General features: G+C 43.0%; 197 protein-coding genes, 2 tRNA genes and 1 pseudogene (2 of these 200 only partly in view). 90 read left to right on the top strand and 110 right to left on the bottom strand.

Annotated features, from left to right (window positions below):
• From WAE59_RS08845 to WAE59_RS08800, 10 genes are all read right to left on the bottom strand, one after another.
• On the bottom strand, positions 1-140 hold the 5' portion of the coding sequence (locus tag WAE59_RS08845) for a rhodanese-like domain-containing protein (RefSeq protein WP_337855590.1). The gene continues 232 nt to the left of window position 1, outside the view; only the first 140 of its 372 coding nucleotides appear in the window; its start codon is at positions 138-140; its stop codon lies off the left edge, out of view.
• Positions 137-439, bottom strand: coding sequence for a DUF3817 domain-containing protein (locus WAE59_RS08840; RefSeq protein ID WP_248932280.1), 303 nt, complete (start codon positions 437-439; stop codon positions 137-139). The genes WAE59_RS08845 and WAE59_RS08840 overlap by 4 nt, the downstream gene beginning before the upstream one ends.
• A 1-nt stretch (position 440) precedes the next feature.
• A complete protein-coding gene (locus WAE59_RS08835) occupies positions 441-866 on the bottom strand; it encodes a hypothetical protein (protein WP_337855589.1) in 426 nt (141 codons plus the stop codon).
• 102 nt (positions 867-968) lie between these two features.
• Positions 969-1,559, bottom strand: a complete 591-nt coding sequence (locus WAE59_RS08830) for a TetR/AcrR family transcriptional regulator (protein ID WP_123868562.1) — start codon at positions 1,557-1,559, stop codon at positions 969-971.
• 155 nt (positions 1,560-1,714) lie between these two features.
• Positions 1,715-2,563 (bottom strand): AraC family transcriptional regulator, encoded by an 849-nt coding sequence (locus tag WAE59_RS08825; RefSeq protein WP_337855588.1) that lies wholly within the window; start codon positions 2,561-2,563, stop codon positions 1,715-1,717.
• 136 nt (positions 2,564-2,699) lie between these two features.
• Positions 2,700-3,089, bottom strand: coding sequence for a nuclear transport factor 2 family protein (locus WAE59_RS08820; RefSeq protein WP_337855587.1), 390 nt, complete (start codon positions 3,087-3,089; stop codon positions 2,700-2,702).
• A 39-nt stretch (positions 3,090-3,128) separates the two neighbouring features.
• The gene (locus WAE59_RS08815) at positions 3,129-3,518 is read right to left on the bottom strand and encodes a nuclear transport factor 2 family protein (RefSeq protein ID WP_123868559.1); all 390 of its coding nucleotides are present in this window, start codon (positions 3,516-3,518) and stop codon (positions 3,129-3,131) included.
• An 11-nt stretch (positions 3,519-3,529) separates the two neighbouring features.
• Positions 3,530-4,426, bottom strand: coding sequence for an SDR family oxidoreductase (locus WAE59_RS08810; RefSeq protein ID WP_337855586.1), 897 nt, complete (start codon positions 4,424-4,426; stop codon positions 3,530-3,532).
• A 22-nt stretch (positions 4,427-4,448) separates the two neighbouring features.
• Positions 4,449-5,213, bottom strand: a complete 765-nt coding sequence (locus WAE59_RS08805) for an MBL fold metallo-hydrolase (protein WP_337855585.1) — start codon at positions 5,211-5,213, stop codon at positions 4,449-4,451.
• A gap of 123 nt (positions 5,214-5,336) precedes the next feature.
• Complete coding sequence (locus WAE59_RS08800; RefSeq protein ID WP_337855584.1) at positions 5,337-5,609, bottom strand: nuclear transport factor 2 family protein; 273 nt, start codon at positions 5,607-5,609, stop codon at positions 5,337-5,339.
• Positions 5,610-5,721: 112 nt separating this feature from the next.
• On the opposite strand from WAE59_RS08800, the gene WAE59_RS08795 reads away from it, so the two are divergent.
• Positions 5,722-6,054, top strand: a complete 333-nt coding sequence (locus tag WAE59_RS08795; RefSeq protein WP_337855583.1) for a winged helix-turn-helix transcriptional regulator — start codon at positions 5,722-5,724, stop codon at positions 6,052-6,054.
• Positions 6,055-6,516: 462 nt separating this feature from the next.
• On the opposite strand, the gene WAE59_RS08790 is transcribed toward WAE59_RS08795, so the two are convergent.
• The 5 genes from WAE59_RS08790 to WAE59_RS08770 all read right to left on the bottom strand — a co-directional run bounded on the left by WAE59_RS08790 (position 6,517) and on the right by WAE59_RS08770 (position 10,481).
• A complete protein-coding gene (locus tag WAE59_RS08790) occupies positions 6,517-7,179 on the bottom strand; it encodes a hypothetical protein (RefSeq protein ID WP_337855582.1) in 663 nt (220 codons plus the stop codon).
• A gap of 131 nt (positions 7,180-7,310) precedes the next feature.
• Positions 7,311-7,733 (bottom strand): DoxX family protein, encoded by a 423-nt coding sequence (locus tag WAE59_RS08785; RefSeq protein ID WP_337855581.1) that lies wholly within the window; start codon positions 7,731-7,733, stop codon positions 7,311-7,313.
• Positions 7,734-7,969: 236 nt separating this feature from the next.
• Positions 7,970-8,626, bottom strand: a complete 657-nt coding sequence (locus WAE59_RS08780) for a DUF2911 domain-containing protein (RefSeq protein WP_337855580.1) — start codon at positions 8,624-8,626, stop codon at positions 7,970-7,972.
• A gap of 35 nt (positions 8,627-8,661) precedes the next feature.
• A complete protein-coding gene (locus tag WAE59_RS08775; protein WP_337855579.1) occupies positions 8,662-9,699 on the bottom strand; it encodes a cytochrome-c peroxidase in 1,038 nt (345 codons plus the stop codon).
• Between the two features lie 2 nt (positions 9,700-9,701).
• Complete coding sequence (locus tag WAE59_RS08770) at positions 9,702-10,481, bottom strand: MbnP family protein (RefSeq protein ID WP_337855578.1); 780 nt, start codon at positions 10,479-10,481, stop codon at positions 9,702-9,704.
• Between the two features lie 561 nt (positions 10,482-11,042).
• On the opposite strand from WAE59_RS08770, the gene WAE59_RS08765 reads away from it, so the two are divergent.
• The 13 genes from WAE59_RS08765 (at position 11,043) to WAE59_RS08705 (ending at position 21,635) form a co-directional block, all read left to right on the top strand.
• Positions 11,043-11,423, top strand: coding sequence for a hypothetical protein (locus WAE59_RS08765; protein ID WP_337855577.1), 381 nt, complete (start codon positions 11,043-11,045; stop codon positions 11,421-11,423).
• Positions 11,424-11,538: 115 nt separating this feature from the next.
• Positions 11,539-12,336, top strand: coding sequence for an MbnP family protein (locus WAE59_RS08760; protein WP_337855576.1), 798 nt, complete (start codon positions 11,539-11,541; stop codon positions 12,334-12,336).
• Between the two features lie 4 nt (positions 12,337-12,340).
• Positions 12,341-13,435: a cytochrome-c peroxidase gene (locus WAE59_RS08755; RefSeq protein WP_337855575.1), complete on the top strand. Its 1,095-nt coding sequence runs from the start codon at positions 12,341-12,343 to the stop codon at positions 13,433-13,435.
• 1 nt (position 13,436) lies between these two features.
• The gene (locus WAE59_RS08750) at positions 13,437-14,294 is read left to right on the top strand and encodes an MbnP family protein (RefSeq protein WP_337855574.1); all 858 of its coding nucleotides are present in this window, start codon (positions 13,437-13,439) and stop codon (positions 14,292-14,294) included.
• The gene (locus WAE59_RS08745; protein ID WP_337855573.1) at positions 14,294-15,349 is read left to right on the top strand and encodes a cytochrome-c peroxidase; all 1,056 of its coding nucleotides are present in this window, start codon (positions 14,294-14,296) and stop codon (positions 15,347-15,349) included. Before WAE59_RS08750 ends, WAE59_RS08745 begins: the two co-directional genes overlap by 1 nt.
• Positions 15,350-16,273: a transporter gene (locus tag WAE59_RS08740; RefSeq protein ID WP_337855572.1), complete on the top strand. Its 924-nt coding sequence runs from the start codon at positions 15,350-15,352 to the stop codon at positions 16,271-16,273.
• Positions 16,274-16,298: 25 nt separating this feature from the next.
• Entirely contained in the window at positions 16,299-16,736 is a 438-nt protein-coding gene (locus WAE59_RS08735) for a hypothetical protein (protein WP_337855571.1), read from the top strand.
• Positions 16,733-17,362 carry an SCO family protein gene (locus tag WAE59_RS08730; protein ID WP_337855570.1) on the top strand — a complete coding sequence of 210 codons (630 nt, stop codon included), beginning with the start codon at positions 16,733-16,735 and terminating at the stop codon, positions 17,360-17,362. Before WAE59_RS08735 ends, WAE59_RS08730 begins: the two co-directional genes overlap by 4 nt.
• A gap of 6 nt (positions 17,363-17,368) precedes the next feature.
• The gene (locus tag WAE59_RS08725; RefSeq protein WP_337855569.1) at positions 17,369-18,079 is read left to right on the top strand and encodes a DJ-1/PfpI family protein; all 711 of its coding nucleotides are present in this window, start codon (positions 17,369-17,371) and stop codon (positions 18,077-18,079) included.
• A gap of 12 nt (positions 18,080-18,091) precedes the next feature.
• Positions 18,092-18,847: an SCO family protein gene (locus tag WAE59_RS08720; protein ID WP_337855568.1), complete on the top strand. Its 756-nt coding sequence runs from the start codon at positions 18,092-18,094 to the stop codon at positions 18,845-18,847.
• Between the two features lie 11 nt (positions 18,848-18,858).
• Positions 18,859-19,281 (top strand): c-type cytochrome, encoded by a 423-nt coding sequence (locus tag WAE59_RS08715; RefSeq protein ID WP_337855567.1) that lies wholly within the window; start codon positions 18,859-18,861, stop codon positions 19,279-19,281.
• A gap of 430 nt (positions 19,282-19,711) precedes the next feature.
• Positions 19,712-20,578 (top strand): helix-turn-helix domain-containing protein, encoded by an 867-nt coding sequence (locus WAE59_RS08710; protein ID WP_337855566.1) that lies wholly within the window; start codon positions 19,712-19,714, stop codon positions 20,576-20,578.
• A gap of 178 nt (positions 20,579-20,756) precedes the next feature.
• Positions 20,757-21,635 carry a helix-turn-helix domain-containing protein gene (locus WAE59_RS08705; RefSeq protein ID WP_337855565.1) on the top strand — a complete coding sequence of 293 codons (879 nt, stop codon included), beginning with the start codon at positions 20,757-20,759 and terminating at the stop codon, positions 21,633-21,635.
• Between the two features lie 37 nt (positions 21,636-21,672).
• On the opposite strand, the gene WAE59_RS08700 is transcribed toward WAE59_RS08705, so the two are convergent.
• Positions 21,673-22,389, bottom strand: coding sequence for a DJ-1/PfpI family protein (locus tag WAE59_RS08700; RefSeq protein ID WP_337855564.1), 717 nt, complete (start codon positions 22,387-22,389; stop codon positions 21,673-21,675).
• A 380-nt stretch (positions 22,390-22,769) separates the two neighbouring features.
• Here WAE59_RS08700 and WAE59_RS08695 point away from each other — a divergent pair, with 380 nt between their 5' ends.
• Positions 22,770-24,215 (top strand): c-type cytochrome, encoded by a 1,446-nt coding sequence (locus tag WAE59_RS08695; RefSeq protein WP_337855563.1) that lies wholly within the window; start codon positions 22,770-22,772, stop codon positions 24,213-24,215.
• A 5-nt stretch (positions 24,216-24,220) separates the two neighbouring features.
• Positions 24,221-25,549: a c-type cytochrome gene (locus WAE59_RS08690; protein WP_337855562.1), complete on the top strand. Its 1,329-nt coding sequence runs from the start codon at positions 24,221-24,223 to the stop codon at positions 25,547-25,549.
• Between the two features lie 211 nt (positions 25,550-25,760).
• On the opposite strand, the gene WAE59_RS08685 is transcribed toward WAE59_RS08690, so the two are convergent.
• From WAE59_RS08685 to WAE59_RS08665, 5 genes are all read right to left on the bottom strand, one after another.
• Entirely contained in the window at positions 25,761-27,704 is a 1,944-nt protein-coding gene (locus WAE59_RS08685; RefSeq protein WP_337855561.1) for a glycoside hydrolase family 97 protein, read from the bottom strand.
• A gap of 132 nt (positions 27,705-27,836) precedes the next feature.
• Positions 27,837-29,609 (bottom strand): alpha-L-fucosidase, encoded by a 1,773-nt coding sequence (locus WAE59_RS08680; protein ID WP_337855560.1) that lies wholly within the window; start codon positions 29,607-29,609, stop codon positions 27,837-27,839.
• A gap of 144 nt (positions 29,610-29,753) precedes the next feature.
• Positions 29,754-30,623, bottom strand: a complete 870-nt coding sequence (locus WAE59_RS08675; protein ID WP_337855559.1) for an AraC family transcriptional regulator — start codon at positions 30,621-30,623, stop codon at positions 29,754-29,756.
• Between the two features lie 29 nt (positions 30,624-30,652).
• Positions 30,653-31,651, bottom strand: a complete 999-nt coding sequence (locus WAE59_RS08670) for an aldo/keto reductase (RefSeq protein WP_337855558.1) — start codon at positions 31,649-31,651, stop codon at positions 30,653-30,655.
• Between the two features lie 66 nt (positions 31,652-31,717).
• A complete protein-coding gene (locus WAE59_RS08665; RefSeq protein ID WP_337855557.1) occupies positions 31,718-32,050 on the bottom strand; it encodes an L-rhamnose mutarotase in 333 nt (110 codons plus the stop codon).
• Positions 32,051-32,505: 455 nt separating this feature from the next.
• Here WAE59_RS08665 and WAE59_RS08660 point away from each other — a divergent pair, with 455 nt between their 5' ends.
• Positions 32,506-33,387 (top strand): helix-turn-helix domain-containing protein, encoded by an 882-nt coding sequence (locus WAE59_RS08660; protein WP_337855556.1) that lies wholly within the window; start codon positions 32,506-32,508, stop codon positions 33,385-33,387.
• 97 nt (positions 33,388-33,484) lie between these two features.
• Here the strand turns inward: WAE59_RS08660 and WAE59_RS08655 are convergent, their stop codons facing one another.
• From WAE59_RS08655 to WAE59_RS08635, 5 genes are all read right to left on the bottom strand, one after another.
• Positions 33,485-34,675 (bottom strand): DUF4998 domain-containing protein, encoded by a 1,191-nt coding sequence (locus tag WAE59_RS08655; RefSeq protein ID WP_337855555.1) that lies wholly within the window; start codon positions 34,673-34,675, stop codon positions 33,485-33,487.
• Between the two features lie 26 nt (positions 34,676-34,701).
• Entirely contained in the window at positions 34,702-35,880 is a 1,179-nt protein-coding gene (locus WAE59_RS08650) for a DUF5000 domain-containing lipoprotein (protein WP_337855554.1), read from the bottom strand.
• A 38-nt stretch (positions 35,881-35,918) separates the two neighbouring features.
• Positions 35,919-37,814, bottom strand: coding sequence for a RagB/SusD family nutrient uptake outer membrane protein (locus tag WAE59_RS08645; protein ID WP_337855553.1), 1,896 nt, complete (start codon positions 37,812-37,814; stop codon positions 35,919-35,921).
• Between the two features lie 4 nt (positions 37,815-37,818).
• Positions 37,819-40,887 carry a SusC/RagA family TonB-linked outer membrane protein gene (locus WAE59_RS08640; protein WP_337855552.1) on the bottom strand — a complete coding sequence of 1,023 codons (3,069 nt, stop codon included), beginning with the start codon at positions 40,885-40,887 and terminating at the stop codon, positions 37,819-37,821.
• Between the two features lie 1,049 nt (positions 40,888-41,936).
• Positions 41,937-42,170 carry a hypothetical protein gene (locus tag WAE59_RS08635; RefSeq protein ID WP_337855551.1) on the bottom strand — a complete coding sequence of 78 codons (234 nt, stop codon included), beginning with the start codon at positions 42,168-42,170 and terminating at the stop codon, positions 41,937-41,939.
• Between WAE59_RS08635 and WAE59_RS25855 the strand changes: the two genes are divergently transcribed.
• Positions 42,102-42,623 carry a DUF72 domain-containing protein gene (locus tag WAE59_RS25855; RefSeq protein WP_443147256.1) on the top strand — a complete coding sequence of 174 codons (522 nt, stop codon included), beginning with the start codon at positions 42,102-42,104 and terminating at the stop codon, positions 42,621-42,623. The genes WAE59_RS08635 and WAE59_RS25855 overlap by 69 nt on opposite strands.
• A gap of 195 nt (positions 42,624-42,818) precedes the next feature.
• On the opposite strand, the gene WAE59_RS08620 is transcribed toward WAE59_RS25855, so the two are convergent.
• Positions 42,819-43,148, bottom strand: coding sequence for an MGMT family protein (locus tag WAE59_RS08620; RefSeq protein WP_337855548.1), 330 nt, complete (start codon positions 43,146-43,148; stop codon positions 42,819-42,821).
• A 47-nt stretch (positions 43,149-43,195) separates the two neighbouring features.
• Positions 43,196-43,372, bottom strand: coding sequence for a DUF3606 domain-containing protein (locus tag WAE59_RS08615; protein ID WP_337855547.1), 177 nt, complete (start codon positions 43,370-43,372; stop codon positions 43,196-43,198).
• A gap of 61 nt (positions 43,373-43,433) precedes the next feature.
• Between WAE59_RS08615 and WAE59_RS08610 the strand changes: the two genes are divergently transcribed.
• The 5 genes from WAE59_RS08610 (at position 43,434) to WAE59_RS08590 (ending at position 51,480) form a co-directional block, all read left to right on the top strand.
• The gene (locus tag WAE59_RS08610) at positions 43,434-43,748 is read left to right on the top strand and encodes a hypothetical protein (RefSeq protein WP_337855546.1); all 315 of its coding nucleotides are present in this window, start codon (positions 43,434-43,436) and stop codon (positions 43,746-43,748) included.
• A gap of 153 nt (positions 43,749-43,901) precedes the next feature.
• Positions 43,902-45,014: a FecR family protein gene (locus WAE59_RS08605; RefSeq protein WP_337855545.1), complete on the top strand. Its 1,113-nt coding sequence runs from the start codon at positions 43,902-43,904 to the stop codon at positions 45,012-45,014.
• Between the two features lie 168 nt (positions 45,015-45,182).
• The gene (locus tag WAE59_RS08600; RefSeq protein WP_337855544.1) at positions 45,183-48,620 is read left to right on the top strand and encodes a SusC/RagA family TonB-linked outer membrane protein; all 3,438 of its coding nucleotides are present in this window, start codon (positions 45,183-45,185) and stop codon (positions 48,618-48,620) included.
• Position 48,621: 1 nt separating this feature from the next.
• Positions 48,622-50,001 (top strand): RagB/SusD family nutrient uptake outer membrane protein, encoded by a 1,380-nt coding sequence (locus WAE59_RS08595; protein ID WP_337855543.1) that lies wholly within the window; start codon positions 48,622-48,624, stop codon positions 49,999-50,001.
• 3 nt (positions 50,002-50,004) lie between these two features.
• Positions 50,005-51,480, top strand: a complete 1,476-nt coding sequence (locus WAE59_RS08590) for a TlpA family protein disulfide reductase (RefSeq protein ID WP_337855542.1) — start codon at positions 50,005-50,007, stop codon at positions 51,478-51,480.
• Between the two features lie 44 nt (positions 51,481-51,524).
• Here WAE59_RS08590 and WAE59_RS08585 read toward each other — a convergent pair whose 3' ends face one another.
• The 6 genes from WAE59_RS08585 to WAE59_RS08560 all read right to left on the bottom strand — a co-directional run bounded on the left by WAE59_RS08585 (position 51,525) and on the right by WAE59_RS08560 (position 55,037).
• The gene (locus WAE59_RS08585) at positions 51,525-51,845 is read right to left on the bottom strand and encodes a hypothetical protein (RefSeq protein ID WP_337855541.1); all 321 of its coding nucleotides are present in this window, start codon (positions 51,843-51,845) and stop codon (positions 51,525-51,527) included.
• Positions 51,846-51,924: 79 nt separating this feature from the next.
• Entirely contained in the window at positions 51,925-52,389 is a 465-nt protein-coding gene (locus tag WAE59_RS08580) for a MauE/DoxX family redox-associated membrane protein (RefSeq protein ID WP_337855540.1), read from the bottom strand.
• 222 nt (positions 52,390-52,611) lie between these two features.
• A complete protein-coding gene (locus tag WAE59_RS08575; RefSeq protein WP_337855539.1) occupies positions 52,612-53,169 on the bottom strand; it encodes a Crp/Fnr family transcriptional regulator in 558 nt (185 codons plus the stop codon).
• Positions 53,170-53,238: 69 nt separating this feature from the next.
• Positions 53,239-53,931: a helix-turn-helix domain-containing protein gene (locus WAE59_RS08570; protein ID WP_337855538.1), complete on the bottom strand. Its 693-nt coding sequence runs from the start codon at positions 53,929-53,931 to the stop codon at positions 53,239-53,241.
• Positions 53,932-54,232: 301 nt separating this feature from the next.
• A complete protein-coding gene (locus WAE59_RS08565) occupies positions 54,233-54,802 on the bottom strand; it encodes a GNAT family N-acetyltransferase (protein ID WP_337855537.1) in 570 nt (189 codons plus the stop codon).
• A gap of 73 nt (positions 54,803-54,875) precedes the next feature.
• Positions 54,876-55,037, bottom strand: coding sequence for a hypothetical protein (locus tag WAE59_RS08560; protein WP_337855536.1), 162 nt, complete (start codon positions 55,035-55,037; stop codon positions 54,876-54,878).
• 126 nt (positions 55,038-55,163) lie between these two features.
• On the opposite strand from WAE59_RS08560, the gene WAE59_RS08555 reads away from it, so the two are divergent.
• Together WAE59_RS08555 and WAE59_RS08550 are read left to right on the top strand one after the other, a co-directional pair.
• Positions 55,164-56,216: a sensor histidine kinase gene (locus WAE59_RS08555; protein ID WP_337855535.1), complete on the top strand. Its 1,053-nt coding sequence runs from the start codon at positions 55,164-55,166 to the stop codon at positions 56,214-56,216.
• The gene (locus tag WAE59_RS08550; RefSeq protein ID WP_337855534.1) at positions 56,213-56,935 is read left to right on the top strand and encodes a LytR/AlgR family response regulator transcription factor; all 723 of its coding nucleotides are present in this window, start codon (positions 56,213-56,215) and stop codon (positions 56,933-56,935) included. The genes WAE59_RS08555 and WAE59_RS08550 overlap by 4 nt, the downstream gene beginning before the upstream one ends.
• A 17-nt stretch (positions 56,936-56,952) precedes the next feature.
• Here the strand turns inward: WAE59_RS08550 and WAE59_RS08545 are convergent, their stop codons facing one another.
• The 5 genes from WAE59_RS08545 to WAE59_RS08525 all read right to left on the bottom strand — a co-directional run bounded on the left by WAE59_RS08545 (position 56,953) and on the right by WAE59_RS08525 (position 64,237).
• Positions 56,953-59,823, bottom strand: a complete 2,871-nt coding sequence (locus tag WAE59_RS08545) for a lantibiotic dehydratase (protein ID WP_337855533.1) — start codon at positions 59,821-59,823, stop codon at positions 56,953-56,955.
• A 248-nt stretch (positions 59,824-60,071) separates the two neighbouring features.
• A complete protein-coding gene (gene mobC / locus WAE59_RS08540) occupies positions 60,072-62,141 on the bottom strand; it encodes a conjugal transfer protein MobC (RefSeq protein WP_337855532.1) in 2,070 nt (689 codons plus the stop codon).
• Between the two features lie 10 nt (positions 62,142-62,151).
• Positions 62,152-63,366 carry a relaxase/mobilization nuclease domain-containing protein gene (locus tag WAE59_RS08535; RefSeq protein ID WP_337855531.1) on the bottom strand — a complete coding sequence of 405 codons (1,215 nt, stop codon included), beginning with the start codon at positions 63,364-63,366 and terminating at the stop codon, positions 62,152-62,154.
• Positions 63,367-63,383: 17 nt separating this feature from the next.
• Complete coding sequence (locus WAE59_RS08530; protein WP_337855530.1) at positions 63,384-63,821, bottom strand: plasmid mobilization protein; 438 nt, start codon at positions 63,819-63,821, stop codon at positions 63,384-63,386.
• A 209-nt stretch (positions 63,822-64,030) separates the two neighbouring features.
• Positions 64,031-64,237 (bottom strand): hypothetical protein, encoded by a 207-nt coding sequence (locus tag WAE59_RS08525; protein ID WP_337855529.1) that lies wholly within the window; start codon positions 64,235-64,237, stop codon positions 64,031-64,033.
• Positions 64,238-65,045: 808 nt separating this feature from the next.
• Between WAE59_RS08525 and WAE59_RS08520 the strand changes: the two genes are divergently transcribed.
• A complete protein-coding gene (locus tag WAE59_RS08520) occupies positions 65,046-65,198 on the top strand; it encodes a hypothetical protein (RefSeq protein WP_337855528.1) in 153 nt (50 codons plus the stop codon).
• Positions 65,179-65,967: pseudogene (locus WAE59_RS25850) on the top strand (recombinase family protein); the annotation flags it as partial. The gene WAE59_RS08520 and the pseudogene WAE59_RS25850, both read left to right, overlap by 20 nt.
• Positions 65,968-66,695: 728 nt before the next feature.
• On the opposite strand, the gene WAE59_RS08515 reads toward WAE59_RS25850, so the two are convergent.
• The 3 genes from WAE59_RS08515 to WAE59_RS08505 all read right to left on the bottom strand — a co-directional run bounded on the left by WAE59_RS08515 (position 66,696) and on the right by WAE59_RS08505 (position 68,444).
• Positions 66,696-66,769: transfer RNA gene (locus WAE59_RS08515), tRNA-Arg, on the bottom strand.
• Between the two features lie 99 nt (positions 66,770-66,868).
• The gene (locus WAE59_RS08510) at positions 66,869-67,333 is read right to left on the bottom strand and encodes a peroxiredoxin (RefSeq protein WP_337855527.1); all 465 of its coding nucleotides are present in this window, start codon (positions 67,331-67,333) and stop codon (positions 66,869-66,871) included.
• Positions 67,334-67,538: 205 nt separating this feature from the next.
• The gene (locus WAE59_RS08505; protein WP_337855526.1) at positions 67,539-68,444 is read right to left on the bottom strand and encodes an SDR family oxidoreductase; all 906 of its coding nucleotides are present in this window, start codon (positions 68,442-68,444) and stop codon (positions 67,539-67,541) included.
• Between the two features lie 238 nt (positions 68,445-68,682).
• Here WAE59_RS08505 and atpD point away from each other — a divergent pair, with 238 nt between their 5' ends.
• From atpD to WAE59_RS08430, 15 genes are all read left to right on the top strand, one after another.
• Entirely contained in the window at positions 68,683-70,185 is a 1,503-nt protein-coding gene (atpD, locus tag WAE59_RS08500) for a F0F1 ATP synthase subunit beta (RefSeq protein ID WP_337855525.1), read from the top strand.
• 10 nt (positions 70,186-70,195) lie between these two features.
• Positions 70,196-70,438: an ATP synthase F1 subunit epsilon gene (gene atpC, locus WAE59_RS08495; RefSeq protein ID WP_337855524.1), complete on the top strand. Its 243-nt coding sequence runs from the start codon at positions 70,196-70,198 to the stop codon at positions 70,436-70,438.
• A 603-nt stretch (positions 70,439-71,041) separates the two neighbouring features.
• Entirely contained in the window at positions 71,042-71,932 is an 891-nt protein-coding gene (locus WAE59_RS08490) for a branched-chain amino acid transaminase (protein ID WP_337855523.1), read from the top strand.
• Positions 71,933-72,000: 68 nt separating this feature from the next.
• Positions 72,001-73,698, top strand: coding sequence for a dihydroxy-acid dehydratase (gene ilvD / locus WAE59_RS08485; RefSeq protein WP_337855522.1), 1,698 nt, complete (start codon positions 72,001-72,003; stop codon positions 73,696-73,698).
• Positions 73,699-73,732: 34 nt separating this feature from the next.
• Positions 73,733-75,469 carry a biosynthetic-type acetolactate synthase large subunit gene (ilvB, locus tag WAE59_RS08480; protein ID WP_337855521.1) on the top strand — a complete coding sequence of 579 codons (1,737 nt, stop codon included), beginning with the start codon at positions 73,733-73,735 and terminating at the stop codon, positions 75,467-75,469.
• A 9-nt stretch (positions 75,470-75,478) separates the two neighbouring features.
• Positions 75,479-76,096 carry an acetolactate synthase small subunit gene (ilvN, locus tag WAE59_RS08475; RefSeq protein ID WP_337855520.1) on the top strand — a complete coding sequence of 206 codons (618 nt, stop codon included), beginning with the start codon at positions 75,479-75,481 and terminating at the stop codon, positions 76,094-76,096.
• A 128-nt stretch (positions 76,097-76,224) separates the two neighbouring features.
• Positions 76,225-77,706 (top strand): ketol-acid reductoisomerase, encoded by a 1,482-nt coding sequence (gene ilvC, locus WAE59_RS08470; protein WP_337855519.1) that lies wholly within the window; start codon positions 76,225-76,227, stop codon positions 77,704-77,706.
• Position 77,707: 1 nt separating this feature from the next.
• Positions 77,708-79,132: an ATP-binding cassette domain-containing protein gene (locus tag WAE59_RS08465; protein WP_337855518.1), complete on the top strand. Its 1,425-nt coding sequence runs from the start codon at positions 77,708-77,710 to the stop codon at positions 79,130-79,132.
• Positions 79,133-79,144: 12 nt separating this feature from the next.
• Positions 79,145-80,314 carry a 2-isopropylmalate synthase gene (locus WAE59_RS08460; protein ID WP_337855517.1) on the top strand — a complete coding sequence of 390 codons (1,170 nt, stop codon included), beginning with the start codon at positions 79,145-79,147 and terminating at the stop codon, positions 80,312-80,314.
• A gap of 32 nt (positions 80,315-80,346) precedes the next feature.
• A complete protein-coding gene (gene leuC, locus WAE59_RS08455) occupies positions 80,347-81,759 on the top strand; it encodes a 3-isopropylmalate dehydratase large subunit (RefSeq protein ID WP_337855516.1) in 1,413 nt (470 codons plus the stop codon).
• 21 nt (positions 81,760-81,780) lie between these two features.
• Positions 81,781-82,377 (top strand): 3-isopropylmalate dehydratase small subunit, encoded by a 597-nt coding sequence (gene leuD / locus WAE59_RS08450; protein ID WP_337855515.1) that lies wholly within the window; start codon positions 81,781-81,783, stop codon positions 82,375-82,377.
• A gap of 186 nt (positions 82,378-82,563) precedes the next feature.
• Positions 82,564-84,081 carry an alpha-isopropylmalate synthase regulatory domain-containing protein gene (locus WAE59_RS08445; RefSeq protein WP_337855514.1) on the top strand — a complete coding sequence of 506 codons (1,518 nt, stop codon included), beginning with the start codon at positions 82,564-82,566 and terminating at the stop codon, positions 84,079-84,081.
• Positions 84,082-84,108: 27 nt separating this feature from the next.
• Positions 84,109-85,167: a 3-isopropylmalate dehydrogenase gene (gene leuB, locus WAE59_RS08440; protein WP_337855513.1), complete on the top strand. Its 1,059-nt coding sequence runs from the start codon at positions 84,109-84,111 to the stop codon at positions 85,165-85,167.
• A gap of 166 nt (positions 85,168-85,333) precedes the next feature.
• Complete coding sequence (gene ilvA / locus WAE59_RS08435) at positions 85,334-86,599, top strand: threonine ammonia-lyase IlvA (RefSeq protein ID WP_337855512.1); 1,266 nt, start codon at positions 85,334-85,336, stop codon at positions 86,597-86,599.
• A gap of 124 nt (positions 86,600-86,723) precedes the next feature.
• The gene (locus WAE59_RS08430) at positions 86,724-87,137 is read left to right on the top strand and encodes a hypothetical protein (RefSeq protein ID WP_337855511.1); all 414 of its coding nucleotides are present in this window, start codon (positions 86,724-86,726) and stop codon (positions 87,135-87,137) included.
• A gap of 63 nt (positions 87,138-87,200) precedes the next feature.
• Here WAE59_RS08430 and WAE59_RS08425 read toward each other — a convergent pair whose 3' ends face one another.
• From WAE59_RS08425 to hemA, 13 genes are all read right to left on the bottom strand, one after another.
• On the bottom strand, positions 87,201-88,193 hold the full coding sequence (locus WAE59_RS08425) for an ABC transporter ATP-binding protein (RefSeq protein ID WP_337855510.1): 993 nt from the start codon (positions 88,191-88,193) through the stop codon (positions 87,201-87,203).
• 87 nt (positions 88,194-88,280) lie between these two features.
• Positions 88,281-89,102 carry an outer membrane beta-barrel protein gene (locus WAE59_RS08420; RefSeq protein ID WP_337855509.1) on the bottom strand — a complete coding sequence of 274 codons (822 nt, stop codon included), beginning with the start codon at positions 89,100-89,102 and terminating at the stop codon, positions 88,281-88,283.
• Positions 89,103-89,110: 8 nt separating this feature from the next.
• A complete protein-coding gene (locus WAE59_RS08415; protein WP_337855508.1) occupies positions 89,111-89,824 on the bottom strand; it encodes a hypothetical protein in 714 nt (237 codons plus the stop codon).
• Positions 89,805-90,308, bottom strand: a complete 504-nt coding sequence (locus WAE59_RS08410; protein WP_337856547.1) for an RNA polymerase sigma factor — start codon at positions 90,306-90,308, stop codon at positions 89,805-89,807. The genes WAE59_RS08415 and WAE59_RS08410 overlap by 20 nt, the downstream gene beginning before the upstream one ends.
• Before the next feature lie 136 nt (positions 90,309-90,444).
• Entirely contained in the window at positions 90,445-91,005 is a 561-nt protein-coding gene (locus tag WAE59_RS08405; RefSeq protein WP_337855507.1) for a CopD family protein, read from the bottom strand.
• A 28-nt stretch (positions 91,006-91,033) separates the two neighbouring features.
• Positions 91,034-92,056: a uroporphyrinogen decarboxylase gene (gene hemE / locus WAE59_RS08400; protein WP_337855506.1), complete on the bottom strand. Its 1,023-nt coding sequence runs from the start codon at positions 92,054-92,056 to the stop codon at positions 91,034-91,036.
• A 141-nt stretch (positions 92,057-92,197) separates the two neighbouring features.
• A complete protein-coding gene (locus WAE59_RS08395) occupies positions 92,198-92,713 on the bottom strand; it encodes a hypothetical protein (protein WP_337855505.1) in 516 nt (171 codons plus the stop codon).
• Positions 92,713-93,417, bottom strand: coding sequence for a response regulator transcription factor (locus WAE59_RS08390; protein ID WP_108203296.1), 705 nt, complete (start codon positions 93,415-93,417; stop codon positions 92,713-92,715). Before WAE59_RS08390 ends, WAE59_RS08395 begins: the two co-directional genes overlap by 1 nt.
• A gap of 2 nt (positions 93,418-93,419) precedes the next feature.
• The gene (locus tag WAE59_RS08385; protein ID WP_337855504.1) at positions 93,420-94,286 is read right to left on the bottom strand and encodes a sensor histidine kinase; all 867 of its coding nucleotides are present in this window, start codon (positions 94,284-94,286) and stop codon (positions 93,420-93,422) included.
• A 37-nt stretch (positions 94,287-94,323) separates the two neighbouring features.
• On the bottom strand, positions 94,324-95,697 hold the full coding sequence (gene hemL / locus WAE59_RS08380; RefSeq protein ID WP_337855503.1) for a glutamate-1-semialdehyde 2,1-aminomutase: 1,374 nt from the start codon (positions 95,695-95,697) through the stop codon (positions 94,324-94,326).
• A 3-nt stretch (positions 95,698-95,700) separates the two neighbouring features.
• Positions 95,701-96,669, bottom strand: a complete 969-nt coding sequence (gene hemB, locus WAE59_RS08375; RefSeq protein WP_337855502.1) for a porphobilinogen synthase — start codon at positions 96,667-96,669, stop codon at positions 95,701-95,703.
• A 50-nt stretch (positions 96,670-96,719) separates the two neighbouring features.
• Complete coding sequence (hemC, locus tag WAE59_RS08370) at positions 96,720-98,300, bottom strand: hydroxymethylbilane synthase (protein ID WP_337855501.1); 1,581 nt, start codon at positions 98,298-98,300, stop codon at positions 96,720-96,722.
• A gap of 23 nt (positions 98,301-98,323) precedes the next feature.
• Positions 98,324-99,550, bottom strand: coding sequence for a glutamyl-tRNA reductase (hemA, locus tag WAE59_RS08365; protein ID WP_337856546.1), 1,227 nt, complete (start codon positions 99,548-99,550; stop codon positions 98,324-98,326).
• A gap of 172 nt (positions 99,551-99,722) precedes the next feature.
• Here hemA and WAE59_RS08360 point away from each other — a divergent pair, with 172 nt between their 5' ends.
• Complete coding sequence (locus WAE59_RS08360) at positions 99,723-100,571, top strand: alpha/beta hydrolase family protein (protein WP_337855500.1); 849 nt, start codon at positions 99,723-99,725, stop codon at positions 100,569-100,571.
• Here WAE59_RS08360 and WAE59_RS08355 read toward each other — a convergent pair.
• The gene (locus tag WAE59_RS08355; RefSeq protein ID WP_337855499.1) at positions 100,532-102,736 is read right to left on the bottom strand and encodes an ATP-binding protein; all 2,205 of its coding nucleotides are present in this window, start codon (positions 102,734-102,736) and stop codon (positions 100,532-100,534) included. The genes WAE59_RS08360 and WAE59_RS08355 overlap by 40 nt on opposite strands.
• A gap of 269 nt (positions 102,737-103,005) precedes the next feature.
• Between WAE59_RS08355 and WAE59_RS08350 the strand changes: the two genes are divergently transcribed.
• Entirely contained in the window at positions 103,006-103,878 is an 873-nt protein-coding gene (locus tag WAE59_RS08350) for a helix-turn-helix domain-containing protein (RefSeq protein WP_337855498.1), read from the top strand.
• 91 nt (positions 103,879-103,969) lie between these two features.
• Positions 103,970-104,878: an alpha/beta fold hydrolase gene (locus WAE59_RS08345; protein WP_337855497.1), complete on the top strand. Its 909-nt coding sequence runs from the start codon at positions 103,970-103,972 to the stop codon at positions 104,876-104,878.
• A 90-nt stretch (positions 104,879-104,968) separates the two neighbouring features.
• Here WAE59_RS08345 and WAE59_RS08340 read toward each other — a convergent pair whose 3' ends face one another.
• Both WAE59_RS08340 and WAE59_RS08335 read right to left on the bottom strand, forming a co-directional pair.
• Positions 104,969-105,808 (bottom strand): SDR family NAD(P)-dependent oxidoreductase, encoded by an 840-nt coding sequence (locus WAE59_RS08340; RefSeq protein ID WP_337855496.1) that lies wholly within the window; start codon positions 105,806-105,808, stop codon positions 104,969-104,971.
• Between the two features lie 79 nt (positions 105,809-105,887).
• Positions 105,888-106,790 (bottom strand): helix-turn-helix domain-containing protein, encoded by a 903-nt coding sequence (locus WAE59_RS08335; protein WP_337855495.1) that lies wholly within the window; start codon positions 106,788-106,790, stop codon positions 105,888-105,890.
• Positions 106,791-106,914: 124 nt separating this feature from the next.
• On the opposite strand from WAE59_RS08335, the gene WAE59_RS08330 reads away from it, so the two are divergent.
• Both WAE59_RS08330 and WAE59_RS08325 read left to right on the top strand, forming a co-directional pair.
• Positions 106,915-107,679, top strand: a complete 765-nt coding sequence (locus WAE59_RS08330; RefSeq protein WP_337855494.1) for a CHASE3 domain-containing protein — start codon at positions 106,915-106,917, stop codon at positions 107,677-107,679.
• Between the two features lie 122 nt (positions 107,680-107,801).
• Positions 107,802-108,122, top strand: coding sequence for a hypothetical protein (locus WAE59_RS08325; RefSeq protein WP_337855493.1), 321 nt, complete (start codon positions 107,802-107,804; stop codon positions 108,120-108,122).
• 57 nt (positions 108,123-108,179) lie between these two features.
• Here the strand turns inward: WAE59_RS08325 and WAE59_RS08320 are convergent, their stop codons facing one another.
• Together WAE59_RS08320 and WAE59_RS08315 are read right to left on the bottom strand one after the other, a co-directional pair.
• On the bottom strand, positions 108,180-109,595 hold the full coding sequence (locus tag WAE59_RS08320) for a M16 family metallopeptidase (RefSeq protein ID WP_337855492.1): 1,416 nt from the start codon (positions 109,593-109,595) through the stop codon (positions 108,180-108,182).
• A gap of 3 nt (positions 109,596-109,598) precedes the next feature.
• Positions 109,599-110,912: a M16 family metallopeptidase gene (locus WAE59_RS08315; RefSeq protein ID WP_337855491.1), complete on the bottom strand. Its 1,314-nt coding sequence runs from the start codon at positions 110,910-110,912 to the stop codon at positions 109,599-109,601.
• Positions 110,913-111,086: 174 nt separating this feature from the next.
• Between WAE59_RS08315 and ispG the strand changes: the two genes are divergently transcribed.
• Positions 111,087-113,030 (top strand): (E)-4-hydroxy-3-methylbut-2-enyl-diphosphate synthase, encoded by a 1,944-nt coding sequence (gene ispG, locus WAE59_RS08310; RefSeq protein WP_337855490.1) that lies wholly within the window; start codon positions 111,087-111,089, stop codon positions 113,028-113,030.
• On the opposite strand, the gene WAE59_RS08305 is transcribed toward ispG, so the two are convergent.
• From WAE59_RS08305 to WAE59_RS08290, 4 genes are read right to left on the bottom strand one after another with little or no spacing between them, the layout of a single operon-like run.
• Positions 113,027-113,635 (bottom strand): RDD family protein, encoded by a 609-nt coding sequence (locus WAE59_RS08305; protein WP_337855489.1) that lies wholly within the window; start codon positions 113,633-113,635, stop codon positions 113,027-113,029. The two genes, ispG and WAE59_RS08305, sit on opposite strands and share 4 nt — an antisense overlap.
• Positions 113,636-114,568 carry a LiaF transmembrane domain-containing protein gene (locus tag WAE59_RS08300; RefSeq protein WP_337855488.1) on the bottom strand — a complete coding sequence of 311 codons (933 nt, stop codon included), beginning with the start codon at positions 114,566-114,568 and terminating at the stop codon, positions 113,636-113,638. It abuts the gene before it with no gap.
• A 2-nt stretch (positions 114,569-114,570) separates the two neighbouring features.
• Entirely contained in the window at positions 114,571-115,329 is a 759-nt protein-coding gene (locus tag WAE59_RS08295; protein ID WP_337855487.1) for a PspC domain-containing protein, read from the bottom strand.
• Between the two features lie 20 nt (positions 115,330-115,349).
• Positions 115,350-116,039: an SDR family oxidoreductase gene (locus tag WAE59_RS08290; RefSeq protein WP_337855486.1), complete on the bottom strand. Its 690-nt coding sequence runs from the start codon at positions 116,037-116,039 to the stop codon at positions 115,350-115,352.
• Between the two features lie 127 nt (positions 116,040-116,166).
• Between WAE59_RS08290 and WAE59_RS08285 the strand changes: the two genes are divergently transcribed.
• The 4 genes from WAE59_RS08285 to WAE59_RS08270 all read left to right on the top strand — a co-directional run bounded on the left by WAE59_RS08285 (position 116,167) and on the right by WAE59_RS08270 (position 119,972).
• Positions 116,167-116,901, top strand: a complete 735-nt coding sequence (locus WAE59_RS08285; RefSeq protein WP_337855485.1) for an MlaE family ABC transporter permease — start codon at positions 116,167-116,169, stop codon at positions 116,899-116,901.
• Positions 116,898-117,650 carry an ABC transporter ATP-binding protein gene (locus WAE59_RS08280; protein ID WP_337855484.1) on the top strand — a complete coding sequence of 251 codons (753 nt, stop codon included), beginning with the start codon at positions 116,898-116,900 and terminating at the stop codon, positions 117,648-117,650. Before WAE59_RS08285 ends, WAE59_RS08280 begins: the two co-directional genes overlap by 4 nt.
• Before the next feature lie 14 nt (positions 117,651-117,664).
• The gene (locus WAE59_RS08275) at positions 117,665-118,546 is read left to right on the top strand and encodes a class I SAM-dependent methyltransferase (RefSeq protein WP_337855483.1); all 882 of its coding nucleotides are present in this window, start codon (positions 117,665-117,667) and stop codon (positions 118,544-118,546) included.
• 376 nt (positions 118,547-118,922) lie between these two features.
• Positions 118,923-119,972, top strand: coding sequence for a hypothetical protein (locus WAE59_RS08270; protein ID WP_337855482.1), 1,050 nt, complete (start codon positions 118,923-118,925; stop codon positions 119,970-119,972).
• Between the two features lie 100 nt (positions 119,973-120,072).
• Here WAE59_RS08270 and WAE59_RS08265 read toward each other — a convergent pair whose 3' ends face one another.
• Complete coding sequence (locus tag WAE59_RS08265; protein ID WP_337855481.1) at positions 120,073-120,549, bottom strand: DUF6702 family protein; 477 nt, start codon at positions 120,547-120,549, stop codon at positions 120,073-120,075.
• A gap of 63 nt (positions 120,550-120,612) precedes the next feature.
• On the opposite strand from WAE59_RS08265, the gene WAE59_RS08260 reads away from it, so the two are divergent.
• Positions 120,613-121,197 (top strand): HupE/UreJ family protein, encoded by a 585-nt coding sequence (locus WAE59_RS08260; protein ID WP_337855480.1) that lies wholly within the window; start codon positions 120,613-120,615, stop codon positions 121,195-121,197.
• 7 nt (positions 121,198-121,204) lie between these two features.
• Complete coding sequence (locus WAE59_RS08255; RefSeq protein WP_337855479.1) at positions 121,205-123,535, top strand: M1 family metallopeptidase; 2,331 nt, start codon at positions 121,205-121,207, stop codon at positions 123,533-123,535.
• A 51-nt stretch (positions 123,536-123,586) separates the two neighbouring features.
• On the opposite strand, the gene WAE59_RS08250 is transcribed toward WAE59_RS08255, so the two are convergent.
• Entirely contained in the window at positions 123,587-126,361 is a 2,775-nt protein-coding gene (locus tag WAE59_RS08250; protein WP_337855478.1) for a DNA gyrase/topoisomerase IV subunit A, read from the bottom strand.
• A 142-nt stretch (positions 126,362-126,503) separates the two neighbouring features.
• On the opposite strand from WAE59_RS08250, the gene WAE59_RS08245 reads away from it, so the two are divergent.
• Genes WAE59_RS08245 through WAE59_RS08235 form a run of 3 tightly spaced genes read left to right on the top strand, consistent with a single transcriptional unit; the run spans position 126,504 to position 134,924 of the window.
• Positions 126,504-131,618 carry a translocation/assembly module TamB domain-containing protein gene (locus tag WAE59_RS08245; RefSeq protein ID WP_337855477.1) on the top strand — a complete coding sequence of 1,705 codons (5,115 nt, stop codon included), beginning with the start codon at positions 126,504-126,506 and terminating at the stop codon, positions 131,616-131,618.
• Positions 131,602-133,941 carry a translocation and assembly module lipoprotein TamL gene (gene tamL, locus WAE59_RS08240; RefSeq protein ID WP_337855476.1) on the top strand — a complete coding sequence of 780 codons (2,340 nt, stop codon included), beginning with the start codon at positions 131,602-131,604 and terminating at the stop codon, positions 133,939-133,941. The genes WAE59_RS08245 and tamL overlap by 17 nt, the downstream gene beginning before the upstream one ends.
• Before the next feature lie 8 nt (positions 133,942-133,949).
• Positions 133,950-134,924, top strand: coding sequence for a YihY/virulence factor BrkB family protein (locus WAE59_RS08235; RefSeq protein ID WP_337855475.1), 975 nt, complete (start codon positions 133,950-133,952; stop codon positions 134,922-134,924).
• On the opposite strand, the gene WAE59_RS08230 is transcribed toward WAE59_RS08235, so the two are convergent.
• A complete protein-coding gene (locus WAE59_RS08230; RefSeq protein WP_337855474.1) occupies positions 134,921-136,705 on the bottom strand; it encodes an ATP-binding protein in 1,785 nt (594 codons plus the stop codon). The two genes, WAE59_RS08235 and WAE59_RS08230, sit on opposite strands and share 4 nt — an antisense overlap.
• Positions 136,706-136,864: 159 nt before the next feature.
• Complete coding sequence (locus WAE59_RS08225; RefSeq protein WP_337855473.1) at positions 136,865-138,733, bottom strand: DNA topoisomerase IV subunit B; 1,869 nt, start codon at positions 138,731-138,733, stop codon at positions 136,865-136,867.
• 111 nt (positions 138,734-138,844) lie between these two features.
• Here WAE59_RS08225 and WAE59_RS08220 point away from each other — a divergent pair, with 111 nt between their 5' ends.
• The 3 genes from WAE59_RS08220 (at position 138,845) to WAE59_RS08210 (ending at position 142,958) form a co-directional block, all read left to right on the top strand.
• Positions 138,845-140,209 (top strand): APC family permease, encoded by a 1,365-nt coding sequence (locus tag WAE59_RS08220; protein WP_337855472.1) that lies wholly within the window; start codon positions 138,845-138,847, stop codon positions 140,207-140,209.
• 9 nt (positions 140,210-140,218) lie between these two features.
• On the top strand, positions 140,219-141,565 hold the full coding sequence (locus tag WAE59_RS08215) for an MFS transporter (RefSeq protein ID WP_337855471.1): 1,347 nt from the start codon (positions 140,219-140,221) through the stop codon (positions 141,563-141,565).
• Between the two features lie 67 nt (positions 141,566-141,632).
• Positions 141,633-142,958, top strand: coding sequence for a DEAD/DEAH box helicase (locus tag WAE59_RS08210; protein ID WP_337855470.1), 1,326 nt, complete (start codon positions 141,633-141,635; stop codon positions 142,956-142,958).
• A gap of 349 nt (positions 142,959-143,307) precedes the next feature.
• On the opposite strand, the gene WAE59_RS08205 is transcribed toward WAE59_RS08210, so the two are convergent.
• The 8 genes from WAE59_RS08205 to WAE59_RS08170 form a co-directional block, all read right to left on the bottom strand.
• On the bottom strand, positions 143,308-144,171 hold the full coding sequence (locus WAE59_RS08205; RefSeq protein WP_337855469.1) for a flagellar motor protein MotB: 864 nt from the start codon (positions 144,169-144,171) through the stop codon (positions 143,308-143,310).
• Between the two features lie 111 nt (positions 144,172-144,282).
• Positions 144,283-145,011, bottom strand: a complete 729-nt coding sequence (locus WAE59_RS08200; RefSeq protein ID WP_337855468.1) for an acyl-CoA desaturase — start codon at positions 145,009-145,011, stop codon at positions 144,283-144,285.
• Positions 145,011-145,508 (bottom strand): phosphoheptose isomerase, encoded by a 498-nt coding sequence (locus WAE59_RS08195; RefSeq protein ID WP_337855467.1) that lies wholly within the window; start codon positions 145,506-145,508, stop codon positions 145,011-145,013. The genes WAE59_RS08200 and WAE59_RS08195 overlap by 1 nt, the downstream gene beginning before the upstream one ends.
• A 51-nt stretch (positions 145,509-145,559) precedes the next feature.
• Positions 145,560-146,162 carry a hypothetical protein gene (locus WAE59_RS08190; protein ID WP_337855466.1) on the bottom strand — a complete coding sequence of 201 codons (603 nt, stop codon included), beginning with the start codon at positions 146,160-146,162 and terminating at the stop codon, positions 145,560-145,562.
• A 256-nt stretch (positions 146,163-146,418) separates the two neighbouring features.
• Entirely contained in the window at positions 146,419-146,784 is a 366-nt protein-coding gene (locus WAE59_RS08185) for a response regulator transcription factor (protein WP_337855465.1), read from the bottom strand.
• A 53-nt stretch (positions 146,785-146,837) separates the two neighbouring features.
• Positions 146,838-148,157, bottom strand: a complete 1,320-nt coding sequence (locus WAE59_RS08180; RefSeq protein ID WP_337855464.1) for an alpha/beta fold hydrolase — start codon at positions 148,155-148,157, stop codon at positions 146,838-146,840.
• Between the two features lie 41 nt (positions 148,158-148,198).
• Complete coding sequence (locus tag WAE59_RS08175; protein ID WP_337855463.1) at positions 148,199-148,900, bottom strand: SGNH/GDSL hydrolase family protein; 702 nt, start codon at positions 148,898-148,900, stop codon at positions 148,199-148,201.
• 93 nt (positions 148,901-148,993) lie between these two features.
• Positions 148,994-152,122, bottom strand: a complete 3,129-nt coding sequence (locus tag WAE59_RS08170) for a glycosyl hydrolase (RefSeq protein ID WP_337855462.1) — start codon at positions 152,120-152,122, stop codon at positions 148,994-148,996.
• A gap of 158 nt (positions 152,123-152,280) precedes the next feature.
• Between WAE59_RS08170 and WAE59_RS08165 the strand changes: the two genes are divergently transcribed.
• Genes WAE59_RS08165 through WAE59_RS08145 form a run of 5 tightly spaced genes read left to right on the top strand, consistent with a single transcriptional unit; the run spans position 152,281 to position 159,809 of the window.
• Positions 152,281-152,568 carry a hypothetical protein gene (locus WAE59_RS08165; RefSeq protein ID WP_337855461.1) on the top strand — a complete coding sequence of 96 codons (288 nt, stop codon included), beginning with the start codon at positions 152,281-152,283 and terminating at the stop codon, positions 152,566-152,568.
• 59 nt (positions 152,569-152,627) lie between these two features.
• Positions 152,628-156,059, top strand: coding sequence for a SusC/RagA family TonB-linked outer membrane protein (locus tag WAE59_RS08160; protein ID WP_337855460.1), 3,432 nt, complete (start codon positions 152,628-152,630; stop codon positions 156,057-156,059).
• Positions 156,056-157,534 carry a RagB/SusD family nutrient uptake outer membrane protein gene (locus WAE59_RS08155; protein ID WP_337855459.1) on the top strand — a complete coding sequence of 493 codons (1,479 nt, stop codon included), beginning with the start codon at positions 156,056-156,058 and terminating at the stop codon, positions 157,532-157,534. The genes WAE59_RS08160 and WAE59_RS08155 overlap by 4 nt, the downstream gene beginning before the upstream one ends.
• 7 nt (positions 157,535-157,541) lie before the next feature.
• Positions 157,542-158,582, top strand: a complete 1,041-nt coding sequence (locus WAE59_RS08150) for a DUF4465 domain-containing protein (protein WP_337855458.1) — start codon at positions 157,542-157,544, stop codon at positions 158,580-158,582.
• A gap of 21 nt (positions 158,583-158,603) precedes the next feature.
• Entirely contained in the window at positions 158,604-159,809 is a 1,206-nt protein-coding gene (locus tag WAE59_RS08145; RefSeq protein WP_337855457.1) for a TlpA disulfide reductase family protein, read from the top strand.
• Between the two features lie 65 nt (positions 159,810-159,874).
• Here the strand turns inward: WAE59_RS08145 and WAE59_RS08140 are convergent, their stop codons facing one another.
• Positions 159,875-160,795: a DUF6263 family protein gene (locus tag WAE59_RS08140; protein WP_337855456.1), complete on the bottom strand. Its 921-nt coding sequence runs from the start codon at positions 160,793-160,795 to the stop codon at positions 159,875-159,877.
• A gap of 173 nt (positions 160,796-160,968) precedes the next feature.
• Here WAE59_RS08140 and WAE59_RS08135 point away from each other — a divergent pair, with 173 nt between their 5' ends.
• Both WAE59_RS08135 and WAE59_RS08130 read left to right on the top strand, forming a co-directional pair.
• Entirely contained in the window at positions 160,969-161,418 is a 450-nt protein-coding gene (locus WAE59_RS08135; RefSeq protein WP_337855455.1) for a hypothetical protein, read from the top strand.
• Positions 161,415-161,615 carry a helix-turn-helix transcriptional regulator gene (locus WAE59_RS08130; protein ID WP_337855454.1) on the top strand — a complete coding sequence of 67 codons (201 nt, stop codon included), beginning with the start codon at positions 161,415-161,417 and terminating at the stop codon, positions 161,613-161,615. Before WAE59_RS08135 ends, WAE59_RS08130 begins: the two co-directional genes overlap by 4 nt.
• Before the next feature lie 33 nt (positions 161,616-161,648).
• On the opposite strand, the gene WAE59_RS08125 is transcribed toward WAE59_RS08130, so the two are convergent.
• The 3 genes from WAE59_RS08125 to WAE59_RS08115 form a co-directional block, all read right to left on the bottom strand.
• On the bottom strand, positions 161,649-162,743 hold the full coding sequence (locus WAE59_RS08125) for a serine hydrolase domain-containing protein (RefSeq protein WP_337855453.1): 1,095 nt from the start codon (positions 162,741-162,743) through the stop codon (positions 161,649-161,651).
• Positions 162,744-162,811: 68 nt separating this feature from the next.
• Positions 162,812-163,324, bottom strand: coding sequence for a plastocyanin/azurin family copper-binding protein (locus WAE59_RS08120; protein ID WP_337855452.1), 513 nt, complete (start codon positions 163,322-163,324; stop codon positions 162,812-162,814).
• 119 nt (positions 163,325-163,443) lie between these two features.
• Positions 163,444-163,845, bottom strand: a complete 402-nt coding sequence (locus WAE59_RS08115; RefSeq protein ID WP_337855451.1) for an iron chaperone — start codon at positions 163,843-163,845, stop codon at positions 163,444-163,446.
• Between the two features lie 81 nt (positions 163,846-163,926).
• On the opposite strand from WAE59_RS08115, the gene WAE59_RS08110 reads away from it, so the two are divergent.
• From WAE59_RS08110 to WAE59_RS08095, 4 genes are all read left to right on the top strand, one after another.
• The gene (locus tag WAE59_RS08110) at positions 163,927-164,664 is read left to right on the top strand and encodes an Ig-like domain-containing protein (protein ID WP_337855450.1); all 738 of its coding nucleotides are present in this window, start codon (positions 163,927-163,929) and stop codon (positions 164,662-164,664) included.
• Between the two features lie 114 nt (positions 164,665-164,778).
• Entirely contained in the window at positions 164,779-165,840 is a 1,062-nt protein-coding gene (locus tag WAE59_RS08105) for a glycoside hydrolase family 43 protein (protein ID WP_337855449.1), read from the top strand.
• Complete coding sequence (locus WAE59_RS08100) at positions 165,816-168,446, top strand: alpha-L-arabinofuranosidase C-terminal domain-containing protein (protein WP_337855448.1); 2,631 nt, start codon at positions 165,816-165,818, stop codon at positions 168,444-168,446. The genes WAE59_RS08105 and WAE59_RS08100 overlap by 25 nt, the downstream gene beginning before the upstream one ends.
• Before the next feature lie 279 nt (positions 168,447-168,725).
• Positions 168,726-169,292, top strand: a complete 567-nt coding sequence (locus WAE59_RS08095) for a DUF4256 domain-containing protein (protein ID WP_337855447.1) — start codon at positions 168,726-168,728, stop codon at positions 169,290-169,292.
• Between the two features lie 98 nt (positions 169,293-169,390).
• On the opposite strand, the gene WAE59_RS08090 is transcribed toward WAE59_RS08095, so the two are convergent.
• Complete coding sequence (locus WAE59_RS08090) at positions 169,391-170,134, bottom strand: dienelactone hydrolase family protein (RefSeq protein ID WP_337855446.1); 744 nt, start codon at positions 170,132-170,134, stop codon at positions 169,391-169,393.
• A 264-nt stretch (positions 170,135-170,398) separates the two neighbouring features.
• Between WAE59_RS08090 and WAE59_RS08085 the strand changes: the two genes are divergently transcribed.
• Entirely contained in the window at positions 170,399-170,620 is a 222-nt protein-coding gene (locus WAE59_RS08085; RefSeq protein WP_337855445.1) for a hypothetical protein, read from the top strand.
• A 61-nt stretch (positions 170,621-170,681) separates the two neighbouring features.
• Here WAE59_RS08085 and WAE59_RS08080 read toward each other — a convergent pair whose 3' ends face one another.
• The 7 genes from WAE59_RS08080 to WAE59_RS08050 form a co-directional block, all read right to left on the bottom strand.
• The gene (locus tag WAE59_RS08080) at positions 170,682-171,992 is read right to left on the bottom strand and encodes an HlyD family efflux transporter periplasmic adaptor subunit (RefSeq protein WP_337855444.1); all 1,311 of its coding nucleotides are present in this window, start codon (positions 171,990-171,992) and stop codon (positions 170,682-170,684) included.
• Positions 171,982-174,183: a peptidase domain-containing ABC transporter gene (locus WAE59_RS08075; RefSeq protein ID WP_337855443.1), complete on the bottom strand. Its 2,202-nt coding sequence runs from the start codon at positions 174,181-174,183 to the stop codon at positions 171,982-171,984. Before WAE59_RS08075 ends, WAE59_RS08080 begins: the two co-directional genes overlap by 11 nt.
• A gap of 20 nt (positions 174,184-174,203) precedes the next feature.
• Positions 174,204-174,944, bottom strand: coding sequence for a LytR/AlgR family response regulator transcription factor (locus tag WAE59_RS08070; protein WP_337855442.1), 741 nt, complete (start codon positions 174,942-174,944; stop codon positions 174,204-174,206).
• A 6-nt stretch (positions 174,945-174,950) separates the two neighbouring features.
• Positions 174,951-176,735: a tetratricopeptide repeat-containing sensor histidine kinase gene (locus tag WAE59_RS08065; protein WP_337855441.1), complete on the bottom strand. Its 1,785-nt coding sequence runs from the start codon at positions 176,733-176,735 to the stop codon at positions 174,951-174,953.
• A 325-nt stretch (positions 176,736-177,060) separates the two neighbouring features.
• Complete coding sequence (locus WAE59_RS08060) at positions 177,061-177,252, bottom strand: hypothetical protein (protein ID WP_337855440.1); 192 nt, start codon at positions 177,250-177,252, stop codon at positions 177,061-177,063.
• Between the two features lie 331 nt (positions 177,253-177,583).
• A tRNA-Ala gene (locus tag WAE59_RS08055) sits at positions 177,584-177,657 on the bottom strand.
• A 97-nt stretch (positions 177,658-177,754) separates the two neighbouring features.
• Positions 177,755-178,063, bottom strand: coding sequence for a hypothetical protein (locus WAE59_RS08050; RefSeq protein WP_337855439.1), 309 nt, complete (start codon positions 178,061-178,063; stop codon positions 177,755-177,757).
• Between the two features lie 185 nt (positions 178,064-178,248).
• On the opposite strand from WAE59_RS08050, the gene WAE59_RS08045 reads away from it, so the two are divergent.
• Positions 178,249-178,686, top strand: a complete 438-nt coding sequence (locus WAE59_RS08045; protein ID WP_337855438.1) for a hypothetical protein — start codon at positions 178,249-178,251, stop codon at positions 178,684-178,686.
• A 114-nt stretch (positions 178,687-178,800) separates the two neighbouring features.
• Complete coding sequence (locus tag WAE59_RS08040) at positions 178,801-179,412, top strand: helix-turn-helix domain-containing protein (protein WP_337855437.1); 612 nt, start codon at positions 178,801-178,803, stop codon at positions 179,410-179,412.
• Between the two features lie 38 nt (positions 179,413-179,450).
• On the opposite strand, the gene WAE59_RS08035 is transcribed toward WAE59_RS08040, so the two are convergent.
• From WAE59_RS08035 to surE, 7 genes are all read right to left on the bottom strand, one after another.
• On the bottom strand, positions 179,451-180,866 hold the full coding sequence (locus tag WAE59_RS08035) for a glycoside hydrolase family 125 protein (RefSeq protein WP_337855436.1): 1,416 nt from the start codon (positions 180,864-180,866) through the stop codon (positions 179,451-179,453).
• Positions 180,867-180,926: 60 nt separating this feature from the next.
• Positions 180,927-183,188 (bottom strand): GH92 family glycosyl hydrolase, encoded by a 2,262-nt coding sequence (locus WAE59_RS08030; RefSeq protein WP_337855435.1) that lies wholly within the window; start codon positions 183,186-183,188, stop codon positions 180,927-180,929.
• A 154-nt stretch (positions 183,189-183,342) separates the two neighbouring features.
• Complete coding sequence (locus WAE59_RS08025) at positions 183,343-184,983, bottom strand: RagB/SusD family nutrient uptake outer membrane protein (protein WP_337855434.1); 1,641 nt, start codon at positions 184,981-184,983, stop codon at positions 183,343-183,345.
• Positions 184,984-184,993: 10 nt separating this feature from the next.
• Positions 184,994-188,056 (bottom strand): SusC/RagA family TonB-linked outer membrane protein, encoded by a 3,063-nt coding sequence (locus WAE59_RS08020; protein WP_337855433.1) that lies wholly within the window; start codon positions 188,054-188,056, stop codon positions 184,994-184,996.
• A 418-nt stretch (positions 188,057-188,474) separates the two neighbouring features.
• A complete protein-coding gene (gene lpxB / locus WAE59_RS08015) occupies positions 188,475-189,578 on the bottom strand; it encodes a lipid-A-disaccharide synthase (protein ID WP_337855432.1) in 1,104 nt (367 codons plus the stop codon).
• A complete protein-coding gene (locus WAE59_RS08010; RefSeq protein ID WP_337855431.1) occupies positions 189,575-189,832 on the bottom strand; it encodes a stationary phase survival protein SurE in 258 nt (85 codons plus the stop codon). The genes lpxB and WAE59_RS08010 overlap by 4 nt, the downstream gene beginning before the upstream one ends.
• Complete coding sequence (gene surE, locus WAE59_RS08005; protein ID WP_337855430.1) at positions 189,832-190,680, bottom strand: 5'/3'-nucleotidase SurE; 849 nt, start codon at positions 190,678-190,680, stop codon at positions 189,832-189,834. Before surE ends, WAE59_RS08010 begins: the two co-directional genes overlap by 1 nt.
• Positions 190,681-190,806: 126 nt before the next feature.
• On the opposite strand from surE, the gene WAE59_RS08000 reads away from it, so the two are divergent.
• Positions 190,807-193,737 carry a M16 family metallopeptidase gene (locus WAE59_RS08000; RefSeq protein ID WP_337855429.1) on the top strand — a complete coding sequence of 977 codons (2,931 nt, stop codon included), beginning with the start codon at positions 190,807-190,809 and terminating at the stop codon, positions 193,735-193,737.
• A gap of 77 nt (positions 193,738-193,814) precedes the next feature.
• Here WAE59_RS08000 and WAE59_RS07995 read toward each other — a convergent pair whose 3' ends face one another.
• Complete coding sequence (locus tag WAE59_RS07995; protein ID WP_337855428.1) at positions 193,815-194,933, bottom strand: hypothetical protein; 1,119 nt, start codon at positions 194,931-194,933, stop codon at positions 193,815-193,817.
• Positions 194,917-195,498: an RNA polymerase sigma factor gene (locus WAE59_RS07990; RefSeq protein ID WP_337855427.1), complete on the bottom strand. Its 582-nt coding sequence runs from the start codon at positions 195,496-195,498 to the stop codon at positions 194,917-194,919. The genes WAE59_RS07995 and WAE59_RS07990 overlap by 17 nt, the downstream gene beginning before the upstream one ends.
• A 181-nt stretch (positions 195,499-195,679) precedes the next feature.
• On the opposite strand from WAE59_RS07990, the gene WAE59_RS07985 reads away from it, so the two are divergent.
• From WAE59_RS07985 to WAE59_RS07970, 4 genes are all read left to right on the top strand, one after another.
• The gene (locus tag WAE59_RS07985) at positions 195,680-196,048 is read left to right on the top strand and encodes a c-type cytochrome (RefSeq protein WP_337855426.1); all 369 of its coding nucleotides are present in this window, start codon (positions 195,680-195,682) and stop codon (positions 196,046-196,048) included.
• Positions 196,049-196,059: 11 nt separating this feature from the next.
• Entirely contained in the window at positions 196,060-196,608 is a 549-nt protein-coding gene (locus WAE59_RS07980; RefSeq protein ID WP_337855425.1) for a YceI family protein, read from the top strand.
• Entirely contained in the window at positions 196,605-197,570 is a 966-nt protein-coding gene (locus WAE59_RS07975; RefSeq protein WP_337855424.1) for a DUF5777 family beta-barrel protein, read from the top strand. Before WAE59_RS07980 ends, WAE59_RS07975 begins: the two co-directional genes overlap by 4 nt.
• A 67-nt stretch (positions 197,571-197,637) precedes the next feature.
• Positions 197,638-200,055 (top strand): hypothetical protein, encoded by a 2,418-nt coding sequence (locus tag WAE59_RS07970; RefSeq protein WP_337855423.1) that lies wholly within the window; start codon positions 197,638-197,640, stop codon positions 200,053-200,055.
• A gap of 57 nt (positions 200,056-200,112) precedes the next feature.
• Here WAE59_RS07970 and acs read toward each other — a convergent pair whose 3' ends face one another.
• Together acs and WAE59_RS07960 are read right to left on the bottom strand one after the other, a co-directional pair.
• A complete protein-coding gene (acs, locus tag WAE59_RS07965; RefSeq protein ID WP_337855422.1) occupies positions 200,113-202,005 on the bottom strand; it encodes an acetate--CoA ligase in 1,893 nt (630 codons plus the stop codon).
• A gap of 207 nt (positions 202,006-202,212) precedes the next feature.
• Entirely contained in the window at positions 202,213-203,547 is a 1,335-nt protein-coding gene (locus tag WAE59_RS07960) for a S8 family peptidase (protein ID WP_337855421.1), read from the bottom strand.
• 201 nt (positions 203,548-203,748) lie between these two features.
• Here WAE59_RS07960 and rpmB point away from each other — a divergent pair, with 201 nt between their 5' ends.
• From rpmB to WAE59_RS07920, 8 genes are all read left to right on the top strand, one after another.
• A complete protein-coding gene (gene rpmB / locus WAE59_RS07955; RefSeq protein WP_131597730.1) occupies positions 203,749-203,982 on the top strand; it encodes a 50S ribosomal protein L28 in 234 nt (77 codons plus the stop codon).
• Between the two features lie 42 nt (positions 203,983-204,024).
• Entirely contained in the window at positions 204,025-204,207 is a 183-nt protein-coding gene (rpmG, locus tag WAE59_RS07950) for a 50S ribosomal protein L33 (protein ID WP_136837740.1), read from the top strand.
• 37 nt (positions 204,208-204,244) lie between these two features.
• The gene (locus tag WAE59_RS07945; RefSeq protein WP_133577168.1) at positions 204,245-204,400 is read left to right on the top strand and encodes a DUF4295 domain-containing protein; all 156 of its coding nucleotides are present in this window, start codon (positions 204,245-204,247) and stop codon (positions 204,398-204,400) included.
• 72 nt (positions 204,401-204,472) lie between these two features.
• On the top strand, positions 204,473-205,438 hold the full coding sequence (gene ftsY / locus WAE59_RS07940; protein ID WP_337855420.1) for a signal recognition particle-docking protein FtsY: 966 nt from the start codon (positions 204,473-204,475) through the stop codon (positions 205,436-205,438).
• Positions 205,439-205,455: 17 nt separating this feature from the next.
• A complete protein-coding gene (gene rimO / locus WAE59_RS07935; protein WP_337855419.1) occupies positions 205,456-206,790 on the top strand; it encodes a 30S ribosomal protein S12 methylthiotransferase RimO in 1,335 nt (444 codons plus the stop codon).
• A 46-nt stretch (positions 206,791-206,836) separates the two neighbouring features.
• Positions 206,837-208,423 carry a bacillithiol biosynthesis cysteine-adding enzyme BshC gene (gene bshC, locus WAE59_RS07930; protein WP_337855418.1) on the top strand — a complete coding sequence of 529 codons (1,587 nt, stop codon included), beginning with the start codon at positions 206,837-206,839 and terminating at the stop codon, positions 208,421-208,423.
• Positions 208,424-208,436: 13 nt separating this feature from the next.
• The gene (locus WAE59_RS07925; protein WP_337855417.1) at positions 208,437-209,525 is read left to right on the top strand and encodes an Ldh family oxidoreductase; all 1,089 of its coding nucleotides are present in this window, start codon (positions 208,437-208,439) and stop codon (positions 209,523-209,525) included.
• A gap of 20 nt (positions 209,526-209,545) precedes the next feature.
• A complete protein-coding gene (locus tag WAE59_RS07920; protein WP_337855416.1) occupies positions 209,546-210,049 on the top strand; it encodes a hypothetical protein in 504 nt (167 codons plus the stop codon).
• Positions 210,050-210,104: 55 nt separating this feature from the next.
• Here the strand turns inward: WAE59_RS07920 and WAE59_RS07915 are convergent, their stop codons facing one another.
• From WAE59_RS07915 to WAE59_RS07880, 8 genes are all read right to left on the bottom strand, one after another.
• Entirely contained in the window at positions 210,105-212,006 is a 1,902-nt protein-coding gene (locus WAE59_RS07915; protein WP_337855415.1) for a SusD/RagB family nutrient-binding outer membrane lipoprotein, read from the bottom strand.
• A 17-nt stretch (positions 212,007-212,023) separates the two neighbouring features.
• Positions 212,024-215,152 (bottom strand): SusC/RagA family TonB-linked outer membrane protein, encoded by a 3,129-nt coding sequence (locus WAE59_RS07910; RefSeq protein WP_337855414.1) that lies wholly within the window; start codon positions 215,150-215,152, stop codon positions 212,024-212,026.
• A gap of 61 nt (positions 215,153-215,213) precedes the next feature.
• Positions 215,214-216,404, bottom strand: coding sequence for an ROK family protein (locus WAE59_RS07905; protein WP_337855413.1), 1,191 nt, complete (start codon positions 216,402-216,404; stop codon positions 215,214-215,216).
• 184 nt (positions 216,405-216,588) lie between these two features.
• A complete protein-coding gene (gene lepB / locus WAE59_RS07900) occupies positions 216,589-217,794 on the bottom strand; it encodes a signal peptidase I (RefSeq protein ID WP_337855412.1) in 1,206 nt (401 codons plus the stop codon).
• An 8-nt stretch (positions 217,795-217,802) separates the two neighbouring features.
• Positions 217,803-218,543, bottom strand: a complete 741-nt coding sequence (dapB, locus tag WAE59_RS07895; protein WP_337855411.1) for a 4-hydroxy-tetrahydrodipicolinate reductase — start codon at positions 218,541-218,543, stop codon at positions 217,803-217,805.
• Positions 218,544-218,616: 73 nt separating this feature from the next.
• Complete coding sequence (locus WAE59_RS07890) at positions 218,617-219,282, bottom strand: DUF5683 domain-containing protein (RefSeq protein WP_337855410.1); 666 nt, start codon at positions 219,280-219,282, stop codon at positions 218,617-218,619.
• Positions 219,282-220,205: a ParB/RepB/Spo0J family partition protein gene (locus WAE59_RS07885; protein ID WP_337855409.1), complete on the bottom strand. Its 924-nt coding sequence runs from the start codon at positions 220,203-220,205 to the stop codon at positions 219,282-219,284. Before WAE59_RS07885 ends, WAE59_RS07890 begins: the two co-directional genes overlap by 1 nt.
• 10 nt (positions 220,206-220,215) lie before the next feature.
• On the bottom strand, positions 220,216-221,019 hold the full coding sequence (locus WAE59_RS07880; protein ID WP_337855408.1) for a ParA family protein: 804 nt from the start codon (positions 221,017-221,019) through the stop codon (positions 220,216-220,218).
• 181 nt (positions 221,020-221,200) lie between these two features.
• Between WAE59_RS07880 and WAE59_RS07875 the strand changes: the two genes are divergently transcribed.
• The gene (locus WAE59_RS07875; RefSeq protein WP_337855407.1) at positions 221,201-221,722 is read left to right on the top strand and encodes an NADPH-dependent FMN reductase; all 522 of its coding nucleotides are present in this window, start codon (positions 221,201-221,203) and stop codon (positions 221,720-221,722) included.
• Here the strand turns inward: WAE59_RS07875 and WAE59_RS07870 are convergent.
• A complete protein-coding gene (locus tag WAE59_RS07870; protein WP_337855406.1) occupies positions 221,709-222,164 on the bottom strand; it encodes a hypothetical protein in 456 nt (151 codons plus the stop codon). The two genes, WAE59_RS07875 and WAE59_RS07870, sit on opposite strands and share 14 nt — an antisense overlap.
• A 45-nt stretch (positions 222,165-222,209) precedes the next feature.
• Between WAE59_RS07870 and WAE59_RS07865 the strand changes: the two genes are divergently transcribed.
• Complete coding sequence (locus WAE59_RS07865; RefSeq protein ID WP_337855405.1) at positions 222,210-223,841, top strand: ABC transporter substrate-binding protein; 1,632 nt, start codon at positions 222,210-222,212, stop codon at positions 223,839-223,841.
• On the opposite strand, the gene WAE59_RS07860 is transcribed toward WAE59_RS07865, so the two are convergent.
• Positions 223,838-226,267, bottom strand: a complete 2,430-nt coding sequence (locus WAE59_RS07860; protein ID WP_337855404.1) for a TonB-dependent receptor domain-containing protein — start codon at positions 226,265-226,267, stop codon at positions 223,838-223,840. The genes WAE59_RS07865 and WAE59_RS07860 overlap by 4 nt on opposite strands.
• 156 nt (positions 226,268-226,423) lie before the next feature.
• Between WAE59_RS07860 and WAE59_RS07855 the strand changes: the two genes are divergently transcribed.
• Complete coding sequence (locus tag WAE59_RS07855; protein ID WP_337855403.1) at positions 226,424-229,030, top strand: MGH1-like glycoside hydrolase domain-containing protein; 2,607 nt, start codon at positions 226,424-226,426, stop codon at positions 229,028-229,030.
• 49 nt (positions 229,031-229,079) lie between these two features.
• On the opposite strand, the gene leuS is transcribed toward WAE59_RS07855, so the two are convergent.
• Positions 229,080-230,686, bottom strand: the 3' portion of a protein-coding gene (gene leuS / locus WAE59_RS07850) for a leucine--tRNA ligase (RefSeq protein WP_337855402.1). Its footprint extends 1,201 nt past the window's final position; 1,607 of the gene's 2,808 nt are visible here — the last part of the coding sequence; the start codon falls outside the window, past its right edge; its stop codon occupies positions 229,080-229,082.

Genomic DNA, 230,686 nt, shown 5'->3' with positions numbered 1-230,686 from the left:
TATTCGGTTCGAACATCTAAAATTATTGCTCCATTTTCTATCTTTTCGGAAAGTCCGTTGTCAAGTTTCGCAAAGCGATAGGTGCGGTAAGAAATATAGATTAAAAGAATTGCACCCAAAATAATGTATAACGTTTTCATAGTTTGCTTAAAATTTTATGGTCAATGTAAAACGTTCCGAATGGAATAAAACAAGCCAAAATAATTTTCCAGGTCGTGGTTTTAAATTTCCAATTCTGCTCTACAGCTACACTTAAAGTATTGAAGAGGAATAGTAAGAATATAGCTCCGTGAATTGGTCCAAGAATCTTTGAAAAAGCTGGATTGTCAAAATAATGTTTCATCGGTGACGCAATAAAAATGAGCACCAGTAAGGAAACTCCTTCAAGAAAACCAATAATGCGTAATCTTCCGATTTTTGTTTTGAATAAATGTATCATACTATCTAAAATAAGGTCTGTTTGCTAAGGGTGAAAATGGCCAGGGAATGGCTATGAAAATGATGATAAGGGAAACCGAAAACCAAACCAACATTGTTTTGAATTTTTCTTTGTCGGTTGTTTTTCTTTTTGATAATGCAGAACCAATGGTAATTAAAATGATTGCGGTTAGCATTAAAATCAGGTGAAGTAGGCCAAAAAATGTAAGGTCTAAATTTTGGATGGCTTCATTGAAGTTTTGCCAAAAGTATTTGATTATCGGACTTTGGGTGTACAATATAATCCCAATTAGAAGCTGAATGTGTGCTATTGTAGCTGTCCAATGCCGGACGGCATTATCTGTTTTGGAAAATTGGGCGTTCGAAGAATAACCTCTGTATGCCCGATAAATTGCGTAAACTATACTTGCTAAAACAAGCCAACGCATGATGGAATGGTAAAAGGTAAGTGTTTGAAACATCGTAAATTTTATTTAACGATGCAAAGATATTAAAAACATACTAAGTGGTATGTTTTTATGTAAAATATTTTATCCTAAGCTATTTAGATAAATTTTTAGCTCTTTTAGGTACGAATGGTAACAGTCAGTATTATTATAAACCTTACCAAAATTTCTGATTCCCCAATATCCCGACATAATAAAATAGGCTACCTGCTGCGGATTTACACTATCTCTTACCGTTCCATTTTCTTTGGCGATTTTTATACTATTTTCTATTGTTTGTTGCCATTCTAAAGTCAGTTCAGCCAGAGCTTTTCCAAATTCAATATTCCAGGGAGTCATTTCCTGTGTTAAATTTCCTGCCGGACAACCATACTCTAGCTTTAGAAACGGATTTTCAAGAAGTAATGCTTTCGTCATATCGTAAATTTCCTTGATTGGATTTTTAGCATTTTGCAATGGTTTAATGAAATCATTTTTCATTGTCGGTTTCAAAATTTCATTAATTATTGCCAAACCCATTTCATCTTTGGTCTTGAAATGATAGTAAAATGCACCTTTTGTAACTTTGGTTGTAGCAATAATTTCATCAATACTTGTCGTTTGATAGCCTTTGGTATAAATCAATTCAAATGCTTTTTGAAGAATTGTATTCCGTGTTGTGGATGCTTTTGTCATAAAAGATACTAATTAGTATGAAATACGAAGTACGCACAATTTTATTAGTTTGGCAAGCTTTGAAAACGACTATCGAATTTTTTTGGAGTTTTTTAAGAGCTCACTACCCGTCTCTTTGTAGTCTATGTTTATCTCAGAGTTCTATTTTCCTCTCTCTAATTTTCGTTTGCTGTTTTTCTAAATTCAATTGGAGATTTTCCAGTTTGTATTCTAAAAAAACGCACAAAATAAGATTGGTCTTCATATCCGAGCTGGGCAGCAATTTCCTTTATAGTGAGGTCGGTATTGACAAGCAATTTCTTTGCCTGAAGTATAATCCTGTTTTTGATAATGGTATTAGGCGATATTCCTTTTTCATCTACAATTTTTCTGTATAAAGTTTTGGGACTGATATAAAGTAGTTCCGCATATTGTGCAACACCATGATATCGATAGTAATTTTCTTCAACCAAATGGCTGAATTTTCGCGTTACCGCATCCTCTATTGTTCCCAATCCTTTTTGTTCAGGCGACCTAGCAAGCCACGCTCTACTTGCTGTGATGATCAACTCCTTCAATTTTGTTCTTGTCATTTCTTCTGTCCAGTAATCATCTTTATTCAATTCCTCCTTTATCTCGTCAGCAATCCTGCTGAACGATCTATTTTCGTTATCAGTTAATGTAATGTACGGTGTTTCAAAAACATTGTTGAACAGAATTCCGTCACAAGTCAGCTCTTTGTCGTGGAAGGCAATACAATAAAACTCGGGATTGAAATAAATCAGTGCCCCTTTACTATTATCCTCAATTTGGAAATGTTGTCCCACACTAAAAAAAAATAAAGTATCCTGTTCTGTTTTATACTCAACAAAATCAGTAATTACGGAACTTCCCGCTTGTGCGTAAAGAACGATGTAGCAGTCGTTCGATTTTCGGCATGGCAGCGAAAAACCATCCGCCGGACTAGTGGTGTCAAAATCTAAATAACCGATTTTCTTGCTTCCAAATGATTTTAAAATTTCCATAAATAGATACTAATATTATTTCGATTTAGATATACAAAAATACTTTATTTGCCACTAATGGCTCGTTCGGTTCATAGATAAAAAAAGGGCGGTAAAGCTTTAAAACCAACCGTCCATTTTCAAATTTTAAAAGGATTTACTTTCCCCAAAACTCGTCTTCAGCAGATTGGTCTTCAGAAAACAACCAAACCTGTACAATTTTTTCATCCACCACTTCAAACAGATCCACACCATTCATATCCACTGTTCTTTCTCCAATTTTACCGCTAAAACGTGTTGGAAATGAAACTAAATTCCCGTTAGCCATTAAGGCGCTTGTAGGTTCTATCACCAATGAACCTTGTGTGGCTGCCATCATATCGCCAAGCATTTTGCCAATAGCATCCAGACCTGTTTTGGTTCCAGCAAACTGATGGTTTCCCGGTTGGTGCCATTTGGCGTCTGGACTAAAATGTGAAAAGGCGGTAGGAATGTCTCCTTGCGAAAGGGATACTGAATAAGCCGTTACTACTTCTATTGCTGTCATAATATTTGGTTTTAAAATTTCTAATTATTAATACTTTTTTTATTTTCCGAAAAATTCATCATCTACTGACTGGTCATCTGAGAATGTCCAAACCTGAATGATTTTTCCATCTTTTACTTCGAAAAGATCAAGACCGCCCAGATCCATAATTTTAGTTTCTGTTTTAGCGGTAAACCATACCGGAACTGCTATCAGATTTCCACTTTCTAACATCGGTCCGTTAGGTCTAACCTGCATATTTCCAGATGTATGGCTCATTATACCTTGAAACATTTGGATAATTTCACTGAGATTATTCTTCAATCCGGCAAACTGATTGTCTCCCGGCTGGCACCACTTGGTGTCCGGAGTAAATGATGAAAGTGCTTTTTCTAATTCACCTTTGCCTAATGCCTCAAAGTATGAAGCAACAACTTCTTTCGCTTTCATATATAGTTTGTTTATTTGATAAAATAATTTTTATTCTCTTTGGCCCATTCCGCTAAAGAAGTCATTTTTACAGGAAGCGTTTCCAGTATTTCGTTCATTTGAGGATTGAATTTTGAAGGATATTCCGATGCGTTTTGAAGCATTTCGTAATAAGCTGCAACGCTGTTTGCTCCTGCTTCACCCACCATTGGTTTTAATATATCGCCAAATTCTTTCGGCTTCTGCGGATAATAAACGATTTCTTCGCCTGTACCTTTAGAAAACGCTGTAGCCAAATCATTGCCTTTTAAATTTTCTAACCCGCTGATCTTAAAACTATCTGCTTTTAAATTTTCATTATAAATAGCTTCAACCACAAAAGCACTCACATCTCTGGAAGCTATCCAACCGATGGGCATTGCCTCTGGCGTAGGATAAGCTAATTTTTTCTCATTTGTTATGAAAGGGGCACAAAATGGTCCCATCATATTTTCCATATAAATAGTTGGTTCGATGATTACATAATCCACACCGCTATTTTTTAAATAATCCAGAACATCCAATTTCACATCATCTACCGGAGAACCTATTTTTTGAGTTTCTAACCAGCCACTTGTATTCCAAACAATTTTTTTTACGCCATTTGCTTTTGCTGCGTCAATTACATTTTTGGAATATTGAAAACCCTCAGAAGGATTGGGAAGCGATACAGGTATCATAAAGGCAATTGCATCCACACCGTTGGTAATTTCGTTAATTTTATCAGCATCAGCTAAGTTTGCCAAAACCGGCGTTGCTCCCGCCTGTGCCAACTTTTCAAAACTATTTTCTGAGCTTGTCGCAGCAATCACTTCTGCTCCTTTTTTCTTTGCTTCACCTATGACGTTGAATTGTTGAGAGCCTGTAGCTCCAAATACTAATATTCTCATTTTGTATTCTTATGTTTAATAATTAAAATGTGTATGATTGCCCATCTTCAGGAACGTTCACTTTATCGGTCATTCCTTTTTCAGAAAGAAATTCCTTTAATTCTTTTCGCGTAAGCGTATTGTGGTTTACACCTTCCATGTGGCTTACCACAATTGTTGCATTTGGAATCGCCTTATGTACTTCGTTGATGTCTTTTTTATTCATAATAACCTGTCCTCCGAAAGCAAACTGGTTGTTCCCGCCATTCAGAACCACTATTTCTGGTTTATGTAAATCGATTGCTTCTTGGACGCCTTGGTACCAGACGGTATCGGCTGCTATGTACAAGGTTTTTTCTGTTTGGTGTTTTAGCACTAGGCCGCAGACTAATCCTGCAATCTTCAAAATATAACCTTTCCCGTGTTGGGCTTTTGTTCTGTTCAGCTTTATGTCTTCAACTGAAGAATTTTCACCAAGAACTTCTACATTAGAAAAACCTGATTTTTCTATTTTTAGTTTATCGGTGTGATCCTGGACAAATATTTTAATTCCTTTAGGCAAGATACGAACAGCTTCTTTATCCCAATGGTCTGGATGCAGGTGACTGACAAATACAAAGTCAACATCTTTGATGATTTCTTCTTTAGCGTAAGGTAAATTGTTTAAAGGGTTTTTTTTGAAACTCCAATTTTTAGCCGGAATAAATGCAGGTAGCGTTCCTTTGTCAGACAGCATTGGGTCAATCAAAATTTTCTTTCCTGCATATTCTACAATTAGCGTTGCATTTCGTATTTGCTGAATTTTCATTTATAGTACGATTTTAAATTAGAACATTGGAGTGTTATTTGCCGGTGCATCCGGCATCTGCATCATAGCATCCCAGTGTTCGGGTAACTTTCCATTCTTAATACGATATATACCGATAAACCTCTATTCTTTTCCTGCCATCTCCCTACGGGAATGACGAATAACCATATTGTCTTCCGCCACAATGTGCTTAAATCCTACTTTTTGTTTTGGCACACCATTCGAGACAAGCATTTGTACAACTGCTTTTACGCTTTCAGGTCTATCAGGAACGGTTGGATTATGCTGTAGAAAATCCTTACCCATTAATTCGTCGACCCCGGGGATATCTAAATCACCAAAAATTATTTGGTAAGCCGTAATAGCTATATTTTTGTTAGTCTCTGTCTGTGTCATCGCGCCATATCTTAAGATAATATTTGCACAAAAATATATTACTGCTTACCTTTGAACAAGTACTTACCTATAAGTTTGGTACTTACTAATTGGTTAGAATTATTGATTATCAATGAAAAAAAACTTAAAAGTAAATCCTCCTTGCGATGATAGCTGCCCTGTTCGGGCATCCTTAACCTTACTAGGTGGTAAATGGACATTAATGATATTGTTCCAAATCAACGAAGGCGTAATGCGGTATGGTGAATTGAAAAGAGCTGTTACTGGCATTAGCGAAAAAATGCTGATTCAGGAATTGAATATGCTTGTTGAGCATAAGCTTGTCACCAAAAAAGTCTATCCACAAATTCCGCCTAAAGTAGAATACCGATTGACTGAATTGGGGATGAAGACTATGCCTATTGTGGATCAGTTGGCTCAATTCGGGCTGGAAAATTTAGTTTAATACTGCCTTTAAATTAATGTCGACTAGGGTATATTATGATAACTTCATAAAAAGTTTTTGCATCTAATGAGTTTTAACGATGATCGGCAAAGATATTCATCTATTAAAATTATGACATTGAATTAGTCGTGGTTCATTGGCACTTCGGACAACAGAACCACGGAATACTTCCTTTCAAATGTTTGCAGATCGACACCAGGCTTACTGAAAACGTATATTCTGAGGGTTCTTATTTCCAATTGCCTGTAAAAGATTTGATTTTTTTTTAATGAGCGATTTAGCACGATGAAACAACTACTAAAGTTGTTCTATTACCTGCCGGTATACCAAAAAAGTTGGTATCTCCCATAAGTGCATTGGGAACATCATTTAGCGAAGGTTACCAATGCCAGGAAAGGCCAGAATAGAAATGTGAGATAAGCGAAAAATAGTAGACTTTCCACAAAAACGAAATATTCAATATCATAATGCCAATGAAAGAAAGCCACCCAAATTGCTCTTCTGTTTTCGTTCCTGGCCGTACCAATCTGAACTGAAAGCTGCACCAAAAGTGAACTCCCTGTAGGTTACCCCAGTACGAATCGCTATACCACTTTTTTGATGCAGATAGCTCTTCGGGTTGTTTACATACATTCCTTGAACTCGAGAATATAAATTAATCTTCTGATTAATTTTGGGCTTGTGTTCAACCATCCCAAACATCTCCATATCGGGAGTCGATGAAATATCAGTTCTGGGGAAGAGTACTATAGTCCATAATGGGCTAGCAAAAGTATACATTACCCCTGCAGTTGGCCTCATGCCAGTCATTGGTGTGTAGTGAAAGCCAGCATTGACTGTAAACCCCTTGTAAATTCCATACGTTACATGTCCCTGCATCATCATATCGTCAACGCGATTCTGGCCCCATTCACCAATAATACTATTCACCGTAAAAATGCCTAAATTTGGAATAGAGTGAAATTTTTTACTGATCATCATCTGAGCATATGTGCCTCTGCTGCCAACCATCGTTTCCAGGATCACAGGAGGATTCTTAAGTTTTGGTAATTCTTGAGAAAATATTACCTGACTCGTCATTGAAAGTAAGATAGTTAATAAATTTTTTATTTTAAGTAGATACATATGATCGTTGTTTATTAGCTTGGACTACGCAAATGCTTAGTCGAATCATGATTCTGGAACGGATAAATAGGGAAGTTAGAAAATCTGCTATTATCAGGTTGCCCAAATAGGGGGCAGATCTATCAAAAAAATTAATTGAGCATATCATTACTACTTTGATGTATAACATATTTACCACCTCCGGTAAATATCAGAGATAAGCCCCCTCCAAGAAACAATAAATTCAGTTCAGCCATTAAACCTCCATATTTACCGATGGAAAATGTTGTCCAACCAAATGCCAAAAAAAGTGTGCTGACCATTACTAAAACAATTGCAAGCCCAGAAAGCCGTGTAAAGATGCCCAATATCATTAACACGGGAGCTATTAATTCACATAAAGGGATACCAATCCACAAAACTTCAGGTAGTCCATGCTCCGCTAGAATTCCTTTAATAGCATCATGACCATGTAGGACTTTCGCAATACCGTGAAAAAGCATTAATCCGCCTACAGAGAGACGCAAAATTAGAATCCCCAAATCGACACTGGCGACTTTTGTCAAATTACTCATATATTTATTCGTTTAATTTTTCTTTTTTTAAATCACAATCGATATTATCGATCGATACATATATCTGCTATAAGGATAATCTGCAGAACTACGACATTCTGCTTCTACAGCGAAAAACATGTTGCTGCAGGAAGCTTCAAACAGCAAAGTATTATACTCTTACAGTCCATTCAGATTTCACTATTAAATTTAAGTGCACAAAATCATTTTGTTAAATCAAGTATGTGAGCAAGATTCTAAACAGCACTGTTTGGTATATCGAAAGGTACTTCAATCTTAATCATTTCCCATTCAACTATAATTTTTCCTTTGTTTGAATCTAGCGGTAATATGGAATACCTCAGACGCTCGACTAAGCTATTAGAAATAGGTTTTACCTCTACGCGAATGATATCATCACGTTCAGAGTACTCATCGGCTAAATGCTGTCTGTGGTTTTTATTTAGAATGAATGTCCACATTTCTTTACCCGGTATAGTAAAGATCGCATACTTACCTGCTTCAATCTTTTGGTTTACGATTATAATTGGATTGTTGATTTCAAGTGTTGTTGCTTCATGTGCTCCGGTGACCCAGACCTTTTCGTATGGAACCAAGCCACCCCAAATTACGCGTCCCTTTACGCCAGGGGAACTATATTGCATGTGCAGATGTACGCCAGATATTGTTCTCATAATAACCATCTTAGGACTACCTTTGAGGGTATCGTTCTTGATCAGCCCCTTATTGACGCTATCAATGTACTTACGTTTAGAAGGAGATGAGGACTCCATGTGATGGCCTTCGTGACCAGTTACTGCGAGGCTATCAGTTGCCTCTTGGCCTGAATTTGAAAAATTCTTGCAGGATGTAAAACACAAACAAGCAAAAAAATACAACATTGTTTTTTTCATTATTAAGTCTTTAGTTATATTGGCAACTGTTAATATTAGAATTCAGAAAATCGTTTGTCCTTTATGAATTCATGATCTGTTAATGTCTTTAAAAAGGAAATGAGCACTTTTTTTTCTTCAGTATTTATTGATAAGCCCGGCTTACTTCTTTTACGTAAAACAGAATCTAGCGTTTCACTGGGTTTAATTCCAGAATTATAGTGCTCTAAAACAGCTTCAAGGGTTGAAATGCTACCGTCATGCATATACGGGGCTGTAAGTTCGACATTACGGAGGCTTGGCACCTTAAATTTACCAATATCTGAATCTTTAAGCGTTATCTCCTGTCGCCCTTTGTCAAAACGAAAGTCGTCAGTTGAACCATTATTACGAAAAGTTCCATCTGTGAATAGATCGGTTGCATGACAAGTGCTACATTTGTCCTTAAAGACTTTAAGTCCTTCCAATTCATTTGCATTCAGTTGGACTCCTTCTTTTCTTTTATATCGATCATAACGGCTATTCGCCGAGACCATAGTTGCAAGAAACTGCGAAATACTTTTTAAAAACAAGTGAGTTGAAATTGAATCCGCATTATAGGTCTCCTTAAATCTATCTCTATATCCTCGCGAAGCATTCAGTTTCTTCAAAACATGGCCTAGTTTTTCACCCATTTCAACTTCATTTTCTATAGCATTCAATGGGCTTAAGTCCAAATCGGATACGCCCCCATCCCAAAAAAATGAATTGCTAAAGATCAGATTCATCAATGGCAATGCGTTACGCCGTCCGATCCTGTTTTCTACGCCGTGGCTAAAATCATGATCCTGCTGTATGAAAGCCGAAACTTGCTGGTGGCAGGAACCACAAGACGTTGAGCCGTCAATAGAAAGGACACCATCATAAAAAAGTTGTCTACCTAACTCTACGCCTTTCCGGGTAATTTTATTCTTTTCAAGATCGTAAACCGGTAAGGGAAAATTTGATGGGATAGTTATTTTTATTAGTTGATCCTCATCATAAATGGTAAAGGCACTCACTATCACAAGAGACAAGGTCAAAAAAATGATATAAACTGATCTTGCTTTTTTCATGATTAGTTGTAGGAAACCTTTCCTAGTTTAAAACACGTAATGTAGTTATCAGCGATACTGGTAGATATTTCACCCCACATTACCGAGGGGTTTCGAGCAATTGTTATCGGTGTTTGAGCATCAAATAAGCCCGCTAAGTCAAGATCTACATTAATTGTCGGAACTTTGGATTTAGTAACTAGAAGTTCTTTTAGAGGAAATTCCTTTGTTCTTATACTATTTATTGTTTTTGTATTAAAACCTCCAAAGCCACCAACATGGTAGGCAAATTTATTTTTCTGCCGATCTGGAGCAGCTGGAGAGGTTCCTTCCATTTTAAAGAAAATGTAACCCGAATTCCATACCCAATACATTCCTGTAGCTATTCCCCCGACATCTAATGCACCAGTTCTTTTACTGATATCCATAGTATTTCGCAAACTATCAACTCCAACCGTCAGTGTGATCGCACTGTACTTCCCATTTGGAATGTTTTTCAAAATGACTTTTTTAGTTTCTGGTTCTGATTCCTTTATCAAGAAATATGAGCTATCCTGAGGCACAACATATGTAGAACCATCCTTTCTTGTTAAACGGATATTGCTTATAAAATAATTAAGCATGGAAAATTTCACTTTTTCGCCATGAGAATTTGTAAATTCTTTCGAGAAATCGATTTCTTCACCTTTAAACAAATGATTAAAATTGATCGTCAAACTTCCCTTCTCTTCTTTTTTCATGGTGAAGCCAAACAGCATACCAGTGGTTAACAATAATAAAATATGCTTTATGCTAAAATTCATATTGGTTTTTTTTGATTATTTATTCTTAAGTTTCTTCAAACAAATCTAGACTATCAATGATCAATAAAATCTTATTAGACCGGACAAGTATTTCGTTTATTGTCACATCACAACTGATAAATCAATGATTGATATCGAAAATCAATCATTGAGGTCTAAGAATATATTTTAAGTATTAAAAGTCTTGGGTAGATGCGTTTGCGGTTGATCTATTAAAACTAGAAGTCTAATCCACGATTTACGGGTTACTCTTGAAAACTTCCTTTACCACCTCCCTCCTGTATAGACTCAAGCATATACTTGGTATATGTTTGATATAGTTCAATTGATGGATTCCCTATCGAACGATTGCCTGGCAACGATGATCAGCATAAGAACCCAGCAAAATACGCTTATCATAAATGGATATCACGCTATTTCAGGAATACTAAACTTGAACCGAGCCGACATATCTTTGACTTGAGCAAATTGCGTTATTCAATCCGCTTATTTCGAAATTCAATTCAATAGCGCCACATAGTAGGAGAGTTCAATTTTTAAAGGTTAAGTTTGCAACTAATTATGTTCAGACGCGCTATAGCTACATTTTTATTATGTTCACTGATTTTCTCGAATTTCAGCAGGCTATACATTTATACTGCTTTTGAACTAAATCAGGATTACATTGCCAAAAATCTGTGCGAGAACCGTGATAAGCCGGAAAAGCATTGCAATGGTAAATGCTACCTCTCTAAAAAAATAAAACAAGCTGAAGAGAAGGAAAAAAAGCAGGAACAGGAAGGTCAAAAAAAAGGTATGCAGGAACAGTTTATCCTTTTGGAAACCAAACTAGCCACAATTTTCTCTTTAGAAATACGGAAGGATAAACCAATAGAAATGGATACCAAGATCTCTGATCGCAGCTTAGAAATCCTCCACCCACCTCCCCCTCACCTTTCTTAATTTTTATTGCCGCATTGCATTAATCATATAAAAATATGATCTGCTTTGCTATACACCCTATTTTGATAATTAAGGAGCCATCCGCTTACTGATGGCATAAATACATGTAAAAAAAATGAAAATATTACTTTATACATTAGGACTTATAATATTACTTTCTTCTTCCTGTTCAAAAGACGATGATCAAATTGTACAGAATGAGGGCGATGGTAGAACTACCATTACTTTTGATGCAACTTTCGGTTCCCAGGATTTCGTTTTGAACAAAGACTTTACTTCTGGAACAAAAAGCTTCAATTTCACTAAATTCAGGTATTGGATAAGCGGAGTGACCCTTGTTAACAGCAAGGGAGAAGAATACAAAGTTCCCAACTCCTATTTCTTGTTAGAAGAAACTTCTGAATTACCGGTTCAGGAGGGCGCATTCACCTACCCTGCCACAAAGCGTGAATCAATAGAATTGAAAAACATTCCCTTTGGCGATTATAAAACCATCAAGTTTTCCGTCGGCGTTGATAGCAAATATAACGACAATCTTAGCCTTCAGGCCGGAGAGTTATCCCAACTTAACGGCATGACAAACATATCCTGGATGTGGATGACCAGCTATATTTTCACCTCTATTGGCGGCAAAGTCAGCGAGGGCAGTGGTGCAACATTAACAACCAAATCAATTCGTGTAGAAACAGGCTTAAACGCAAACTATAAATCTGTATCACTGGATTTACCTTCCGCGGTGCAAATCAGTTCAAGCAAGGAGACAAAAATTGTATTGAAAGCAGATGTTGAAAAAGCGATAGATGGAGTAGATATAGTAAATAATCCTATTGTTGGTGCTTCAAAAGCTGCAATAATGACCTCAGTTGCTACGAATTACAGCACAAAGGTTTTTACTGTTAGTTCGGTGAATTAATTTGATGAAAGGCAGATCTGCAGGTCAGCATATATCTGCCCTAATGATTCTTATGCTTGTTGTCCTTTCTTGCAAAAAAGAGTCGGAACTGGATAAAAGAAACCAGACACCTAAAGCTGTCAAGCTACAGGTGCCTGGAAACTTTCCCGTCGCTTATGAGAATATGGATAACCCACTGACCGCAGAAGGAATCGAATTGGGCAGAAAATTGTTTTTTGATGTCAGGCTATCTGGCAGCAACCGGATTTCCTGTGCTTCATGTCATCATCAGGCGTTAGCCTTCTCGGATGGTGTGGCACTCAGTAATATTGGTGAATCAGGGAACATGCTGGACAGACATGCTCCTGCACTTTTCAACCTCGCCTGGTCTAGGTCTGGATTATTTTGGGATGGTGGATCCAAAAACTTGGAATCACAGGCTTTTGGACCACTGACCAGCCCGGATGAAATGCATCAGGATCTGCTTGTTCTCGAAGACGAGCTAAAGCAAGTTCCTGAGTATGTACAGCTATTTCAGTTTGTATTTGGCGGAGGGCGAGGAGAGATCAAATCGGCGATGATAGCTAAAGCTTTAGCTCAGTTTCAACGCACCCTGATTTCGGGTGGCTCAAAATACGATAAATACAAAAGAGGAGAATCTGGCACAAGGCTAAATAAAAAGGAGATGGAAGGCATGAATCTGGTGAAATCAAAATGTCAGCCCTGCCATGCTGGAGAGCTTTTTACAGATAACAGTTATCACAATAACGGAATTGATGAAGTATTTCCTGACACGCACGAGGGTGTTTTCCAGGGACGCTTTAGGGTAACTTTTCAATCAGCTGACCTAGGGAAATTTAAAACCCCATCACTCAGGAATGTAATACTCACCGCGCCATACATGCACGACGGCAGATTTAACACGATTGATCAAGTACTTGATCATTATCAAACAGGCGTTAAAACTTCCTCAACAACCGACCAGTTGCTTTATCAGAATATGGGCAAACCGGGTGTAGTACTGTCCCAAACAGAGAGAGATGCCGTACTTGCCTTTCTCTTTACACTAACTGATCAAGAATTTATTACCAATAAAAAACACAGTAACCCTAATGAATAACATGATGAGAAAAACTATAAATATATTGCAGGCAACTTTGCTCTTCGGCCTAATGCTGATGTCTATAGCCTGTTCCAAAGAGGATTCCCCTACACCTGAGTTTGAAGAAGAAAATCTTGCACACTTATCTGTAGAATTTGACAATATTGTTGGAGAACGGACGCTCGTCCTGAACAACACAGCCAGTCCGTATAGAAATGCTGCTGAAGAGCCGTTTACTATTTCCATGCTACAGTATTTCATCAGCAATATTAAAGTTACCACCGCTCAAGGCAATGTTTACACCGTAAATCAGGATAGCAGTTACTTTCTGATTAAGGGCAACGACAAAGCTACACGCTTTGCTAAAGTAAGGGTACCTGAAGGCGACTACACCAATTTGAGTTTTATTGTAGGAGTAGACAGTTTACGCAGTACGATGCCTGTTGACAAACGTACGGGAGTTTTGGATCCAGCAGCCGGAGGTGGCATGGAGGACGCTGGTATGTATTGGGGATGGAATAGCGGATATATCTTCTTTAAGATGGAGGGTAAATCCGATGTGGTATCAAACGATGCCAATGGAGACCCGACTGGTAATAAGCAGTTTAAATACCATATCGGTTTCTTTGGAGGTTACAGCGCACCAACGATCAATAATATCAAAGTTATTAATGTAGATCTGCGCACAGGAGGGATTGCCAAAGTCCGCAAGGATCGCCAGAGCAATATCCATCTTTTTGTGGATGTGATGAAGGTTTTTAATGGCAAAAACTCGTTCAAGATCCAGGAAAACCCTAACGTGATGTTCAGCGATTTCTCTTCGAAGATCGCGGCCAACCTTCTAGACCTGTTTAGACACGATCATACTGAAAACTAATGGTAAGGACTATAAAACATTGGAGCCTGTTCCTTGCGGTTGGTTTGCTTTTACTTTCCTGTAAAAAAGGTCCGGCAGTGAAGGATGAGACTCTTGATAAATGGCTGGGCTTTGTGAAACCAATACACTTCCCAGAGCCGGTATATAACCTGAAGAATAACCCGGTCACCAAGGAAGGCTTTGAACTGGGAAAGGCCTTGTTCAATGAGCCAAGGCTTTCCCGAAATAACACGATTACGTGTGCTTCTTGCCACATTCAATCCTCAGCCTTCACTCAGCATGGGCATGATGTGAGTCATGGAATCGACGACCGTCTGGGTACGCGCAACTCGCCTCCGATCATGAACCTGGCCTGGAATAAGGCCTTTATGTGGGGTGGTGGAGTATTTGATCTGGACCTTCAACCCATCACACCGATTACTGCGCATGAGGAAATGGATGAGACATTAGAAAATGTGCTGAAAAAGATTAGGACTACGGATAAGTACCCTCCAATGTTCAGAGCGGCTTTTGGTTCTGAAGAGGCAAGCACTTCAAGATTTATGAAAGCGCTATCCCAATTTATGGTGATGTGTATCAGCAGCAATTCGAAGTACGACAAAGTGCAACGCAAAGAAGCTGGTATAAGCTTTACGGAGGATGAGCAGACGGGCTACATATTGTTTAAAGAGAAATGTGCCTCCTGCCATTCAGAACCTTTGTTTACTGATGGTTCTTTCCGGAACAATGGTCTTGGTATTAACCCGATAAACGACCAGGGATTGTATTCCGCCACACTTATAGAAACTGATAGATATAAATTTAAAGTGCCATCATTGCGGAATTTGCAATATACCGCTCCTTACATGCACGATGGCCGTTTCCTATCGCTGACAGGTGTGCTGGAGCATTACAACTCGGAAGTACAGCCTACGCCTAACCTTGATCCCGTACTGAACCAGAACGGCAGGCGGGGCATCCCCTTGAACAGCAGTGATAGGCTGAAACTAATGTCTTTCCTGAATACTTTGAATGATCCCGATTTTATAAATAACCCATTATTAGCACAACAATAAATGAAGCGACTGTTTATAGGATTGTTTTTGACAATCATGGCCATGACTACGACGAAGGCCTGCGACATCTGCGGCTGTGGCGTAGGAAGTTACTACCTGGGCATTCTGCCTGAATACAACAAACGTTTTCTGGGTTTGAGATATCAGTACAAAAGCCTAAGGACACACTTGGGGCCTTTTGGTGAAAGCACGCCGCTGAGCACCGATGAGACTTACCAAAGTGCAGAAATCTGGGGAGGTGTCAATTTAGGAACTAGGTTCAGAGTATTGGGATTTTTGCCTTATAATTTCAACAGAAGGGAGAGCCAGGCATCCACCGGTCATAAAAATGGTTTGGGCGATATCGCTGTAATGGGCTATTATAAGGTTTTTGATAATATTGGAACTGCAGGAGAAAGGCTGTTGGTACAGTCGTTATGGCTTGGTGCTGGAATAAAAGTTCCTACTGGCAAGTACGAGCCAACAGAGCGTCTGGCCATATCCGAATCACCAAATAACTTCCAATTGGGTACAGCCAGCACTGATTTCACACTAAATGCTGCCTATGATATCCGTTGGAATGATCTAGGTCTCAATGCAAACTTCAACTATAAGATCAATACAGAAAATAAGTACAACTACCGCTATGGCAATAAGTTTACTTCAAATGTACTGGTGTACCACAAGTTCAGAATTGCGCAAAAAGTGACGGCAGCGCCAAACCTCGGTGTGTTATACGAAGCAGCCGTCAAGGATATAGAAGATGGGAAATATGAAGTAACTGTTTCTGGCGGACATTCTTTATCAGCCATTGCGGGAATTGAAATAGGAATGCAGGGGCTTTCTTTTGGAGCCAACTATCAAAATGTACGCTCACAAGATCTCGCAGGCGGTAGGGCTTATGCCGGAAACCGCCTTATGATCCACATGTCTCTACCTTTTTAATAATTGATAAACTTATACAACAAATATGAAACATACCCTTTTACTATGCTTGCTACTGATGTCATTACAAGCATGCCAAAATCAAGATGAATACAAATCTGTAAAACAGGAAGTTTTAGATGCTCATGACAAGATTATGCTCGATGGTGAGCGTGCGATCAGAAATAGAATGAAACTAGATACTATTGACGCCGAAATGGACAGCCTGGAAAAGATTAACATCATCACAGATGCCCTGGCAGAACGCCGGCAGGTAAGCAGATTACAATCTAAATTGGATAGTGCAGAAGAATATATGAACGACTGGATGCATAGTTTTCAAGTGGATTTGCCTGATAAGTCAAGCGAGGAGCAAAAGCTGTACTATCAAGCTGAACGAAAAAAAATCCACCATATGGATAGCCTTTTTAACATCGCAATTAGAGAGTCAGAAGGCTATTTACTAAAGTTTAAGAAAAAATGAGAAGACTAATGTATTCCATAATTTTGCTTCTTTTTGTCGCCTGCGGGCCTGAGAAAAGGTTGCCAATTTTAGGTCATAGAGAAGTCGTCAAAAAAATGGCTAATGGCAGCAGCGTTACAGATACAGTCTATCAGACCATACCGGCTTTTAGATTTTTAAACCAGGACAGCACAGTGGTCACAAACAAAAACTTTGACAACTCAATTTATGTTGCTGATTTCTTTTTCACAAGTTGCCCGACGATTTGTCCGACAATGCACCGAAATCTGATGAAAGTATATAAAAAATTCAAAGGAAATAAAGAGGTAAAACTTCTGTCTCATACCATTGATGTAAAATACGATCTTCCCTCTCGTATGAAATCATATGCTACAAAGTTAGGCGTAGAAGGCACACAATGGGAATTTTTATGGGGAAGCAGAGATTCGATATATAATCTTGCAGAAAAAAACTACCTGGTGGCTGTTAAAGAGGATAAAAATGAACCTGGAGGATACATTCACCAAGGGTATCTGATTCTCGTCGATAAACAGAAAAGGGTTCGGGGTGCCTACGATGGTACTCAAGAAGATCAGGTTAAGCAATTGATGGAAGATATGGACACACTACTCAAAGAGTACAATTAATAAGAAATGAATTTTCTAAAGCTGAGTGTGCTCAATGGTTTAGTAGTGCTATTCTCCTGCTGTGGTAATGCAGAATTAAAGGATACCGATGTTATTGCCCCACAGTATAATGTGGCTGTACTTGTCTATCCCGGCATAGAATTACTCAGCGTCGCCGGTCCCTCAGAAGTACTCAATAATGCCGGAGGCTACAATGTGTACACTGTGTCCGTGAGGCCCGGAAAAGTACATACCAGTAAAGGATTCATTTTTTTATCAGATTATAACATACAGAACGCACCACAACCGGATATTTTGATCGTTCCGGGCGGGCCCCTTGACGAAATCTTAACCTTGGCCGAGGATAAGGAACTAATCGGTTGGATTAAAGTTGTCAATCAAAACACTCGTTTTACCATGTCTGTATGTTCCGGGGCATTGATATTAGCGAAGGCTGGCCTTCTAGATGGAAAAACTGTCACCACACATAGCACTGCTATCGAACCTTTGCGTAAACTCAATCCGAAAACCACAGTGATAAGTGGAGTAAAATTCGTTCGTGACGGAAAAATCTTGTCGACGGCAGGTATTACCTCTGGGATAGATGGCACTCTGCAACTATTGTCCGGAATCAGCGGACTGGAAGTGGCTAAATCGGTATCTAAAGTGCTAGAGTATGACAAATGGGATCCGAAGAACACATTAACTGTAAAAATTAAGGAAAGACCATCGAATTAGAATTTTCAAAATATGAACAGCAACACAAGAATTTTAATGCTAATCATACTGGCGATCATCTCCAGCTTCATAAACCGAACATTAGCAACTATAGCAGAAAAGAGAGTGTTAAGGATGTCTAAAGAATTCCAGTGTAAAAGTGGGATCATGAAGTCGCCTTTGATCATCATATTATTGGTTTTCATATCCGCCTGCTCCAATAATGACACTAGACTACCCATACTGGGTAAAGCCGAAGTAGTTGGAGGAGAAACAGTCTATCCGAAGATAAAGCCATTTCTTTTTAAGGATCAGGATGGGAAGAATGTAACATTAGAGACCTTCAAGGACAAAATTTATGTTGCTGATTTCATGTTTTTGTCCTGTCCTACCATTTGTCCTAAAATGACAGCTGAGCTTAAAAAGGTCTACGCGGAGTTTGAGCAGAATGAAAAGGTACTCCTGCTATCTCATACGATCGATCCGGATCATGACTCCATACCCGCATTGAAGAAATACAGCGAAACACTAAAAGTAAAAGCCAACAAATGGCATTTTGTTACTGGAAACAAGAAGGCAATCTATTCACATGCCATAGAAAGTTATTTTTCAACCACGTATGAGGATGATTCAGCGCCAGGAGGATACCTCCATAGCGGGGCACTGTTACTTATAGATACCCAAAAACAAATCAGAGGCGTTTACGATGGAACGGACTCAAATGAAACAAAAAGGTTAATCTCAGACCTTAAAAACCTATTGGTTGAAGAATTTAAATCTAAAACATAAATAAAAATCATATGAAAATTACACACATCATTACCATCGGACTTTTCGCAAGTTTAACTGGCTGTAGCAGTGCTGATAGCCCAAAATCGCCCAGTACTAGTGACACTATTGTAAGCCAAAAAACAGAAGAAAGCGCTATGCCATTGGCAGTTCAGGAAAATACACCACCATCAGACTATCTAGCTGGTAAAGAATTGATCGAAAAATCAGATTGTCTCAGTTGCCATCACCAAACTAAGAAAGTTGTCGGCCCGGCATATGTCAACATTGCTATAAAATATGGTGGTAACGAGGCAGAAGCAGAAACGCTGGCCGATAAGATCATCGCGGGTGGTTCAGGTGCCTGGGGAGATATACCTATGACACCTCACCCTGGCCTAAACAAATCAGACGCACTAACAATGGTCAAATATATCCTATCACTTAAAAAATAATTCACAAGCAGACAAAGTGAGAAAGTTTATATCCATATTCATCTTAGTATTACTGCTGCTTCAAAGCACCAGTAAATTATGGATAGTATTATCTTTCTACATCCAGCAGGAAGTAATCGCGAAAACGAAATGCATCAATCGCTTTGACCTCATACCGATATGTAAGGGTCAATGCTACCTGGATAAACAGTTAAAAAACAATGACAAACAGGAACGTAGCTTGGCTGATGTTAAGGTCAAAGAGGTTCAGCTATATCTTTCCTTCGGAGTAGAATTCAAATTTTCTTCTAAAAGCTTGGTGCTGCAGTCACCAATACCTTGCTTCCAAAAAGCAAATGACCTTAATTGCTACATAGCTAACGTTTTTCGTCCTCCTGAATATTTATCCTTTTTAACGGTTTAATTTCATTTTACACGCAAATATTTCAATATGCAAAAAACAGAACTACCTGTTTACAGTATAGGTTTATTTGGTGATGGCATTAAACACTTTTGGATGGGTAAATTCACAGGGCTTATAGATAGGTATCCTATTTTGGGATATCCGCACCGACAAGATTTTTACACAATACTATTAGTGGAAAATGCGCTTGGAGAGATTTTAGTTGATAGCGAAAAAATCAACCTGAATTTTAGCGCAAAGGCAATCATCATTAAACCTGGCTGTATTTTAAGCCTCGATTTAAATAAACAAGCGATTGGACATATTGTCTGTTTCACTGAGCAATTTTTTTCATTAAGATATAACAATAACATGCTGCACCAATTCTCCTATTTCAGAAGAGAGGCAAGACCATATCTTCGTTTACATGACAAGAACAAATCACGCCTGGACCAGCTTATTGAACTTTGTCATGATGAATTCGGTTCTGACCTCGGTGAATCAGAAACATTACTGAGGTCCTATCTGAACATTATATTATTTGAATTAGAAAGGATGTATCATCCTACTGGATTTCAGGCCCACAAAAATATTAAGCAAGAAAAGATTCAACAATTTGAAGAGCTGATTAATTTACATTTTTATTCAAAGAAATTACCTTCATCATATGCTGATCTGCTCTTTATGAGTCCAAATTATTTGAACAAAATCTGTAAAGAAGAGACTGGCCAGACTGCTGGAGATCTGATCCGAAGACGTGTTGCGATTGAGGCACAGCGGTTACTCCACTACAGCAGCTGTACCGTTAACGAAATAGCACACCAACTTGGCTTTGACAACATTTCTTACTTCGTGACCTATTTTAAAAAGCAGACTGGCTTAACTCCGGAGCAGTTCAGAAAGGAAAAACATTAATCCTATGATCAGTACAGCGAGATTGTTCCATCGGAACAGCTCGCTCTACCAATATGAAAGTGACATGATGCTGATAAAAACAAAAGTTCCAGATAACAACACGGAAACAAAATGAGATACCTTTGTAACGGGCAAAACTTCAAATGTTTCTATTAGTACAATTTCCAATACACTATAATTGAAAACAAAAACATCAACCAATTTTTTGAATGAAAGAATTCCGAAATATGAAAATGACATTTTAAATAATGTTCACGAGCACTTTAGTCTACATATGAAAGATTATACAGATCGATTTCTGGAAACAAGCAACGTTGCGCATAGCCATAATTATTATATAATTGGGATCTTACACGAAGGAACGCTATCCCATCTTGCCGATTTTAATCATGACTGCGTATCCGCCCCTGCAATACTTCTTCTTGATGTTGATCAGGTACACACGCATCCCGATATGGATAACTGCAAACTCACATCAATTGCGTTTTCCCCAAGATTTATTGCAGACCAGAATGATATGTTCTTATTAAAATTAACTCAGGTCTTTTCAAGATCATTCATCAAAATTCCAAAAGATGAACTTGATCAACTGGATGAGATCCTCAGTATTCTGGACAGATATCATCGAAAAGAACATCGGGAGATAGAATTGATCCAGGCGTTGCTTAACGTCTTCATTCTGAAATGTGCCCGACTTTCAGAAAATTTTCCAATGTTAGAAACACAGAAGAGTGACTTATACGCTGATTTCAGAATGAGTTTGAAAAAAAACTTTGATAAAGAACACCATGTGAAGTTCTACGCTGATTTACTAAATGTCAGTGCTAGTATTTTGAATCTGGCGGTAAAAAAAACGACTTCTAAAACACCAAAACAGCTTATCGATGAACACCTAGTGCTTGAAGCACAGCGATTGCTCTGCTGGAGCGATATATCTGGAAAGGAAATGTCCTGGAAACTAGGTTTTGAGACCGATAGTTACTTTAACAAGTTTTTTAAGAAACATACGGGCTTAACCCCGAAAGATTTTCGGAGAAAAGCCCGTATATCATCTTAACTGGTGTCTTAATTCACGTAAGACCGTTCAATAATATTTACTTTTTGGGCAAAAACAACATGTCTCCATATCGGTTGTAAACCATGCCGAGGGCGATATCATCAGCAATTTCTTTACCGTTAATCAATTCTATCGCCTGTAGTGCAACGTCAAAACCAGAAGTTACTCCTGCACCGGTCAGAAATTTACCATCTACAACGAAGCGCTTTTTTTCCTGAACGTTAATCTCTTTATGGCTTTTCAATTCATCTATAGACCAGTGGTGAGTAGTAGCAGACCGCCCATTTAACAATCCTGTATTTGCCAGTATTAAGCCACCAGTACAAACCGACATCGTCATTTGCGTGTTTATGTTTTGCTTGACAATCCAATCCATCATCTTGTTATCAGCAGATATCTTTTTGACAATTTCCGGAGATGTTCCGGGAATCACCAGGATATCAGCCTGGGGGGCATCAAAAATGGTATATCGTGCGATCAGATTGACGGTTCCGCCATCCATAATGATGGTTTTGTTGGCTGTGGCCGAAACAGTATATATATTATATTTACCATTCCAATTGTTAGCTTTAACAAATACGTCAATCGGGCCACCGGTATCGACGATTTCAACTCCGTCATAAACTAAAACACCAACATTAATTTTACGGTCACTTGGAAAATTAAATCCTGAGACCTGCTTATCTTGTGCATTGACACCTAGTGAATATGTAAATAAGGATAGGGTTGCTAGAACTAATTGTATTCTTCTCATAAAAATTTGTAATTATATTAATAAGATTAAGTGGAAAATTTGTCTGCCGGCAAAGCTTTATCACAACGCTGCAAATTTATAGTGCTGACCTACTTCAAAAATTATACTTCTAAGCTATTTAATTGTACTTTTTCAAATGTCTTGTGATACCAGAATAATTTTATCTTAAGTTCAATAATGACAAACACTGATGGCTGATATACAAAGAACAAAAATATACCACACATCTTAATCAAAGGTTCGTTCAGCATATATTGTTGATTTTATAAATAGAACTCCACTTTCATCAAGATACTGTAGCGTTTATAAAAATGTCCTGCTTGTTTATTACTACATAAATGCGCTCTAAAATCCGAATTTTGTAGTCTCAAACTACTCACATGGATATTCCTTTATTTCATCTGGATTGGCTAAATAACAGAATGCTAATTGCGCTGATAGCTACCCTACATGCCCTAATTAACCATTCCCTTGCTGTGGGTTTCATCCCCCTGATTACTTGGTTAGAAAATAAAGGTGTACTAAATAGCGAGCCCAATGAGATTACTGACTTAAAATGGGACGAAATGGTCTACAAGATGATGTGGACAGCCTTTATCATCACCACCACCATAGGAGCCATGACCGGAGTTGGAATTTGGTTTTCCGTATCATTAGTAAGCCCTAATTCTATTGGAAGCCTGATAAGAGTGTTTTACTTTGCATGGTTCACGGAATGGACTGTTTTTATCACCGAAGTGATACTGATCCTGATCTATTTTCTCACTTGGAAAAATGCCAATAAGACGCTAAAATCCAAGATGCGGCATATTAAATTTGGCTGGTACTTGAGTGTATTTTCTTGGGTAACAATGGCGCTGATTGTTTCAATACTAGGTTTTATGATGGATCCAGGCAACTGGACCAAAGACAGGACCTTTGCTTCTGCAGTTACGAATCCGCTTTACCTGCCACAACTTCTTTACCGTACCCCGCTGGCCATGGTACTTGGGGGTACATTTGGATTCTTTCTGGTTTCCATTTTCACAAAAAAAACAGACCCTAATCGGATCAAAGCATTTCGATCGATTGGAAAATGGGTTTTAGCATGGCTCCCTTTTGCGGTTGCCAGCTCGGTATATTATTTTAAAGCAGTTCCCGAAGCTAATCTCGCTAACCTTTCGGTTGCTGTCGGAACCCAATCCTTCCAACAATGGTACGCCATTATGTGGAAGTTAATTCTTGCCGCTTCGTCAATTATTCTTATCGCAGCAGTTGTTGCAATTTGGTGGCCCAAAAGGTTGGGCATCATATCTCTGGGAGTAACACTTGCTTTCTCTCTCGCTTTCATGGGACTATTTGAACGGGTTAGAGAATTCATTAGAAAGCCCTATATCATTAGCAATTATATGTATTCCAACTTATTGAGGGAGGAAGACTATCCATTGTACAAAAAAGACGGGATTTTGAAGTGGGCGACCTACACCAGCACTCCAGTAATCACTCCACAAAATAAAATAGAGGCAGGCAAGAATCTCTTTCTCCTTACATGTAGCAGGTGTCACACGACACAGGGTGTTAACTCAATCACCTTTGTATTTGACAGGATGTACGGAGGAACAGGAAAACCATTTCCGGAAGAAGCTATGAAAAGCTATATAGAAACCTTACATAATGCAAGAGAATTTATGCCGCCTTTTCCCGGTAATAAGAAAGAAATTGATGCCTTGGTAGCCTATATCAGACAGCTCCAAAAGGCAAAAGAAGTGCTCGAAGGCGCACAGGAATCGGGAGTGACGGTAAACCCCGAGCAATCAGTTGAAGCTTTTAAAAATAAAGAAAAATAGATCATATGTTACTACTACAGTCTACAGTCCCGCTGCCCCACGACATCCCCTTGCCATTGCCTATTCCCGAGACCTTATTAGTGGCTGTGCTGATCGTTTCGTTTCTGATTCATATTGTGTTCGTTAACTTAATGCTTGGAGGGTCACTATTGACCTTCTGGTGCCAGATCAAAGGTTTAAAAGAAAAGGAATACGACACGCTTGCGCATGAAATCGCAAAAACCATCACTGTAAACAAAAGTCTGGCTGTAGTTATGGGAGTTGCACCCTTATTGAGTATAAATGCCTTATATACCCTATATTTTTACACTGCAAATTCACTAACGGGCTTAATGTGGATTGCCATTATCCCTCTGGTAACCGTTGCTTTTTTACTAACTTATCTTCACAAATATACTTGGACAGTTTTAGCAAACAACAAGCCTCTGCACGCAACCATTATTGCAATTGCATGCGCTATTTTCCTGTTCATCCCACTCATATTTCTTACGAATATTAACTTAATGCTTTTTCCGGAGAAATGGGGAAGTATCAAAGGATTTATGTCAGCGCTGACCCTTCCTAATGTTTTCCCCAGATATCTTCACTTTATATTTGCATCCTTTGCGGCAACGGGGTTATTTCTTTTTTGGTATATAGGACGAAAAAATTACCCCTTCGAAACTATCTTTAAAAAACTCACGAGATACGAGATCAGGAAAAAAGCGTATTCCCTTGTATTGGCAGCTAGTGGAATCCAGTTCCTAGTAGGCCCCATTGTGCTCCTTACACTGCCATCCAAAGGTATGGGCTGGAATCTTATGCTAGTCATCTTTTCAGGTGTGGTTGTTGCAATACCCGCCATGTACTGGATATATAAAGCCATAACAGGGCCTAAACACAGACTTGCTAATGATTTTTGGAAGGTTGCCCTGTGCCTGACCTTCACTATAATATTCATGGGCTATGGCCGCCATATATATAGGGCAAATTCTCTAGATCCGCATCGAAAAATGGTGGCTAAAAAAACCTTGGCATTTACAAAAGCTTCAGAGGAAGCGAGAAAAAATCCTGTTGAAGATTTAGAGGCCGATGCATCACTTGCAGAGCTTCCAAAAGGAGCCTTGGTCTTCAAACAGAACTGTGCTGCCTGCCATTCAAAGGATGTCAAGGTTGTAGGCCCTCCAATTATTGAAATGGTTTCTATCTATAAAGGTGATGAATTAGGCTTAAAAAGCTGGATCAAATCTCCAGGGAAGAAACGTCCTGCTGCTCCGCAAATGCCAGCTTTCGGAGACAAACTATCAGAAGATGATCTAACTGAACTCAGCAGATTTATTTTAAATACAAAATAGTAGCTTATGACACCTTACATACTGATATTTTTCTTAGTGATTATTGTTTTTCTAATCAAAACAGCGATCGACTTAAATGCATTAATCTCAATGGTACGAAAGGATCAGGAAATACTATCGCAAACCAATGATAAAGATCACCATTATGAAATTATCAAGGGGCTTCACTGATAAATTTCAAACGTGTCAATTTATGTGGACTTTATGTATCTCATGGAATCTCCTGACATATTGCAGAAAAGCCCCCTCTTGGTAGCCATTTAACATCCAATGTATCCTTACTGGTGAACTGAAAATACTGGGTGCAAAACGCGGTATCATATTCCCCATCTTGGATCAGTACCACTCTATAATTTTTGCCCTGCTTAAGAAAATCAAGTGAAATTCTGAAGCTCTTCCCCTGATCAGTTCCATTTATACCTGCTAAATACCAATCGTTTCCTTTCCGTCTGGTCAATGTTATACTCTTGCCTGGATAACCATCCAAAAACTTAGTATCATCCCAACTTGCAGGTACTTGCCGCAAAAAGGCCTTCGGTGCATCCGGCAAATTATCATAGCCTTCAGGCCTATCAGCAAAATGCTGAATGGCCGATTCAAAAACAACTGATAGTGCTAATTCATGTGCCACTGTAGTGGTATGAGCGTATTGAGAATTTGTAAAAGTCACAGGAGTATAATCCATAGGACCGATAACATTACGTGTAAAAGGAAGCGTAGCATTATGTGAAGCAGCTCGTACTGTCATTTCCGGTCCGTTGTTATATTGCTCTGCACCGAAGACCGCTTCCATACTCATCAGATTGGGATATGTTCGGCTCCAGCCGCGTGGAACTGTGGATCCATGAAAGTTTACCATCAGCTTATATTTTGCCGCATCCTCGAGAATGTCAAGATAATACTTGATCATATGCTGTTTGTCGCTTTCAAAAAAATCTACTTTGATACCGAAAACTCCTAACGAACTCAGCCAAGCAAATTCTTTCATTCTATTTTCATGCGTCAGCAGTCTGTCCCTTGGAGTTGAACTGACTTTATTATGAGGACCGCCGGAATTGTACCATATCATAGGTTTAATCCCTCTGCTTTTTGCATATCTCATCGCATTTTCCAAATCCCCCCCATTTCCCATTTGATCCCATTCCCAATCAAATAGTGTGTACGGCCAATCCATACGTACCGCCAGATCTATATACTGCTTCACCTTTTGGTAGTCCATAGTCCCGTGGTTATTTGCCCAATACACCCATGAACTTGTTCCTGGCTTTATCCAAGAAGTATCCTCAATCCTTGAAGCTGGACTTAAATCTTCTATAAGCGTGGACTGTACCAGATCAGAACGGCTTCCAATTAGAACAACTCTCCATGGCGAAAACCAGGAAGTGGATATCGAGGGATACACACTAGCGACACCGTTTCCATCTGAAGCAGCAGGGAACACTAGCTTATAGTGATTGTCATCTTTAGTGTTCTCAAACTTAGTTGCACAGTAGCTACTATCCAATCCCGCTTCCGAAATTAGCATCCAGCACTCTGTTTTGTTCATCGGTACTCTAAATAAACCTGGATAACCCCATTGACCTTTCTGTACTCCATTCTCCTGGCTCGGATAGAAACCCTCATAACTGGTTGTAAAAGCTTGAAGCCAACGATTTGATTCTGGTTTGATCTCATAAGTGGTCAACTCATCATTAACTCTAAGCCTTTCATTGTCTCTACTGGGAAGTTGATAACGGAATGCTATTCCGTTATTGTAAGCCCTGAGAATGACGTTCATTTTATTCCCTTCTGAATTGATAAACTGAAGGGTGCTTTCGACTGCATTGTTTTGACGGTCTTTCCGCTTTCCATGTATGGCACTGTACTTTTCATGGATCTCTACTGGTCTACCAGCCTTTAAAAACTTAACATTGTCTGCAAAACTGGCATTGCTTACGCTAAGTCCCAACTTAATAGAGGGAATGACTACCGCATAGTTTTCACTGTCCTTATAACTTACTTTCAAATTCCAGCTTTTGAGCGAATCAGTATTTGGAACTAGTGCAACTTCTATCCTGCTATTTGGAGACTTGATTTTGATCTCTTGTCCCCTGACAAATTGCACGACAAAAATAAATGGTACGAATGCTATTGCTAGACTTGTAATTTTTTTCATGTAGTCTATATTACGGTTTGTAAGTTTTCCATGCTATGTGAATTTTTGGAGAATAAACATTTCTTAGTGCGGTAACTATCCTGATTTATTGATTCCTCGTTACTGAGTTGAGTTGAAAGTGAATCTCTGGTCTTATTCGATTTTGAATACAACTGAAGTTGAGTATGGCATTTGCTCAGGGCAGGTGACATAAAGCCCGTCTGCTTGCTGGTTCCATTTCAATTTCCCTTTGTATCCAAGGAGGGTCACTTTTTTAATTTCTAAATTCAAATGCTGTTCTTTGGTAGCAAAGGATTTGATCTTTAATTCAGTACCGCCTTGTGGACTTGTCATACAAAATGCGTAGATCGCCCCAGCTTTTCCGACTGTGAAACGAAAATCCTGAGGGCCAAATTTAAAATCAGCATGTTGCCGACCCAATTTCCCTCCAGGAAGCATCTTCAATTTACCCTTGATATATTCACCCTCCCCGGCAACTTTCCAAGCCCTACTCCCATAGACCGCTTCTCCATTACGCCGCATCCAAATCCCTACTTCTTTTAGCATATGGGTACTGCCTTCATCAAGTGATCCGTCTGGCAGTGGGGAGATGCAAATTGCTGCATTTCCATCCCTGGCTATGGCCTCAATGATATAGCGAATCATCATCCCTGAATCATAGGTAAAATTCGGCGCGTAATACCAATCCCCTACTGGAATTTCAGCGATCCAGGGCTGGTCAGTTTTAATGTTTTCCGGGATTGCAAATTCCTCTGTAGTGACCGTTCCGTTAGTTTTCTCTCTGAATTTAACGATGCTGAATGTATTCACCTTACCGCGACGCTTGAGTGTTCTGTTGTAGTAATCCGCCATCACATGCTGCATGGCATCAGCCTTCAAACCTGTGCCTGTGCCCTCACCAGAAAACGGCCCCTGAACGGTACCATCCGTATAGATAAAGTCTGGGTCATAATGTTCTACCACATCCATCATCCTGAGCGCCCATTGTGTAGCATACCATCTGGCATAATCCAGGTGTCTGCTGAAAATTCCTGCAGAGGGCGGAGACCATTCGGTGCGGGCTTTTTCGGCAACACTTTGATATTCACGTAAGTCAACACCATACAGCTGACGAGGATCAAAGCCATCCCACCATTTCCCTTTACCATCAGCGAGCTTAAGACTACCATCATAAGGAACTCCCTTTTTATCACCCTCACTATCTGCCCCAAAAGCCGTTTGCCACCACCACCAGGTATACTCATGATGGAAAGTTACCCCATACTTCATGTTATTGGCGCGACAGGCTTTTGCCCACTCGCCCAACAAATCCCGTTTGGGTCCGAGATTAACCGAGTTCCAGGGTTGATAACGCGAGTTCCACAGGTCATAATTGTCATGATGAACCCCCTGAATCATCAAATACCTGGCCCCTGCATCCCGATAGATCCGGGTCAGCTTTGCAGGATCAAATTTAGTTGGATTCCAATCCCGAAGGAGTTCTTTATATCCAACTTCGGAAGGATGGCCATATTTAGCCAGATGATTTTTATACGCTAAGCTGCCAGGTTTATACATGTTGCGTGCATACCAGTCGCCGCTCTCACCCGAAGCCTGAGGACCGAAGTGCACCCAAATCCCAAACTTTGCATCGCGCAACCAGGATGAATCACCTGGATAGTTTTTTTCGATAGACTCCCATGTAGGCTTGAATGGACCATCTGCAATGGCCAGATTGAGCTTCATTTCCGGGAAGGATTTCCAGTCTCCCATCGGATAGCTATCTATTGGTCCAGGGGCAGGAATTCGCGGAATTGGGATGCTTTTGGATGCCTGAGATGGTTTAATTTGAGCGAACACCTGAGGATGCTGGCAGACAACACTGATAAAGAGGCAGAAGGCGATTGTCTTTTTAATTTTGAACATTATGGTTAGATTATTTTATAGAGAATTGAATTATATTGTGTTGTCTAAAAATATTTAATGTGATAATTATTTTGATACCAAACAGCTTCACAAAGCACTACCACGGCTGATTTCCGAAAATTAAATAACACAAACAGGTTAAAACTAGCGAAGATGATGGCTGATCTGATATTCCTTTGGAGTCTTTCCAGTAACTAGTTTAAAACTCCTATGAAAGCTGGTGAAATTATTGAATCCTGACTCATAGCAAACTTGCTTAATGTCCATACGATTTTCTAGTACTAATTTGCATGCATACCCCACACGAACATCTGTTAGAAACCTAGAAAATGTCTTGCCACTATGCATCTTGAAATATCTACAGAATGATGGAGGTGCCAGGTCAGCTACCGACGCTATTTCCTCTAACTGTATTTTTCGCTTAAAATTGCTTAAAGTATAGTCATAAATATCAGAAATGCGACCAATACTCTTGTCACCTACCTCACAGTTGAATCCTATGGATGATAAAAAAAACACAGGCTTCAATTCCGCTATCAAATAAAGGCATTCCAGTAACCTGGTGATCCTTCGCAGACCTGAGCTCTCAGCTATTTCTATTATTAGCTGACTCAATTCACTCGTAGCAAGGGCAGGGATGAGAACCCCTCTTTTAGCCTTTTCAAGCATCTCCCGTATAGGTTTCAGCTCAGGAAGATGAAGAAACCTTTCACCGATAAAGCTCTCTCTGAAATGGATCACCGTAGCTAAAGGAGAAGATGAGGCGCTGCGCGCTATCCAATCATCGTCGAATTGCCAGTAATGTGGCAGCTCTTTACCTAATAAAATAATATCCCCTGGGTTGAATTTCTGGATATGGTCACCTACAAACTGTGTACCAGTCCCTTGGTGAAAGCAAACTAACTCCAGCTCTTCGTGGTAATGCCAACGGTTGTTGATATTAGGCACCGCATCTCTTCTTACATGAAAAGATTCATTCGCGTTGTTTGTTATTTTAAGTTGCTTTGGCTTCACAGGAAATTTGAATGATGTTGATGGAATTTTTAAACTTTCACGGCGATCAGTTTTTGATGATAAAGGGCGTTCCAGAAATCATCCGGCAAGCGAACAGAGGCCATGTCTATATTCTTCGCTATATTTTCGGGTTTGCTCGTATTTAATGCAATGGATGAAATTCCAGGGAATTTTATCCCAAATTCGAAACAAGCTTCAGCGGGTAGAATGCCGAAATCTTCACAACACTTAAAGAATGCTCTCCTCCATTCAATTAATGACCGCCCGGAACTAGCACCAGGATCGACCGGTAAGTAGTTATAATAGTCTCCACCGATCAAGAAGCCTCCATTAAACACAGCAGAATTGATCACCTGTGTTCCGCGTTCAGCCAGATCGGCGATAAATTTCATTAGCTCCCTTGGGTGCGAGTGCAGTGTTAGGCTATTGGCAAACATTACCCAGTCCAGTTCAATATCTTTTGAGATCTTTTCGATTACCTTCCAATTTTTAGCACCGACCCCCACCGAATTAACCTTACCCGCAGTCTTCAGTTCGTATAATCCACGATAAGCATCCAGGATGTCTTTGTATCGCAGATTATAATCCGCAGCATCTGAACTTGCGCTTAGATATTCATCCGGATCGTGAACGGAAACCATGGAAGCATCGTAACGGCCGAGTAATGAATTACCTTGTTCAAAGCATTCCAAAATTCCTTCGTAGCTAATTTTTTGAACGGCATCACGATCCAGGCCGAACCAAACACCTTTCTCAAAGGTAGGCTCCGCCTCTAGCAAAGGGACCTGTAACCAACCCAGCTTATTACTTATCACAACGTTTTCGGATTGCACATCTATTCTATCGAGGCCATTGCCAAGCACTTCCAATGCCAATCCCGCACCGTATTTACCTGCAGTATCAAAGACAGCAAGTTCAGTCCTGGAAACTATCTGTTCAATGATCTCATATTTAATTTGATCATCAAGGACACTATATAAATTACCCAGGCTACTGGTTCCAAATATTACCTTGGGAAGCAATGTCATATTTTTAAGTTATAAGTTAACGGTTACTGTTATTTGACTAAAAAATTAAAATTTCACTGAAGATTGCTAGGAAAGTTTGAATATCTGTTCCATTAGGATCCACTTCTCACCGGGCTTTGCAAGGGGCAGGGCTTTTTGATAGCTCCACATCAGATGCTCCCACTCTTGAACCTTTGGATTGGATTTATCCATCTCAGCCTTTCTGCTAAAATCAAAATCGTCTCGCGTGACCATAATCATAAAAAGCCGATTTTGCGTTCGGTATATTTCCATTTCTTCAATACCAGATTCCAGAATACTGGCTTGAACTTCAGGCCATGTATTTTGATGGTGAAGCTCATACTCTGCGATAAGTTTAGGATCGTCTTTTAGATCTAATGCCAGGCAATGTTTTTTCATATCTATTCTGATGTCTAATTAATTCAATCGGCTAACAAAAAATGTATATGCACCTATTTTAGTATCCGTTAAAAATCGATGAAACGCTGATTCTACAACCTAACAACACGTTAAAAATACAGTATCATCTAACTTCAGTATACTACACATCCAGGTACTGATTTAATATCAGAAGATTTTCAAACTATAGTTGAACATCATTAAATTAGAGTAGATATTAATTTCAGTAATTCGAATCAATTAAGACATTTAGTATTTGGTTAGTTTATATGATTATTTATTTAAAACTTACTAGTGTGGAATTTTAAACTAATCAAATGTATTCGATTCAGATAAAAGAAAACAGATTCAATCTCGACTTTTTTATATAAAAAACCGACATTATGGTAAGTTTCACTTCAAATCATGTCACCAGGCTAATGATTTTAACTTAACTTAGATTTCAGCTTTTCGTTATGTCCAGAAGAATTTTAAAAACTACTTTTTCATTATTAAACGTAGATTACGTGCAACTGGGAGAGAAATGGAATTATAATAATGTTCTAAGTCCTTATTTTAGATTGTATTATATTGACTCAGGCTCAGGAACGATCTCAGATGCGAGTAATTCTATTGTGCTTGAACCTGGCTACCTGTATCTTATTCCCAGCTTTACCTTGTGTAATCTTTCCTGCAACGCGCGACTCGGTCAATATTTTGTGCAGTTTTTTGAAGACTCCGCAAATGGCATATCGTTATTCCATACCAACAGATCTGTACAAAAAATTCAGGCCTCAGAGCTGGATATAATGAATTTTAAACAGCTGTTATCCAGTAATCCCAACAGGGGAATTAACAGATCAGACAACCCAAAAATTTATGAAAAAAATGTCTTTTACAAAGAATATCAGGAACTAAATAACCAGCAAAGCCTTTCCGTGTTCATGGAAACCCAAGGGATCATTATTCATTTGGTTTCGAAATTCTTATCAGCGACCACCTATAAACCTCAAGACCTAAATCCTATACCCACCAAAATCATGTCTGCAATAAGTTACATTACCGTGAATTTAGATAAAGAATTAAGTGTAACGCAGCTTGCAGAAAGAGCCAACTTAAATCCAGATTACTTCTCCAGATTATTCAGGGAATCAACGGGGAGCCGGCCAATAGATTATATGCGTGAGAAAAAGATCGAACGAGCTCAATACCTGATTGTCACTACTCGACTCACACTAGCCCAGATCGCAGAATTAACGGGCTTTCAGAACTCATTCTATTTTTCAAAAATATTTAAAAAAATAACTGGCATTGCACCCGGACGCTACAAAAAACAATTAGAGTCATCGAAAGGTTGACAGGTCAAATGTTTACAGTATCCTTTTAATGAATTGTAAACTTCAAATAAGGTGCAGGAAAAATTCCGTGCACCTTACTAAATGAATAGAGAACTGATCAATTTTTGTAAAGTCTGGCTTGTCGAATTCTTATACTGGAATTTCCCACAGAAAACATCGTCGAAGCATATCCTATTGTGATTTCCTGCTGTTGAGAAAGCATAAAGTTTATCGCATAATCTTTGCCGTTCTGCGAGTTGTTGAGGAATCTAAAATTACCAAGTGACTGTCCAACATTGGCAATATCAGGTAACGAATTTCCTAATGCCACAACAGCATAGGTTCCTTCCAAGCTATTTTGCGAACCATTTGCAATCTCTGATATGGTAGTTACAAACCGATAACTCCCAGCTGGCAGCGTTAATGTCTGATAGATTTTACCGTTTGTGATCGATGGGGTTCCCCAGAATTCAAAAGCTATATACCCACCGCCATTATAAGAGTCGAATCCTCCAACTCCACCGGACATATTTTTTGCCGCAGCATTGGTTATCCATTCAGCAAGCTCACCCCACCTACCAGACATTTTGCTTGCAATAAATGGATAGCCCGGGTTCTTTAAAGACAGTTCAGTAATCTGCCTAGATTGGTAAGCGCTGCGAAAAGTATCAATCGACAAAGAATCTGGCTTAAACAATGTCCGATAGCTAATTGGTTCGCCAAGTTTACAATCAACAAGGATAGTCTGTGAGTCAGATTTCTTAACCCGCTTTGTTAGCTGTTGACCATCAAGCGTCGTATATTTGATTTCAGCACCCAAATTTGTCGTGTCTGCGGCCCTCCACTTCACTACAATTGAGCTATTACCAGTTTGATAGACGGCACTTTCCATAATCCTATTGAGCAAAGACTTCTCGAATTCCTCTCCATAGGAAGCCCCCTGTCGAGTGCTGACAATGGACTGGTCTCCTTTCTTATTGTAGGTAAAGACTTCAAATGTATAATTTCCTTCTGGCAGCGGATCAATTAACACTTTTATCGTGTCTACCCCCTTTCCGCGGACGATGGGAATATCAAGGTGATTTGCCTTATTATTCCAATATACTACAGCTTTCACGATGTTAGGATCCGAAGTCAGCAACCAGGAGAGTTGTGCTCTATTTCTCCCAGGATAAACCTTTAACGAATCCGCCTTGCCCGGATAAACGATCACCTTTCCGTCAGTGTACTTTTTATAATCGTCGATTTTAGTGCAACTCATACAAACCAATATGACTGCAACAAAAGAATAAATAATGTTTCTTTTCATATCCATATTATTAATCAATCATATTGCTATTTATCATTACCAAAAAATGTCATCTCCGACACATGAGCGGCTTTACCGCCTGGGCCAATCCATACCTCAAGAACACGAATGCGTATATACCTTACCGGGGCAGCATCCAAAGGGATCGTCCATTCTTCACCACGGGCTGCGGCAGCGACATCTTCATTGCTATTCAAGCCGGTAGGCTGTTTTGATGGCTTTTTAGATTCGCAACTTACCAACTTGGTCCAGTTCGTATAGCTCCCATCTGTGGCTGGATTATTCGATCCCCACACCTCATACCGTTTTGGATTTCCATGATTGTAAATCCAAACGCCTTGACGCTGCCAAAGTGTAAACCGACTTAGCTTAGCGGTGACACCAAGATCAAAACTGACCTGCAAAGGCATACCAACATCGGCTGTGTGCCACATGGAGCCTTCAGCAGCGATCACCCTATCCCATAGGTTTGCCACGGGTAATCCCCATCCAACAGCGGCATCCGTTGGTAGGGTAGATACCTTAAACTTACTTTTATCCAGTTGCCTCTCAAAAATAGGAGTTAAACTGGCAATAGCTGTATCCGTGCGGTTATCCCATCTATCTCTGATGTAAACACCAAAAATAGTTTCTTGGGAAGAAAAACCTCTTGAAGAAAAATTGCCTTCCTTGACCTTAGTATAGATGGTCTCCTTGGTAGAGAAATTACCTAAAGAATCTTTATAACTCACAACCAAAGCGATATTGGCTTCTGTTGGATTTTTAAAGCGAATGTTAATTCCACCAAAATCGTCTACCAATTCTATACTACGTCTAATTCCAAAGATAGCCGGTTCCTGAGCCCTAACTTGGATAGTCATAGGTTTTGACCTGTTTTCACTGTTATCGACGGCGTACAAATTAACATCATAAACTGCCGTGTCAGCAAATCCATCAATCGTTAAGGAATTGATATACGAGGATGCTTTAGTCCGCACTACCTTACCGTACTTTGTGGTGTACTCCGCCATGACATACATCAAATCCTCATCTGAAGGCAGATTATAAGTTATTTTAACCGCTCCTGCTGTAGACACCGTGCTGGGACTTGATATCATGCCAGGGGCGACTTCGTCCTGCTCCAAGGGAGCCAGTATATCTTCTTTACAGCCCAGTAAGAAAACTAAACACCATAATACAAGTGTGATCGATTTTATTTTTTTCATAATAACATTAATTATTTGATAACTTACTCCTACTGCCACTACCATCCCGGATTCTGTACGAGGTTGGGATTAACGACCATATTATTTTCCCTTATAGGCCATAAGTAATCCCTGGGGGCGGTGAATTTTTGATTGAATAAAAGCTTTCTACGATAGTAATTAACTGCATCAGTTTGCTCAATATCCCAACCGTAAACACCAGAATTGAGCGACGTGGAAGCCTCTTTCCAACGTTTTAAGTCCCAAAATCTACTGCCTTCAAAAGAGAGTTCAATACCACGCTCCTGGTGAATGATTTCACGAAGACCAGCCTGATCCATATACTTATCAGGCCTAGTAGAGTGCTGTGACCAAGATTCTTGCACAGACGCTAATCCAGCCCTGGCTCTAACTAAATTTAGGTATTGATAAACTGTTTCTGAGGGACCATCTGCCTCATTTACCGCTTCTGCGTACATTAAATACAAGTCCGACAATCGGATCACCGGCCATGGATACTGCTCTTGTGAATAGGCGAGTCCATCTTGGATTACAAATTTCCAATTGACCAGCTTTTTAGTGAAGTATCCAGTAGCAGAATAACCAAAGGCAGCGCGTCTGGATTGGTCCTGGCCTGATTTAGCTTGTACTGTCCAAGTCTTATTTTGCATATACCACATCCCGCCATCAAAACTCATATTTGCGTAGAATCGCGCTTCTCTGTCAAAATGGAGACCTGCGGTGGTATAACCGTTTTGTAAATAATCCTGATCGGCGGCAGTAGCCGTTCTCAAGCTGTAGCGATTAGAGAAATCCCAGTCTTTGTCTTCTGAGATGGGAACTCCATTTTTAGTATAGAACATTTCGGCCATGCGCATTGTTGGTGCAAGTTGTCCCAGCGTAATTTCGTTGCCAGACCTCGCCGGATCGAGTCTGGGCATGGATTGTAGCTGTATCCCGGATCCTGTTCCATTGGTAAATCCCCAAATCAGCTCTTGATTCCATGGTTCACACACGCTATTCCGAATGCTCATCTCCTGGACAAGCCTGGCAGAGATGTTAGATAAACTTGAATTGAAATTATACAGTGTAATCCCTGCTGTATTACAGTTTTCGATAGCAGCTTTACAAGCCTGGGCGGCATTAGACCACTTTTCTTTGCTGTAAGTAGGATTGAATAATACAGTACCATCCGAATTCTTTAGCCCAGCGTAATCTGCATTTCCGTTGAAAAGTGGGCTCGCGGCCATAACCAGTACCCTTGCCTTGATGGAAAGCGCAATAGGCCTTGTGATATGCCCCAATTCAGAAGACCTGTTTTGGATAAGATTAGGTAGTTTTGCTGCTGCAGTGTCCATCAGTTCAGTGATGTAACTGACCACTTTGTCAATAGGCTCTCGTTTCACCCTTACTTCTTCCGTAGAAGCTGTAATCGGAAGATTCTTATCAATGATTGGAATTGGACCATACATCCTCAAAAGGTAAAAATGATAGTAGGCTTTTAAGAATTCTACTTCTCCGGTCCATATTGCTTTCTGTGATGGATCCAGATCAGGAACCTCATTCACATGTTCCAGAAAAATGTTACAATCCCGGAGGGCTTTATACAGTGCTTTCCCCCCCTGTGCCCCATCCCAGTAATTTAGCAATGGTTCTACCAAAGACTGATTCCCCCTGGCAATCATTTGCGGGTTTTCAGGTAATCTGCTCAAAGGTGTAATTGGCCAGTAGGTCCAAAATTCATCACTGGCAAGCATACCAGGATTCTCATATATGTAACTCTCCTGAGGAAGGTAAGAGTAACAGGTGAACAGGTATTTTTCTGCTTCTATCCTGTTGGTAAATGCGTTGTCGATAGTGGCAATATTATCCGGAACAATATCAAGATAGTCCCGCTTGCAGGAGCTTGCCAAAATAAAAATAAAAAATGCTAAAAATATGCTTTTCTGTTTCATGATCTTATAATCCAATTTGTAAGCCCACATTGTAAACCCTTTGAACAGGATAGCCCAGGCCATTCCCTCCCATCTCAATATCCCAAAGTTTGAATCCACTAAAGCTGAGCAAGTTTGTTCCGCTTAAATAAAACCTGGCACTACCCAGCTTTACCCGATTGAGGATTGACTTGGGTATCGAATAACCAAGTTCTGCTGACTTCAATCTTAAAAATGATCCGCTGCGCATGAACCAGGTATTCGTTTGGAAGTTATTATTGTGATAGGTATCACTCAATCGCGGCCAAAGCGCAAAAAGATTGCGGTCATCTTCAGACCAGTGATCATCTGCATAAGCGGCCAATAATCCGTTTTGGGTTCCGCCCAATGACTCTCCAGAATAATTAAACGGGATAAACGGTGCTGTAGCAGCGGTGTTTATCCAAAACGAAGAGCGTGCTGATCCCTGAAAAAATACAGAGAAATCAAAACTCTTGAATCCGCTTGAAAAACCAAATCCATAAATGATTTCAGGGTCAGTAGGGAGTCCGATAGGTACTCTGTCAAGGTTTGTTATTTGCCCATCGCCATTTACATCTCGGTATTTGATGTCACCCGCGCCATACGCGCCATAGGTTTGTTTTGGTGAATTGGCAACATCATATTCATCTATAAAAAGCCGCTCTGCAATCAAACCAAAGGATTGGCTTAATGACTGACCAATGCGTGATAGATATCTTTCTTTATACTGCGGTTCTTCAAATTGTAAAAACTCACTGTGCGCATAGGTAAAGTTCCCATGCAGGCGCAGCCATAGTGAAGAATTGAAATTTTTGTTGTAATCCGCAGAGATATCTACTCCATTGGCTCTAGCTTTACCTGTATTTGCCTTTATCGCCGCCGCCAGTCCCATTGTACTCGGAACGGCAGCACGCTCCATCAGGATATTGTTTCTCGTTTCAGAAAAAATGTCCATCTGCAAGTTGAAATCCTTAAAGAGTGTCAGTTCTGTACCGAAGTTAAATTTCTTCGCTCGCTCCCAGGTGATGAAGGCATTATCATACCGATTGATGGTAATTCCGTTTTTTGTATAAGAAAATTGTTCACCAAATCTTCCGCCTTTGTTTCCATCGGACATATTCACCTCTGACAGGTAGAAAAAACGATCATCAGCACTGCCTATAGCATCATTACCCACTAAACCGTAGGTAGCCTTTAACCTCAGCTTGGTGACTACCAAACTTATTGGTTTCCAAAACTTTTCATTCGATACCTGCCACCCTATACCAACCGCGGGGAAGAATCCGTATCTTTCAGTCTTATAGAAACGCTCTGAACCATTGTATCCAAAATTGACTTCGGCCAAGTACCTGTTGTCATAGCCATAAGTAAATCTCCCGGACACACCCTGATTACGATAAGGAAGGGATTTCTGCAAAGTGCCGTTGTTGGCAAACAGTTGTTCTCTTCTTTGATAAACTAGCAACCCCGTGAGATCATGCATTTTTGCAATTTGCTTATTATAATTTACCGCCGCTTCCATGTAGGTGGTGGTATTGATATCTTTAGTACCTTCGCTGTAGTTAAGATATTCCGTCGCGGCGCCTTCATTTAATAGGGAAAGTGCATAGGTATCGTTCAAGTTATTATAACCGCTTGCACTATAATAGAAAGGATTGTAATTTCTAGTCAAATCAAAATAAGAATACCTTGAAGTATTGAACATTCCCCTGGCTGATAGTCCCGGTGTCAAAAAGGCCAAATCCTGCTTCAGCTCAAATTGAGCATTCATCAATGAGCGGGAGTAGTCGCGGTACCCTTTCACTAAATCCGCATAAGGATTAATCAGGAGACCATTGCTGGAATTTCCGAACAATATATGATTGGTCTTTGGCATCTGCTCTGTCGGAAAGTATGCAGGAAAAAGCACTGGATTACTTCGCATGATTTTCGTGTACAACCCGCTCCCACCGTCGATCGGACCAGTGTAATCATCAAAACTTCCTGATAATCTGACAATTACTTCGGTCGTCTTGGTCATGTTTATATTGATGTTTGATCTTAGCTGATAAGATTTCAGATTGATGTTGCTATTGAAATTATTTCGCTGATCAACTTTAAGCAAGCCATTATCATTGTTAAAAGTACCTGCTATATAATATCTGGCAATTTTTCCACCTCCATTAGTACTAAAATTCATACGTTGGTTATTGGTTTGATCTTTCAATAACATGTCCTGCCAGTTATTTGCAGGGTATACGTAAGGATTTGCTCCTAAAGTAGTCTGATCTATCTTATTCTGGGAATAAGGAAGCACACCTAATGGATTTCGGGTCAACACAGCTTCATTAGCAAGTTTCATATAGGTAATGGGATCTGCAAATTCCACATTCCTGGTATTTGCTGAAGTCGAATTTTCAAAACGCACCTGGATCTTTGCTTTCCCCTCCTCTCCAGATTTTGTAGTGATTAGAATCACTCCATTTGCACCCCTTGCACCATAAAGTGATGTTGCCGTTGCATCCTTCATAATTGAAAAGCTGGCAATGTCGTCGGGTTGCATTCGTGCAAGATCAGTTGAGGTCACCTCAATACCGTCAATAAGGATCAGGGGGTCTTTTTTATATCCGAAAGTGGTCACCCCGCGAATGAAAAACGAGGCATTATCCTGCCCGGGTTCACCACTGCGCTGATAAGCTATCACACCAGCAAGCTTTCCAGCAAGCGCCGTTGTCAGGTTACTGGATGGAACTTTCAGATCCTTAGGATTGATGGTGGTTATGGCACTGATCATGCTTGACTTCTTCTGCGTTCCAAACGCGACAATGGCAACCTCGTTCAGTTGATCATTTTCTGGTTCAAGAGTCACGTTGATACTGCTTTCACCTTTGATTTCTACCTCTTTAGATTTAAAACCTATCATGGTAAACACCAAGGTTCCATTAGCAGGGACTTTAATGGAAAATTTTCCATTCACATCCGCCTGAACTGCTTTTTTGGAGAACTTGAGTGTGATGGTAGTTCCTGGCAATGCTCCTCCTGCGTCGTTAACCTGACCTGTAACAACGATTTCATCCTGCACTAAACTGGACATTGCCTCTGAGCTGTGGTATAGGTTAAGAGCAAAAGAACTACTGGGATAATAAAGGCATAGTAGCGTCAAAGAGATGCATAATAGCGACGTTTTAAAAGCATTAATCAGTTCAAAAGCTGAAGTTCTGAATCGATAAAGCTTCAAAGACGTTAAAGTAAAAATATTCATATGGTTTATATTTGGTTTGACTATTACATGGATCAATAGAGACTTTGGATATGAGTCTAGGGAGGTGCACGCCAATTGCCGACTGCAATAAAATGGGTAGAAGGTAGACTGAATTTAATCATAGCATTCACATTATGTTTGTGCAGTAGTCCAGAATTCATTTACAAAGGAATCATCCGCTTTACGCTCTGAGGAAAGTTCGGACATGCTCCAATTGTAAACTAAAAGGTTGGATGCTTACAGCATTTATATTTGGTGACACAAATAAAGCTGATGGCAAAACCAGAAAATTACAGCGGTTATCATTCTATTCACTAATTTTAACATAAAATGCCCCCATACACACAAAATATCGGATATGTCAATAGACTAGTCGGATTCGTCTATGTCCACTTAAAATTCACACCATTCTTTTTAGAGTTATTTCCATAGCGGAGCTATAAAATGATTTCACGATGTATAGCCGTGAATGTCACTGTGATGAGCTATAAAAACAGTATGTAGAAAATTACTTTTTACGAATGCATATCTGAATGGATCTTCGGGCTTAAAAATTTTAAAATAAAAATGAAAGCAAGCGTTTTTTGGAAGAAAATTAGGAAAAGAGTTCTTGGGATATAAGGCGTAACCACCATCCGGCGGCTACGCATTTTAACCAAAAATCCCGGAATCCTGAACAAAATTCCGGTAACAGTTTGTGTTCAAAAAAAATGAACATCTTGTATGTCTAGAATAAACTTAAATGACTTCAATACACTCAAAAGATTTATTGGCGTTCATTTATGCTACAAAGAAAATAAACAATACCATTGGAATTTCTAACCATTTTACCATTACATTCAGTCATTTTAACAAAATGATACACACATTGGAATTCCAGGTTACATGAAGAATTGAGTCCTGATATTCTGGAATTCCTTGCCCCGATCATCCGAAGACCTCAAGCTGAGCGTAGCACAAAGCTGGTCATCGAACTCATCGATATCTATGTCACAAGTGCCTATCCCAGGTAAACCGGCGGGAAAGAAAAGAAAAAAAACCAGCGCATGAGCAAAGTCAGTGCTAACGCGCAGACCATTAAATGTGCGGGCAATCAGGTTAACCGTGGTGATCATAAACTATGCACCATCTTTCTGATTAAGACCCTGTTCATCAATAATTTAGAGCTTTTCGATAGACACTTGGGACCGATATTGCTTCAATTGGGCGACAACTTTCCGTCTAAAAGCCTGCCAGATTTGGAGCACTTTGTTAAAAACCTCCCTAATAATTACAGGTTTGTCATAGAACTCCGTCACGAGGAATGGTTTAGTGATCCAGCTTACCGGAAAGCTGCATTTGACCTTTTCAGAGATCACCATATCGGAACCGTAATCACTGATGCTCATGGTAGGCGAGATTGTTTACATATGGAACTGACCATTCCTGAAGCCTATATCCGGTTCAATGGAACAGATGGTCAAAACCGGACAATCGATTATTTACGGATCGACGATTGGAGTAAGCGGATCAACATGGGTAGACAATGGGCTTCAGAAACTCTACTTCATCATTTCTCAACGCGATGATTCAACTACACCAGAACTGGTGCAATATGCTATTCAGCGGTTTAACCAGGTACTAGGTACATCCATACCTGAAATTGATTGGAAAGCTGATGCGGCAGTTACTAATGTACCCATGATGTCAATTAATGAATGGGCAGCATACGAAATAGCGCAAATCAAAATTGATATTGAAAATGGTCGTGGTGAAATCACCGACTAGATTTCTGAAATAGGATCCCAGAATACATTGCTAAAATCCTGTACCTGGTCATCATTTATGATTATTCCCTCTGTTTCCAGGAGTTCCTGCATTTGCGTAGGTGTATCGTAATGATGTTTTCCTGTGAGTAGTCCGTTCCGATTTAGCACACGGTGTGCAGGAACTTCGAGTCTCGGGTCATGCGCAAATATCATTGCAGTACCGACCATTCTGGAGGACTTGGCGGCACCTAATGCCTTTGCAATCGCCCCGTAGGTAGTCACCCTACCAGCGGGAATTAGCCGGGCAATCTCATAAACCTGATCGTAGAAGGAATTGGAGTCCATGGATTAAAAGTAGCAAATAAAAAAGCCTCTCAAGAGAAAGGCTTCAATTACTTGGCTAAATGTTTTTTCACAGCCGCTCTAGAATTCCCTACGGCTTTGATCGCGTCTTTAATTTCCTTGGCAGTCACGCCAAACTCTTTTGCCGCATAAGATACTTCAGATGGATCATTGGCATCGATCTTACTATCGTCCCTGCCGTCTTGTTTGTTTTTATCGTCAGCCATAATATTTAATTTTTGGTTCTTAGTATAAACAAGCCGGACGGATAACTGTTTTTAGCAAATCATGAAAGGCCAGATCAAAAAACTTAAAACTGATGTAGAATACACGGGTGCGACACTAGTCCTACAACCTCAGGTCTATTCCATTGGAGATCAGTTTTATTGTGAATTGAAGAAAGGAAAAGTAAGCGTAAAAGGAGATGGCACAACTCCAGAAGCAGCAATGGAAAGTTGGGACAAAAATCTACAGAAGCACTTATCTATTGCGGACTCAAATGATCAAATTGCACAATATGTAATCGCGCTATTAGCCAACGTCGCAGACGAGGAAGAAGCGTTTCAAACCGAAAAATCAGAGAAGAGCCAAATGGATATGTAAGCGCACCTTGCCTGCATAGATGATCCAGAAATGACTAGGCAAGTCAGAGAATTTTATGAGCAATTCGGCAATCGTAAAAAGAAAAATCATAAAAATCTTCATGTTCGTGCCAAGTAGATCGTCACCCTCTCAATTCGATCTAAAACATACTTGATGACAAACGAAGAGCTAAATGAATTGATTGCTAAGTACAAATCTGGCAAATGTTCCGACGACGAAAGAGCCTTTCTCGAAGATAGTATCTTTTCTTATAATGAGCATATCCCCCCACTTAATGAACAAGAAGTCGAGGCCATGTGCGCAAAGATATTTGAGAAGCTGCCGTCCAAGCCGAATGGAAAGTTAAAGCTATGGTCCGTAATTATTGCTACCGCAGCAACGCTAGCTTTGTCTGCTGGCGTCTATCTCATTGCGAAACATGAGCTCCTAAGTCCAAGAAGGGAAATAATAACAAAAACGGATATTGCTCCAGGAAGTAATCGAGCTATTTTGAAGCTAGCCAATGGTAAAATGATTCAACTTGCTGGCAATAAATCTGGGATCAAGCAAACGAAGTCAACTTTAATATATGGTGATGGTACACCCGTTGGAGTTCAAAATGGAGATTCAGAGATCAATGCCCTTATCACACCAAAAGGTGGACAATATACTTTAACCCTATCCGATGGCTCAGTGATTACTCTAAATGCAGGAAGTGAGTTAAAGTATCCGGCGCAATTCCCCGACGTAGGGGAACGGAAAGTATATCTTTCCGGAGAAGCTTTCTTCGAGATCACTAAAGATAAGAACCACCCATTTATTGTGGAATCCAGAGATCAGCGAATTAAGGTATTGGGGACAAAATTTAATGTGAATAGTTATGCCTCTCACGCTGCTGCTACTACGCTAGCTGAGGGAAGTGTCCAACTTACCAAACTAGCCAGTCCTACTGAGAAACGAGCCGATGCAGACAATCTTATATTAAAACCAGGAGAACAAGCGATTGTGGGAAAAGACAAAATAACTGTCTCTCAAGTTGATGTTGATTTAAACCTTGCCTGGATTTATGGAAAGACCGAGTTTGAAAACGCCGAGCTAAAGACTGTAATGCAAATGCTAGAGCGCTGGTATGACGTTGAGGTGGTTTATAAAAGCTACCCTCAGGCTTCCCGTTTTTCCGGATCAATATCCCGAAATAAAAACCTATCTGAGGTACTCAGACTTTTGGAGACCACTGGAGAAGTCCATTTTAAAATTGACGAAAGGAGGGTTATCGTAATGAAATAAAACAACAAGGGATTGAAAAAAGCCAGGAGCGTGTACTAGACGCTCCTGACTAAAGTTCAGTTCGAATAAACATGGCTAACATATCAATCAACTAAACCAACTCAAATGTACAATTTTTACATTAACGGTGCACCCGTCAGGGATCGCATTGTCAAATTTTTGATCAGGATGAAATTTATCATCGCATTAATGATCGTCAGTTCCATGCAACTCAGTGCCGCATCATGGGCACAAAACATAACAATAACCACGAAAAACGCAAGTTTGGTAGAAATATTTAAAATCCTGCGCAAACAGACAGAATATGATTTCATCTATAGCCAAAAACAACTGATAGGAGCTAAAAAAGTCAATTTGAATGTACGTAATGCAAATATTAAGCAAGTACTGGACATCTGCTTCTCGCACCAGCCATTTGGCTATGGGATTGACAACAAAACTGTAGTAATAATACCGGTTAATCAGCAGAAGTTGAATATCTACCTTCACGACATTAAGATTCGGGGTAGTGTCCAGGATTCTTCGGGATTCCCAATCCGGGACGCGAATATTCGAATTTTGGGAAATGATCTGTCAACGAGCTCCGATGAGCGCGGCCAGTTTAGCTTGAATTCGGCATTAAATCAAGGTGTATTGATTATTAACCATATTGGGTACGAGCCAGCGCAAATCAGCTTCAGCACTGGAAATCCTGGGCCTTTTCACATTGTGCTCTATGAACGGAAGAGTAGACTCAAAGAAGTTCAGATCATCAGTACTGGCTACCAAAGCCTTAATAAGAAGCATTTAACAGGAAGTATTGAAGTTATAGACAGCATTTCTTTGAATAGAAGAACTGGAAGCAATATACTGGATCGTTTAGATGGCATCACAAGTGGCCTGCTTTTCAATAGAAATAAGTCACAACCTTCGCAAAGTGACATCAATATTCGTGGACGCAGTACTATAAATGGGGAGGATCGGCCATTGATCATTTTAGATCAATTTCCATACGAAGGGAGCATTGACAACATCAACCCAAATGACATTAAATCGATCAGCATATTAAAAGATGCCTCAGCAGCAGCAATATGGGGATCTCGGGCAGGGAACGGTGTAATTGTGATCACCACAAATTCAGGGATGTACAATTCTGGACAGTTCATTAACGTGAATAGTAACATCACGATAGCTGACCAAACCGATATTATGGAATTACCTTGGTTTAACAACTCAGATTGGATTGACGTAGAAAAGTTTCTATACGACAAGGGTGCTTACACCAATTTGATATCCAGTAAATTTCAGCCGATATCGGCGGCAGTGGAGATTTTTGAACAATCACGTTTAAAAAATTTGTCTCCGGGTGATTCATCTATTAAAATTAATGAATTAAAGAATAACGATGTCCGAAGGGAGATCATGAAACATCTTTATCGCCCGTCACTGAATCAGCAATATGCGATCAATCTTACAGGAGGCGGCATGAATAACAAGTATTATGTCGCCTCGGGATACGATAACAATCTGGAATCTAAGACCACAAACAGCTACACACGTTTTAACTTCACTGCAAACGACAGTTACTTACTGATGAAGAGTAAATTGGAACTCAATTTCAAAATGTTGTTAACGTTGAGCTCCAACAAATCTGGAGACACCTACATGCCTGTAAGTCCATACGATCACATAGCTGGGGAAGATGGAGCGCCGTTAGCGGTCGTGAAGAATTTACGAATGTCATACGTCGATACTATAGGGGGTGGAAGGCTGCTGGACTGGCGCTATCGTCCGTTGGAAGACAACACTGCAAATAATACATCAAATCTAACTGGCGTAATTTTCAATGTCGGCGCTAGCTATCGCATCGCGAGTGGTTTAAAAACTACATTACTATATCAATTTCAGAAAGAGATAATCAATTCGAAAACATTTTATAATGAAAATTCATATGCAGCCCGAGATTTAATCAACAGTCTTTCTGCGATTAATTATAGCACAGGCTCAGTTACCCGTATTATAGAATCAGGCGGAACATACTACAGTAGAATCAGCGAATTGAATGCGAATCAAGGTCGGCTTCAAGTTAACTATGAAAAACCTACAGGTGATGACCATGAACTGTCTGGGATTGCGGGCTTAGAAGTAAGGAACAACTTTACTGAAAGAATTCAACAAAACTTTTATGGCTACAATGAATTCACCAGAACAAACGTCAATTCAAGCTTAAATCCGCGCAATGACTATCCATTGATATACGGAAATTCATTAAGAATTGACCCCGGGCAGCAATCCGGCTACTTATCTGACCGATTTATATCTTATTATGCAAATGCAATCTATGCATTCAAAAGCCGGTATTCGGCATCATTTAGTGTTAGAAAAGATGAGTCTAACCTATTTGGCGTAAAGTCAAACCAGAAAGGCGTGCCACTCTGGTCGGTGGGTTTTGCATGGACAATCAGCAACGAAAACTTTTTGAAACCGGAATGGTTGACACTGCTAAAGTTTAGGTCAAGTTTTGGATATACGGGTAATGTCAGCAAATCCATCAGCGCCTACCTGACAGCTAGAGTGACAGGCAACAACTCCAATGGTGCTAGTTTCAGCAGTATTATCAACCCTCCTAATCCCGCACTAAAGTGGGAAAGAATCAAAATCCTAAATCTTGGATTGGATTTTTCCGCATTTCAGAACAGGATCTCAGGAAGTGTTGAGCCATACATCAAGTATGGACTAGATCTTTTTGGAATCAGTTCACTTCCTTCACAAACTGGTGTGCTTAATTATCAAGGTAACTTCGCAAACACACTTACCAAAGGGATTGATGTTATTTTGAACAGCTCAAATCTAGATGGAAAGTTGAAATGGCAAACCAACATTTTGCTGAGCAACGTAAAAGACAAAGTCACTAAATATGTTGCTTTACCGAACACCAATCTCAGCGTGATCCAATCCCCAGCTTTAAACCCCATAGAAGGAAATTCGTTTTTTTCCCTCTATGCATATGAATGGCGCGGATTGGATTCCAACGGAGATCCACAACTTCAGTTTGAAAACTCAACCAGTAAAAACTATAGTGCTATCAGCAATTCGGTTAACCGAAATAATCTGAAATTAATTGGATCCTCCATACCAACTATCTACGGCAGTTTCAGAAATGCTTTCAGTTATGGCTCAATCACACTGTCATTTAATATGACCTATCGTCTTAATTACTTTTTCAGAAGGAATGCATTTAACGGCTCACAGAGTACTGCAGGATTTGATATGGCAGCTGATTTCCACAAGCGATGGCAGAAACCCGGAGATGAAAGCATTACTTCAGTGCCTGCTCTTCTCTACCCTTCCAATTCACTTCGAAGCACAGTTTACAGTTATTCCGCTACCCTTGTGGAAAAAGCGGATAATATTAAGTTTCAGGATATAAGAGTTGATTGGAGCCTAAAACCTGGAAAAAGACCAAATCGTAATTTCAAAAGTTTCGGGCTATATACCTACGTTAATAATATAGGGTATATATGGCGTGCTAATGAGCACAACATAGACCCCGACAACCCCAATCCACGCCTGGGAAATCTAACTTTCCCTTTATCAGTTTCATTTGGTTTTAAAGCAGTATTATAATATGAAAAACTGGATTTTTATAATAGGCATAGCTGGGTGCTTTGCTATACAGTCATGTAAGGAAGAATTTTTAGATAAAAAACCTTCTTCAGATATTATCACCCCGACTACATTGGCGGAATTACGTGGCCTTCTGGAAAATGAAGGGCCAATAAATAAGACCGCTGGCTTGCCACAGATTTCTGCGGACGAATATAACGTTGTTAGTACCGAAAGTTACTTGGCTTTGCCAACAGCTATCGAACGAAATGCATATATATGGACAAAAGATTTATATGAAGATGAACAGGTTCTGGATTGGGAAGTCCCCTTTAAATCTATATTTATAGCAAACAGTGTCTTAGATGTATTGAGATCTAAAAATTTCACAGACAAAACAGAAAGCGATCGGGTCAAAGGTTGGGCATTATTTGTACGGGCCTGGGCATATTTTGACTTAGCCCGAAATTTTTGTAAAACTTATAATCCTGAGACTGCCCCTACCGATCTGGGATTACCCATTCGACTTAGTGCAGGTATAGATGTTATCAACCAGAGATCTTCCTTACAGCTTACTATGGATCAGGTGTTATCCGACCTAAGTGCCTCGTCCCAGCTTTTAGCGCCAAACATCCAAATTCTGAACAAAAACCGGCCTTCCAAGGCGGCAGCATTTGCCCTTAAAGCTAGAATTTATTTGTACATGGGAAATTACCAAGCCGCTAACAGGTATTGCGATAGTACCCTGATAATAAATAATAAACTAATAGATTACAATTCCGTTAGCAAAACAGCAAGCTTTCCATTTAGCGCGAATGCGGAAGAGGTTATTTATTTCGCGACCCATATCGTCGCATATTCATCAAATATCACCTCCCGGACCTCAACTTCCTATGAAGTGAAACCGGAATTATACCAATTATTTCATGAAAATGATCTCCGGAAACAATTATTTTTTAAACCAAATGCGCTGGGCAAGATCACCATGAAGCCCGGCTATATTAGTATAGGAGGATATCCATTCACAGGTTTGGCCACAGATGAAATCTATCTCATCAAGGCTGAATGCCTCGCGCGCAATGGTTCTGGCACTGAAGCCCTCAATTTCTTAAATGCATTGTTACTGAAAAGGTACGCCAATAGTGCAAGATTTGAACCCATCTCGTCAGGTGATCCCGCGACCATTCTCTCGCTCGTGATTCAAGAACGTAGAAAGCAATTGATATGGCGCAGTGTAAGATGGTCGGATCTTAAGCGGTATAATCGTGATGGCGCAAATATTATTTTGTCAAGAACCATCAACAATTCAACCTATACCTTGCCTGCTAATGATCCACGATATGTGTTTCCAATACCTAATCAAGAAATTAGATTTAGTAACATCGAACAAAATCCGAGATAAACGATGAAAAATTTAACTATCCTGGCTTTACTCGTAACGTACAGCCTGGTCGCCAAAAGTAAGAATTTTAAAAACAGCGATCCTGATACTGGCCCACGATATTACATTGACATCATAGGCACAATTGGGGATCAAGCGGTTTCTCCATTCACCGAAATCCAGATCTCTGCCCATAGTATTTATTCTTCTATAAATCTATTGACCGGAAAAAAAGAGGGCAGTGTCAAAATTGATCAAAGAAATTTTAGGATACGTCAAGAAATACCTTCAGAAATTAGTTATATCACCTTTGAATATTCTATTCAAGGACGATCATATGGGCCGGTCTATCTGCCCACGAACTTTTTCAAGGTCAGTTCCAGGCAAAAGATTCATTGCTCATTTTTCCGCGATTCATTAGTCTTTTCGGGACGCGACGCCGAAGTATTCAACCTGCAGACGAAGCTGTTTTTAGCTGGATCTATAAATAAAATTAATATAGGATATGACGATCCAAATTACTTGAATGAGATAAAGAAAATGGTGGACTTAAATTTTCAGGAACAATCTGCAGTATTATTGTCCCACACAGGGAAAGTAAACGAAAGCTGGAGAGACTATTTCTTTAACTATTGCCTGGGAACTAAAAAGAATCGTATGATTAGTGCAGTTCTTAGTGGTATCAAGTCTAATAACTATTCGATAGCAAAAGAGTTTTACCAATATCTTATACATGATGATCAGCATGAATATCCCGAAGAACTACATACTTCTGCCTTATTAATGGACTACCTCTATAAAATGGAGAAATTTAAATTTGAGTATTTAAAGACAACTATAAATACGATCAATAAAAACGGGGCCGCAGACTTTTTCAGGATGATAAGAAGAAAATACAACGGAAAGATCAGAGCGCACATTACCGTTCTAGCCCTTGTCGACCTACCTAAAACTTACGTGGATACGTACGATGAGGCACATAAAGCCCCTATGGTCAAGAAAGAATCACCTTATTTTTCGATTTTAAGTAACTTGCTCCAGAACAACTCTCCCAAAAAATTAGCTTATCAATTTGAATTAACCGATTCGTCAGGTCGTGAATTTAAGATGAGGGATTTTCAAGGGAAAGTTGTAGTGCTAGATTTCTGGTTTGTGGGTTGTATTCCCTGCAAACTACTCTCAAAAGAAATGGGTCCTATCATTGATAGCTTTAAAAAAAGAAACGTCGCCTTTATCACGATCAATGTAGATCAGAATAAAATATCCTGGATTAAAGCCTTAAAAAGCCTGGAATATTCTCATGTCGGAAGTGTAGATTTGAACACTGGCGACCTCGGAGTCAGGCATCCAATCATCGCTCACTATAATGTAACGACTTATCCAAGGCTAATTGTCGTAGATAAGATGGGGAACCTTATTTCTGCTGAACCTACCAGGCCAATATCGTCAAACCCTGAAAGTGCCACAGCACTGATCAAGTTGATACAAGCCAACTTATAATGTATGAAGTAAGTACCCTGCTTAGTTGCAGGGTACTTAACGATTTACTCAAAGTAATGAGAATTCGTCTCTGGTGAATCCCCGTAAGTTGGAGAAGCATCACCGGTGGCTTGATCGATAAATGCAGGTGGCGTAGGTGTCGAGTAATCATACACCACAACACATTTCCGTCCACCTAACTCACAGGATAAGGTGCTCGGCTCTCCAGAGATTAATTCATAACGCATGGTTGTTATGTTATACCCATAGTTCGCAGTTGTGAATTTCGCATCTGCTGAAGCAGGCTGAACATTTGTGAACGCACTGAATCCTAATGCTAACGCACCTGCTACCAAGCCGAAAGCTAAATTTTTAAAGTTTTTCATTTTGTTAAAGTTTAAAAGTTTAAAATAGAGCTGTATTTTTCGCAGGATACAGCATTAACCTGATCTACGCGCATAAATATCATGTGTCCATTGACTTTCTCCGGTAAAGAAGTATCCCCAAACCGGCAATCAGGATAAGAAGAATGTTAAACCAAATATGTTGTACCCAAGTAAGCTTGCTAATGGCTCCACCACAATGACAAGGAAGATGCTCAGCTGTCATCTTCATATAAATCAGATAAGCGGTAAAGGCAATCATTATTATCCCCGAGGCTAATAAGCCTTTAAATTGTGTTCTTGGAAAAAGGAGTAATAATGAGATGATGATCTCTAAAACCGGAATAGTCCAAGCAAACAACGCAGGTGCAACATTCATAAATTCTAATTTCCCCATGAACCCAATAAATTCATGGATTTTAAATAGCTTATCGGAAGCGGTATAAATAAATAGCAGTATGAAAAGCGCACAAATGATATCAACAACTATCACATTTCTCTCGAAGGTTGAAGGTGATTTGACATGTTTTAATTTAACGAAATTCATAGCCACGGGGTTGAGAGGTTATAAACTGGACTCTGGCAAAAAACAGGCAGTGGTAGTGACCACTACCCGCCTTAAAATAAAAACAATGAAAAAAGTTTCTTGAGATCGGTTTTTAGTGATTTTCATAATAGGGTTATTTGATTAACCTAAAGTTCTGGATAGAAACACAATTTAAATCAGACGCGGGTCGGATAAAAATCAGACGACGGTCGGATTTATCTTCTACCTACCGGAAAACTTTTTCCGCAACTTCCCAAGGGTATCAGGAGCCATGCCCATGTATTCGGCAACATGCTTTAACATTGCCCGGGCGAACAAATGCTGCAGTGCCATTTCATGTTTCAAATATCTGGCCTCTGTAGTTAAATAAGATTTTTCGAGAACATGGTGATATTTAATTCGGCTATAACTACTCCGAATTTTCTCGGTCAAATAATCTACCTCGGAAAAATTGGACCGTAGACCCACCCAATCCCGGTAACTGATACATACCAGCCGACAATCCTCGACGATCTCAATTGCCGATTCCGAGGGTTCTTGGCTAAATAAGCCAGGGTCTGTATAAACACAGGAATTTGGGAACCAGAACCAGTTCGTATGTTCAGTAAGAGATTCGGAATCAACATATATTTCTCTAATTAAACCTTCTATTAAAAACCAGACCCAACGTTGGGTCTGCATTGCATTTAATATCCTTTTTCCGTGTACATATTCTACTTCGTAAAGGACAGCTTTCAATGCAGTTTTGAATGCTAAAGTTAATGGATAATAGCGTTCCATAACGTCTATTAACCTTTGAAATGCCTGATTGGATATTGGTGTCATCATTAAAAAATTCAGCGCAGAAAACTAAATGGCAACTCCTAAGCGCTGCCTTAATTCTATTTTCTTGTTTACTTTGGTTTTAAAAAATATTCTCCGGACATGTGCGTCCACCGTTTTTTCTGAAATGTATAAGGATGCCGCAATTTGTTTGTATGTCATGCCGGCACAAAGGGGAGCCGCAATTTCCTGCTCCCTTCTACTCAAGCCAAAAGCGAGACAGGAAGTCTCAAAATCCTGTATATCTTGCTTATTTCTAGCTACCAAAGCTAACAGACGCTCCCGCTCAAGCCTTTCAAATCTAACCGACCGCAGCATGAATAATATGGTAATCACGATAAGGCCTAGGTTTGTAGCGAGGACTTCTAGCCATTGGGAAACCTGAAAATACGAAAAGACAGACATACAGACCCAGGGCGCGACCGCTAAGTAGACCGCATTCATTTCCAAACTGGATTCGTAAATGCCATTTCGATTCAAGTCAATGGACTTCAATTGTATCGCTTTTCGCATGGCCCAAAGCAAATAAAGTGAGTAAATAAATGGCACTACCATCCCATAGCGCACAGCGGTCTCCAAATCGCCTGTCCAGGCGTAAAAGATCCAAAAGCAAAGTATATATGGCAGCAGTAAAAACAGCGGCACGCCATATACCGCGTGAAAACGCAATCCCTTTAAATCAAATGCCTTGTAAAAATAGAACGGGAAATAAGAAGCCATAATGAAGCCGCTACCATACGCAATTATGTTTTGTAGCCGAATTGAAATCCAACTATACTGTTCATCCGGGAATAATCCACCAGTTAAATTGTAAATGATCAGCAATCCCAATAGAATTAGATACCAAAATCGAGATTTGTCCTTCGGCCAGGCGAAATAGTACCATAGCTGAAAAAAGAAGAAAACAAGCTCCATTAATAAAAACACAAAAGTCAAAAGATGCATTTCAGAACCGAGTACAAACATAGGGAAAGATTTTAAGCGTCTAAGGGGTGATTAACCCGTAACCAATCCAAATAAATTATGATATTCTTTTCAGAAAGAAAAGTGAGTAGCCGAGGTTGAGCTCATGATAGATTTTAAATCCAAAGTTCCGGTACCAGGGTAGATTTATAACTGTTGAGGTTTCCAGGTGAAAAGGGAGGTTGAGCGATTCTGACTCTTCAATTAGCTGTCTCAAGAGAGCAGTACCTTTCCCCTCCCCCTTCACAGCTGGATCAACCGCAATAAACCACAGGTAGTAGAATTCGGATTTGGGATGCTGCTTAGCAATTTGTCTTTCCCTTTCCATCACTTTCCAAAAGCTAAAAAGACCTGTCACTTGGATAATTAACAATACATCAAGCCAAAGGCTAGCTAGCGAAAATCTTTTAGTATGAGGCAATAGCACTAAGGAGCAAGCATCTTTACCAGGGCTAAGAATGACCCTACCAGACCGGGTACAATTTTCTAGCGCGTACATCATCAAGCGACGTATGCGGGTTTCTCTGTGCGCATCCTGTTTAACGATGTAGTTTATACTCAGGTTATCACCAAATGCCTTTGATAGAATTTCGATGATCCTTTCTTTATCCTGTTCACTTAGTGCCATAAATCTAAATTAATAATATTCCATGTAACTAATTATTCCAATTGGCAGGCCTATTTGATGCCCTGTTCTTTATTTACCTGATAGTAATCAGATGCGTGAAGGTTTTAGTGGCTAAAGTAGTAGTTGGATCCTCTTCAATTGGGCCATCTGTATTACTATTTTGAATCTCGAAGATCATTTCTGGTTCTGCGAGGAGCAGATCATTGTGGGTGGGGTTCTGTTTCTTGTTTTTCATGACTTTTTTTTGAAAAATTAGAGCAAAGCCACGAAATCGTAAATTTTCTTATATAAACCTGCCAGTATATTATATAAAGACTTAAATTGTCGATATCAATCCCTTATTATGAAATTAACGCCATCTATGAGAACCATAGGAGGGCATATTCTATTTATTGCCGCCTATTATAGCTATGAAGCAGGTATGCTTTATAGCTATACCAATCACATCATTAACTTCTGGGACGGTTTTTGGCACCTACTGATAAACCTGGGCTTATTCTATCTCAACGCATTGGTCGTTCTTCGATCTGCCAGTAAATTTCCTTCAAATGTCCAGCGACTCCTAGCAGGAGTAGTTTTAATCTCAATTGAATTCTTTAGTTTTCTCCTCATCAAATATGTACTGGTACAACTGTTTGCAGCATACCAGGTTGCTACTACCAATCCCTATGAAACTTATCCCTTGTTCTTGAAAGACACCATTTGGCGGTTTATCCATGTTACCGGATTAAGTTTCGGTTACTGGTATGCATTAAACGCGAGCCAAAGGCAGCAAGAGGTACTGCTATTGGAACAACAAAGGTTAAGAGACCTTGCACAGCAGGAGATTACAAAACGTGAATTTGTGACTGTGGAAAATGCTTTCCTGAAATCTCAGATCAATTCACATTTTCTCTTCAACACGTTGAATTTCATTTATAGCAGTGTTCAGAGTTTAAGCAAGGAAGCTGCCCGAACAATAATTGGTCTATCGGACATTCTGCGCTACAGCCTGAGCACACCGGCCGACGGGAAAGTGATGCTTTCTGAGGAGCTGCAACATATCAACGCTATTTTTGATGTTAGTCGTTTGAAAAACCCAAAGCACTTTCATCTGAATTTCTCTGTTAGTGGTGATCCGGATCAACTCCAGATTATACCCCTGGCGCTTATAACATTAGCGGAAAACGTATTGAAATATGCGGATCTAAAAGACATACAGTCTCCGGCCGAATTTAGCTGCATCATTAAGGATAGTACATTGACCGTTTCAATCAACAACAAAAAAAGAAAAAACATATCACCATTCAGTTATGGTATAGGTTTGAAAAACACTACGCAACGTCTGGTCACTGCATATGGAAATCAGTTTCAACTAAAAATCGATAATTCAGAAAATCAATATCAGTTAAAATTAACGCTCCATTTATCATGAAGATTTATAAAGCTATTGTCGTAGACGACGAAACCCATGCCTTAGATACACTTAGCGAATACATTAATAAAAGTCCAAACCTAGCCCTTAGTGGCTGTTACGAAAACCCCCTAGATGCGCTCAATATTATGACCGGATCAAATGCACCGGATGTAGCATTCTTGGATATTGATATGCCAGAATTGTCGGGGCTTTCATTAGCTGAAATGGCAAACAGTGGAATTCAAGTTATCTTTGTATCCGCACATGAAAAATATGCGTTAGAAGCTTTCAATTTACATCCCGCGGGATATTTACTCAAGCCATTTTCTTTTGAAACCTTTCTAAAAACAGCGACGCATGTCTGCAGACTCTTGTCCAATACACCCCACCTTCCTGTCAATAAACCGATATTCCTCAAAGCGAGCGTAAAAGGGACATACATTCAAGTTATGAGCCAGGAGATAAAATATGTTGAAGCCATGCTCAACTACGTGAAGATCTATACCACATCTAGTGAAAGTCCTAAAATCATATATCATTCGATGAAGAGTGTTGAACGAAAACTCGGCGGTACAAACGTGATTCGTGTAAGTAGATCATTTATAATTAACACCGTTTTCATAAAGCTAGTTGAAGGGAATAGGGTAATCCTAAAGGATGGAACCGATGTTTCCATCGGCCAAAGCTATAAGGATAACTTCTTCAGCTATCTGGATTCTAATACGCTCAATAACTAAGCATAAAAGTTGCCTGCCTAACAAGTTCGAAGCCTGGCTACTTGACCTTTGTAGAGCTTCAGTAGGAAATGATACAAATTATTTTCAAGATTGGGATTTGCTTCGAAATTAAGCCGGTTAACATGCATGTGAATCAAGTCAGCAGCTAACTGCGTATAGCTTCCTGCGCTGATGGTCTTCCTGCAAATGGAAATCTTTATGCATTTTGATGAGAAATCCTCCAATTTAGTCCTTAATGATTCCGTCAAATATTGTTCTTGATTTTCCATAACTGAGACAATTCTTCCCCGTTGTTCACGATAATAGCGATCAAGCGCTAGTCTTTCCATCTTAGTCCTGACAATACAATTGTTCATGTTTTGTAGAAACTTTAGTCCCTCTTCGAAACTGCGAAATAGTCCAGTCAAAAGCAAAGAAATGGACAATAAACCGAAGGAAATCTGATTAATTGCGGGCCGAATCGTATTAAATGCAGAAATTAGATCGCTGCTGCTTTCAAAAAGCGCTTCTACGTTGTCCATTCCGGCCATGGCATACCGATTCAATTCTGGTTTATACGTTGCTAGCTGGTAGTCCGTCACTAGTCCTTGTTTCATGAACCGTTTGATTATTCTTGAAACCCAGCCGGCAAAATCTACGAATGAGTTTTTATTTACCTTAATTCGTAAGCGAAGGTGATTTCCAGGATCACGGTAACGCACAAAAAACCAACAGGTAATACTGCCATGTCTTCTATGTTTCCTAAGCTTCCTTTGCAGACTAGGGTCATTCAAGAAAGCGTTTAGTGTTTCTTCATGTCCATAGATTTTGAAATAGAGCCATTCCCCCGGAGGCAAATGAATTAGGTTGTCTTTTCTAATCCGACGACATGAAAAGCCAGTACTATTTTTGTAAACCGTTTCATTATTTAACAGCAGCGCGACAAATTGGGCCAGATGGCATTCACCAACTGAATTTCGTATTGCATATTCTTTGTCAGGGAAATAAAATTCCTGCAGGACAACTCTTACCTGGGACCTGCAATAATTAAGGAAGAATATTAGGGAATGATCATTATCTAAATCATAAACCAATTGCCGATCATGCGTAGTAATTGCAAAGAATCGAGGAACGTTTTCAACTTGCGCTTTTGCTCTAAAGCTTCTCAACCCCGCGCTACCGGTTTTTAACATTTCCAATTCTGATTTTGTCAGTATCCATTTAGCAGGAGAAAGTATCACGTTCTTGTAACTAATACGAGGATAATGGCTTAGACCCGGCAGATAATTTTCCGGATCGAGAGAGAAATGGCAGTCCAGGTCCTGAAACTGAAGGTCAGCCAGGAACTGGAAGATGGGTAAATTGCTGAGCCTATAATTATAAGCACTTGCTAGTCTAGGAATAACTTCCTTTTTTAATCGCTTTGAGCGTAAAACGACTCTTCCTGAGACGACTTTAACGAGCAAATCATCCAGAGAAATTACTTTTTCTTCGGAAAGATTAGAATTGACCAAGACGGGAATTTCATATTCTCTAATGTGCTGGCGACTGTTGATGTGGTCAGTTACAGCATTATCGAGCGCAGAAATCTCAGCAAAAATAACATCCGGATTGTTTAATTGCTCAAATTCCGAGACCTTCTTAAGTTCATCCAAAACATACTGTTGGTGGGAGAATCGTCCAACTAAATTAATCGCACTGGAACCCCCTGCATGTTCGATGTACAATTCCTTACCAGCAAATCGGAACATGACGGACAATGAAGGAGGACAGTTCAAGTTTTTCGAGCGGTCTGGTAAATTAGCTATCTCCGCGTCCGTTATATGAACTATCGCCGATTGTTCTTTTGCTGCATGAGTAATTTTCCTAAGTAGTAAAGCACTTACCGCCGACCAACGTACAGCAGAAAGCGGATCCTCTTTCTGCTTACCTAAATCCTTTAGCCATTCACCAGTAGAGCTAGATTTTTCAGTACCCAGATAACTAACCCCAACCTGAGGATCGATTGCTCTCATCAGCTCTATTTCCTGAGATTCGAATTTTGCCGAGAACTTCTCTGCAAATGCTGCCAATTCCGATGAATGATACTCGGGACTGAGCTTTTGTAATGCTGATAGACCATCAAGGATATGCTTTTGTAGTCCATAGGATAAACTACCTTGTTGATCGTGATACGTAATGGAGTATATCGAATCATTCTTGACCTTAGTATCGTGTAGCTTGTGATAATGTAGTCCAGTAGGACTGGGCATGCAAGAATGGTACAGCAGTTGTTTTTGAAAAAAGGAGTTCAATACTGCAGTCCCATTCTCTTGCTTCAAATCGTTAGCTAAAAAATCAATCACCTCATTTTTTAACTTAGGTAGCTTGATGTACTTGAGCAATTTAGATAGCGCAACCGATTTTCTCATTTTCATCATCTTAAAAATCGAGGGCTTACCATCCGTCTGTACTTGTCGAAAAAGATATCGTATCTGTCCCCCAACCTCATAAATGGAGGGATTTGCATATATGGAAACATCATCTTGGTCGAAATCTTGCAGCGCTTCTATACCGCTAAAGGCCGGAATATTGATTTTGGTTTGCTGACCTTGAAGTATGATTGAATTTGTATTTCTCGACCATTCCGATAAAGCAACTGAAGCAAAAGCACCGAATGGTGTTGGCCGATAGCACATCCGATTGTAATAATTAAAAGTGCTGGTTAATAATTCATCGCCCATCGATTGATACTCGAAACCGCACTTCTTCAACGCATCAAATAACACAGGACTGGCTTCTGATAAAGCGTACTGGAAATTCACATTCAACAATATATTCCTAAGACCATTAGGGTTGAATGTCGTGAAAGGCATAGCTGGAGTTCTGACCACCATCTTGGGTGAAAATGAAAATTTTCTAGCATCCATAGTGCTAAAGTGCCCCAAAAAAGACTTAAATCAAAAACACAAAACCTTATTAAACAGTATTTTAACAATGATACATCCTCACGATAGAAGACTTTATCCCTACAAACGGGTGATTGCTAACCTAATATTTCAAATTCGTATAATTTCTGAAATTAATGTTCAAATCTAGTCAAATGGCATTTTTTCAACCTTATATTTCTGCTAAATCCAAAGTTAAATTCACATATACTGCTCCATCAAAAACGAGATTAATCGGGCTTGGTCAAACCATTAGCTTTGGTATACGCTTTTCTCCGTGTTTTTATCTTTCTAGTTTGGCTTACTGGATTAGCCAGGTTGTCCCTTAAACTGCTGCTCGTGGCGTTCTTACTAAGCTCATGTTTCTTGCGGATCTTTTCCAGTTCTGCATTCAAAAGGGACGCCACATCATTCTTAATTTTTTGATAGTTCTCCGCGATATCCTCCTGGCTCACCTGCCTAACTTTAGGTATCGGTTTATATTGGTCAGTTTGCTTTTTTATTGCGATATGATCATTCTGTATTTCTGCATGAAACATCTTGAGGCTTATCTTTTCGTCAGGGCTATCAGCTACTAATCCCACAAACTCGCCTGAAGATAGCGTTGCTATTTTAGACGCAGGAATTGCATTGTCCATTTGCGTCGACTTAGAAATTGAAACGTCATTGCTATTGATGCTCATGCTTTGCCTGTCCTGCATAATTTTACCGAAAGTTTCCGAAAGCTTCTTTGCTCCTTCACCAGTCACCTGACCGCTGATTATATTACCTGATATTCCAGAAATAATATCAGCCTGTTCAGCCCCATATTCTTTCTTCAATTGATCAACAGATTGTATGCCCAATGTGACTGCAACTAAATTACTTCTGGCAGTAGTAATCGTCGGCACAATATCAGCAACCAAGGTGGGATACTCATCAAAAATTAGACTGCACTTCAATTTATCTTTTTGATTCACAAGCTTTAGCAGTCTATTCACATACAGCGAAAGAACTGCTCCATAAATTTGCGTTTTTTGCGGGTTGTTACCCATGCAAACGATCTTAGGTTCACTAGGATTGTTAATATCCAAAGTAAAATCATTTCTGGATAGCACATAGTACAGCTTTGGTGAAGACAATCGGCCCAGACCAATCTTCGCACTTGCAATTTGACCTTCCAACTGAGCTTGAGCATTGTTTCTGAGGGCCGAGATGAAGGGATTAATTAGTACCTGAATTTCAGGCTCTTCCTGTAGCACAGCAAACAAAGGGTCATAATCTGCTTGCATCAATTCTATGGTATGAGGCAGCGTGCAATATTTACCATGCTCGTATTTTCTTAAATACCAAATTACAGCGGTAAGGAAATTAATAGGACTCTCCACAAAGAAATCACCCGTCTTCTTCAACCAATCCTTGTTCAGCCCCATCATAATGGTACGGCTGGACTCTGCGGCATCTGTGATGTCCTCCATTGTTTCTGGGGTTAGTGGGTTACAACAATGCTGGATATCATCGAAATTGATCGCATAAAACTTAGGTTTGATCTGGTAATTGTTTTTGTACTTAAGTAGCGAATTGTAAGCAATGCTGCTTAGGTCATCGTACTTGAAGTCATATAAAAACATGGAAAAGCCTTTCTTTATGTGTTGATCTATCACATGTCTGATTACGAAATAAGTCTTACCCGCTCCCGCTGATCCCGACACTAAGGTCGATCGAAATGGGTTGACTATGTTAATCCAACTATTCCTCACCTTTCCTTTCAGCTTGTACTTCGCAGGTAAATTGACCGAATATTCGTTTTCCAACAGTCGTTCTTCCTGCGGGAAAGTCTCGTTATCCGAATTGAACACATCCTTATTGAGGTTATTCTTAATCAGGCGGCTAAGATAATTGCCACCCACTAGTATGAGTAAATAACCGGTAGAGGACAGGCCTATATACAAGCCCGCTTTGAGCGAAATACCGATAGACAGGTATAGCGCCAAAGAACTGGTCATATAAACCACTGAACCACTAAGCAAGTAGGCAACTATGCTTTTTGCGCTAAGGTACTCCTCCTTTTTGCCTTTCGAGCCTACTAATGATATGCATAATGCCAACAACGCCGCCAATTTTGGCTTGACTATTCCATTGAATAAATCTGTCTTTACGATATTTGCTACCAACTGATCGACAAGCCCTGTCGTCCATCCCCATACTTGGAATGCCTGGTAGCAGGCTAAATAAAAATGTATGGCTAAAATGAAGATGCTGATCAATCGTGTGAAGTCGATGATCTTTCGCAAACCTTGTACGTCCTCTCCTGTATTCATATACTATCCTTTATAGGTTAATTTGATGTTCTTGCTGGCGACGCTTTTTACGGCGCTTTCTTCTGCCTGGCACTGGTGGCTGGTTGTCGTCCACTTTACCAAAAAGTAGATCTAAATAATTTGTAGCCGATGGAGGCTGTAAGTAATCTATCGATTTCTCTTCTCCACGAGTCAAATGAGACGATGATAATTCCCCTATGTTTGACTGTATTCCAGGCAAATACCCTATAGACTCTTTAACTGAAAAATGGTCGAGCAAAGCTTTAGCACTATATATTTTACCCAATTCACTCCCGTTAAATATTGAACGACTAGCATGATCAATATAGGTGAGCCCGTATACCTGTCCACCTTTACCTTTCCGGTATAAAATTTCAATTTTTTGATCAGAAAGTCTGGATTCAAATTCATTTAAAGATGAAGTAGATTTTAAAACTTCATCGATCCTTTGCTTCAAGGAACTGGCCAAGATCTTACGCCTAACCTTATTCTTGGCAAAACGCTTTTCCAAGCTTAACAGAGTATGTCTACCGGCAATTTTGCTTGCTTTAAGCGGGACGCCTAATTTGTTCCCTTCCTGATCAATGACCCGATAAAGCAGCCCATTTTTACTGAACATACCCGATCGTTCGTGACCTCGATCAGCATAAATATTGAATCTACCCAGAATGGCATTAAGCTCCGCTAGAGTGGAGTAGTTATATTTCTGAACTACTGCATTGACAATTTGAGTGATTGACTTCTTCGTTTCATCCCGACCGTACTCTATTTTCTTTAAATCGCTTAATGGAGAAGCCATTAGTTCCTCATCTCTCCCACGTCCCTCTGCTTTTACGAGTCCATATTTCAATTCAATTGCTTGCCGAGCTTTTTCCGATGCATCCCGTCCAAGATTGTGCAAACTGATTCGGGAACCATCGGCTTTAATATTGGTGCTAACGATGTGCAAGTGAGGATGTGCTGCATCTTTATGTCTGTAAACTAAATAAGGTTGCGCAGCGAAACCTATCCGCTCCATATAATCCCTGGCAATCTCTTGCATTTTATTCGATGAAATTTGTTCGTTTGTCTCGAAATTGAGGGAAATGTGAACACAGTTTGTTTTTACGCGCTCATTGAGCTCAGCCCTATGTTTCAATACAAACCATTTATCTAATGCATTCAAACTTCCAGAATCCTTCAAGTAGTTCTCTGCCATTAAGAAGGTAGCCCTACCCTGTTCCATCTTACGTTCGTTATAATTTATTGCACCTCTGATGCTTCTACCGCTGATGATTCTTGTAACCATTGGTCTGCGAATTGATTCAACCTGTCTTTAATATGAGTGATCTTCCCATCCACTTGAACTTTCAGAATCCTGAAACTTGTCATGATCAGCTTTAAATCTGGATGCTCAGGAATGCTATTTATTTTCTTTGCCTGCTGGTTGACATTGCTACCGATAGCACTAAGTTCATTTCTGAGAAATATCAATTCTTCAATAAACTGATCCATAGATTGGCTCCGTGTAATCACAGTTACAGGTTTACTGAGCAGCACGTTTCTGATGTAACTGCTCATGTCTCTGCTCGTTGTGGCATTACACCGCTTACGTAATTTTTCGAGTTCCTTGGGCGTAAGTCTGATGTGCATCCATTGGGTGCGCTTTTCAGATTTATTAGGTAGATCTTTTTCTTTCATAATCAAATTGACGTGCAATTTCCATGTGCTTGATAGTTGTCAGAAAAACCGAGTTCCGACTGTTTTTCTAATCCTCCGCTGAGTTCCGAAGCACAGAGGTGAAAACCGTTTGTATCACAAACGTACATTTCACTCCGCCAAAGAAACAGGCGGCATACACTCCATACCAAGGAAAAATGCATGTAAATAAAATCTTAGTTAGTGAGCTTCTAAAGACTCGGATTAAGTCCTGTATTTCGTCTGGAAATACTCTGATGCTGAGGAAGACTGTCGGCAAATAGTTCTAAGTGCAAGGGAAAAAATCCGCGAAGTTTTTGTCTGATTTTTTGACGTGGTTCCGTCCTTACCTTTTTAAATTGGGGATAGTATTTACCGTTGAATTTTTGGCCAAGTGTTTCTGCTGTGTTTTCTTTCATAACCCATGTTTTTGAATGAGTCAAAGGTGGGCTGATGCAGAATGATACTTTCGGATTAAATCTCGGTAGTGGTGTTAAAACAGCAAAGTTTGGGAATTTATTGTAGTTTGACAGTCATCGCGTAGACCATTCCCGACAATGCAATCGCTTCTTCACAGTTTACACAGGGCCGGGTAATTTCGCTAAATTTCACACCCCAGCTATCTAAAATTGGTGCGTCACTTATATTCGATTTGCAGAACATACACTTAATTGTGTCAATTTCGTACCCTAAAACCAGATTGAATCCTGTAGAATGCTGCTCGATAATTGGATTGAGATATACAATAGTCTGTTGTTTACAAACGGTGCATTTAGTCGATGCACGTTCAATTGATTTAAGTAGAACTTCAGTTACTTTCTTTTGCTTCTTAATGAATCCTTCGATAGTTTTATGATTGTCCCACTTGTTACTATGATATTCTAAATCAGTTCAATTTTCCTACTTAGGTCCATCTGCTTCGAAATCGATATTTTGGATAATTTGTCGTGCTGTCCTGCAATAATGATGATGCTTTATATTCAGCTCTTCTCAAGAAGACTTTAGCATGCTAAAATAATCATGCTGTACAATGTCCTTCATTTTATTTAAATCTAATTCATGCAATTCACAATGTGCCACTATATCTCTAGCGTTCGAAATGGCGAACAGAACTATTTATTTTCCGGTACCACCGGTAAAACTTCCGTATAACAAGCTCTACAATTTAAGATCATTGCATCATAACAAAATTTATGCGCGGCCATTACACCAAAAAATTGAATAAGGATGGAAGAAGGGAATCAGGAACAAGCACTAACACCAGCAGAGAAAGAAATACTTGAATATCAATGCAAAAAAGAAGAAAAATTACTAAATTTATTAGTTAGAATTATAGTAAGAAATACCTTATCAGAGTTGTATGGAAAAGAGAGCGATTAGATACCTCCGCTTTAGTGACAAGAAGCAAAGTGAAAATTCAATTGAGCGACAAAGGCTGGTCACTGATCAATATATTCAGTTCAACAATATCGACCTGGTTGATACTTTCATCGACCGGGGAAAAAGTGCTAAAACTTTTGACAGACCTGATTTTATTAAGCTTAAGGAATTCATTTCATTATACCATAAGAAGGTTGACTTGCTTTTAGTAGATCAGCTTGACCGCTTCAGTCGAGATGCAGGTGAAGCGATGAGCATGGTGAAGAACTTACAATCAAAATACGGAATACAGATCGTGAGTGTAACAGAAGGAATCGAATTTGATTATAACACTCCCGGCAGCTTCTTCAGAGCAGGCCTTCAACTATTATTGGCCGAGGAGGACAATATTAATCGAAGCATTAAAATCAGATCAGGCTTGTATTCTAAAAAAGCTAAAGAGGGTAAGTTCGTATTCGGAATTTCTCCATTTGGCTACAAAAAAATAGGAGAACCCAGGGACAGGCGGTTAATTATTGATGAAAAAGAAGCGCAAATTGTCCGGTTCATATTCGAGGCCTACTTAAGAAATGTACCGCTCTATCTCATTAAAGAGAAAGCAAAAGAAATGGGCTACGATAGAAAAGGTAACGTTGTAATCGAGCGTTTATTAAAAAACCCTGTATATGCTGGCCTAATCAAAACAGAGCAATATAAAGAACTGCCAGGAGGTTTGTTTCCTGGAATCCACGAACCTATCATTGAAATGATCACCTGGAAAATGGTTCAAAGTAAGTTCCAAACTGAGGGTAAAAAGAGAACAATCATTGATGACAATATACCTCTACGTGGCTTGTTAAAATGTCACTGTGGAAATCCACTAACTGGAGCCGCATCTAAAGGCAAGTCAGGGAGATATTTTTACTATTACAAATGTAGATTTTCTAAGCACAACAACATCAGTGCAATCAATGCGCACAAGCAAATGAGTCAGATATGCGAATTGATGAGTCTTCCAATATCTAAAGTTGAAAAAATCAGAAATACTGCAACTCAAGAAATTGAGAAGGCAATGGAAAGCAGTAAAAAAATATTGCTTGAAAAGCAAATAGAACTCGGAAAAGAATCAGAACTATTGCTATCAGTTGAAGAAAAATATATCAGAAATGACATAGACAAAGAAACTTACAGCAAATGGAGTAATAAATATAAAAGCAACATTGAGTCGCTGGAACTAGCGATTCTTAGACTCAAAGGAAATAAAAAAGACGTACACAATATTCTCAATCAACATCTCTCCTACCTCTCCAATTTCAGAGAGATTTATGAAAAATCAGATACATTAGAAAAAAGGGAATTCTTGGACTTGGTGTTCGACTCTAATCTTTACTATGAAAGCGGTAGTTATCGAACACCCACGATGATGCCGATGTTATCTCATAACTACCAGAAAATGAAAGACTTAGGTCTGCTTTTTTTAGACAAAAAAAGGGAGAATTTTACAATTCTCCCTTCAAGTGCACTTGTAGGGATTCGAACCCCAAACCTTCTCATCCGTAGTGAGATGCTCTATCCAATTGAGCTACAAATGCATTTCCGTTTCGTTAACGGACTGCAAAAGTAATGCTTGAAATTGAAATAACAAACTATTTCTGAAAATAATCTCAAGCATTACTTACTAAAAAGCAGTACTATGCTTCTATCACTTTTTTAATTGCATCAAAATCAGGCATGTTACCCGCATCTTCCAATACCTCTGCATGAATAATTTTTCCTTCTTCATCAATTACAAATGCAGCTCTTTTAGAAACACCTTTCAAATTGAACACAAAATTTTCATAAAAAGCACCAAAAGCTTTAGATACTTCTTTATTGAAATCTGAAAGCAATGGGAACTGGTAAGCCTGGTCTTCTTTGAACTTAGCCAGTGTAAAAGGTGAATCTACAGAGATCCCTACAACATCAGCATTCATACCTTCATAATAGCCAAAGCTATCTCTCATCGTACAAAGCTGTGCAGTACATACACCTGTAAAAGCCATTGGAAAAAACTGGATCACTAATTTTTTTCCTTGGTAATCTGCTAAAGATACTTCTTTCAATTCGGAGCTGAATAACTTAAAATCCGGCGCTTGATCGCCTATCTGTAATGCCATAGTAATTGGAGTTAAATTAAGGTACGAATATAGGCATAGTCACACTTTCCTCACACCTAGTTCACAACAAACCTACAAACAGGTACCTTTTTGTGAAGAAAGTGTGACTGAGGTGTGTATTTTGTGAGCAGATGCCTGCACTGTTACATCAGCTTTTATTCAGAGCAACTCAAGGTCTCTTCTACGAACGAGTATCTTGGGGAGATTATCGTGTTAGGACCTGCTGGTCGAGCAGAGCTAAACCCTCCTCAAAGGATCGGGGTTGATAGCCCAGATCAGCAATAGCCTTATCCAGGATGAATCCCGTACGTGCAGGGCGACGGGCATCCTGGCTTAAAGTTGAAGAACTGACCTCTGTAATTGTGGATTTATCCAGTTTCCAGTAATCTGCCACCCGGTGTACCAACTCCGCTACACTCATAAAGTCTTTCCCGGAAGCATTGTAAACGCCCTGTGCATCATGTTCTACAGCTAAGAGGCAGCAATCGGCCAGATCCTCTGCCAATGTGGGCATACGCCACTGGTCATTGACCACTTTGATCGGCGTACCTTTTTCTAATGCGCCCTTTGCCCAAAGGACGATGTTGCTGCGACTCATGTCACTGCTTATCCCGTATACTAAAATGGTCCGTAAGATTGCCCATTTGCATTTGGAGTTTTTAATAACCTCTTCTGCCTCCAGCTTGGTACGGCCGTAATAACTCAGCGGATTGGGCGCCGCCAGTTCGTCGTAAGGTCCTTCTGCACCATCGAAGATAAAATCAGTAGACAAGTGTATCAGTTGTATATTGTGGTTTTCTGAAAGTTCAATGAGTGTCTGCACCGCTTCAACATTCAGCCGGTGCGCCAGCTCCTGCTGTTCCTCAGCAGTATCCACATTGGTCATGGCGGCCGTATGAATGATCGCATCAGGCTGATATTGTTCAATGACAGCCTTTACATTTTCCGGATCCAGGATATCCATTTCCGCATAGGTATAACCCTCGGTTACCGGGTACCGGTTAGCCCCTTTAGATGTAGCAACCCAGTTAAATTGTCCGGTTGCCAATAACCGTTCTGTAATCTTCTGACCTAAAAGGCCATTGCTTCCTGTGATCAATATGGTTTTCATCAATTATATTTTCTGTTTTTAAACATTCCCATGCGGTGATAAGCAGAATTTAAGCGCTCAAAAGCAAGGAGTTACGCCTTTATGACCTGCTGCCTAAATATCGATAAAAAAACTGTGGAAAAACTTTTTATTTATATATACAATTCTTGTTTAAAAATTTTAACTTTGCAAACCGAATTGTGGGCTCTTAAAACAGCCTTTAACAAATTGATATTTATAATTTTACCCAAAACAATATATGCCTAACATTGGAAAAATAGCGCAGATTATAGGACCGGTAGTTGACGTGAGTTTTGCTGACGATGCTCATTTACCTCAAATTTTCTCTGCATTAGAGATTACAAAAGAAAACGGACAGAAAGTCGTTTTAGAAGTTCAACAACACCTTGGTGAGGACCGTGTTCGTGCGATCGCGATGGACTCAACTGATGGTTTGGTTCGTGGAATGAAAGCAGTAGATACTGGTGCTCCTATCCAAATGCCGGTAGGTGATCAAATTAAAGGTCGCTTATTCAATGTTGTAGGTGAAGCTATCGATGGTATCAACACAGTTGACAAAACTGGTGGTCGTCCGATCCACAATGCTCCTCCTAGATTTGATGAGCTTTCTACTGAAACTGAGGTACTTTTTACAGGTATCAAGGTAATCGACTTATTGGAGCCTTATGCTAAAGGTGGTAAGATCGGTTTGTTCGGTGGTGCGGGTGTTGGTAAAACCGTGTTGATCATGGAATTGGTAAACAACATTGCGAAAGCATATGCTGGTTTATCTGTATTCGCCGGTGTGGGTGAGCGTACACGTGAAGGAAATGACCTTTTGCGTGAGTTCATCGAATCTGGTGTAATTAACTATGGTGAAGACTTCCTTCATTCAATGGAAAAAGGTGGTTGGGACCTGAAGACAGTAGATACTGAAAAATTAAAAGAATCAAAAGCTACATTGGTATTCGGTCAGATGAATGAGCCTCCTGGTGCACGTGCACGTGTTGCCCTGTCTGGTTTGACTGTTGCTGAATATTTCCGTGATGGTGATGGCGAAGGCGCTGGAAAAGATATCCTTTTCTTCGTTGACAACATCTTCCGTTTCACTCAGGCAGGTTCTGAGGTATCGGCACTTTTGGGTCGTATGCCTTCAGCGGTAGGTTATCAGCCAACTCTGGCAACGGAGATGGGTCTGATGCAAGAGCGTATTACCTCTACTAAACGTGGTTCAATTACTTCAGTGCAGGCAGTTTATGTACCTGCGGATGATTTAACTGACCCGGCGCCGGCTACTACCTTCGCCCACTTGGATGCAACTACAGTATTGTCTCGTAAAATTGCTGAGCTAGGTATCTATCCTGCGGTGGATCCATTGGATTCTACTTCACGTATCCTATCTCCGGCAGTATTGGGTGATGAGCACTACAACACAGCTCAACGCGTTAAAGAAACTTTACAACGTTATAAAGAACTTCAGGATATCATCGCCATCTTAGGTATGGATGAGCTTTCTGAGGAAGATAAACTGGTTGTATCCCGCGCTCGTCGTGTTCAGCGTTTCTTGTCTCAGCCTTTCCACGTAGCAGAGCAGTTCACTGGTCTTAAAGGTGTATTGGTTGACATCAAAGATACCATCAAAGGATTCAACATGATCATGGATGGTGAAGTTGATGAGTATCCGGAAGCTGCATTCAACCTTGTTGGAAGCATCGAAGAAGCGATAGAAAAAGGTAAAAAACTATTAGCGGAAGCAAACTAGTATTAGAACGATGACATTAGAAATATTAACCCCAGATAAGAAAGTTTTTGAAGGCGAAGTAACAGCAGTTACTGTACCGGGTACCATGGGTTCTTTTCAGATTCTGAGAGACCATGCCCCTATTATTTCAACTTTAGAAGACGGACCAGTGATTGTGAAAAGCAAAGTCGGTGACAATACCTTTATTATTAAAGGTGGTGTAGTCGAAGTGTTAAAAAACAAAATTATTGTTCTAGCCGAAGGGGTTGCTTAATATTTAAATCATATCATATTAAAAGCCCTTTGAAATTTCAAAGGGCTTTTTTTTGGTCCGAAGTAATCCCCTTTACGGGCTTAACCTGACAATAACAATCGGCTTTCCGCAGTGAGGATAGCGTGTTTATAATGCTGGAACAGCCAACAGTAGATTTAGCAAGTTTTAACAACACTTGAACCATTTTAGGAAGAATTTGAACCATTTTACAATGCTTGCATAATACCTATACCGAATACCGATTTCATATTTGGTATACAAGCATCCACTTTAAGATACGAGTTATATGTATTTTTAAGAACTATATTTTAATTTTAAAACAAATAACAGAATTATATTTTTTTTCAATTATTTTTTTATACCTATTGCTAGTCTAGACTACAACACCTAAATTGGATTCTAGAAAGCAACACTAAATAAATACAAAATGAACCTTTCCATCAACGTCTTAATTATTGTCATTATTAATGTAATTCTTCTGCTGGTTATTCAGAAGGAAAAGGCGCTGTAAATGAAATATTTAAAATATAAAATAGATCAAGCGCCACCCAAAAGTGGCGCTTTTTTAATGATACAAAGAACAATAAAATAGAAAAACCCGAAATGCAATACTTCAACCCAAATACCATATTATACCTCAACGGCAAGTTTGAACAAGCTGCCGAAACGACGACCAGTTTATATGGTCAGTCGCTTCACTATGGTTACGCGGTGTTTGAAGGGATCCGCGCTTACCATACACACAACGGAACGCGCATCTTCAAAGCAAGAGAGCATTTCGAACGGTTGAAACGCTCTGCAGAACTGATCCACATGCCTTTCCCATGGGATGTAGATGACCTCATCAAGCAGACCTATAAATTATTGGCCTTGAACAATTTGAAAGATGCCTATATCCGTCCTTTGATCTATGCCGCTCCAAATATGTCCCTGGTTGCCAATAAAGATGTATCCATCATGATCTGCGCCTGGGAATGGGATGCTTACCTCGGACATAAATTATTGAAGGTATGCGTTTCCAGCTATGAACGGCCGAGTCCTAAATCGACTCCAATGGAAGCCAAGATCAGCGGCAATTATGCCAATGCGATCCTGGCTACTACTGAGGCAAAGTCCAAAGGTTTTGATGAAGCTTTATTGCTGGATATGAACGGCAATATCGCTGAAGCTCCGGGAGCGAACATATTTATTGAAAAGAATGGACGTTTGTATACCCCTCCTCTTGGAAATATACTACCGGGCATCACCCGTGCCACAGTCATAGAACTTTGCCGCATCCTTGATATAGAGGTCATAGAAAAGCACCTGAGTGTAACAGACCTCAAACATGCAGACAGTGCTTTCTTCTGTGGAACGGCTACAGAAATCGCGGGCATCGCCTCAGTGGAAGACTACAACTTCCCGGTCAAATGGACGGAAAGTGTTGGCGCAACCATCCAGCGCACCTACAAATGCCTGGTATTGGAAAAACAGAACTATGAAGTGATTATTTAAAATAGTAAGCAGATAGCAACCATTATATAAAGAACACACCTTAAAACAAAACAAGCAACAGACCTAATATGTCACAAACACCAGAAATCAACAGATACAGTAAAACGTTCACACAAGACCCTACACAGCCAGCGGCGCAAGCCATGCTTTACGGGATCGGCTTAACCAAAGAAGACATGGACAAAGCACAGGTCGGTATCGCCAGCATGGGTTATGATGGAAATACCTGCAACATGCACCTGAATGACCTTGCTCAGATTGTGAAAGAAAGTGTCTGGAAAAATGATATGGTGGGACTAACCTTCGGTACTATTGGTGTGAGCGACGGGATGTCTAACGGAACTGAAGGCATGCGTTATTCATTGGTATCCAGAGATGTCATTGCAGATTCAATTGAAACCATTTGCGGCGGACAATACTACGACGCACTGATCACGGTACCTGGATGCGATAAAAATATGCCGGGCTCTGTGATGGCGATGGGCCGCTTAAATCGCCCCTCCATTATGGTATACGGTGGAAGTATCCACTCCGGAAAATACAAAGGTGCATCCCTGAACATCGTTTCTGCTTTTGAAGCTTTAGGTCAGAAACTGGCGGGTAATCTCGAAGAAGAAGATTTCCAGGGTGTGATCAGAAATGCTTGTCCAGGTGCAGGTGCATGCGGTGGTATGTACACGGCAAACACCATGGCATCGGCAATAGAAGCATTGGGCATGAGTTTGCCTTACAGCTCCTCCCACCCTGCTACCAGTGAAGAGAAAAAGAATGAATGCATAGAAGCTGGTAAATACATCAGGATTCTGCTGGAAAGAAATATTCTCCCTTCAGATATCATGACAGAAAAAGCTTTCCACAATGCGATTGTAATCGTAATGGTATTGGGCGGATCTACTAATGCGGTATTGCACCTGATTGCAGTAGCAAAATCTGTAGGACTTAATTTGAAACTGGAAGATTTCCAAAAAATAAGTGACGCCACTCCGGTACTGGGCGATTTGAAGCCTAGCGGAACCTATCTGATGGAAGATTTACACGATATCGGTGGTGTACCTGCGGTGATGAAATATTTGTTGAAAGTTGGACTCATCCATGGCGACTGTCTGACTGTAACTGGAAAAACCATTGCAGAAAACGTAGCTGATGCTGCAGATCTTGATTTTGAAACGCAGAAGATCATCTTCCCGGTAGAAAATCCGATCAAAGAAACCGGCCACCTTCAAATGCTGTATGGAAACCTGGCAACTAAAGGTGCAGTAGCGAAGATCAGCGGTAAAGAAGGAGAAAAATTTGTAGGCCCTGCGCGGGTATTTGATGGCGAGCAGAACCTGATTGCTGGTATCCAAAGTGGGAAAGTAAAATCCGGAGATGTAGTCGTGATCAGACAAGTTGGCCCTAAAGGCGCTCCGGGTATGCCTGAGATGCTGAAACCAACTTCGGTGATCATCGGTGCAGGCCTTGGTAAATCGGTAGCCCTCATCACAGATGGCCGCTTCTCAGGCGGTACACATGGCTTTGTAGTAGGTCACATCACTCCTGAAGCATGGGACGGTGGAAACATTGCCCTGGTACATGATGACGACATCATCACGATTGATGCAGTCAACAACTCCATAGATGTACACCTGACCGATGAACAGCTGGAAACACGCCGTAAAGCCTGGGTACAATTGCCGCCACCTGTAACTAAAGGTGTGCTATATAAATACTTAAGACAGGTAAGCAATGCCAGCGAAGGCTGTGTAACTGATGCTTACACCCATTAATCATTTACAAACCCACAACACTAAATATAAAACAATGGAAACAGCACAAGAGGAAGCAAAGACATTGACAGCAACGAAGACAACTACGGTTTCTGGCTCTGTGGCTTTACTGGAAGGACTGATTGCCGAAGGTACCGACACGATATTCGGTTATCCGGGCGGAGCCATCATGCCGATTTATGATGCGATTTACGACTACAATGAAAAATTAAAACATATTTTGGTCCGCCACGAGCAAGGCGCTACACATGCCGCTCAGGGTTATGCCAGAACTTCAGGAAAAGTGGGTGTCGTATTTGCCACCAGCGGTCCGGGCGCAACCAACCTGGTCACCGGTCTGGCAGATGCACAGATCGATAGCACACCGATGGTCTGCATCACCGGTCAGGTTTTCGCACACCTTTTGGGTACAGATGCCTTTCAGGAAACGGACGTGATCAACATCACCACTCCGGTAACCAAATGGAACTACCAGGTGACCGATGCTTCTGAAATTCCAGCGGCTTTAGCTAAGGCATTTTATATTGCACGCAGTGGTCGTCCGGGTCCTGTACTCATCGACATCACCAAAAATGCGCAGTTGCAATTGTTCGATTATGAAGGGTATACTCCTTGTGAACATATCCGCAGCTACCGTCCGAAACCGGTAGTAAGGAAGGAATATATACAGCAAGCCGCCGATATGATCAATGCAGCGAAAAAACCATTCGTTTTGTTTGGTCAGGGTGTATTGCTGGGCAGTGCAGAAGCTGAATTCAAAGCATTCGTAGAGAAAAGCGGTATCCCTGCGGCGTGGACCATTATGGGTGCGGGCGCTATCCCTACAGATCACCCGCTGAATGTGGGAATGCTGGGTATGCATGGCAATTACGGTCCAAACGTACAGACCAATTCCTGCGACGTCCTGATCGCCATCGGGATGCGTTTCGATGACCGCGTAACCGGCCGATTGGATAAATATGCAAAACAGGCAAAAGTGATCCACCTGGACATAGACCCTGCAGAGATTGATAAAAATGTGAAAGCAGATGTTCCGGTATGGGGCGATTGCAAGGAAACTTTGCCATTGCTTACTGAATTGATCGCAGAGAAACAACATACGGAATGGCTGGCTGAATTCAGGGCCTATGATAAAACTGAGCAGGAAACCCTGATCCAGAAAGAACTGAGCCCTGAAAGTGGTGAGATGACCATGGGTGAAGTAATCCACCAGTTAAATGTACTGACCAAAGGTGAGGCAGTAATCGTAACGGATGTTGGTCAGCACCAAATGGTAGCCTGCCGCTATGCGAAATTCAACAACACCAGGAGCAACATCACCAGTGGAGGCTTAGGTACTATGGGCTTCGGCTTACCTGCAGCAATCGGTGCCAAATTTGGCACACCTGATAAAACGGTAGTTGCGATCATCGGCGACGGTGGTTTCCAGATGACCTTACAGGAATTGGGTACCATCATGCAAAGTGGTGTAGATGTAAAGATCCTGATCCTGAACAACCGTTTCCTGGGCATGGTGCGCCAATGGCAACAATTGTTCCATGAAAAACGCTATTCTTTCGTGAACATTACCAGCCCGGATTTTGTGAAACTGGCTGATTCTTACTACATCGCCGGAAAACGGATTTCAGAACGCGAAGATCTGGCGGCTGCTTTAGAAGAAATGCTGAGCCATCCTGGTTCATTCCTTTTGGAGGTCATGGTAGCACAAGAACACAACGTATTCCCAATGGTACCACAAGGTATGAGTGTAAGCGAAATCAGATTAAAATAATTAGAGATCATGAGCAATTCCAACGAGATAGAATTAAACGGAAAACAGGAATTTACGATTACTGTATATACCGAAAACAGGATCGGCATACTGAACCGTATCGCGATCATCTTTTCAAGAAGAAAAATCAACATTGAAAGCCTGAACACCTCCCCTTCGGAGATCGAGCACATCCACCGCTTCAATATCCTGATCCACGAGACAGAAGAAGTAGTGCGCAAACTGGCCCGCCAGATCGAGAAGCAGGTAGAGGTACTGAAAGTTTACTACAATACCAATGAAGACATCGTATGGCAGGAAATGGCGCTGTACAAATTGCCTACGGAAGTAGTAGCAGAAAAAGTGCCGGTAGAACGCCTGTTAAATGAGCATGGTGCCAGGGTGGTAGTGATCCGTAAAGATTATACCGTTTTTGAAACCACCGGACACCGCGAGGAGACGGATAAACTGATCAGCGTATTGCAGCCTTATGGGTTGATTGAATTTGTCAGGAGTGCGAGGGTAGCAATCATCAAAGAAAGTGATGGTTTTAACCGTAAGCTGAGAGAATTTGAAAGACTGGAACCTGGAGAAGAAGTGATTGAAAACGAGTACCTGGACAAAGAGAAGAACGTATTCGAGATGTAACGAAGCGATCTGCTACTCATTCGATGGATTGCTTCCTCGCAATGACGGAACCAAAAGCAATCACGAATTACAGAAACAACAATAAATAACTATTAAACGAACCTTAATAAAATCTAAAAAATAACAAAATGTCAAATTATTTTAACACACTACCTCTTAGAGAAAAACTGAACCAATTGGGTGTTTGCGATTTCATGGAAAGCGCCGAATTTCTGGATGGCGTAAACGCATTGAAAGGCAAAAAGCTTGTAATCGTGGGTTGCGGTGCACAAGGCCTTAACCAGGGTTTGAACTTAAGAGATAGTGGTTTAAATGTGTCTTATACTTTGCGTAAGGAAGCCATTGAAGGCAAAAGAGATTCCTGGAAGAATGCTACTGAAAACAACTTCACAGTAGGCACTTATGAAGAGTTGATACCTGAGGCTGATGTAGTAATCAACCTGACCCCGGATAAACAACATACTGCGGTAGTAAATGCCATCATGCCATTGATGAAACAAGGTGCTACTTTATTGTACTCACATGGTTTCAATATCGTGGAAGAAGGTATGCAGATCCGTAAAGACATCACCGTAATCATGGTAGCGCCTAAATGCCCCGGTTCCGAAGTACGTGCAGAATATGTACGTGGATTCGGTGTACCGACCTTGATCGCGGTTCACCCTGAGAACGATCCGGAAGGAAAAGGTCTGGCACAAGCTAAAGCGTATTGCGTTGGTACAGGCGGCCACAGGGCTGGGGTATTGCGTTCTTCATTCGTAGCGGAGGTTAAATCTGATTTAATGGGTGAGCAAACCATCCTTTGCGGTCTTTTGCAAACTGGTTCTATCCTTTCTTTCGATAAAATGGTAGAAAAAGGCATCGATGCAGGTTATGCTTCCAAACTGGTTCAGTATGGTGTAGAGGTGATCACTGAAGCCTTGAAACAAGGTGGTATCACTGCCATGATGGACAGGTTGAGCAATGTAGCGAAAATCAAAGCTTTCGAGATCTCTGAAGAATTGAAAGACATCATGCGTCCGTTGTTCCAGAAACACCAGGATGACATCATGAGTGGTGAGTTTAGCCGCATCATGATGGAAGACTGGGCAAATGGCGATAAAAATTTATTGGCATGGCGTGCAGAAACCGGCGAAACTGCTTTTGAGAAAACTCCGGCTGGCGATGTTAAAATCGGCGAGCAAGAATATTTCGACAACTATACTTTGATGGTTGCTTTTGTAAGAGCTGGTGTGGAACTCGCTTTCGAGACTATGGTCCAGGCTGGCATCAAACCAGAGTCGGCATACTATGAGTCTTTACACGAAACTCCACTGATCGCCAACACCATTGCCCGTAAGAAATTATTTGAAATGAACCGCGTGATCTCTGACACTGCTGAGTACGGTTGCTACCTGTTCGATCAGGCTTGTAAACCTTTGTTGGCTGATTTCATGAAAACCGTAGATACTGACCTTGTTGGTAAAAACTTCAACGAAGGTAAAGACGGTGCGGTAGATAACCGTGCGCTAATTGAAGTAAATGAGGCTTTGCGTTCACATCAGGTAGAGCAAATCGGCGCTACATTGAGAAAAGCAATGACTGCGATGAAAGCCATCAAAACTGCATAAAATGACAGACCCCGTCGTCAATATCACCAATCTAAACCTCAGGTACGGCCAAAAAGCTGTACTCAGGGGTTTGGATTGGGTTATACAAGCGGGCGAGCACTGGCTGCTCTGCGGTCCCAGCGGTACGGGAAAAACTTCTTTGGCCAAAGCCATAGCCGCCCGGACGCCTGAGGCACACTATGTGGCCAACTGGTATCAGTTTACCGATCTGGAAGGCCAGTCCAACTTCTACTACCAGCAGCGGTACAACAGTCAGGCTACAGCGACGACTGCTAGCGTGTCAAAAGAACTCCGTAACTATGGTCAAAAACATCAGCTCGACTTCGAAAGACTAGATGCCTTGCTGGAAGCCATGGGCTTTTCTGCCCTGCAAGACTCGGCACTCATCGAACTATCGAGCGGTGAGCACAAGAAACTGCAACTGGTGAAGGCCCTTTGGCTGAAGCCTGCTGTATTGATCCTGGACCAGCCGTATAATGGGCTCGATATCCATTCGAGACAAAACCTGAATGCTTTATTGGAAAGCCTAAGCGAGAGCGGCAGCACTTTAATCCTGATCAGCAATGACCTTGAAATTCCTTCCTGCATCAACCGCTACGCCGAGATCAGGGATGGAAAACTTATCGAAGTAGGGGCTCAAGAACGCAGCATGGGCGACCATGAGCAACACATCAACGCTGTTCCTGAGTTTCTAAGGGAAGCTCCTGCCCCTGTGTCACCTGTGGTGATCAGCATGAAGAATGTAAACATCAGCTATGGTGAAAAACAGGTATTAAAAAACATCAACTGGGAAGTGACGGCTGGGGAGAAATGGTTGTTGCAGGGTCACAACGGCTCCGGCAAATCTACACTGCTGAGCCTCATCACCGGCGATCATCCTCAGGCCTATGCCAATGATTTTCATTTGTTTGGCCATAAACGTGGCACCGGAGAGAGCATCTGGGAAATCAAGGAACGCATCGGCATGATCTCTCCTGAACTGCATTGGTATTTTGACCCCTCGGCCACTGTCTGGCAGAGTGTGGTTTCCGGCTTCTATGACAGTTCGGGTCTGTACTGCGATCCGGGATACACCAGGACTGAACAGGCCAATGAACTGCTGGGTTATTTCGGGCTATCGGAATACCGCAATGTATTGATGAACACACTCCCGCTGGGCAAGCAAAGACTGGCCCTGCTGGCGCGTACCATCATCAAGAATCCACAATTGCTGATCCTCGATGAACCTTGTCAGGGACTGGACCAGGCGCAGACGCGTTATTTCAACCAATTGGTAGATGAACTTTGTCAAAACGGGACTACCCTGATCTATGTCGGTCATTTTGAATCACAATTGCCAGCTTGCCTGGAAAAACGGATTTTGCTGGAAAACGGAGCCTTAAAATCAATAGAAGATATGGCAGAAAAAATTGAATTAATAAACTAAACCCTAAGAATTATGCTACACGATCCAAATAGAGTTTATGTATTTGACACCACCTTAAGGGACGGTGAGCAAGTGCCGGGCTGTCAGTTGACGACCCCAGAGAAGATAGAAATTGCGAAGGAACTGGAAGCGCTGGGTGTAGACATCATCGAAGCGGGATTCCCGATTTCGAGTCCGGGCGATTTTCAAAGTGTTGTAGAGCTTTCTAAAGCAGTATCTGAGCCGATCATCTGCGCGCTGACCCGTGCCAATAAAGGTGACATCGATTCGGCTGTTGCGGCTTTACAATATGCCAAACGTCCAAGGATCCATACCGGAATCGGCTCTTCGGATATGCACATCAAACACAAATTCAACAGCACCAGGGAAGAAATTCTGGAAAGAGCAGTTGAGGCAGTAAAATATGCCAAGAAATCTGTAGAGGACATCGAGTTCTACGCAGAGGATGCTGGTCGCGCCGATGTTCAGTTCCTGGCTCAAATGGTAGAAGCTGTGATCGCTGCCGGTGCTACGGTAGTGAATATTCCGGACACCAATGGTTATTGCCTTCCGGATCAGTATGGCGCCAAGATCAAATTCCTGAAAGAAAACGTAAAGAACATCGACCAGGCCATCATCTCTGTGCATTGCCACAATGATTTGGGACTGGCTACTGCAAACTCCATCGCAGGTTTGCAAAACGGAGCCCGTCAGATCGAAGGTACCATCAACGGTATCGGCGAGCGCGCAGGAAATACTTCCATCGAAGAAGTGGTCATGATCCTGAAAACACATCAGGTCCTTGGCTTGCATACCAATATCAACGCCAGGAACTTCTATGAGCTGAGCCGTATGGTGAGCTCACAGATGCGCATGCCGGTGCAGCCAAACAAAGCGATCGTAGGCAGCAATGCCTTTGCACACAGCTCTGGTATCCACCAGGATGGCTTCCTTAAAAACAGGGAAAATTATGAGATCATCCGTCCGGAAGATGTTGGTTTCCCTGATGCCAGCATTGTGCTGACTGCACGCAGTGGTCGCCATGCCCTGAAATTCCACCTGGAGCGTTTGGGCTTCAACCTGAGCAAAGAGGAATTGGCTGAAGTGTATCACCGCTTCCTGACTGTAGCGGACAGCAAGCTGGATATAGATGACAACGATTTGTTGACCATGATGGGAAAAAGCCAGTTGGCTTCGTCGTAATTAGAATAAAGAAAGAATAACAAAATAAAAAAATGAGCAAAACATTATTTGATAAGGTGTGGGACACGCACGTGGTACGTCAGATTGAAGGAGGCCCAGATGTGCTTTTCATCGATCGCCATTTGATCCACGAAGTGACCAGCCCTGTTGCCTTCTTGGGTTTGAAGAGCAGAGGGATCAAAGTTTTATATCCGGAGCGTACTTTTGCTACGGCAGATCACAATACGCCGACCATCAACCAGCACCTGCCAGTGGCAGATCCACTTTCGGCAAACCAGCTGCAGGCATTAGAGTCCAACTCCAACGAGTATGGCATCAGCCACTGGGGACTGGGTCACCAGAAAAACGGAATTGTGCACGTAGTAGGCCCGGAATACGGGATTACACAACCAGGCGCAACCATCGTTTGCGGCGATTCACACACCTCTACACACGGTGCATTTGGTGCCATCGCTTTTGGTATCGGTACTTCTGAAGTAGAAATGGTATTGTCTACGCAGTGCATCATGCAGCCTAAGCCAAAGAAAATGCGCATTAACGTAAATGGCAAACTGGGCCTTGGCGTGACACCTAAAGATGTGGCCCTGTTCATCATCTCTCAACTGACCACTTCTGGTGCTACAGGTTATTTTGTAGAATACGCCGGAGATGTATTTGAGCACATGACCATGGAAGGCCGTATGACCGTTTGCAACCTGAGTATTGAAATGGGTGCCCGCGGTGGTATGATCGCTCCTGATGAAACTACAATTGAATATGTAAAAGGCCGTGAATTCAGTCCGAAAGGCGAAGCTTGGGACAGGGCGCTGGCTTACTATAAAACCTTGAAAACCGATGCTGATGCTGTATTCGATAAAGAACTGACTTTCGATGGTTCCTCTATCGAACCGATGATCACTTACGGTACTAACCCTGGAATGGGTATCGGGATCTCGCAGGACATTCCTGATGCAGAACATGTAGAAGGTGGTGCGGCAACATATGCCAAATCATTGGGTTATATGGGCTTCAATGAAGGCGATTCCATGATTGGTAAGAAAGTAGATTTCGTATTTGTAGGCAGCTGTACCAATGGGCGTATCGAAGATTTCAGAGATTTTACTTCTATCGTGAAAGGCAGGCACAAAGCAGATGACGTGACTGTATGGTTAGTTCCTGGTTCACACATCGTGGAAGCACAGATCAAGGAAGAAGGTTTACTGGATATCCTGACTGAAGCTGGATTTACTTTACGTCAGCCTGGCTGTTCAGCTTGTCTGGCCATGAATGACGATAAGATCCCTGCAGGTAAGTACGCAGTGAGTACTTCCAACAGGAACTTTGAGGGCAGACAAGGTCCGGGTTCCAGGACGATGCTGGCGAGTCCGCTTGTGGCAGCAGCAGCGGCGGTTACCGGCGTGGTGACTGATCCGAGAACATTAATTGAGCACGAAGAACTTGTCTAAAACACACTTAAGAGATTAAAAATGGCCTACGATAAATTTACGGTATTGACCAGCACCGCGGTCCCGCTTCCGATTGAGAATGTGGATACCGATCAGTTGATCCCTGCCCGCTTTTTGAAAGCGACAGAACGCGTTGGATTTGGCGACAACCTTTTCCGCGACTGGAGATACAATCCAGACAATACACCTAAACAAGATTTTGTACTGAACAACCCGATCTACAGTGGTAAAATACTGGTAGGTGGTAAAAACTTTGGCTCTGGTTCTTCCAGGGAACACGCTGCATGGGCAGTGTACGATTACGGCTTCCGTTGCGTGGTATCCAGCTTTTTCGCAGATATCTTTAAAAACAACTGTCTGAACATTGGCGTATTGCCGGTACAGGTGAGCCCTGAATTTGCAGAGAAAGTGTTTACTGCAATCTTCGCAGATCCGAACACAGAACTGGAAATCAACCTTCCTGAGCAAACCATCACACTATTGGCAACGGGCGATCAGGAACGTTTCGACATCAGTCCATACAAAAAAGACAACATGATGAACGGCTTTGATGACATTGACTACTTACAAAGCATCAAACCTGAAATAGAAGCATTTGCGGCAAATTTGCCGATTTAAAAATGATAGAGATACCATCATCCTGAACTCGGTTTGTCCTCCTGAACTTGGTTCAGGATCTCTAACGGATTCAGTAGTATTGAAGAAAGGGATCCTGAACCAAGTTCAGGAGGACGAGTTAACTACTCAGGACGACGAACCAAGTTCAGAATGATGGTATACAAAACACACAACCAAAAACCTCAAATGAAACGAAGGAAAATAGAGATCATGGATACCACGCTGCGCGACGGAGAACAAACTTCCGGCGTCTCGTTTTCCATCTCAGAAAAACTCACCATCACCCAGCTCCTGCTGGAAGAACTGATGGTAGACCGGGTGGAAATTGCTTCTGCACGGGTATCCGACGGCGAGTTTCAGGCCGTAAAATCCATTATGAACTGGGCACAGGACAATGGATATGCCGAACGCATAGAGGTACTGTCGTTCGTAGACAACGGCGTATCCATCGACTGGATGATCAATGCGGGAGTGAAAGTACAGAACCTCCTGACCAAGGGTTCTATGAACCACCTCACACACCAACTGAAAAAAACACCTGAACAGCATTTTACGGAGATCAGGCATGTGGTAGACCTGGCCGCATCGCATGGCATCGCTACCAATGTATACCTCGAAGACTGGAGCAACGGCATGCGCAATTCCCCGGAATATGTGTACCAGTTCCTGGATTTCCTGACCGCGCAAAACGTAAACCGGATCCTGCTGCCAGATACACTCGGAATCCTGACCCCAGGGGAAACCAGGACATTCATTTCAGCTCTGCTGGAAAAATACCCTGAGGTGCATTTTGATTTCCATGCACACAACGATTACGACCTCGGAACAGCCAATGTACTGGAAGCGGTACAGGCGGGAATTGCCGGACTGCACCTGACCGTAAACGGGATGGGTGAACGTGCCGGAAATGCAGCAATGGCCAGCGCCGTTGCCGTGATCAAAGATTTTGCAAAGGAAGTAGACATCCAGATCAGGGAATCTTCCATTTACAAGGTAAGCAAGCTGGTAGAAACCTTCTCCGGTGTGCGGATCCCTTCCAATAAGCCCATTGTGGGCGACAACGTGTTTACCCAAACAGCGGGAATCCACGCGGATGGCGACAATAAGAACAACCTCTATTTCAACGACCTGCTGCCGGAACGTTTCGGCCGCAAACGCCAATACGCCCTGGGCAAAACTTCAGGTAAAGCGAACATTGAGAAAAACCTGCAGGAACTGGGTTTGAAGCTGAACGATGCCGACCTGAAAAAGGTAACGCAAAGGGTGATAGAACTGGGCGACAAAAAAGAAACCGTGACCAAGGAAGACCTGCCCTACATCATTTCAGATGTGCTGGACAGTAGTTTATACGAAGAAAAAGTTGCTGTACAGTCTTATGTATTGACCAATGCCATGGGATTACGTCCCTCGGCAACCATCTCTGTGCTGATCGAAGGGGAAAAATTTGAAGAGCATGCACAGGGTGACGGACAGTTTGATGCTTTTATGAACGCTTTAACCAGTGTTTATGGAAAAAAAGAGAGAACTTTACCAAAACTGATTGACTATGCCGTGAGAATTGCCCCGGGTAGTAATTCAGATGCCTTGTGCGAAACCATCATCACCTGGGAAACCGAGGCGAAGATCTTCATCACAAGGGGACTGGATTCTGACCAGACGGTCTCCGCGATCAAGGCCACACAGAAAATGTTGAACATCATTTAATCAATAAAAAACAAATAAAATATAAATATGAAACTTAATATTGCTCTTCTTGCAGGAGATGGAATCGGACCTGAGGTAATCGATCAGGCGGTTAAAGTATCCGATGCGATAGCGAAAAAATTCAATCATGAGATCGTATGGACTGCTGCCCTTACTGGTGCTGCGGCTATTGATGCAGTAGGTGAACCTTATCCTGATGCAACTCATGAGATTTGTATGGCTGCTGATGCCGTGCTTTTTGGCGCCATTGGTCACCCCCGCTTCGATAATGATCCTAAAGCTACTGTTCGTCCGGAACAAGGTCTGTTGAAAATGCGTCAGAAACTGGGTCTGTTTGCCAATGTGCGCCCGACCTTTACTTTTCCTTCGCTGATCGACAATTCCCCTTTAAAAAGAGAGCGTATTGAAGGTACTGACCTGATCATCCTTCGTGAGCTGACAGGTGGTATCTATTTTGGTGAAAGAGGCAGAAAAGACAATGGCGACACCGCTTTTGATACCTGTACTTACACCCGTGCAGAAGTGCAGCGTCTGGCTAAACTGGGTTTTGAAATGGCCATGACCCGCAGCAAGAAATTGTGTTGTGTAGATAAAGCCAACGTACTGGAAACCTCACGTCTGTGGAGAGAAACCGTACAGGACATGGAAAAAGATTTCCCTGAAGTAACGGTAAGCTACGAATTTGTAGATGCTGTAGCCATGCGTTTGGTACAATGGCCTAGCTCATACGATGTATTGATCACGGAGAACCTGTTTGGAGATATCCTGACTGACGAAGCTTCTGTGATCTCAGGTTCTATGGGATTGATGCCTTCTTCTTCTATCGGTGTACACACTTCCCTGTTCGAGCCGATCCACGGTTCTTACCCTCAGGCTGCAGGCAAAGACATCGCCAATCCATTGGCTACCGTGTTATCTGCCGCGATGATGTTTGAAGATGCATTTGGACTGAAAGAAGAAGCTGAGCTGATCAGAGAAGTAGTAAACAAATCCCTTGCCGCAGGTGTCGTTACTGAAGATCTTGCAGGCAAGAACAAAGCCTATAAAACCAGTGAAGTTGGCGATTGGCTGGCTGCAAATATTTAAACGCGATTTTTAAAAGCACATCGTCATGCTGAATTTATTTCAGCATCCCATTTAAACAGGCTCATTGCTATTTGGGATGCTGAAATAAATTTGCTTTGCAGCTCTCCGCTTCGCTCCGGGTCAGCGCGATGTGGTTATTTTAGACAAAAGCTTATACCTTCAATCAATGACTGATTCCCATTCCAAACAAGACTCTCATTCAAAACTCGATTCCAAAGCTGCCTCGCTGCGTTTAGCAAACGTGATCAAACGCACTCCCCTGAACTACAATGCCAAATTATCTGAAAAGTACGGCGCAGAGATCTACCTGAAAAGGGAAGACATGCAGGTGGTGCGCTCGTACAAATTGCGTGGCGCTTACAACATGATCAGCCAGTTGAGTCCCGAGCAACTGAGCCGTGGCATCGTCTGTGCCAGTGCAGGCAACCACGCACAGGGTGTTGCATTTTCCTGCGATAAACTGGGCACCAGGGGCGTGATCTTTATGCCGGAAATCACCCCGAGACAAAAAGTAAAACAGACGGAGATGTTTGGGAACAACAGCGTGGAACTCGTATTGGTAGGCGATACCTTCGACGACTGTCTGGCCGAGGCACTGACTTATACCAAGGAGCATAACATGACTTTCATCCCTCCTTTCGACAACTACAGCATCATTGAAGGACAAGGCACAGTAGGTGTAGAAATCCTCGAGGAACTTCCGGATGTAGAAGTAGTCGTCATGCCAATTGGTGGTGGCGGACTTGCCGCAGGTGCAGGGACTTACCTGAAAAATGAAATACCAGGTATAGTCTTGCTCGGCGTGGAGCCAGAAGGTGCCCCTTCCATGTTGAAAGCGCTCGAAGAAGGTGCACCCGTGACATTGCCGGAAATCAACCGCTTTGTGGATGGCGCTGCTGTAAAACGCGTGGGAAACCTGACTTACGAAATCTGTAAGGACTTACTGGACGAGATGCTGCTGGTAGCTGAAGGAAAGGTCTGCAGCACCATCCTGCAACTCTACAATGAGGATGCAATTGTGGTAGAGCCTGCTGGTGCGCTCTCGGTAGCGGTACTGGATGCCTGCAGGACACAGATCATGGGTAAGAAAGTCGTATGCGTGATCAGTGGCGGCAATAACGACATTGAACGCATGCAGGAAATCAAAGAGAAATCTTTACTGTATGAGGGTTTGAAACATTACTTCATCGTACGTTTTCCTCAAAGACCAGGAGCGCTTAAACTCTTTGTGAACCAGGTATTGGGTCCGCATGACGATATCACGCGCTTTGAATTCATCAAAAAAACCAATAAAGAAAACGGTCCTGCCCTGGTGGGTATAGAGCTGGCCAACAAAGCAGATTATGATGCTTTAGTGCAAAGGATGCAGGAGTTTAAATTTGAAATTATTGAGTTAAACAACGACCAGACACTATTCGAATATTTGGTTTAGCCGTTTGTTTTAAAACAAAATCCCGTATAACATTTCAATTACAAAATAAGCAAATCTGCAGCTGTAAATTTTATGGCAGCAGATTTGCTTTATTGTTTTCAAAAAACATACAAATCACACACAAATGAAAAAGCTCCTACTATTAATCCTTTGCACCACCACGCTGGGCCTGGTGTCGTGCAAGAAAGAAACCATTGTGCAGGAAACTCAAAATCGGACTTTTATCTATACGATCCAACCCAATTCCTGGACTTTGACCAATCAATTTACTTATTCTACGATTCTGGACATTCCGGAAGTAGACAATATTACGCTCGATGATGAAGGTGTATTGGTTTATGTGACCAATCCTGGCGACAACAGCAAACAGAAGCAATTGCCTTTTGTATTTGATGTAGATGCTTACAGCTACGAAATTTCTAATGGAAAGATCAGAGTGGATATCCAAAGCTCCGACTTTCAGGAAGCAGCTCCTAATAAACCTACAGCAGTCATGACCGCCAAGGTCATCATCATCCCATCGAGATACGTGCAATAAAAACCCGCCTGAATTTTTATACTTTGTAGCCTGATGTTGCGAGACATCGGGCTTTTTTATGCTTTAGAAGGTTAGGAACCTGCCAATACTGGCCTGCACATGGTCGTCCTTTTTATGCTCTCCGCGGTTCAGTTGTATTGCCCTGATGCGCACACCGTTTCGCTCCAGCAACAACTCTTCGTAAAAGCCTTTATAGTAGACATCTTTCACCTCGAAGCGCCTGCTGTTCCAGGAGCTCTTCAATTCTACCCATTCAGGGTAAAACACCACCTGTTCAGATTTTGCTTGCATACCGAGTTTTTCAGCTTCTTCCGCGCTCAATACTACAGCATTTCCAAGAATCTGGGCGGTGTAAACATGATCAGGATGGTTGTAAATATGCTCAGGTCTGCCGCGTTGTAGCAGATTTCCCTGTTTGATGATGAGCAGTTCGTCTGAGAGGAACAGACCGTCCGCAGGATCATGGGAGACCATAATCACCGTCACGCCAGTTTCCGCGGCAATCCTTTTGATATCTGCCCTCAACTGGTTCTTCAGTAACGCATCTACCTGGCTGAAAGGTTCGTCTAGTAAAAGTACTGAAGTATCACTGATCAATGCTTTGGCAATAGCCACCCTTTGCTGCTCTCCCCCGCTTAGCGTAATGACCTTTTTATCCCGCAAATGCTCGATGCGCAGGTGTTTCATCATTTCTACGGTCTTTTCATTTTTCAAAGCCACATTTGTGTTGGACAGCATGGAGGCTATATTGTCATAAACCTTAGCATAGGTGTTCAGGGAAAAATCCTGGGTTACCATTTTCATCTCCTTATGACCGGGGATCAACTGTTCATCCGGCCCAAGGACGCGCTTACCTTTGTACAGCACTTCACCTTCATCCACCTTCAGCAAGCCATACAGGCATTTCAACAGGGTAGATTTCCCGCTGCCACTTTCACCGATAATGGCTACGATACTGCCCTTTTTGATATCGAAACTGATGTCCCGTATGCCGGAAGCCTGTTCTGTCTGGTATTGTTTACTGAGGTTCTTTACGCTGATGATCTGTTCTTCCACAGTGTAAAGATAAAATTAATTCAACAAAAAAATCCCGCAGTACAAGCCTGCGGGATGGGTTTTATTTGTGTGTTTGGTCTGTTTGGATTAATTGAGCCCGAAGGTTACGCCAAAGGACATATTGGTCAGGCCTTTCTGCGCTGCAGTAGCAAACATGTCATTCGCATATACTTTGGTGAACAAGCCAAAGCCCCCGTAACCGATCCTCACCGTACCTCCATATCGGAAGGCCTGGAAGTGGTAATCGTCCTTAAATTTCTGTTTGCCGTTCTCATCGCTGATCTGTTTCACTTTTCCGTTCAGCAAAAAGCCTACTTCAGGGCCTATGACAAAATAAAAGCGGTTTCCGTTATCATTTTCGTCCGTTCTGAATTCGAAGTTCAATGGGATGTGTACATAGCTGCTCGAAAAACGGTTTTTAGAATAATGAATCGGATCTTCTGTATAGGAAAGTGTTTGCTTGTTACGTTCTATCGTGATGTCTTTACGCAGACGGATATGTGTCCAGTCGAAACCTCCCGCAACATAGATCTTAAAATTTGAACCGAAGCGGTAACCCATCTGCAGGATGTCAAATGAAAAGGTGCTTGTTTTCCCTCCTTTATAATCCAGGAAATCATTTTCAGGAGTCAGGGTAAAGCTCCCATTGTCCACCAACCTACTGTATCCCAAATCTACACGTGTAAAGGTAATCCCTCCTACAAAGCGCCCCTTTTTACCTTTCGCCTTTGCAATACTGTCTTTTTTTTCACTTTCGCCACCATTAAATGTGTAAGTGACTGAATAGGTTCTTTTCTTCTTTACCACAGTGCTGTCCTTTACTGTAGTGTCTGTTTGTGCATAGCTTTTGCCACTTCCTGCCATGGTAAGTCCGCTTACCAATACTGCTGCTAATATGAATGGTTTCATGTCCTGGTTTATTTGTGTCTTTTTGAATTCAGTTTTATAAAGCCGATGTTGATCGCGATCAGTGATGAATTGTCGTCATCATCGGTATTAAATTTCACTACTTTGTTATCCCGCTTATCCACCTTATCTACCACATAGTTGACCAGGTCACCTACGTTTCTGATGCTCCTGCGTTCCGGCTGCTCTACTTCTTTCACTTCACTGGCCATTTGCCTGTCTGCTACTTCAGCACTGGCGATCATCACTTCTTCCCGAACCTGAACCGGAATCTTTGCTACCACCGCAGGTCTCTCATCTACCTTATCTACAGGATGTTCATTAACCGCTTTAGGTTGCAAGACCTCCAAACTTTTTTTAATATCTGCCGCAGTCAGTCGTGGCGCAATCACCAATGGTGTACTCTGCGCTGCTTTCACTGGTGCAAGCTCGTTTCCTGCAGATTTCATTGCTTTCTCCACAACAGGTGCAACATCTGCTTTGTTTGCGCTCAATGCTGCGGGTGCCTGCAACCGAATCTTCTCTCCTTCAGGCATCAGCAAGCTTAGTCCCACAATCAACAGTGCCGCTGCTGCAGCCATCCAATATACCGGAAAGCTACGTTTGCGTTTAGGCTCCAGTTCTGTTTCAATCTTTGCCCACAGTCCAGCCGATGGTTGTACTTCAGCCGCTCCCAACTGATCTTTGAACAACCTGTCAAATTCACTATCCTGCATGTGTTGCATAGTTTATGCCCTCCATTTTCATAATTTCCGCTCTTAATATTGTCCTTGCCCTGGACAATTGTGATTTACTTGCTCCTTCAGAAATTCCCAGTGTTTCTGAAATCTCTCTATGCGAATAGCCTTCTATCGCATACATGTTGAATACCAGCCGGTAGCCATCGGCCAGCTTCTGGATCACGCTCATCAGGTCCTGCATACCCAACCTACTGAAATCAAACCCGGTAGAAGGTTGATCATAGGCATCTTCTATAGGTACGACACTCATACTGCGTAGATTTTTCCTATAGCTCTCTATGGCAGCATTGACCATGATCCTTCGGATCCAGCCTTCAAAAGAACCGTCCCCACGGTATTCCTTAACCTTTTGAAAAACTTTAATGTAACCTATTTGCAATACATCCTCGGCCTCCATCCTGTCCTTTGCATAACGCATGCAAACGGCCAGCATTTTTGACGAGGTTTGCTTATACAGCATTTCCTGCATCTTCCGGTTGCCTGCTCTGCATCCTTCTAATAGGTCCTCAATTCTATGTTGCGTCAAATCATTTGTGTTTGGTATATAGAAGATGGCACAAGTTCCAAAAAGGTTGCACGAAGATTAAAAAAAATAAAAAGGGGAATTAGTTGCCGTGTTTTTTACGGTAATACTTGTACCACTTGACAGCCATCATGATCAACATGGCAATTCCCATGATACCTGCCAGGCCGTAAATCCAGTTCAATGCACTTTTTATAATGACTATAAAAACAATGGCAATCATGAAAATTGTAGCAAGTTCCCGCCATAATCGGAGTTGGAAGCTACTCATCTTAAACTGATTTTTTTTGAGCTGGCTCACAATGTTCTGACAGATAAAATGATAGACGAGCAGACCGATTACAAAACCGAGTTTCACCCACATCCAGTCCATCTGCAGCAATCCACTGTTGATGCTCAGCATCCCTACACCTGCTAAAACAGAAATGACCATCGCCGGGGTAGCAATGATCTTCCATAAAGTATCCTCCATCTTCACAAATTGCTTCTGGAGGATACTTTTTTCAGGTTCAGGCTTTTCGTTGGCCTCTGTATGATAAATAAAAAGACTTAAAATATAAAACAGACCTGCCATCCAACTGATCACAAATACAATGTGTACAGCTTTAAAATATTGGTAATATGGCAGTAAGATTTCTATCATCTTTATTATCGATCAGAGACTACAGGTATTAATATTTAAAATCTTTGATCACTTCAATCGCGTATTTTACGTTATCGAAAGGAATATCCGGCATAATACCATGACCCAGGTTGAAGATAAATCCGTTTTCTCCTCGCATGCGCTCAAATAAACGAAGAATCTCTCTTTTGATTACCGGCTTGTCTGCATATAGGATATGTGGATCCAGGTTACCCTGAACAGCAATTCCCGCAGGAAGGCTATTTTTAATGTTCAGCAGGTCGGCATTCCAGTCTACAGAGATCACATCAGGCTTTGCCTCCGCCATGATCGGAGCAAATACCGAGCTTCCTTTACAAAAAGAGATCACAGGGATATCTTTTCTGTTGAGGTTAGCAATGATTTCCTGGATATAACGGTGAGAAAACTCCTGATAATCGTTCCAGGACAAAGCCAATGCCCAGCTGTCGAAGATCTGCAGTGCATTTACACCCGCGGCAATCTGCAGGTTCAGGTAATCTGCCGTCACTTTTGCTATTTTAGCCAGTAGGCGGTGTGCCAGTTCGGGCTGATTGTGCAGGAGCAGTTTCGTGGTCTTAAAATCTTTGGAAGAACCTCCTTCTACCAGATAGCTCATCACCGTAAAAGGTGCACCGGCAAAACCGATCAGCGGAATGCTTCCATTCAAACGTTGCTGGATCACCTTAATGGCATCTGCAACATATTGCAGACGGTCAAGCACATCTACTTCCAATGCATCTACATCAGCCGCAGTACGCACAGGATTTGCGAACTTAGGACCTACGCCCTGAGTAAAGCTCAGGTCGCCGCCCATAGCTTCCCCCGTTACCAGGATATCGGAAAATAAAATGGCTGCATCAATACCGAGCAGGTCAACTGGCAACATCGTTACATCAGCAGCAATCTCCGGGGTTTTGCACATCTCCAAAAAGGAGTATTTGTTCTTGATCTCCCAGTATTCAGGCATAAAACGACCGGCCTGACGCATCATCCATACGGGCGGGCGCTGTGTTTGCTTTGAAAATGCTGCATCTAAAAATAACGTGTTCATGTGTTGTAATTTGTTGATAAGTTATCGGGCTATCTAAAAGTAAAGCTATATTAAGTAAAGCTACATTATTTATCTGCTCATCGTCATCCTGAATTTATTTCAGGATCTCAAACGTACTCTTTATTCCCTCTCTTTTATATTTTATAAATTATTGATTTCTTTTTCGATTTTGGCGATCACTTCCTGCGCCTTGCTGGTGCTGGCCAGTTCCTTTGCCTTGGCAATATAGGCCTTGCTCCGCTCCGCGTCTTTCTTGCGCAAAGCAAGATTGGCCAGGTGGATCAGCACAAAGGCCTTATCATTCTTTCCCCCTAGAGGAAAACGGCTGGCGATCTGGAAGTGATGTTCTGCTATGTCATACTCCTCCCGCTTCAGGGCGATGTTCGCACGCATGAACTCATAATAGCCCCGCCTGTTCCGGGCCAGCCGGTCGGCATTAGGTACTTCTGCAAGTATCTTTTCTGTTCTCTCGTAATCGCCCTTCTGAAAATATTTGGAGGCCAGCACAATGGAACTGTGCTTAAAATGACTCCACAGCACAAAAGCAAACATCAGCCCGCAGAGTGCTGCAAGCTGATTCTGATCGTAATAAAGGCATCCAAGGGCGGCTACTACAAATAGTGCCATCAATACATACCTGCCTTTGGCGTTATACATTAATGGATGTCAGTGAATTTATAACCTACCCCTCTGATCGAATGAAAATAAACCGGGTTTTTCTGATCTGGTTCAAAATACTTACGGAAGGTCAGGATAAAGTTATCAATCGTTCGTGTAGAAGGATATACATCGTAATTCCAAACGGTTTCCAAAATTTGCTCGCGTGAAACGGCCTCGTTCTTACGCTCGATGAGCAATTTCAAAAGCATGGTCTCTTTCTTGGTCAGGGGCACGATCACTCCATCATCTTGTTTCAGTTCAAATGAATTGAAATAGATGGTCTTATCGCCGATCTTATAAGAGTTCAGTTCTTTCAGATCATCAGCTTTCATGCTGCGTTTCACCAAAATGCCAACACGAAGGATCAGTTCTTCCAGATTGAAAGGTTTCACCAGGTAATCATCAGCGCCCTTTTTAAGGCCCATTACACGGTCTTCACTCGTATTTTTAGCTGTCAGGAAAAGGATAGGTACCTCTGTATTTTCCAAACGAATGGTTTCACACACCTGGAAGCCGTCCATTTCAGGAAGCATTACATCCAGGATGATCAGGTTAAAGCGTTCTTCTTTAAAAACCTTCAATGCAGTTTTGCCGTCTTTCACTGCATGAACTTTGTAACCCTCCAGTTCGAGGTTTAATTTTATGGCATCCAATAAGTGGTCTTCATCTTCGACCAGTAATATTCTTAATTTCTGTGGCATAATCAATTAAATGTGATTTCAAAAATTGCACCATGCGGTACGTTGTCTCTAACGCTGATGTCAGCGTCATGTCTTTGTAGAACTTCCTTAACAATAAACAGGCCTAAACCTGTGCCTTTAGATTTCCTGACATTTTCGTCACCAACGCGGTAAAATTTATCGAAAATCAGCATCTTTTCGGCATCCGCTATGCCCGGCCCTTTGTCAGCTACTTTCAGGAAGGGATGACCATCCTTCTGTAGCAATTCTACCTCAACTTCCGCGCAAGGCCCTGAATATTTAACGGCATTTTCTACCAGGTTGGTCACAACTGACGACAGTGTAAACTGGTCGCCCGTTACTTTCAGTCCTGGCTGTATTTTTTGTGCAATCACCTGTTCGCAGCCGCAAGAATGTATCTGCAGGCGGTCGGTGATCTTGGTCACCAACTCCGAGAAATCAAACTCTTCCTTGGGAAAGGAATATGACCTGTTCTCTATTTTGGTAGCCAGCAGCATATTTTCCACCAGATCGTCCAATCTTTCGATGTCTTTTAATGAATTTTTCAGTAAGGATGTTTGCCTGGCTTTATCCAAATCACGCTTCACAATGGTTTGCAGCGATAGCTTAATGGCTGCCAGGGGCGACTTCAGCTCATGTGTCACAGACAGCAAAAAGTTTTGCTGTTGTTCTCTCAATTTATCTTCCTTACTGATCGCACGGTGCAGGAAATAGGCCCCTATACACAACAGAAACAAGAAAACCGAGCCTTCTCCCATCACCATAGCCATCCTGGACCGATCCAATCTTACCACCAGGGTGCCCCAACTGATCAGCTGAACCACCGAATACAACAACAGGAAATAGAATATGACGATTGACTTTTTCAAGATGTATGCTGATTTACCTTATAAATATACCTATTATTTACTTATTCCTGAAAACGAGATCCAAACTCTCAAATATGGCTCTTTTCGCCTTTTCCAGTTCAATTTTCGTATGCGCAGCAGAGACAAAGCCAACTTCATAACCCGAAGGACCGAGGTAAATACCCCTGTTCAGCAACTCCCTATGCATCTGCTTGAATTTCTCCATGCTCGCCGGATCGATGTCCTCCGCAGTCTGTATTTTATCTTTATCTGTAAAGGCCAACCAGAAGATCGACCCCACATGAAATACCTTCAATTTATAATTCCTTGCAGTAGCAAAGCGCTGAATGCTCTCTGCAAACTCTGAAGCTTTATTATTCAGTTCCTTATAGAAACCTGAACGCAACAATTCTGTTAAAGTTGCAATTCCCGCAGCCATAGCTACCGGGTTTCCCGACAACGTACCTGCCTGATAAACACCACCATCCGGAGATATGTGAGCCATAATTTCTGAAGAAGCCCCGTACATCCCTACAGGAAGCCCACCACCGATAATTTTGCCATAGGTAACAATGTCAGGTTTAATGCCATAATGTCCTGCTGCACCTTCAAAACCCAAACGGAATCCTGTGATCACCTCATCAAAAATCAGGAGTGCTTTGTTGTCATTACAGATTTTTTGTAAAAACTGTACATATTCCTGATCTTGCATCAAGAGACCGTTATTAGCTGGAATTCCCTCAATGATCACAGCGGCTACCTGGTCTTTAAACTGGACAAATGCCTGCTCTAAAGCGGATTGATCATTCAACGCAACCACAATAGTCTCTTCTGCAAATGACTTAGGCACGCCTGCAGAGGAAGTCTCCCCGAAAGTCACCAGGCCAGAGCCTGCTTTCACCAACAGTGAATCGCTGTGACCATGGTAGCAACCCTCGAATTTAATGATCTTGTCTTTCCCGGTATAGCCGCGGGCCAGGCGGATGGCCGACATCACCGCCTCTGTACCAGAACTGGTGAAACGGATTTTCTCTACAAAGCGATTATTTTTGATGATCAGCTCAGCCAGTTCGTTTTCCAATGCGGTGGGAGCACCAAAACTCATTCCGTTCTGCATTACTTCCGTCACCTTCTCCCGGATCTTAGCATGGTTATGCCCCAGAATGAGGGGTCCCCAGCTACCGCAAAAATCGATAAACTGATTGCCATCGGCATCCCAGATATAGCAACCGTCGCCTTTCTGAATGAAAAGGGGTGTTCCATAAACAGATTTAAAAGCCCTTACCGGGGAGTTTACCCCACCAGGAAAATAGTTTTTCGCTTTCTCATACAATTCGGCCGACTTTTCCCTGGAAATATCTGGTTTACTTCCCGTGTTCACCGGCATCTCACCTTCATTTCCCGAAAACATTTTCTTTAACGATTCTAACATAATTTATATCCAGTTGTTCTCCACCATATCTCTAATGTGATAGGTTGTAATGATACTTGCACCCGCGCGGGCAAAAGCATGCATCGTTTCCATCACCACTTTTTGTTCATCTATCCAGCCTTTTTCAGCAGCAGCTTTTACCATCGAGTATTCCCCCGATACATTATAACAGGCTATAGGCACTTCGGTATGCTGTTTCAGGTTATGGATCACATCCAAATAAGCCAAAGCAGGTTTTACCATCAGCACATCTGCGCCCTCGCTTTCATCAAGCATGGCTTCTCTCAGTGCTTCATTTGGATTTCTAAAATCCATCTGGTAAGCTTTCCTATCTCCTTTACTTGGAGCACAGTCTGCGGCCTCCCGAAAAGGGCCGTAATATGCGGAAGCAAATTTGGTGGCATGGCTCATGATCGCAGTGTTGACAAACCCTGCTCCGTCCAGCACACTCCTCATCGCACCAATCCGCCCATCCATCATATCCGATGGTGCCAGCATATCGGCACCAGCCTGTGCATGCGTCAATCCCATTTTCGCGATCACTTCTACTGTAGCATCATTCTGTACGTAATCATTTTCCATAATTCCGCAATGACCATGTGTGGTATAAGAACAGACGCATACATCGGTCACCACATAGAGGTCATCCCCAAAATTCTTTTTCAATAAACGAACAGCAGAGGGTACCAGAGAATGATCATGGTAAGCAGAAGCAGCATCAGCACTCTTTTCATCACCTACCCCAAAGAGCATGATCTTGTTGACGCCCAGCTTCAGACCTTTCTCCACATCCCTGATCAGTGTGTCCTCAGAAAAGTGGTTGACGCCAGGCATCGCGTCGATCGCATGTACTACGTTATTCCCCGGTACTACAAAGTAAGGGTAAATGAACATATCCTTAGACAACCTGGTCTCTGCTACCATCTCCCTTACCAAAGGGTTCTTTCTCAATCTGCGTGGACGTTGCAACATACTTATAATTGATTACTTACGTAAAAATATTTGATACTCGCGAACAATACTTATTTCATATCTATACCGAATACAGCCTCAGCCAATCCAATTTCATCAGGGGAATAAGGTAAAATGTATTTCACTCCCATTTCGTCAAACTTCTTACCTGTAGAATTACCAATGGCGATCACCTGCTGACCAGGATCAAGCAAATTATCAGTAAAATAGGCATCTACATTCGATGGACTGGTAAAGATCAGCACATCAGCATAGGTCTGGTCGATGTCATCTTCTACTACCGTCTCATAGATCGGCAAATCCACCACTATAGTATCCGGTTTCAAGGCTTTCTGTATGCTTTGTAGCGAATCCTGAGCCCTGGGGAAAAGTACCTTTTTCCCAGCTACCTGCTCAGCAAACAATTCTGCTACCTCTTCTATATCTCCGCCCTCACCTACATAATCTGCTACATGACCAACCCTTCGCAATGAATCTTCCGAACCTCTTCCTGCTACCCCGAATTTTACGTTCTTAGGCAATACAGGCTTCAGTTTAAAGAAGTACTCCACCGCATTGCGGCTGCTGAAGAAAATCCAGTCAATGTGCTTCAGGTAAAAAGGATCCAATACATTCACGATCGGAAAAGTCCGGATGAGCGAACGGCCTTCAATTTCTATATTGTGTTTACTCAGCGCTTTTCTCAAGTAATTGTGTTCACCTACTTCTCTCGAAATAAACACCTTTGCAGGCTTCTTTTTGTCAGCTGCAAACTTCGCAACGATCTTTTCTGCCAGACCTTCTAAACTGTCTACACGGAAAAACACGCGGTCAGGAAAATCCTCATCAGTTTCAGCTTTCGAGGTCCAGACCTCATAAAGTCCGTCCTCTTTCTTACAGTAGCAGCCCAAGGGCATGTGGCAACCACCTTCAAAAAGGTTCAGCACCTTACGCTCCACACCGATCTCATCGGCAGTTTCTTTATGGTGTATCTGTTGCAGCAGTTCAAACAGTTCTGCATCATTTTCCCTTATTTGTATGGCCAGAGCACCTTGTGCCGGTGCAGGCACCAATTCTACAGGATCTATTACTTCTACGTGAAATTCAGAAAGATCTATATTTAAACGGTTTACACCTGCTCTTGCAATCATGATCGCATCATAATCCTCATCCCTCAATTTACCGATCCTGGTCGGCACATTACCTCTCAGGTCTTCGATATTCAGGTCCGGCCGCAAGGCCAGCAACTGCGCTTTGCGTCTGTTGGACGAAGTGCCTACCATAGCCCCGGTTTTCAGGGAAAGGTTCTGACTGATGTCTACACAGTCCTTTAAAATCAGGAGCAGTTCGGCCGGATCTTCGCGCTCGGTTACTGCAGCGATGGTTAGCCCGATTGGGTGCACTGTAGGCAAGTCCTTATGGGAATGCACAGCGATGTCAATCGTTCCGCCCAAAAGCTCTTCTTCCAGCTCCTTGGTGAAGAATCCTTTGCCCTCCAGTTTATCTAGTCTTAAATTTAAAATCTTGTCGCCCTGCGTTTTGATGATCTTCAGATCGGCCTCGATGCCAATTCCCGCAAGTTTGTCTTTAATGAAGTTGGCTTGCCATAAAGCCAGGTCGCTACCTCTTGTACCTATAGTAAGTCTTTTCACGTTAATGCTAATTTTAGGCAAATTTAGCTATTCTTTACCAATATCTCCTTTGCCATTACCATTGGTACGCTGATGTATTTCTTTTCCATGTAGTTGATCACCCGTTCCAGCACCAGTCTCGACTGCTCATCGAGCCCGCTGATTTCGTCGGCAAAGATACCGTTGATCGCTGTATGCTTTATTTCCTTGATTTTTTGAGGAACTTCGCTCATCGCAATTTCTATTTTACGCTGGCGCAGTACGCTGTCAAAATCTTTAATGTTTTCTTCAATGATGTGCTCTGCATGTACCAGTTCATCATAGCGTTCCTGAATATTTTTGCGTGCAATTTCCTTCAGTGACTCTACTTCTATAAAATGGATCGGAAAGTTTTTAACTACTGCCGGATCTGTATCATTTGGAATCGCGAGGTCAACGATCACCTTCTTATCCGTCTCACCGTTCAGCAGATTTGTGTAGATTTCTTCAGTGATGATCGGCTCGGTAGCACCTGTACAGGTAATGATGACATCAAAACCTTGTGTATAATTTTGAAGCTCCGAAATCGGATAAGCTGTGCCATTTAGCTCTTTAGCCAGAGATTCGGCATGTTCCAATGTCCGGTTGAATACCGAAAAATTAGAGTATTTATGTTTTTTCAGGTACTGTGCGATGTTCCTGTTGGTTTCACCGGCACCGATGATGAGCAGCCTGGAGTTGGCACACATTTTAAGGTCACGGAGTTTGCGGTAAGCAAGGGAAACCACGGAAACAGGGTTCTTGGAGATGTTGGTATGCGTATATACTTCTTTAGCGGTCTTTACTACACGGTTCATGATCATCCGCATATAGTCTCCGGTAAAACCGGCCACACGGCAGGCCTCATAGGCTTTACGAATCTGCGCCAGGATTTCCTTCTCACCCACAACCAAACTCTCAAGCGAACAGGAAGTCCGCAAAAGGTGATTGAAAGCATCCAGTTGCTCATAAGCCGAAACATTATCAATAAACTGCTCCATATAAGCCTCGGGCAAGCCCATGTCCAATACGGTCAGAAATCGGTGAATGAATGTTTTATCAATATGTTCCGGGGAAGTAAATACGAATTCAACGCGGTTACACGTTCCTACATAGAATATTTCTTTAATGCCGAGTTCTGATTGGATATTCTTCAATCGGTCGTCCAGCGTATGCTCACATATGACCAGTTTACCCAGACTTTTGAGGTCTATCTGTTTATGTGTAAAAGCAATGATCTTTAAATATTCCAAAATATAATACCCTGTTGTTTTTAGCGAAACAAAAGTAACAACACAACCTTGTTCCACTGTCATTATGCTGTAATTAAGAGCTATTTAGAAAGGTTTTAAATTATAACAGCCTAGCTAAACATCAGAACCTTTATTTTGTTATATTCGTTAAAGAGCAAGAATATAGCAACATATGATACAGAAGGCACATTTTACACTGGAAGGCGCAGCAGGAAAAACCATATTTGGCGACTACACCTATGACGATCAACTGACGATACTCGGCACAATTATTTTTGTCCACGGCTTCAAAGGCTTCAAAGACTGGGGCGCGCACAACCAGGTAGCTGCTTTTTTTGCCTCGAAAGGCTATCGCTACTACAAGTTTAACCTGTCCCATAGCGGGGTTACCGCAGAAAATCCAAATGATGTCACAGACATGGAGGCTTTTGCCGCAAATACCGTAAGCAAAGAATTATACGACCTGGATCAGGTGGTCAACTATGTGATGACCCAGTCAGAATCCCCACTTAGTCTCATCGGCCACAGCCGTGGGGGTGGACTAGTGATTTTAAAGGCTGCAAAAGATGCACGCATTGCCAATCTGGTTACCTGGTCTTCCATCTCCGATTTCCGCAGTCTATGGAAGAAAGAACAGGAGCAAGAATGGCTGGCAAAAGGCAGCATTCATGTAATAAACGCCCGCACCAAGGAGCAGATGCCCTTAAACAGCACACTCCTTAAAGACATCAACCAGCATGAGGAAGAATATGACATCCTTAAGGCAGCTGAACAGATTCAGGTACCCTGGCTTATTCTTCATGGTGATGACGACGTGAATGTAGATTTTGGCGTGGCTCAACAACTGGCACAAAAACAACTGAAGGCCACAATTCAAAAAATAGCTGGTGCAAATCATGTTTACGGTGCCTCACATCCCTACTCAGCCGAAAGCCTTCCTCCAAACCTGCAGGAAGTGACGGAAAAGACTTTGAAGTTTATTTATCCATCTGCCAACGTAGATGACAGTCCGGGCAACTGAAAAAAGAAAGTAGATCCCGCTGAACCCTCACTTTCTACCCAAATGCGCCCACCATGGCGTTCAATGATTTCGGCACTGAGATAAAGACCGATCCCAAAACCAGAAATCAGTTGTGTCTCTCTGCTTTCCACCCGGTAGAAACGGTCAAAAAGCTTAGCCTGGTCTTCTTTTCTAACACCTAAACCCCAATCTTTTACGCTGAACCGGATTTTTTCATCTATGACCTGACAGGATACTTCTATCTGCGCTTTACCGGGTGAATATTTTATGGCATTGCTGATCAGGTTGGCCACTACAGAACTCACTTTCTCGCGGTCTGCGTATACACGTAACCGTTCACAAGGTTGGAAAATAATCCGATGCGTAGCCATAACGATTTCTGCTTCCTCTATATTCTCATTGACCAAATCGTCAAAATAAAACTCCTGCTTGTTCAGCTGAATTTTACCGGACTCCAGGCGCGAAATATTCAGAAAACCATTGATCAGTTCTGTCATCTTTTTCACCTGGTCATTCACCTTTCCGAGCGAATGCAAAGAAAACTGATCTTCGGCTTTCTGTGCCCGCGCATATAAAATCTGAGCATACCCCTTTAATGAGGTCAGGGGAGTCTTCAGTTCATGGCTGACCATTCCGATGAAATCATTTTTACGCTGCTCATCTTTTTTTCGCTCTGTAACATCCGTAGCCACCACCATCAGCGCATTTACTGAGCCATCCTTAGCGATGATTGGTTTACATATAAAACTGTAATAGCCAGATTTGACATTGCCGCCATGGTCGAAAGCAGCGGCCACCTCATTTCCGGAAAAAGGCTGGGCCGAGCGGTAAACCTCTTTCAGCATCAGGAGCAATGGCCGGGCGCCCGGTTCCGGCAAAGCCTCTTTTAGTGACCGTCCAATGATGCCGCGGTCTTTTCCAAATATACTCAGTCCTTCCGAGTTGATCATCTCAAGCTGAAGTTGTTCTCCTTTTAAAATACAGATGGCTACCGGGGCTTCCATCACTAGGTTACGAAAGCGGCTTTCACTTTCTACCAGGTTTTGGTTCATCAGCGAATGGGATTCCTGGCTTTCATACAACTCCTCATTAGTGGCGGCCAGCTCCTCATTGGCAGCTGTCAGTTCTTCATTGATCGCGGTATACTCCTCCAGTAGTTGCTGCTCCCGCTGTCTGCTAAGGGTACGCTCCGTCACATCTACACTCAAGGCCACAATGCTATGTGTCTGGCCATGCTCATCTTTGAGTGGGGTATAGGAAAAGTCCCTATAAACAGTTTTGCGGACACCCTCGATTACCAGTTCCGCTGCAGATCCCCAAACCATGTAAGGGATACCTGTGGTATAGACTTCCTGGAGTATGGCTGGAAATTCCTGCTCTTTGAGTTCCGGCATCACCTCTATCAAAGGCTTCTTTAAAATTTCCGTCCCTCTTTTCCACATCTCCAGCATTTTGGTATTGATCCTGTCGATGCTCATCTCCGCACCTTTAAAGATCACAATGCCCGCAGGCACTTCGTCAATGACCGCAGCAAGTAAATGATGTTGCTGACTAAGTACCGACTGCGCTTCCTGTAACTCATTGGTGCGCTGTAGCACCCGGTTTTCAAGTTCTGCATTAAATTCCTCCAAACGCAAACGTGCAGCATTGAGCTCATCTACCGTAGTGTTTAGCTCTTCATTGGAGGCCAGCAGTTCCTCATTCGTCGCCGCCAGCTCTTCATGTAAACACTGCACGCGGTACCGGGCCTCTTCCATCTCTTTTTCTGCCTGTACCGCAGCAGTTATATCCCTGACACTAAGGATTAGGTATTCCGTATGTTCCTGCTCATTAGCCACTGGCAAGATTTCGATTTGCCACCAAAGGACACTGTCAGTCTGCAGTTCCTGGGAACTCATATCCAGTTCAGCTATTTCCACAGCTTTACCGGTCGACCGCGATTCTTCCAAAGCATTTCTGAGTATGGCCTTATTTTTGGCATTTCCATTTCTGATCAGTGCAAACAGTGCCTGATGAGCTGGCTCATCCGAAGGCAAATTGTTAATGAGCTTAAAAGCTGGATTAACTGCCAATACCTCATAATCCGAAGAATCAGACCTGACTACAATACGAGGTACAGGCATCTCAAAATACGCCTTAAAAAAAGAATCGCGAAGTTTTTCCATCTTATGATGCCGATTGGCGCACGAATGTACACATGCTGCTAAAATTTTCCAAGTCCTCAGCAAAGATCAAGTATCCAAATACATCTTGATTTCTGATTTTGTTTTTCTGCAACAATTTTTATAAAGATTTTAACTTAGTTAGATCACCAGACCTATCAAAGCGCTAACCAAAGCTGAACTTTTTATACATTTAACCATAATTTTGCAGTCCCCGGGCTCCACCTTATTATTGAAACAAACCTGATCAACTCAATGGCTACAAACAGATAATGAAAAACATTTTTGACAACAACCTGAAAAAAATAGGACTGGTACACCTGAATGATGACAACCTAAAAACAATCAATTCCGAATCTTACAAGTCATACATCAAGGCCATGTACCTGCCCAAAGGCTGTCAGGTTAAAGTCGACTTCAGCGTATACCATACTGCCGGTCCGGCACTTTTCTTCATCAGCCCAAATCAGGTATTGAGCATCGAGGGCTTATGCGCTGAAATGGGTTACTTCATCTATTACAACCGCGATTTCTATTGTATTCAGATCCACGACAAAGAAGTTGCATGCGATGGCTTACTGTACAACAACATCAATAATATGCCCATGACCAGCGTACCCCCTGAGGAAGCCCCATCTTTCAACACCATTTTCAGCCAAATGGAGGGCGAATTTATAATGAAAGACGCTTCACAGGAGGAAATGCTTCGCACCTATTTGAAACAATTGCTCATTAAATCCACCCGATTATGGAAACAACAGCACCTGAACGGTGTCCTGGCAGAAAACGATGATCCGGATGCCTTCAGGAAATATACACAATTGGTAGATGCACATTACAAACAGAAACATACCGTGGCAGACTATGCCGACCTCTTACTGATCGCACCGAAAACACTCAGCCACCGGTTCAAAAAGATGAACCTGCCCCCGCCAAACGAGATCATCAAAAACCGAATCATTCTTGAAGCAAAAAGATTGCTCGTACATACTCCCATGAGTGCAAAGGAAATAGCCTATGATCTCGGCTATGACGACCCTGCGTATTTTAGCCGATTGTTCTTCATCAAGACCGGAGAAACACCCTCAGGCTTCAGAACCAAATACCTTTCGCAAAGCAAGGGGAAAAATCTGCAAGACACGTAGCCATTTGTCCATTCCCCGGCCCCATCATTCTGCCCACCTTTGTAATGTTAACCAATAGCAATACAATAGAAAAAACTTAAAAAGCAGAACAATGAAAACACTTATCTCCACCATCAGCCTAATCCTGGTTTTATTTTCAAGCCAAACTATTTTCGCCCAATCAACAAGAACCCCTGCATCGGCAGGAAGAGCAGAATACATCGAAGTAGAAAAAAATGTTAAACTTCACGTGACAGATCTGGGAGATGGACAGCCGATCGTATTGATACACGGCTGGCCGCTCAGCGACGAAATGTATGAATACCAATATCAGTACCTGGTAAGAAAGGGTTTCAGGGTGATCGGTATCTCGCTTCGCGGGTTTGGCAAATCAGACAAGCCCTATGGAAAATACGATTTCGATGTTTTCTCCGACGATATTTACTCAGTTCTCCATCAGTTAAAAATTGAAAATGCAGTTCTGGGAGGCTTCTCAATGGGAGGCGCCGTAGTCACCCATTATGTCAACAAATACAAATCGGCACATGTAAGCAAACTCGCACTTTTTGCAGCAGCAGCGCCATCCTGGAAGCAGCGTGCAGATTATAAATATGGTATATCCGAGGAAGCTGCTGCCGGGCTGATCAAACAGACCATCGCTGCCAGGGAAGAATTGATAGAAGGCCTCGGGGACGCATTTGCAGCTGAAGGCACTAAACTTTCACCGGCTAAAGAAAAATGGTTAGAGGCAATCAACCTGTCCGCATCCCCTTACGCAGTCACCGAATCCATACGCTCACTTGGAGACCTTGACCTGCGTCCAGTCTTGACAAACATCAAAATACCTGTTGCCATATTTCAGGGTACTAAAGATAAGCTGATCAGTTACGACCTGGCCGAACAATTGCACAAAGGCATCAAAAACTCCTACATCGTTAAATTTGAAAAGAGTGGTCACGCACTCTTCGTAGAAGAAATGGACAAGTTCAATACCGAACTGGAGAAATTCGCGAGATTATAATTAATTCAGATAGCGGTCAATGGTCAGGAGGAGTATTGACCGCTTTTTTATTTCAGCTTTAGCACCTAACCGCAGTTCCTTCTGTTCATGTTAACCATGATAGGCCATGGCCTTCGATAATTCCTCGTTCAATAAGTACTCCGATTTCAAGCTGTCCAGCTTGGTCATCGCACGATGATAAGCGTCATCACCAAGCAATAAATACAGTGGAGGATTTTCCAAATGGGCCAGCTCGATAATCGCCGCAGCAGCCTTTTCAGGGTCGCCGTCCTGCCTACCGTCTTTTTGCAGCATCAGATCCTGAGCACCATGTACAGCACTATATTCCCCAATCCTGTGCTGCGCGATATTGATGGACTCTGCATTGAGGAAATTGGTACGAAATGCGCCAGGGGCTACAACGGTAACTTTAACCCCAAATTCGGCTACATCCTGTGCCAATACCTCAGACAAACCTACTACCGAAAATTTTGTAGCAGCATAAACAGCCCAGCCAGTTGTGGCAGTAATCCCCGCAATAGACGATATATTAATGATGTGCCCGGACATTTGCGCCCGCATGTAGGGCATCACCGTACGAATCACGTTCAGCGTCCCAAAGACATTGATCTCAAAACAATCGCGTGTCTCGCGATCACTCAATTCTTCAATGCTGCCACCGATGCCATAGCCCGCATTGTTGATGACCACATCAATACCATTAAAAGCTACATTAGTTTGATGAATGGCACAGCCTACATTGTCCTCGTTGGACAGATCCACCTCCAGCGGAAGGAAATTGGGAGCAGTAACCCCTACCGCAGCTTTCAGCGCATCTAAATTGCGGGAAGTAGCCGCAACGTTCTGTCCCGCCTCAAGCAGTTGCCTGACCAGGCTCAAACCAAAACCTTTAGACGCCCCCGTAATAAACCAAGTTCTGATGTTCTTCATATCTCTTTTTTTGATGATACAAAAATAGTACAGAACACGTACCAGGCGCGTACGCTATTCAAACCAATTGTTACGAAATTCAAACAAGTCGAAAAGCAGACGGTGTTGTACTGGTCTGTTTCTTGAAAAAATTATTGAAATGTGTCGGTGCTTCAAAGCCGAGGCAGTAGCTGATCTCAGATACATTCCAGTTCGTATGGCGCAGCAATGCCCTGGCTTCAATGGTCAGGCGCTCCATAATGTGGTCTGTTGTTGTTTTTCCTGTCGTTTGACGAACCGCACGATTGAGGTGGTTCACATGTACAGACAGGCGGTCAGCAAAATCTTTTGCAGACCGCAGGCCAAATCGCTGTGAAGGAGATTCAATAGGAAACTGCCGCTCCAGCAGCTCTGTAAATACTGCCGTAATACGCGAATTGGCATCCGGGTGTTGAAAGAGCCGGTTGGAAGGCTGGATCTTCATGGCATAATGCAGCAACTCCGTAACATAACTGCGGAGCAGATCATATTTAAAGATGTAATCCGAATTGATCTCCGCCAGCATCTTTTCAAAAATCTGGAAGACGTAGGTATCCTGCTCTTCATTGAGCACATAGACAGGATTCGCACCTGGAGCAAACATGGGCAACTGATTCAGGTTGTGACGCAGCATCTCAGTAAAGAAGGACTCTTTGTAGATGCAAAACCTGCCGTTGTGCGTGTCACTCAGCTTTTCGAAAGTATAGGGCACAATCGGATTGAAAAATACCAGGGCTGTGCCATCCATCTCAATACTTTTATCTGCATAGTGTACAATCCCTTTCCCCCTGAACAAACTGATTTTATAAAAATCCCGTCGGCTGTATGGGATAGGTTTAGCACCAGGGATATAACTATCCTCTGATTTGAAAACGTTAAAGTGCCCGATGTCCTGACTGAGGTTATCAGGCAGACAACTGAACTTGTGCTTATAAAATTCCTCAAGGGTTTCCGTGGTGGCCATGAAGCAAAGTTACACAATTCAAACGAAAGGCAAACCTGAGTCCAAACTTTATCTTCTCATAAGAATTTCCCTTTCTTGTTTTGTTGAGCGATATGATTAGTTTTGCTCAACAACATCTTTCATCATGCAAGTCATTCAAAAAAAAGCCAAAAGAAATTTATTTATCGGGTTTAGCCTTTCTTTACTCGTACTCGTTTCCAGTTCTGCTCTGTCTTACCTCAGTATTAAAGAATTGCTGAACAGTCAGCAATGGGTGGAGCACACCACCCAGGTGGAAACGGGATTAAATGAGCTCATCTCGAGGATGAAGGATGCAGAAACGGGACAGCGCGGTTATCTCCTCACTGGCGATGAAGCTTTTTTAGAGCCCTATACAGGCGCAGAGCGGGAAGTGGCCGATCAACTCATTAAGGTACAGTTGCTAACCCGCGACAATGCAAGCCAGCAGGGTGACTTTCCCATGCTGGAAAAACTGATCGCACAGAAATTCAGCCTCATTCAAAAATCCATCATCGATAAAAAGCGAGGTCTGCCACCTACCGTACAGGCGCTGAGTAATGGCAAGGCAGTCATGGACTCCATCAGATCTATGGTTCATACGATGATTGAACGTGAAAACAAACTGATGATCGCAAGGACCAATACCGTGAACAAATACGTGACCACTACCCCATTGGCTGTTGTGCTGGTACTTTTGATCTCGATGATCATCACCATCGTCTTTTACCTGAAGATCAATAAAGCAGCCAAACAGAGTGCAGCACTACACCTGGAACTGATTCAAAAAGACCATACTATGCAAAAACAAATTGAAGTGATCGGAGGTGTTGCCCAGAAAGTAGCAGATGGCAATTACAAAATCAGGGTCAATAAAACAGACCTGGAATAGCCTGGAGGCTATTTTGAAAATTCCTAAAACCGTATACACTTTTATTTCGTTCTTCCACCTAGAGGGACGCTCAGAAAATATGGTATATCTGCCACAGAAAAGCGAGAGGGAATTTTACTAAAATGGGATTCAACAAAGAAAGAGAAAGACTACAACAATTACTTGAAAAGATTAAAACAGCAGCAGATTGCAATGAAGCCAACACACAGGTACTTCATGAATGCTATCAGGAATATGCTAAGGTGATCGCTGTGCTGTATAAAAAACACCCAAATGTGTTCGGCAACTGCTATAACTACGACCGTGTGGAGATTCGCGGAAATAAAAAATTCCTCAAAGAAAGTTTTAGTGAACAGGCCCGTGAAACGAATTTTGGGATCTACCGCGATTCCTTGATCAATTCTACGGAAACGGCCATCCAATACATCACCGATTTTCTTTAAAACACAACAGGCTGCCCTTTTTAGGAACAGCCTGTCGTGTCAATTCATAAACTGATTTTACTTCGCGGCTACGGGAGCTGCATAAGCGTCAAATTCTTTGAGGCTATAACCTAGCTTTTTTAGTCCTTCCCAAAAAACGTCTTTTTTCCCTACCACGATTACGCGGGCATCATCATGACCAAAATATTTTTGGCTCACCCGAAGGATATCTTCCGGCGTAACTGCATTAATTTTTTGCAGATAAGTACGGTAAAAGTCCTTTGGCAAATTATTGATCAGGATACTGCTTGCAAAACCTGCTGTGCGCGCTGGATTCTCCAGGCCAAGGGCAAATGAGCCATTATACAGGTTCTTGGCATTTTGCAGGATTTCACTGCTCACCTTCTCTGTGCGCATAACATTGATTTCTTTTAAGAATTCAACCACAGCACTGTCTACTTTTTCATTCCTTACTGCAGCAGTGGCGGCAAAATTCGATTGAAAGCGACCTGAACCTGTGCTGGAATACGCGCCATAGGTAAAGCCATGTTTTTCACGCAGGTTTCTGAACAATTTGGCATCAGCACCACCACCCAGAATTTCGTTGGCCAGCAACACTGCATGGTAGTCCGGACTGCTTACCGGCAAACTGATCAGGTTGGTCACGGTGATCTCCGCCTGCGCAGCATTCGGTACATCTACCACATCAATTTCTGTTTTTGTTGGATTATTCACATTCGTCAATACCGGTAAGGTTAATGTAGTCCCTTTCCAGTCGCCAAGGGCTTTTGTCGCCAATGCCTTTGCAGCCTCTGGTTTGATATCCCCAACGAAAGTCAGGTAACCACGTGAAGGGGTGATGTATTCCTTATAGGCAGCTTTCACGTCTTCAAGGGTCACGGAATTGATGCTTTGTTCGGTAGCGAATTCGCCCATTGGATGTGTTGTACCAAATGACAAAGCACTTACTACCCTTCCGGAGATGGCTTTTGCACTACGCTCATTGGATTTCAGACCGGTAATGGTTTGCGATTTTAGTTTATCAAAAGAAGCCTGTGGAAAAGAAGGATGACGCAAAGCCTCCACCATCAACAGGAACGCAGGCTCGAAATAACGCGTCAGCGCCGCCGCAGAACCTCCAGATGCACCTACACCTACAGAAGCACCCATCTGATCTACAGCCTCATCAAACTCAACCTTTGTCTTGCTCGTGGTTCCCTCATTCAGCATACTGCCCATCAGGCCCAATACCCCGGCTTTCGCACCTTCGGTACGTGGACCTGCATCAATACTAAAGCTTGCCGAAACCTTTGGTAGCTTATGGTTTTCTACCACCAGTACGGTAATACCGTTTGGCAGTTTAAACGTCACAGGATCGGTAAAAGCAAGTACCGGTGCTGGTCCTGCTTTAGGTCTCTGGCTCCTGTCTAGTTTTTGCGCTGTCGCCGTTTGTAAGAACAAGGCAGTAACAGCAAGGATAAATATCTTCTTCATTTTCTATTTCTTTGGTAGGTAATACAATACAACACGTCCGTCTTTTTTCAGGTATTTACGGGCCACATCCCTGATCTCCTCGCGGCTGATCGACTGGATTTCCTTCAGTTCCTCGTTGATGGAATTGGTGTTTTTATTTTGGAAAGTATACCCATTCGCCAGATTTTCAGCAACGCCAATCATCTTGCTGTTGGCGCTCACAAATCCGTTTTCAAACTGGTTCTGTAATTTTTTGAATTCTGATTCACTGATCAGATCGGTCTGCACACGCAAAACTTCTGCATCAATGTCGGCCAAAAGGTCGTTTAAAGGGGTATTGTTATTAGGTAATGCCAGCGTGATGTAAGCACCATAGTCCTCTAATGTGTAATTGAAAGCCGAGACTTGCAGGGCTGTCTTTTTATCATCTACCATTTTGGTGCTCAGCCTGGAACTTCCTCCGCCCGACAACAGGGTACTGATCATTTCCAGCACTTTATTGTCACGGCTTTTCATACCAGGAACACGATAAGCTGCAAAAATAGCAGGGATCTGAATGTTGGCGTCGTAAACTGTATCTACAATCTGTTTGTTGACTGGCTTTAGTGTAAAACTGGGCTTCACGACAGGTACACCTTTGGGGATTTCATTGAAATATTTAGCAACCAGTGTTTTGGTCTTTGCCACATCAATATCACCAGCAATGGTCAATACCGCATTGTTTGGTGCATAGTACTTTTTGAAGAAAGCCAAAAATTCGTCCAGCTTTGCGGCATCCAGATGTTCCATAGAACCGATTGGCTGCCAGCTGTAGGGATGGCCTTCGAATAAATGACTGAAGATATTCTCTGCAAACTTCGAGTAAGGGCTGTTGTCAATACGCATGCGCTTTTCTTCCTTAACTACCTCATTTTGGATCTTTACCCCAACCTCATCAATCTTTGGATGCAACATCCTTTCGCTCTCCAGCCAAAGTCCCAGCTCCAGCTGATTGGAAGGGAAAGTCTCGAAGTAGAAAGTCCTGTCCTGTGAAGTATTGGCATTATTTTGTCCGCCATTACTGCTTACCAGTTTCATGAAATCACCACGCTTCATATTTTCACTGCCTTCAAAAAGCAAATGCTCAAAGAAATGGGCAAAACCGGTACGCTTGGGATCTTCATCTTTGGACCCTACATGATACATTACAGATACCGCAACTACAGGCGCCGTTTTATCCTGGTGAAGGATCACATGCAAGCCATTGTCGAGATCGTATTCGGTAAATTTCACCTGCTGTGCTGAAGCACTCAGGCACAGCCCCGAAACGGCCAGTGTCAACAATAATTTTTGTTTCATTTTCAATTGATCAGTTTTTTTATAAATTTTTTAATCTGAGATAAACTGTTGCGAAGTTATACCATCTACAGCGCTTTATCACAATACGTCAGACGCTTTTTACAGTCATTTATTACAAAAATTTTAATATATGCCAACAGGATAAACTTTATCTTTGCCCTACATTTGCAAATCATGGAAGAAGTACCTGTTCAATATTCAAGATTCTTAACGCGTGAGGTCACGATTGGTGATGTCCCTATGGGTGGATTCAATCCGATCCGCATCCAATCGATGACCACAACAGACACCATGGATACCCTGGGTACAGTGGAGCAAACCATCAGAATGGTGGAATCGGGTTGTGAATATGTGCGCATCACTGCACCGAGTATGAAAGAGGCAGAAAATCTGGCCAGTATCAAAAAGGAACTCCGTTTAAGGGGCTATAATGTACCCCTGGTCGCCGATATCCATTTCACCCCAAATGCTGCAGAAGCCGCCGCCCGCATCGTGGAAAAAGTAAGGGTGAACCCCGGCAACTATGCCGATAAAAAACGCTTCGAAAACATCGAATATACAGATGCCGCTTACCAGGCCGAACTGGAACGTATCTACAAGAAATTTACCCCACTGGTAAAAATCTGTAAAGAGTACGGCACGGCCATGCGCATTGGCACCAACCACGGTTCCCTATCTGACCGGATCATGAGCCATTACGGAGATACCCCCCGGGGCATGGTTGAATCTGCCATGGAATTCATCCGCATGTGTGAAGACCTGAATTATTACAACCTGGTGATCTCCATGAAAGCCAGCAATACGCAGGTAATGGTGCAGGCTTACCGTCTGCTTGTAGATACCATGCTGAAGGAGGGCATGAATTATCCTTTGCACCTGGGTGTCACAGAAGCCGGCGATGGTGAAGACGGCCGTATCAAATCGGCGGTAGGCATCGGTACTTTATTGGAAGATGGTTTAGGTGATACCATCAGGGTATCACTCACGGAAGATCCGGAATTTGAAGCTCCTGTAGCTAAAGCGATGGCAATGAGGTATGAAAAACGTGCGATGGACCTATATGGAAAACCATTGTTTAAAGAAAGTAAACTTCATTTCAGCAATCCGGAGCTGCCATATAAGCCTTTCGAATACCAGCGCAGGGCTACCACTGCGGTACAGCATATCGGCGATCATCACCATCCGGTAGTGATGCTGAATGTTACTCAGGAGAACCTGAAAGATCCTTATTTCCTATCGGCTGTGGGATACAATTATAGTGCTGGCCTCGATAAATACAACATGACAGACCAGGCCTGTGACCTGGTATACCTTGGCGACCAGCTGCCTTCATTCTCCTTTCCGGGAAACCTGAGACAGGTCTATAATTATGAGACATGGCTTAGCTTGAAAGACAAACGCAATTGCCATCCTTTACTTAGTTTTGAAGCATACCAAAAGGGCGAAAAAGATCAATTGCTCAACCTCATTCTGGTTGATACCAATGACAGTCTGAAAATTGATTATAGTAAAATAGGCCCCGATGCAGTACTCGTTTTAAATACAACTGAACTTCATGGCATGGCTGCCCAAAGGGAAACTTTCATTGAGCTCATCAGAAAACAGGTTCAGGTGCCGGTCATCATCCGCCGCGATTATCAAGGCCTCAGCAGCGATGACCTGATGCTCTACGCAGCAACGGACCTTGGCGCATTACTGACCGACGGTATGGGCGATGGAGTATGGATCAACGTAAATGCCGAGATCCCGCTTTCCCTCGTCAACGCCACCAGCTTTGGTATTTTGCAGGCCACCAGAACCAGGATTTCGAAAACGGAATACATCTCTTGCCCAAGTTGCGGACGGACCTTATTTGACCTTCAGGAAACGACACAAATGATCCGCTCACGTACCGACCACCTGAAAGGCATTAAAATCGGCATCATGGGCTGCATTGTAAATGGGCCTGGAGAAATGGCAGATGCCGACTATGGTTATGTGGGTACCGGACCAGACAAGATCACGCTTTACCGGGGCAAAGAGGTGGTGAAAAAAAATGTGAACTCTGCCAATGCACTGAATGACCTGATCGACCTGATCAAGGAAGATGGTAACTGGACAGAAGTAGTCAGTATCTAAATCAGCCTGTCTTTCACTACCAATGTATCTGCGATCAGATCATGGAAGCATTGCTGCTTTTTGTTCAGAAAGCTATACAAATAACCGAAAAAGACAGGCGCTGCCGAGCAAACTTTTGCCAGATTTCTGCCAAAGGATTGACTGCGCGTAATGCGCTGACCTTTTGAATCAGTCACTTTAATGTTCAGCAATTGTTTACCGATTCCCGCTTGTTTAATGGAAGCTTCGGATAAGCTGCCATAAATCAGCTTTGCCAGGGGCAACAGCGGTAGTCCGCTGAAAGCCAAAACCATGCGCTGAGCCTTTTCTTCCACAAATAAAAAGCCAAGCAATACGAGTACCACATAGGCCAGTCCTAAAAGAAAATAATCTATGGCCATCGCCAATAAACGCTGGTCGAAAGCAGCGAAATATTGCGGGGCAGTATGCTGATAGTCAAAACCAAAAAGCTCACGCAGTTCCGGGAACTCGTGAGCTTCTTTATAATCGTCCATCCCGGGTTTCCTCAGAAAGGTATCAGGCTGCACATGAAGTGTTTTCAGTGTCTCAATAGCATACGGCCCCTCGGGCTTTCCATTGACAACAATGGTGTAAATCGTATCCACTTAGTAACGGTGAACTTCAAAATTACTGAGTCCGCCATCCAGATTGATCAGCACTTTATTGACTGCCGATTTATAATTTGGACTTTCATAGACTCCGTCATCCAGCTTGGTGAAACCGGAAAAGTCTTTGGAAGACAAACCTGTTTTGGTTTTGATCCTGCAACCAGAAGCTTCCGGCACGTTAATCTTTACATCAGCGACTCCGGTTTTTACATTCACCTCCATTAGAGGAAGTAATGAGCCAAACCTGATGTCCAGGGCCGCTGCGCCACCATCAAAATTAAATTTAGACACCTTGTAATCGGAAAAATCAAATTTGACTTCACCCGCTCCCATGTTCATATTCACTTCCCATTTCGGATCTTTGTTCAGGAGAAAATCGACATCATTTCCGCCGTCCCCCATATTCCATTTCTGCTTGCCGTTCATCTTGAAATTGACAGTAGTCACGCTGTCTTCTTTCATGGTCTGAAGTGTAAATTTACCAGCACGGTTCTCTACTTTAGCTTCAATCAAACTATCTGTAGGTTCTTTAAGCTCGAAGGAAGTACCGCCTCCGGAAATGTTGAGCACCGTTTTTACAGAAGATGAATCGGTATATGGATGGGAAAAATGCAAGTCTTCATACTTGCTCCGATCTATGTTGACTTCATCCTCTACACGGTCAATGATCGTATAGCTCTTATTGGATGGCTGTTGGCCTTTAAAGAACAACAGGATCAGGGTGACCACAAGAATCGCAAGCGAAACGATTCCCCCTACCTGGGATTTATTTTTACTAAACAGGATGTTCACTCCTGCTATGATCAGGAAGATCGGCCAAAAACGCCAAACGCTTCCCCAATGAAAATCTATGATTTGGAAATTTTCCAAAAGGAGCACACCACCGATAAACAGCAGTACAATGCCCCACATTATTCTGTCCAACTTCATGATTACAGGTCTTTCTTAGTGAATCTATCGTCTATTTTAGGTGCTGGTGCAGCTTCTTGTGCAGCATCAGCTACAGGAGTATCACTCAAAGGAGTTTCGGCAACTGGCGGAGCAGCTGGCTCAGGCGCGTTTGATGGCGCATTCTGGCTATACGCACGTTGCTCCTGTTCGCGCTTCCAATCCTCCCAGGCATTTTTCTGTTTAGATTTCATGATGAAACTAAAACCGATGGCAACAAATACCAATGGCCACAATTTGCTCAGACTGAACCAGAATGGAATGAAATGAAATTCATTCATCAGGAAATAAATTCCGATCACCAGCAGGAACAGTCCACCGACCATACGCCCTGTCTCATTGTTCTTATTTTGGATGGGCTGAAAATCACCTGGTTTAGGACTGGCCTTAAAACCGCCATCATTTATAGTTGAGGAAGTCCAGTTGCTGCCACTATTGGCCCAGCGGTCTGAAGCTGACTGGGAAGTGCCCGGGGAAGCTGTACCGCTACCAAAGGGATCCTGTGTTGACTGTCCCCTGTAAAAATCATTAAATCTGGAGAACCTGCTTGCCGGATCGTTGTTGACGGGTACCACGATCCACATGATCAGGTACACCAAAATCCCTGTTCCCACTAAAAATATGGTAGATAGCACGAACAACAACCTGATGATCGTTACATCCACCTCCATGTACTCTGCAATTCCGGACGACACCCCCGCAATCACCTTTTCATGCTCATTCCTAAATAATCTCTTGTCCATGATCTTTGTCCTCCTTTATGTTAAAATTGTAAGGGTTTTAGGGTTACCTCATCAACATTTACGCCAGCACTTAAATTTAAGATACCAAGTATGGTGTTTGCAATATCTTCCGGCTGTACAAAACGCTCATGTGGAATGGATGTCCCTTCCCAGGATGAGGTCAGTGTGGAACCCGGCAAAATTGCGCTCACCTTAACGCCGTATTTCGATAACTCTTCCCTAAATACATGATTAAGACTCAGTAAGGCTGCTTTAGTTACACTGTAGCTACCAGCATTTTCAACATTTTGTTTACTGGCAACAGAACAAATGTTAAAAATATGCCCTGAGGATTGTGTACGCATCATTTTTCCAAAGAATTTACTGAGGTAATAAACCGCATTCAGGTTGAGATCCAACTGGCTTTCATACTGTTCATCTGGTTCATCCAGTACCATCCCAGGCAAAAATACACCCGCATTGTTCACCAGCACATCTACTTTTTCAAAGCTGGCATTCACTGATTCGCAAAAAGCATATACCTCTGCTTTGAGGCTGCAATCGGTCTTATGGATCATGATGTCAGCGCCGGTATACTGCAGCGAAGCACGAAATTCCTCCAGCTCCTCCAGATTCCTGGAACAAAGTGCCAGATCGTAACCCTGTTCGGCCAGTTTTATTGCAATGGCTTTCCCGATGCCCTTCGTAGCTCCTGTAATGATTGCATTCATTGTTACAACGCTTATTTCCCGCAATTATACAAAAACACGGCCATAGAAAAACTTTGTGGCCAAAGATTTGCTAGAAAATTGTTTCTTTGTGTAATATTACAAAAATACCATAGCTAATTTTTCAAGAATGAATTTCACCAATTTTGGCAAGTACCTTCTCCTATTGAAAGCGGTATTTAGAAGGCCTGAAAAGTTTAAAATCTACCTGCAGGCCATTTTCAAGCAAATGGACTTCATTGGCGTCGGCTCTGTCGGACTCATTGCCATCATCTCTACCTTCATCGGTGCAGTAATGACCCTCCAGATCGCTTTTCAGCTGGTGAGTGACTTCATTCCAAAAACGATCATTGGCTCAGTAAACCGTGACTCAACCATTCTGGAACTCAGCCCGACCATCAGTGCAATTGTTTTGGCTGGAAAGATCGGATCTGCCATTTCCTCCGAAATCGGCACCATGCGCGTGAGTGAACAGATTGATGCCCTGGAAATCATGGGTATCAATTCGCCCGGTTACCTCATACTTCCGAAGATCATCGCCGGCATTACCATGGTACCTTTACTGGTCATCATGTCTATGTTCCTGAGCATTACCGGTGGCTACCTTGGAGGTACGCTGTCAGGTGCAGTCTCTCCGGCAGAATATATCCAGGGGATCACTACTGACTTCAATCCTTACACCATCACCGTTTCATTGGTGAAAGCTTTTGTTTTTGGCTTTATCATTACTTCAGTACCCGCCTATGAGGGCTTCTATGTCAAAGGCGGTGCCCTGGAAGTTGCACAGGCCAGTACACGTGCGGTTGTGGTCAGCTGTATTTCTATACTGGTCTGTGATTATCTTGTAACTCAGCTTTTATTATGATCGAGATTAAGGACATCCATAAGTCATTTGGAGACAACGAAGTACTGAAAGGCATTTCGGGTAAGTTTGAAGCTGGTGTAACCAACCTGATCATCGGTGGTTCCGGCTCCGGAAAAACAACCCTGTTAAAATGCATGATCGGATTGCACCAGCCGGAACAAGGTAGTGTAGACTACGATGAAAGGGAATTTACCACCATGAACTTCGAGGAAAAAATCGAGATCCGGAAGGAAATCGGAATGCTCTTCCAGGGCTCCGCACTATTCGACTCTATGACGGTAGAAGAGAACATTATGTTCCCACTCAACATGTTTACAGAACAGTCAAGAAAGGAAAAGCTGGAGCGGGCAAACTTCTGTCTGGAGCGTGTAAACCTGGAAGGCAAAAACAAACTATTTCCGGCAGAACTCTCCGGCGGGATGAAAAAAAGGGTAGGTATCGCACGTGCGATCGCCATGAACCCTAAATACCTGTTTGTAGATGAACCCAATTCGGGGTTAGATCCTAAAACCTCTATCGTGATTGATGAACTCATTAAAGAACTGACAGAGGAATACAACACGACAACCATTGTAGTGACTCACGATATGAACTCCGTTATGGGTATTGGAGATTATATCTTATTTTTGCACGAAGGAAAGAAATTCTGGGAAGGATCGAATAAGGAAATCGCCCATACGGACATCCAGGAACTAAACGATTTTGTTTTTGCCAGCCGCTTCATGAAAGCTGCGAAAGACAAATTTTAATATACCCATATTTTATGATAAGCCTGCTTACCCCCACGCACTGGAAAGACTATGAGTTGCTTGATTGTGGTGATTTTGAAAAATTAGAACGCTTCGGAAACCTGGTCTTATCGAGGCCTGAACCTCAGGCTGTTTGGAAAAAAACCTGGTCTGAACAGGAATGGAAGAAAGCGACACACATCCGGTTTAGAGGACGCTCCGCGACTTCAGGAGAATGGATCAAATCTGCTCAGCAGATCCCTGACCGCTGGAACGTGGAATATAAAAATGACGATGTGACCATCAACCTGCGTCTTGGACTCACCTCTTTCAAACATGTGGGTGTATTTCCGGAACAGGCAGTAAACTGGGATTATATCTCCTCTTGTGTACGCCGTTTTAAGACCCCCAGTCCGAAAGTATTGAACCTTTTTGCCTATACAGGCGCTGCTTCGCTGATTGCTAAAGCCGCCGGCGCCGATACTACACACGTAGATTCGATCAAACAAGTGGTCAACTGGGCCAATGAAAACCAGGAGCTGTCCAGGCTGAAAGACGTACGCTGGGTCGTAGAAGATGCCTTGAAATTTGTAAAAAGAGAACTTAAACGCGGCAAAAAATACAACGGGATCATTTTGGATCCTCCTGCTTTTGGCCATGGACCAAATGGTGAAAAATGGAAACTGGAAGATCACATTCAGGAGATGATGCACGATGTCGTGCAGCTACTCGATGAAGAGGAACATTTCCTGATCCTCAACACTTATTCCCTGGGATTTTCTTCCGTGATCGTGGAAAACCTGATCAAAACCTCATTCCCACAGGTGCGCAATCTCGAAACAGGTGAGCTGTATCTGCAGGCTACCTCGGGTACGAAATTGCCACTGGGCGTATTTGGAAAATTCAACAGCTTCTAAAAATAAAAGCGTCGGGGACCTAATCCGACGCTTTCAAACACACCTAACCAGTACACCTTTTACTGAACTAAGTTTCTTTATGGGCTTCAAGAAAAAGGAGCTTCCGGAAGGGCACCGGAAGCTGTCCTTATCAACTTAAACCAACCAAATTATCTTTATCGATGAGCAAAATGATATACTGTCATACTTACGCCCAAACTACGCTCATCTATTTAGAACGATTTCAAATAACAATACAAGTATAGTAACTTATTTAGAATAATTCCAAACAACTTGAATAAATATTTATAATATCCTCCTCAACTAATTTTTAATTCGTTTTAAGTTGGTTATACTTGTATGATTTTACCATAAAAACACATTTATCAAATATCAAATGAAATTAGCTCATGTAGCAGGGATGCTTTTATTCGGAGCAGCGTCAATCGGTGTTTTCACCAGCTGTAGTTCTGACAACAACAAAGCCAACGGAAAAACAAAAACAGCCCTTTCGGGCGATTCAACTGCTGTTGAAGAAGAAGAGACCAACGCGCGCGCGCCTATAGATACCGCGAAATACAACCAATTAATCAAAAAGCTGGCAAATGGCGACACGACAGGCAAATGGCCGGTAAAAAAACAGCCGTATCCACTTGACGGTGCCATCCTGCCCTTTAAACGCATTATTGTTTATTATGGAAATCTGCACTCTAAGAAAATGGGTGCCCTGGGTGAATACGCTCCAAAAGAAATGTGGACCAGGCTGAACGCTGAAGTGAAAAGATGGGAAAAAGCAGATCCTGCTACACCTGTACAAGTCGGCTTGCATTATATCGCGGCAGTTGCCAGCGGAACCCCGGGTAAAGATGGAAAATACATCAACCGTATGGGCAATAAACAGATTGATTCGGTATTGAAGATCGCGGCGATGCACAAAAACACCATTGTTTTCCTCGACCTGCAGGTAGCCCTGAGCAACATTAAGGCAGAGATTCCGCACATCGCCAAATACCTGGAAATGCCAAATGTACATTTAGGCATAGACCCGGAATTCTCGATGAAAGATGGTTCTCTTCCAGGCAAAAAGATCGGTACTTACGACGCCGCTGACATCAACTACGTATCGCAGTACCTGGCTGATGTGGTGAAAAAACACAACCTGCCGCCTAAAGTTTTCGTAATACACCGTTTCACCAGGAAAATGGTCAGCAATTACCAAAACATCAAATTACGTCCTGAAGTACAGATCGTAATGCACATGGACGGTTGGGGCGAACCTGATCTGAAATTAGGTACTTATCGCCATTTCATTTATTCAGAGCCGGTACAGTTCACAGGATTTAAGTTATTTTATAAGAACGACCTGAAAAAAGCGCCACATCGTTTAATGACACCGGAAGAATTGTTGAAATTGAAACCGGCACCGATTTATATTCAATACCAGTAATACAACAGGTTTTCGAAAAACAATTTCCAAATGGGAATTATGAGCAGTACCTTTTCAGACTGCATCATAATTCCCATTTTTATTGGGTTTGCCGACAGTATTAAAAAAGAAATACGGCTTTGCTTTGGGGATTATCGAGTTTCGTGCTTTTCCGCTTCCCTCCTACAATTGCATGGATCATATTGATTTGAGATTCATGCTGTTCAAAAAGGAGCTGATCCTGAATGTCCAAACGGCGGATGCTTTCAACCTGCCCAGATTCAAAATAACACCAGGCGGCATCCTCCTTGATTTCGTAACCAATGTATTTAAAAGTCAAAAGACGATCATCGGCCTTCAGTACCAGATGCTCCTTGATATAACCCGCGATCATCAGTTCAATTTCTTTCCTATCCTTAGGTTTAAGGATATTGACATTGGTTTTATAACGCTTATTCAATGCTTTTTCAAAATCGTCAAAAAAAACACGCACGCTCATCTGAACCGTCTTGGTTTTCGGATTGTGTTCTACTTCGGTTACGCTCACATAAAATGGATGGAGTAGGTGTAGCCAGGAAATCAGGAGAATGTGCAGCATCTTTGTCTATATAAATGTTATTTTGGATATTGTGCTTTTTACAAAACTACGAATTAAACGACAATGCAAGATTTTAGCCTTTACTTTGAACTTGGCTGGCAACACATCCTCGACTGGCAGGGGTACGACCACATTCTATTTTTACTCGCCCTTTGCGGAATCTATCAGCTTAGCGATTGGAAAAAAGTATTGATTCTTGTTACCGCATTTACAGTTGGTCACAGTGTCACACTGGCCTTAAGCGTGCTCAAGATCATTTCCATCAACAGTTCCTGGATTGAGTTTTTAATCCCCCTGACGATTTTAATCACCGCTTCATCAAACCTATTCAGTAAAAAAAGGAAAACAACAGGCGTAACTGGCAAATATTTACTCGCGGTTGCTTTTGGACTCATACATGGCATGGGTTTTTCTAATTACCTCAAAAGTTTACTTGGAAAAAGTACAAATATCACATCAGAATTACTAGCGTTTAACCTGGGATTAGAATTTGGACAAATTATAATTGTAATATCTGCGTTAATGTTGTCCTATTTGCTCATTTCAATTGTAAAAATCAAGCGATGGGACTGGACTTTCTTCCTTTCTTCCGCTATATTTGGAATATCTTTCGTTATGGCCGCGGAAAGAATTCCAGCAATCCTTTAATTCAAGTATGAAAAAAACCCTACTCCTGTTTGCCTCCCTGACGTTCAGCATTTCCGGTTTCGCGCAATTGCTCAATAATCCGGGATCTAACCATGGCAATAAATTTGAACAATTGGGGACCATCATCTCCGACCCGAATTCTTATCGCTCAGCATCTGGTGCTCCGGGGCCTGCCTATTGGCAACAGCGTGCAGATTATGAGATCAATGCGGAACTGGACGAAAAAAACCTGAAACTGACCGGTTCAGAAACGATTACTTACTACAACAATTCGCCCGACCCGCTCAGTTACCTTTGGGTACAACTGGATGAAAACCAGCACAAGGCCAGCAGCGACAATAAATTGACTGAAACCAGTAAGATGACGGATAAGATGAGCTTCAAAGAGCTTTCCGGCATCCTCAGGCAGGAAAATGATCTCGGTGTAAAGATCATCAGGATCACCGATGAAAATGGGAAAGCAATTCCTTATGTCATCAACAATACCATGATGCGTATCGACCTGCCCATGACCTTAATGCCGAAAAGCAAATATAAATTCAAAATCTCCTGGAACTATAAGATTGCAGACCGCATGACGGTAGGCGGCAGAGGTGGTTATGAGTATTTTGCTGAAGATGACAACTACCTTTTCACCATGACGCAATGGTTCCCAAGGATGGCTGTCTATTCTGATTTCCAAGGCTGGCAAAACAAACAATTTGAAGGCCGGGGTGAATTTGCCCTCGCCTTTGGGAACTATAAAGTAAACATGACTGTACCGGCGGACCACATCGTGGGAGGAACTGGCGAATGTCAGAATTACGCTCAGGTGCTGAATCCCACCAGCTTAAAAAGATGGAATGCGGCACAATCTGCCAAGGCTCCTGTTGAAATTATAAACCTCAACGAGATCAAGGCTGGCCTCAGCAAAAAATCTACGGCCAAAAAAACCTGGACCTACGTAGCTGAAAATGTAAGGGACTTTGCCTGGGTTTCTTCCAGACGCCTGGTCTGGGATGCCATGGCTACCTATATTGATGGCAAAAAAATTATGGCCATGTCCTATTATGGTCCTGAAGCTTATCCCTTATACAATAAGTACTCTACCAAGGCTGTGGCCCACACGTTAAAAGTTTACTCGAAACACACCATCCCCTACCCTTATCCTGTAGCCATTTCTGTAGAAGCGGCGAACGGAATGGAGTATCCAATGATCTGCTTTAATTATGGAAGGGCCGAGAAGGATGGCACTTATACCGAGGCGATCAAATATGGTATGATCGGTGTCATCATCCACGAAGTAGGGCACAATTTCTTCCCGATGATCGTGAACTCAGACGAAAGGCAATGGAGCTGGATGGATGAAGGATTGAATACCTTTTGTCAGTTCCTTGCAGAACAGGAATGGGACAACAACTACCCTTCCCAGCGCGGACCTGCCCACAAGATCGTGGATTACATGAAGATGCCTAAAGACCAATTGGAGCCGATCATGACCAATTCCGAAAACATCATCAATTTTGGTCCAAATGCCTACGCTAAGCCTGCAACAGCATTAAATATTCTGAGGGAAACTGTGATGGGGCGCGAGTTGTTCGACTATGCCTTTAAGGAATATGCCAAACGCTGGGCTTTTAAACATCCCACACCTGCTGACCTGTTTCGTACAATGGAAGATGCCTCCGCCGTAGACCTGGACTGGTTTTGGAGGGGATGGTTTTTCAGCACAGATCCGGTAGATATCGCCCTGACAGACGTAAAAGCCTACAGAATGAACAGCATGAAGCAGGCACAGGAGAATATTATCGATAAGAAAGTCTACGATAAGACGGAGAAATACCTTGGTCGCGAACGCAATAAAGCCGCCGGCATTAAATTCGCGGTAGAACAAGATACCAGCCTGCTGGATTTTTACAACAAATTTGACCGCTTCGAGGTCAGCCGTACAACAGACCAGGATTTTCAGGCTTACTACAATTCCCTTACCGATCAGGAAAAGCAATTGTATGAAAGCAAAAAGAACTTTTATGAATTGTCCTTCAGCAATGAAGGCGGACTTGTGATGCCCATCATTATCGAATGGACTTTTAAAGATGGCAGCAAAGAGGTAGACCGGATCCCGGCGTACATCTGGAGGAAAAACGAGCAGACCGTCACCAAGGTCTTTGCCAAAGACAAGGAAGTGGCATCAGTACAGTTAGACCCTTTTAGGGAAACGGCTGATATCAATGAGGCCAATAATGCATGGCCAAGACAAGCACAGCCTTCGCGCTTTGAGCTGTTCAAGCAGCAACAGGCCCCCAGGGGTTCTTCAACAGGAGCAAACCCAATGCAAAAATCCAGAACGCAGAACTAACAAAAAAGGGCCATCTTACGATGGCCCTTTTTTGTTCAATCCCTTATCCGATCAGAACAAGGAAGTTTGTGCATTATCGATATCATCCGGATTGGTGATCTCCAGTTTGATTTCCTTTTTAGGCGCCGACCAGGCTTTCTTTGTACCTTGTGCCGGCTCCGGTTTTGCTTCAGTAGCTTGTTGCTCAACAGAATCTCCTTCTACCTCGGGATCTTCAGAAGAATCTGGTAAAGGAAGTTCTTCCTCATCTGCATCTTTCGTCATGGCCGGGTCTACGAGCTCTTCCTTAGGCTCCTCTGTCTTGACAGCCTCATTACTCAGTTCCACTTCTTCGTTGTGGGCAATAGACATATTTTTCACCTCATGCTGGGTCAGCCTGTTGCCATTTGCCTTGATACCCTTCAGATCAATAAACTCCGACAGAACGATTTCTAAAGTTTCCGGAATCTGGGTCTTACCTTTCAGTACATCTACGGTCAGCACAGCCGCCGGATTGCTGGTCAGGTATAAGAACTTGGAACCGTTCTCCTCACTGATCAGGTTGAACTTCTTACCGACCGCGATGCTTTCGAACAAGAAGCGCTTAATGAAATAGTTTTTGGCCTTGCCTTCATATTGCACCAATGCAAACGGCTTCTCCGGATCAAATTTTTGGATCAGGATTAGGTCAGCATCAAAATGATTACTGAGTTCAAAGGTGCTCAGTTCATACCAGCCATCCTTATGCACCTGCAGGATCTTGTCGTCACCGTCAAACTCACCAAGGTACTTGCCGCGGCCATCTACATTCAAACGTCTCAATAGTTCGTCATACCAGATCTTCAGTCCGGATAATGTAGATACCCCTTTACTTTTCAGTAATATTTTTTTAACAGGATACTTGGAAACAATATTTCCCTGTGAGCCACGCCCCTTGATCCCAACTTCTGCATAATCGATGTCAAACTGTAATTTTTTCAGTTTGGTATGCGGTTTCAGTTGTATCGTAACTACCTCAGCCTCCCCATTTGGATTTGCTGTAAAATACAATATTTTAGATCCTTTACTTCCTTTAGTCAAGTCATATTCCTTATCGCGGGTTACACCAACTACAGCGAAACGCTTGATGTAAGAAATGCCGCTGGCACCATCCTTATAAATCAGGTTATAGATCGTACGCTCATCACCTTTCTTGAAAACCTGCGCATGCAAAATGCCCTTACCTACAAAGGTTTTGTCAGCTACTTTAGTGATGATGCATTTTCCGTCTTCGCGGAATACGATGATCTCATCAAGATCGGAACAATCGGCCACAAACTCATCTTTGCGCAAACCAGTCCCAATAAATCCGTCTTCACGGTTCAGGTACAATTTAACGTTAGCAAGCGCAACTTTTGCAGCTTCTACGCGGTCAAACAAACGAATCTCTGTTTTCCTTTCCCGCCCTTTTCCATACTTGGATTTTAGTTTCTCGAACCAGTCGATGGCGTATTCGGTAAGGTGACGCAAGTGATTTTTGACCACCTTGATCTCGTCCGATAAGTTTTTCATGTGTTCATCCGCTTTCTTCACATCGAAGCGCGTGATGCTGCTCATCGGTTTATCAATCAGCTTTTTAAAATCCTCAGGAAGAATTTCACGATAAAGATCAGGTTTAAAAGGCTCAAACAAAAGATTCAATACCTCCACTACCGCATCAAAATTGACCGAGTTTTCGTAAGCTGCATTTTTGTACATCCCTTCCTGGATGAATATTTTCAGTAAGGAACTGAAAAAGATCTTTTCCTGCAATTCATGCAGCTTGATCTCCAGTTCTTTTTTCAGCAAAGCTTTGGTATGCTGGGTATTTTCAATCAGGATGTCATTTACACTCAAAAACTGAGGTTTTTCATCCCTGATTACACAAGTATTTGGTGAAATAGAAACCTCACACGAAGTAAAAGCATACAGTGCATCAATAGTTACATCGGGAGAAATACCGGGTGCCAGATGCACTACAATCTCTACATGGGCAGCTGTATTGTCCTCGATCTTTTTGATCTTGATCTTACCCTTATCATTGGCAGCAAGTACGCTATCTATAACAGAACCCGTAGTTGTACTGAAAGGAATCTCTGTGATGACCAGGGTCTTTTTATCTTTTTCTGTGATCTTTGCCCTCACCCGGATCTTACCACCGCGCATCCCTTCATTATAGGCAGAGAAATCGGCCATACCCCCGGTAAAGAAATCTGGCAGGATATTGGGCCGGTTGCCTTTCAAAATCTCAATAGAGGCCTCAAGCAATTCATTAAAGTTATGGGGCATGACCTTAGTCGCAAGGCCAACAGCAATTCCTTCAGCCCCCTGAGCAAGCAGTAATGGGAACTTCACCGGCAAGGTAACCGGCTCATTGTTACGGCCATCATAACTCAATTGCCATTGCGTGGTATCCGGATTGAAAACCACATCATTGGCAAATTTCGAAAGACGGGCCTCAATATAACGCGGTGCAGCCGCACTATCACCCGTCACCGGATCTCCCCAGTTCCCCTGGCAATCGATCAGCAAATCTTTCTGTCCGATCTGCACCATTGCATCACCAATGGAAGCATCTCCATGCGGATGGTACTTCATGGTATTTCCGATCACATTCGCAGCCTTGTTGAAACGCCCGTCGTCCATCTCCCTGAGCGAATGCATAATCCTTCGCTGAACAGGTTTTAGACCATCATTGATGTGTGGAACGGCACGATCCAGAATGACATAGGAAGCATAATCGAGGAACCAGTTTTCGTAAAGTCCGTTAATTGGAATTACTGTATGCGCATTTTCTTCGTTTATGTTGTTTTCTATTTCGTCGCTCATCAAGAAAAGTATTGTATGCTGTAAATATAAGGCATCAAATGCATTTCAGGAATAGAAGTTTTTAACAGTTATCGCTAAACTCAAAACAAGGGCGGCATGATTTTGGTTATTTAGCTATCATTTAACCCCAATTATTACCGACTTGAATCCATACTTACGCAAAAGCCTAAAAATCGTCCTCTGGATCATCGCAAGTATCATTATGCTGGTGATATTGATTGCAGTATCACTCAACATTCCGGCTGTACAAAATTTTGTAAAAGACAAGGCCATCAGTTACCTGAAAAAGAAAACTAAGACTGAGGTACGACTGGAAAGCATCAAAATAGCCCTTCCAAAAGACATTGTGCTCAATAAATTCTATATCGAAGACCTTAAAAAAGATACCTTGCTCTATGCAGACCGCCTGGCTGTAGACATCAGTCTTTTCAAGTTACTGAGTAATAAAGTTGAAATCAACAATATTGAACTGGAAAAGATCAGGGCCAATGTGACCCGGATCAATCCCGATACCGCGTTTAACTTTTCCTTTTTAGTGGACGCTTTTATGTCTGAACAGGCCAAACCAGAGGATCAGGTTGAAAAAGATACGACCTCTACCCTCAAATTTTCCATAGATAAAGTTAATTTTTCTGATATCATCATCAGGTACAGGGATGATGTTGCAGGAAACGACATGAAACTAAACCTGGGGGAATTCAAGGCAAAACTGAAAGAATTTGACCTGAATAACCAGCATTATGTGATCAAAAGCCTGGCCCTCAACAATACCAGTGTACAGTACCTCCAGCAGAAACCACTGACCCAGCTGGCAGCTCACCTGGAAAACAGCATAGATACTGCAAAAACGGAAACTGGTAAGCTACCGCTTGTGGAAATCAATGACTTTGCCTTCAACAACATTAAAATTGGCTTCGATGATCAGATTTCCGGAATGAATGCTAAGGTAGACCTCAATAAGCTGGCATTGACGGACCTGTTCGTAGATCTGACCAACAACACCTATAAGGTGACGGATGCCAAACTGAATGATACAAAAATTGGGTTCAATTCTGCAGCGAATCAGGCGAACCTGGCCATCAATGAACTTTCCCTGGGCAAGCTGCTTGCCGATGTAAGCAATGGAAAATACAATGTAGACAATGCCAGTCTAAGCAGATCCAATGTCGCCTTCGCCATGAAACCCCTGAAAGCTAGCAGTAAAAAAGATACGGCAGACACCGCTGCAGCTGCGCCGCTATCCCTCGTCCTGGGCAAGCTCAACCTGACGGAAAACAATATACAATATGATGTATTGGCTGCCAAACCGACGAAGGGAATGGATTTCAACCACCTGAAGTTCAATAATCTGGGCTTGGTAGCAGAACAACTCAACTATAGTGATGCAGGGATAAAAGTGAATGTCAAAAGTGGAAATTTCAGAGAAAAAAGCGGCTTCCAGCTCGACAAACTCCAGGGTAATGTGCTGTACTCCGACAAGGCGATTAAGATCAGTAATTTCATCCTGAAAACTCCAAACACTGCTATAGAGAACAATACCGAGCTAGCCTATACTTCGTTGGACGACTTGACCAAACACCCGGAAAGGGTAAAAATATCGACTGTAATTCGGAACACCAGCATCGGACTCAAAGATGGCAGCTATTTCAGCGATGCAATTCCTGCTGCCTACAGAAACGAAAAGATCAGTATAAACGCAAGTGCAAACGGTTATATGAGCGACCTGTCTATTCCCAGACTGCAGATCAATGGACTGAAAAATACACAAATTGACCTTAACGGAAGGATAAAAGGACTGCCCAACGTGGAAAAAGCCTTTTTGGACCTCAACCTGAAACGCTTTAAGATTACCAAGCGCGACCTGCTTGCTGTCATCCCTAAGGGGACATTGCCTACCAATATAGAATTGCCAAACCTCGTGGTGGCCAATGGTAAATTTAAAGGGTCGATGACAGATTTCAATACAGGCTTCAACATCAACACAGATATGGGTTCTGCTCGCCTGGTAGCAGCAATGAAAGGTCCGAAGGGCCGTGAACGCTATACCGCCAACCTGAACCTGAATAATTTTAACGTCGGCAGGCTCCTCAAGCAGCAGGCACAAATGGGCCGGATTACCGCTAAAGCAACCGTAAAAGGCAGCGGTCTCGATCCGAAAACAGCAGCAGCAGCCATAGATGCACAGATTCTGAGTGCCTATTATAACAAGTATACCTACAGAAACCTCTCCCTGAAAGGAGACTATACCAAACAAAAGCTTAACCTGAAAAGCAGCATGGCCGATACAAACGCCAATTTTGCGCTTGACGCTGCTGTGAATATCGCAGGCAAATATCCATCAGTAAATGCGAACCTTGACCTAAAACAGGTAGACCTGCAAAAACTCAATTTCAGTCCGACCGAGTTTAAACTCGCCGGAATGGTTAAAGCAGAGATTGCTACCGCAGATCCGGATTACCTGAACGGCGATATCAGCGTATTAGGCCTGCAAGTAGTGAAAACAGGTGAGAGATTCAATGTCGATACCATAATGGTACATTCTGAAGCCGATGAAAACCACAACTTATTGACCTTAAAGTCCGAATTTCTACGGGCCAAAATCGATGGAAAATACCAGCTGACAAACATCGGTGCTGCAGTGATCAATCAGATCAACAAATACTATCAGTTCGGGGAAGTGAGTAAAATTCCAGATCAGCGCTTCAGGTTTTATGTAAACTTCTACAACCCTAAGATCCTGCAAAACTTTGTACCGGAACTGACCACCTTCGCCCCTGCCAGGATGAACGGGTTGATTGACACGCAGAAGGACAGCCTGATCATGAATGCTGTGTTTCCGCAGGTAGTTTATGGCAACTTCAATGTAGACAGTACCAGACTGAACATCAACAACAGCAATCAGCAATTGAATTATAAACTACAGGTAAAAAGCCTGCAAAGCGGTTCGCTTTCCTTCTTCAATACGGAAATCAGCGGACAGGCAGCAGATAATCAATTGGGGTTAAACATTTTCCTCAGAGACAGCAAACTCCGGGATAAATACGTACTGGGCGGAACATTTAAGTCCATCAACAAGGACTATCAATTCAGTATGGATCCGCAGAAATTGCTATTGAATTACGAGAAATGGCTGGTGAATCCAGATAATTACCTTCAGTTTGGAGCCTCCGGAATCTTCGCCAACCAGTTTAACCTGAGTCAGGGCAACCAGTTACTGAGCATCAATAGCACAGCGACCACGCCGAATTCTCCTTTAAAGGTTGAGTTTAAAGATTTCAGGATTGAAACACTGACGAAATTTGCAGAAACCGATAGTGCCCTGGTAGGCGGAACCATCAATGGAACAGTAGACGCCAAAGACCTGGCCGGAACGCCTAAGATTGAGGCCAACCTCACCATAGACCGCTTGCGTTACCAAAAAGACGAACTGGGAACGCTGAGGGTCGCAGTGAACAACAACACCGAAAATGCCTTCGAAGTGAACGTGGGACTTAGTGGTGTACACGAACTCCGTGTCAATGGTTTTTATTATACGGCACCACAAAGTGCATTAGATCTGAAATTGAACATCGATAAGATCGACCTCAAAGCACTGGAAAGTGTATCCATGGGTCAGATCAAAAATGGTTCGGGGACAGTCACGGGTGAGATTTCCGTAAAAGGAACGCTGGATGCACCGAAAGTATTGGGCGAAGTGAAATTCAATCAGGCAGCCTTCAATGCCACTTATGTAAATTCTTATTTCCGTATGCCTAATGAAAGCATCAGTTTTAACGAAAATGGCATCAACTTCAATAATTTCACAATCATTGATTCCCTGAATCAAAAAGCCATCATTACCGGCGGCATCCTGACCAGGGACTATAAAGACATCCGGTTCAATTTAAACCTGCGTACCAACAATTTCAGGGCATTGAATTCTACTGTCGCAGATAATGAGATGATCTATGGCACGGTTTACCTGACCAGCGACATCAAGGTGCGTGGCGACATGAACCAGCCGGATGTAGATATGACCATCAAAGTAGAAGATAAAACGAAATTCTTCTTTGCCTTACCAGCGGACGACCCTTCCGTGATCGACCAGGAAGGCATTGTCCAGTATGTCGATTTTGATGCTCCACCTTTTAATGGCAAAAAAGCATTGACGGTCGCAGATTCGATCAGCAAAGCGCCAATCAAAGGCATCAACCTGAGCGCTTCTGTAGAAATAGATCCGAATGCAGAATTGAACGTAGTGGTAGATCCTTCGAACGGCGATGCACTGAACATCAAAGGCCAGGCTACGCTTACTGCAACCATGGATCCTAGCGGAAAGACCAGCTTAACCGGTCGGTATGAAATATCAGACGGAAGTTATAACCTCACCGTAGGTCCGGTAAAACGTTCATTTAAATTACAGCAGGGCAGCAATATCGTCTGGACAGGAGAACCTACGGAAGCGAATGTAGACCTGACAGCGATGTTTGAAGTAAACGCGGCACCGATCGACCTGCTCAATGAACCGGACAACACACCGGCAAAAACAAAACTACCATTCCAGGTCTATTTGATGATGACCGGGGAGCTAATGAAACCGACCATCAAATTCAAGATCGATCTGCCGGAAAATGAACGTGGAGCCTTGTCCGGAGAAGTATACGCTAGATTGCAGAACGTCAACAACAACGAAAGCGACCTCAACAAACAAGTATTTGCCTTATTGGTATTGGAACGCTTCATTGCCGACAATCCCTTTGAAAGCTTAGCTGGTGGAGGCGGAGGCATCAATTCCATTGCAAGGTCCAGTGTGAGTAAATTACTGACGCAACAGCTCAACAACCTGGCTTCATCCCTGGTGACCGGAGTCGACATCAATTTCAACTTAAACTCTTCGGAAGATTATTCCAGCGGAAGTTTAGAACAGAGAACTGACCTCGAAATTGGCTTATCCAAGAAACTACTCAATGACCGCCTGATCGTAACGGTAGGAAGTTCATTTGGGTTGGAAGGCGCGCAACAACAGCAACAGCAAAACGCGACCAACATTGCAGGTAACGTGAATGTAGAGTATCTCTTATCGGGAGATGGTAAATACCGTTTAAGGGCTTACAGACGTAACCAAAATGAAGGAGTGATTGAAGGACAGATCATAGAAACCGGACTGGGCTTTGCACTGGTAGTAGATTATAACAGATTCAGGGAAGTATTTGAAAACTTCTCCAAAAAGAAAAGATTGAGGCAACAAGAGAGACGACAAAATGAAACAACTAATTAAGAGCAGTTTATTGATATTGATAGGAATGATCTGGGCTGCCTGCAGCACCACCAAATCATTGAAACCCGGACAGTACTTATATACCGGGGCAAAGATCGATATCAATCCTGATTCTTCCACCCGTATAGACAATCAGAAAGATGTAAAAGCTACTCTTGAAGCGAAAACGCGTCCAAGGCCGAATAAGAAAATCCTGGGAATGCCTTTCAAACTCTGGATGTACAACCTCGCAGGTGAACCTAAGAAACCTAAAGGAGGCCTTAGAAACCTGTTGCGCAATAAAATCGGTGAACCTCCTGTGCTGTTGAGCGAAGTGAAACTGACTTACAACAATGCGGTTTTGAAAAGCTACCTGATCAGTCAGGGTTATCTTCAGGCCGAAGTAACCGGCGATACGGTGATCAAGGGAAAAAAGGGCCATGCAGTATACCGTGCAGTAACGGGCCAGCGCTATAAGCTCAACTCTGTCATTCTACCCAATGACAGTTCAGAGATTGCCGCAATTGTCCAGCAAAATGCAGAAAACTCCCTGTTGAAACCCGGGAACTACTATGACCTGGACGTTTTTAAGAACGAAAGATTAAGGGTAGACAATGACCTGAAGGAAAAAGGTTATTTTTACTTCAGTCCCGACTACCTGATCATGCAGGTCGACAGTACTATTGGAAAAAATCAGGTCAACCTGAGGATGAAGGTTAAAGACATCGCTCCCGATGCCGGACTAAAACCCTACACCATCAGGAACATTAACATTTACCCAAATTACGTTGCACGAAGGGACAGTGTGATCAGAAACTCCACACCCCTGCTTCACGAGGACTTTAAAATTTATGATCCGCGCAATACCTTCAAGCCAAGACTGTTCGATCGACTGGTCTTCTTCAAAAAAGGGGAAATCTACAACCGTAAAGACCACAACCAGTCTTTGAACCGGATGGTCAACATCGGTGTATTCCAGGCAGTAAAAGCAGAATTCCTTCCGGTAGACAGTTTCAGAAACAATCAATTGGACCTCAATGTATTCCTGACTCCGTTAAAAAAGAACTCCCTATCGTTCTCTGTAACCGGAACCAGTAAATCCAATAACTTCGTGGGTTCTGAAGCCAAACTTACCCAAACTACCCGCAATTTGTTTAGAGGTGGAGAACAGTTGGACGTCAGCGTCAGTGGTGGCTTTGAAACGCAGGTAAGTGGTCAGGCACGCGGTCTGAACACCTTCTCTTTCACTACGGAAGGAAAACTAACCTTCCCTAGGTTCATCACGCCATTCAGAGGCTTCAACAGTACAAATGCATTCATTCCAAAAACGGTAGCTTCACTATCCTATCAGTCACTGAACAGGGGCTCATTATATAACCTCAATTCATTCAAAGGTGAATTTGGCTATAATTGGAAAGAAAACCAATATAAAGAGCATGTCCTTAACCCAATCTCGGTTAATTTCGTGACAGCGGGCATCGATTCAGCAAGGAAGGATAGCTTATTTAATTCAAATCCGGGTCTTAGACAAAATCTGGAAAACCAGTTCATCATTGGTAGCAGCTACAATTTCACCTATACCAACCAGATGGATGAGTCCAGACGAAATAATGTTTATTTCTTTGGAGGGTTAGAAACCGGGGGAAATGTATGGGGGCTCTTTGCCAGTAAGAACAGTTTGGGACAAAAGACTGTGGCAGGTACAGCCATCAACCAGTTCATCCGTTTGGAAACGGATTTGAGGGATTATTACAAAATCACTAAAAACCTGATCTGGGCCAGTCGCCTCAACCTGGGCTATGGTTATGCCTATGGCAACCACACATCACTGCCTTTTGTACGCCAGTTCTTTGCAGGTGGTAGCAATGACATCCGTGCTTTTGCTGCACGATCCCTGGGTCCGGGTTCATACAGGGCAGATAACATCACCGACAGGACATCCTACACAGATCAGAGTGGCGATATCAAGGCCATGTTCAATACGGAACTGCGATTTAAAATCGTAAGTATCCTGCATGGCGCGGTCTTTGCCGATGCCGGAAACATTTGGTTGCGCAAAGAAGACATGGGAAGGCCAGCTACCGCTACAGAAAGAAAAGAAAAACCAAGGCCAGGCTCTGGATTCGGATTCGGAAAAGCATGGAAAGAAATCGCTGTAGGTACAGGTGCAGGTCTGCGTGTAGATGCGACGATCTTTGTGATCCGTCTTGATGTAGCCTTCCCGCTCCGTAAACCTTACTTACCAGAGAACGAACGTTGGGTAACTGATCAGATCGATTTCGGCAGTAAATCCTGGCGCAAGGAAAACTTAATTTATAACATCGGTATCGGATATCCATTTTAATCAGACACATGATCCTTTTACGAAAAGCCATTCAATTTGTTAAAGCCGTAGCCCATTTGTTCATCGCAGCAGGCAAGGGATTTATGGAAGACCGCGTAATGAAGCTCAGCGCAGCCCTGGCTTACTATACCATTTTCTCACTCTCTCCGCTTCTGATCATCATCATTGCGGCAGCAAGTTTATTCCTTGGCGACAACATGGATGCCAACAAAGAACTGTTCGGAGAGATTGCGGAACTCGCAGGCGCTGACGTCTCCAACCAGCTCCGCAGTTTTGTAAACAATGCCAACATCACGGGCACAAGTACATTCAGCCTCATCGTGGGTATTGCTACCCTCGCCATAGGTGCTACCGCCATATTTATCGAGATTCAGGACAGCATCAACATGATCTGGAAAGTAAAAGCTGTGCCTAAGAAAGGATGGAAAAAACTGATCACCAACAGGCTGCTTTCTTTTTCACTCATTGCTTCCCTCGGCTTCTTACTATTAGTCTCCCTGGTCATCAACAGCATCGTGGTAGGTCTGGGCAATAAAATAGCCGCCTACATCAATCTGAAAGAAGTTTCTGAACTGATGATGCTGATCGTTACCAATGCCATCACGCTTGCCGTAGTCACCAGTATTTTCACCATCATTTTCAAAGTACTTCCTGATGTCAACCTGAAATGGAAACCTGCCATCATTGGTGCCCTTTTCACTGCCCTGCTTTTCAGCTTGGGCAAATACCTGATCGGTATTTATATTGAAATGGGTAATCCTGGCTCTGCTTTTGGGGCAGCAGGTTCTATTATCGTTATACTTTTATGGATTTACTACACGGCGGTAATCTTGTATTTTGGTGCAGAATTTACACAGGCATATGCAGAGCGCTATGACAAAGGTATTGCTCCAAGTAAGTATGCAGTACATACAAAAGTTATTGTAGTTGAGAAGAAGGTCGACGTGCTGCCACCTCAACACCCGGAAGACACCAAGATCTAAATATACTCGGCGATCTGATCCATCAATTGTTTCTCCAGAAAAGGCTTCAGTACAATGCCGTTCATCCCGGCTTTGAGGTAGATGTCACGGTTTTCCTGCAACACATGTGCAGTGATGCCAAGAATCGGAACATCCGCTTTGGCGAAATCTCCGTTATAGCGTATTTCATGCGTCAGTTCTACCCCGCCCATTACAGGCATCTGGATATCTGTAAGCACCAGGTCGTAACGGTTCTTTTTGAAAAGGTCCAGTGCTTCCTTACCATCGTAAGCACTGTCATATACGATATCCCATTTCTTAAGAATCGTTTGCGCCAGTAGAACATTCATTTTATTGTCGTCTACAACCAGCACCCGCTTTCCCTGTAACATTCCTTTTCCCTGAACTTTGAAATCACTCTTCTCCTCTGTCTTCTTCTCAGCAATCTCATATGGGATTTCAAAAATAAAGACAGAACCTTTACCGGCCACGCTGTTTACTGAGATCTTTCCATCCTGCTGCTCCACTATCTTTTTACAAATGGCCAGTCCCAAACCGGTGCCTTGCTGTGTCATCCGTATGGGTGAAGCGATCTGTGCAAATTCGTCAAAGATCAGATCAAGGTCATTCTGAGCCATACCGATACCGGTATCTTCTACCTGTATTTTCAGAATCCCCTGCTTCTTACCTTCAGGTAGAAACTGTGCTTTCAATTTCACATGGCCTTTGGATGTAAATTTGATCGCATTGGTCAGCAGGTTCATGATGACCTGTTTGAGCCGGAAACGATCGCCGATCAGGACTATATTTTTATCAAAAGACAACTTGTTGAGCAAAGTAAGGTTCTTATTGGCGGCCAGTACATTCATACTGTTGAAGACCTCAACAATCTCATTCAAGGGAGAAAATGGTGCCCTGTCGAAGCTGATCTTACCCTCCTCAAATTTGGAGAAATCTAAAATTTCATTCACCACTTCCAGCAACATTTCTGAGGAACTCCTGATGGCAGTGATCTGGTCTGTCTGCTCCTCATTCAACTGACCATAGCTCAACTGTTCTGAGAAACCGACTATAGAATTTAAGGGCGTACGGATCTCATGACTCATATTGGCAAGGAAACGGCTTTTCGCATGTGCATTTTGAGTTGCCCTTTTACTAGACCCCAGTAATACCTGCTCATGTCTGAACAAACGCATAATGTGATAAAGAATGACCACAATGAGGCTAACCAGCAATATCCCATTGATCAGCGCTATCCGGTCCAGTTCTTTCATTTCTGCTTTCAAATGACTGATCATTTCGTTTCTGGCTTCCGCAAGGGCGCTGGCGTCCCCCGCTTTATAAGACTGAAGCAAATGAAGCATTTCTGCAATCAGGTGATCATTTATAAACAAAATTGCCTTTTTTTGTTCAGCCTTGCTTTCCAACATACCAAGCCTGATAAAGCCCGTGACTAAGCTATCGGTTAATCTTCTCAGTCTGATGTACTGCGCCGCCTGCACGTCCTTCTGCTTCATGATTGCGGCAAAATCAGTCCTTTGTTCTTTTGAATCGGCTTTGATATCTGCCAGACGGGCCGAGATCTTTTGAATTTGTCCGGAAAAATGCTCAAGATAACGTTTATCGGCCGTCGCAGCATAGAGACGGGAATTGCTTCCGGCCTGGTACAATAAATAAGTACAGCTGTCCAGGTTGGCATAATCGCCCCGCAACTCCAATAGCTCCGCAATATTATTTTTAACCGCAGTTATCCTGGTATCCCTTAGGTAGTAAAAAAAAGCGCATGCAAATAGCACCAGCACCAAAAATATGATAAGAAAGTATCGAAAAATCGATCTTTTTGCAACGTTATATGGCATATTCCCCTCTAATGACCGCAGCAACAGCTACAGTGTTCATAAAAAATTACCAACAGGGAATATTTGATTAGGTTACAAGTATAAAAAAAATATTCTAAAAATCTAATTTTCTACGAATACATCCATGACCAGTTCCTCAACCGTATCCTTCTCTATTCTAAGGTTTCTGATGATGTGCTGCTGGCGGTCAGGCGTGTTTTTACCCATGTAATACTCTAGCAGGTTTTTGATGGTCTGATCCTTCAGAATCACCGGATCCAAACGGATGTCCTTGCCGATAAACAAGCCGAATTCATCCGGAGAAATTTCTCCTAAACCTTTAAAGCGGGTAATCTCCGGTTTGTTGCCCAGTTTTTCTATGGCGTTCTTACGTTCGTCGTCACTGTAGCAATAGATCGTTTCTTTTTTATTGCGGACCCTGAATAAAGGGGTCTGGAGGATATACACGTGACCTGCCCTAACCAGATCAGGAAAAAACTGCAGAAAGAAGGTCATCATCAGCAACCTGATGTGCATACCGTCCACATCGGCATCGGTGGCGATCACGATGTTATTGTAATGCAGCCCGTCCAGCCCGTCTTCTATATTCAGCGCATGCTGCAGCAGATTGAACTCTTCATTTTCGTATACAACTTTCTTCGTCAGTTCATAGCAGTTTAGCGGCTTACCTTTTAAACTGAATACAGCCTGACAATCTACATCTCGGGATTTGGTGATGGAACCGGAAGCGGAATCCCCTTCCGTGATGAACAGCGTGGTTTCATAACGCTTCTCATGGTTGCTGTTGAAATGCACTTTACAGTCTCTCAGCTTTTTGTTGTGCAGAGAGGCTTTTTTTGCCCGGTCATTGGCCAGCTTCTTGATGCCCGCGATATCTTTACGCTCACGTTCCGACTGCAGGATCCTCTTCAATAAGGCATCTGCTACATCCGGATGTTTATGCAGGTAATCGTCCAGTTCTTTTTTTACAAAATCATTGATGAAAGTTCTGACAGACGGTCCTTCTGGTCCCATATTCTGCGAACCAAGCTTGGTCTTCGTCTGCGATTCAAAAACCGGCTCCTGTACCCTTACCGAAATGGCTGCAATGATCGAAGAACGGATGTCGGCAGCATCATACTCTTTTTTATAGAACTCCCTGATGGTCTTTACCACAGCCTCACGAAATGCCGCCTGGTGTGTACCACCCTGGGTCGTATGCTGACCGTTCACAAAGGAATGGTAATCTTCACCATATTGCTGCCCGTGGGTCATGGCAATCTCTATATCGTTACCTTTCAGGTGGATGACCGGGTATCGGATATTCTCCACATCGGCCACCTTGTGCAACAGGTCGTACAGCCCGCGCTCCGACAGGAATTTCTGGTTGTTGTAATTGATGGTTAGCCCGGTGTTCAGGAATACATAGTTCCAGATCATGCTTTCCACAAAATCGGAGATGTAGCGGTAGTTCCTAAAGATTGTATCATCCGGATAAAACGTAATGGCTGTACCGTTCCGCTGCGTGGTGTCAATAATGTCGTTCTCCAGCACGATCTCACCTTTTGAAAACTCCACTTTCTTAGTCTTGCCGTCACGGTACGATTGAACCGTAAAAGTGGTCGACAAAGCATTCACAGCCTTGGTACCTACCCCATTCAAGCCTACTGATTTCTGAAAGGCATTGCTGTCGTACTTACCTCCGGTATTGATTTTAGACACACAGTCGATCACCTTACCCAAAGGGATACCTCGACCAAAGTCGCGTACATTAACCTTGGAATCAGAAACTGTAATGTCTATGGTACGTCCGGAACCCATCACAAACTCGTCGATCGAGTTGTCTACGATCTCTTTCAGCAGTACATAGATACCATCGTCCTGCGCAGATCCGTCCCCAAGTTTACCAATGTACATACCAGGTCTCAGCCTGATGTGTTCCTTCCAATCGAGTGAGCGTATACTGTCGTCGTTATAAATAGGTTCAGCCATGATGTATCGGGTGTATCCAACAAATTTAATCTATTCCGCTGTGGAATCAACTACAAAGTTTCAACAAATACACATTTTGGCGTATATTCAGCTAATTAAAAACCAAGCCCTATGCCACCTAAAAAGCTGCTCTCTTTATTTGATCTTGCGATGATCGTTGTGAGCCTGGTCATTGGTATGGGCATATTCCGTACCCCGGTGAATGTGGCAAAAGGCGCCCAGATTCCGGAGCTTTTCTACCTGGCATGGGCGGCAGGAGGCCTTATCGCGCTGTGCGGGGCATTAACCTACGCGGAGATCGGCTCACGCTTTCCGGTCACTGGCGGCTACTACAAAATCTTCTCTGCATTTTACCACCCTTCTATCGCTTTCGCCATCAACTGCATCATTGTAGTTTCCAATGCAGGCTCGGTTGCAGGGGTATCCATCATTGGTGCAGAGTACCTGAGCAAGGTAATTTTACCAACGGAACTGCAAACAGAAAACTACCGTATCCTGATTGCGGCTATAACTATAGGCCTGTTTTACCTGCTCAACCTTTTGGGACTCAAAGTAAGTTCAAGGGCGCAGAACATGCTTTCCATCATCAAGATCGGAATGGTACTCACACTGATCTGTGCAGTATTTGCCGGCCCCGGAGCGGAAAGTCCAACAGCTGTTTTCCAAACAGCTTCAGCCACACCACCAGGCTGGTTCGATTATGGAAAAGCTTTAGGGGTATGCCTCATCGGCATTTCCTTTACTTTTGGCGGCTACCAGCAGACCATCAACTTCGGCGGCGAGGCGAGCAATCCCAAGAAAGTCATTCCCCGTGCCATCATCACCGGACTACTCATCATCATCAGCCTTTACATGGCCATTAACTATGCCTATGTTCAGGTCATTGGCTTTGAACAGCTCAAATCTGCCGAGAGCATTGCGGCCATACTCGCAGGAAAACTCTTTGGTCCTGCCGGCTTTACCTTGCTGTCCGGACTCATTTACCTTTCCGTGCTCGGCTATGTAAATGTCAACCTCCTGAGCAATCCACGCGCCATGTTTGCCATGGGTGAAGAAGGGGCTTTACCAGCCATCTTTACCCGAAAACATCAAAAAACGGATGTCATGTTTGTGAGCCTTACGGTATTCGCCATCATTGCGGTCTTTACCTTGTTCTATGCCCAGACTTTCGACAAAATTCTGAACTACACCATTTTCCTCGACTGTATTGGCATGGCGACCTCGGCTGCCACGATTTTCTTCCTGAGGAAACGAACCTCCGCAATGGATAAAAGCAGCATTTATAGCATGAGTCTCTATCCCCTAATGCCATTGATTTTTATCGCCGCCTATACTTTCGTAGCACTAAGCATCTACCATGACGATCCGCAATCCGCAATCAATGGCCTACTCATTTTTGCCGGATTCATCGTCATTTATTTCATCAACAGGTTCTTCAACAACCGGAAGAATCAGGATACCCGAAACCAGACCTAACGACCTCAAATGCCTGTCAAACAACTGCCCTTAAAAAAAGAAATTGCCTATGCTGCCGGAATGATGGGATGGAGTATCATGACCAATATCATCATCGTGATGCTTCCCTATTTCTACCTGCCTCCCAACAATTCCGGACTTACGCCACTGGTCCCTCAGTTATCGGTCTTCGGCGCTTTCAATATCCTGTCACTCATTGCGGCATCCGGACGTTTGTTTGACGCCATTTATGATCCCTTCATTGCTGCGCTGAGCGATGCCAGCGACAACCCTAAAGGCCGCCGGATTCCCATCATGAAATATGCAATCCTCCCTGCAGTGATCTGCTGCTCGCTGGTCTTTTACCCCCTGGTCAAGGGAGAAAGTACACTCAATGCCTGGTGGCTCACCATCGTACTCGCCGGGTTTTTTATCTCAGTAACTACATACATTATCCCATATAATGCTTTATTGGCAGAGCTCACACACAGTCCGGATCAGAAAGTAAAGCTGTCAACTTATCAGCAGGTAGGCTTTGTATTGGGAATGATCGTAGCTGCTTTGTGCAACAACTATGCAGACCTGATCCAAGAAATCTTCAAAATCGGCGACCGCTCCCAGGCACTTCAATACACCATCATCGGGCTCAGTATATTATCAGGGCTGGTCATGATCCTGCCAATCCTCTTCATCAACGAAAAGGAATACACCAATGCCAGGCCAACCCATATCCCACTCATTCCGGCAATCAGGAATACCTTCCGCAATGCGAACTTCAAATTTTACCTGATTTCAGATTTTGCCTATTACATCGCCCTGAGCATCATCTCCAGCGGACTCCTTTTTTTCGTTACCGTATTGCTCGGATTACCGGATTCAGATGGAGGCAAATTTATGGGCATTATGGTATTGCTTTCCCTGCTGTTTTATCCGTTTATCAACTATGGCTCCAGGAAATTTGGCAAAAAGCCACTGGTACTATGCGCTTTTGCTATCCTCAGTCTCATCTTCGTGGCCATTTACTTTTTGGGCCGGCTTCCCTTTTCTTCTTCAGCACAAATGTATATCCTGGTCAGTTTTGCCTCCTTTCCCCTGGCATCTCTGGGCATTTTACCCAATGCGATTCTGGCAGACATTGCACAGAAAGATACCCTGGAGACCGGAGAAAACCATGAGGGAATGTTTTTTGCCGTTAAATACCTTTTTGTAAAACTTGGCCAGACGATGGGCATCGCTGTATTCGCCATGCTAACAGTTTATGGGAAAGACCCTGGACATGACTATGGCCTCAGGCTCAACGGAGTGGTAGGTTTTGTGCTCTGCATCCTGGCATTGATCTTCTTCAGCCAGTTTAAAGAAAGTAAAAACGCTGAATAGTAATATTATATGTACCTTTGCTGCAATTGATATTCTTTCAATTTACTAAACATTAAAATACAACACATTGTTATTCGAAGAATTAAGCCTGATTGAGCCCATTTTAAAAGCGCTGCAAACAGAAGGTTATACACAACCTACCCCTATACAAGAGCAATCTATTCCATCTATATTACAAGGCAGGGATCTGTTGGGCTGCGCCCAGACAGGTACTGGAAAAACCGCAGCATTTGCGATTCCAATGCTCCAGTTGCTGAGCAAGCCACACGCGAACACCAAAGTACATAAAGCCATCAAGGCCCTGGTGCTTACTCCTACAAGAGAATTGGCGATACAGATCGAAGAAAGTTTCAAAGCCTACGGCAAAAACCTACCAATCCGTCACCTGGTGATCTTTGGTGGCGTAGGTCAGAAGTCGCAGACCGATGCCCTACACCGCGGTGTAGATATCCTGGTCGCAACTCCCGGACGCTTACTGGACTTAATGAACCAGGGCTTCATCAGCCTTAAAGACATTGAACTTTTCGTCCTTGACGAAGCAGATAGAATGCTGGACATGGGCTTCATCCATGACGTTAAGAAAGTAATTGCTAAACTGCCTGCCATCAGACAGACCTTATTCTTCTCTGCAACTATGCCGAAGGAGATCCAAACGCTGGCCGATACCATTTTAAGAAACCCTGTAAAAGTGGAAGTTACCCCGGTGTCTTCTACTGCTGAGAAAATTCAGCAACAGATATTTTATGTAGAGAAACAGGACAAAAGGGGCTTACTCATGCACATCCTCCAGGATAAAACCATTGAAACTGCCCTGGTTTTTGCACGTACAAAACATGGCGCAGATAAAATTGTGAAAGACCTGATTAAATCGGGTATCCGTGCAGAAGCAATTCACGGTAATAAGTCTCAGAATGCGAGACAAAGAGCACTGACCAATTTCAAAGCCAAGACCACACGTATCCTGGTTGCCACTGATATTGCCGCGAGGGGTATTGATGTGGATGAACTGGCGCATGTGATCAACTACGAATTGCCCAATGTTCCAGAAACCTACGTACACCGCATCGGTCGTACAGGTCGTGCAGGTCTGAGCGGGACAGCATTTTCTTTCTGCGATGCAGAAGAAAAAGAGTTCCTGGATGACATCGAGAAACTGATCGGTCTGAAATTACCGGTACAGGAAGACCATCCTTTCGCCATGAGCTGGCAAAGCCTGATGAGTGGCGCTGCTGCTGCAAAAAGCAAAGGTAAAGCAAAGCCATCAAGAGGTGCACGTCCGGAACGCACATCCAGACCTTCCGGCGATGAGCGCCAGCCCAACCTTAGCGGAGCAAAAAGAACACCAAAAAGTGGAAGCCGCAGATGGGGTAAACCTAAGAGCACAAATTCCTAATTTTTCAGTATTGAAATAAATAAGGGCACGTATTTGATACGTGCCCTTTTTATTTGATTAAAAGCCTTCAGAATTCCCTTCCAAGCGGCAAATCCGCACAAACATCAGCCGGATGGCGATGATGTAATCCGCTAACCAACCGTTAAGGCTGTGCAGTACTTTGCGCTATTACTGCGTCATATCTGCCATATGATTGAGTTAAGATTGAATTATCCCCAGATAACTCAACCATAAGGAAAGTATAGCCCAAGATTAAGCCAGACTGCTAGGCAACCTTAACCCAGCTCCAACAATGGCATAAAAAAAGCAGTTGATCTCTCAACTGCTTTCATGAATGATTTCGATAGGATTAATCAGGTTTGGTATCCGGTGCTTTACCAATCAGATCCATAAACTGATCCAGTTTAGGGGTGATGATGATCTGTGTACGCCTGTTCTTCATTTTCCCGGCATCCGAATCATTGGCCGCAACCGGGTTGTATTCCCCACGGCCACCGGCTGTCAGTCGCTTAGGATCTACACTATAGGTGGTTTGAAGCGCCTGCACAACTGAAGATGCACGTAATGCACTTAGATCCCAGTTATTTCTGATGTTGACCATATTGATGGGCACATTGTCTGTATTACCTTCAATCAGCACATCATAGTCTTTATAATCTTTAATGATCTTCGCAATCTTGCTTAACGTAGCTCCGGCTGTAGCCGATATCTCATAGCTACCTGACTTATAAAGCATGTTGTCCGACAAAGAAATATACACAACACCTTTCAACACCTGCACATCTACATCCCTCATTTCTTCCCTGCTCAGCGAGCGGGTCAGGTTGTTGGTCAGCACCATATTGAGTGAATCGCTCTTGTTCTTCGTATTCACCAAATGTTGGATGTATTTATTGGAAGCATTGATCTCATCTACCAATTTGGATATGTTCACATTTCCCTGACTGGTGGAATTCAGACATTTGTTGAGCGCCTCCTGCAGAGAAGCAACGTTTGCTTTTTCAGATGCGATCTGCTCTTCAAGGCTCTTTACCCTGGAGGATGAACCTGAAAGTTCCTGTTGACTGCTTTGGTATTTACCATTGAGGTCCTTTGATTTTTGTTGTAAGTCTGTATAACTGGCCTGCAGTTCCTTGTATTTTTTGCTACTTACGCATCCTTGTCCCAATGTAGCCAGAACAAGGAATGCTAGGGGTAAAATGTAGGTTTTCATAACTTATTGTTTTTTAACATTAAACAAATAGCAGGCCATAAAATCCCATCAAAACAAAAAAGGCCGATCTGTGATCCAGATCAGCCTTTTTTTATCTTTAGCTCACATTGCTCAGGTCTTTCTGATCCTGATGATGCGCATCCAATGCATGACTTTCATCATGGGATAAGTAGGATCAAACTCAAACCAGCGCGATGCAAAGTTTGGGCTATTTGGCTTTTTATGGTGGTTGTTCTGAAATAACTCACCAAGCATAAGAAAGTCAAAAGGCAGGGAATTTTTGCTATGGTCGTCATTGTCGTGATTCGAATAGCCATATTTATGTCCACACCAATTGACTACCGCACCATGGATTGGCCCCATTAGAAAATGGATCGGCAATAACAGGAACATCCACCAGGCCGTTGCAAAAGTCACGTAAAACCAAACATAAAAGCTAATAAATACAAATCTGGTGATCCAGGAATCTCCGATCTTGTCGATTAGCGGCCATGACGGGTACTTGTCACGGAACTGCTCTTCGGGCTCCACATTGTATTTGGCATAGTTCAGGTAAATGTTCTTTGTCTTGATCATCATGCCCCATACATCTTTGACAAAATGCGGGGAATGCGGATCTTTCTCTGTATCACTAAAAGCATGGTGCATGCGATGCAGAATCGCATATGCCCGGGGATTCAAAAATGAAGAACCCTGGGATAAAAAGGTAATCGTATAAAAGATTTTCTCCCAAAAAGCATTCATCTTAAACATCTTATGAGATGCATAACGATGCAGGAAGAAAGTCTGTGAAAAAAGCGATAAAAACCAGTGGGTAATGAAAAATAGTAAAATGATCATTATCTGCCAAAGTCGTCCTGCACCCTAACTATATCGCTCTCGTCTGAAGGTTGTGCCGGATCTGTGTGTTGCCAGATTTCGGAAACGATACCCCAGTCTTCCAAACCGATCAGGCGGTGTCTTTCACCTTGTTTCAATTTGATGCTTTGTCCCGGAGCAAGTTGTTGTACTTCGCCCTGCTCGTCTGTATCACTGGTGATCACGCCTACTGTACCGTTAACTACTCTCCAGATTTCAGCACGACGGTGGTGGTACTGCCATGATAAACGGGTATCCGGTGCTACGATAAGGATCTTCGGGCTTAATTTTCCTGAAATCCTTAGGTCTTCTACATTTAATCCTTCGAAATAAACGTTAGCAAATTGCTGCGCCTGTTCTTCATCAATCACAAAGAAACCACCCCATGGACGAGTTTCATCACGATTTACGACATTAAATCCTTCAATCTTTAAGCGTTGTGCTACACCTTCGAATATTTCTTTCTTTTGATCTGACATGTTAATAAGGGTATATTTTATATTCCTCCAAACTTAAGAAAAATTACAATTCTATTCCTCTCCCTCCCAATAGAATTTATCAATCTTCACCAAATCAGTGCTCAGATCCAGTATCAGATCGTATAGCAGGGAGATATTTTTGTCTTCGGAAACCAGCTCTTCATCAAAGCTGCCATTATAGACTTCCAGAAATTCATCATAAAGTTCTTCAGGGATATCTGGTTCATCCAGTCTCAACTGAATGGTCGTATGATAAATGTATCGTGTGATGCAGAAATAGACGGTATTTAGGTTAATGAGCAGGTCTTTGTAAGATTTGCTCTCCAAATCCATAATATACGCATAGTGGCTGTCGGACGCGAGCTGGTTGTACTCCTCGTTTTCCATCGTCTCCAGCTCATCAAGGTTATTGATCATGTAATAAGTCTTTATACACGTCACTACCTTGTCTACGGAAGTCAGGATGATCTGAACAACTTCATCATCTACAGATTCCAGCAGTTCCCAGTCATCAGGGTCTATGGCATCGGCGGGCACCAGACCTTTCAGATCAGAAAGGTCCTTTTCATAGGCAACCAAAAAAGCATTTTTACAAAGCTCATTGATCACAAAGCTCAATACATGTGGCACTAAACCAATAACACATTCTTTCACGATAGTTCAATTGATATAGGACTCAAGTTAATTACATCCGCAGAATTTACAAAATAAAAAAAGGTTGTCTGAAAAGCTGTGTTCGTCATCCTGAATTTAATTCAGGATCTCAAACCTATTATTTTCGCCTGCTTAAGAGAGATCCTGAAATAAATTCAGGATGACGTTGAGAATTCAAGATAACGTCAAGAATTTCCAATGACAGCACGCGTAAATAACCTTTCAAACAACCTCTTAGTAATATTGAGGGATGATACTAAGACTTAGCTAATTGGGTATTGATCCGCTTTACGATATAATCAATATCGAAAGGTTTGCTGATGTAGTCATTGGCACCAGCTTCCAGGCTTTTTTGTTTGTTCTGATCATTTGCAGACATGACAATAATTGGAATGTGTTTGGTAAAAGGATCACCTTTAAGGTCAGTACAGATGTCGGTGCCGTCTCCATCCGGAATCATCACATCCAGGATAAATAAATCAGGCACAGAATCTTTCAGTTTACTTTTTAGTTCAGCAAATGAAGATGATAATTGTAATTCATACCCCTCGTCCTTTAACAAAACTCCAATAATGTATCTGATATCCTCATCATCTTCAAGTACATGTATTCTTTTGATCATAGTTCGTTACTTTATTTTAATTTAGATCATGATAACAGCAACAATGTTGCCAATTATTTAGCTTTGATCCAGTTTGAGATATCGGTAACCAATATTTCTGCAACACTTGCATGTACCTGGTACTCCTGAGGTGTACTTTTTGCGGGCTGTATGCTCAACATGTGGTTCATCTGGGGATAGAGTTTCAGGGTGACGTTCTTTTTTGCACCCAGGGCAGCTTTCCAAAGGTTGAAGTCGGTAGTGGTAACCTGGTAATCATTGTCGCCCTGCGCAATATAAACACGCTGTTTTACGATCTTCTTAGCCGCAGCGACCTGATTGTTTACGTTCAGGTCGATCCAGTAAGACGCCGGCAGCCCCGCCAGCAGCGAGTCGGCTTTCATTGGAGGAGTCAGTTTACTGATGTATCCTTTTGAATATTCTTTCAAAACGGTATCCAACTGCTGCTTAACGGCCTGTGTCGTATCATTGCTGAGCGCAAACAGGTATTTATTCTGCTCAATGATCATATCAGACAGCTTTCTTGCAGGTGCAGCCACCATGATGATCCCTTTCAGATCCGGGGCAAGTAAGGGAAATCTTGGAGCAAGCATCCCACCCAAACTGTGCCCAAGCACATAGATCTGCTTTTTATCGGCTTTAGGAAGGGTACGGGCCAGGGCTACTGCAGCCAGGGCATCATCCATCACTTCCTCTTTTACGGTGAACGCGCCGTTGAATTCTACCGGATACAGCATGGTCCGCTTCACATAACGGATCGAAGCTACACCTTTGGAAGCCAGACCAAGTGCAATGTCTTTGAGTGGCTTATTAGGACCATAGGTGGCGTCCATATCGTTGGGGCCGGAGCCGTGTACCAAAACGACGATCGGATAATTCGTTCCCTTTTTGGGTTCTGTCAGTAAACCCACCAGGCTGTGTTTGCCGGACTTCACATGAATTTCAGTTTCTTTATATAAAGTAGTGTCTGAATAGGCTGGCGGCAGATAAGCAGCTTCGGTCGCTTTGGGCCGCAAGAAGAAACCTACCATTTTTTCCGACTTGTTGAAGGCCAAAAGGAAGGGCTGAACATCATTTGTGAAGGCCACTTCTACCACTACTGTAAAATATTCTCCTTCAGATTTACTGCTGACTACAGATCCGGACTCATATTTACCCAACTTCTCTCCGATCTTCAGCCAGATCTCCTTCAGATTGGCTTCCGGAACTTTGGCCTGAAAGGATGCATCAAAAAAGCCATAGGCCTCATTATATTTCTCTTCTGACATTAATTTAAAAAAGTCCTGCGACTTGCCCAAAAGGTTGAGTACACTTTGGGAAAATGCGGAACTGCTGATCAACAGTGCGAAAAACAGCACAGATATTTTTTTCATCTTTTTTTTGCTAAGGATTAAGGTATTTTAAATGTTCCGGATCAGCCCTTTTTCGGGATCAGGTAAGGACTGATTACTTTTTGCCAGATCTGGTAACCCTCAGGTTTCATGTGCAGGTTATCCTGCAGGAAAACATGCTTGAACACTTCTCCATTGGTATCCAGCATTGGTGTCCAGACATCTATAAATTCTGTCTTTTTGGTTTTTTTGCAATAGGCTTTCAACAGGGTGTTGAATTCAATGTATTTATCCTTCAGGTTCCATCGGGCTACACTTGGTTTAGCACTGATGAATGCTACCGGAACGCCAGGCAGTGCTTTGGCTATTTTTTCGCGCATTTCTTTGGCTTGCTTCAGCACTACATCCACCGGGGTTCCGTGCGCAATGTCGTTATCACCTTCATAAATAAAAACTTTTGCCGGCTTATAGGCCATCACTGCACGGTCTGCATAATAAAGCAGGTCGACAAACATGGATCCGCCAAAGCCGCGGTTGATCACCTCCGCTTTTGGAAAGTAACTTTGCATGTTAGGCCACATGCGCAGGGTGGAACTCCCAACAAACAGGTTGGCACCTGGCTTTACTTTTTCCAGGCTGTCCCGCTTGTCGAAGCCCTTAATTTCTCCTGCATATTTTTTTGCATCATACTCCTGTGCATCAACTGTAGCGCTGGCCAGAAAAATAAAACACAGGCCAATACCTGCGTATAAACTCTTTTTTGTTAAATGTTGAATCAACTTCATTTTATAATTCGCTTACTTGATATAGATATCCCAACTGGATAAGGAAAAATAAAGTTATCAAAATTACCCAAAGAAAGTCAAGGCTGATGAATTTTACTGTGCGACAGCCTTTAACAGCACCGGTCCGAGCAGCCCCGCAGGATGCAGCGCACTGTCGCTGCGGTAAGGGTTATAGCTCAGGGAAGTTTTGCGCTGTTCCAAAGGTAGCCGGGCATCGCCAATGAGCCGGTTTACCCAGGTATTGACCACCTTTATTTCCAGCACGTTATTTCCGGATCTGAGGGCATCTGTAACGTCAACCTGGTAAGGTGCAGTCCATACACCTCCCAGCTCAACTCCATTCAGTTTCACTTTAGCTACTGCAGTAAGGCTACCCAGATCCAGAAGGATGCGTTGCCCTTTCTGCTTTCTTTCAGCTTTGAAGGTCTTTTGATAATAAGCGGTTCCCGAATAATACTTGATGCTTTCTTCCGGGCGCTGCGTCCAGTCTACCAATTTCTCAAAGACCACCGGTGCTTTCGGACCACGCATCAGGGTGTCAAATGTAACCTGCCATGGGCCACTTAGTTCCTTGAGGTCAATGGCTGCTGCAAAGTTTTTGCTGCTACTGATGACCTTTGAATTCCCCGCATTTTCCCTGAACACCACAAACATACTTCCCGAAGGTGGCAGACTAAGGGGCAAAGTCGTGGCTCCGGCCGCTATCTGATATTCGGGCAGTGCCCGGGTGGTTCCTTTTACCGCATCCCAGAGTTCAGGTTGCTTGCCTGCCACCCTAAAGCTGGCATTAAAGCTGATTTCCTGGTCACTTTGATTGGAAAGGAAGTAAAGGTCGCCGTCACTCAGCTTTCTATGTATAAATGCGACTGGCGCCGATTGCTCCAGCTTAAAATCGGGCAGCACCTTGATCTTGTCCATGGCCTCCTGTATGCTCAGCCCGCTGAGGATTTTCCCCTGGCCCCAAAGTTCGTCGGCCATACCCTGCACCTGCTGGTCTGCAACACCGAAGTCCTGCAGACTGGGTGACCGTTTCGGTTTCGGCCCCATCACCACAGCACCCTGAGCCACCAGTTCCTTGATTTTGGCCAACAACTTCGGGCGCATGGTTTCCAGTTTAGGCAGTACCAATAAGCTATAAGTCATGCCATCTGGCAAGACCAGTTTTCCATCTTTTACTTTTACACGGCTTTCTATGACTTCCGCGTTGATATAGTCGTAAGAATAACCGGATGGGATCTCGGGATCTCTTACGCCCGTCATTTTCGGTGCATCTTCTCCGATGAAATAAGCTACATCTGCCACATATTTACCCTGTTGCAGCATCATGTTACAACGCTTGAGGTATTGGATAAAAAGGTCTGAATCATTGAACCAGGTATTGTGCCGGTTGAATTCACTGCCAAAACCGGTATTGATGCCGGGTACAATCCGGTCATCGGGCTGATGAAAATAGACATGGAGCAGGGTATTGTTGATGCCTTCTGCAAAGAACCTGTCGCCCCGTTTTTTAAACAATGCCGGATAACGGGCATAGGTTTGTCCACCTGCTGTAAATGATTCTGCCGATACTTTATTCTTTCCATAAATGTGCGCAGCTGATGAAGCTGCGCGGTTTTCTATATTGCCAAGCTCACCCTCATTCCAAAATTCCCCTCCAATCTCATCTGACTGGCCTCCATACTGTAAAAACTCCCCGGGGAATCCCCAGTGCCCGTAATTTTCCAACCAAATGCTCAAACCGTTTTTATGGGCAACCTCCCTTAGCCCTCCTACGTATTCATAGGATACATTATCGGCAACCAGCCTCCTCACATCCCATAGAAAGCGGTCCGACTGGTCCTGACTACCCACCACTTTTCCCGTCATTACCGGCAGGTAAGCCATCGCATCATAGCCATATCTGGCTTTAAACCGCTCCAGAAAACCATCAGTCCAGTTCTGTCCCCCCTTTTCGTAGCTGTCTGCCACCGCGACCTTGAAGCTTTTCCGGTCTGCAGCAGGGATCCTTCGAAGAATCTCACCCAGGTAACTGTCAAAATGCGCAGCCACATGCGCAGCACTCATTTTATCTACTTCCGGGCCAGTTACTTCCGGAGATGCGGGGTCGTTTGAAACACCGGTGGGCAACATTCCGCTGCGCATGATGACCCATTTTCCCGGAGGTGCATTCCAATTGAGCTTGCCAGCGGCATCCATGTACCTGGAGATATCGATCACCTGATCTGGTGCTATCGCAAACCGCGACTCAGTGGCCTCAGCCTGCACTGGCCATTGGTATTCATTCCAGTAAGGCAGTGGAGAAGGAAACATCTTGGCCAGTGTCTTTTCAATGTAGCTGTCCACTTTTGGGACAGCGCTCAACCTGATCTCTTTGATCCGGACATTTTGACTATAATGGCTCAGCACCAGGCTGAAACTTTTGGAGGTGGTTGCTGGAAACGAAGCGGCAACCGGACCGAAGGGATCAAAGCCGACATTGAGTGCCGTATTGCTCCGTTCTATTTTAAATTTCTTGATAGAACGCGAGCCGGCACCGTCTTTTACGATCAATTCTGCTTCAGCATACATACCCTGCTGCCCGGGATAAATGGTGATGCTTCTGGCGGTGAAAGCCTGAGGGATGTCGATCGCAAGCGTGGTATGCTGCGCTTTCAAAACGATGTTCCTGCCCACTACCTGATCCGCATCCTGATTGGCAGGAGCAGGAAAAGCAACCACACGGACGTCCTGAAAATCTCCTGCCGGCTTGCTCAGTAGTGTATTGATGTTTTTGCCACCACTGACTACGGTATCTGTGGCGCTAAGGTAACGCATCGCCTGTGCAGGTTTTATCCAGGGACCGCCAGACTGGCTCCAGCCCGGACTATTGAACATTCCGATGTCAATACCTAGTTCTGTTGCGGTCTTCAAAGCGGTATGGGTGATGTACCACCACTCGTCAGAAAGCATTTTCACTTTACCATAAGGCGTCTCGCCATAGCCTATATTGCCAATAAAAGCCCTGTTGATCCCCACCTTTTTCATGGCATGGAGGTCTTTGATGACACCGGCTTTGGATATATTGTCTGACATCCAGTACCAGTACACAGAAGTCTGTACCGTATCAGGGATATGAATAAAAAGATTTTTTAAAGGATCTGATTTTTGTCCCGACAATCGCTGGCTTTTAGCAGGCAGCGTCAAGACAAGGGCAATTAGTAAAAAACTGGAAAATAATTTCATTTGGTCGGATTACTGTTTCGTGTCAATTTTAAAACTAAAGCATTTCAACACGACAACTGTCATGAGCTGTCATGTTAAAATTTATTGATATATTTCTACTACCTGGACAAGGCTGAACCGACTTACTACTGAGCCGGGTACAAACCAGGCTATAGATTATGACCAAATATATCGCAAAAGAGATCATAGAAAAATATATCAATGGCACTTGTACAGCAGAAGAAAAGGCCATTGTAGAGAGCTGGCACCTGAAGGAGTTGGCCGATAAAAGCTTCCGGGCCGAACCCGGACAGCTGGAGACCGCCTATGCCGGAATTTGGGAAGGCATCAGCCGCAAAAAAAACCAGGAACCGTTTAGAGCCGGCGCCTGGAAAAAAGTTTGGGTTACTTCAAATTTATTGCGGAAACAACAAAATCAACAACCCAAAACCCAAACAAATGTATGAAATTTTACCATTTATTTAGGACTGCATTCCTATGCAGCCCTGACCAAATTCTGCGTATTATGAAACTCACCATCATCATACTAACCACTTTTCTCCTACAGGTTAGCGCAGCAGGTTTTGCCCAGAAGATCACGCTTAAAGAAAGCAATGCGACCCTGGAAAAGATCGTGGTCCAGATCAGAAAGCAAAGCGGCTATGACTTCATCGTCAACGCCAAATCACTAAAGGCGGCAAATCGTGTGAGCATTAATGTAAGCAACGTAAGTCTTGAAGAAGCATTGAACCTCTGTTTCGCCGATCAGCCCCTGACCTATAGCCTTGAGGAAATGACCGTAGTGATCAAAGACCGTCCTTTATCTTTCATTGACAGGATAGCCATGTATATCCGCGCCGAGGATGTCAGGGGCCGCGTGGTCGATGAGAAAGGTAATCCTATATCGGGCGTGAACATTTCGGAAAAAGGAACGAATAACCGCACTGCCAGTGCTGCCAACGGTGAATTCATCCTTAGAAATGTCGGCGAAAACGCCACTCTGGTCTACTCCTTCATCGGCTACAAGACGAAGGAGGCTAAAGCACCAAAAAGCTACTCTAATGTAGTATTGGAGCAGGAAGTCGCCGACCTTGAAGAAATGGTCGTAGTGGCCTATGGTACGGCCAAGGCAAAAGACGTAACGGGATCTGTAGCCCGGCTTGGCGAAAAGGAAGTGAGAAATGCACCTATGGGATCGACCATCCAAAGTCTGCTCCAGGGTAAGGCTTCCGGAGTGAACGTAGTCATACAATCCGCCTCTCCTACTTCTCCCATCAGTGTGGTGATCCGTGGTGCTTCATCCCTGTCCGGCAATAACCAGCCATTATGGGTCATCGACGGAGTGCCGGATTATTCCTCCACTAATGTCACCACTACAGGCGGCGTGTCCAACTCTTTATCCGGAGACATTATGAACTCGCTGTACAACCTGAACCTGAATGATGTAGAGAGCATCGACATCTTAAAAGATGCTTCAGCAACGGCACTTTACGGTTCACGTGCTGCCAACGGGGTTGTGCTGGTCACCACAAAAAAAGGAATCGCTGGTCAGAAACCTACCATCGAAATCTCCAGCAGGCTGGGTTACATGCAGCAGGACTTCAATGGCTATAAATACATGGAAGCCCCTGAATACATTCGATTTGCTGATGCCGCTGCAAGGGAAGAAGCTTATAGAAGAGGTGCATTCGATTATTTTACCCGCCTGTACCTCGATGAGCAAGCCTTTTTCAACCTAAATACCAGCGAGTTCGACAGAACTTCCTTTAAAGTGCTTCCGGGCGCCTATTACGAAGGAAATACCAACTGGCTGAAAGAAATGACCCAAAACCCGATCAATCAGCAACACGACCTTTCGCTGCGAGGCGGAACAGATAATATCGCCTACTACGTATCCCTGAATCACAGCAACAACCAGGGTATTGTAAAAACCGGGGACAGCAAGCTTTTTGGTGGAAGGATCAACCTGGAAGCAAACATCCGCAAGTCTCTGCGCTTCGGCCTCAACCTTAGTGGTTCTTCGAGAACGACTAATGATAAGGATTACATGATGACCGTACTGAAACAGATCCGTCCAGATATACCGGTATACAATCCAGATGGCTCCTTGTTTACCAGAGATGCTTATACGGAAAATCCTTATACTACGCTGTTGAATACCCTGAATGGGAACGGACAGATCTTTAATGGCACAGGTTACCTGCAATACGAGATCATCAAAGGACTGATCCTGAAGACCTCCTATACGGCCAATTACAACAACTCCCAGAACCTGGATTATATGAGAAAGGGAAGTACTTTCAATACTACAGGGAGCAGAACCTGGAACAACCCTAAAGTTCAGACTAGCGTTTGGGAAAACACGCTGACCTATGCGAAAAACTTCGGCAAGCACGACATTACTGCCCTTGCAGGTTATTCGATGGAGAAAAATAACACATTGCTCTATGCGATGAATGCCACCAACTTTCCGGACGATGACATCCTGAATGATTTCAGTTCCGGCGCCACACGCGGCGCCTTAAATGAGGTCTTTTCAGAAAACGCACTCATCTCTCAGTTTGCCAGGGCACACTACAAGTTCAACGACAGGTACATCATTTCAGGTACCATCCGTAGAGACGGATCCTCCCGCTTTGGACCAGACAGCCGATGGGGGCTTTTCCCTTCAGGAGCCCTGGCCTGGCTGATCTCGGAAGAAGACTTCCTGAAGAACAGCGCAGTCGGAAAAGTAGTCAGCTACCTGAAACTCCGCGGATCCATCGGCAGAGCCGGTTCTCAGAACCTTGGAAATTACGATTGGATCACCAGAATTGGCTCATCCCGCTACAATGAGAACCCAGCGATTGCACCAAACTCTATTGGAAACAATGCCTTGCAATGGGAACAGACGCTCATGAAAGACTTCGGACTGGATTTCGGACTATGGAATGACCGCATCAGGGGTACATTCGGTGTCTACCAGAAGAACACCGACCAAATCTTGTATAGCCTGCCACTTCCTCCAAGCTCTTCACAAAGCAGCATCACTTCCAATGTTGCCTCTTTGAAAAACAATGGTTTCGAGTTTGACATTAAAGTGGACGTGATCAAGAAGAGCGACCTGACCTTAACTGCTGATTTCAATACGGCAAACAACATCAACAGGATCCTCAAGATCAATGGAATTACCAAAGAACTGAACTTCCCAAGTGCAAACACCGTGTATATGAACGTAAAGGAGGGAGAAAGAACAGGTCAATGGTTTGGATATCAAACTGCCAACAGACTTTTTGTAAGTCCGGAAGAGATCATTGCACTCCAAAAGACCAATGCTACGGGAGCCAAAGTATTTTACCGCGCTGCTACAGAAAATGTAGGTGATCTTTACTACATCGATCAAAATGGCGACGGTGTGATCACCAATGCTGATAAAGTAAAACTGGGTAGTGCCGACGCCAAATTATACGGCGGCTTTGGCCTGACCATGTACTATAAGAATTTCATGGTCAATACGACCTTCACCTACTCCTATGGAAACGAAAGGCTTTGGAAACAACCGATGGATGATGTGGGCTATGTAGGTAATTACAACCACAGCAACCTGATCGCGGGACAAAGCGCTACCCTGATCAATCCTTATGATGCCAATATGCCAAGGATGACACACTATGGAGATGGCGACAATGGTACATTTTCCGACTTTTTCCTTCATGACGCTTCCTATATTCGCCTAAATGCACTGAACATCAGCTATAGGCTGCCGGATAAGATATTCAGCAACAAGCTGATTCAGGGAGTCAATTTCACCTTCCAGGCGACCAATCTGTTTACGATCACCAAATACCCGGGTTTCGATCCGCAGGGCAACTGGTCAAGCAGTGCGATAGGCTCAGGAATGGGTGTAGACACAGCTATTACCCTTCTGCAAAGATCTACAACCTGGGAGTTAAGTTCACCTTTAAATAATCGGCCATGAAAAAGATACTTTATACACTATTAATAATCACAGGCTTGACATCATTTTCATGCAAGCATTACCTCGACATCCAACCCATCCACTCGCTCACTGAAGTCAATGCACTAAAAGATCTTGCAACAGCCAAAGCAGCTGTAGGCGGGGTGTATGCGACCTTTCAAAACGATGACTGGGCCGGCGCATTGTATTGCGGACTGGCATCAAAAGCCGGTTTCGTGAGGTTCAACACTGTAGATTATGATATGTCCTACAGACAGACGACTGCAAGCTCTACCTGGGGAAGCTGGTATAAAAGCCTGAATGCGGCCAACTTTGCCATCAACGGAATCGCTAAGCTTCCTGAATCTGCTGTAGACAATACCACTAAAAATCAGCTTGTAGCAGAAGGCCGCTGTCTAAGGGCCTGGATCAATGCCAACCTCCTCTGGAACTATACCCATTGGTGGGCTGAAGATGCCGATGCCTACGGCCTCCTTTATCGTGATGAGGTCGTTGGGCTTGAAAACATCAGGAAAGCCCGCATATCTGTGGGTGAGAGCTATGCTAAGATCTATGAAGATCTGGATTTTGCAATCGCCAATCTACCTGACTTCAGTTCCCCCAGGTATGTATCCAAACATTTTGCAAAAGCCTTAAAAGCCAAACTACTGCTCTACCGTGGAGGCTACAGAAATACTGCCACTGACCTGCAAACTGCATTGATTTTGGTCAACGACATACTGGCCAACCACCCTGCAAGTTTCAATATGGAGGCCAATCTCGCAGACGTCTATACGAATGCCTGGGATTCCAAGGAAAATCTTTTCGTGAAATACCTGGAAAATGATGGTACCAGAACCACAAAAGGAGGCTACTACTATACTTATTACCTCTCACAGATCGGAGGAAATGCACTTCCACTTCCTGTAGGGGGAGTTGCTACTGCAGGCCTTGTATACGGACTGGACTGGTTTAGCGCAGATCCGCGCTGGCCGGTAGTAACGGGTCCGGTAAGGGCTGCAGAAACCTGGGACAACACCATGCGTTTCACCTTCAAAAAGCTTGCACGTCTGGGCAGTTATGCAGGTAAACTGGCCAATCCCATCGACGAGAAATATGCCGCATATTATTTCCGTTTCCCGGAACTGTACCTGATGAAAGCTGAACTACTTGCAAGAACTGGTGCAACAGTTGCGCAAGCCATCGCGCCTATCAACGAGATGCGCTCGAAAAGAACAAGTCCGGTATTGCCTGCACTAAACCCTGCGAATCAAACAGAATTGATGGACATGATCTTTAAGGAGATTGTCACAGAGACCTTCATGGAAAATGGAAGTGAGTTTTTTGCAGCATTGCGCTTCCAAAAAGATGGACAACCCTGGATCGTAGCCATTAAGAATGGAAAAGTGCTCGAAGTCAATAAACTTTGCCGACCGATACCCGATCCTGAGATGATCAATAACCCATTAATGCAACAGAATCCGGATTTAAATTAAAATAGCAATGAACAAAAACATCATCATCATGCTGTTCGCAATTTGCAGCATCGCGCTTTTATCCTGCGAAAAGGACAATAAAATCCTGATCCCATACCCGGAAGACATCACTTTTGAGGATCAGAGCCTGGGCACATTCACTTTCAATATACCCACCGCACCTTTCAAATCCGGAAATGAAAAAACGGGCGTAGTTACGCTTAATGTGAAGAACAATGGCGACGGCACTTTCTCGGGTTTTGCGCTATCCAATAAAAACTGGAGATCCTTCCCATGGAGCCTGAGTCCGGATTTTCCACCGGCGGGTGGACTAACACCAGCAAAGATCAAATCGGCTGTAGACTCCTGCATTTTCAGCGTATATACGACCACGACCAATCAAACGAATAACTTCCTCGTGGCCTCTGTAAAAGACGAAGATGCTTCTTTTACGCTCGACAAACCTACGGTTGTAGAGCATGTCCTTGTAGCAAATACAAGCTATAACTACCTGCTGGAGACCTATGGATCTGTTTACTCTGGTACGCTCGACGCCAACACGCAGGCTTACACCATAGGTGGGACTAAGGTAAAAAACATCAATATTGCCAATCCTGCTACCACAATGTATGGAAGGTTTACCTTACCAGGCCCCGGCGGACAAAATCTGATCCGCCTGGCAGGTGATGAACTTCTGGCCAAAAAGGCGGCCGGAGATGCAGCTTATAATGCAGCTATACAACAGGGAAAAACACAAGCTGAGGCGCAGGCAGCCTCCACTGCAGCATCAGCTGCCCTTTCCAAAGGCTTTGTCAAGCTGACGGTAAAAGGTTATAATGGTACCACCGCAACAGGAAGCGTAGATTATTGGTTGGCCATCCGCCCCAACGTAGACCCGGCAAACCCGACATTTAATTATGTAGCCTTCAACTGGTCTAAAGTAGACCTCACAGCACTTGGTACAGTAAGCAGAGTTGTTTTTAGCCTCTCCTCCTCATATACCGACGGAACAGGTAAAATGCTGATTCCACCTTACTTCTGCTTAGATGGTATCAGACTCAGAAAATAATCATTAACCAAAAAATAAGCTATGAAACCAATTACATTACTTTACACACTCCTGGCCATGACCGCCACGCTTCAGGTCAGCGCCCAGACTAAAGGAGGCTACACCATCAGTGTGAGCGTACCCAAAACTGCGGACGGCAGAAAAGTATATTTGAGATCGGAAGATACTCCCGGCAAAGCTCTGGACAGTGCAGTTGTGAAAAACGGCAATTTCGAATTCAAAGGTGCTGTACCTTATCCACAATTCTACAACCTGGTTTTCAACAGGCTGGAAAAACAACGTTTCTCCTCCATCATTCCTGTATTCGTTGAAAACGCAAAGATCAGTGTAGTCGCGGGCTTAGACACCAATGCTACAGAACTGGAAGCACTGTACAGCGGTGGCTTTCCTTATGAAAAGATCAAAGTCAAGGGCTCTGCATCACATGACCTTTTCCTGAAATATTCGGCTACCTATGAGCCGCTGAAATCGGCAAGCAGTAAAGCCTTCGACGCCTACATCGCCTACTTGAATCCCGGAAAAGGGAAAGAAAAAGGTCCCATCTCAGAAGGGATCAAATTGGTGGAAAACATCGACCTGGCCAAAGCTGCTGCGACAGCCTATGTGAAAGAATTCATCAGGAGCAACAACAGTAGCCCGGTAGCTTTGTATGTAGCCAAAAGGAACATCGGTTCTTTCAATGCCAAAGAAATTGACGAAACTTTGGCCGCACTTTCTCCGGCACTCCGCGCATCTGCCGGCGGAAAAGCGTTGCTGGAAAAAGCAGTGAGCATCAAACAGACAGCCGTAGGCTCTAAATTCGTAGACTTCGCGTTCAATGACAAAGATGGCAATCCGGTTAAATTGTCTGACCATGTAGGGAAAGGTAAATATACCCTGCTGGAATTTTGGGCTTCCTGGTGCGGACCATGCCGCGCCGACATTCCTCACCTTAAAGAAGCCTATGAGATCTATCATCCTGCAGGTTTTGAGGTAATCAGCATCTCAATGGACGATGACAAGGACAAATGGCTGAAAGCCATTGCAGAGGAAAACATGACCTGGTTACAGGTGTCCGACCTGAAAGCATTCAAAGGAGATTTCTCCAAGATCTACAACTTCAATGGCATCCCTACATGTGTATTGGTTGGCCCCGAGGGGGAAATCATCACAAGGAATATGAGGGGACTGTGGATGGATAAAAAACTGATTGAACTTTACGGCAATAAGTTCGGGGCTAAATTTTAACTCCCACTGCTACAAAAAAGGCCTTCGTTTTATTTAACGAAGGCCTTTTTATATTTAATAAAGATTTAACTTCCTTTGATGGTCATGTCTACCTTCACTTCCATCGGAATGCTCATTCCCTCTGGCATCTGTTCCGATTTCTCCATTTTGATGGCTCCTTTCATTTCCTGATTGATGTTTCCTTCCAGCATCCAGCACGATTTCCTGTCTAAAGTGAACTTTGAGATGTAAGTACCAGTCATGTCAAAACTCATTGGGATTCCTGTCGGTGTAGAAACAGACTTGTCCTTCCCTGTACCCAAGCTTGCCGTTGAGCTGATGACATACGTAGTCGGGGTCACCTCCTCAAGTTTATAGACCGTTTTCATATCCAGAGAAACCGTTCCCTCCAACTTTCCCTCGGCGGTCCAGGTATCCCCTTTTGCAACAGCTTTTCCAGGGAAAAAGCCGCTCATCGCCTGCATCCGCTCACGGAAGCCTTTATCTCCATAAGCTTGCATCAATTGAGTTTTGATTTGTTCTTTCTTATCTTCCGGCATCTTTAATCCGTCAAACATCCCGCTAAATAAGGATTCCAGGTTTTTGATATCCAATACCTTTCCTTGCTTATCCATCGTTATCTGAAAGGACTTGTTCTTCATTTTATCAAACATAGCTGTCATCGTACTGTCCAGCGCACCCTTTTTTTCAGAATTTAATTCAATTGCTCCCGTGATGCTATTGACTTTCATCGCAATGCTTTGGTAAGTCACGTCAATACTATACACATCATTTTCTACAGCGGTCACGGTTTGTTTAATTCCGCCAACCATTTCCATGTTGATGTTCATGTCTTTACCAGCTACAGCTTGCTTTATCATTATGGATGAAGTCATCGTTTGATAATAAGCTTTTCCCTTGATCAGGTTTAGCGACATCTTGTATGTCTGTGCATTCAGAGCGGTACACAGTAATAAAGCGAAAAGAATGCTTAAGGTATTTTTCATAAAGCGTTATTTATATTTTGATTGTATTCTTCAAAAGTACATTTAAGCATGATGATATCCAAGCAAGATAAATCGATCCATCAGAAAATGTAAAACAAGCATTACATTTTATACTTTTTACTTGACATTAATGTAAAGAATACCGTACATTTGATCAAACAAAATTGACGAACATGAAAAATCACTTACTCATTGCCAGCAGATACAAGGTATACGGCTGGATCATCTTTCTGGCATTCCTAGTTATGCATGTAATTGTTAACATTATCTACCCTGAGCTTGGGGAAAAGATCACAATCCAGTTCTTTCCGGAGCCAGAGGGCCTGTTTAGCTTGGGAGACTCCGGACTCACCCTGGTCGGTGCAGGCATCATTCTCGGATTGATGATGATCTGTTTTTCGAAAGAAAAGAAGGAAGATGAATACATTTCCTACCTTCGGCTCAGATCCTGGCAATGGTCGGTACTCGTGTCCTACAGCATCTTATTTATCGCCAATCTCTTGATTTACGGGGGCTGGTTCCTGAGCTTCATGACCTACAATTTACTGACCGTATTGATCGTATTCATCATTACATTTAACTTAAGTTTGTACAAATTAAAAAGGGGGGAGGCTCGAAGATGAAAAATAACCTACGTGTGCAGCGCGCCATCAAAAACATCACCCAGGCTGAACTGGCAGAACGCATCAATGTTTCCCGGCAAACCATCAATACCATAGAATCGGGAAAATACGTACCCTCAACCGTGCTGGCCTTAAAAATGGCCAGGGTATTTGAAGTACCGGTAGAGCAGATTTTCGAACTGGAAGAAGAGGATTAATATACCTTACCGGACCCCCCAATTCAACGAATTTCAGGGCCTTGGGTTTTCTGCAGTTTTGATCATCTTTTCCAGCAGTTGAAAAATGCCTTTCAAGGCTTTTTCTGTTGCGATGTTTGCCATAACAATATAGGCCAGGTTTTTTTCTTTATTGATCAGGGTATAGCAATAGAAAGTACCTGCAGATCCCGCATGTTCTGACAACTGTTTTCCAGTTCCATTCTGGTTCAGCCATCCTGTTGCATATTTGTCGTGGCCGTAATGCAAGTACGTATAGGTATCCGCTTTAAGCAGGTTGCTTTTGCCCCTTAGGCCAGCCAGGTTGAGTTGTATAAATTTGGCATAGTTCCCTATGCTCATACTTACATCTCCCGCTGGTTCTATAAAATTCAGTTTGTAATCGGATGTTGGGGCCAGCGCAGTCAGTTTCCCGTTTTCAATCCAATGCCCCCAGGGCTGGCCGCTGTCTACTGCATTTGGCCAGCCCATCCGGTAAGAAAGGCCAAGTTTGCCAAAAACTTCCGCAACCAATTGTTCCCAGGTCTTGCCCGAAGCCTTCTCGAGCATCAATGCCGCCACACTGTAGCCTGCATTCGAGTAATTGTACGGCTGATCATTCCTGGCCAGGGCGTCATTCTTCAATAAATAGGTCACGAAGGCCTTGCGCTGCTCAGATTTATTGCCGGAGAATTTAGGCAGCAGCTGAAACTCTTCTCCACTGACATAGGGCTTGATCCAGGCCCGATGCCCCAGCAATTCGGAAAGCGTGATGTCATAGAATGCAGGGTTAGCTTCTTTTCTCAATTCAGGAAAAAGTGCAAAAAACTTTGTGCCCCAACTGATCTTTACCTGCTCCACAAGGTAAGCTGCCACAAAACCAGTGATGGCTTTTGTATTTGAACCCAAATGAAAAAGATCCGTGGATTTGGCCCGATCGGCAGGCGTTTTACGGTCGAAGCGGTGATAGCCGATCACGTTCTTCAACAGGATACTATCCGAACTCAAAACTGCATAACCGAGTTCCGGGATTCCACTGGCCACACGGATACTATCGGCACTCTTTGCTAACTGTTGGGCACTTCCTGAAAGTGCAAGGAAAAACAAAAGCGCGAAACAAAGTAATTTCATACCAGACCTCCGGACATAAAAAGGCCCTGACCATTTTTCATAATCAGGGCTATTGGATAAATAAAAAATTATTCTACAACCAATACACCTTTCATCAGGCCGATGTGACCAGGGAATGTGCAGATGTACTCATAAGATCCTTTTTCAGTAATGGTAAATTCAATCACATCTTCTTCACCACCGCCTAAAAGTTTAGTGTGCGCAACAACTGAAGCTGCTTCAGAAGCAGGGATATAGTCAGTAGCTTTTGCTTCCAGTGCTTTTGCTGCATAGGCTGCTGCATCAGTACCTGGTTTCAGGATCACTACATTGTGACCCATCGCCTCTTTACCGATAGTACCGATGTGTTTGAAAGTTAATTTGATTGGGCTTCCAGCTACAGCTTTCAATTCATTTGTGCTGTATTTCATCTGGTCATTACCAGCCAATACCAGTTCAGTAGTAGTTGCTTCAGGAGCTGCAGTTTCTGTAGTTGCTGCTGCAATGGTGTCCTTTTTTTCTTCCTGTTTTGTTTCGCTACCGCATGATACAATTGTTGTGGCGGCTAATAAGAAAGCCAGGACGTTGATTGATGTTTTCATTTTTTTTGTTTTTGTTTATGTGTTGTATTCCTCCCGTCCGTAATGTTTAGGATTGAACGGTAACATTTTAAGTCAAAAACAAAGATATAAATTTTTCAATACCGAATTAATGACAAGCATCATTCTTTTGTCTGCTTTTTAGAAGGGGCTTTTTCTTTTTTAAACATTTCTTTCCCCAGGTTTTGTGCTGCCCTGAATTTCACGATCTTTTGAACGAGCACTAAAGGTATCGGTCGGTCCAGTGGAAACTGTATGGCGCCCTTTGAACATTTATAACCGGCCAGCTCAGCATCGAAAGCTACGATTCCCGCTGGCGCGGGATAAAACCCGATGTGTTTCTTATAGCCTGCAAAATGTACCAGGTTTCCGTTCAATACAAAAGTGGGCATTGCATATTTGATGGCTTCTTCTGCATCTGGCGCCGCTTTTCCGATTGCTTCACGAATGGCCTGCAATTTCAGTTGCACCGCTTCCGGGAAAGTGGCGATGTATCCGTCGATATCTTTAATGTCTGTATTCACCTTATATCTCAATTAAATTACGTCAAACTTTATTTGTACTTCCAATATAACTGTATATTGCGATAAAATCTCAAACACAAAATGAAAAAAAATCTATTAACGCTACTCCTGCTTTTCAGCACCATGCTGTACAGTTGTAAAAAAGATACTCCGGAGTATCTCATCAATCAGACAAACCTTGCACTCAATTTTGACGGGGAACATCAGTTTATGATTAAACAGGATGGAGACAACATCGATGCAACTGGCTTCAGCTGGACTTCCTCAGATCCTACGGTAGGGGTCATCAGTGCTGCAGGTCTGTTTTCCGGCCGTAAAATTGGAAAAACAACCATCAAGGCCAGCGGAAACGGCACAACACTTACTTCAGAGGTTACCATCAATCCTTACAGCAACCTTTGCAGGGAACCTTATACCGTATTCGGATCAAGTAAGGCTACTGTCAAAAGTAAAGAAACCCGCACAATTAGCGCAGAAATCGCAACAGGGATCGAATATCTTCCTGAAAATTCAAATTTCAGAGGTGTGGTTTATTTATTTGAAGCGGATAAGCTGACTTCTACAATCTTATTCCTCGGTTCCACACAAGCCCTGCTCAAAGAATCCGCTACTTTTCTTGCCGAACGGTACACTTATGAAGGCATCACCGAAGATGATGTCCTGGTCTTCTCCAGCAATACAGTGCTGGTGGGTCTGGGATACCATGCGGATCTTGGCTACCACGCAGTCTTTATCCCAAATACAACGAATGCAAAATCATCTATCAGCTCGATGATGAAAAACCGCATTGAAAGTATTCAAAAATTAAAAGCACGCTGATAACAACCCGGATTTAAAGACCTCATTGGTTAGAGAAAGATTAAAAAAATAAATAATAAACGTTATTTTAACGTTTATTATTTATTTTAGTGACCGTAACCAAATAACACACATATGAATGTCTTTAAACGGTCTGGGATTTTAATCCTCTATCTCCTGCTTTCTTTTGGCAGTACAGCCCAACGCAAAACAAAAAAAAATCCAGACAAAGGAATGGCCGCTTACCTGATGGTCTATTTCAAAGATGATACCCACGGCCTGTATATGGCTTTAAGTAAGGACGGCTATAGCTTTACAGACATCAATCATGCAAAACCGGTCATCGCCGGAGATACTATTGCTGAGCAAAAAGGCATCCGCGATCCTTATATTTACCGCGGTCCTGATGGCATGTTCTATATGGCCCTTACCGATCTGCACATTTATGGACAGCAAGCCGGTTACCGCGGCACCGAATGGGACCGCGACGGCAAAGCTTACGGCTGGGGAAACAACAATGGCCTTGTATTGATGAAAAGCCGCGACCTCATCCATTGGTCGCACCAGGTACTGCGTGTCGACAAAGCCTTTCCTGAACTGGCGGACATCGGTTGCGCCTGGGCGCCCGAGATCATCTATGATGAAAAAGCGAAAAAAATGATGATCTATTTTACCATGCGTTTTGGCAATGGTAAGAACAAGCTCTACTACGCTTACATGAACAAGGATTTCAGCGCTATGGAAAGTGTACCGAAACTGCTCTTTGAATATCCAAAAGATGTGTCTTATATCGATGCGGACATTACCCGGGTGGGCGACAAATTCCACATGTTTTACGTACCACATGACGGTACTGCAGGCATCAAACAGGCCGTATCTTCGTCCATCAATAAAGACTACCAGTACGACGAACGCTGGTACGATCCTGAAAAAGTAGGCTGCGAAGCCCCAACCATCTATAAACGCATTGGAGAAGATAAATGGGTGCTCATCTATGACATCTACCGCATCGACCCTCATAACTTCGGCTTTAGCGAAACATCAGATTTCGCCAATTTTACAAATCTGGGCCGCTTTAATGAAGGAGTGATGAAATCAACCAACTTCTCTTCCCCTAAACATTGTGCAGTGATCCACCTGACGAAAAAGGAGGCACAAAAACTGGCCAGTAAATGGAAACTCAACCTCAAATTCTAACCCAAACGCTCAACAGCATCATGAATAAAAAACTCAGTCTAACAATTGGCTTACTTTTGCTCCTGACCGCAGCAAATGGCTTTGCCCTCAACAAGAAATTTAAAAACGAACCAGATTCAGCATACCTCCTTGCTTATAACGTAAATGGTCTTCGCTTTGCGTGGAGCCTCGACCGCCAGAACTGGAAACCTATCGGGAATGATTATACCTATCTCAAATCTGATTACGGCCGCTGGGGAAGCGAAAAGAAAATGATCAGTCCTTCACTCATCCGTGGCAAAGATGGTCTCTGGGTTTGCATTTGGAGCCTGAATGACTATACCCACCAGTTTGCGACCGCCACATCAAAAGACCTCGTCAGCTGGACACCGCAGAGCTACCCCTACGTAGATAAAGGTAAAAATGTACTACGGCCTGTGATCAGTTACAACAGTACTACCAATGAATACACCATAACCTATGCCGATGCTGCAGGCAAATATTTCCAGACCAGAACCAGGGACCTCAGCACTTACGGACCTGTTTCAGAAGTTTCAGCTTCGGCCTATCGGGACCATAATGTGGTAGTAGTCCTTAACGGCAATACAAACGGCCAGGTACATCGCCTACCCTGGTCTGTATTTTCCGGATTACAAAAGGCTTATGAGTTACAGGATTATAAGGCAAGGCAAAATAGAGAGGTAGCAAAAGAAGACCCACTTCGATTTGCCAACCTGAAAAACCTGGATGCAAAAATCTCTTTCCAGCCTGCACAATCTAAAGCAATCAGCACGATGCTCACCGGCATATTTTTCGAGGACATTAACTATGCCGCAGATGGCGGACTGTATGCTGAACTCATACAAAACCGCGATTTTGAATATCACCCCAGTGAACGGGGTTTCGGCGATAAAAACTGGAACAGCAGCTACGCCTGGACACTCAAAGGTGAAAAAGCCAGCATGAAAATCGATACGGTCTCACCTGTACACCCCAATAATCAAAATTATGCACTGCTTGACCTTGCTCAGGCCGGAGCAGTGTTGTCTAACACGGGATTCGACGGTATTGCGGTAAAAAAAGGCGAAACCTACCTATTTACTGCATTTTTGAAACTCCTTGAGGGAAAAAACATACCCCTGGAAATCCGCTTAGTTAGCGAGAAACAAGGAGTTATCGCAAATTCAAAAACCGCTGCCGGATCTGCAAACTGGAAACAGGTACAGCTTGCGCTCATCGCCAAATCTGATGCAACAGATGCCCGACTGGAAATTCAAATTGGCAATTCCGGCCGACTTGGCGTCGATATGGTTTCCCTCTTCCCAAAAAATACGTTCAACAACCGAAAAAATGGGCTCAGGGCAGATCTCGCTAAGGCTATTGCCGAAATTAAACCTCGCTTTGTCCGCTTTCCCGGAGGCTGTCTTGCACATGGTGATGGCATCGACAACATCTACAACTGGAAAAATTCCATTGGCCCATTAGAATCGCGCAAACCTGACCGTAACCTTTGGGGATACCACCAGACTATGGGACTGGGGTATTACGAATATTTTCAATTTTGTGAAGACATTGGTGCACAGCCTGTTCCCGTAGTGGCGGCTGGCGTACCCTGTCAAAATTCACACACCGGCGGAGGTGGCCAGCAGGGTGGAATTCCTTTGTCTGAAATGGACGAATATATCCAGGACATTATTGATCTTATAGAATACGCCAATGGCGGCATCAATACCAAATGGGGTAAAAAACGCGCGGAAGCCGGTCACCCCAAACCATTCAATCTGAAATACATTGGTATAGGCAACGAAGACCTCATCTCAGAAGTATTTGAAGAACGCTTTGCCATGATCTATAAAGCTGTTCAGAAAGCCCATCCGGAGATTACCATCATTGGCACTGCAGGTCCATTTTTTGAAGGCAGCGATTACGAAGCCGGATGGCGGATTGCCTCTGAGCTGAAAGTACCCATCATCGACGAGCATTATTACCAGTCACCGGGATGGTTTATCCACAATCAGGATTTCTACGACCGATACGACCGGAACAAATCCAAAGTATACCTGGGTGAATATGCGGCAAGTCTGCCAGGAGGAAAAAAGACCAACCTCGAGACTTCACTATCAGAAGCCTTATACCTTACCTCACTGGAGCGCAATGGCGATGTGGTAAGCATGGCTTCCTACGCTCCCCTTCTGGCAAAAGAAGGTCACACCCAATGGAATCCGGACCTGATTTACTTTACCAATAGTGAGATGAGGCCAACCATAGGCTATTTTGTACAGCAATTATATGGGCAGAATGCCGGCGACCAATACATTCCTTCAGCGGTAGGTCTTTCGGATAACCAGGAAGCCATACGAAAACGAATTGCCTGTTCAATGGTTAAAGACAGCAAAAGCAATGAGCTGATTATTAAATTGGTTAATATGCTTCCAATTGCAGTAAATTCAAACCTCGACCTCGCTTCGCTGGCTATCGCCGGTACTAGTGCAGACCGAACTGTATTATCCGGAAATCCTGAGGATAAAAATGCCCTGCCAGTAAGGAGCAAAATTCAACTGGATGCCCAAAGTAAGTTGGAGCTGCCAGCCTATTCCTTTACGGTGTTGAGGTTTAAAGCCAGGTAATTCAGGATCTTTATGCGGGCAACCTGTGGATTGCATGGTGCTGGATCTCTACTACGGTTTAAATGAATATCTCCTTCGTATCTGCTCCGCTTGAAAGCCTGGCGGATACGAAGGAGAATTGACCTGGAGAATATATTGATGACAAAGTCCCTGCAATGCAGAATTGGCTCATGAATCATCCTAAGCGTGAGATGGAAGAAAAATTGTGCCGGCAATGCTATTATTCTTAAATTTCCTGTGTCAATGTCCTGAAGGTTTACAAAAGACAAAAGAAAAGAGATGAATCAAAATACAAAACAGCTCTCAGCAGCACAAGCCGAAGAATTGCTTAAAATCCTGAAAAATCGTTTTGAGCAAAATATGAACCGCCACACAGGGATGGAATGGGTAAAAGTACAAGCCAAACTGGAAGCCAGCCCCAGTAAGCTCTGGTCTCTGGATGATATGGAAAGTACCGGAGGTGAACCCGACGTAGTTGCCTATGATCAAAAAGCAGACGAGTATACTTTCTTCGACTGTGCAGCCGAAAGTCCGAAAGGACGAAGGAGCATTTGCTACGATCATCAGGCTTTGGAGGCCAGAAAAGAACACAAGCCGAAGGACAGCGCCATCAATATGGCTTCAGATATGGGTGTGGCTATCTTAACTGAAGCACAATACCGCTACTTACAGGACTTGGGAAATTTCGATACCAAGACCTCAAGCTGGATAGAAACACCTGCAGAAATCCGAAAACTCGGAGGCGCCATCTTTGCGGACCGTCGCTACAACAAGGTCTTCGTTTACCACAACGGTGCAGAATCTTATTATGCTGCCAGGGCGTTCCGGGCTTCGTTAAAGGTTTAAGGCTGAACATAGCAGCTTTCCACAAGCGCTCGGCCAAGCCCGGGCGATCGGAATATTTAGCCACCAATACCTGGAAAGCTTGTGACAAATGGTTCAATTTATTTCAGTACTTCTTTCAGGAACAATAAGGTATGTTGCCAGGCGCGTTTGGCCATTACCGGATTGTAATCTGCAGATTTAGGATCAGTAAAGGTATGCTTACTGTGCGCATAGGTAAGGATCTGCCAGTCGGCCTTCGCTTCGTTCATTTCTGCCACCAGGGCAGTAAGGTCTTCGGGCTTAACACCTGCATCATCAGCAGGATGTTCGACAAGAATTTTAGTAGGTAAAGGACCATTGGGGCGGTCAGCTGCCTTCGCAAGTCCGCCATGTATACACACCACTCCTTGTACCGGTAAACCTGCTCTTGCAGTTTCCAAAGCACCGGTACCACCGAAACAATAGCCGATTACCGCCAGTTTTTCTGGCAAGGCACCAGCTTTTTTTAGCTGCTCCAGGGCGAGTGCAATGCGGTGCTGATAGGCTTTATAGTCTTGTTTATACTGACCGGCTAGCTTTGAGGCCGACGCATTGTCTGCAGGGCTGTTACCTTCTCCATATATATCGGCTACAAAGGCGATATAACCTTGTTTTTCCAAATCCAGGGCAGCTGTTTTAGCTTCTTCATCCGCACCTTTCCATGCAGGCAGGATCAGCACGCCCGGCAATTTCTTTCCCGAATTGGCGGTAACCAGTCCTTTTAATTTTTGTGCGCCGTCTGAATAGTCTACAGTCTTCAGGTTTTGGGCCGAAGCGCCAAGTCCGGCACTGAGCATGATCGCAGTAAGGATGAGGTGTTTCATAGAATTACGCTATTTTTTTGAATGTTATTTTACTGTTGTTTGACTTCTATAGGACGAATAAATATCCGTTTTTGTTTGTCAAAAAATGCTATTGGCTTCAGATTTTTTTAACGGTATGCTTTAACAAATTACCAAATTCCGCGATATACCGGAATTCAGTCATAAATTAATCAGGGACGTTCAAATATAGACTGCCACCAAGCTAATATCCATAAGGAAAAAAGCTATAATCAATAGTTGTTAAATTCAGTAAAATTTAAATCTATGAAATCAATTGACAATCTATCGAAATTCGCTTTGGAGAAAAGCGAAGAGCAGGGTGTAGCCGGCGGCTTCAATCCTCTAGGTCCTATTACATTTACGTTCGAGCCTGTACAGGGCGGCGAGACTGGTGGTACTTTCCATTGGTATTTAGCAGGGACCCACTATGCATCTACTTATATTTTACCGGAGCATAACTGGGTGTACACGAGCAGCTATTTATAGGATGCTATAATTTATATGTTCTGTCGACCGGATCAACAGTCGACAGAACATAATTTGATGACTAACCGTTATTTTGATACCTCAATACGCTCCTCAACTGATTCATGATCCTTTCGGCCAGACTCATTTTTTCGGTCACGATAGATGCCTGCCCTGTCAGTTCTTTATCAAATGAAATCACCTTCCCGTAGGACGTTTTTAATCCGGCCGGGAGCACTACTTCCAAATAGTATTTACCATCTTCATCCGGCGTAAAGGATAAGGATTTTACTACACCTCTTGCCATTCCAAATTCCTGGTACCTGTAATTGTCCAGCTTGATCAGTACATTTTGATCAGGTTTTATTTTTCCCTGATTTTGTGCAGCGATATGCATTTGACCGATGATCTTGTTCCTGTTGTCAGGCAGGATGCTCAGCAATGTTGTCCCTGCCTTAACAAACTGGTTAGGACTTAGAAACTTTAAATAGCTAACCCTCCCGTTGATGTCCGATTTTATCACATAAGCCCTTTCCCACTGGCGAATAGACTTGCGTAGTCTTTCAAGCATCAGCATACTTCCTGTTGCAAAGGTTGTCCGGTCTTTAGATTTGTTAATTTGCCCTTTATTGATCTGATTTTTAAAACCAAGGATGCTTTCTTCCATCTGCGCCAGCGACAATTGAACATTTTTGAAATTCTTCCTTTGCTCCAATAATTTCATTTTTTCATTTTCAAGCTCGAGGGTTGAGATCACTCCCCGGGATTTCAAATGCTCCGAACGCTTATAGTTATTTTCTGTCAATTGAAGTTTATCTTCTTCCAATCTATATTGTTGTTTCATGATCACCACCCTATTTTCATAATCACGTATGTTGCGGCCAGCCATGACTCCTTCCGCATCATAGGGCTTCAAAGTGGAGAAAAGCAGTTCCTCCTGTATCGCCTTTGCAAAGGCAGTGTAGTCTTCCTGTATTTCACCTAACTTAAAAGCGGCGGCCACATTGACCGGGAAGTTCCGCATCCGATCCGGAGTCAGGGTATCTACAAGTCTTTTGAGCTGCATCACATCTTTGTAATCCGCATTGGATTCCAGCAACAGTATAACCTGATCCTTTTTAACTTCAGATTGGTCCTGCACAAATATCTTTTCGATCTTGGAATTGACCGTGGCTTCTAATTTTTCCGGTGGATTCAGCGAAGTGATCACAATGGGCGCGTCAACAAATTCCGGATATTTGATGATGCAAGCCAGGAAAAACAACATCAGGACGATCAGACAAATGACCGTACTGCCCCAGCGGATCAGCCAGTGCGGGGGATTTTCCAAGACTTCATTGACCTGCTCAGAACGCAGATTAATCTGATCCAATTTATTTCTTCTAGTTTCCAAGTTCCAATTGATTTTTTACCAAACGGTAGTATTCCCCTTTTTTTGCTACCAGTGCATCGTGCGTGCCTTCCTCTACCACTTTACCTTTTTCCAAAACGATTATTTTATCGGCATTCTTAACTGTAGAAAGTCGGTGCGCGATGATCACAGCAGTCTTTCCTGTTAAAAATTGGTTCAGGTTATCCGTAATTTTTTTCTCGGTATTGGCATCCAGTGCACTGGTCGCCTCGTCGAAAAACACAAAGCCCGGCGATTTATAGATCGCCCTGGCGATCAGCATGCGCTGACGCTGACCGCCGCTCAAGCCCATCCCCTCATACCCGATTTTTGTATTGTAACTTAGCGGTAGGGATTCAATAAAATCCTTGATATCGGCAAGCTCAACAGCCTGTCTGAGTTTGCTTCTATCCACGAAATCTTCTCCGAAGGCAATATTGTTGGCCACGCTCTCATTAAAGATATATCCATCCTGCATCACCACGCCAAAGTTTTTCCTCCAGGTATGGACCGAAAGGTGTTTTAAATCTGCAGACCCGATCCTGATGGTACCGCTGTCGGCATCGTAAAATTTCGTCAAAAGCTTAAGTAGTGTCGTCTTTCCACTCCCACTGGCTCCTACGATAGCCGTTGTTTTTTGATGTGGAATCGACACATTTAAGTGTTCGAATACAGGTAGTTCAGCACCTACATAACGAAAAGATACATCGGTTAGCTGGATATCACCTGCAGGAATTTCAGTTAAAAGATCACCATCCAGACTTTCTTCGTCGTCTTTTTCATGGATTTCATTCAGCCTTTCCAGTGCTATTTTTGCATCCTGGGACTGGCGGATGAAGTTGACGAGCTGGATAAGCGGTGCATTCAGCTGGCCTATGATATATTGCACAGACAACATCATCCCTAAGGTGAGCTGACCGTCAATGACCAGACTTGCCGCAGCAAAACTGATGAATATATCTTTGAGCTGGCTAATGACATTTCCACCTATGGTCTGTACCTGCTCCAATTTGAGCGCTTTGATCTTGATGCGGAATACTTTGATCTGCGTACCCTCCCACTGCCATCTTTTGTAGTTTTCGGCATTGTTCACTTTGATCTCCTGCATGCCGTTGATGAGTTCCATAACCTGCCCCTGTTCCTCGGCCAGTTGGGAAAATTGTTTATAGTCCAGCTCTCTTCTTTTTCTAAGAAAAAAAAGAATCCATCCGACATAAAACAGTGCCCCGATAAAGAAGATCAAAAACAACTTATAGTCGTAAAACAGCAATACCGCACCGAAGACTAAAAAATTAATTAGTGAGAACAGCGTCTGAAGCGAATTGGTAGTGAGTAACTGTTCGATGCGGGAGTGATCGGAAATACGCTGCATGATATCTGCCGTAACCCGCGTATCAAAATAGCGTATGGGCAAGCGCATCAGTTTGATGAAAAAATCCGACACGATCGAGATATTGATCCTCGATGAGAGGTGCAGCAAAATCCAGGCGCGTATGACTTCAATACCCGTTTGTCCCAAATACAGCATGACCTGCGCAAAGAGCACCAGGTAAATGAACTGCAGGTCCTGGTTTTGAATCCCGATATCCACGATACTTTGTGTCAAAAAAGGGAAAACCAGTGCCAGTAGACTTCCACCAAGCAAACCAATGGTCAGTTGCAGTACAAATTTTTTGTACTTGGCAAGGTAGTGCCGCAAATAATTGAAGATGGAATATTTTTTTTCCGACTGATCCTCCTGCTCCTGAAAGCCAGGCGTGGTTTCCAATAACAGTACAATACCTTCTCTTGTATCTTCATGAGCCCCTTTACCGATCCAGCAATCGATAAACTCCTGCTTATTGTATGTCAGCAGACCAAAGCTTGGGTCAGAAATGTATATTTTATAGTCACCCCCACGCTTTTCGATCTTGTACAACACCACATAATGCTGGTTCATCCAAAAGAGAATACATGGCATAGGAGCATCCTCGAAAAGCGTCTTAAAATCGACCTTTACGGAAAGCGTTTTGAATCCTATCGATTCGGCTGCCCGGCTCAGTCCCATCAATCTTGAGCCTTCCCGTGTAGTTTCGGTCAGGTTGCGGAGACTTTGCAAAGAGATCACCTTCCCGTAATATTTACTGATTATCCGGAGGCAGGTGGGACCACAGTCCTTTGAGTCTGGCTGTATATAGGAAGGAAATTTACGCATTGCTTATGTATTTCATTTTATCAGCACAATCCATCTATAAACTGTATGATCGTTTCCCGCTTGCGACTGGATACCGGGATCATTTTGCCATCCTTCATTTCTATCTGCCCGTCTTTGTAATATTTGTGGATGTAAAGAGAATTGATCAGGTAAGACTGATGGCATCGGATAAATTGGGTATCGGCCAGCATTGCTTCGTAATGTTTGATGACTTTGGATACCATCAGGCTTACACCTTCCTTCAGGAAAAAGGTAGTATAGCCCTTGTCGCTGAAACAATACAGGATATCGTCGACATCGACGATCTGCGTAAATTCAAATGTTTTCAGGGCAATCTTCCGAGCTTTTGAAGGATGCTTAATGTGGTGTTCAGCGATCTGAAGCTGCGTCTGGTTGAATTTGAAATCGTTGGACCTGCGGTAGCATTTTTCCATGATCTCTGTGAGCTGTACCGGTTCTATGGGTTTGACCAGGTACCCGATAGCCCCCAGATTGAGTGCCTCTATGGCATACTGGTCATAAGCCGTAATGAATATGATATTGACATCAAGATTCAGACTGGCCAGCAATTCAAGGCTCAGTCCATCTTTTAACTGTATATCCGAAAGGATTACATCAGGCATCATCTGCTCAATGTCGGACCTGCCTTTTCCAATTTCGGTGGAGTGCCCCAATAGCGTGACATAAGGAATGTTTTCCAGGATGGACCATAGGTACCGGACGATGTTCAACTCGTCTTCCAAAATGTATATTTTCAGCATGCTCTGTTAATCAAAGTTCAGCATCATTGGAATGTATATTTCGACTTTGTAGCCGCTGCCATCCGGATTATGATTCGGTTGTATGCTCATTCCGGCACGCTTGTCCTCATTACCAAATAACAGCTCTATCCTTTCTTTCGTGATCTGCTGGGATATTGATTCTTTCTTTCTATTCATTTGCTTGCCTTTTTGAAGTCCGGCGCCATTATCAATGACCTCGATATGTAATGAATTGTTTTTTTCCGAAACGAATATTTCCAAAATACCCTTACGGCTGATGTTTTTGAGACCATGTTCAATAGCATTCTCCACAAAAGGCTGCACAAGCATTGGTGGAATCAGGATATTGTCCAAATCCAGTTCTCCCGTTTCAATCCTGATGTCAAAGGCATCGTTATAGCGCATCTGCTGGAGTGCAATATAGTTCTCGAGATTTTTCACCTCCTGGTCCAGGGTAATAAAGTCATGCCTGTTCAATTCGAGCATGTCCCTGATGACCCTGGTCATCCGCACCAGATATTGATTTGCTTCCGTCTTTTTGTTGTCGCTGATGAGCCCCTGCAGATTAGAGATTGCGTTGTAGATAAAGTGAGGGTTCAATTGGTTCTGACGGAATTTCTGTTCCAGTAAGAGCTGTTTGTTCTGTATCAAAAGCTTATCATTTTCAACCTTTAACAGCTTTTGCTTGCTCGCTTTCAGGGATACAATTAAAATAAATACTGCAAATAAGATGAGGATCGCAAAGATCCAGCGCTGTTGTATCAAGAGTTTTTCATTCAATGCATTGTTGCTCTTCAATGTCTTTATGAACTGATCTTTCTTTTTTGCTTCGTATTTTTGTTCAATTTCCGCGATAGCCTCCTTTTGCATGAGTTCAGTACCTACCTTGTACGCGTCGAACTGCTTTTCCTTTGCCTCATATGCCTTTTGATAGTCTTTTTTGAGGGCATAGGCCTCACTCAAATTTTCGTAAAGCCGGGTACGGTCCACACTTTTTTTCGCTTTTGCATTTTCCCACTTTATTCCGGCCTCCAAATAAGCTATCGCTGAGTCTGGTTGTTTGTTTTTAATGAACACCATTGCCATATTATTGAACAAATCAAATTCCAGCCGATCCTGACTTCTCAGGTAATTGAAATACGCCCGTTGCTTTTCTACAGCTTTAGCAAACTGACCGGTTTCCAGGAGCCACTGGGCTTCAAACTCCTCCGATCTCATGATCGCAAGCGTATCTTTGAGCGCAAAAGCCAGCGTTTTACAGCTATCCAGGTACCGCTTGCTATCGGCTTTGTTTTCCATTTTTAACGCCAGCATAAAACGGATATCATAATACATCTGCTTAAAACGTAGATGTGCGGCATAGGGATAGTGTGCTTTGAATTGCTCCATATACCTGAGGGAACTTTCAGGGTCGCCATTTCTGTAATAGATCATGGCCAGTTTATCTTCATACAGGTATAAAAAGGCAGAATTTAGCCGCTCCGCCTCATTTCTCCCCTTGATGAAATCTGCCAGCAGCCCAGCCGTATTGATATCTGCATATTGCGTTTTCTCCCTTAATATCAAAAATTGCTGCAGACACCATTCCTCGACACGATCTTTAGCGATCTTGAATTCTGCAATATTGATCGCTGAATCTGTTTTTCTGTCTACTCCTTTAAAAACCTTAAGCGCACAGTAATAGAAGTTACTTTTATAATTGGCCTGCTGTTCATATTGCCGTAAGAGTTTGTCGGTCGCTGCAGACCATGTTTTTTCAGATTGAATGGGTTTACGGCGGATGGCGTTCATGACCGCAGTGTCGGGTATGACATCACTTTCCAGCTGTTTTGTGGACTCAGGTTTGGGTTGGCACCCCTGCCATATGATAAAACACAAACACCAGATAATTATGGCGTACCAATGCTTCGTATACAGTAATCTTCTATTGTTCATTTGATCTTAAATCTGCCGGCAGGTCAATTTCGTCCGGCCCACAAAAATAGCTTTTTCCTAAAATTACATTAACCCAACACCATTAACATGCACGACTACCCGAAATACACGGATAGTCGTACAGGAGAGAGAGATTGCTCAATTTACGCGATTGCAATAATGCCGGAAAGCTAGAAAGGCACTATCTCTCGTATCCGAATAAAATCACGTTAGCAGAAAGCGTTCTCTGGCGTTTCAGCCAACCATCCAAATACCTGACATCGTATACATTGCCGCTTCTGTCATTGGTCCATTTCATACCACCTTGCACACCATTCATCTCTTCGTTAGAAAGGATGGTTGCTTTTTCTTTTAACATTTCTAAATTTTTCATATGGATATTTTTTTGATGTATTCTAAGATAATCATATTTCAGACCAGCTTTTTTACGGATCCATATTCGCCTAAGTTGGGTAACTATTCGTCCGATTCGACCTAATATCATCACCTGATCTTATTTTCGATAAATTTATTATGGCGGCTAAATTGAATAACAATCGTTTTTATGTCCTCTTTATATAGCGTTCTATTTTGACCGCACCGTGGGAATTTCATGTGGCGATGATATTTTCGCACGTTTTTCGCACAAGAGCATGTTTTAATTGGGATAAGAGCATGACGTATACAAAAAAAGCCTTCCAACATTGTTGAAAGGCTTTTTTCAGTGGAGAATAGCGGAGTCGAACCGCTGACCTCTTGCCTGCCAGGCAAGCGCTCTAGCCAGCTGAGCTAATCCCCCCTGTGGCTATCGGCAACCCTAGGATTACCGGAGTGGGGCAAAAGTAAACAATTTTAGAAACCCTGCAAATTAAATGTTGAAATAGTATGCGAAAGCACTATTCCTCAAAACTTTCTATTTTTTCATATTTGTAGGCCTGCATTCTTCCGCTGGCCTTATATATGCTGTCTTGTTGCTTATCTTTCCTGTATTCTGTTAAAATAACATAATCTGTACTCAAATAAACCGCGTCCGTATTCCCTGTAACCTTTGGATCTCTTGAAAAAAAAACTGCCGGCTCATCTCTTTGTACCCGGGCCCTGTACAAATCTCTTTTCCACTTATAAAGTTTAGTGTCATCATCACTGTTTTTTTTACAGCCAAATGCGACAATCATCAGCAGGAGTATCAGAAGATTCTTAGTCATATCATTTCTTTTCCTGAAAAGAATAAAAAAAATCAATACAGACAAATTTCCGCTCAACATTTAACATAAATTAACTGAATTGAGCACCATTAATCCTTTTGACGATTCAGAATCAAGTAAAAACTCATATATGCCAGATTGGGGCGTAATTAAGTTACCTTTAGCATTTACAGCAATTTTTTTTTATGAACTACGAAGAATATTACAATTCGCTATTGGGCGAGTTGACAAGGGCAACAACCGTGTTGAAGGACTACAGCGACTTAGAAGATTATTTTGCCGGTTCTTCCAGGAATAAAGTGACTTATGAAGCTTATGTTCTCAGCTCGATGCCTATAGGAATTTCCGACATTGTGTACATCATCACCTCCGGTCCTATCTCCATCAAATTTGACACAGTGCTGCACAATACTTTAAAAAACAACAACAGACTGGCCTTTACAAAGGGTGTACTGAAGTTATTTCAGGACGAGAAAACACAGATCTTGAGTATCTTCAAGACCTTGGTAGAGATCTCCAGTGAGATGCAATTGACCACATTGCTTAGCGACATTGGCAACGACCTCACAAAAAATGAATACAGACTAAGTCGCCTGAAAGATTTAATGCGTAGGCAAGACTGATAAAAAACCACGTTCAGGACACCGTAGACGCCGATGTCGTAAATATGTCGTAAACTTGTCGTAAGCAAAAATAGATTGGGAGTAATATATTTGCTCCCAATCAATACAGCAGCTATGAAACATAACGACCTCGCCAAAAAGGTAAAAGAGCTTAGAACCAAAAAAGGATATAGCCAGGAAGAACTGGCTGAACAGGCACAGCTCAACCTGCGAACCATCCAAAGAATTGAAGCCGGAAAGACGGAGCCCCGTGGTGATACACTTAAACGATTAGCGCTGGCCCTCGATGTTGCTGCCGACGAACTGATCAACTGGACTGAACAGGAAGACAATAGCTTTTTGGTATTACTGAACCTTTCGGGCCTAACTTTTATCGCCTTTCCCCTATTCGGTATATTTATCCCGCTGGCGCTTTGGATCATGAGAAGGGAAAAGGTAAGGCATGTACGTGAGGTTGGCAGGAAACTGATCAACTTCCAGATCACCATGTGCATCCTTGGCTATGGAAGCCTCATGGCTTTCTTCATCATGAAAATAACACATACCTCTTTCACTATCTTTGAGATGCTGCCCTCCATACCCGGATTTAATCTAAGCGGGGAATTTGTGCTTGTGCTGTTCATTATTTTTTATGCCTTCAACATCCTGGTCTTCATTTTCAACAGCATCCGGAGTTATCATGGAAAGCAGGTAATCTATCAGCCCGCGATACCATTTTTGAGATAAAAAAGGGGCATTTTTGTATGCCCCTTTAATGTTTAGATTTAAGCCAGCAAATGCGGGCGCTCTTTGTATACTTTCCAAAGGAATTCTCCAAAGATCGTATTGGCCCAGGCAAACCATGACCTTGTAAAATCTTTCGGATTGTCCTGATTGAATGACTCGTGCATAAATCCGGTATCTCCGTGCGACTTCTGTAAAATTTGCAGGCAAGATTTGATCTCGGCTTCGCTGCTGCTGGTCAGTCCCTGCATCACAACAGCGATTGGCCAGATTTTGTCAGCTCCTGTATGCGGACTTCCAATTCCCTTACCTCCTTTTCCCTGGAAATAAAAAGGGTTCTCCGTAGAAAGGATCAGTTTGCGGGTGTTGATGTAAACCGGGTCATTTGGCTTAACGGCGCCCAGGTAAGGCAAAGCCAATAAGCTTGGTACGTTGGCATCATCCATGATGTTGAAACTGCCATAACCATTTACTTCAAAGGCATAGACTTTTCCAAACTGAGGATGGCTTACAATCGCATGCTTCTGGATGGCATTTTCTACCTCTGTGGCCAGTGCTTTGCATTCTGCTACCAAAGCTGTGTCTTTATGCACCGCTGTAAGAATCTCCGCAGCTTGTCTGAGGCTCACTACGGCAAAGAAGTTGGAAGGAATCAGGAAATTATAGATCGTGGCGTCATCACTCGGACGGAAGGCCGAACAGATCAAGCCAACAGGTTTGGTTGGATAACCGTATCCGCTCATGGGCGTAGTGTCTGTAGCAAACATCGTCTCGCGTTGGAAATGATACGGCCCGCGTCCTTCTTTACGTTGCTGTTCCTTGAAAGTTTTTACGATCAGGGCAATGGCTTCTCGCCAGGTCGCATCGAATGGACTGGTATCACCTGTGAGCTTCCAGTACTGGTAGCTCAAACGGATGGGATAGCATAGGGAATCGATCTCCCACTTCCTTTCGTGGATGCCCGGCTTCATATCTGTTTTATCTGTTTTCCACTCGCCTACTTTGTTCGGATCACCATAAAATGCATTTGCATAAGGATCTTTCAGGATACTTTTTACCTGGTGGTTCACTACACCTGCGATCAGGCTCTGCAGCTTCTTATCTCCTTTTACAAGCGGAAGGTAAGGTGTCACCTGAGCTGTACTGTCGCGCAGCCACATCGCATCGATGTCGCCGGTAATCACGTAGGTATCTGGCTTACCGTTGTTCTCCGTGTACGTCACGGTGGTATCCAGCGTATTCGGGAAGCAATTTTCGAATAGCCAGGCCAGCTCTTTGTTCTTTACGTTTTTGTGGAATTCGGCAATGGCGCTTTCCACAGCTGTACTCTGAAAATGTCTCTTTGATGCGGCAACTCTCACTACCGGAAAATCGGGCGCCGCGGCAAATGACACCTTATTGGCCATCAGTCCGGCTGCTAAAAGCCCTGTGTTTTGTAAAAAGATTCTTCTTTTCATTAGTTTAATTTGTTTTTAAAAGGCAACGTAATCCCTCATTTCTGCTGGATTGCGCATCTGCTATTTGGTTAAAGAAAAAGGTCTGTCTTCCAGGGATAATCCCCTCTTCTCATTGGGTTTGCTACTCATGGTCAATTTCAAGGTACCTCCTTTGACCAGATCACTGTGGTTCAGGAAGTTTTTGGTATAAACTTTTCCGTTCAAGGATGCCGACTGGATGTACACATTGTCTTTTGTATTGGCTGCTGCATCAATCACGAACTTTTTACCATTCTCTAAATTAATGGTTATTTTCTTAAACATTGGACTTCCCATCACATATTCTCCTGTGCCTGGGGTCACACTGTAAAATCCTAATGCACTCAACACATACCAGGAAGAAGTCTGGCCCTGATCTTCATCTCCGGGATATCCATTTTCTGTAGCGTCGTACAATTTGGTCATGACGTTACGTGCATGGAACTGGGATTTCCACGGTTGGCCCGCATAGTTATACAGGTAGACCATGTGCTGGATAGGCTGATTTCCGTGAGCATACTGCCCCATGTTTGCCATCACCATTTCGGTCATTTCGTGGATCATACCGCCGTAGGTACCTACTTTTACTTTATTTGGCTCGGAGAAGACCGAATCCAGCTTGGCGTTGAAGTTTTTCTCGCCGCCCATCAGGTTGATCAGCCCTTTGGTATCCTGAAATACCGACCAGTGGTAATGCCATGCATTGCCCTCGGTAAAGGGGCCTCCCCATTCAATAGGGTCAAAATTTTTGGTCCATTGCCCGTCGATTCCTTTGCCCCTCATGAACCTGGTAGATGGATCGTACACATTCTTGTAATTGTACATCGGCTTCTCGAAAATGTCCATGTACTTTTTATTGTCGGTCAGTCTGGCCAACTCATAGCCACAATAGTCATCGTAAGCATATTCCAGTGTTTTGGCAGTAGATTCCCTGTATTTTGGATAAGGTACATAACCCAATTCATTGTATTCTTTTACACCGTCGCGACCGTTAGCTGGTCCCCATGGACCTTTGTTCATGGCTTCATGATGATAAGCTGCCAAAGCCTCATTGGGATCGAAAGTACGGAGCCCTTTTGCCCAGGCATCTGTAAACAGAGAGATGGCATGGTTACCGATCATACTTCCAGCCTCACTTGGGAAGGACCAGGAAGGCAACCACCCGCATTGCTTGTAGGCATCGATCATGGAGGCTACATAGCGACCGTGCATCTCAGGATGCACCAATGCATTTAAAGGAAACTGTGCGCGGAAAGTATCCCAGAAACCAGTATCCGTGTAAATGTATCCTGCGTGCACCTGCCCGTCATATGGACTAAAGTAATAAGGTTTTCCATCCGGTCCGATTTCGTAGAACTTCCTGGAGAAGAGGCTGGCCCTGAAGAAGCAGGAATAGAAGGTCTCCATATCTGCTTTTGATCCGCCTTCTACCTGGATCTTAGCCAATGACTTGTTCCATACCGCTGCTGCTTTGGCTTTGGTCTGTTCCAGGGTTTTGTCTGCGCCCAGTTCAGTTTTCAGGTTCAGTTCGGCCTGGTCCATGCTGATGTAAGAAGAAGCGGTTTTGACCTGTACTTTAGCTCCTGCCGCAAATTCAATGTAAGCACCTCTGCCACGGCCCTCTGCACTGAGGGAATCCGCAGCGATGACATTGTTTCTGTTTTGCCAGGTTCCATAAGATTTGAAAGGCTGATCAAACTGGATGACGAAATAGCTTTTCCAGTTGTTCCGGAAACCTTCTCCATTGCTTACCCAACCGGTGATTTTGTTTTCCTTAGAATGGATCTGAACGCCGCTGGTCCGATTGTAACCATCTAAAACCAGGTAGCTCTTTTCTCCTTTCGGATAAGTAAACCGGAGGTGTGCACCACGCTCTGAAGGAGATATTTCTGTCGTAATTTTATTATCAAATTGTACTTTATAATAGTTAGGCTTTGCCACTTCGTTGGCATGACTGAATTTAGCTTCACGTTTGTTTTCGTCTACGACAAGCGTTGACATCGGCATAAAAGAGAACACGGCATAATCCCTGGTCCATGAACTGCATTGGTGCGCCTGTTGAAATCCGCGGATGTGTTCTTTGAAATACTGGTATTTCCAGCCGTCGCCATTGCGGCCGGTCTGCGGGGTCCAGGTATGCATTCCGAAAGGCAATGCGGTAGTTGGATAGGTATTGCCACGGGTGAGTTCATGTTTGGAATTGGTACCCTGGAGTGTATTGACATACTGTACCAGGTCCTTTTCCTGTGCCTGCGCGGTTCCTAACAACAGCGCTAGTGTAAATGGAATTAATCTTCGTTTCATGTGTTTGTGTTTGGTTCCTTATGACCTAAATAAGGGGTTTGTTATTTGGTTTAAAACGTTTTAGTATCCCAATAATAGGAAAATAAAATCATTTATAAAAAAGAAAGGTGATTGTAATGAAACAATCACCTTTCGGAAATCCGTTAGGATTTTTTTATTGTGGGTAACCTGGGTTTTGGGTAAGATTTGCATTCAAGCCTCGCTGTATTTGAGGAATCGCAAACAATGAACGATAAGTTTGGCTTGGTTGATGATCCCACCAAGTGGTTGTCGTAAATTTATTCCAACGGATCAAATCTTGTCTTCTCCATCCTTCAAAGATGAACTCTTTACCACGTTCGTCGAGTAATGCGTCTAGCGTTAGCGAGCTTGTTGTAAAAGCCGCAGCTGCCCTATCTGCCTGCGCGAAAGCACGTTCCCTGGATTGGTTGATCAAAGCTACAGCATCAGCAGTAGCAGTACCGCCTGCTTTACGCATCAAGGCTTCCGCTTTAGCAAAGTAGACCCAGGTAAGACGATAAACGTTCCAGTCAGTATTGTTGTAGTTATTGTTTATCGGCGTTCCATCGAATCCGACAACCTGATTGCCCAATTTGTATTTATTGAATCGGACGCCACTATTTTCCTCCCCTTCGCTCATATTGGAAACAGTTGATCCAGATTTATTTTTTCTGATGTTATCAACAAACGAAAGAGGTTGGTCACGATACTCTTCAGATCCCGTGACAGGCTGGTTTGTAGCAAAATTCAACTGCGGACCTTCCAACAACCATTGAGTCTTTCTTAAGTCGTTATTTGCGAATTTGGTGTAAACACCAGGTATAAGAACTATACCATCATTCCCATTTCTACCTCCTCCATAAATTTCACGTTGTTTAAAATGATAGAATTCGCTAGGCCATGATGGCTGGAAATTAGCGGTTGTAAAATCGTACACGATTGAGAAAATAGCTTCCTTAGATAAATGATTGTCAGGCTTAAATTGGTCAGTAATGTTAGGATCTAAAGCCATCGAACCATTTTGCCCGCCACCTTGACCATTGATCAATGCATCTGCAGCAGCGATACAATCGTCCCAACGCGGTGTTCCGGTCCAAACTTCGGCATTCAGATACAGTTCTACTAACATCGCATATCCACCCGCTTGCGTCATGCGACCTTTCATTGATTGTGTCAATTTCGGCGCTGCCTGAATATTCTCTTTTATTTCTTTTTCAATAATATCGAACATTTCTTTTCTAGGAGTAGTATTAGGTCTCTCTGGCTCCCCAACCTTAAAAGCATAAGGAATATTTCCCCAAAGATCCATAGCTCTCAATAAGTGAAAAGCTCTGAATAATTTCAATTCAGCGATATAACTAGCTTTTTCCACTTCAGTAATCCCCATAGCCGAAGCCTCACGCATTCCAATTTGCTCTATTGGAAAATTACAGTATCCCAGACCTGTAAACATTAAAACCCACGCCCCATTTAAGCCAGCCTCATCCACAGTCCAAGTGTGGTAATGCAACCTTTTCCACTTACCTCCATCTTCACCATGTGGCCCTTTAGTTGGCCAGGCCAACTGGTCAGCAGAAAGTTCTGATGCCCGCCACCAATTGTCTTGCCCTGAGGGAGTAACCCAGGCATTTGCGTGGGTGTATGGCCTTAAAACTGCTGACGAAACTTCAGATTTATTCTTAAAGAACTCATCCGCCACGATAAGACTGTACGCATTTTCGTCTAGTTTGGTACATGCATTGGTCAAGGAAAGAGCCCCAACCAATACGCTATATAATAAATATTTACTTTTCATTACTATCTAATTAAAATCCAACGTTAACACCAATTAAGAAAGAGCGGGTACTTGGATAAGGCCCGCGAGTATCGATACCAAGCACCTTACCGTTGATCTCATTACCGATTCCTGTATCTAAAACATAATCCGGATCATTACCTGAATATCCAGTTATTGTCGCTAAATTCTGTCCTGTAGCGTAAACTCTTAAATTACTAATGCCTTTACTTTTAAATTTGAAATTGTAGCCAAGGGTGATCTCATCAACCTTTAGGAAACTACCATTTTCCAAGTAGTAGTTCGAATACATATAAGTATCTTTGATCTCCGCGTATTTTGTAAAGGTATCTTTTAACAAATTGCCGCTGGTTACCCGGTTTCCATAAGTTAAGGCTGTAGTATTCAAAATATCGAAATCAAATTTACCTCGCAAGAAAACCCTTAAATCCCAATTCTTATAATTGAAACTATTGGTCAGTGACATATAATATTTAGGTACAGCGTTACCAATTACGGCAAAGTCACTATTGTTTCTATCGTTTATGCTCTGATTGAGTTCAGCGTTGCTAACAGCAACACCATTTCTGTTATAAAATAGCCATTTACCATCTCCAGTGAATCCAGCAAATCGTTTCCCAAAAAAATCACCAATTCTACTGCCTTCATAATAGGTATAGGCATCTCCAAGCGCACCTGCCCCCCCAATGCCCCCACTAGTAATTGTGGTTCTCTTCAAATTACCTTTCTGAAAACTACCTATCTTATTGCTTGTAGTACTTGCAGTCGCGTCTACGTTCCACCCAAATTCTTCATTTTTAATGGCTTGGTAACTTAAAGCCAACTCGATACCTTGAGAAGAAATTGTGCCGACATTTGCAAAAATTCTATTCTGAATAAAAGGTGGCTGAGGGGAATCATAGTCACCAAACAAATCTTTTGTTTCGCGCTTGAATACGTCTATCGAGCCCGTCAATCGGCTATCAAGCAACCTAAAATCTACCCCCAAATTATATTCTTCCTTACGTTCCCAGCCAAGAAAAGGATTCTCATTTCTGCTAGGACCATAGGTTTGGATATATGTTCCATCTGGATTGATGTAAACCCCACCTGTCCCCATGGTCACGCGAGAGACATTACTCTCGGTAGGGGAATTACCTGTCACACCGAATCCTGCCCTTAGCTTAAGATAATTTACGAATTTAATATCTTTCATGAAATCCTCTTCAGAAATATTCCATCCGGCAGATACTGCTGGGAAGTTACCCCATCTGTTATTCCTACCAAACCTTGACGATCCTTCACGACGCAGTATAAACTGCAATAAATATCTGTTATTAAAAGCGTAATTCACCCTACCGAAAAATGCAATCAATGTGTTGTCGACACGGTAACTCTCCATGGTCGCTTTTCCATCACGCAAAGCCGCACCAGATTGAATCAAATCTTCATGAAATGAATCGTTAACAAATCCACGATTCGACATATTGGAAGATTCTTCCATGTCATACCTGTAACTGTAACCTAATACTGCTGTAATGTCATGTTTTTCCGCAAATTTCTTTTGGTAATTCAAAGTTGGTTCCAAGGCATATTTTTGAGATAAAAATGAACCTTTGTAGGCATATCCACCGCCTGGATAGTCGGAATTTTCCATAGAATCCTCACTTCCCCTGAATCGGTATTGTGAATCATCACGACTATCTCGAGTTACCGAGCCAAATACCGAACCTTTTAGACCGGGTAACAATTCCAAATCTGCTTTAACATCAGCGGATGAAGTTTGCTGCTTTCTGTAATTCGTTTCCATAGAAAGCCTTGCAAATTCGTTGGTGCTTGTGAGGTCATACCGGAAAGTCCCATCTGGGTTATAATTGGATAGCGTTGGATTTTTAGCAGCTTCACTTTCCCATCCACCTCCACCTAAGAGATTGGCTTTGTTGACGTTGGTCACCAAGTTCATCTGAAGGTTTAATTTATTATCGAAGGCCTTCTGATTTAATCCGAAACGCAGTGTATATTCTTCACGTCCGTTTTCCTTACTAATACCTTGAAGGTTTCTATAATTCAAGCTCCCACGGTAAGTAGTTTGTTCCGTTCCTCCTGACAAAGCCAAGTTGTGGTTGTGAGAAACGTTAGACTTGTTAATGAGGCCTTCAAAAAAGTCTGTATTGCCTCCATAATCTTGTCGATTGGTTAACTCTCCTGAAGCAAGTCTTTGTCTGAATTCCTCCGGACTCATAAAATCAGGTCTGTTCTGCAGGTATTCCTTCCTCACGTAAGAAGAATAATCGAACCTTGCAGGCCCCGGCTTACCCCTCTTAGTGGTGATCAAAATAACCCCCGCATTGGCACTGGTACCATAGATAGCTGCACCGGAACCATCCTTAAGGACGTCAATCGATGCAATATCATCCTGTTGCAGCAGATCTGGGTTACCTCCAGGGATACCATCAATAACATACAATGGTGATGCACTCCCGTTGGTACTTACTGCACCTCTCAACTGGACACCAACAGCAGAGTTGGGATTCGACCCACCTGGTCTGGATAACTGTAAACCAGCTACTTTCCCCTGAGCCAAATCCAAAGGGTTTCTAGCTCCACTTTGACGGAAATCTTCTGTACCTACGTGCGCAACTGATGAAGTCACTTCACGAATGGTTTGAGTTCCGTAACCAACCGCAACAACCTGAACATCTTTCAAGGTTGTGCTAGAGGGCTCTAAGCGAATGCTCAACGGTGCGTTTCCCGAGCCAGCTGCTCTCGTCACCGGGTTATATCCGATGTATGTGAACGTTAAGTTCTCTGTTGCTCCGGTAACACCGATGGTAAATTTACCGGCAGCGTCGGTTGCGGCCGATTTACCGGATGCTGATTTTACACTCACTCCCGGCACGGGCTGCGAGCCTTCATCTACAACAATACCCGTGACGGTAAGCTGTTTCTTAGTCGTGTCCTGCACGACCGGTTCCTGGAAAAAGTGATTTAAATTTAGGTGATTTGATTTGACGGAGGTTTCTGCGGCGTAACTCCGATAGCCAAGGCTACAGAGCAGTAATACCCCGGCGCCAATCGCTTGATTGATTCTCATTTGGAAGATTAGTTAAGTTATAGTTTTTAGTAATTATTACTCATATAAATTGTGAGTGCGCTATGTTTTTTTTCAAAAAAATGCAAGCAAGCACCAGACCGTAAAAACGATAGTATGCAAAACCGCAGTTAACTTTTGGAGAGAAAAATTAGGAGAGAGAAATTAGATGTTCTTCATCTGAAATGGCATGCAAAATCAGATTGGTACAGGCACCAATCGCAAGCCAAATTTTGGGTAAAAAAAGAGAAACGTTTTGGAGAGCGCACCGCGTATTGATAAGTTTATATTTTTCATGGTACTGTAGGGATAGGTTACAAGTAAAACGTTTTATCAACAGCAATATTCAGCAAAATGTTTTAGAAAAAATAATTTTTTTTCAAACATTCCCGATTTTACCGCGTTAAAAAGCTGGAAAAAACTATAAACTGAGGTAAGAAAGAATCAATTTTGCGACGCGTTCAGAAGCACCAGGACCGCCCATTTTCGCTGATAATTCAGCATAATCTGCCAACATTTTTGACCTGGAATCCCCTGATAATATGGCTGATAATTCAGTAGTAATATTGCTCGTATTGCAGTCTTCCTGGATCAGTTCTTTCACGACTTCACGGTCCATGATCAGATTCACCAGGGAGATGAAACGAATCTTTACCAATAAGCGTGCGATAGCTACAGAAATACGTCCGCCACGATAGACTACTACCTGCGGAATATGAAATAATGCGGTCTCCAAAGTGGCAGTACCCGAAGCAACAATGGCCGCTTTTGAATGGTAAAGTAAGTTGTAAGTTTGGCCGAAGACCAGACTTACATTATCTGATTTGATAAACTGCCGGTAATAAGTTTCTTCGAAACTTGGTGCTGCCGCCACCACAAACTGGTATTCCGGAAAGGCTTCGGTGATACTCAGCATATCGGGCAATAGACGCTCAATTTCTTGTCTCCTGCTTCCGGGCAAGAGTGCAATGACCTCTTTTTCCAATCTATATTTTTCCTTGAATAACAGATCGGGCTGGAACAACGTAATTTCATCCAACAGGGGGTTACCGACATAATCGACCTCCATTCCCCATGCCCTATAAAAATCTACTTCAAATGGGAGGATGCAAAACAGCTTATCGACATCCCTCTTGATCTTGAGCACCCGCTTCTGGTTCCAGGCCCATACTTTAGGAGAAATGTAGTAACACACTTTAAAACCCTGACGTTTGGCAAACTCAGCGATTTTAAGATTAAAGCCGGGAAAGTCAATCAGGATCAGCACATCAGGATTGTAAGCGACAATATCGGCCTTGCAGGCCTTCATGTTCCTGAGTATGGTACGCAGGTTCATCAGCACTTCGGTGAAACCCATAAAAGCCATTTCTGCATAGTGCTTCCGCAGCGTCCCGCCTTCCGCCTGCATTTTATTGCCACCGTAATACTGAAATTCTGCCTGAGGGTCACCGGCCTTAATGGCCTTCATCAGGTTTGCGCCATGCAGATCTCCCGAGGCTTCACCGGCCACCAAATAATACCTCATGATTGATTGATCTTATAAAAAAAGAAAACAAAAGCCCACAAAAAAGTGGCACTGATCACCCCTCTTCCTGCATTGTCCTGATCCCTTCTGAAAAAATAATGCATCAATGCCGCATTGACCGCAATGCAACCGATCAGCAGCAGATCGGCTTTCGCCAGAAACGCATATTTGTGCATCAGGTACCATACGCCGCTAAGCAGTATACCAGGTATGCTGATCCCTCCTGCCAGACCAATCCAGATTGAATTTTTCATTAGCCTAAGGAAGCTCCATCAGGTGCAACATGCTTGATATTCCTGGGCTCAGGCTTTTCAGGAATGCCTTCCACTTCGAAAGTCCAGGTGTTCAGCACCGGAATGGCATGGTGTGCAGTCAGGTCAAACTGAACCGGCACTACCGATACGTAACCGTGTTCCAATGCCCATACATCTGTATCTTCGCCTTTATCGTTGTTCTGAAAAACTCCCGTTAGCCAATAATAAGGGCGCTCGTAGGGATCTTTGCGTTCGTCGAACTCCTCTGCCCATTTGGCGTTGGCCTGACGGCAGATCTTGATGCCTTTCAGTTCCTCTCCTTTGGGAAAGTTCACGTTCAGCAGTGTAGCTGCTGGCAGACCGTGTTCCAATACCTGCAGGGAAATGGATTTGATGAATTTCTTACAGTGACTAAAATCAGCCTGCTGTGAAAAGTCATCCAGCGAAAAACCAATAGAGGGAATGCCTTCAATAGCACCCTCTACAGCCGCCGACATGGTGCCTGAATAAATGACATTGATCGAATTGTTCAAACCGTGATTGATACCAGATACACAAAGATCCGGTTTCTTTCCTTTGAAGATTTTATTGACCGCCAGCTTTACACAATCTACCGGAGTACCGGAGCATTTGTACATTTCCACACCAGGATACAGATCCACACTGTCGAAACGCAATGGTTTACCAATGGTAATGGCGTGTCCCATGCCCGACTGAGGACCGTCCGGTGCAACAACGACAACATTCCCCAGCTCCATCATGACATCAATCAGGTTTTTGATACCGGGAGCAGTAATCCCGTCATCATTTACTACAAGAATGTTCGGCTTTGAATTTTGCTTCTTCATATCGGTAAAAATACGAGAAATCAGGTACAAATTTCAGTTTTCAAGCTATATTTGATCGTAACTAATGGGAGCAAAATTGGTCATACACCTATCAGTCAACTCCTTTACTTCAAAAAACTGAAAATAATGAAACGCAAATTATTAGCACTGGTCTTCCTGCTGATCACCGGTTCCGGACTGATGGCACAAACGGCTTATCAATGGAAAACGGCCTCATCTGGCGGTTATACTTACAAATATGTAAGCAATGACCCGACAAAATCACGGTTCTACACTTTAAAAAATGGCCTGACCGTAGTCCTCTCTCCAAACACCAAAGAGCCCATCATCGAATTCAGACTGGCAGTAAGAGCGGGCAGCAATACCGATCCGCGAAATGCGACCGGACTGGCCCACTACCTGGAGCACCTCCTTTTCAAGGGCACCGACAAATTTGGATCAATGGATTTTGCTAAAGAAAAACCGCTATTGGACAAGATCGATGGGCTGTACGAACAGTACAACAAAACGACCGACCCGGCCAAACGCAAGGAGATTTACGCCGAGATCGATAAAACCTCAGGACTGGCATCCAATTACTCCATTGCCAATGAGTATGATAAAATGATGAAAGCCATTGGCGGCCAATCGACCAACGCACATACCTGGTACGAAGAAACCGTATACAACGAAGATTTTCCTTCCAATGCGACCGATAAATTCCTGGCTCTGCAGGCCGAACGCTTCCGCAACCCGATCTTCCGCATCTTCCATACCGAACTGGAAGCTGTTTATGAAGAAAAGAACCGCGGACTGGATGATGACAACTGGAAGATCAGCGAACAGATGTCGGCCCTGCTGTTTCCTACCCACAACTACGGTCAGCAAACCACCATCGGTACCGTGGAGCACCTTAAAAACCCCTCTCTACTGGAGATCAGAAAGTACTACAATAAGTACTATGTACCGAACAACATGATCATCGCCATGGCCGGAGATTTAAACCCGGATGAGATGATCAAAAAAGTGGACCAATCTTTCGCTTACATGAAAGCAAAACCGGTTGAACTGTACAATCCTGCACCTGAGAAAGCCCTTACGGCCATTCAAAAAGTAGACATCTATGGTCCAAGTGCGGAAAGTGTAAATATCAATTACCGTGGCTTTGCAGAGAACAGCAAGGAAAGCATGTTACTGGACCTGATCTCGAGCATCCTCTCTAACGGAAAAGCAGGACTGCTGGACATCAACCTGAACAAACAACAAAAAGTGCTGCGTTCCAATGCCGGCTACCAGCAGATGAAGGATTACGGCGTCTTTGAATTGTCAGCACAACCGAAACAAGGGCAGTCTCTTGAACAGGCGCAGCAATTGCTGCTGGAGCAGATCGAGATCCTGAAGAAAGGCGAGTTTGACGAAAGCCTGATCAAAGCAACTGTAGCCAATAACAAATTGGGCCTGTTGCAGGCGTTCGATAAAAACGACTTCCGTGTAGAAAGCATCACCAACGAATTCATCCTGAACCGCGGCACCAAATGGGACCAGTCGCTGGCAGCCAATGATGCCATGGCTAAGATCAGTAAGCAGCAGGTGGTAGATTTCGCAAAGCGCTTTTTCATCGACAACTATGTAGTAGCCTATAAACATAAAGGTGAGGATAAAAGCATCCAGAAAGTAGAAAAGCCTTTGATCACCCCGGTAAATACGAATGCATCGGCAACCTCAGATTTTACCAAAAAACTACTCTCCGCTCCTACAAAACCCATTGCCCCAAAATTCCTGGATTACAAAAAAGACCTGAACTTTGGCAAATCGGGCATTGCAGAAGTGATCGCTGTGCAGAACACAGAAAATAGCATCTTCCGCCTTTCTTACCGTTTCGATATGGGGGCATGGAATTACAAGCTACAGCCTTATGCCGCACAGTACCTGGCTTTTCTGGGTACCGACAAATACACGGCAGAACAGATCAGCAAGGAGTTTTACAACATCGCCTGCAATTACAGCTTTAATGTAGGCAATGAAGTTGCGACGATTAACATCAGCGGCTTGCAGGAAAACTTCGACAAAGCGGTAGCCCTCGTAGAGCACATCTTTGCCAATTGCAAAGCCAATGAACAGGCACTTTCTGAGTTGAAAAGCCGGATCCTGAAGTCGAGGGAAAACAACAAGCTGAACAAAGGTGCGATCCTGGGCGGACTGATGAGCTATGCGCAATATGGCCCAAGCAATCCTTCCAACTACACACTGAGTAATGAAGAAGTCAAAAACATCACTTCTGACCAGTTGCTGTATATCCTGCACAACATCAACAATTACAAGCATACCATCACCTACTATGGTCCTCAGACTTTGTCCGCCTTTAGCGCCGGAATCAGCAAACTGCATCCGCTGCCCAAAGAATTTACGCCAGCAGCACCTGCCAAGACCTTTACTTATAGCCCTACTACCGGACAGGTATATTTTGCGGACTACGATATGGTACAGTCAGAAATCCGCTGGGTAAGGAATGCCGGAGCATACGATCCTGCTCAGGCAGCGAAAATTACACTCTTCAATAGTTATTTTGGCGGCGGTATGGGCTCAGTAGTCTTCCAGACCATCCGTGAATCAAAAGCATTGGCCTACTCTACCTTCGCCGTCTTTTCTTCTCCTGACAGCAAAGCGAAAGAATATGCCATGATTGCCTATGTGGGTAGTCAGGCCGATAAAATGAACGATGCAGTAAAGGGCATGAACGAATTGTTGAATGACCTGCCGGAAGCCGACAAATCTTTTGAAGCTTCAAAAGACAATGCCATGAACGTCATAGAAACCAGCAGAATTACTAAAGACGATATCATTCAGAGTTATTTTGCGGATAAAAAACTAGGGCTGGACCATGATTCCAGAATAGACGAATATACCGGTCTCAAGCCACTTACGTTCGGAGAGATCAAAGCCTTCCACAGCAAAAACGTAGCACACAAACCTTATAATTACTGTATTGTAGCTTCGGAGAAAAATGTGAAACTGGAAGACATGCAAAAATTCGGAACAGTAAATAAACTGACACTGGAGCAGATCTTTGGTTATTAAAATTTGAAAATCCATATAAAAAGCGCCGTCTGAAAAGCTTCAGATGGCGCTTTTTTTTACAGTCAGCCAGCCCCGGATTAAAAAGGGTTGACGGAAACTGAAAAAGCAATCCCCTTGGACTGTAAACTGGAATCGTGCAGGCCAATTCCGGTCAATGGCAATTTGTAAAAAGGCTGGATACCAATGCTGAACTGCCGACTGATCTTTTGTTCGAAACTAACGGAAAAGTTGGCTACGCCAAATAAGTGCCTGTTTTCATTCTCCACTTCCAACACAGAGATCTTCTGCGCCTCACCCGCTTGTCCGCTGATGTATTTGTAACGTTCATTGAGCATGAAATAGCTGGATAAGCCAGACTGTACATTCAGGGAAAAGCGCCTTCGCTGAAACAGTTTATAGTTCAGGTTCAGCGGAACATCCAAGACCTTGCAATCGGCATCTACTTCCCAGGAGCTGTTACCGTAGGAACTCGCGGTCAGTCCTGTATAATTATATAATTTTTTTGCATAGATCAGTCCCGAAGTAAGGCTCAGTCTTCTGCCCAGTGAATACGTGGCCAGCAAACCAATATTACTGCTCAGTCCGGATGATACACTGGACTTGGCGGTACTGCGGTCTGGGGCAACCATGACGCTAAATGCCCAGGGCCTCCGCTTTTCCGCCAGCACATCCACTATCCGCTGTGTGGAGTAATCGGCTACCGGATCGGACTCAACCTTCAACTGTGGTTCAATCAACTGGACTCCCGCAAGCATGGGAAGTACGGGATGCTGCAGGCTATCTCTACCGGATAAGAGCTGATCTGTTTTCTCTTCAGCTGGCATAATTCCTGATCTATTTAGGGGGCCGGCCACTACTGCCCCCCTCGGATCGGCTGTCCTTTTAACAGGCGGTACCGCCTTGGTGCCAGGTCCATGTGCAACAGGCACAGGAGATGCCTTAGTCCGGGCAAGTCCTGCAGAATTTTCCTTTAACTGCTCAGGCGCTTCAGCTGATCCGGAGAAAAACAAGAACAGCCCAATGAGCAGCACTGCTGCAATGCTGGCCCCAGCAATCAACCACATCGGTACGATGCGTTTTTTCTGCTCAGCATCGAGCTTCGCTTCCATTGCCGCCCAATGTGCTTCCTGAAAAGGAATCTCCGGTTCACTTAGCCCAGCTTTGAAAAACTGATCCACTTTATGCTCTTCTTTCATCGGTACTTATGTATTTTTCTGTTATCCCCATCACCTGCTTTGGCTCCGTTTCCGCAGCACTGAGCTTTTCCTGTAATTTTTGACGGGCTTTAAATAGGTTGGACTTTGATGTCCCTACAGAGATATTTAGTATTTGTGCGATTTCCTCATGCGAATAACCATCTATCGCGTATAAATTAAACACCGTCCGGTAAGCAGGCGAAAGCCCACGGATGAGGTCCAATAAGTCTTTGTAAGCCAATTGCTCGTATACAACCGCCCCTTTTCCCAGGTTTGCATGGGTGTTGATGTCCTCATGATCTGAAAATTTCAGGTTCATCCGATAGTGGTCTATTGCGGTGTTGGTGATGATCCTTGCGATCCAGGCTTTGAATGGCTTGCTGGGGTCATACCGGTCGATATGCGTAAACACCTTCAGAAAACCATTGTTCAGGACTTCCGCCGCGTCAACCTCCGTCAGCACATACCTGCGGCATATGGCCATACCATAGCTATAGAATTCTTTATACAGCAAATATTGACTGGATCTTTCCTTGTTAATACATCCCTTAATGATTTCCTGCACCTATAAATTTTGATTATGGTTTAAACTGCGTCATTTTCAATGCCTACGGACGCGCACATGAAAAGGTTGCCTGCTCCTGCAAAAATATATTTTTTATGCTTTCCCCGGATATGCGCAACCTTTTCCATCGCGCTGCCGTAATCAGGACAATGAACAAATTAAACACCTAAAACCCATTCAAATGCAGTACACCTCAAAAAGGAGCATGGTTTACCTGACCATCACCCTGATCTACCTCATCCTGTCCAGCTGTTCAAAAAATCAAGCGGAACCAATCGAACCTGCCAAACCTGAAGAACCTGCGGCAAAAATCACCTACAACAATTTTGTTCAGGGACTGCTCCAGAGCAAATGTGCCATGTGCCATGCTCCGGGCAATTCAGCAGCAGCAATCTGGACATACAGTGGCTACAGTGCGGTAACCGGTAACTCAGCCAACATTAAAAGGGCAGTTATTACCAATAAAACAATGCCCAAGACCGGTAGCCTCTCTGCCTCAGAACTACAATCGCTCAGCACCTGGTTCGACAATGGCATGCCTGAACAATAAAGCACCAGCATATGAAGAATTACCTATTCATCCCGATTTTGATTTTAGTCATGAATGGCTTTGCGAAAGCTCAAAATATATGGAGCAGCAAAAACGCAAGCATCAGCTTTTTTTCTTCTACAGTAGTAGAAGATATTGAGGGGAAAAGCAATACGGCAAGCTCTGCACTGGATGTAAAATCCGGGAATATGATTTTTAAAGTCTACAACAATTCCTTCCAGTTTAAAAAGAAACTCATGCAGGAGCATTTCAATGAGAACTACATGGAATCTGAGAAATACCCAATTTCAGAATTCAAGGGCAGGATCATTGAGCCACTGGACCTCAGTAAACCTGGCTCCCGCAAAGTAACCGTAGAAGGCAACCTCACCATCCATGGGCTCAGCAAAACTTACCGTACCACTGCAGATCTGGTGACGGAGAATGGGGCCATGACGGCTAAGGCTGTATTTAAAGTAAAAATTGCCGACCATAACATCGAGATCCCCTCGCTCGTATTTAAAAACATAGCAGAATTTGTAGAAATCCGCATTCTGGCTACTTATTTCCCAAAAAAATGAAGATACCAACTCTACTATTTAAAAAGTCGATCCTTAGCATCCTCTTATTCAGCTCACTTTCTGCCATGGCCCAGGAAGACCTGGAAAAGTCATTGCAAATGTCCCCAACCAGGGACAAAGTCAGCGCCACATTTAAATCTACCCGGCTCATCAATGGCCATACGAATGAAACCATCCACAAAAATGAGCTGGATTTTAAAGTAGACCACCGCTTTGGCGATATCGCCGGCAGCAACGGTGGCATCCGGCAATTCTTTGGGCTGGACAATTCAACTGATGTCCGCATTGGATTTGAATATGGCCTCTCCGACCGCCTCAGCATCGGTCTGGCCAGGTCCAAAGGTGCCACCGCCGTACAGCAATTGTACGAAGGCAGCATCAAATTCAGGTTACTGGAACAAAGCAGTGACGATCGGATTCCTTTTGCCCTCACGCTTTTTGGCAGCAATACCATCACTGCTGTAAAAGCCAATACTGAAGACCCTGCATCTGCTACCGCCTATGAAAACTTCCAGGACAGAATGAATTACGTCAGCCAGCTCATCATTGCCAGGAAGTTCAATTCCAGTTTTTCCTTCCTCATCAGCCCAACTTATGTACATAGGAACTTTACTGCCTTTCGCGACCAGAACTCGATGTTTGCTGTGGCCGCAGGCGGAAGGGCAAAGCTGAGTAAAAGAATGGCCCTGGTGGTCGACTATTTCCTTCCATTCAGGAATAAGGCCGACCGCGATTACCTGGAACAGGTAGGCAATACCAAATTTTACAATCCATTGGGACTGGGACTGGAGATGGAAACCGGGGGGCATGTGTTTCACCTGAACTTTACCAATGCTACTGCAATCCAGGAAATGCAGTTCATCCCCCAGACTACTTCCTCCTGGCTAAAGGGACAATACCGTTGGGGATTCAGCATCTCCCGCAGGTTCTCCTTCAATAAAGAAAAGCATGAAAAATCCTAAGCGGATTTTTCATGCTTTTCTTTATTGACCGCTTGTAAAGTTAAGGGCTATACCTTAACTTTAACTGATGCGAAAAATTATTTTAACGGTCTTCTCCTGCATTTTATTCATGACTATATTGGTCAGTGAGGTAAATGCCCAATGGCAAAACCAGGTCGAAATATCGCAGAAAATGTATTATCACTCCATGGCAAATCCTGCTTCCAAGCTGTTTGTTCATTTTGATAAAACGATCTATACCAACAACGAAACAGTTTGGTTTACTGGCTATCTGCTAAAAGTGCCTCCCTCGAAAGTAGAGCAGCATCAGGTACTTTCCGTAGCCCTGGTGAGGGATATTGACAGCGCGGTGATCAAGCAAGACAAATTCCTCATCATGAAAGGGCTTTCCTTCGGCAGCATAGTGCTTCCCGATTCCATGCTCACCGGAAATTACCACTTCCAGGTGACCACCGACCGGGTCAGCAAAGGTGTCCCGGACCTGAGTTTTCTTCAGCCCATCATCATCAAAACCAATATCGACCCTGCTTTCAATGCAAGTATCAAATTGCTGCAGCCAGGCGTTGCAGGAAAATCGCCAAATCAGGTGCTGATCTCTGTATTGTCCCGGGAAGCACGTTTCTTGCCGAAGCCCGTAGAAATCAGTTACAAATACGGAAATACCTTTAAAACAGCCAAAACTAACGCCTCAGGCGAGCTTATCATGAGCATTCCTGAACAGGAAAACATCATTGACCCCAATGTATACTCCAAGCTGAAATACGGCAAAGACAGCAGTTTTATAAACCTCAGTCTGCCAGTTACCAAAAGAAAGGCAAATATAGGCTTCTATCCCGAAGGCGGTAACCTCATCAATGACATTCCCTGCATCGTAAGCTGGGAACTGAAAGACCAGCAACTGGCTGTAGTGACCTCAAAAGCCTTGCTTTACGGGAACGACAGGATTTTAGACACCATTGAAACCAATAGCTATGGCATTGGAAAATTCATACTTGTCCCCTCAAAAGGAATCAGATACAGCGTAAAACTCCTGCATTCTGCTTTCGCCGACAGCAGTTACCTGCTCCCACCTGTGATTGAGAAAGGACTGGGAATTTCCATTACGGAAGCTGTAGTTCGGGATACCCTTTCTGTTCGTTTAATGAACCCCGACTTACAGAAAGTAGCAGTCAGGATCCACGATTTCAAAGACACCTATCTCTATGATGAACTGAAACTCAACACAGTAAACCGGGTACTAAAAATAGACCTTTCAGATGTCCCTTCAGGCCTGCAAACGATCACCATTTCCGACAGCCTGGGCAGGCCCCTGGCCGAAAGGATTTTCTATGCCCACTATCATCCCAATCCCAGAATCAACATCCATACCGACAAACAGATCTATTCACAACGCGAAAAAGTGAGCCTAAAGCTGTCTATGAACCTTCCTGATACCATCGCTTTTGTCTCCATTGCCTGTGTACAGGAAAACAGGCTTCCCAGCGCCATCACTACCGACATAGAAAGCTATGCAATGCTAAAAAGCGAACTGAATGCCTTGCCAATTGCCGCTCTTGGGAAAGGAATCAGAGACAAAAAATACATGGAAGACATCCTTAGGGTGAAGGGATGGCGAAGGTACACCTGGCAGGACATTCTAAATGCTGAGCCACAGGACACCTTAACAAAGACTTACGATACCCTGGCATTGCGGCTCAGCATCGACAAATACGACAAAGCACTGAAGCAGCCGGTAGAAATCAGCCTCATGACCAAAAATGGCATTGGTTTCAAAAAAACGGATGCAAGCGGGGAGCTCCGCTTCGAAAACCAGGATTTGATCACTGATGCAGGTGCGAAAATACAGGCCATTGTGCTCGGCAAACACCAGGATAGCTACGGAATGCTGCTGTCTGATCCCTACGAAAAACTCAATAAAGCTTATACAAAACTGATTTCCGAAGAACGTACCTCCATCCCCTCAACCATCCAAAACAATACGGAACTGACGTTAAAGGCAAATGAAAAAGTAAACAGGCTTCGGGAAGTTAAAATCACCGCTGGTGGTGACCACAGCCTGAATTATAAACGTGGGGCAAATGCCTGCGGAGATTATGTGTGCTCTTTTAATATCCTGAACTGCCGCAACCACATCAGTGATTTCAACAACAGGCCTCCCGTGGTCGGGCAAACCTACAGGGACGGACTGGGCGGGGGCATGATTGTGTACCACGATTGTAAGGACGAGGAAAAGCAACGTTTCATCATGCCAATTCCGGGGATTTATAAGAAGAGGGAATTCTATGTAGATGCACATACTGAACCGCTTGAACCCGCTTATGAATCTACGCTCTACTGGAACTATGGTACCATACTCAGTGCTAAAGAACAAGAGCTCACCTTTTATACCGGTGACATTATCGGAAAATTCAGGATCGTAGTGCAGGGCATGACCGAGAACCGGGTGACCCAGGAACAATTTACCTTCGAAGTAAAAGGCAAATAAAAAGCTCCCGCTAATCCCGGGAGCTTTTTATTTGCCTTGAGCAAGCTCAAGGTTTATCTATTGCTTTGCCTTTGTGATGATTTCCTCTACGACAGCAGGATCCAGCAGTGTAGTGATATCTCCCAGGTTACCTGTATCTCCTTCCGCCACCTTTCTCAGGATGCGGCGCATGATTTTGCCTGAACGGGTCTTGGGAAGTCCGGATACAAAAAGAATCTTATCCGGTTTGGCTATGGCGCCGATGACGCGTGTCACCGTCTGCAGAATGTCTCTTCTCGTGAGGTCCTCATCACCATGTGCATTTGGGAAGATCACGAAGGCATAGATACCCTGACCTTTGACATCATGAGGAAAACCCACGACAGCACTTTCTACCACACCAGCGTGCATGTTGATGGCGTTTTCTACCTCGGCCGTTCCGATGCGGTGACCGGATACATTGATCACATCATCTACCCTTCCGGTGATGCGGTAATATCCATCTTCATCCCTGAGGCAGCCATCTCCGGTAAAATACTGGTTGGGATAAGTAGAAAAATAGGTCAGCTTGCAGCGCTCATGATCTCCATAAGTGGTGCGCAGCATACCAGGCCATGGAAACTTGATGCATAAATTTCCACTGACCCCGTTCCCTTCGATTTCCTGTCCCTGTTCATCTACCAAAATCGGCTGTATACCCGGCAAGGGTAGTGTGGCGAAGCTGGGTTTTGTAGGTGTGACATATGCAATCGGAGAGATCATGATTCCACCGGTTTCTGTTTGCCACCAGGTATCCACGATAGGCGCATTTCCTTTTCCAATATTTTCATCGAACCAATGCCATGCTTCTTCATTGATCGGCTCGCCTACAGATCCCAATACCCGCAAAGAGCTGAGATCTATGCCCTGTACAGGCTCCAGGCCAAAACTCATCAATGAGCGGATGGCGGTAGGTGCTGTATATAATATGTTTACTTTATGTTTCTCTACCACCTGCCACATTCTTGAAGCATCGGGATAAGTCGGGATGCCTTCAAACATCAGGGTGGTAGCCCCTTGCGAAAGCGGTCCGTATACAATGTAGGAATGTCCTGTGATCCAGCCGATATCGGCAGTACAGAAAAACACTTCGTCCGGCTGGTAGTTGAATACATTGGAAAAAGTATATCCCGCATAGACCATATACCCTCCGATGGTATGTACCACCCCTTTAGGCTTGCCAGTTGACCCGGACGTATATAATATAAACAACATGTCTTCGGCATCCATTTCTTCGGCCGGACAATTGGTATCTACCAATTTAATCTCATCTTCCCACCAGATGTCCCTGCCCTTGAGCATAGAGACGGGAGTGCGGGTATGGGTGAGTACCACCACCTTTTCTACCGTAGGGCAGCCAATCAGGGCGTCGTCGATGACTTCCTTCAACTGGATCTGTTTATTCCCCCTGAATGCCCCATCTGCAGTGATCACGATCTTACAAGCTGCATCGTTGATGCGGTCTGCAATAGACTTGGCCGAAAATCCCCCAAATACTACCGAATGGACAGCGCCGATACGTGCGCAAGCCAGGACGGCAACAGCCAGTTCCGGCACCATAGGCATGTAGATACAGACCCGGTCGCCCTTTTTAACTCCATTTTTTTTCAACACATTGCCAAAGCGGCAAACTTGCTCATGAAGAATTTTGTAACTTAAGGTAATGCTTTCTTTTTGCGGATCATTGGGTTCCCAGATGATGGCAGGTTTATCGCCGTTTTCCGCAAGGTGGCGGTCAAGGCAATTTTCAGTGATGTTCAATTTGGCTCCTTCGAACCATTTGATACTGGGTTCAGAAAAGTTCCAGCTCAGTACTTTGTTCCACTTCTTTCTCCATTGAAAGTTATTGGCAATGCCTTCCCAGAACTGCTCCGGATAGTCAATACTGTACTGATAGGTTTTCTGGTACTCTTCAAACGATTTTATTTGCATAATTTGGTTAGGTCAAAACTGAATCGTAAACTTAAAAAAAACCGTGGAAAGCAAGGACGATTAGCCGGAAAAAATCTTCCAGTGATCAGGTAGAGTATTTATGCAGTTTTTAAACAGCTGGGAATTGGCCTGAAAAAGCAGCCTGGTATTTATAAAAAAAGCATGCTGCGGGGCAGCATGCTTTTAATGAAATGAGTAAGCGCGGGCCTACTTCATGCTTTCTGCCATCTTAACAGCTTCATAAGCATTTACCACACCACCGGTTCTGCAAAGCTCCGTCATCTTTACTTTCTTACCACCGGATTTTGGCAGGGTAACCGGGAAATCGATTTTGGTAACCGTTTGCTCGATGATTTGCTTCAACTGCGTTGCCGTCAGGTTTGGATAATAACTTTTTAGCAAGGCTGCCACTCCTGCCACAACCGGTGTGGCCATGCTGGTGCCCGACAACGGACTATATTTATTATTAGGTAGCGTCGCGTAAATCCCTACACCCGGAGCAAATACATCTACAGTTTGATCGCCATAATTGCTGAAAGCAGCAACCAGGCCAGCTTCCGTTGAGCCACTGGCCCCTACGGTAATCATGTTTGAGGCCCTTTTATCCCCCTTCATATAAAAAGGTGTAGGATAATGCGGAAGACTATCTACATCTGCACCTTCGTTTCCGGCAGCATTGACGATCAATACCCCTTTTTTCTCTGCATAGCGAATGGCTTCTTCTACCATTTCACGCTCAGGAGAAACCCTCTTACCAAAACTCATATTGATGATCTGGGCACCGTTGTCCACGGCATAGCGAATACCCAAAGCCACGTCCTTATCATATTCGTCGCCATTAGGTACTACCCGCACGCCCATCAGTTTCACTGCACCCGCAACTCCGTCCATGCCGACAGCGTTGCCACGTTCCGCACCGATGATCCCCGCTACGTGTGTTCCATGGAAATAAGGATCACCAATCAGATTGGCATTGCCATAGAAACGGTCTTTAATATTGAAATAATCGTCCTTCACCTCTTTGCTCCGGAAATCTACAGGCGCCGCAGTATCACCTTTCTTCAAAAGACTTTTACTGAGCAACCAGGACTGGTAATGCTGCCTGTCCTTTTTCTTTACATCCGTTTCGTTCTGTACATTTTCGAATAAAGATTTGTATTTAAAATATACGCGCTGGTATTCTGAACTTTCATTGGTCACCTGGCCATTGGGACCGCCAAGAAAATTCCAGCCGAAGACATCACCTTTATAGCCATTACCATCCAGGTCCTGATCTCCCCATTTCTCTTTAGGATTCCGCCATAAGTTGGCTTTTAAATCTTCATGCAAGGTATCTATTCCACCGTCGAGCACCGCTACAATGACCGGTGTAGGTGTTTTTCCTTTTAGCAATTCCGCATAAGCACGAGTAACCCCTGTGCCATAAACCTTGTCCAGCTCTCTTGACTGCAAATGCCATTCCTGCTTCTGGGCAGACATGGCCAAAGGCAGACATAACATTCCGAACAGGAGGATCAATCTTGATTTAAATTGTTTTTTCATTTCCAATAATTTAGTTTCTTTCATCTGAATAATCAATCTGCAATTTACAATAAAAAAGGAATGTGAAATGTAAATGCACAAGTCCTTGATAATAAAATGAAAATATTTTCAGGAGCTCCTTGATGGTTACAAATATTTTAATGATATTTGCACACTCTTAAAAAAATTAAGGAAGAACAATTAACAATATATAATAAAGGCATGTCTAGAGTTTGTGATTTAACCGGAAAAATGGCAATGACAGGTTTTAATGTTTCTCACTCGAACGTTAAAACTAAGCGTAAGTTTTATCCCAACTTACAACTTCAGAAATTTTATATTCCTGAGGAGGATCGTTGGATAACACTGAAAGTTTCTACTTCAGCTATCAAAACCATCAATAAAATTGGTATTTCTGAAGCGATTAATCGTTTCATGAAAAAAGGATATTTATAGAAAAAAAATTGGTTGATGTGAATCAACCGTAATATTAAGAAAATGGCAAAAAAAGGTAACAGAGTACAAGTTATTCTAGAGTGTACAGAACATAAAACCAGTGGCATGCCTGGTATGTCTAGATATATCACTACTAAAAACCGTAAAAACACTACTGAGCGTTTGGAATTGAAAAAATTCAACCCGGTAATGAAAAAAGTTACGGTTCACAAAGAAATTAAGTAATCCATTAGTATTTAATTAAATACAAATCTATTAGATCATGGCAAAAAAGGTAGTTGCAACCCTAAAAACGGGTAAAGGTAAAGAATATTCAAAAGTGATTACAATGACTAAATCACCTAAAGGTGCTTATTCATTCAAAGAAGTTATTGTTCACAACGATCACGTTCAAGATGCTATTGCATCTAAAAAATAATTTTAATATTCAATAATATTAGAGCCGTCCCTTTACTCTGGGAGGGCTTTTTTTGTTTTGTTAAACATTCATATGGGTTTATTCGATTTTTTTAAAAAAAAGGAGACTGCACCGGAAGCACGGCAGGCTCTTGACAAAGGGTTAGAGAAAACTTCAGCAGGTTTTTTAAGCAAGATCACCAAGGCTGTAGCCGGTAAATCTACTGTAGATGATGATGTACTGGACAACCTTGAGGAAGTTTTGGTTACCTCTGACGTAGGTGTAAGCACTACATTAAAAATCATTGAACGCATTGAGAAGCGTGTAGCGAAAGACAAGTATTTATCGACCTCCGAACTGAATGGATTATTGCGCGATGAAATCCAGTTGCTGCTTGCAGAAAACAACAGCAACGACTTCCGCAGTTTTGAATACGGCAGCGAACATAAGCCTTATGTGATCATGGTAGTTGGCGTAAATGGTGTGGGCAAGACCACCACCATTGGTAAGCTGGCACATAAACTAAAAGCTGAAGGGCTGAAAGTGGTGTTGGGTGCCGCGGATACTTTCCGTGCTGCCGCTGTAGAACAGATCAAGCTCTGGGGAGAACGTGTAGGTGTTCGTGTAGTAGCCCAGGCAATGGGATCTGATCCTGCATCCGTAGCCTTCGATACGCTGCAATCTGCCGTAGCCAATGGAGAAGATGTGGTCATCATTGATACTGCCGGCCGTTTACACAACAAAGTCGGGCTGATGAATGAGTTGGGCAAGATCAAAAATGTAATGCAGAAGGTGGTTCCGGGTGCCCCTCATGAAATCCTTTTGGTACTGGACGGTTCTACCGGACAGAATGCCTTTGAACAATGCAAACAATTTACAGAGGCTACAGATGTGAACGCCCTGGCCATAACCAAACTGGACGGAACTGCCAAAGGTGGTGTGGTGATCGGAATTTCAGACCAGTTTAAAATACCGGTCAAATATATCGGCGTAGGAGAAGGCATGAACGACCTTCAACTATTCGACAAGAAAGCTTTTGTAGAGAGCTTATTTAAATAGAAGAACATAAAAAATACATGAATACAAAAAAAATATACAGGGTTGCCCCGGTTAAAAAGCCTAAAATAAATGTGATTACTTTAGGTTGCTCCAAAAACACTTACGATTCTGAAGTATTGATGGGACAGCTGCGGGGTAATAGCCTGGATGTAGTTCATGAAGCCAATAAAGTAGGTAAGGATGACATCGTGGTGATCAACACCTGCGGATTCATCGACAATGCCAAACAGGAATCCATAGATACCATCCTGCAATATAGCCAGCTTAAGGAAGAGGGAAAAGTAGGAAAGGTAATCGTAACAGGGTGCTTATCCGAACGGTACAAACCGGAATTGGAAGCAGAGATCACCAATGTGGATGCCTTCTTTGGCACCAATGACCTGAACAATTTATTGCACTCTTTAGGTGCCAATTACAAACATGAGCTGATTGGTGAGCGCTTGCTGACCACCCCTTCTCATTTTGCTTATTTTAAAATAGCAGAAGGCTGTAACCGCCCCTGCTCCTTCTGTGCCATTCCATTGATGCGTGGTAAACACGTTTCCCGCGACATGAACGAATTGGTGAACGAAGCGAAGATACTGGCTGCCAACGGAACGAAAGAACTGATCCTGATTGCACAGGACCTTACTTATTATGGTCTGGATATCTATGGCAAACGTAACCTCGACGAGTTGCTGCGCAGAATTTCTGATGTACCGGGCATAGAATGGATCAGGCTGCAATATGCTTATCCTTCCGGCTTCCCTATGGAAATATTGGATGCCATGAACGAACGTGAGAACATCTGCAAATACCTGGACATGCCTTTACAGCACATCACAGACAATATGCTGAAATCAATGCGCCGTGGGATTACCAAGCAAAAGACAATAGATATTGTCAACCAGATCAGGGATAAAGTACCGGGTATCGCGATGCGCACCACATTGATCTGCGGCTATCCCGGAGAAACAGAGCAGGATTTCGAAGAGATGCTGAGCTGGGTAGAAGAAACACGTTTCGACAGATTGGGTTGCTTTACGTATTCGCATGAAGAAAAAACACATGCCCACAACCTGGTAGACGATGTTCCTGACGAAGTAAAACAGGAACGTGTGGATGCCATTATGGAAATACAGCAAGGTATTTCTTTCGACATCAATCAGGAGAAAGTGGGGAATACGTACAAAGTATTGGTAGACAGAAAAGAAGGCGATTTCTTCGTGGGACGTACAGAATATGACTCACCTGAAGTGGATAATGAAGTGCTGATCGATGCTACCACCGGTTATGCTGCTGTTGGGAGTTTCGTCAACGTGACCATTGACCGCGCGGAGGACTTTGATCTATATGGACGGATTGTAAAATAAAGGCTTCAAATCAGGAATTGTAGTTTATTAACTTAAATTCGTAGCAATGCAAGCCAAATACATCACTTATCAGGAAACCAATGCTTTCTCCTCTGCGGTACTCGATTACATCGGGGGAAAGGAACAATTGAAAGCTTTTTACACCTACAGTCCGGATTATAAAGGCTTCGCTGAAGCCATTAAAAACCGTAATTTTGGAGGCGACCGGAAGGCGCTGGTAGAAACATTGAAGCGGCAATATGCTTCCATAGAAAGCTCAGGCCTTACGCGGGCAAATATCGGGTTACTGGAAGATGAAAAAACTTTTACCGTTACTACCGGACACCAGCTCAACATCTTTACCGGCCCTTTGTATTTTATTTATAAGATCGTAACGGCCATTAACCTTGCAAAAGAGTTAAAAGCTACTTTTCCGGATTATGATTTTGTGCCTGTCTACTGGATGGCTACAGAGGACCATGATTTTGAAGAGATCAATAATGTAAAAGTAGAAGATAAAAAAATAACCTGGGAAAAGAATGCTGCAGGAGCAACTGGCAGACTGGACACCAAAGACATTGTAGACGCCTTAATCGCTTATAAAGGCTACCTGGGCATCAGTGAAAACGGGCTAAAGCTGGCTCAGTTGGTTGAGGAGGCTTATACTGGACATGCGAAACTAAGCGATGCGACCAGGGCATTGGTAGATGCGTTATTTGGCCGTTTCGGATTGGTTTGCGTAGATGCAGATGAACCGGCATTGAAAAAGCAATTTGGAGCGATCATATACCAGGACATTACAGAAGAAAATAGTTCGGCAAATATTACAGCTAGTAATTCCAGCCTGGAAGCACTTGGCTATAAGCCACAGGTGAACCCAAGAGAAATCAATTTCTTTTACATGATTGACGGCCTTCGGGAGCGTCTTGTTTTTGAAGGAGGCCTGTATAAGGTGATGCATTCTGAAATCAGCTTTTCAGCAGAATCCTTGAAAGCGGAAATCGGAGAACATCCTGAAAGGTTTAGCCCAAATGTGGTGATGCGTCCACTTTACCAGGAAGTGATCTTGCCCAATCTTGCCTATATCGGCGGCGGAGCAGAAGTTACGTACTGGCTGCAGTTGAAATCCAATTTCGATCAGTATCAGGTACCTTTCCCGGTATTGCTGCTCCGTAATTCGGCGCAGGTAATCGATAAAAGAAGTGCGGAAAGGATGCACATCCTGGGTATCAATCACAAGGAAATATTTGCCGATGACGATACACTGAAGAACAGTTGGATCAAAGCACATGTCAACTTACAATTTGCGCTGGACAATGAAGAGCGCGCCGTGCGCGCAGTATTTGACCAGATCAAACTGAATGCTTATAAGATTGATAAATCTCTTTCGCAATCGGCCGATGCGGCAAAAACCAAGGCACTGAAACTGATTGGTAGCCTGGAGAAAAAAATGATGCGGGCGGAGAAAAGAAAGCATAAGACCTCACTGGCACAGATTGAAAACCTCAAAGCTAAATTATTTCCAAACGGCGGATTACAGGAGCGCAGCTTAAATATTGCGCCGATGTATATTTTATACGGCGATGAATTTATTGACACGTTGATCGCCAGTTTCAAACCTTTAGACCATCAATTTACGGTATTGATTGGCTAACCACTTTTAGATCATGACCTTTCACACTTTTTCAGAAACGCAATTACGCAACTTTACAGAAGCAGTATTTTTAAAGATGGAATGTCCGGCACAAGATGCACAACTGGCCGCAGATGTGCTGCTGCGTTCGGATCTGCGGGGGATAGACTCTCATGGTGTGGCCCGGCTTAGCGGATATGTAAGACTTTGGGAAAAAGAAAGGATCAATGCGACTCCGGATATTCGTGTGGTACACGAGACCGCAACTACAGCAACAGTGGATGGCGATGCCGGCCTCGGTCTGGTCGTAGCCCCTTTTGCCATGAAGATTGCCATTGAGAAAGCCAGAACCTACGGTAGCGGCTGGGTAGCCGTAAAAAACTCCAATCATTTTGGGATTGCGGGGTACCATGCCCTGATGGCTGTTGCTGAAGATATGGTAGGCATCAGCATGACCAATGCCAGTCCGCTGGTAGCCCCTACCTATGCTAACGAACGTTTGCTGGGCACCAACCCAATGTGCTATGCATTCCCTGCAGGAAAATATCCACCGTTAGTAGTAGATATGGCGACTGCCGCTGCTGCAAACGGAAAACTGGAAATTGCTCAACGTTCAGGTGCCTCTATTCCCGAAGGATGGGCGCAGGATGCGTCTGGCAATAGTTCCACTGACCCACACCAATTGAAGCAAGGCGGCTCGCTCCTTCCCTTGGGTAGTGATAAAGAACATGGGAGTCATAAAGGGTATGGCTTGAGTGCAACGGTAGATATCTTATCTGCGGTACTTTCTGGTGCCAACTATGGTCCCTGGGTTCCACCTTTTGTTGCCTTTTTAGAACCCTCCAAAAATCCGGTAGGTGAAGGACTTGGTCACTTTTTCGGAGCGATGCGTGTGGATGGGTTCAGGCCCGCAGATGAATTTAAGGAACATATGGACAATTGGATTTCCCGCTTTAAAAATGCGAAGACCATTGATCCTGAAAAGCAGGTCATTATTCCTGGAGAACCTGAAACATTGTTTGAGGCGGAAAGAAAAATCAATGGAATTCCTTTGATCGATGTGGTGGTCAACGACCTCAACGAACTCGCACTTAAATTGGGAATTTCTGGTTTAGGTATTTAAATATCTCTTATAAGCCACTCATGATAAATAAAAAACTATTAACTATTGGCTTTTTCTTGTTGGCCGGTACGCAGATCGTCAAATCCCAGCAGACTGCATTACGCAATCCAAAATTGGGGATCGGATTAGAGGCTTTGGCAGGTGATTCGAAATGGGGTACGGGATATTTCCTGAATTTCCAGTCGCCGATCCTTCAAAACCTCAACTGGACAGTTACGCTCGGTAAAACAAATCTGCAGAGCACATTGAAGGTAATGCCTAAGCCTAAATATGAGAATTTCGTAACAAAGGTGGGGGCTAAATATTTTCTAAATGACCTGCTGTATATCTCCGGAGATGTGGGTGCTGCATTTGATCAGATACAGCGAAAAACAACACGCTTTGCCTGGTCGCCAGGATTTGGAGGAGAGATCAATGTTTTTGAAGGCTCTACAATTGACATTGGCGGAAGGTATGAAGTGTATCAGTCGGGAAACCCGCTGAGGTTCTTTGCACTGAGAGCAGCGTTGAATTTGGGCTTGTAAAATACAAAAAAGCCTGAATGATAGGGATTCAGGCTTTTTTGTATTTAAGTATATGTTATTTCTGTGCCCACCATAATGGCGTTAATACTGCATCGGCTCCACCCAAAGCAGATAAAGCCTGGGCATACCCTTTCGAATTGTTATTTTGTAAGCTAGATGGATATTTTAACCTCTGTGGTAAAAACTGCACACTTGCGGTCATATAATTAACTGTCGTTAGTGCAGGCAAGGTATTTATTGGTTCTTCAATAGTAGGGTTTTCAAAAAACGGCAAGCCTAACCTTCTATGGTCATTCCATGTTTCCAGCGGTAACCATGGGGTCTGTGCAATAAATTTCTGCGTGATAATTTTAGTTAACTGGTCATTTCTAACTGTACCATTTTTGTATAAGTCATTTTTAGGATAATTAACAGTTACAGATCCTGCTGCTCCCGTCAATCCATCTTCAAAATTCATCACACGTGAACCTGGCTCGGTAGTATGCGTCCAACTCACCGACGTACCTACCCTATTGTAATCCGTTGAAGTTAAATAAGACCCCAATGTAATTCCCCAGTACTCAAAACTTTTCGTGATACCAGTTTCATAAGCAACCTGGGCGCTTACCGGAGTACTCCAGCCACGAACAGCAGCTTCAGCAAGCAAGAAATAAGTTTCCCATGGACCAAAGAAAAGTCGTTTTTGAGTACTATTTCTGAATTGCATATTGATGCGAGGCATAGTTCCGCCATAATTTACTGGTTCATTCAATGCATCTTTAGCACCCCAATTGCCATCTACCCTGGTATTCCAAGTATATTTAGCATCAATTGTTTTAACTACAGCACCACCCGCAGCTTTCAGATTGCGAACAGTAACAATGTCGTAATTACCATTCTGTTTAGGATAATTCACGTTGTTGACATCACCAGGAATGCTAAATAATTTATAGGCACGAGGATCGATGGAATAAGGAAGACCATTGAACCAATATCCTGCAGAGGGATCATTGGTTCTGGTGGTAAATTGATCAGGAAATTTCTGACCCAACCAATTGGCCGGTTTAATGGCTGACTGAAAATCCGAGCCTAAAAGATCTGCGGATTTAACCCCACCTAAGCCTATAAATAAATTGTTCAAAGTAGAAGATAAGGGTTGTGTATCCCATGAACGGCTCATTACTCCCGTAAGTGCATCCCAGCCATCTTTTTCCTGAACTTGAAAATTCTCAGTATTCGATGTAATGAAATCATTCGTGGCTGCGGCAGCTTCAAATTCAGACTTCGCTTTTTGCAGATCAACCTCCGATAAGCGCATTGCCAGGCGGAGACGCATAGAATTTGCATATTTTCTCCAACGGACATAGTTATACTGGAAGGCAGGATCTTGTTTTCCTAAGTCAGTTGGATTAACAATATTCAAGTCTAATTTTGCACTTGCATCCTTTAACTCGTCCAACATGTAGTAGTAAACGGTTTTGACGTCTGAAAAATCAGGATTTGTACCTTCAAAACCCTTCACTGGAATTGGACCAAAATTATCCGACATTTCACTCATCAGATAAGCTCTCCAAATTCTGGCTACCTGAATTAGATTTGGAGTATAAGTTTTGGCAGTTCCGGCTGCGATTTGCTTGTTCCCGATCTCAATGGCTGTATTCGCCATGTTCAACCAACCGGCAACCTGGTCATAGTAAGCTCCGGTCCAACCGTCATTGTAGGTTCCTGCAGAAATCGCTCCACCATCGTAGTCAGATGCCTGATGGCCTGCAGGCTTCCAATATAGCACAAATGATCGTTCTGCAACATCCGGATTCATTTGAGCGGAAATGATGGAATTATTAATAAAATATTCCACCTGAACCTGATCTTCGCTAGCAGCAACAGGATTTACATTTAATTCTTCAAATTTCTTACATGATGCCATCATCAGCGTTGCCGCCATAATTACACATGATTGTTTTAATATATTTTTCATCTTATCAATTATTAAGATTAGAAGCCTAAAGTTAAATTAAAGGAGAATGTTCTGGTAGTAGGTGCACTTGTACCTTCGAAACCCGTGGCATTTCCTCCCGCAGCATACACAGATTCCGGATCCAGACCATTCATATGACTGGTAATTAGCCAAACGTTATTGCATGAGACACCAATTTTTGCACGTTGAATAGGTGTTTTTGCCAGTAATTTCCCAGACAGATTATAACTTAAATTTACGTTTCTTAGTCTGATATTAGTCGCGTCATACAAATTTGCTTCAGTAATTCCAAGGTTATTCGCTCCGGCGACTGCTTCCCAATATCTTTGAGGGGTAACAGATATAGTACTTTTCTCGTAGGTCGTTCCATTTAAGATATATCCATCTACAACAAAGTTATCTCTGTTGCCATTCACTACTGTATTAGCGGCGATACCACTTTGCTGCATTGATGACAGCGTACTGGAGAAAATCTTTCCGCCAAAACGACCATCAATTAAAAAGGAAAGATTAAGGCCCTTATAACTAAAAGTGTTGGTGATACCTGCTATGGCCTTTGCTTGTTGGTTACCCAGTCTTGAACCTGTTGCGGAAACCTGGGGTACTCCATTAGCACTGAGTAACAGCTGACCTGCATTTGGGCCGCTCGGAACACGTTGGAAAGTAGTTCCATAAATCTCACCATATTTTTGTCCTACAACGCTCACAATCTGAACATCGTCATATCCGCCCAAAGGATAGGTAGTCAACTCGTCTGTAAGATATTCCAGTGTGTTGTTGTTGTGGGAAAAGTTCATTGAAGTGTTCCAGCTTAAAGCATTTGAGTTATCCAATATTTTAGCATCTAAAACCAACTCCACACCTTTATTCTGAACATTTCCCGCGTTGATTTTTTTGAACTTATAACCGCTTAGTGGATCCATTGAAATGTTAATCAACTGATTTGTTGCGTTAGATTTATAAAAGGAAACATCCAAACCGACCCGGCTGTTAAAGAACCTCAGTTCAGCTCCTGCCTCATATGATTTAATCAACTCATTTTTCACATAAGGATCATATAACACTTCATTCCTGTTCGCATTTGTATTCCCGTTTGGATCTTTACCAATTGAATAAGTGTTGTACAACTCATATGCATTTAAATCGTTACCGACTGAAGCAGTTGAGGCTCTTAATTTCCCATAGGTGAACCAAGAGGGAAGTTCTTTACCCATTTTAGTTAACATTTCGCTAAACACATATGAAAAGCTCAAAGAAGGATAAAAATAAGAACGGTTGTCCGGATGCAAAGTAGAAGTCCAGTCATTTCTAAAAGTACCATCTAAGAAAAGGTAATTATCCCAGTTGACTTGCAAAGTTCCGTAGACAGAATTTATCTTTTTTGTATTGTATACCTGTGAAACTGTAGGATTATTCTTGCCATTATTTAAAGAAAATAAGTTTGGAACTACCAATTCCCCTGAATTACTTCCCAGAATGTTATTTTTCTGAGACATTAGGTTACCACCCAACGTAAATGCGCCACCAAACCGATCAAATACATTGTCTTTCTGACCAGAGATCAAGGCGCTAAAGTTAGTTTCTGTAAATGTTTGTTTACTTAGACCATACGATCCGTTTGGTGTAGCAGGACCTCCTGAATATAGTTTACTTTCTATAGTTGTAGTGTAATTATCCATACCACCTTTTGCTTCAGCATTTAACCAGCTATTGAATTTATATTTCAATGATCCAGTTAAGATATAGCGATCACGTACATCATTATTCAAGTTTTTATCTCTTGCCCAATAAGGATTGTAGGCACTTCCTGTTGGGAGGTACCAGATCATTTTCCCATTAGGATCAACCGAGTTTTTAAATTGAGTAATGTCAATTGACCTTGGTAAATTGTATAATGTTGCAAACACGTTATTGACATTTGCTCCGTTATTCGGTCTGTTTTCCGCGCTGGAATTGTTGTATTGTATTTTTGTATCAGTTACCCAACGATCATTTTTGCCAAAGGTACTAACAGCCCTAGCCAATAAATTTGTCCGGTGAAGTTCGGCGCCAGGAATGAGACTTTTATCATCTAGACGATTAAATGAAGTGTAAACTGATGTCGCACCTAATTGTTGCTGGAAGGTCACGCTTTGATTGGAACTGATTCCACGATTAGTATAGTTGCCAATATTGTCGTAAGTACGCAACGCGACTTGCTCTCCATTCCAATTCTTAACCATCTGTCCTTCAGCTTTCGGTCCCCAGCTGAGTGTGGACAACTCTCCATATTCACCCTGTGTTCCTTGTCCAAATTCATTTTGTATTTTAGGTGTCGTAAAAATACTTTCCACACCCAGAGTTGAGGAAACTGAAATACCCAAACCTTTTTGAGCCTTCCCACTTTTCGTAGTGATCATAATTACACCGTTACCGGCCCTTGAGCCATAAAGTGCAGCAGCAGTCGGGCCTTTTAACACAGATATACTTTCAATATCTTCAGGATTGATGTCTCCAAGGCCATTTCCCATATCTGCCGCCGGATTATAGTAGTCATTATTCAGCGCTCCGTTACTGGGATTGATCGCTCCGGTAAAATTACTGACAGGAACTCCATCTACAACAATCAGTGGTTGATTATCACCTGTAAGAGAATTATTTCCTCGCAAGGTAATTTTGGAAGATCCCGCAGGGCCATTACTTGACCGTGTGATTTGCAAGCCGGCCACTTTACCCGAAAGTGTATTCACAAGATTCGGCTCTCTTGCTTCCACCAAAGTCTCCCCTTTTACCTCCTGCACCGCATATCCCAGAGATTTCTTTTCTCTTTTGATACCCAAAGCGGTGACCACAACCTCTCCAAGTTGGTTTGCATCATCTTCAAGGCTTACATTTATCGCACCGGATTCCCCCACGGTGATTTCTTTCGTAGCCAGGCCAATGGAAGAGAAAGTCAGCACTGCACCTGGTTTTACGGAAAGGCTATACTTTCCATCAGCACCAGTAGAAGTACCGTTCTTAGTGCCTTTTTCCATAACACTCACCCCCGGAATGGGTTGCCCAGACTTTTCTGTCACCGTACCGGTAACTGTCTTCTGTGCATACGCCGAGATCGTCATCATACTGAAGAACACCAGGGCGATACACCTTAAGTACATCTGTTTCATTTTGTAATGATTAAATTGTTAAAATTTTGGTTAGTTGTGTTTTTATATGAATAGAGATGATTTAATTGAACTGGCAATTTTCTATAACCAGTATGGCGGCACCCAGCAATTCGGACTGGTCGGCCAATTGAGATACGGTAATCGTCGTTTGATCGGCAAGACGCTGGATGCAAAATTCATTAATCGCGTGCTGAACCGGAGCCATCAGGATTTTTCCGGCAATGGCACCTCTACCGCCCAGCACTATAATTTCTGGATTCATGATGTGTATCAGGGTAGCTAAGCCCTTGCCAATAAGAAAAGAAGCCTCTGATAAAATAGATACTGCTAAAGGGTCGCCGTCTCTTGCTGCATCGAGGAAATGATCCCCAGGTAACTTGCTGTTGTCCTGGAAAGATTGCTCTAATCTGGAGCTCACGCCATTTGCAATCTCTTGTTTCGCACGTTCTACAAGTACTATCAAGGAAGTGTCTACTTCAAGGCAGCCACGTTTACCGCAAGAGCATAATTTGTTACTTTGTGAAAGAGGAATATGACTAAATTCACCTGCGTAACCACTATGACCTCTAAATAAACTTCCATTAATCACCATCCCAAGGCCTATGCCCCATCCGATATTTACTACGAGTACATCTTTCAGATCCTTTCCGGCACCAAATTTCAATTCAGCAAGAGCGATTAAACTTGAATCGTTATCAATAAAAACAGGAAGTCCCAGCTCTTTGGTCAAATGACTCTTCAAGCTTACATTGTTCTTTAACTTGAAGAAAGTATAATTCATTCCCAACTCGGCATTGACAAAACCTGGCATACCAATACCAATGCCCAAGATCTGATCAGATGCAATCCCAGAACGGCCGATATAATCTTTCAAAAAACTAGTCAACTTAATAAGTTCATTTGGATCGGCACTCAGCGGAAATTCCATAATTTCCGGGTCCATATGCACATTATTCAGTAAATCATAGATCACAACCCGGGTTACGAGCTGATCCATTGCTACAGCAACAATGAAACGTGATTTTTCCTGATTCAATGAAAAATTCAATGCCCTACGACCCCCTGTTGATGGTGCCAAACCATGCTCAAGAACATATCCATCCTCGAGCAAATCGCTGACTGTACTGGTCACTAAAGGTAAACTCTTATGGGTGAGTGCACTCAGCTCAGTTAGCGTAAGCATTTTATTCACATAAAGTTGTTTGATCACATCTCTACGTAGTTGAAGGTATTTTTTATCGGTTGCTGACACGTTTGGCTTGATTTCTATATCAAACTTAAAATATAATTATGAATAAACACAATACTTTTTAAATTATTTTTAAAGTACCAAATACATTACAAATATTTAAAATAACTACTTTATCGATTTAGTGCAAACAAAAAAAGGGATTATGTGAGTACATAATCCCTTTATGAAACATAAGATTTTTATTTTAATGGATTCCTCTTAGCAATCGGCTCCAGCGGATTTTACTAAAGAATGAACCGTTAGTATCAAAACTCATCCAAATGAATAGCGCTTTTCCCACTATATGGTCTTCCGGAACAAAACCCCAATATCTTGAGTCTAGAGAATTGTGCCTATTATCTCCCATCATCCAATAATAATCCATTTTAAAAGTATAAGTTGTAGCTGGTTTTCCATTGATGAGCCAGCCAGTTCCAGATTTCTCCAGTTTATTACCTTCATAAATCCTGATACTTCTTTCGTACAAAGGCATAGTCACACTGTCCAATTTCACCGTCCATCCTTTTTTGGGGATGATGATCGGACCGAAATTATCTACATTCCAGGGCCTGTTTGGATCATGCGGAAATACATCTGGCTCATATTGACCTGCGGTAGCTACATATTCTCCAACAGATTTTACAAAATCTAATTTCTTAACCTCGTCCATCATCGATCCTGAGCCCGTAAACAGGCAAGTTGAATCTGTCATTGATTGTATATCCGGATCTCCGCTTCTCATGCTGAATCCCATATCCTGAAATACATCAAAGTTTACATTGCGTGTTTTAAAAGTCACTAAATAAGTAAAATTACCCGTATTCTTCAATGGTTCCGGTCTGCCATTCACAGAAACCAATCCGGCTTTCATACTGATCGTATCTCCTGCAATTCCGATACATCTCTTGATATAGTTTTCCCGCTTATCTACTGGCCGGCTCACCACAGTATACTGGCTATTTACACTTTGCCAGCTGCTATGTCTCACCATTTGGTAATAATCCATATCCTGCTGTTCTAAAGCAACTGTATCTCCCTGGGGGTAATTGAATACCACCACATCATTTCTTTTGATATCAGAAGTTCCGGGTAAACGTCTATATTTCCACTGAACACCTTCCCAGTATGCTTTTGTTCCTGTTACAGGCATGGTATGATGTGCAAACGGAAATGCAACAGGCGTCATCGGGATACGTGGCCCGTAATTGACCTTACTCACGAACAGAAAATCACCGATCAGCAAAGAGCGCTCCATTGACCCGGTTGGTATGGTATAGGCCTCAATAAAAAACACCCGGATGATCGTAGCAGCGATAACTGCAAACAGAATGGCATCTACCCATTCCCTGGTTTTGGTTTTTTTCTTTTTAGGCTTGGCATCATTATTCTTTTGCCAGAATTTCCAACTCATATTGGTCTTTATTTAAAATTAAATATATCGGCTATGTTGTAAAAGCCTTGTTTGTTATGTAACCACTCTGCTGCAACTACTGCACCCAAAGCAAATCCCGACCTGTTGTGAGCAGTATGCTTCAGCTCGATCTCATCCACTTCTGAACTGTAAACCACGGTATGCGTACCGGGTACACTTTCTATCCTGTGCGACTCGATCAACAATTGTTCTTTAGTCAGAGTATCTTCAAAAGGCGTTCCGACCAATTCATTGACCCATTCCGATTTACGCCCCAGATTGTCGATGATATCTTCGGCAATGGTCATCGCTGTTCCACTTGGCGAATCCAGTTTTTGGGTATGGTGAATTTCCTCTACCTGTACTTCATAAGCGGGAAAATCATTCATCAATTTGGCCATTACTTTATTGATATGGAAAAAGAGGTTCACCCCAATACTAAAGTTTGATCCGTAAAGAAGCGAATTGTTACTTGAAAGACATTCATTCTTCACTTCCTGCAATTGTCCGTACCATCCTGTAGTACCTACAACGACCGGAACATTTGCATCAAAACAAGTATAAATATTGCTGATTACAGCATCTGGAGTACTAAAATCAATCGCCACATCCGCTTTACGCAGATTAGATTCGGTAAGGTCTTCACGATTATCAATGCTGATTTTCAGGACAACTTCATGACCTCTTTCCAAGGCAAATCGCTCAATGATCTGACCCATTTTACCGTAACCAAGCAGTGCTATTTTCATTCTATTTATATTTTACTTAATGGTAATGAAGCTTCTTGACAGAGGTTTCATTCTATTTATATTTTATTTTCTATCAAAAAGTTAAGCTGAGCTTGACACCTGGAGTTACCGGGTTAAAGCCGTACATTGTATTTGTATTCATTAACACCGGAGACATCTTCAGCGAAGCGACATCACCTACATCGAAATACTTTAATCTCGCATCAATATAAGCTTCTACCGCATTTAACAGATAAAGACCTACTAAGGAAAAGATGACCACTTCTCTATTTCTGCGGGCGTTATCTTTGGCCAATATCAAACCGGAAGTGGGATAGTTCGGATAAGATGCTGCTGTATCCCCATGTGAATTTCGATATTGCACCTCCTTAAGAAAAACTTTGTACATCTTACTGTTATCGATCAGTGAAATGGTTAAGAGTGTAGCCCCAGTGTAAATACCTGCTACTTTAGCGAGGCGATAGACGGTCACACCATTCCTGATCTGTCCCATTCCCGGAACGATCAAAGAACTGATCACGGCCTTCCTTCCAGCTATTTTGCCCGGATTTACGTATTTGGTTTTGCCGGTATCTACAGCGACCTTCACCTGTTTACCCGCATTGATCAGCATAGGTTTGGCAACCGTATCTGCAGAGTTCTTCTCAATCGTGTCTTTTTTACCTCTTACCGGCTGCTGGGCAGCGGCAATAAGTGCAGTAAAAACACAAAGCAACAGTACGGTCAAAAACTTCTGCATTACCAATCCAATAATTCTAAAATGCGGCTCAGATCATCTTCAGAGACAAAAGGAATTTCAATGGCTCCCTTTCCGTTTTCTCCAACTTTCAATTTCACTTTAGTAGCAAATTTGGAAGCCAGATCTTTCTGTAATTTCTGATATTCGAAAGGCGCAGCGGCCACACGTTTAGCAGGTTTAGGCTTTACCTCAACACTGTTGATGCTCCTTACCAATTCTTCCACCTTACGTACAGAAAGCCCTTTCTCGATGATCTCATCATGGATATACAGTTGCTTATCTGCTTGATCTACATTGATCAATGCCCTGGCATGGCCCATAGAGATTTTTTGGTCCCTAATGGAAATCTGAATCAGCGGCGGCAATTTCAACAGACGCAGATAGTTGGTTACTGTGGTACGGTTTTTACCTACCCGGTCTCCCAATTGCTCCTGTTTCAGATTACACTCATCCATCATCTGCTGGAAACTCAAGGCAATTTCGATAGCATTGAGGTTCTCCCGCTGAATGTTCTCTATCAATGCCATTTCCAGCATCTGCTGGTCATTTGCGGTACGGATATATGCTGGTATTTCAGTAAGTCCTGCGAGCTTGGAAGCCCGCAACCTGCGTTCACCTGAAATCAACTGGTATTTAGTACCATTTGGCTGTGCCCTTACCGTGATCGGCTGAATCAATCCCTGAACCTTGATCGATTCAGCAAGCTCATTCAGAGCAACCTGATCAAACTCCGTGCGGGGCTGATAGGGATTGGTCTCTACATCACTGATGTTGATATGGCCAATGTTGTTTTTGGTATTGCCTTCTTGCCTGGTTTCACTTACAGGGTTTACGCCATTCTTTGGTGGATTTACGGATTCCGTATCGTCCAAAAGTGCACTTAATCCCCTGCCTAAACCCGTTTTTCGCTGAAAAGATGTCATTAAAAATAATTTATAGGATTGCTGTATTCTCGGCGGCTTCTGCTTTTACCATGCCATTTTTACGAACGATTTCACGCGCAAGGTTCAGGTAATTGATAGCGCCCTTACAATTGGCATCATGCATAATCACCGATACACCATAACTCGGCGCCTCACTCAAACGCGTGTTCCGTTGAATGATCGTCTCGAAAACCAATTCCTGAAAATGAGTTTTTACTTCTTCTACCACCTGGTTAGACAAACGCAGACGTACATCGTACATGGTCAGCAGAATACCCTCGATTTCCAGCTCAGGATTCAAACGGTTCTGTACAATTTTAATGGTATTGAGCAATTTACCGAGCCCCTCCAATGCAAAATACTCGCACTGAACCGGAATGATCACCGAATCTGCTGCCGTTAGTGCATTGATCGTGATTAAACCCAGAGAAGGTGAGCAGTCAATGATGATGAAGTCATACTGGTCTTTGATTTTCTCCAACACAGCTTTCATTTTGTACTCACGGTTATTGAGGTTGATCATCTCAATCTCAGCACCCACAAGGTCGATGTGTGCCGGTAAAAGATCCAGATTAGGGGTTTCCGTTTTTTGGATGGCATCTGCTGCATCGATGTCATTGATGATGCACTCGTAAATGCTATTTTTTATACTTCTGGGGTCAAAACCAATTCCAGAAGTTGAATTTGCCTGAGGATCAGCATCTACTAATAATGTTCTATATTCTAATACGGCTAAACTTGCGGCTAAGTTGATCGATGATGTAGTTTTGCCTACCCCACCTTTCTGATTTGCCAATGCGATAATTTTACTCATTTATCTTGTTAATATTTACAATTAATCCCTGAAGGCCTGTATTCGCGCTGCTTAAATCTATAAAAAATGCTATTTTTGTACGGATCTGGGCACATTTTAACGATTAGCTAAGATACAAACTAAATGGCAAAATTAGTATTAAAGCACTAAGTGTTTTACACATCTTATTAACAATCAAAACATGGTAACCATCATATCCGGAACCAACAGACCTAACAGTAATACGCTTAAAGTCGCCAATTATTATCAAAGAACATTGATCTCAAAAGGCTTGGAGAGCAATGTTTTTTCCCTTGAAGATCTTCCGGACAATCTGATCGCTTCTGACCTATATGGAAACAGAAGCGAAGCCTTCCTAAGTATACAGGAAATGATCACCAATACCAGTAAATTCCTTTTCATCATCCCGGAATACAACGGCAGTTTTCCTGGAGTACTGAAAACCTTTATAGATGCCTGCAATTTCCCGGAAAGCTTTTATGATAAAAAAGCCGCACTGGTTGGCATTTCTTCCGGTAAGTATGGGAATATCCGTGGAATAGACCATTTTGGAGGTGTATGCAGTTACCTTCACCTCAATGTACTACCCCTGAGGATCCACATTTCTACCATCAAATCTGAGCTCAACGAGAATGGTGATTTCTTTAAAGAGGATACACTGAAATTCAGCCACCAGCAAATGGACAAGTTTATTTTGTTTTAAAGCTCATCCAGGTCTTACCCTCGTTGCCAAATACAAAATAACCCGGATACAGCATTTCAGCCAAATCCTCCAGGGCGTCAACAGCTGTCTCCGCTTCAGTCAGGGACAAACTATCGTCATACAGGTAAACCCGGTCGTATTCTACAGCTGGCCATTCCGGCTTTAGGAGCGCCGGAACTGAGCCCATAAGTTGCAACATACTCATGTCATTTTCACAATAAATCAGAACCCTGGCATTAACCGCATCTTCCTGCAACTCGGCCCCGGCAGTATTCAGGATGTCTTTCAAGAGACCGCTGCTATTGTTTTCACTATCCAAACAAGCTACAGCAACTTTATCCATAAATTTGATCTTATGCTGGATGATATCTACACGCTCCTGAAGTACTTCACGCAATTCTTCACTTCCAACCTGATTTATCACCGCATTTAAAAAAGACATATCGATTTATTTACTAATTTGTGCAAAATTAGTATTCCTTCGCTGATGCATCGTATTATCCTCGTTTTTTTTTACTGCAGCCTGATCTCCATCCTCCTATCTTGCGGAAATACATCGAGAGAAGATAACCGCACGGTATTTTACCTGAATCTCGATCAAAACCTAACCTCACTGGATCCCGCCTTCGCCCGAAATCAAAATGCAATTTGGATGATCAACCAGGTCTTCAATGGATTGGTACAGGTGGACAGCCAGCTCAATATTCTGCCCTGCATTGCAAAAAGCTGGGAGATGTCCGATGACCATCTGGAATACACTTTTCATCTTCGCACTGATGTATTTTTCCATGACCATCAGCTTTTCCCAAAAGGTAAAGGACGAAGGGTTACCGCCTCCGATTTCGTCTATAGTTTCTACCGCCTTATCGATCCCGAAGTAGCTTCTTCTGGTGGCTGGATCTTTAGCGATAAGGTGAAGGACATCAATAATTTCATCGCGCTAAACGACAGCACTTTCCAGATCAAGCTCATCAAACCCTTCCCGGCCTTCATGAACCTGCTCAGTACTCAGTACTGCGCTGTGGTTCCCAGGGAAATTGTAGCTCACTACGGCAAAGACTTCCGCAGCCATCCTGTGGGAACCGGCCCTTTCAAATTTAAATACTGGAAGGAAGATGAAGTGCTTGTTTTCCTCAAAAATGAGCATTACTGGGAAAAAGATAAGGGCCGCCAGCTCCCCTACCTCGATGCGGTCAAAGTCAGCTTCATCAGCGATAAACAAAGTGCCTTTATGAATTTCCTCAAAAAAGAACTTGATTTCTTCGATAAAGTAGACGGTAGTTACCGCGATGACATCCTCACCAAAAGCGGCAAAATGACGGCTAAATACAAAGGCAAATTCCAGCTCAGAAAAGGTCCCTATCTCTGTACAGAATATGTGGGCATCCTCGTAGATACGAACGTGGCCATTGCAAAAAGATCGCCCTTGAAGTACAAAAAAATACGACAGGCCATCAACTACGCCATCGACAAACCCAAACTGATTAAATACCTGCGTAATGGAGTGGGCATCCCTGCTACCTCCGGATTCATTCCCCAGGGCATGCCAGGTTACGACAGTACTGCAGTAAAAGGATATCATTACGATCCGCAAAAAGCAGCAAGGCTCCTCGCCGAAGCGGGCTTTCCAAATGGAAAAGGCATGCCCGAACTGACCCTCAATACCTCTACAAACTACAAAGACCTGATCGAATTCATCCAGGCAGAACTCCATTCCATAGGCATCATGGTAAAGGTAGACGCCAGTCCCAGCGCCAGTTTGCGCGATCTGATGTCAAAGAATGAAGTCAACTTTTTCCGTGGCTCATGGATTGCAGACTATCCTGACGGAGAAAACTACCTGGCGATGTTTTATTCTAAAAACAAAGTTCCCAACGGCCCCAACTACACAGCATATTACAACGATAAGTTCGACCGGCTTTTCGAGCAGAGCTATTACGTTGCCAACAATGAGCAGCGCTACAAGCTCTACCAGCAGATGGACAACATGGTCATTGAATACGCTAACATCGTCCCAATCTTCTACGATCAGTCAGTGATTATGACCCAAAACAACATTAGCGGGTATGTGATCAACCCGCTAAATCTAATGATCCTGAAAACCGTCAGGAAAAACTAGTTGCCCTGTAAGCGCTCCAGTCCACCCCCTTGTTGCTGGTTCTCTTCTTTTTTCAAATCGTCGTTCTTAATGGTCTTTTTCTCTGTAAACTTCAGCTTACCGAATTTATAACTAAAATTAACTCCAAAGGAACGCAGCGGATAATGGATATTGGTACTTTGAGATGAAGTAGCAGTGGTATTCAGTGTTTTGATGTTTAGGTCACGGTGAAAGGGGTTCAAGACATTTACACCCACTGTAGCCGTTTTCTTCATAATTTCTTTCTTCAACGCTCCACCATAGAAATACATCATATCGGTCTTACCCTGAAAGGTCCGTTTTGGGGAGTTTACAACGCCCCACAGTTCCGTATTCCAACCACCTGGCAAGGCATAGGCAGAACGCAGAAACGCTGTATAATTTAGGAAGGTTCCCGTGTTTACATTTCTGGCTGTGTTATTTACTTCATAGGTATTGAGTCCGAAATTGGCCATTAAAGTCCATTTAGGCTTTGGGTTATAAGAGCCAAATACATTAAAACCGTAAGATTTGCTGGTTCCGACATTGATGTAAGTAGTCAGGTTCTTGCTTACGCCATTGTCATCCACAAAGGGATTGATGGAACTCTCTATGACATCACTGGTATTTCTGTAAAATACAGAAGCATTGATAACGGATCCCTTGATGAATGTAGAATAGCCCAATTCCAGATTATCACTCAGCTCCGGGGAAAGCTTTGGATTACCTTCCATCGGATTGAACACATCGCTTTCATTTCTAAAAGGATTGAGGAAAGACAAACTCGGGCGCTGGATCCTGCGGTTGTAACTCAGTTTTAAGGTGCTCATGCCTTTCAATGACTGGGACAAGACTACACTCGGGAATAAATTGAAGTAATCATTATCGAAGCGCAACGTATTCCCTGCCAGCCCGTCAATCTTCGTATACTCAGCCCTCAGGCCTGCTTTGGCGGTAACTTTTTTCGTCAGCTTAAATCCCATTACCCCGTACGCCGCAGCTACATTCTGATTGTAATCAAAATCTTGTGCTGCCACATCATAGTCACTGCTGATATCCCTCATGATTCCTTTAAGTCCGGTTTCCAGGGTGGTTGTTTTGTTAAAGGGCAACACATAATCCGTTTGCAGGGTGTACTCATTGTTTTTACCTGTATTGCTACCCAAAACTACTACATCCGGAACCCCTGCACTCAGGAAACGGTTAGAGAAGTCGCTGCCGTTCCGGCCTGTCGACAACTGCGCCGATACACTCAGTTCCTCACCTTCACGCTTGGTCTTCTTACGATAATCTACATTCCAGTCCATGTTTTTAATACTCATATCCATATCCCTGATGTTTCGGGAGAAAACTTCATTCACGAGGATATTGGACTCGCCCGGACCACCATTGGAGAAACTGTTGAATTTTACGTTGGTGCTAAAATTATTGAAAGCATTCAAATCATAGTCCAGCCCCAGGCTCGCGTTATAACCCAGTCGGGACCATTTAGAGAATCCATTTTGGGAGATGGTATTGCTCACCCCATCCTCTACCGAATTGTTCAGCGTCACCACACTTGAGCGTTGCGGATAAGCATGATTGGTTCCCAGGCTTGTGGTTAGGCCCAACCTCCCGGTTTTTACATTAAGGTTGAAGGCCCCATTGTTAGAACGTGTACCAGCCGATGCATTCACACTGCCACTGGTACCTTCAGAAGTATTTTTCTTTGTAATGATATTAATGATACCGCCAGATCCCTCGGCATCATACTTTGCAGATGGGCTGGTGATCACTTCTACACTCTTGATCTGTTCCGCAGGGATCATTTTCAAGGCGTCGGCCACACTGTTGGCCATCGTACCTGAGGGCTTCCCATTGATCAGCACCCTTACCGCACTTCCGCGCAGTTGCACATTGCCATTGATGTCTACAGAAAGCATCGGCACCTTACGCATCACGTCGGTCGCATCACCGCCCGCGTTTGTTATGTCGGCCTCTGCATTATAGACCAGTTTATCCACTTTGTTTTCTATTAAAGCCTGCTGCCCCACGATGGCAACTTCCTTGAGGCTGTTTTGGCTTGAAACCAAATGAACCGATCCTGCATTCAGGTCTGGTTTAGCTTCTGTAGTTTTCACAATGATGCTCTTGGTAGCGTAGCCCATAAAGCCTGCAACCAGTTTATATTCTCCGGGCACTACATTTTGCAGCACCACCTTACCCTTTTCATCGGTCACTCCCCCGTTTACAGATTTACCGTCTTTCGTGTTCAGCAGGGAGACAGTGGCATAATCTATTGGCTTTTTACTTGCCGAATCCAGTACCAAAGCGATGATGCGGCCCGTTATCTTAACTTTTGCCGGTGCCCCCATACCCATTGGGAATTGTGCTTTCGCAGTACTGAAACCCAGGGCAAAAATGGCAACCGATAGTAGTATTCTCTTCATAAAATTCTTTTTCCTCAATTAGTCGGCGCAAAATTAACTTTGTTACACTTATCTCCTGCAGATTTCTCGTAGTATATTGTCTCCTGCCGGTAAACTGTGCTTTTTTATCGGTCAAATTTTCCCTATCATTACGGCCATCCAATTAAATACCATATCATGCCCGAGGAAATCAACCGTCTCAGCCAATCAGCCTGGAAAAAATGGGGCCCCTATGTATCCAATCGTCAGTGGGGAACAGTAAGAGAAGACTATAGTGAAAATGGAGATGCCTGGCAATACAGCAGTCACGACATGGCCCGCAGCAAAGCCTGGAGATGGGGAGAAGAAGGAATTGGAGGAATCTCCGACGACAAACAATTCCTATGTTTTGCACCTTCATTTTGGAATGGCAGAGATCCCATCCTGAAAGAAGTCTTTTTTGGCCTTACCAATGCGGAAGGCAATCACGGTGAGGATGTAAAAGAACTTTTCTATTACCTGGATTCCTCCCCCACGCACAGCTATATGAAAATGCTGTATAAGTATCCTCAACAGGCCTATCCCTACGAACAGCTCCTGCGCGAAAACCGCAACCGCTCCAGACAGGAACCGGAATATGAACTGGCAGATACCGGGATATTCGATCAAAACGAATATTTCGACATTTTTATCGAATACGCAAAATCAGCAACAGAAGATATCCTGATCAGCATCACCGCGCACAACAGAAATCAGAAGAAAGCGCAGCTGAGCATTCTGCCGACCCTGTGGTTTAGAAACCGCTGGTCCTGGGGAGAACATGATAAAGACCTCTCCATTTCAAAAAAGGATAACCAGGCTGTAGACATCATACATAAAGACCTTGGCGCATATTCCCTCTATACCCAAACACCAGCCGAATGGGTGTTTACAGAAAATGAAAGCAATACCTCCAGGCTATACCAATACGATGATGGCGCCAAATATTGCAAAGATGCCTTTCATCGCTACGTTGTCCAGGACGATAAAGCAGCTGTAAATCCTGCAAATGAAGGCTCAAAGGCCGCGGCTGTGTACAATTTCGAGATTGATGCTGGCCAATCCGTCAACCTCAAACTCCGCCTCTGTAAAGGAAGTAAGGAACAACCTTTCTCAGATTTCGAGCAGCTTTTTAATCAAAGAAAAAATGAAACAGATGAATTTTACCAAACCTTGCAAGACAAGTCCAATTCCACTGATGAAAGGCTGATCCATCGACAGGCCATAGCCGGCCTACTGTGGAATAAACAATTCTACAACTACAATGTAGGCAAATGGCTGAAAGGCGACCCTGCGCAACCTGCCCCACCGGCCGGACACACCCATTCCCGGAACCTCAATTGGAAACACCTCAATAATGCTGATATCATTTCCATGCCAGACAAATGGGAGTTTCCCTGGTATGCTTCCTGGGACCTGGCCTTCCACTGCGTCAGTCTCGCCCTGGTAGATATTGAATTTGCAAAAGAGCAGCTGCAGCTCCTCACCAAAGAGTGGTTCATGCACCCCAACGGTCAATTGCCGGCTTATGAATGGAACTTCGATGACACCAATCCACCGGTACATGCCTGGGCTACCTGGGAAGTGTATAAAATGGATCAGGAATCCAATGAAGGCAAAGGAGATATCGCCTTTCTGGAAGCCGTTTTTCAGAAATTACTCATCAACTTTACCTGGTGGGTAAACCGCAAAGACCACACCGGCAGTAATATCTTTTCTGGCGGTTTCCTTGGCCTGGATAACATCGGCGTGTTCGACAGGAGTATGGAATTGCCCACGGGGATGCACATCGAGCAAGCCGACGGCACCAGTTGGATGGCCATGTATGCGCTGAATATGATGCAGATCTCCCTGGAACTGTCGCTTCACAATCCTGTTTATGAGAATATGGCTACCAAATTCTTCGAACATTTCCTGTACATCGCAGGAGCGATTATGAATATCATGGGACCAGATGACAGCGGACTATGGGACAATGAAGATGAGTTCTTTTACGATGAACTATCCATTGAAGGCAAAGATTCTATTAAACTGAAACTGCGCAGCATGGTTGGTCTCATCCCCTTATTCGCCGTAGAAGTGATCAAAGACGACACCCTGAAAAAATTACCCAATTTTGCCAGGCGCATGGAGTGGTTTCTGAAAAACAAGCCCGAACTGGCCTCCCTGGTTTCCAGGTGGACAGAAAAAGGACAGGGCGACAAGCACCTGCTCAGTTTGCTACGTGGACACCGCATCAAACGCATTCTCTACAGGATGTTAAATGAAACAGAATTCCTGAGCGAATTTGGCATACGGAGCCTGTCGAAAACCTATTCACAAAACCCGTTCATTTTTCCTACGGAGAAAGAGAATATCATTGTGAGCTATGTTCCGGGGGAAAGCGACAGTGGCATGTTTGGAGGAAATAGCAATTGGAGGGGGCCTATCTGGATGCCGGTAAATTACCTCATCATCCAAAGCCTATTGCGATTTCATGAGTATTACAATGACGATTTTAAAGTAGAATACCCTTCCGGAACCGGAAACTACCTTTCTCTTCGGGAAATTGCAGTTAAACTCAGCGAACGCCTGATCAGTATTTTCAAACAGAATGAGCAGGGTTTACGCCCCTGCTTTGGCGGTCATGACAAGCTACAGCAAGATCCAAATTTCAAAGATTACCTGCTGTTTAATGAATATTTTCATGGAGACAACGGAAAGGGACTCGGCGCATCCCATCAAACCGGCTGGACCGCTTTGATTGCCAATTTAATACAGCGATAGATTGAGGCCCGAAGCAACCTCATAAAAGGAATGCTTCGGGCCTCATTACTTATATCACGATATTCACAATTCGCCCTGGCACAACAATCACCTTTTTAGGTGTCTTTCCTTCCAGGTATTTCTGAACATCTTCATTTGCCAACACCAGGCCTTCAATTTCGTTTGGTTTTAAAGTCAGGCTCAGGCTCAGGTTCATCCTGGTCTTGCCATTTACAGAGACAGGGTAGCTAAACTCATCCTCCACCAAATGTGCCGGATTGAACTTAGGATAGTCTACAAAAGATAGCGTACCAGCTTCGTTACCCAACAAGGCCCAAAGTTCTTCACAAATGTGAGGCGCATAAGGAGACAACACGATGACAAGGTCTTCAAGCACCTGACGGTTCTTACATTTCAGGTCAGTCAGTTCATTTACCGCAATCATAAAACTGGACACAGAAGTATTGAATGAGAAACGCTCAATATCGTCCTGAACCTTTTTGATGATCTTGTGCAAGGCTTTCAATTCCGCTTTAGCAGGAATTGAGTCTTCCACATGGAATGCCCAGTTTTCGTTGTGGAACAAACGCCAGAATTTGCGCAGGAATTTGAACACACCTTCTATACCATTGGTATTCCATGGTTTGCTTTGCTCCAAGGGCCCCAGGAACATTTCGTACATGCGGAGTGTATCCGCCCCATAGCTTTCAATCAGCACATCAGGGTTTACCACATTAAACTTAGACTTGGACATCTTTTCCACTTCCACACCACAGATGTATTTTCCGTTTTCCAGGATGAATTCAGCATTTGCAAACTCTGGTCTGAATAACTTGAATTTTTCCATGTTCAAGACCTCATTTTCCACGATATTCACATCCACATGCAATGCAGAAGTCTTGTAATCTTTCCTCAATCCATAGGAAACCAGAGTATTGGTTCCTCTTCCGGACTCGTCTACCACACGGTATACAAAATTACTCCGGCCCTGGATCATCCCCTGGTTGATCAATTTCTTGAAAGGCTCTTCCTCTTGTACATAGCCCAGATCCTTCAGGAATTTGTTCCAGAAACGGCTATACAACAAGTGGCCGGTAGCGTGCTCAGAACCTCCTATATACAGATCCACATCTTTCCAATAAGCAATGGCCTCCTTAGCCGCAAAATCAGCGTCGTTCTTTGCGTCCATATAACGGTACCAATACCAGCTGGAACCAGCCCAACCCGGCATGGTACTCAATTCGTATTCATACTGGTCTTCATAACTCCAGTTTTCAGCCCTGCCCAAGGGTGGCTCTCCTGTTTCAGTCGGCAGGTATTTATCGATTTCCGGTAGTACCAATGGCAACTCTTCTTCTTTCAACAAATACGGCAAGCCATCTTTAAAGTAAACAGGGATTGGTTCTCCCCAGTAGCGCTGGCGACCAAAAATCGCATCACGCATACGGTAATTGATTTTAGCCTTACCGACTCCCTGCTCCTCCAACCAGGCATTTAAGGTAGCTGTTGCCTCAGTATATGCCATTCCGTTGATGAAACCTGAATTGATGTATTTACCTTCCTTGGTAGGATCGGCCTGTACCTCGATTTCTTTCTGAGCATCAAGGATCTGCACGATAGGCAGTCCAAAATGCGTAGCGAAAAGCCAGTCGCGCTGGTCGCCGCTGGGCACCCCCA

The organism is Pedobacter sp. GR22-6 (assembly GCF_037402555.1).
Lineage (GTDB): Bacteria > Bacteroidota > Bacteroidia > Sphingobacteriales > Sphingobacteriaceae > Pedobacter.
This window is presented reverse-complemented; position numbering and strand designations above follow the sequence as displayed.

Coding starts and splice junctions, on each gene's coding strand:
- WAE59_RS08575 (WP_337855539.1), bottom strand. CDS start 53,169: ATGGAACGCTATTATCCATTAACTTTAGCATTCAAAACTGCATTGAAA.
- WAE59_RS08525 (WP_337855529.1), bottom strand. CDS start 64,237: ATGAAAGAAAACACAGCAGAAACACTTGGCCAAAAATTCAACGGTAAA.
- WAE59_RS08195 (WP_337855467.1), bottom strand. CDS start 145,508: ATGTCAGATCAAAAGAAAGAAATATTCGAAGGTGTAGCACAACGCTTA.
- WAE59_RS08170 (WP_337855462.1), bottom strand. CDS start 152,122: ATGAAATTATTTTCCAGTTTTTTACTAATTGCCCTTGTCTTGACGCTG.
- WAE59_RS07925 (WP_337855417.1), top strand. CDS start 208,437: ATGACCTTTCACACTTTTTCAGAAACGCAATTACGCAACTTTACAGAA.
- WAE59_RS08810 (WP_337855586.1), bottom strand. CDS start 4,426: ATGAGAATATTAGTATTTGGAGCTACAGGCTCTCAACAATTCAACGTC.
- WAE59_RS08755 (WP_337855575.1), top strand. CDS start 12,341: ATGAAAGGCAGATCTGCAGGTCAGCATATATCTGCCCTAATGATTCTT.
- WAE59_RS08390 (WP_108203296.1), bottom strand. CDS start 93,417: ATGCCACAGAAATTAAGAATATTACTGGTCGAAGATGAAGACCACTTA.
- WAE59_RS08665 (WP_337855557.1), bottom strand. CDS start 32,050: ATGAAAAAACATTGCCTGGCATTAGATCTAAAAGACGATCCTAAACTT.
- WAE59_RS07945 (WP_133577168.1), top strand. CDS start 204,245: ATGGCAAAAAAGGTAGTTGCAACCCTAAAAACGGGTAAAGGTAAAGAA.
- ilvA (WP_337855512.1), top strand. CDS start 85,334: ATGACTGATTCCCATTCCAAACAAGACTCTCATTCAAAACTCGATTCC.
- WAE59_RS07865 (WP_337855405.1), top strand. CDS start 222,210: ATGCATCGTATTATCCTCGTTTTTTTTTACTGCAGCCTGATCTCCATC.
- WAE59_RS07960 (WP_337855421.1), bottom strand. CDS start 203,547: ATGAAAAAACAATTTAAATCAAGATTGATCCTCCTGTTCGGAATGTTA.
- WAE59_RS08335 (WP_337855495.1), bottom strand. CDS start 106,790: ATGGCCACCACGGAAACCCTTGAGGAATTTTATAAGCACAAGTTCAGT.
- leuC (WP_337855516.1), top strand. CDS start 80,347: ATGAGCAAAACATTATTTGATAAGGTGTGGGACACGCACGTGGTACGT.
- WAE59_RS08060 (WP_337855440.1), bottom strand. CDS start 177,252: ATGAAAAATTTAGAAATGTTAAAAGAAAAAGCAACCATCCTTTCTAAC.
- WAE59_RS08600 (WP_337855544.1), top strand. CDS start 45,183: ATGAAATTTATCATCGCATTAATGATCGTCAGTTCCATGCAACTCAGT.
- WAE59_RS08125 (WP_337855453.1), bottom strand. CDS start 162,743: ATGAAATTACTTTGTTTCGCGCTTTTGTTTTTCCTTGCACTTTCAGGA.
- WAE59_RS08800 (WP_337855584.1), bottom strand. CDS start 5,609: ATGACACAGACAGAGACTAACAAAAATATAGCTATTACGGCTTACCAA.
- WAE59_RS08770 (WP_337855578.1), bottom strand. CDS start 10,481: ATGAATTTTAGCATAAAGCATATTTTATTATTGTTAACCACTGGTATG.
- WAE59_RS08270 (WP_337855482.1), top strand. CDS start 118,923: ATGAAATTAGCTCATGTAGCAGGGATGCTTTTATTCGGAGCAGCGTCA.
- ispG (WP_337855490.1), top strand. CDS start 111,087: ATGGAAGAAGTACCTGTTCAATATTCAAGATTCTTAACGCGTGAGGTC.
- WAE59_RS08325 (WP_337855493.1), top strand. CDS start 107,802: ATGGGATTCAACAAAGAAAGAGAAAGACTACAACAATTACTTGAAAAG.
- WAE59_RS08655 (WP_337855555.1), bottom strand. CDS start 34,675: ATGAAAAGAAACATTATTTATTCTTTTGTTGCAGTCATATTGGTTTGT.
- WAE59_RS08570 (WP_337855538.1), bottom strand. CDS start 53,931: ATGGCTTCTTATTTCCCGTTCTATTTTTACAAGGCATTTGATTTAAAG.
- WAE59_RS08650 (WP_337855554.1), bottom strand. CDS start 35,880: ATGAAAAAAATAAAATCGATCACACTTGTATTATGGTGTTTAGTTTTC.
- WAE59_RS08205 (WP_337855469.1), bottom strand. CDS start 144,171: ATGAAAACCTACATTTTACCCCTAGCATTCCTTGTTCTGGCTACATTG.
- WAE59_RS08735 (WP_337855571.1), top strand. CDS start 16,299: ATGAAACATACCCTTTTACTATGCTTGCTACTGATGTCATTACAAGCA.
- WAE59_RS08670 (WP_337855558.1), bottom strand. CDS start 31,651: ATGACATTGCTTCCCAAGGTAATATTTGGAACCAGTAGCCTGGGTAAT.
- WAE59_RS08340 (WP_337855496.1), bottom strand. CDS start 105,808: ATGAAGAACATCAGAACTTGGTTTATTACGGGGGCGTCTAAAGGTTTT.
- WAE59_RS08550 (WP_337855534.1), top strand. CDS start 56,213: ATGAAGATTTATAAAGCTATTGTCGTAGACGACGAAACCCATGCCTTA.
- WAE59_RS08075 (WP_337855443.1), bottom strand. CDS start 174,183: ATGCGTAAATTTCCTTCCTATATACAGCCAGACTCAAAGGACTGTGGT.
- WAE59_RS08710 (WP_337855566.1), top strand. CDS start 19,712: ATGCAAAAAACAGAACTACCTGTTTACAGTATAGGTTTATTTGGTGAT.
- WAE59_RS08420 (WP_337855509.1), bottom strand. CDS start 89,102: ATGAAACCATTCATATTAGCAGCAGTATTGGTAAGCGGACTTACCATG.
- WAE59_RS08780 (WP_337855580.1), bottom strand. CDS start 8,626: ATGAAAAAAACAATGTTGTATTTTTTTGCTTGTTTGTGTTTTACATCC.
- ilvB (WP_337855521.1), top strand. CDS start 73,733: ATGGAAACAGCACAAGAGGAAGCAAAGACATTGACAGCAACGAAGACA.
- WAE59_RS08215 (WP_337855471.1), top strand. CDS start 140,219: ATGCCTGTCAAACAACTGCCCTTAAAAAAAGAAATTGCCTATGCTGCC.
- WAE59_RS08040 (WP_337855437.1), top strand. CDS start 178,801: ATGAAACATAACGACCTCGCCAAAAAGGTAAAAGAGCTTAGAACCAAA.
- rimO (WP_337855419.1), top strand. CDS start 205,456: ATGAATACAAAAAAAATATACAGGGTTGCCCCGGTTAAAAAGCCTAAA.
- WAE59_RS08330 (WP_337855494.1), top strand. CDS start 106,915: ATGCAAGTCATTCAAAAAAAAGCCAAAAGAAATTTATTTATCGGGTTT.
- WAE59_RS08405 (WP_337855507.1), bottom strand. CDS start 91,005: ATGATAGAAATCTTACTGCCATATTACCAATATTTTAAAGCTGTACAC.
- WAE59_RS08180 (WP_337855464.1), bottom strand. CDS start 148,157: ATGAAAAAAATATCTGTGCTGTTTTTCGCACTGTTGATCAGCAGTTCC.
- WAE59_RS08445 (WP_337855514.1), top strand. CDS start 82,564: ATGAAACGAAGGAAAATAGAGATCATGGATACCACGCTGCGCGACGGA.
- WAE59_RS08225 (WP_337855473.1), bottom strand. CDS start 138,733: ATGGCTGAACCTATTTATAACGACGACAGTATACGCTCACTCGATTGG.
- WAE59_RS07870 (WP_337855406.1), bottom strand. CDS start 222,164: ATGTCTTTTTTAAATGCGGTGATAAATCAGGTTGGAAGTGAAGAATTG.
- WAE59_RS08130 (WP_337855454.1), top strand. CDS start 161,415: ATGAAAAATAACCTACGTGTGCAGCGCGCCATCAAAAACATCACCCAG.
- WAE59_RS08030 (WP_337855435.1), bottom strand. CDS start 183,188: ATGAAACGAAGATTAATTCCATTTACACTAGCGCTGTTGTTAGGAACC.
- WAE59_RS08730 (WP_337855570.1), top strand. CDS start 16,733: ATGAGAAGACTAATGTATTCCATAATTTTGCTTCTTTTTGTCGCCTGC.
- WAE59_RS08155 (WP_337855459.1), top strand. CDS start 156,056: ATGAAAAAGATACTTTATACACTATTAATAATCACAGGCTTGACATCA.
- WAE59_RS08830 (WP_123868562.1), bottom strand. CDS start 1,559: ATGACAAAAGCATCCACAACACGGAATACAATTCTTCAAAAAGCATTT.
- WAE59_RS07860 (WP_337855404.1), bottom strand. CDS start 226,267: ATGAAGAGAATACTACTATCGGTTGCCATTTTTGCCCTGGGTTTCAGT.
- WAE59_RS08635 (WP_337855551.1), bottom strand. CDS start 42,170: ATGATCACCACGGTTAACCTGATTGCCCGCACATTTAATGGTCTGCGC.
- WAE59_RS07910 (WP_337855414.1), bottom strand. CDS start 215,152: ATGAAACAGATGTACTTAAGGTGTATCGCCCTGGTGTTCTTCAGTATG.
- WAE59_RS08465 (WP_337855518.1), top strand. CDS start 77,708: ATGACAGACCCCGTCGTCAATATCACCAATCTAAACCTCAGGTACGGC.
- WAE59_RS08585 (WP_337855541.1), bottom strand. CDS start 51,845: ATGAAAAACTTTAAAAATTTAGCTTTCGGCTTGGTAGCAGGTGCGTTA.
- WAE59_RS08720 (WP_337855568.1), top strand. CDS start 18,092: ATGAACAGCAACACAAGAATTTTAATGCTAATCATACTGGCGATCATC.
- bshC (WP_337855418.1), top strand. CDS start 206,837: ATGCAAGCCAAATACATCACTTATCAGGAAACCAATGCTTTCTCCTCT.
- WAE59_RS07915 (WP_337855415.1), bottom strand. CDS start 212,006: ATGAAAAATATATTAAAACAATCATGTGTAATTATGGCGGCAACGCTG.
- WAE59_RS08260 (WP_337855480.1), top strand. CDS start 120,613: ATGCAAGATTTTAGCCTTTACTTTGAACTTGGCTGGCAACACATCCTC.
- mobC (WP_337855532.1), bottom strand. CDS start 62,141: ATGAATACAGGAGAGGACGTACAAGGTTTGCGAAAGATCATCGACTTC.
- WAE59_RS08175 (WP_337855463.1), bottom strand. CDS start 148,900: ATGAAGTTGATTCAACATTTAACAAAAAAGAGTTTATACGCAGGTATT.
- WAE59_RS08505 (WP_337855526.1), bottom strand. CDS start 68,444: ATGAAAACCATATTGATCACAGGAAGCAATGGCCTTTTAGGTCAGAAG.
- WAE59_RS08615 (WP_337855547.1), bottom strand. CDS start 43,372: ATGGCTGACGATAAAAACAAACAAGACGGCAGGGACGATAGTAAGATC.
- WAE59_RS08610 (WP_337855546.1), top strand. CDS start 43,434: ATGAAAGGCCAGATCAAAAAACTTAAAACTGATGTAGAATACACGGGT.
- WAE59_RS08740 (WP_337855572.1), top strand. CDS start 15,350: ATGAAGCGACTGTTTATAGGATTGTTTTTGACAATCATGGCCATGACT.
- WAE59_RS08145 (WP_337855457.1), top strand. CDS start 158,604: ATGAAACCAATTACATTACTTTACACACTCCTGGCCATGACCGCCACG.
- WAE59_RS07920 (WP_337855416.1), top strand. CDS start 209,546: ATGATAAATAAAAAACTATTAACTATTGGCTTTTTCTTGTTGGCCGGT.
- lpxB (WP_337855432.1), bottom strand. CDS start 189,578: ATGAGGTATTATTTGGTGGCCGGTGAAGCCTCGGGAGATCTGCATGGC.
- WAE59_RS08795 (WP_337855583.1), top strand. CDS start 5,722: ATGAAAAAAAACTTAAAAGTAAATCCTCCTTGCGATGATAGCTGCCCT.
- WAE59_RS07855 (WP_337855403.1), top strand. CDS start 226,424: ATGCCCGAGGAAATCAACCGTCTCAGCCAATCAGCCTGGAAAAAATGG.
- WAE59_RS08790 (WP_337855582.1), bottom strand. CDS start 7,179: ATGTATCTACTTAAAATAAAAAATTTATTAACTATCTTACTTTCAATG.
- WAE59_RS08090 (WP_337855446.1), bottom strand. CDS start 170,134: ATGAAACACCTCATCCTTACTGCGATCATGCTCAGTGCCGGACTTGGC.
- WAE59_RS08020 (WP_337855433.1), bottom strand. CDS start 188,056: ATGAGAATCAATCAAGCGATTGGCGCCGGGGTATTACTGCTCTGTAGC.
- WAE59_RS08560 (WP_337855536.1), bottom strand. CDS start 55,037: ATGAAAAACAAGAAACAGAACCCCACCCACAATGATCTGCTCCTCGCA.
- WAE59_RS07890 (WP_337855410.1), bottom strand. CDS start 219,282: ATGCAGAAGTTTTTGACCGTACTGTTGCTTTGTGTTTTTACTGCACTT.
- WAE59_RS08825 (WP_337855588.1), bottom strand. CDS start 2,563: ATGGAAATTTTAAAATCATTTGGAAGCAAGAAAATCGGTTATTTAGAT.
- WAE59_RS08045 (WP_337855438.1), top strand. CDS start 178,249: ATGAACTACGAAGAATATTACAATTCGCTATTGGGCGAGTTGACAAGG.
- WAE59_RS08700 (WP_337855564.1), bottom strand. CDS start 22,389: ATGAGAAGAATACAATTAGTTCTAGCAACCCTATCCTTATTTACATAT.
- WAE59_RS08275 (WP_337855483.1), top strand. CDS start 117,665: ATGATAAGCCTGCTTACCCCCACGCACTGGAAAGACTATGAGTTGCTT.
- WAE59_RS08590 (WP_337855542.1), top strand. CDS start 50,005: ATGAAAAATTTAACTATCCTGGCTTTACTCGTAACGTACAGCCTGGTC.
- leuB (WP_337855513.1), top strand. CDS start 84,109: ATGAAACTTAATATTGCTCTTCTTGCAGGAGATGGAATCGGACCTGAG.
- ilvC (WP_337855519.1), top strand. CDS start 76,225: ATGTCAAATTATTTTAACACACTACCTCTTAGAGAAAAACTGAACCAA.
- WAE59_RS25855 (WP_443147256.1), top strand. CDS start 42,102: ATGAGCAAAGTCAGTGCTAACGCGCAGACCATTAAATGTGCGGGCAAT.
- rpmG (WP_136837740.1), top strand. CDS start 204,025: ATGGCAAAAAAAGGTAACAGAGTACAAGTTATTCTAGAGTGTACAGAA.
- WAE59_RS08430 (WP_337855511.1), top strand. CDS start 86,724: ATGAAAAAGCTCCTACTATTAATCCTTTGCACCACCACGCTGGGCCTG.
- WAE59_RS08535 (WP_337855531.1), bottom strand. CDS start 63,366: ATGGAACAGGGTAGGGCTACCTTCTTAATGGCAGAGAACTACTTGAAG.
- WAE59_RS08490 (WP_337855523.1), top strand. CDS start 71,042: ATGCAATACTTCAACCCAAATACCATATTATACCTCAACGGCAAGTTT.
- rpmB (WP_131597730.1), top strand. CDS start 203,749: ATGTCTAGAGTTTGTGATTTAACCGGAAAAATGGCAATGACAGGTTTT.
- WAE59_RS08025 (WP_337855434.1), bottom strand. CDS start 184,983: ATGAAAAGTAAATATTTATTATATAGCGTATTGGTTGGGGCTCTTTCC.
- WAE59_RS08355 (WP_337855499.1), bottom strand. CDS start 102,736: ATGGAAAAACTTCGCGATTCTTTTTTTAAGGCGTATTTTGAGATGCCT.
- WAE59_RS08065 (WP_337855441.1), bottom strand. CDS start 176,735: ATGAACGCCATCCGCCGTAAACCCATTCAATCTGAAAAAACATGGTCT.
- WAE59_RS08765 (WP_337855577.1), top strand. CDS start 11,043: ATGTTCAGACGCGCTATAGCTACATTTTTATTATGTTCACTGATTTTC.
- WAE59_RS08360 (WP_337855500.1), top strand. CDS start 99,723: ATGATACAGAAGGCACATTTTACACTGGAAGGCGCAGCAGGAAAAACC.
- WAE59_RS08620 (WP_337855548.1), bottom strand. CDS start 43,148: ATGGACTCCAATTCCTTCTACGATCAGGTTTATGAGATTGCCCGGCTA.
- WAE59_RS08250 (WP_337855478.1), bottom strand. CDS start 126,361: ATGAGCGACGAAATAGAAAACAACATAAACGAAGAAAATGCGCATACA.
- ilvD (WP_337855522.1), top strand. CDS start 72,001: ATGTCACAAACACCAGAAATCAACAGATACAGTAAAACGTTCACACAA.
- WAE59_RS08555 (WP_337855535.1), top strand. CDS start 55,164: ATGAGAACCATAGGAGGGCATATTCTATTTATTGCCGCCTATTATAGC.
- WAE59_RS08640 (WP_337855552.1), bottom strand. CDS start 40,887: ATGTCCAGTTTAGTGCAGGATGAAATCGTTGTTACAGGTCAGGTTAAC.
- WAE59_RS08745 (WP_337855573.1), top strand. CDS start 14,294: ATGGTAAGGACTATAAAACATTGGAGCCTGTTCCTTGCGGTTGGTTTG.
- WAE59_RS08010 (WP_337855431.1), bottom strand. CDS start 189,832: ATGAAAAATTCAATCTGGATTGGTCTGGCAGGAGGGATCAGCATACCT.
- WAE59_RS08460 (WP_337855517.1), top strand. CDS start 79,145: ATGCTACACGATCCAAATAGAGTTTATGTATTTGACACCACCTTAAGG.
- WAE59_RS07980 (WP_337855425.1), top strand. CDS start 196,060: ATGAAGAATTACCTATTCATCCCGATTTTGATTTTAGTCATGAATGGC.
- WAE59_RS07975 (WP_337855424.1), top strand. CDS start 196,605: ATGAAGATACCAACTCTACTATTTAAAAAGTCGATCCTTAGCATCCTC.
- WAE59_RS08530 (WP_337855530.1), bottom strand. CDS start 63,821: ATGAAAGAAAAAGATCTACCTAATAAATCTGAAAAGCGCACCCAATGG.
- acs (WP_337855422.1), bottom strand. CDS start 202,005: ATGCAAATAAAATCGTTTGAAGAGTACCAGAAAACCTATCAGTACAGT.
- WAE59_RS08100 (WP_337855448.1), top strand. CDS start 165,816: ATGGAAACTCAACCTCAAATTCTAACCCAAACGCTCAACAGCATCATG.
- surE (WP_337855430.1), bottom strand. CDS start 190,680: ATGAAGAAGCAAAATTCAAAGCCGAACATTCTTGTAGTAAATGATGAC.
- WAE59_RS08835 (WP_337855589.1), bottom strand. CDS start 866: ATGCGTTGGCTTGTTTTAGCAAGTATAGTTTACGCAATTTATCGGGCA.
- WAE59_RS08035 (WP_337855436.1), bottom strand. CDS start 180,866: ATGAAAAGAAGAATCTTTTTACAAAACACAGGGCTTTTAGCAGCCGGA.
- WAE59_RS08135 (WP_337855455.1), top strand. CDS start 160,969: ATGAAAAATCACTTACTCATTGCCAGCAGATACAAGGTATACGGCTGG.
- WAE59_RS08345 (WP_337855497.1), top strand. CDS start 103,970: ATGAAAACACTTATCTCCACCATCAGCCTAATCCTGGTTTTATTTTCA.
- WAE59_RS08140 (WP_337855456.1), bottom strand. CDS start 160,795: ATGAAAAATACCTTAAGCATTCTTTTCGCTTTATTACTGTGTACCGCT.
- WAE59_RS08095 (WP_337855447.1), top strand. CDS start 168,726: ATGAATCAAAATACAAAACAGCTCTCAGCAGCACAAGCCGAAGAATTG.
- tamL (WP_337855476.1), top strand. CDS start 131,602: ATGAAACAACTAATTAAGAGCAGTTTATTGATATTGATAGGAATGATC.
- WAE59_RS08280 (WP_337855484.1), top strand. CDS start 116,898: ATGATCGAGATTAAGGACATCCATAAGTCATTTGGAGACAACGAAGTA.
- WAE59_RS08805 (WP_337855585.1), bottom strand. CDS start 5,213: ATGAAAATTCAGCAAATACGAAATGCAACGCTAATTGTAGAATATGCA.
- WAE59_RS08000 (WP_337855429.1), top strand. CDS start 190,807: ATGAAACGCAAATTATTAGCACTGGTCTTCCTGCTGATCACCGGTTCC.
- WAE59_RS08545 (WP_337855533.1), bottom strand. CDS start 59,823: ATGGATGCTAGAAAATTTTCATTTTCACCCAAGATGGTGGTCAGAACT.
- WAE59_RS08160 (WP_337855460.1), top strand. CDS start 152,628: ATGAAACTCACCATCATCATACTAACCACTTTTCTCCTACAGGTTAGC.
- lepB (WP_337855412.1), bottom strand. CDS start 217,794: ATGAGTTGGAAATTCTGGCAAAAGAATAATGATGCCAAGCCTAAAAAG.
- WAE59_RS08660 (WP_337855556.1), top strand. CDS start 32,506: ATGTCCAGAAGAATTTTAAAAACTACTTTTTCATTATTAAACGTAGAT.
- WAE59_RS08350 (WP_337855498.1), top strand. CDS start 103,006: ATGAAAAACATTTTTGACAACAACCTGAAAAAAATAGGACTGGTACAC.
- WAE59_RS08750 (WP_337855574.1), top strand. CDS start 13,437: ATGATGAGAAAAACTATAAATATATTGCAGGCAACTTTGCTCTTCGGC.
- WAE59_RS07880 (WP_337855408.1), bottom strand. CDS start 221,019: ATGAGTAAAATTATCGCATTGGCAAATCAGAAAGGTGGGGTAGGCAAA.
- WAE59_RS08165 (WP_337855461.1), top strand. CDS start 152,281: ATGACCAAATATATCGCAAAAGAGATCATAGAAAAATATATCAATGGC.
- WAE59_RS08235 (WP_337855475.1), top strand. CDS start 133,950: ATGATCCTTTTACGAAAAGCCATTCAATTTGTTAAAGCCGTAGCCCAT.
- WAE59_RS08605 (WP_337855545.1), top strand. CDS start 43,902: ATGACAAACGAAGAGCTAAATGAATTGATTGCTAAGTACAAATCTGGC.
- WAE59_RS08150 (WP_337855458.1), top strand. CDS start 157,542: ATGAACAAAAACATCATCATCATGCTGTTCGCAATTTGCAGCATCGCG.
- WAE59_RS08255 (WP_337855479.1), top strand. CDS start 121,205: ATGAAAAAAACCCTACTCCTGTTTGCCTCCCTGACGTTCAGCATTTCC.
- WAE59_RS07995 (WP_337855428.1), bottom strand. CDS start 194,933: ATGAAAGAAGAGCATAAAGTGGATCAGTTTTTCAAAGCTGGGCTAAGT.
- WAE59_RS08695 (WP_337855563.1), top strand. CDS start 22,770: ATGGATATTCCTTTATTTCATCTGGATTGGCTAAATAACAGAATGCTA.
- WAE59_RS08395 (WP_337855505.1), bottom strand. CDS start 92,713: ATGTATAACGCCAAAGGCAGGTATGTATTGATGGCACTATTTGTAGTA.
- WAE59_RS08050 (WP_337855439.1), bottom strand. CDS start 178,063: ATGACTAAGAATCTTCTGATACTCCTGCTGATGATTGTCGCATTTGGC.
- WAE59_RS07875 (WP_337855407.1), top strand. CDS start 221,201: ATGGTAACCATCATATCCGGAACCAACAGACCTAACAGTAATACGCTT.
- WAE59_RS08715 (WP_337855567.1), top strand. CDS start 18,859: ATGAAAATTACACACATCATTACCATCGGACTTTTCGCAAGTTTAACT.
- WAE59_RS08510 (WP_337855527.1), bottom strand. CDS start 67,333: ATGGCATTACAGATAGGCGATCAAGCGCCGGATTTTAAGTTATTCAGC.
- WAE59_RS08105 (WP_337855449.1), top strand. CDS start 164,779: ATGAATGTCTTTAAACGGTCTGGGATTTTAATCCTCTATCTCCTGCTT.
- hemL (WP_337855503.1), bottom strand. CDS start 95,697: ATGTTAGAATCGTTAAAGAAAATGTTTTCGGGAAATGAAGGTGAGATG.
- WAE59_RS08300 (WP_337855488.1), bottom strand. CDS start 114,568: ATGAAGTTGGACAGAATAATGTGGGGCATTGTACTGCTGTTTATCGGT.
- WAE59_RS08760 (WP_337855576.1), top strand. CDS start 11,539: ATGAAAATATTACTTTATACATTAGGACTTATAATATTACTTTCTTCT.
- WAE59_RS08295 (WP_337855487.1), bottom strand. CDS start 115,329: ATGGACAAGAGATTATTTAGGAATGAGCATGAAAAGGTGATTGCGGGG.
- WAE59_RS08725 (WP_337855569.1), top strand. CDS start 17,369: ATGAATTTTCTAAAGCTGAGTGTGCTCAATGGTTTAGTAGTGCTATTC.
- WAE59_RS08200 (WP_337855468.1), bottom strand. CDS start 145,011: ATGATCATTTTACTATTTTTCATTACCCACTGGTTTTTATCGCTTTTT.
- ftsY (WP_337855420.1), top strand. CDS start 204,473: ATGGGTTTATTCGATTTTTTTAAAAAAAAGGAGACTGCACCGGAAGCA.
- WAE59_RS08595 (WP_337855543.1), top strand. CDS start 48,622: ATGAAAAACTGGATTTTTATAATAGGCATAGCTGGGTGCTTTGCTATA.
- WAE59_RS08085 (WP_337855445.1), top strand. CDS start 170,399: ATGAAATCAATTGACAATCTATCGAAATTCGCTTTGGAGAAAAGCGAA.
- WAE59_RS07985 (WP_337855426.1), top strand. CDS start 195,680: ATGCAGTACACCTCAAAAAGGAGCATGGTTTACCTGACCATCACCCTG.
- WAE59_RS08120 (WP_337855452.1), bottom strand. CDS start 163,324: ATGAAAACATCAATCAACGTCCTGGCTTTCTTATTAGCCGCCACAACA.
- WAE59_RS08645 (WP_337855553.1), bottom strand. CDS start 37,814: ATGAAACAGAAAAGCATATTTTTAGCATTTTTTATTTTTATTTTGGCA.
- WAE59_RS08265 (WP_337855481.1), bottom strand. CDS start 120,549: ATGCTGCACATTCTCCTGATTTCCTGGCTACACCTACTCCATCCATTT.
- WAE59_RS08565 (WP_337855537.1), bottom strand. CDS start 54,802: ATGGCACTAAGTGAACAGGATAAAGAAAGGATCATCGAAATTCTATCA.
- dapB (WP_337855411.1), bottom strand. CDS start 218,543: ATGAAAATAGCACTGCTTGGTTACGGTAAAATGGGTCAGATCATTGAG.
- WAE59_RS08290 (WP_337855486.1), bottom strand. CDS start 116,039: ATGAATGCAATCATTACAGGAGCTACGAAGGGCATCGGGAAAGCCATT.
- WAE59_RS08840 (WP_248932280.1), bottom strand. CDS start 439: ATGATACATTTATTCAAAACAAAAATCGGAAGATTACGCATTATTGGT.
- WAE59_RS07885 (WP_337855409.1), bottom strand. CDS start 220,205: ATGACATCTTTTCAGCGAAAAACGGGTTTAGGCAGGGGATTAAGTGCA.
- WAE59_RS08580 (WP_337855540.1), bottom strand. CDS start 52,389: ATGAATTTCGTTAAATTAAAACATGTCAAATCACCTTCAACCTTCGAG.
- WAE59_RS08520 (WP_337855528.1), top strand. CDS start 65,046: ATGGAAGAAGGGAATCAGGAACAAGCACTAACACCAGCAGAGAAAGAA.
- WAE59_RS08285 (WP_337855485.1), top strand. CDS start 116,167: ATGAATTTCACCAATTTTGGCAAGTACCTTCTCCTATTGAAAGCGGTA.
- WAE59_RS08820 (WP_337855587.1), bottom strand. CDS start 3,089: ATGACAGCAATAGAAGTAGTAACGGCTTATTCAGTATCCCTTTCGCAA.
- WAE59_RS08815 (WP_123868559.1), bottom strand. CDS start 3,518: ATGAAAGCGAAAGAAGTTGTTGCTTCATACTTTGAGGCATTAGGCAAA.
- WAE59_RS08775 (WP_337855579.1), bottom strand. CDS start 9,699: ATGAAAAAAGCAAGATCAGTTTATATCATTTTTTTGACCTTGTCTCTT.
- atpC (WP_337855524.1), top strand. CDS start 70,196: ATGACATTAGAAATATTAACCCCAGATAAGAAAGTTTTTGAAGGCGAA.
- WAE59_RS08410 (WP_337856547.1), bottom strand. CDS start 90,308: ATGCAGGAAATGCTGTATAAGCAAACCTCGTCAAAAATGCTGGCCGTT.
- WAE59_RS08785 (WP_337855581.1), bottom strand. CDS start 7,733: ATGAGTAATTTGACAAAAGTCGCCAGTGTCGATTTGGGGATTCTAATT.
- atpD (WP_337855525.1), top strand. CDS start 68,683: ATGCCTAACATTGGAAAAATAGCGCAGATTATAGGACCGGTAGTTGAC.
- WAE59_RS08680 (WP_337855560.1), bottom strand. CDS start 29,609: ATGTTCAAAATTAAAAAGACAATCGCCTTCTGCCTCTTTATCAGTGTT.
- WAE59_RS08690 (WP_337855562.1), top strand. CDS start 24,221: ATGTTACTACTACAGTCTACAGTCCCGCTGCCCCACGACATCCCCTTG.
- WAE59_RS08110 (WP_337855450.1), top strand. CDS start 163,927: ATGAAAAAAAATCTATTAACGCTACTCCTGCTTTTCAGCACCATGCTG.
- WAE59_RS08070 (WP_337855442.1), bottom strand. CDS start 174,944: ATGCTGAAAATATACATTTTGGAAGACGAGTTGAACATCGTCCGGTAC.
- WAE59_RS07970 (WP_337855423.1), top strand. CDS start 197,638: ATGCGAAAAATTATTTTAACGGTCTTCTCCTGCATTTTATTCATGACT.
- WAE59_RS08320 (WP_337855492.1), bottom strand. CDS start 109,595: ATGAAGAAGATATTTATCCTTGCTGTTACTGCCTTGTTCTTACAAACG.
- WAE59_RS08685 (WP_337855561.1), bottom strand. CDS start 27,704: ATGAAAAAAATTACAAGTCTAGCAATAGCATTCGTACCATTTATTTTT.
- leuD (WP_337855515.1), top strand. CDS start 81,781: ATGGCCTACGATAAATTTACGGTATTGACCAGCACCGCGGTCCCGCTT.
- WAE59_RS08220 (WP_337855472.1), top strand. CDS start 138,845: ATGCCACCTAAAAAGCTGCTCTCTTTATTTGATCTTGCGATGATCGTT.
- ilvN (WP_337855520.1), top strand. CDS start 75,479: ATGAGCAATTCCAACGAGATAGAATTAAACGGAAAACAGGAATTTACG.
- WAE59_RS08315 (WP_337855491.1), bottom strand. CDS start 110,912: ATGAAACAAAAATTATTGTTGACACTGGCCGTTTCGGGGCTGTGCCTG.
- WAE59_RS08185 (WP_337855465.1), bottom strand. CDS start 146,784: ATGATCAAAAGAATACATGTACTTGAAGATGATGAGGATATCAGATAC.
- hemB (WP_337855502.1), bottom strand. CDS start 96,669: ATGTTGCAACGTCCACGCAGATTGAGAAAGAACCCTTTGGTAAGGGAG.
- WAE59_RS08415 (WP_337855508.1), bottom strand. CDS start 89,824: ATGCAACACATGCAGGATAGTGAATTTGACAGGTTGTTCAAAGATCAG.
- hemE (WP_337855506.1), bottom strand. CDS start 92,056: ATGAACACGTTATTTTTAGATGCAGCATTTTCAAAGCAAACACAGCGC.